This is a genomic window from Pseudomonas zhanjiangensis, assembly GCF_041027545.1.
In the GTDB taxonomy this organism is placed as follows: domain Bacteria; phylum Pseudomonadota; class Gammaproteobacteria; order Pseudomonadales; family Pseudomonadaceae; genus Aquipseudomonas; species Aquipseudomonas zhanjiangensis.
The window spans coordinates 112,511-336,471 of the sequence record NZ_JBFTEG010000001.1 but is presented as its reverse complement, the minus strand read 5'-3'; the positions used below and the strand labels follow the sequence as shown (position 1 = coordinate 336,471).

211 protein-coding genes (2 of these 211 running past the window's edge) are annotated in these 223,961 nt (G+C 65.5%); 109 read left to right on the top strand and 102 right to left on the bottom strand.

Going from position 1 to position 223,961, the window contains the following annotated elements; genetic code table 11:
• The 7 genes from tssM to AB5S05_RS01505 all read left to right on the top strand — a co-directional run.
• On the top strand, positions 1–2,259 hold the 3' portion of the coding sequence (tssM, locus tag AB5S05_RS01535) for a type VI secretion system membrane subunit TssM (protein WP_369285648.1). 1,281 nt of this gene lie to the left of the window's left edge; the window shows 2,259 of its 3,540 coding nt (coding positions 1,282–3,540); its start codon lies off the left edge, out of view; it ends in the stop codon at positions 2,257–2,259.
• On the top strand, positions 2,259–2,990 hold the full coding sequence (locus AB5S05_RS01530; protein WP_369285647.1) for a PP2C family protein-serine/threonine phosphatase: 732 nt from the start codon (positions 2,259–2,261) through the stop codon (positions 2,988–2,990). Before tssM ends, AB5S05_RS01530 begins: the two co-directional genes overlap by 1 nt.
• 10 nt (positions 2,991–3,000) lie before the next feature.
• Positions 3,001–3,966 carry a serine/threonine-protein kinase gene (locus tag AB5S05_RS01525; protein WP_369285646.1) on the top strand — a complete coding sequence of 322 codons (966 nt, stop codon included), beginning with the start codon at positions 3,001–3,003 and terminating at the stop codon, positions 3,964–3,966.
• A gap of 43 nt (positions 3,967–4,009) precedes the next feature.
• Positions 4,010–6,454: a type VI secretion system tip protein TssI/VgrG gene (tssI, locus tag AB5S05_RS01520; RefSeq protein ID WP_369285645.1), complete on the top strand. Its 2,445-nt coding sequence runs from the start codon at positions 4,010–4,012 to the stop codon at positions 6,452–6,454.
• A 12-nt stretch (positions 6,455–6,466) separates the two neighbouring features.
• A complete protein-coding gene (locus AB5S05_RS01515) occupies positions 6,467–8,224 on the top strand; it encodes a peptidoglycan-binding domain-containing protein (RefSeq protein WP_369285644.1) in 1,758 nt (585 codons plus the stop codon).
• Between the two features lie 2 nt (positions 8,225–8,226).
• Positions 8,227–8,727, top strand: a complete 501-nt coding sequence (locus AB5S05_RS01510) for a hypothetical protein (protein WP_369285643.1) — start codon at positions 8,227–8,229, stop codon at positions 8,725–8,727.
• Between the two features lie 129 nt (positions 8,728–8,856).
• The gene (locus tag AB5S05_RS01505) at positions 8,857–9,618 is read left to right on the top strand and encodes a hypothetical protein (protein ID WP_369285642.1); all 762 of its coding nucleotides are present in this window, start codon (positions 8,857–8,859) and stop codon (positions 9,616–9,618) included.
• A gap of 132 nt (positions 9,619–9,750) precedes the next feature.
• On the opposite strand, the gene AB5S05_RS01500 is transcribed toward AB5S05_RS01505, so the two are convergent.
• The 5 genes from AB5S05_RS01500 to purE all read right to left on the bottom strand — a co-directional run bounded on the left by AB5S05_RS01500 (position 9,751) and on the right by purE (position 14,576).
• Positions 9,751–11,823, bottom strand: a complete 2,073-nt coding sequence (locus tag AB5S05_RS01500) for a cation:proton antiporter domain-containing protein (RefSeq protein ID WP_369285641.1) — start codon at positions 11,821–11,823, stop codon at positions 9,751–9,753.
• 166 nt (positions 11,824–11,989) lie between these two features.
• Positions 11,990–12,523 (bottom strand): DUF3299 domain-containing protein, encoded by a 534-nt coding sequence (locus tag AB5S05_RS01495; protein ID WP_369285640.1) that lies wholly within the window; start codon positions 12,521–12,523, stop codon positions 11,990–11,992.
• A gap of 36 nt (positions 12,524–12,559) precedes the next feature.
• Positions 12,560–12,805: a GlsB/YeaQ/YmgE family stress response membrane protein gene (locus tag AB5S05_RS01490; RefSeq protein WP_369285639.1), complete on the bottom strand. Its 246-nt coding sequence runs from the start codon at positions 12,803–12,805 to the stop codon at positions 12,560–12,562.
• A gap of 96 nt (positions 12,806–12,901) precedes the next feature.
• The gene (locus AB5S05_RS01485; protein ID WP_369285638.1) at positions 12,902–13,987 is read right to left on the bottom strand and encodes a 5-(carboxyamino)imidazole ribonucleotide synthase; all 1,086 of its coding nucleotides are present in this window, start codon (positions 13,985–13,987) and stop codon (positions 12,902–12,904) included.
• 97 nt (positions 13,988–14,084) lie between these two features.
• Positions 14,085–14,576 carry a 5-(carboxyamino)imidazole ribonucleotide mutase gene (purE, locus tag AB5S05_RS01480; RefSeq protein ID WP_369285637.1) on the bottom strand — a complete coding sequence of 164 codons (492 nt, stop codon included), beginning with the start codon at positions 14,574–14,576 and terminating at the stop codon, positions 14,085–14,087.
• Positions 14,577–15,689: 1,113 nt separating this feature from the next.
• Between purE and AB5S05_RS01475 the strand changes: the two genes are divergently transcribed.
• The 12 genes from AB5S05_RS01475 (at position 15,690) to AB5S05_RS01420 (ending at position 28,415) form a co-directional block, all read left to right on the top strand.
• The gene (locus AB5S05_RS01475) at positions 15,690–16,163 is read left to right on the top strand and encodes an SGNH/GDSL hydrolase family protein (RefSeq protein ID WP_369285636.1); all 474 of its coding nucleotides are present in this window, start codon (positions 15,690–15,692) and stop codon (positions 16,161–16,163) included.
• The gene (locus AB5S05_RS01470; protein ID WP_369285635.1) at positions 16,160–16,519 is read left to right on the top strand and encodes a VOC family protein; all 360 of its coding nucleotides are present in this window, start codon (positions 16,160–16,162) and stop codon (positions 16,517–16,519) included. The genes AB5S05_RS01475 and AB5S05_RS01470 overlap by 4 nt, the downstream gene beginning before the upstream one ends.
• A 293-nt stretch (positions 16,520–16,812) precedes the next feature.
• Positions 16,813–17,772 (top strand): SGNH/GDSL hydrolase family protein, encoded by a 960-nt coding sequence (locus AB5S05_RS01465; RefSeq protein ID WP_369285634.1) that lies wholly within the window; start codon positions 16,813–16,815, stop codon positions 17,770–17,772.
• A gap of 364 nt (positions 17,773–18,136) precedes the next feature.
• A complete protein-coding gene (locus tag AB5S05_RS01460) occupies positions 18,137–19,051 on the top strand; it encodes a glutamate/aspartate ABC transporter substrate-binding protein (protein ID WP_369285633.1) in 915 nt (304 codons plus the stop codon).
• A gap of 159 nt (positions 19,052–19,210) precedes the next feature.
• Positions 19,211–19,957 (top strand): amino acid ABC transporter permease, encoded by a 747-nt coding sequence (locus tag AB5S05_RS01455; protein WP_369285632.1) that lies wholly within the window; start codon positions 19,211–19,213, stop codon positions 19,955–19,957.
• Complete coding sequence (locus tag AB5S05_RS01450; protein WP_369285631.1) at positions 19,954–20,622, top strand: amino acid ABC transporter permease; 669 nt, start codon at positions 19,954–19,956, stop codon at positions 20,620–20,622. The genes AB5S05_RS01455 and AB5S05_RS01450 overlap by 4 nt, the downstream gene beginning before the upstream one ends.
• Positions 20,619–21,353 (top strand): amino acid ABC transporter ATP-binding protein, encoded by a 735-nt coding sequence (locus AB5S05_RS01445; protein ID WP_369285630.1) that lies wholly within the window; start codon positions 20,619–20,621, stop codon positions 21,351–21,353. Before AB5S05_RS01450 ends, AB5S05_RS01445 begins: the two co-directional genes overlap by 4 nt.
• Positions 21,354–21,600: 247 nt before the next feature.
• Positions 21,601–23,511, top strand: coding sequence for a sensor histidine kinase (locus tag AB5S05_RS01440; protein WP_369285629.1), 1,911 nt, complete (start codon positions 21,601–21,603; stop codon positions 23,509–23,511).
• Complete coding sequence (gene aauR / locus AB5S05_RS01435; RefSeq protein WP_369285628.1) at positions 23,504–24,829, top strand: two-component response regulator AauR; 1,326 nt, start codon at positions 23,504–23,506, stop codon at positions 24,827–24,829. Before AB5S05_RS01440 ends, aauR begins: the two co-directional genes overlap by 8 nt.
• A gap of 68 nt (positions 24,830–24,897) precedes the next feature.
• Complete coding sequence (locus AB5S05_RS01430; protein WP_369285627.1) at positions 24,898–25,890, top strand: AraC family transcriptional regulator; 993 nt, start codon at positions 24,898–24,900, stop codon at positions 25,888–25,890.
• Between the two features lie 260 nt (positions 25,891–26,150).
• Positions 26,151–27,179 (top strand): histone deacetylase family protein, encoded by a 1,029-nt coding sequence (locus AB5S05_RS01425; protein ID WP_369285626.1) that lies wholly within the window; start codon positions 26,151–26,153, stop codon positions 27,177–27,179.
• Positions 27,180–27,293: 114 nt separating this feature from the next.
• Positions 27,294–28,415, top strand: a complete 1,122-nt coding sequence (locus AB5S05_RS01420) for a polyamine ABC transporter substrate-binding protein (protein WP_369285625.1) — start codon at positions 27,294–27,296, stop codon at positions 28,413–28,415.
• A gap of 28 nt (positions 28,416–28,443) precedes the next feature.
• On the opposite strand, the gene AB5S05_RS01415 is transcribed toward AB5S05_RS01420, so the two are convergent.
• Positions 28,444–29,352: a LysR substrate-binding domain-containing protein gene (locus tag AB5S05_RS01415; protein WP_369285623.1), complete on the bottom strand. Its 909-nt coding sequence runs from the start codon at positions 29,350–29,352 to the stop codon at positions 28,444–28,446.
• A 271-nt stretch (positions 29,353–29,623) separates the two neighbouring features.
• Here AB5S05_RS01415 and AB5S05_RS01410 point away from each other — a divergent pair, with 271 nt between their 5' ends.
• From AB5S05_RS01410 to AB5S05_RS01400, 3 genes are all read left to right on the top strand, one after another.
• A complete protein-coding gene (locus AB5S05_RS01410) occupies positions 29,624–31,048 on the top strand; it encodes an aspartate ammonia-lyase (protein WP_369285622.1) in 1,425 nt (474 codons plus the stop codon).
• Positions 31,049–31,492: 444 nt separating this feature from the next.
• On the top strand, positions 31,493–31,699 hold the full coding sequence (locus tag AB5S05_RS01405; RefSeq protein WP_369285621.1) for a hypothetical protein: 207 nt from the start codon (positions 31,493–31,495) through the stop codon (positions 31,697–31,699).
• 102 nt (positions 31,700–31,801) lie between these two features.
• Entirely contained in the window at positions 31,802–32,557 is a 756-nt protein-coding gene (locus tag AB5S05_RS01400) for a substrate-binding periplasmic protein (protein WP_369285619.1), read from the top strand.
• A gap of 9 nt (positions 32,558–32,566) precedes the next feature.
• Here the strand turns inward: AB5S05_RS01400 and pdxR are convergent, their stop codons facing one another.
• Positions 32,567–34,036 carry a MocR-like pyridoxine biosynthesis transcription factor PdxR gene (pdxR, locus tag AB5S05_RS01395; protein ID WP_369285618.1) on the bottom strand — a complete coding sequence of 490 codons (1,470 nt, stop codon included), beginning with the start codon at positions 34,034–34,036 and terminating at the stop codon, positions 32,567–32,569.
• A gap of 90 nt (positions 34,037–34,126) precedes the next feature.
• Here pdxR and AB5S05_RS01390 point away from each other — a divergent pair, with 90 nt between their 5' ends.
• From AB5S05_RS01390 to AB5S05_RS01380, 3 genes are read left to right on the top strand one after another with little or no spacing between them, the layout of a single operon-like run.
• Positions 34,127–34,759 (top strand): FMN-binding negative transcriptional regulator, encoded by a 633-nt coding sequence (locus AB5S05_RS01390; protein ID WP_369285617.1) that lies wholly within the window; start codon positions 34,127–34,129, stop codon positions 34,757–34,759.
• A 19-nt stretch (positions 34,760–34,778) separates the two neighbouring features.
• The gene (locus AB5S05_RS01385) at positions 34,779–35,222 is read left to right on the top strand and encodes a GNAT family N-acetyltransferase (RefSeq protein ID WP_369285616.1); all 444 of its coding nucleotides are present in this window, start codon (positions 34,779–34,781) and stop codon (positions 35,220–35,222) included.
• A 14-nt stretch (positions 35,223–35,236) separates the two neighbouring features.
• Positions 35,237–35,932 (top strand): GNAT family N-acetyltransferase, encoded by a 696-nt coding sequence (locus AB5S05_RS01380; RefSeq protein ID WP_369285615.1) that lies wholly within the window; start codon positions 35,237–35,239, stop codon positions 35,930–35,932.
• 5 nt (positions 35,933–35,937) lie between these two features.
• Here the strand turns inward: AB5S05_RS01380 and AB5S05_RS01375 are convergent, their stop codons facing one another.
• Positions 35,938–36,756, bottom strand: a complete 819-nt coding sequence (locus tag AB5S05_RS01375) for a helix-turn-helix domain-containing protein (RefSeq protein ID WP_369285614.1) — start codon at positions 36,754–36,756, stop codon at positions 35,938–35,940.
• Positions 36,757–36,897: 141 nt separating this feature from the next.
• Between AB5S05_RS01375 and AB5S05_RS01370 the strand changes: the two genes are divergently transcribed.
• The 3 genes from AB5S05_RS01370 to AB5S05_RS01360 all read left to right on the top strand — a co-directional run bounded on the left by AB5S05_RS01370 (position 36,898) and on the right by AB5S05_RS01360 (position 39,946).
• Positions 36,898–38,343: an alanine/glycine:cation symporter family protein gene (locus tag AB5S05_RS01370; protein WP_369285613.1), complete on the top strand. Its 1,446-nt coding sequence runs from the start codon at positions 36,898–36,900 to the stop codon at positions 38,341–38,343.
• A gap of 63 nt (positions 38,344–38,406) precedes the next feature.
• Positions 38,407–39,396 carry an asparaginase gene (locus tag AB5S05_RS01365; protein WP_369285612.1) on the top strand — a complete coding sequence of 330 codons (990 nt, stop codon included), beginning with the start codon at positions 38,407–38,409 and terminating at the stop codon, positions 39,394–39,396.
• A gap of 94 nt (positions 39,397–39,490) precedes the next feature.
• The gene (locus AB5S05_RS01360) at positions 39,491–39,946 is read left to right on the top strand and encodes a GNAT family N-acetyltransferase (RefSeq protein WP_438943521.1); all 456 of its coding nucleotides are present in this window, start codon (positions 39,491–39,493) and stop codon (positions 39,944–39,946) included.
• A gap of 65 nt (positions 39,947–40,011) precedes the next feature.
• Here AB5S05_RS01360 and glsB read toward each other — a convergent pair whose 3' ends face one another.
• The 5 genes from glsB to AB5S05_RS01335 all read right to left on the bottom strand — a co-directional run bounded on the left by glsB (position 40,012) and on the right by AB5S05_RS01335 (position 45,617).
• Positions 40,012–40,920, bottom strand: coding sequence for a glutaminase B (gene glsB / locus AB5S05_RS01355; RefSeq protein ID WP_369285611.1), 909 nt, complete (start codon positions 40,918–40,920; stop codon positions 40,012–40,014).
• An 81-nt stretch (positions 40,921–41,001) separates the two neighbouring features.
• Complete coding sequence (locus AB5S05_RS01350; protein ID WP_369285610.1) at positions 41,002–41,304, bottom strand: DUF3240 family protein; 303 nt, start codon at positions 41,302–41,304, stop codon at positions 41,002–41,004.
• Between the two features lies 1 nt (position 41,305).
• Positions 41,306–42,247 (bottom strand): sodium-dependent bicarbonate transport family permease, encoded by a 942-nt coding sequence (locus AB5S05_RS01345; RefSeq protein WP_369285609.1) that lies wholly within the window; start codon positions 42,245–42,247, stop codon positions 41,306–41,308.
• A gap of 122 nt (positions 42,248–42,369) precedes the next feature.
• The gene (gene oadA / locus AB5S05_RS01340) at positions 42,370–44,190 is read right to left on the bottom strand and encodes a sodium-extruding oxaloacetate decarboxylase subunit alpha (protein ID WP_369285608.1); all 1,821 of its coding nucleotides are present in this window, start codon (positions 44,188–44,190) and stop codon (positions 42,370–42,372) included.
• 11 nt (positions 44,191–44,201) lie between these two features.
• Positions 44,202–45,617, bottom strand: coding sequence for an acetyl-CoA carboxylase biotin carboxylase subunit (locus tag AB5S05_RS01335; RefSeq protein ID WP_369285606.1), 1,416 nt, complete (start codon positions 45,615–45,617; stop codon positions 44,202–44,204).
• 212 nt (positions 45,618–45,829) lie between these two features.
• Here AB5S05_RS01335 and AB5S05_RS01330 point away from each other — a divergent pair, with 212 nt between their 5' ends.
• On the top strand, positions 45,830–46,792 hold the full coding sequence (locus tag AB5S05_RS01330) for a LysR family transcriptional regulator (RefSeq protein ID WP_369285605.1): 963 nt from the start codon (positions 45,830–45,832) through the stop codon (positions 46,790–46,792).
• On the opposite strand, the gene AB5S05_RS01325 is transcribed toward AB5S05_RS01330, so the two are convergent.
• Together AB5S05_RS01325 and hexR are read right to left on the bottom strand one after the other, a co-directional pair.
• A complete protein-coding gene (locus AB5S05_RS01325; protein WP_369285604.1) occupies positions 46,734–46,949 on the bottom strand; it encodes a PA3496 family putative envelope integrity protein in 216 nt (71 codons plus the stop codon). The two genes, AB5S05_RS01330 and AB5S05_RS01325, sit on opposite strands and share 59 nt — an antisense overlap.
• A gap of 106 nt (positions 46,950–47,055) precedes the next feature.
• The gene (hexR, locus tag AB5S05_RS01320) at positions 47,056–47,925 is read right to left on the bottom strand and encodes a transcriptional regulator HexR (RefSeq protein ID WP_369285603.1); all 870 of its coding nucleotides are present in this window, start codon (positions 47,923–47,925) and stop codon (positions 47,056–47,058) included.
• Positions 47,926–48,036: 111 nt separating this feature from the next.
• On the opposite strand from hexR, the gene zwf reads away from it, so the two are divergent.
• A complete protein-coding gene (zwf, locus tag AB5S05_RS01315) occupies positions 48,037–49,524 on the top strand; it encodes a glucose-6-phosphate dehydrogenase (RefSeq protein ID WP_369285602.1) in 1,488 nt (495 codons plus the stop codon).
• A gap of 26 nt (positions 49,525–49,550) precedes the next feature.
• Here the strand turns inward: zwf and AB5S05_RS01310 are convergent, their stop codons facing one another.
• Entirely contained in the window at positions 49,551–49,931 is a 381-nt protein-coding gene (locus AB5S05_RS01310) for a c-type cytochrome (RefSeq protein WP_369285601.1), read from the bottom strand.
• Positions 49,932–50,043: 112 nt separating this feature from the next.
• Complete coding sequence (locus AB5S05_RS01305) at positions 50,044–52,923, bottom strand: putative bifunctional diguanylate cyclase/phosphodiesterase (RefSeq protein WP_369285600.1); 2,880 nt, start codon at positions 52,921–52,923, stop codon at positions 50,044–50,046.
• Between the two features lie 223 nt (positions 52,924–53,146).
• Between AB5S05_RS01305 and uvrD the strand changes: the two genes are divergently transcribed.
• The 4 genes from uvrD to AB5S05_RS01285 all read left to right on the top strand — a co-directional run bounded on the left by uvrD (position 53,147) and on the right by AB5S05_RS01285 (position 58,093).
• Positions 53,147–55,336, top strand: a complete 2,190-nt coding sequence (gene uvrD, locus AB5S05_RS01300) for a DNA helicase II (protein ID WP_369285599.1) — start codon at positions 53,147–53,149, stop codon at positions 55,334–55,336.
• Between the two features lie 41 nt (positions 55,337–55,377).
• Positions 55,378–56,469, top strand: coding sequence for a TRAP transporter substrate-binding protein (locus AB5S05_RS01295; protein ID WP_369285598.1), 1,092 nt, complete (start codon positions 55,378–55,380; stop codon positions 56,467–56,469).
• 101 nt (positions 56,470–56,570) lie between these two features.
• On the top strand, positions 56,571–57,191 hold the full coding sequence (locus tag AB5S05_RS01290) for a TetR family transcriptional regulator (protein WP_369285597.1): 621 nt from the start codon (positions 56,571–56,573) through the stop codon (positions 57,189–57,191).
• A gap of 68 nt (positions 57,192–57,259) precedes the next feature.
• Positions 57,260–58,093, top strand: coding sequence for a Tim44 domain-containing protein (locus AB5S05_RS01285; protein WP_369285596.1), 834 nt, complete (start codon positions 57,260–57,262; stop codon positions 58,091–58,093).
• A gap of 142 nt (positions 58,094–58,235) precedes the next feature.
• Here AB5S05_RS01285 and AB5S05_RS01280 read toward each other — a convergent pair whose 3' ends face one another.
• On the bottom strand, positions 58,236–58,709 hold the full coding sequence (locus AB5S05_RS01280; RefSeq protein ID WP_369285595.1) for an aminoacyl-tRNA deacylase: 474 nt from the start codon (positions 58,707–58,709) through the stop codon (positions 58,236–58,238).
• A 199-nt stretch (positions 58,710–58,908) separates the two neighbouring features.
• Here AB5S05_RS01280 and AB5S05_RS01275 point away from each other — a divergent pair, with 199 nt between their 5' ends.
• Positions 58,909–59,319 (top strand): SMI1/KNR4 family protein, encoded by a 411-nt coding sequence (locus tag AB5S05_RS01275; protein WP_369285594.1) that lies wholly within the window; start codon positions 58,909–58,911, stop codon positions 59,317–59,319.
• 22 nt (positions 59,320–59,341) lie between these two features.
• On the opposite strand, the gene AB5S05_RS01270 is transcribed toward AB5S05_RS01275, so the two are convergent.
• Both AB5S05_RS01270 and AB5S05_RS01265 read right to left on the bottom strand, forming a co-directional pair.
• Positions 59,342–60,007 (bottom strand): GntR family transcriptional regulator, encoded by a 666-nt coding sequence (locus AB5S05_RS01270; protein ID WP_369285593.1) that lies wholly within the window; start codon positions 60,005–60,007, stop codon positions 59,342–59,344.
• A gap of 204 nt (positions 60,008–60,211) precedes the next feature.
• The gene (locus AB5S05_RS01265; protein ID WP_369285592.1) at positions 60,212–60,994 is read right to left on the bottom strand and encodes an SDR family NAD(P)-dependent oxidoreductase; all 783 of its coding nucleotides are present in this window, start codon (positions 60,992–60,994) and stop codon (positions 60,212–60,214) included.
• A 119-nt stretch (positions 60,995–61,113) separates the two neighbouring features.
• On the opposite strand from AB5S05_RS01265, the gene AB5S05_RS01260 reads away from it, so the two are divergent.
• From AB5S05_RS01260 to AB5S05_RS01250, 3 genes are all read left to right on the top strand, one after another.
• Positions 61,114–62,505 carry an aspartate aminotransferase family protein gene (locus tag AB5S05_RS01260; protein ID WP_369285591.1) on the top strand — a complete coding sequence of 464 codons (1,392 nt, stop codon included), beginning with the start codon at positions 61,114–61,116 and terminating at the stop codon, positions 62,503–62,505.
• A gap of 50 nt (positions 62,506–62,555) precedes the next feature.
• A complete protein-coding gene (locus AB5S05_RS01255; protein ID WP_369285843.1) occupies positions 62,556–63,935 on the top strand; it encodes a glutamine synthetase family protein in 1,380 nt (459 codons plus the stop codon).
• 68 nt (positions 63,936–64,003) lie between these two features.
• The gene (locus AB5S05_RS01250) at positions 64,004–64,762 is read left to right on the top strand and encodes an SDR family NAD(P)-dependent oxidoreductase (RefSeq protein ID WP_369285590.1); all 759 of its coding nucleotides are present in this window, start codon (positions 64,004–64,006) and stop codon (positions 64,760–64,762) included.
• An 8-nt stretch (positions 64,763–64,770) separates the two neighbouring features.
• Here the strand turns inward: AB5S05_RS01250 and AB5S05_RS01245 are convergent, their stop codons facing one another.
• Together AB5S05_RS01245 and AB5S05_RS01240 are read right to left on the bottom strand one after the other, a co-directional pair.
• Positions 64,771–65,364: an NADPH-dependent FMN reductase gene (locus AB5S05_RS01245; RefSeq protein ID WP_369285589.1), complete on the bottom strand. Its 594-nt coding sequence runs from the start codon at positions 65,362–65,364 to the stop codon at positions 64,771–64,773.
• Positions 65,361–66,224: a sterol desaturase family protein gene (locus AB5S05_RS01240; RefSeq protein WP_369285588.1), complete on the bottom strand. Its 864-nt coding sequence runs from the start codon at positions 66,222–66,224 to the stop codon at positions 65,361–65,363. Before AB5S05_RS01240 ends, AB5S05_RS01245 begins: the two co-directional genes overlap by 4 nt.
• Positions 66,225–66,296: 72 nt before the next feature.
• On the opposite strand from AB5S05_RS01240, the gene AB5S05_RS01235 reads away from it, so the two are divergent.
• The 3 genes from AB5S05_RS01235 to AB5S05_RS01225 all read left to right on the top strand — a co-directional run bounded on the left by AB5S05_RS01235 (position 66,297) and on the right by AB5S05_RS01225 (position 68,301).
• Positions 66,297–67,262, top strand: coding sequence for an AraC family transcriptional regulator ligand-binding domain-containing protein (locus AB5S05_RS01235; protein WP_369285587.1), 966 nt, complete (start codon positions 66,297–66,299; stop codon positions 67,260–67,262).
• A gap of 67 nt (positions 67,263–67,329) precedes the next feature.
• Positions 67,330–67,812 (top strand): acyl-CoA thioesterase, encoded by a 483-nt coding sequence (locus AB5S05_RS01230; RefSeq protein ID WP_369285586.1) that lies wholly within the window; start codon positions 67,330–67,332, stop codon positions 67,810–67,812.
• A 96-nt stretch (positions 67,813–67,908) separates the two neighbouring features.
• Positions 67,909–68,301 (top strand): DUF3301 domain-containing protein, encoded by a 393-nt coding sequence (locus AB5S05_RS01225; protein WP_369285585.1) that lies wholly within the window; start codon positions 67,909–67,911, stop codon positions 68,299–68,301.
• Between the two features lie 13 nt (positions 68,302–68,314).
• Here the strand turns inward: AB5S05_RS01225 and AB5S05_RS01220 are convergent, their stop codons facing one another.
• Positions 68,315–69,196 (bottom strand): alpha/beta fold hydrolase, encoded by an 882-nt coding sequence (locus tag AB5S05_RS01220; protein ID WP_369285584.1) that lies wholly within the window; start codon positions 69,194–69,196, stop codon positions 68,315–68,317.
• A gap of 124 nt (positions 69,197–69,320) precedes the next feature.
• Positions 69,321–70,301 (bottom strand): CobW family GTP-binding protein, encoded by a 981-nt coding sequence (locus tag AB5S05_RS01215; protein WP_369285583.1) that lies wholly within the window; start codon positions 70,299–70,301, stop codon positions 69,321–69,323.
• 109 nt (positions 70,302–70,410) lie between these two features.
• Between AB5S05_RS01215 and AB5S05_RS01210 the strand changes: the two genes are divergently transcribed.
• The gene (locus tag AB5S05_RS01210; protein ID WP_369285582.1) at positions 70,411–70,764 is read left to right on the top strand and encodes an NADH:ubiquinone oxidoreductase; all 354 of its coding nucleotides are present in this window, start codon (positions 70,411–70,413) and stop codon (positions 70,762–70,764) included.
• 4 nt (positions 70,765–70,768) lie between these two features.
• Here the strand turns inward: AB5S05_RS01210 and zigA are convergent, their stop codons facing one another.
• Positions 70,769–71,977 (bottom strand): zinc metallochaperone GTPase ZigA, encoded by a 1,209-nt coding sequence (gene zigA, locus AB5S05_RS01205; RefSeq protein WP_369285581.1) that lies wholly within the window; start codon positions 71,975–71,977, stop codon positions 70,769–70,771.
• A 109-nt stretch (positions 71,978–72,086) separates the two neighbouring features.
• Here zigA and folE2 point away from each other — a divergent pair, with 109 nt between their 5' ends.
• The 4 genes from folE2 to AB5S05_RS01185 all read left to right on the top strand — a co-directional run bounded on the left by folE2 (position 72,087) and on the right by AB5S05_RS01185 (position 76,117).
• Positions 72,087–73,028, top strand: coding sequence for a GTP cyclohydrolase FolE2 (folE2, locus tag AB5S05_RS01200; RefSeq protein ID WP_369285580.1), 942 nt, complete (start codon positions 72,087–72,089; stop codon positions 73,026–73,028).
• 87 nt (positions 73,029–73,115) lie between these two features.
• A complete protein-coding gene (locus AB5S05_RS01195) occupies positions 73,116–73,349 on the top strand; it encodes a hypothetical protein (protein ID WP_369285579.1) in 234 nt (77 codons plus the stop codon).
• 159 nt (positions 73,350–73,508) lie between these two features.
• Positions 73,509–75,401 (top strand): DUF294 nucleotidyltransferase-like domain-containing protein, encoded by a 1,893-nt coding sequence (locus AB5S05_RS01190; RefSeq protein ID WP_369285578.1) that lies wholly within the window; start codon positions 73,509–73,511, stop codon positions 75,399–75,401.
• Positions 75,398–76,117 carry a 3'-5' exonuclease gene (locus tag AB5S05_RS01185; protein WP_369285577.1) on the top strand — a complete coding sequence of 240 codons (720 nt, stop codon included), beginning with the start codon at positions 75,398–75,400 and terminating at the stop codon, positions 76,115–76,117. The genes AB5S05_RS01190 and AB5S05_RS01185 overlap by 4 nt, the downstream gene beginning before the upstream one ends.
• Before the next feature lie 315 nt (positions 76,118–76,432).
• Here AB5S05_RS01185 and AB5S05_RS01180 read toward each other — a convergent pair whose 3' ends face one another.
• Positions 76,433–78,091: a BCCT family transporter gene (locus AB5S05_RS01180; protein WP_369285576.1), complete on the bottom strand. Its 1,659-nt coding sequence runs from the start codon at positions 78,089–78,091 to the stop codon at positions 76,433–76,435.
• A 267-nt stretch (positions 78,092–78,358) separates the two neighbouring features.
• On the opposite strand from AB5S05_RS01180, the gene cls reads away from it, so the two are divergent.
• Positions 78,359–79,798, top strand: a complete 1,440-nt coding sequence (gene cls / locus AB5S05_RS01175) for a cardiolipin synthase (protein ID WP_369285575.1) — start codon at positions 78,359–78,361, stop codon at positions 79,796–79,798.
• 73 nt (positions 79,799–79,871) lie between these two features.
• Positions 79,872–80,606: a substrate-binding periplasmic protein gene (locus AB5S05_RS01170; protein ID WP_369285574.1), complete on the top strand. Its 735-nt coding sequence runs from the start codon at positions 79,872–79,874 to the stop codon at positions 80,604–80,606.
• Between the two features lie 116 nt (positions 80,607–80,722).
• On the opposite strand, the gene AB5S05_RS01165 is transcribed toward AB5S05_RS01170, so the two are convergent.
• The 11 genes from AB5S05_RS01165 to AB5S05_RS01115 form a co-directional block, all read right to left on the bottom strand.
• The gene (locus AB5S05_RS01165; protein WP_369285573.1) at positions 80,723–81,148 is read right to left on the bottom strand and encodes a DUF1850 domain-containing protein; all 426 of its coding nucleotides are present in this window, start codon (positions 81,146–81,148) and stop codon (positions 80,723–80,725) included.
• Positions 81,145–83,172 (bottom strand): TRAP transporter permease, encoded by a 2,028-nt coding sequence (locus AB5S05_RS01160; RefSeq protein WP_369285572.1) that lies wholly within the window; start codon positions 83,170–83,172, stop codon positions 81,145–81,147. Before AB5S05_RS01160 ends, AB5S05_RS01165 begins: the two co-directional genes overlap by 4 nt.
• A 170-nt stretch (positions 83,173–83,342) precedes the next feature.
• A complete protein-coding gene (locus AB5S05_RS01155; RefSeq protein ID WP_369285571.1) occupies positions 83,343–84,296 on the bottom strand; it encodes a TAXI family TRAP transporter solute-binding subunit in 954 nt (317 codons plus the stop codon).
• A gap of 413 nt (positions 84,297–84,709) precedes the next feature.
• The gene (locus AB5S05_RS01150; protein ID WP_369285570.1) at positions 84,710–86,056 is read right to left on the bottom strand and encodes a sigma-54-dependent transcriptional regulator; all 1,347 of its coding nucleotides are present in this window, start codon (positions 86,054–86,056) and stop codon (positions 84,710–84,712) included.
• A gap of 70 nt (positions 86,057–86,126) precedes the next feature.
• Positions 86,127–88,160 (bottom strand): ASKHA domain-containing protein, encoded by a 2,034-nt coding sequence (locus AB5S05_RS01145; protein WP_369285569.1) that lies wholly within the window; start codon positions 88,158–88,160, stop codon positions 86,127–86,129.
• A gap of 96 nt (positions 88,161–88,256) precedes the next feature.
• Positions 88,257–89,168, bottom strand: coding sequence for a dihydropteroate synthase (locus tag AB5S05_RS01140; RefSeq protein ID WP_369285568.1), 912 nt, complete (start codon positions 89,166–89,168; stop codon positions 88,257–88,259).
• A gap of 37 nt (positions 89,169–89,205) precedes the next feature.
• Entirely contained in the window at positions 89,206–90,270 is a 1,065-nt protein-coding gene (locus AB5S05_RS01135; protein WP_369285567.1) for a methylenetetrahydrofolate reductase, read from the bottom strand.
• Positions 90,267–90,734, bottom strand: coding sequence for a methylenetetrahydrofolate reductase C-terminal domain-containing protein (locus AB5S05_RS01130; protein WP_369285565.1), 468 nt, complete (start codon positions 90,732–90,734; stop codon positions 90,267–90,269). The genes AB5S05_RS01135 and AB5S05_RS01130 overlap by 4 nt, the downstream gene beginning before the upstream one ends.
• 89 nt (positions 90,735–90,823) lie before the next feature.
• Complete coding sequence (locus AB5S05_RS01125) at positions 90,824–91,135, bottom strand: virulence factor (protein WP_369285564.1); 312 nt, start codon at positions 91,133–91,135, stop codon at positions 90,824–90,826.
• Entirely contained in the window at positions 91,123–91,722 is a 600-nt protein-coding gene (locus AB5S05_RS01120; protein WP_369285563.1) for a DUF1638 domain-containing protein, read from the bottom strand. Before AB5S05_RS01120 ends, AB5S05_RS01125 begins: the two co-directional genes overlap by 13 nt.
• Before the next feature lie 17 nt (positions 91,723–91,739).
• Positions 91,740–92,438, bottom strand: a complete 699-nt coding sequence (locus AB5S05_RS01115; protein WP_238040858.1) for a corrinoid protein — start codon at positions 92,436–92,438, stop codon at positions 91,740–91,742.
• 372 nt (positions 92,439–92,810) lie between these two features.
• On the opposite strand from AB5S05_RS01115, the gene purU reads away from it, so the two are divergent.
• The 3 genes from purU (at position 92,811) to AB5S05_RS01100 (ending at position 96,295) form a co-directional block, all read left to right on the top strand.
• Positions 92,811–93,677 carry a formyltetrahydrofolate deformylase gene (purU, locus tag AB5S05_RS01110; RefSeq protein WP_369285561.1) on the top strand — a complete coding sequence of 289 codons (867 nt, stop codon included), beginning with the start codon at positions 92,811–92,813 and terminating at the stop codon, positions 93,675–93,677.
• 71 nt (positions 93,678–93,748) lie between these two features.
• Entirely contained in the window at positions 93,749–94,663 is a 915-nt protein-coding gene (gene folD / locus AB5S05_RS01105; RefSeq protein WP_369285559.1) for a bifunctional methylenetetrahydrofolate dehydrogenase/methenyltetrahydrofolate cyclohydrolase FolD, read from the top strand.
• Between the two features lie 75 nt (positions 94,664–94,738).
• Entirely contained in the window at positions 94,739–96,295 is a 1,557-nt protein-coding gene (locus AB5S05_RS01100; protein WP_369285558.1) for a trimethylamine methyltransferase family protein, read from the top strand.
• Between the two features lie 82 nt (positions 96,296–96,377).
• On the opposite strand, the gene AB5S05_RS01095 is transcribed toward AB5S05_RS01100, so the two are convergent.
• Positions 96,378–98,396, bottom strand: a complete 2,019-nt coding sequence (locus tag AB5S05_RS01095; RefSeq protein WP_369285557.1) for a hydantoinase/oxoprolinase N-terminal domain-containing protein — start codon at positions 98,394–98,396, stop codon at positions 96,378–96,380.
• A 114-nt stretch (positions 98,397–98,510) separates the two neighbouring features.
• Positions 98,511–100,280 carry a sensor histidine kinase gene (locus AB5S05_RS01090; RefSeq protein ID WP_369285556.1) on the bottom strand — a complete coding sequence of 590 codons (1,770 nt, stop codon included), beginning with the start codon at positions 100,278–100,280 and terminating at the stop codon, positions 98,511–98,513.
• Between the two features lie 124 nt (positions 100,281–100,404).
• Here AB5S05_RS01090 and AB5S05_RS01085 point away from each other — a divergent pair, with 124 nt between their 5' ends.
• Positions 100,405–101,250, top strand: coding sequence for an AraC family transcriptional regulator (locus AB5S05_RS01085; RefSeq protein ID WP_369285555.1), 846 nt, complete (start codon positions 100,405–100,407; stop codon positions 101,248–101,250).
• On the opposite strand, the gene AB5S05_RS01080 is transcribed toward AB5S05_RS01085, so the two are convergent.
• The 10 genes from AB5S05_RS01080 to AB5S05_RS01035 all read right to left on the bottom strand — a co-directional run bounded on the left by AB5S05_RS01080 (position 101,232) and on the right by AB5S05_RS01035 (position 112,817).
• On the bottom strand, positions 101,232–101,819 hold the full coding sequence (locus AB5S05_RS01080; protein WP_369285553.1) for a LysE family translocator: 588 nt from the start codon (positions 101,817–101,819) through the stop codon (positions 101,232–101,234). The genes AB5S05_RS01085 and AB5S05_RS01080 overlap by 19 nt on opposite strands.
• 86 nt (positions 101,820–101,905) lie before the next feature.
• The gene (cfaB, locus tag AB5S05_RS01075; RefSeq protein WP_369285552.1) at positions 101,906–103,090 is read right to left on the bottom strand and encodes a C17 cyclopropane fatty acid synthase CfaB; all 1,185 of its coding nucleotides are present in this window, start codon (positions 103,088–103,090) and stop codon (positions 101,906–101,908) included.
• Positions 103,091–103,173: 83 nt separating this feature from the next.
• Positions 103,174–103,959, bottom strand: coding sequence for an HvfC/BufC family peptide modification chaperone (locus AB5S05_RS01070; RefSeq protein WP_369285551.1), 786 nt, complete (start codon positions 103,957–103,959; stop codon positions 103,174–103,176).
• Entirely contained in the window at positions 103,950–104,795 is an 846-nt protein-coding gene (gene bufB / locus AB5S05_RS01065) for an MNIO family bufferin maturase (RefSeq protein ID WP_369285550.1), read from the bottom strand. Before bufB ends, AB5S05_RS01070 begins: the two co-directional genes overlap by 10 nt.
• A gap of 61 nt (positions 104,796–104,856) precedes the next feature.
• Entirely contained in the window at positions 104,857–105,111 is a 255-nt protein-coding gene (bufA2, locus tag AB5S05_RS01060; protein WP_369285549.1) for a BufA2 family periplasmic bufferin-type metallophore, read from the bottom strand.
• A 134-nt stretch (positions 105,112–105,245) separates the two neighbouring features.
• Complete coding sequence (tssA, locus tag AB5S05_RS01055) at positions 105,246–106,313, bottom strand: type VI secretion system protein TssA (RefSeq protein WP_369285548.1); 1,068 nt, start codon at positions 106,311–106,313, stop codon at positions 105,246–105,248.
• 15 nt (positions 106,314–106,328) lie between these two features.
• Complete coding sequence (locus AB5S05_RS01050) at positions 106,329–110,195, bottom strand: type VI secretion system protein (protein WP_369285547.1); 3,867 nt, start codon at positions 110,193–110,195, stop codon at positions 106,329–106,331.
• Positions 110,192–110,947 (bottom strand): DotU family type IV/VI secretion system protein, encoded by a 756-nt coding sequence (locus tag AB5S05_RS01045; RefSeq protein WP_369285546.1) that lies wholly within the window; start codon positions 110,945–110,947, stop codon positions 110,192–110,194. The genes AB5S05_RS01050 and AB5S05_RS01045 overlap by 4 nt, the downstream gene beginning before the upstream one ends.
• Before the next feature lie 9 nt (positions 110,948–110,956).
• Complete coding sequence (gene tssK / locus AB5S05_RS01040) at positions 110,957–112,288, bottom strand: type VI secretion system baseplate subunit TssK (RefSeq protein WP_369285545.1); 1,332 nt, start codon at positions 112,286–112,288, stop codon at positions 110,957–110,959.
• A gap of 70 nt (positions 112,289–112,358) precedes the next feature.
• Positions 112,359–112,817 carry a type VI secretion protein gene (locus AB5S05_RS01035; protein WP_369285544.1) on the bottom strand — a complete coding sequence of 153 codons (459 nt, stop codon included), beginning with the start codon at positions 112,815–112,817 and terminating at the stop codon, positions 112,359–112,361.
• A gap of 192 nt (positions 112,818–113,009) precedes the next feature.
• Between AB5S05_RS01035 and tssB the strand changes: the two genes are divergently transcribed.
• From tssB to AB5S05_RS00980, 11 genes are all read left to right on the top strand, one after another.
• On the top strand, positions 113,010–113,567 hold the full coding sequence (gene tssB, locus AB5S05_RS01030) for a type VI secretion system contractile sheath small subunit (RefSeq protein WP_369285542.1): 558 nt from the start codon (positions 113,010–113,012) through the stop codon (positions 113,565–113,567).
• Between the two features lie 30 nt (positions 113,568–113,597).
• Positions 113,598–115,076 (top strand): type VI secretion system contractile sheath large subunit, encoded by a 1,479-nt coding sequence (gene tssC / locus AB5S05_RS01025; protein WP_369285541.1) that lies wholly within the window; start codon positions 113,598–113,600, stop codon positions 115,074–115,076.
• Positions 115,077–115,155: 79 nt separating this feature from the next.
• Complete coding sequence (locus AB5S05_RS01020) at positions 115,156–115,653, top strand: Hcp family type VI secretion system effector (protein WP_369285540.1); 498 nt, start codon at positions 115,156–115,158, stop codon at positions 115,651–115,653.
• 3 nt (positions 115,654–115,656) lie between these two features.
• Entirely contained in the window at positions 115,657–116,106 is a 450-nt protein-coding gene (tssE, locus tag AB5S05_RS01015; protein ID WP_369285538.1) for a type VI secretion system baseplate subunit TssE, read from the top strand.
• Positions 116,090–117,883, top strand: coding sequence for a type VI secretion system baseplate subunit TssF (gene tssF, locus AB5S05_RS01010; protein WP_369285537.1), 1,794 nt, complete (start codon positions 116,090–116,092; stop codon positions 117,881–117,883). Before tssE ends, tssF begins: the two co-directional genes overlap by 17 nt.
• Positions 117,847–118,863: a type VI secretion system baseplate subunit TssG gene (gene tssG, locus AB5S05_RS01005; protein ID WP_369285536.1), complete on the top strand. Its 1,017-nt coding sequence runs from the start codon at positions 117,847–117,849 to the stop codon at positions 118,861–118,863. The genes tssF and tssG overlap by 37 nt, the downstream gene beginning before the upstream one ends.
• A gap of 2 nt (positions 118,864–118,865) precedes the next feature.
• Positions 118,866–121,412: a type VI secretion system ATPase TssH gene (tssH, locus tag AB5S05_RS01000; protein WP_369285535.1), complete on the top strand. Its 2,547-nt coding sequence runs from the start codon at positions 118,866–118,868 to the stop codon at positions 121,410–121,412.
• Between the two features lie 238 nt (positions 121,413–121,650).
• Positions 121,651–122,562, top strand: coding sequence for a hypothetical protein (locus AB5S05_RS00995; protein ID WP_369285534.1), 912 nt, complete (start codon positions 121,651–121,653; stop codon positions 122,560–122,562).
• Between the two features lie 97 nt (positions 122,563–122,659).
• Entirely contained in the window at positions 122,660–123,217 is a 558-nt protein-coding gene (locus tag AB5S05_RS00990) for a hypothetical protein (protein WP_369285533.1), read from the top strand.
• 124 nt (positions 123,218–123,341) lie between these two features.
• Entirely contained in the window at positions 123,342–125,348 is a 2,007-nt protein-coding gene (locus AB5S05_RS00985) for a type VI secretion system Vgr family protein (protein ID WP_369285532.1), read from the top strand.
• Positions 125,348–125,896 carry a toxin-antitoxin system YwqK family antitoxin gene (locus AB5S05_RS00980; RefSeq protein ID WP_369285531.1) on the top strand — a complete coding sequence of 183 codons (549 nt, stop codon included), beginning with the start codon at positions 125,348–125,350 and terminating at the stop codon, positions 125,894–125,896. The genes AB5S05_RS00985 and AB5S05_RS00980 overlap by 1 nt, the downstream gene beginning before the upstream one ends.
• Positions 125,897–126,048: 152 nt before the next feature.
• Here AB5S05_RS00980 and AB5S05_RS00975 read toward each other — a convergent pair whose 3' ends face one another.
• Positions 126,049–126,441: a DUF4280 domain-containing protein gene (locus tag AB5S05_RS00975; RefSeq protein WP_369285530.1), complete on the bottom strand. Its 393-nt coding sequence runs from the start codon at positions 126,439–126,441 to the stop codon at positions 126,049–126,051.
• Positions 126,442–126,731: 290 nt separating this feature from the next.
• Positions 126,732–127,223: a winged helix-turn-helix transcriptional regulator gene (locus AB5S05_RS00970; RefSeq protein ID WP_369285529.1), complete on the bottom strand. Its 492-nt coding sequence runs from the start codon at positions 127,221–127,223 to the stop codon at positions 126,732–126,734.
• 140 nt (positions 127,224–127,363) lie between these two features.
• On the opposite strand from AB5S05_RS00970, the gene AB5S05_RS00965 reads away from it, so the two are divergent.
• Both AB5S05_RS00965 and AB5S05_RS00960 read left to right on the top strand, forming a co-directional pair.
• Positions 127,364–127,690 (top strand): hypothetical protein, encoded by a 327-nt coding sequence (locus AB5S05_RS00965; RefSeq protein ID WP_369285528.1) that lies wholly within the window; start codon positions 127,364–127,366, stop codon positions 127,688–127,690.
• Positions 127,680–128,981, top strand: coding sequence for a DUF1329 domain-containing protein (locus tag AB5S05_RS00960; RefSeq protein ID WP_369285527.1), 1,302 nt, complete (start codon positions 127,680–127,682; stop codon positions 128,979–128,981). The genes AB5S05_RS00965 and AB5S05_RS00960 overlap by 11 nt, the downstream gene beginning before the upstream one ends.
• Positions 128,982–129,219: 238 nt before the next feature.
• Here the strand turns inward: AB5S05_RS00960 and glmS are convergent, their stop codons facing one another.
• From glmS to rpmH, 21 genes are all read right to left on the bottom strand, one after another.
• Positions 129,220–131,070, bottom strand: a complete 1,851-nt coding sequence (gene glmS / locus AB5S05_RS00955) for a glutamine--fructose-6-phosphate transaminase (isomerizing) (RefSeq protein WP_369285526.1) — start codon at positions 131,068–131,070, stop codon at positions 129,220–129,222.
• 10 nt (positions 131,071–131,080) lie between these two features.
• Complete coding sequence (locus tag AB5S05_RS00950) at positions 131,081–131,851, bottom strand: DeoR/GlpR family DNA-binding transcription regulator (protein WP_369285525.1); 771 nt, start codon at positions 131,849–131,851, stop codon at positions 131,081–131,083.
• 165 nt (positions 131,852–132,016) lie between these two features.
• Positions 132,017–133,381: a bifunctional UDP-N-acetylglucosamine diphosphorylase/glucosamine-1-phosphate N-acetyltransferase GlmU gene (gene glmU, locus AB5S05_RS00945; protein WP_369285524.1), complete on the bottom strand. Its 1,365-nt coding sequence runs from the start codon at positions 133,379–133,381 to the stop codon at positions 132,017–132,019.
• An 87-nt stretch (positions 133,382–133,468) separates the two neighbouring features.
• Positions 133,469–133,897 (bottom strand): F0F1 ATP synthase subunit epsilon, encoded by a 429-nt coding sequence (locus AB5S05_RS00940; protein WP_369285523.1) that lies wholly within the window; start codon positions 133,895–133,897, stop codon positions 133,469–133,471.
• A gap of 77 nt (positions 133,898–133,974) precedes the next feature.
• A complete protein-coding gene (gene atpD, locus AB5S05_RS00935; RefSeq protein ID WP_369285522.1) occupies positions 133,975–135,351 on the bottom strand; it encodes a F0F1 ATP synthase subunit beta in 1,377 nt (458 codons plus the stop codon).
• A gap of 30 nt (positions 135,352–135,381) precedes the next feature.
• The gene (gene atpG, locus AB5S05_RS00930; protein ID WP_369285521.1) at positions 135,382–136,242 is read right to left on the bottom strand and encodes a F0F1 ATP synthase subunit gamma; all 861 of its coding nucleotides are present in this window, start codon (positions 136,240–136,242) and stop codon (positions 135,382–135,384) included.
• A 50-nt stretch (positions 136,243–136,292) separates the two neighbouring features.
• Positions 136,293–137,837, bottom strand: a complete 1,545-nt coding sequence (atpA, locus tag AB5S05_RS00925) for a F0F1 ATP synthase subunit alpha (protein WP_369285520.1) — start codon at positions 137,835–137,837, stop codon at positions 136,293–136,295.
• A gap of 21 nt (positions 137,838–137,858) precedes the next feature.
• Entirely contained in the window at positions 137,859–138,395 is a 537-nt protein-coding gene (locus AB5S05_RS00920) for a F0F1 ATP synthase subunit delta (protein ID WP_369285519.1), read from the bottom strand.
• Positions 138,396–138,409: 14 nt separating this feature from the next.
• Complete coding sequence (locus AB5S05_RS00915) at positions 138,410–138,880, bottom strand: F0F1 ATP synthase subunit B (protein ID WP_369285518.1); 471 nt, start codon at positions 138,878–138,880, stop codon at positions 138,410–138,412.
• A 56-nt stretch (positions 138,881–138,936) separates the two neighbouring features.
• Positions 138,937–139,194: a F0F1 ATP synthase subunit C gene (gene atpE / locus AB5S05_RS00910; RefSeq protein WP_003097235.1), complete on the bottom strand. Its 258-nt coding sequence runs from the start codon at positions 139,192–139,194 to the stop codon at positions 138,937–138,939.
• 153 nt (positions 139,195–139,347) lie between these two features.
• Positions 139,348–140,217, bottom strand: a complete 870-nt coding sequence (gene atpB, locus AB5S05_RS00905; RefSeq protein ID WP_369285517.1) for a F0F1 ATP synthase subunit A — start codon at positions 140,215–140,217, stop codon at positions 139,348–139,350.
• Positions 140,218–140,233: 16 nt separating this feature from the next.
• On the bottom strand, positions 140,234–140,641 hold the full coding sequence (locus tag AB5S05_RS00900; RefSeq protein ID WP_369285516.1) for a F0F1 ATP synthase subunit I: 408 nt from the start codon (positions 140,639–140,641) through the stop codon (positions 140,234–140,236).
• Between the two features lie 148 nt (positions 140,642–140,789).
• Positions 140,790–141,662 carry a ParB/RepB/Spo0J family partition protein gene (locus tag AB5S05_RS00895; RefSeq protein WP_369285515.1) on the bottom strand — a complete coding sequence of 291 codons (873 nt, stop codon included), beginning with the start codon at positions 141,660–141,662 and terminating at the stop codon, positions 140,790–140,792.
• Positions 141,663–141,673: 11 nt separating this feature from the next.
• Complete coding sequence (locus tag AB5S05_RS00890; RefSeq protein ID WP_369285514.1) at positions 141,674–142,462, bottom strand: ParA family protein; 789 nt, start codon at positions 142,460–142,462, stop codon at positions 141,674–141,676.
• A 13-nt stretch (positions 142,463–142,475) separates the two neighbouring features.
• Positions 142,476–143,123: a 16S rRNA (guanine(527)-N(7))-methyltransferase RsmG gene (gene rsmG, locus AB5S05_RS00885; RefSeq protein WP_369285513.1), complete on the bottom strand. Its 648-nt coding sequence runs from the start codon at positions 143,121–143,123 to the stop codon at positions 142,476–142,478.
• On the bottom strand, positions 143,123–145,015 hold the full coding sequence (mnmG, locus tag AB5S05_RS00880; RefSeq protein ID WP_369285512.1) for a tRNA uridine-5-carboxymethylaminomethyl(34) synthesis enzyme MnmG: 1,893 nt from the start codon (positions 145,013–145,015) through the stop codon (positions 143,123–143,125). Before mnmG ends, rsmG begins: the two co-directional genes overlap by 1 nt.
• A gap of 621 nt (positions 145,016–145,636) precedes the next feature.
• Complete coding sequence (gene mnmE, locus AB5S05_RS00875; RefSeq protein WP_369285511.1) at positions 145,637–147,004, bottom strand: tRNA uridine-5-carboxymethylaminomethyl(34) synthesis GTPase MnmE; 1,368 nt, start codon at positions 147,002–147,004, stop codon at positions 145,637–145,639.
• A gap of 87 nt (positions 147,005–147,091) precedes the next feature.
• Entirely contained in the window at positions 147,092–148,831 is a 1,740-nt protein-coding gene (gene yidC / locus AB5S05_RS00870; RefSeq protein ID WP_369285510.1) for a membrane protein insertase YidC, read from the bottom strand.
• Between the two features lie 2 nt (positions 148,832–148,833).
• Positions 148,834–149,079 (bottom strand): membrane protein insertion efficiency factor YidD, encoded by a 246-nt coding sequence (gene yidD, locus AB5S05_RS00865; RefSeq protein WP_369285509.1) that lies wholly within the window; start codon positions 149,077–149,079, stop codon positions 148,834–148,836.
• On the bottom strand, positions 149,072–149,473 hold the full coding sequence (gene rnpA / locus AB5S05_RS00860; protein WP_369285508.1) for a ribonuclease P protein component: 402 nt from the start codon (positions 149,471–149,473) through the stop codon (positions 149,072–149,074). Before rnpA ends, yidD begins: the two co-directional genes overlap by 8 nt.
• Before the next feature lie 14 nt (positions 149,474–149,487).
• Positions 149,488–149,622: a 50S ribosomal protein L34 gene (rpmH, locus tag AB5S05_RS00855; protein WP_003246698.1), complete on the bottom strand. Its 135-nt coding sequence runs from the start codon at positions 149,620–149,622 to the stop codon at positions 149,488–149,490.
• A 522-nt stretch (positions 149,623–150,144) separates the two neighbouring features.
• Between rpmH and dnaA the strand changes: the two genes are divergently transcribed.
• From dnaA to gyrB, 4 genes are read left to right on the top strand one after another with little or no spacing between them, the layout of a single operon-like run.
• Complete coding sequence (dnaA, locus tag AB5S05_RS00850; protein WP_369285507.1) at positions 150,145–151,620, top strand: chromosomal replication initiator protein DnaA; 1,476 nt, start codon at positions 150,145–150,147, stop codon at positions 151,618–151,620.
• Between the two features lie 31 nt (positions 151,621–151,651).
• Positions 151,652–152,755 carry a DNA polymerase III subunit beta gene (gene dnaN / locus AB5S05_RS00845; RefSeq protein ID WP_369285506.1) on the top strand — a complete coding sequence of 368 codons (1,104 nt, stop codon included), beginning with the start codon at positions 151,652–151,654 and terminating at the stop codon, positions 152,753–152,755.
• A gap of 7 nt (positions 152,756–152,762) precedes the next feature.
• Positions 152,763–153,866, top strand: a complete 1,104-nt coding sequence (gene recF, locus AB5S05_RS00840) for a DNA replication/repair protein RecF (RefSeq protein WP_369285504.1) — start codon at positions 152,763–152,765, stop codon at positions 153,864–153,866.
• A 4-nt stretch (positions 153,867–153,870) separates the two neighbouring features.
• A complete protein-coding gene (gyrB, locus tag AB5S05_RS00835; protein WP_369285503.1) occupies positions 153,871–156,288 on the top strand; it encodes a DNA topoisomerase (ATP-hydrolyzing) subunit B in 2,418 nt (805 codons plus the stop codon).
• A gap of 310 nt (positions 156,289–156,598) precedes the next feature.
• Here gyrB and AB5S05_RS00830 read toward each other — a convergent pair whose 3' ends face one another.
• The 4 genes from AB5S05_RS00830 to glyQ form a co-directional block, all read right to left on the bottom strand.
• Entirely contained in the window at positions 156,599–157,372 is a 774-nt protein-coding gene (locus tag AB5S05_RS00830) for a lysophospholipid acyltransferase family protein (RefSeq protein WP_369285502.1), read from the bottom strand.
• A 23-nt stretch (positions 157,373–157,395) separates the two neighbouring features.
• Complete coding sequence (gene gmhB / locus AB5S05_RS00825; RefSeq protein WP_369285500.1) at positions 157,396–157,926, bottom strand: D-glycero-beta-D-manno-heptose 1,7-bisphosphate 7-phosphatase; 531 nt, start codon at positions 157,924–157,926, stop codon at positions 157,396–157,398.
• 75 nt (positions 157,927–158,001) lie between these two features.
• Complete coding sequence (gene glyS, locus AB5S05_RS00820; protein WP_369285499.1) at positions 158,002–160,056, bottom strand: glycine--tRNA ligase subunit beta; 2,055 nt, start codon at positions 160,054–160,056, stop codon at positions 158,002–158,004.
• On the bottom strand, positions 160,053–161,045 hold the full coding sequence (glyQ, locus tag AB5S05_RS00815) for a glycine--tRNA ligase subunit alpha (RefSeq protein WP_369285498.1): 993 nt from the start codon (positions 161,043–161,045) through the stop codon (positions 160,053–160,055). Before glyQ ends, glyS begins: the two co-directional genes overlap by 4 nt.
• 83 nt (positions 161,046–161,128) lie before the next feature.
• On the opposite strand from glyQ, the gene AB5S05_RS00810 reads away from it, so the two are divergent.
• The 3 genes from AB5S05_RS00810 (at position 161,129) to AB5S05_RS00800 (ending at position 163,033) form a co-directional block, all read left to right on the top strand.
• Positions 161,129–161,683: a DNA-3-methyladenine glycosylase I gene (locus AB5S05_RS00810; protein ID WP_369285497.1), complete on the top strand. Its 555-nt coding sequence runs from the start codon at positions 161,129–161,131 to the stop codon at positions 161,681–161,683.
• A gap of 75 nt (positions 161,684–161,758) precedes the next feature.
• Positions 161,759–162,646: a lysophospholipid acyltransferase gene (locus AB5S05_RS00805; RefSeq protein ID WP_369285496.1), complete on the top strand. Its 888-nt coding sequence runs from the start codon at positions 161,759–161,761 to the stop codon at positions 162,644–162,646.
• A gap of 123 nt (positions 162,647–162,769) precedes the next feature.
• A complete protein-coding gene (locus AB5S05_RS00800; protein WP_369285495.1) occupies positions 162,770–163,033 on the top strand; it encodes a PilZ domain-containing protein in 264 nt (87 codons plus the stop codon).
• Here the strand turns inward: AB5S05_RS00800 and AB5S05_RS00795 are convergent.
• The 5 genes from AB5S05_RS00795 to def all read right to left on the bottom strand — a co-directional run bounded on the left by AB5S05_RS00795 (position 163,030) and on the right by def (position 167,660).
• Positions 163,030–163,359 (bottom strand): tetratricopeptide repeat protein, encoded by a 330-nt coding sequence (locus AB5S05_RS00795; protein ID WP_369285494.1) that lies wholly within the window; start codon positions 163,357–163,359, stop codon positions 163,030–163,032. The two genes, AB5S05_RS00800 and AB5S05_RS00795, sit on opposite strands and share 4 nt — an antisense overlap.
• A 73-nt stretch (positions 163,360–163,432) precedes the next feature.
• Positions 163,433–164,806, bottom strand: coding sequence for a Trk system potassium transporter TrkA (trkA, locus tag AB5S05_RS00790; protein WP_369285493.1), 1,374 nt, complete (start codon positions 164,804–164,806; stop codon positions 163,433–163,435).
• Positions 164,807–164,818: 12 nt separating this feature from the next.
• Positions 164,819–166,129 carry a 16S rRNA (cytosine(967)-C(5))-methyltransferase RsmB gene (gene rsmB / locus AB5S05_RS00785; RefSeq protein ID WP_369285492.1) on the bottom strand — a complete coding sequence of 437 codons (1,311 nt, stop codon included), beginning with the start codon at positions 166,127–166,129 and terminating at the stop codon, positions 164,819–164,821.
• Positions 166,130–166,142: 13 nt separating this feature from the next.
• Complete coding sequence (gene fmt / locus AB5S05_RS00780; RefSeq protein WP_369285491.1) at positions 166,143–167,084, bottom strand: methionyl-tRNA formyltransferase; 942 nt, start codon at positions 167,082–167,084, stop codon at positions 166,143–166,145.
• A 69-nt stretch (positions 167,085–167,153) separates the two neighbouring features.
• Positions 167,154–167,660 (bottom strand): peptide deformylase, encoded by a 507-nt coding sequence (def, locus tag AB5S05_RS00775; protein WP_369285490.1) that lies wholly within the window; start codon positions 167,658–167,660, stop codon positions 167,154–167,156.
• A gap of 153 nt (positions 167,661–167,813) precedes the next feature.
• Between def and AB5S05_RS00770 the strand changes: the two genes are divergently transcribed.
• From AB5S05_RS00770 to tsaC, 3 genes are all read left to right on the top strand, one after another.
• Positions 167,814–168,854 (top strand): LysM peptidoglycan-binding domain-containing protein, encoded by a 1,041-nt coding sequence (locus AB5S05_RS00770; RefSeq protein WP_369285489.1) that lies wholly within the window; start codon positions 167,814–167,816, stop codon positions 168,852–168,854.
• A 76-nt stretch (positions 168,855–168,930) separates the two neighbouring features.
• Positions 168,931–170,043: a DNA-processing protein DprA gene (gene dprA, locus AB5S05_RS00765; protein ID WP_369285488.1), complete on the top strand. Its 1,113-nt coding sequence runs from the start codon at positions 168,931–168,933 to the stop codon at positions 170,041–170,043.
• Between the two features lie 41 nt (positions 170,044–170,084).
• Positions 170,085–170,642, top strand: coding sequence for an L-threonylcarbamoyladenylate synthase type 1 TsaC (gene tsaC, locus AB5S05_RS00760; RefSeq protein ID WP_369285487.1), 558 nt, complete (start codon positions 170,085–170,087; stop codon positions 170,640–170,642).
• A 7-nt stretch (positions 170,643–170,649) separates the two neighbouring features.
• Here the strand turns inward: tsaC and AB5S05_RS00755 are convergent, their stop codons facing one another.
• Positions 170,650–171,627, bottom strand: a complete 978-nt coding sequence (locus AB5S05_RS00755; RefSeq protein WP_369285486.1) for an NADPH:quinone reductase — start codon at positions 171,625–171,627, stop codon at positions 170,650–170,652.
• 179 nt (positions 171,628–171,806) lie between these two features.
• Here AB5S05_RS00755 and hemF point away from each other — a divergent pair, with 179 nt between their 5' ends.
• The 3 genes from hemF to AB5S05_RS00740 are packed head-to-tail and all read left to right on the top strand — an operon-like array spanning position 171,807 to position 173,918.
• Entirely contained in the window at positions 171,807–172,724 is a 918-nt protein-coding gene (gene hemF, locus AB5S05_RS00750) for an oxygen-dependent coproporphyrinogen oxidase (RefSeq protein ID WP_369285485.1), read from the top strand.
• Positions 172,725–172,729: 5 nt separating this feature from the next.
• The gene (gene aroE / locus AB5S05_RS00745; RefSeq protein WP_369285842.1) at positions 172,730–173,551 is read left to right on the top strand and encodes a shikimate dehydrogenase; all 822 of its coding nucleotides are present in this window, start codon (positions 172,730–172,732) and stop codon (positions 173,549–173,551) included.
• A 10-nt stretch (positions 173,552–173,561) separates the two neighbouring features.
• Positions 173,562–173,918, top strand: coding sequence for a DOPA 4,5-dioxygenase family protein (locus AB5S05_RS00740; protein WP_369285484.1), 357 nt, complete (start codon positions 173,562–173,564; stop codon positions 173,916–173,918).
• Between the two features lie 22 nt (positions 173,919–173,940).
• Here the strand turns inward: AB5S05_RS00740 and AB5S05_RS00735 are convergent, their stop codons facing one another.
• The 3 genes from AB5S05_RS00735 to betC all read right to left on the bottom strand — a co-directional run bounded on the left by AB5S05_RS00735 (position 173,941) and on the right by betC (position 178,108).
• Positions 173,941–175,512 carry a SulP family inorganic anion transporter gene (locus AB5S05_RS00735; protein ID WP_369285483.1) on the bottom strand — a complete coding sequence of 524 codons (1,572 nt, stop codon included), beginning with the start codon at positions 175,510–175,512 and terminating at the stop codon, positions 173,941–173,943.
• Positions 175,513–175,617: 105 nt separating this feature from the next.
• Positions 175,618–176,544 carry a choline ABC transporter substrate-binding protein gene (locus tag AB5S05_RS00730; RefSeq protein ID WP_438943518.1) on the bottom strand — a complete coding sequence of 309 codons (927 nt, stop codon included), beginning with the start codon at positions 176,542–176,544 and terminating at the stop codon, positions 175,618–175,620.
• Between the two features lie 55 nt (positions 176,545–176,599).
• Positions 176,600–178,108: a choline-sulfatase gene (betC, locus tag AB5S05_RS00725; protein WP_369285482.1), complete on the bottom strand. Its 1,509-nt coding sequence runs from the start codon at positions 178,106–178,108 to the stop codon at positions 176,600–176,602.
• A 113-nt stretch (positions 178,109–178,221) separates the two neighbouring features.
• Here betC and AB5S05_RS00720 point away from each other — a divergent pair, with 113 nt between their 5' ends.
• From AB5S05_RS00720 to AB5S05_RS00700, 5 genes are all read left to right on the top strand, one after another.
• Positions 178,222–179,130, top strand: coding sequence for a choline sulfate utilization transcriptional regulator (locus tag AB5S05_RS00720; protein WP_369285481.1), 909 nt, complete (start codon positions 178,222–178,224; stop codon positions 179,128–179,130).
• 134 nt (positions 179,131–179,264) lie between these two features.
• A complete protein-coding gene (gene pbpG / locus AB5S05_RS00715; RefSeq protein WP_369285480.1) occupies positions 179,265–180,170 on the top strand; it encodes a D-alanyl-D-alanine endopeptidase in 906 nt (301 codons plus the stop codon).
• Between the two features lie 167 nt (positions 180,171–180,337).
• Positions 180,338–181,327, top strand: a complete 990-nt coding sequence (locus AB5S05_RS00710) for a phospholipase C/P1 nuclease family protein (protein ID WP_369285479.1) — start codon at positions 180,338–180,340, stop codon at positions 181,325–181,327.
• A gap of 1 nt (position 181,328) precedes the next feature.
• A complete protein-coding gene (locus AB5S05_RS00705; RefSeq protein ID WP_369285478.1) occupies positions 181,329–182,576 on the top strand; it encodes a peptidylprolyl isomerase in 1,248 nt (415 codons plus the stop codon).
• A 251-nt stretch (positions 182,577–182,827) separates the two neighbouring features.
• Positions 182,828–183,157 carry a hypothetical protein gene (locus AB5S05_RS00700; RefSeq protein WP_369285477.1) on the top strand — a complete coding sequence of 110 codons (330 nt, stop codon included), beginning with the start codon at positions 182,828–182,830 and terminating at the stop codon, positions 183,155–183,157.
• A gap of 48 nt (positions 183,158–183,205) precedes the next feature.
• Here the strand turns inward: AB5S05_RS00700 and AB5S05_RS00695 are convergent, their stop codons facing one another.
• Positions 183,206–183,748, bottom strand: a complete 543-nt coding sequence (locus AB5S05_RS00695; protein ID WP_369285476.1) for a nuclear transport factor 2 family protein — start codon at positions 183,746–183,748, stop codon at positions 183,206–183,208.
• Between the two features lie 150 nt (positions 183,749–183,898).
• Between AB5S05_RS00695 and AB5S05_RS00690 the strand changes: the two genes are divergently transcribed.
• The 3 genes from AB5S05_RS00690 to AB5S05_RS00680 all read left to right on the top strand — a co-directional run bounded on the left by AB5S05_RS00690 (position 183,899) and on the right by AB5S05_RS00680 (position 186,104).
• Positions 183,899–184,327 carry a winged helix-turn-helix transcriptional regulator gene (locus tag AB5S05_RS00690; protein ID WP_369285475.1) on the top strand — a complete coding sequence of 143 codons (429 nt, stop codon included), beginning with the start codon at positions 183,899–183,901 and terminating at the stop codon, positions 184,325–184,327.
• 73 nt (positions 184,328–184,400) lie between these two features.
• Positions 184,401–184,523, top strand: a complete 123-nt coding sequence (locus AB5S05_RS00685; protein WP_438943525.1) for a hypothetical protein — start codon at positions 184,401–184,403, stop codon at positions 184,521–184,523.
• A 348-nt stretch (positions 184,524–184,871) separates the two neighbouring features.
• Positions 184,872–186,104 (top strand): permease, encoded by a 1,233-nt coding sequence (locus AB5S05_RS00680; RefSeq protein ID WP_369285474.1) that lies wholly within the window; start codon positions 184,872–184,874, stop codon positions 186,102–186,104.
• A 168-nt stretch (positions 186,105–186,272) separates the two neighbouring features.
• Here the strand turns inward: AB5S05_RS00680 and trpA are convergent, their stop codons facing one another.
• The gene (gene trpA, locus AB5S05_RS00675; RefSeq protein WP_369285473.1) at positions 186,273–187,082 is read right to left on the bottom strand and encodes a tryptophan synthase subunit alpha; all 810 of its coding nucleotides are present in this window, start codon (positions 187,080–187,082) and stop codon (positions 186,273–186,275) included.
• Positions 187,079–188,290: a tryptophan synthase subunit beta gene (gene trpB / locus AB5S05_RS00670; protein WP_369285472.1), complete on the bottom strand. Its 1,212-nt coding sequence runs from the start codon at positions 188,288–188,290 to the stop codon at positions 187,079–187,081. The genes trpA and trpB overlap by 4 nt, the downstream gene beginning before the upstream one ends.
• A gap of 116 nt (positions 188,291–188,406) precedes the next feature.
• On the opposite strand from trpB, the gene AB5S05_RS00665 reads away from it, so the two are divergent.
• The 3 genes from AB5S05_RS00665 to AB5S05_RS00655 all read left to right on the top strand — a co-directional run bounded on the left by AB5S05_RS00665 (position 188,407) and on the right by AB5S05_RS00655 (position 190,741).
• The gene (locus AB5S05_RS00665; protein WP_369285471.1) at positions 188,407–189,294 is read left to right on the top strand and encodes a LysR family transcriptional regulator; all 888 of its coding nucleotides are present in this window, start codon (positions 188,407–188,409) and stop codon (positions 189,292–189,294) included.
• Between the two features lie 75 nt (positions 189,295–189,369).
• Positions 189,370–189,585, top strand: coding sequence for a dodecin (locus AB5S05_RS00660; RefSeq protein ID WP_369285470.1), 216 nt, complete (start codon positions 189,370–189,372; stop codon positions 189,583–189,585).
• Between the two features lie 151 nt (positions 189,586–189,736).
• Positions 189,737–190,741, top strand: a complete 1,005-nt coding sequence (locus tag AB5S05_RS00655; protein WP_369285469.1) for an LLM class flavin-dependent oxidoreductase — start codon at positions 189,737–189,739, stop codon at positions 190,739–190,741.
• 4 nt (positions 190,742–190,745) lie between these two features.
• On the opposite strand, the gene AB5S05_RS00650 is transcribed toward AB5S05_RS00655, so the two are convergent.
• Positions 190,746–191,162, bottom strand: a complete 417-nt coding sequence (locus AB5S05_RS00650) for a PA0061/PA0062 family lipoprotein (RefSeq protein ID WP_369285468.1) — start codon at positions 191,160–191,162, stop codon at positions 190,746–190,748.
• 88 nt (positions 191,163–191,250) lie between these two features.
• Here AB5S05_RS00650 and AB5S05_RS00645 point away from each other — a divergent pair, with 88 nt between their 5' ends.
• Together AB5S05_RS00645 and AB5S05_RS00640 are read left to right on the top strand one after the other, a co-directional pair.
• Positions 191,251–192,372, top strand: coding sequence for an aminopeptidase (locus tag AB5S05_RS00645; protein ID WP_438943516.1), 1,122 nt, complete (start codon positions 191,251–191,253; stop codon positions 192,370–192,372).
• Positions 192,369–192,599, top strand: coding sequence for a DUF1161 domain-containing protein (locus AB5S05_RS00640; RefSeq protein WP_369285467.1), 231 nt, complete (start codon positions 192,369–192,371; stop codon positions 192,597–192,599). The genes AB5S05_RS00645 and AB5S05_RS00640 overlap by 4 nt, the downstream gene beginning before the upstream one ends.
• Positions 192,600–192,607: 8 nt before the next feature.
• Here the strand turns inward: AB5S05_RS00640 and AB5S05_RS00635 are convergent, their stop codons facing one another.
• Both AB5S05_RS00635 and AB5S05_RS00630 read right to left on the bottom strand, forming a co-directional pair.
• Positions 192,608–193,255, bottom strand: a complete 648-nt coding sequence (locus tag AB5S05_RS00635; RefSeq protein ID WP_369285466.1) for an HAD family hydrolase — start codon at positions 193,253–193,255, stop codon at positions 192,608–192,610.
• A gap of 66 nt (positions 193,256–193,321) precedes the next feature.
• The gene (locus AB5S05_RS00630; RefSeq protein WP_369285465.1) at positions 193,322–193,867 is read right to left on the bottom strand and encodes a gamma carbonic anhydrase family protein; all 546 of its coding nucleotides are present in this window, start codon (positions 193,865–193,867) and stop codon (positions 193,322–193,324) included.
• 226 nt (positions 193,868–194,093) lie between these two features.
• On the opposite strand from AB5S05_RS00630, the gene AB5S05_RS00625 reads away from it, so the two are divergent.
• From AB5S05_RS00625 to AB5S05_RS00610, 4 genes are all read left to right on the top strand, one after another.
• A complete protein-coding gene (locus AB5S05_RS00625; protein ID WP_369285464.1) occupies positions 194,094–195,806 on the top strand; it encodes a diguanylate cyclase in 1,713 nt (570 codons plus the stop codon).
• A gap of 92 nt (positions 195,807–195,898) precedes the next feature.
• Positions 195,899–197,962, top strand: coding sequence for an oligopeptidase A (gene prlC, locus AB5S05_RS00620; protein ID WP_369285463.1), 2,064 nt, complete (start codon positions 195,899–195,901; stop codon positions 197,960–197,962).
• Between the two features lie 11 nt (positions 197,963–197,973).
• The gene (locus tag AB5S05_RS00615; RefSeq protein ID WP_369285839.1) at positions 197,974–198,246 is read left to right on the top strand and encodes a YheV family putative zinc ribbon protein; all 273 of its coding nucleotides are present in this window, start codon (positions 197,974–197,976) and stop codon (positions 198,244–198,246) included.
• Between the two features lie 126 nt (positions 198,247–198,372).
• Positions 198,373–199,431 (top strand): PA0069 family radical SAM protein, encoded by a 1,059-nt coding sequence (locus AB5S05_RS00610; protein WP_369285462.1) that lies wholly within the window; start codon positions 198,373–198,375, stop codon positions 199,429–199,431.
• A gap of 12 nt (positions 199,432–199,443) precedes the next feature.
• On the opposite strand, the gene AB5S05_RS00605 is transcribed toward AB5S05_RS00610, so the two are convergent.
• From AB5S05_RS00605 to AB5S05_RS00580, 6 genes are all read right to left on the bottom strand, one after another.
• The gene (locus AB5S05_RS00605) at positions 199,444–200,436 is read right to left on the bottom strand and encodes a LacI family DNA-binding transcriptional regulator (RefSeq protein ID WP_369285461.1); all 993 of its coding nucleotides are present in this window, start codon (positions 200,434–200,436) and stop codon (positions 199,444–199,446) included.
• 76 nt (positions 200,437–200,512) lie between these two features.
• Positions 200,513–202,015, bottom strand: coding sequence for a glycoside hydrolase family 32 protein (locus tag AB5S05_RS00600; RefSeq protein ID WP_369285460.1), 1,503 nt, complete (start codon positions 202,013–202,015; stop codon positions 200,513–200,515).
• A complete protein-coding gene (locus AB5S05_RS00595; protein ID WP_369285459.1) occupies positions 202,012–203,160 on the bottom strand; it encodes an ABC transporter ATP-binding protein in 1,149 nt (382 codons plus the stop codon). The genes AB5S05_RS00600 and AB5S05_RS00595 overlap by 4 nt, the downstream gene beginning before the upstream one ends.
• A gap of 28 nt (positions 203,161–203,188) precedes the next feature.
• A complete protein-coding gene (locus AB5S05_RS00590; RefSeq protein WP_369285458.1) occupies positions 203,189–204,031 on the bottom strand; it encodes a carbohydrate ABC transporter permease in 843 nt (280 codons plus the stop codon).
• On the bottom strand, positions 204,031–204,996 hold the full coding sequence (locus tag AB5S05_RS00585) for a carbohydrate ABC transporter permease (protein ID WP_318646018.1): 966 nt from the start codon (positions 204,994–204,996) through the stop codon (positions 204,031–204,033). Before AB5S05_RS00585 ends, AB5S05_RS00590 begins: the two co-directional genes overlap by 1 nt.
• Before the next feature lie 17 nt (positions 204,997–205,013).
• Positions 205,014–206,288, bottom strand: a complete 1,275-nt coding sequence (locus AB5S05_RS00580; protein WP_369285456.1) for an ABC transporter substrate-binding protein — start codon at positions 206,286–206,288, stop codon at positions 205,014–205,016.
• A 159-nt stretch (positions 206,289–206,447) separates the two neighbouring features.
• On the opposite strand from AB5S05_RS00580, the gene AB5S05_RS00575 reads away from it, so the two are divergent.
• From AB5S05_RS00575 to AB5S05_RS00560, 4 genes are all read left to right on the top strand, one after another.
• Positions 206,448–208,034, top strand: coding sequence for a carbohydrate porin (locus AB5S05_RS00575; protein WP_369285455.1), 1,587 nt, complete (start codon positions 206,448–206,450; stop codon positions 208,032–208,034).
• 89 nt (positions 208,035–208,123) lie between these two features.
• Positions 208,124–209,062, top strand: a complete 939-nt coding sequence (locus AB5S05_RS00570) for a carbohydrate kinase family protein (protein WP_369285454.1) — start codon at positions 208,124–208,126, stop codon at positions 209,060–209,062.
• Between the two features lie 48 nt (positions 209,063–209,110).
• Positions 209,111–210,775 (top strand): glucose-6-phosphate isomerase, encoded by a 1,665-nt coding sequence (gene pgi, locus AB5S05_RS00565; RefSeq protein ID WP_369285453.1) that lies wholly within the window; start codon positions 209,111–209,113, stop codon positions 210,773–210,775.
• Between the two features lie 170 nt (positions 210,776–210,945).
• Positions 210,946–211,674, top strand: a complete 729-nt coding sequence (locus tag AB5S05_RS00560; RefSeq protein ID WP_369285452.1) for a carbonic anhydrase — start codon at positions 210,946–210,948, stop codon at positions 211,672–211,674.
• Between the two features lie 50 nt (positions 211,675–211,724).
• Here the strand turns inward: AB5S05_RS00560 and AB5S05_RS00555 are convergent, their stop codons facing one another.
• A complete protein-coding gene (locus tag AB5S05_RS00555; RefSeq protein ID WP_369285451.1) occupies positions 211,725–212,381 on the bottom strand; it encodes a hypothetical protein in 657 nt (218 codons plus the stop codon).
• Positions 212,382–212,866: 485 nt separating this feature from the next.
• Between AB5S05_RS00555 and coxB the strand changes: the two genes are divergently transcribed.
• From coxB to AB5S05_RS00535, 4 genes are read left to right on the top strand one after another with little or no spacing between them, the layout of a single operon-like run.
• Positions 212,867–213,991 carry a cytochrome c oxidase subunit II gene (coxB, locus tag AB5S05_RS00550; RefSeq protein ID WP_369285450.1) on the top strand — a complete coding sequence of 375 codons (1,125 nt, stop codon included), beginning with the start codon at positions 212,867–212,869 and terminating at the stop codon, positions 213,989–213,991.
• Between the two features lie 4 nt (positions 213,992–213,995).
• Positions 213,996–215,591 (top strand): cytochrome c oxidase subunit I, encoded by a 1,596-nt coding sequence (ctaD, locus tag AB5S05_RS00545; RefSeq protein WP_369285449.1) that lies wholly within the window; start codon positions 213,996–213,998, stop codon positions 215,589–215,591.
• Positions 215,592–215,601: 10 nt separating this feature from the next.
• Positions 215,602–216,150 (top strand): cytochrome c oxidase assembly protein, encoded by a 549-nt coding sequence (locus AB5S05_RS00540; protein ID WP_369285447.1) that lies wholly within the window; start codon positions 215,602–215,604, stop codon positions 216,148–216,150.
• A gap of 11 nt (positions 216,151–216,161) precedes the next feature.
• Positions 216,162–217,049: a cytochrome c oxidase subunit 3 gene (locus AB5S05_RS00535; protein WP_369285446.1), complete on the top strand. Its 888-nt coding sequence runs from the start codon at positions 216,162–216,164 to the stop codon at positions 217,047–217,049.
• A gap of 6 nt (positions 217,050–217,055) precedes the next feature.
• On the opposite strand, the gene AB5S05_RS00530 is transcribed toward AB5S05_RS00535, so the two are convergent.
• Positions 217,056–217,259, bottom strand: coding sequence for a twin transmembrane helix small protein (locus AB5S05_RS00530; protein WP_369285445.1), 204 nt, complete (start codon positions 217,257–217,259; stop codon positions 217,056–217,058).
• Positions 217,260–217,333: 74 nt separating this feature from the next.
• On the opposite strand from AB5S05_RS00530, the gene AB5S05_RS00525 reads away from it, so the two are divergent.
• From AB5S05_RS00525 to AB5S05_RS00505, 5 genes are read left to right on the top strand one after another with little or no spacing between them, the layout of a single operon-like run.
• A complete protein-coding gene (locus AB5S05_RS00525; RefSeq protein WP_369285444.1) occupies positions 217,334–218,065 on the top strand; it encodes an SURF1 family protein in 732 nt (243 codons plus the stop codon).
• Positions 218,040–218,624 (top strand): PA_0111/PP_0108 family redox-active disulfide protein, encoded by a 585-nt coding sequence (locus AB5S05_RS00520; RefSeq protein WP_369285443.1) that lies wholly within the window; start codon positions 218,040–218,042, stop codon positions 218,622–218,624. The genes AB5S05_RS00525 and AB5S05_RS00520 overlap by 26 nt, the downstream gene beginning before the upstream one ends.
• A 9-nt stretch (positions 218,625–218,633) precedes the next feature.
• Positions 218,634–219,695: a COX15/CtaA family protein gene (locus tag AB5S05_RS00515; protein ID WP_369285442.1), complete on the top strand. Its 1,062-nt coding sequence runs from the start codon at positions 218,634–218,636 to the stop codon at positions 219,693–219,695.
• 18 nt (positions 219,696–219,713) lie between these two features.
• The gene (gene cyoE / locus AB5S05_RS00510; RefSeq protein WP_369285441.1) at positions 219,714–220,619 is read left to right on the top strand and encodes a heme o synthase; all 906 of its coding nucleotides are present in this window, start codon (positions 219,714–219,716) and stop codon (positions 220,617–220,619) included.
• Positions 220,620–220,630: 11 nt separating this feature from the next.
• The gene (locus AB5S05_RS00505) at positions 220,631–221,266 is read left to right on the top strand and encodes an SCO family protein (protein WP_369285440.1); all 636 of its coding nucleotides are present in this window, start codon (positions 220,631–220,633) and stop codon (positions 221,264–221,266) included.
• 9 nt (positions 221,267–221,275) lie between these two features.
• Here AB5S05_RS00505 and AB5S05_RS00500 read toward each other — a convergent pair whose 3' ends face one another.
• Positions 221,276–221,701, bottom strand: coding sequence for a VOC family protein (locus AB5S05_RS00500; protein WP_369285439.1), 426 nt, complete (start codon positions 221,699–221,701; stop codon positions 221,276–221,278).
• Between the two features lie 111 nt (positions 221,702–221,812).
• On the opposite strand from AB5S05_RS00500, the gene AB5S05_RS00495 reads away from it, so the two are divergent.
• Positions 221,813–222,679 (top strand): LysR family transcriptional regulator, encoded by an 867-nt coding sequence (locus AB5S05_RS00495; protein WP_369285438.1) that lies wholly within the window; start codon positions 221,813–221,815, stop codon positions 222,677–222,679.
• 54 nt (positions 222,680–222,733) lie between these two features.
• Here the strand turns inward: AB5S05_RS00495 and AB5S05_RS00490 are convergent, their stop codons facing one another.
• Positions 222,734–223,504, bottom strand: a complete 771-nt coding sequence (locus tag AB5S05_RS00490; RefSeq protein WP_369285437.1) for a MetQ/NlpA family ABC transporter substrate-binding protein — start codon at positions 223,502–223,504, stop codon at positions 222,734–222,736.
• A 43-nt stretch (positions 223,505–223,547) separates the two neighbouring features.
• Positions 223,548–223,961, bottom strand: the 3' portion of a protein-coding gene (locus AB5S05_RS00485; RefSeq protein WP_369285436.1) for a methionine ABC transporter permease. 252 nt of this gene lie beyond the right edge of the window; 414 of the gene's 666 nt are visible here — the last part of the coding sequence; its start codon lies beyond the right edge, outside the window; it ends in the stop codon at positions 223,548–223,550.

The following is a 223,961-nucleotide window of genomic DNA, read 5'->3' as shown; positions in this document are numbered from 1 at the left end:
GAGGCCGAGCTGGCCGGCCTGGACCAGAAGGAAGTGCGGCGCATCGACTGGGGCCAGCGCGCCCTGTACGCCGGCGCCTTCGCCTGCCTGGCGCTGTTCGGCGCGCTCTGGGCCAACGGCTTCTCGGCCAACCACGGGCGCCTGGAACAGCTGCGCGAGCTGGCCGAGCGGCTGACCCGTGAACGCGGCGCGATCACCGCCGAGGACGACGCCCTGCGCACCCTCGCGGCGCTGGACAGCAGCTTTGCCGCGACCCAGGTGTTCCCGCCCGAGGATCAGGTGTCCTACCTGCAGCGCGGCGGCCTGTACCAGGTCGAACGGGTCGAGCCGACCGTGCAGCGCGCCTACCGCGGCGAGCTGGAAACCCTGTTGCTGCCTCGCGTGGCGCGCCAGCTTGAGGCGCAGATCCGCGCCAACCTGGGCGACCGCGAGCGCCTGCTGGGCAGCCTGCGCGCCTACCTGATGCTCAACCTGGCCGAGCGCCGCGACGCCACCTACCTGGAGGAATGGCTGGCCGCCGACTGGTCGCTGCGCTACGCCGGCAACAGCGCCGCCCAGCGCGGCCTCAACCGGCACTTCGAGCGCCTGCTGGCCGAGCCCTTCGCCCCCTATGCGCTGAACGCCCCGCTGGTGGCCCAGGCGCGCCAGGTACTGCGCAGCGAATCGCTGGCCAATGTGGTCTATCGCATGCTTCGCGAGCAGGCCCGCAGCCTGCCGGACTACCGCCTGAGCCAGAAGCTCGGGCCCCAGGCGGCGGTCTTCGTCGGCGCCGACTACCGGATCCCCGGCTTCTACACCCAGGCCGGCTACCAGAAGCTGTTCGTCGCCCAGGGCGGTGACCTGGTGCGCGACATCCTGCGCGACAACTGGGTGCTCGGCGAGGGTGACAGCCTCAGCACCGGCGACCTCAGCCGCCTGCTGGTGGAGATGGAGCAGCTGTACTTCCGCGACTACGCCAACTACTGGGGCGAGGCCCTGGCCCAGCTCAGTCTGGAACCGGTCGGCAGCGCCAACCAGGGCGCCCTGCAACTGGCCGGCCTGACTGCCGCCAACTCTCCGCTGCTGCAGCTGCTGGTCGAGGTGCGCGACAACACCCGCTTCAAGGGCATGGCCGAGGCCGCCGACGAGGCCGGCGCCGCCGCCGAAGCGCTGCAAGGCGCCAAGGGCAAGCTGGGCAAGGCCGCCAAGCTGGCCGGCGCCGCCGCCGAACAGGCCCAGGCGGCGCTGCTGAAGAAACTGCCGGACACCGCGCGCAAGACCCTGGAGCGGCGCTTCGAACCGCTGCACCGCCTGCTCGACGACAACGGCGGCGCCAGCGCCGAGCTGGCGACCAGCCTGCAGGCGCTGGACGCCCTGCAGCTGCAGCTGGCCGGCCTGGCCCACGCCAGCGCCCCGGAGCAGGCCGCGTTCGAACTGGCCAAGGCGCGCATGAGCGGCCGCCGCGACGCCATCAACCAGCTGCGCAGCAGCGCCGCGCGCCTGCCCCAGCCGATCGGCAACTGGCTCGGCCTGCTCGCCGAAGACAGCTGGATGCTGGTGCTCGGCGACGCCTACCACTACCTCAACCAGCGCTACCAGAGCGAGCTGTACGCTGCCTACGACGGCTCGCTGAAGCAGCGCTACCCGTTCAGCGCGCACAGCGACAGCGACGTGGCAATCGCCGACTTCCGCGAGTTCTTCAAGAGCCAGGGCATCGCCCAGCGCTTCTTCGACAGCTACCTCAAGCCGTTCGTCAGCGGCAGTGCCGGGCAGTACCGCCTGCGCCAGGTCGACGGCCGCGGCCTGCCGCTGTCGCGCGAGTTCCTGCTGCAGATGAGCCACGCCCAGACCATCCGTCGCAGCTTCTTCGCCGAGAACCCCAACGAGCCCAAGGTGCTGTTCAAGCTCGAGCCCTACTCGCTGGATTCCAGCCTCGGCCGCGCCGACTTCCGCTTCGGCAGCCAGCAGCTGGAATACCGCCACGGGCCGATCGTGCAGACCGCCTTCAGCTGGCCGGCCGACGCCGACGAAGGCCGCACCAGCCTGGTGGTCGAGGAGCTCGGCGGGCGCCGCGTGGGCATCGAGAAGAACACCGGCCCCTGGTCGCTGTTCCGCCTGCTCGACCTGATGCAGGTCGACTACCACAGCGGTCGCGACGTGCTGATGCTCAAGGCCGATCTGGGCGGCCTGCACGCCAACTACCTGCTGCACAGCCAGCGCTCGCCGAACCCCTTCGACCTCGGCCTGCTGCGCAGCTTCAAGCTGCCGGCCACGCTCTGATGCCGACAGTCGCCACCGGCACCTGGCGCAGCGCCGCGCGCACCGACACCGGCAAGGTCCGTGCACGCAACGAGGACGCCTTCCTGGCCCTGCCCGAGCAGGGCCTGTGGGCGGTCGCCGACGGCATGGGCGGGCACCAGAACGGCGCCCTGGCCAGCCGTCTGATCGTCGAGCAGCTGGCCGAGCCCTGCGCCGGCGACCTGCAGCAGCGCCTGGACGAGCTGCGCAGGCGCCTGCACGGGGTCAACCGCCGCCTCGGCCAGGAGCTGACCGTCACCGCGGAGCGCCCGGACACGCTGATCGGCAGCACCGTGGTCGCCCTGCTGATCGAGGGTGAGCGCGCCGCCTGTGTGTGGGCCGGCGACAGCCGCTGCTACCTGTGGCGCGGCGGCCGCCTGTACCAGCTCAGCCGCGACCACTCGCTGCTGCAGCAGCTGATCGACGAGCAGGGGCTGGCCCCGCAGGACGCAGCTCGGCATCCGGCGGCGCACGCCCTGACCCGGGCCATCGGCGCCAGCGAGGCGTTGCAGCTGGATATCCTCGAGCTGCAGACCTGCCCCGGCGATGTCTTCCTGCTGTGCAGCGACGGCCTCTACCAGGGCCTGTCGGCCGACCAGCTGGGTGCCGCGCTGAACCTGCCGTCGCCGCAGCTGGCGCTGAACCGGCTGTTCCAGCTGGCGCTGGAAGGCCCGGCGCGGGACAACCTGAGCGCCGTGGTGGTGCGCCGATGAGGAGCGCGCGATGAACGAGCCCGCCTCGGACCTGACCTACTTCGCCCTGGCCGCCACCGCCGCCGCGCCCGCGCAACCCGTGGCGCGGCCGGCGCTCAGCGAGCTGCCGGAGGTGCTCGGTAGTCGCTACCGGATCGAGCGCCTGCTCGGCGTCGGCGGCATGGGCGCGGTGTACCGGGCCCGCGACCTGCTGCGCGAACAATTCGGCGACCCCGAGCCCTATGTGGCGCTGAAGACCCTGAGCGACGACTTCGCCGAGTACCCGGACGCCAACGCCCTGCTGTACAGCGAGTTCGCCCTCACCGCCCGGCTCAAGCACCCGCACGTGGTGCGCCTGTTCGGCTTCGAGGTGGACCTGCCGAGCCAGCGCGCCTTCCTCACCCTGGAGCTGCTGCGCGGCCTGACCCTCGACCAGTTGCTCGCCGAGCGCCCCGACGGCCTGCCCTGGCCCGAGCTACGCGAGATCGCCATCGCCCTGCTCGAGGCCCTGAGCTACTCGCATGGCCTGGGCGTGCTGCACGGCGATCTCAAGCCGAGCAATGTGATGCTCGCCGACGACGGCCTGCGCTTGTTCGATTACGGTCTCGGCCAGCCGGTGGAAGGGCTGCTGCCCGGCCTGCCGCGCCTGTGCCGCAGCCGCTTCGCCGCCTGGACGCCGCGCTACGCCGCGCTGGAACTGCTCGAGGGCGGGCCGCTATCGGCCGCCGCCGATGTCTATGCCCTGGCCTGCGTGCTCTATGAGCTGGCCGGTGGGCGCCACCCGTTCCGCCGGCTCAGCGCCAAACAGGCCAAGGCCATGGCCCTGGACCGCCAGCTGCAACGCCCCGCGCAACTGCCGGCGCACTGCTGGAACGCCCTGCGCACGGCACTGGCGTTCGACGAGGCGCAGCGCAGGGTCTGCTGTGCGCAACTGCTCGAGGCATTTCGCCGCCCGCCCGCGCCGCGCTGGCAACGCTGGCTGGGCCTGGGCGACTAGGCACCGCGATATCAATGGATGATCTTTCTACAAGGAACCCCGCATGTTCAACCCGGCCAATGAAACCCACTTCAGCCTGCACATCGAGGGCCTCGAGCACGACCTGCAGGTACTCGAGTTCAGCGGCCGCGAGGCGATCAGCCAGCCCTACCGCTTCGAAGTGGAACTGATCAGCGAACAGGCGGACCTCGACCTGCAGAGCCTGCTGCACCGCTACGCCTTCCTCGCCTTCAGTCCCGACGGCCCGGGTATCCACGGGCAGATCTTTCAGGTCGCCCAGGGCGAGTCCGGCAAGCGCCTGACCCGCTACCGCCTGAGCCTGGTGCCGCAGCTGAGCTACCTGGCCCTGCGCACCAACCAGCGCATCTTCCAGCACCTGACGGTGCCGCAGATCGTCGCCACCGTGCTGGAGGAGCACGGCATCCTCGCCGGTGCGTACCAGTTCCAGCTCGGCCCTACGGTCTATCCCGAGCGCGACTACTGCGTGCAGTACGATGAGTCCGACCTGCACTTCGTCCAGCGCCTGTGCGAGGAAGAAGGCATCCACTACCACTTCCAGCACGGCAGCGACGGGCATGTGCTGGTGTTCGGCGACGACCAGAGCGCCTTCGCCAGGCTCGGCCAACCCACGGCCTACCTGCAGGACAACGGCATGACCGCCATTGATCCGGTGATCAAGCGCTTTGCCGTGCGCCTGGAGACCCGCACCAGCCGCACCAGCCGCCGCGACTATGACTTCGAGCAACCGCGGCTGCAGATGGAGGCGACGCACAAGGAGCAGCGCGACCCGGAAGCCAAGCCGTTGCCGGACCTTGAAGACTACGACTACCCCGGCCGCTTCAGCGATCGCAACCGCGGCAAGCACCTGAGCCAGCGTGCCTTGGAGCGCCACCGCGCCGACTACCGCCTGGCCGAGGGCAAGAGCGACCAGCCCAGGCTGCTCAGCGGCCACTTCCTGGAACTCTCCGACCATCCGCGCCAGGACTACAACGACCTCTGGCTGCTGCACGAGGTCATCCACCAGGGCAAACAACCCCAGGTGCTGGAAGAGGCGGTGACCAGTCAGGTCGAACCGGCCGACGGCTTTACCCAGGGCTACCGCAACCAGTTCCGCGCCACGCCCTGGGCCGTGCCCTTCCGCCCGCCGCTGGCCCATCCGAAACCCAGGGTGCTGGGCAGCCAGAGCGCCGTGGTCACCGGCCCGGCCGGCGAGGAAATCCACTGCGATGAGTACGGTCGGATCAAGGTGCAGTTCCACTGGGACCGGCACGGCCAGGCCGACGACACCACCAGCTGCTGGCTGCGCGTGGCCAGCGGCTGGGCCGGCGACGGCTATGGCGCCATCGCCATCCCGCGCATCGGCATGGAGGTACTGATCACCTTCCTCGAAGGCGACCCCGACCAACCCCTGGTGACCGGCTGCCTGTACCACAAGGAACACCAGGTGCCCTACGACCTGCCGGCGCACAAGACCCGCACCGTGTTCAAGACCCTGAGCAGCCCCGGCGGCGGCGGCTACAACGAACTGCGCATCGAAGACCGCGCCGGCCAGGAGCAGATCTACGTCCACGCGCAGAAGGACTGGGACGAGAACATCGAGCACGACCAGCGCATCCGCGTCGGCCACGAACGCCACGACACCGTCGAGGCCAACAGCTACACCGAGCTGCAGGCCGAGGAACACCTGACGGTGCATGCCGAGCGCAAGGTCCAGGTCAAACCCGACGACCACCTCACGGTCGGGCAGAACCAGCACATCAAGCTCGGCAGCGCCCAACTGACCAAGGCCGGCAAGGAGATCCACCTCAAGGCCGGGCAGAAGATGGTCATCGAAGCCGGCACCGAGCTGACCCTCAAGGCCGGCGGCAGCTTCATCAAACTCGACCCCGGCGGCATCACCCTCTCCGGCCCGCTGGCCAAGATCAACGCCGGCGGCTCGCCGGGGAAGGGCTCGGGGATCAAGATCAAACCACCGGTACTGCCAGGCGCCGCGGACAGCGACCTAGCGGGGGAGGTGCTGGAGCAAATAGCCGGCAACTTGGCTACCTCTCAGCCGACAAGGAAACTAAGCAACCGATTGCGAGTACAACTAAAGCGGCCATTTGAAAAGGAAGGCATAACTGGTCAGCCTTACGTATTAAATGTGAACGGAATCGAACACAAAGGAGCCACTACAGCGGGCGGTTATGTTGATCACCCACTTCCGGACGGAGCAAAAAAAGCCACTCTGACGTTCTATCCATTCGGGCAAGAGCATCAGGCATGGACATGGGAGCTCGATATTAATAAGCAAGCTCCTGCTAATGACGTCCTCGGCCGGCAGTCTCGGCTGAAAAACTTGGGCTTCTACAGTGGTGCATTAGACGGGATTGATGGTCCAAAGACTCAGTATGCAACACGTTGCTTTCAACGAGCTTGCCAGCTTACTGACAAGGACCACATTACCGCATCTGAAAAGGACCTTTTGATTAAGCAGCACAATGTGTAGGGAGGCAAGATTATGAAATACGGAAATTTTGATCTTCGTCGAGGCGACCACGATGGAGTTTCACAGCAGAATACGCCTCCACGTTGGGGGGGAGTAGATAATCCCGCTATACAACAAGAGACTGCAGAAACAGGGGCTGTCGGCACTTCCAGCAGCACCGTATCACTTACGATTCCAGAGCATGTAAGACACCTGCAAGAAGACTTGCGAACACTTGGCTTCGCTATTGTGGGCAGCCCCGATGGTATTTTTGGCAAATCAAGTGAATGGGCAATCAGGGAATTTCAGATCTATGCCAAAATGACCCATGTGGCACGAGTTAAAGAAGACAGAATTGGCCAATTGCTACTAACATCCGGCGGGGCTTCGAAACTAATTAACAACAGCGAAGTTTATTACGATAGCTCCGCTCATATTATTGTTCAGGCCGGACAGGCGCCTAACGCACCTGAGTCAACAGACGAACCAAAATCATATTATGTTGAATCTCTAGAGCAAACAGCCAATGGCCATTTGCACACTGGCCCAGTAAGTGGAGTGGTTGACTCAGGCACTAGGGCGGCCATCGAATTCTGGCTGGAAAATCATTACCGGTGCCCAGTCGTAATTGAGGCTTGGTCGGTAAACCAGTCAGGAGCGCGGACTACCTTGTCCGACGGCGGCTCAAATCTATGGAAATATGACAGCTTTACAAATAGTGCTCCACGCATCTTTGCTCGAGACTTCTCTCAATATTACACCTATCCTACCATCAGGCCTGCATCCCAATATCACGCTATTGGTTACTATGACACTCAGGGTGGCCCCAATGCGACAAAAAGGCATAGCTGGTCTCCAGAAGCGGAAATGACAGTCGAGAGCATGCTAGGCTCCCCAGCAAATCCAGAGCAGTTAGCGACGGCACCACTGTCTACATATCGCGCGATACGGGTAGTTGCCGAGGCTGAGTGCTATGGGAGATTTGATGTAATCAACGCCTGGGATAATTCCTTGGTTTCGGCCGGACCATGCCATTGGACAATGGGGGCTTCTAACGGAAACGAATACGACAAGGCCGAGTTTCCGGCATTCATCGCATATTTTGCTGAGCGTAGTAAAGCTGGCTTTAATAAGGTGTTTGGGAATTTTGGTCTTCATCCTGAATATAAATGGAGTGATGAGGATCTTTATTCATCCAGCACAAGGACATATAACTCATGGCTCAAGCTTACTAACGAAACTCATTTGCCATCAGCGCCAACTCGCGCTGAGACTGAATTTAGCCCTCTCTTGAACGCAAAGACAGAAGCCGCTTATTTAAAGAACTGGCACTGGATCTACAGAATTAGTATGGCTGGCAGAACGATTCCTGAATATCGGCAGGCGATGTGGGAAATGGCCAAGCAAAGAATTCAGGATATTCGAAGCAAAAGTGTTAGCTTTCAGATTGGCGCAAGTGCGATAAATAGCACTCTGGGAGACATTTTTACCTCTGAGAAGGCTGTTGCTATACTTTTACGCTGGCATGTTTATAGGCCGTCCCATGTTGTGCACCCTACCTATGAGCGGATTACTGCAGCAATACAGGGTGCAATAAATGATAATCCCTTGGTGAACTGGCAACTGCAAGTGGAGAACTGGGTGGATGCTCATGAGTCTGCGCTGACAGAGCGTCTACTTACTGCAGCGTCAGCTATAAATAATACTATATCGACAAGTATTCTTTTTGGTGCTGGCCAGCCGCAAGGTTCGGTACGTACCGGCAGAGATACTTTCCTGATGGATGCTTGAGTATGAAACTATCGACAATCATATTGCTTCTCATCAGTATTAATGCACTCGCTGGCGAACCTGAAGTATGCAAGGGGAATATAAAAGCGAGAAGTTTTCTCTCCGAGTGGAGGGAGGGTGACAGAGCCGTTAGCATTTTGACTACCATTCAGGGTTCTGAAGTTTCACGGGAGCGGGGGCGCATTGCCTATCAGGCGGACCTCAACAGTGATGATAATCCGGACTACATATTTGAATCATTTGATAGTCAGGGGTCGGCCAAGGATAGAACTTTCGGAATTTTCGTCCAATGCAAGGGCTTTCTCCACTTCGTGGGCGGGGATTATTTTGCGGGTGTGGAGGAGGCTGGGTCGACTAGTAATAACTATAAAGACGTCGCATTCCTCTCCTACCAGCGAAACGACTTGGATGAAATCATATATGTAAAAGGACAGGCACTTACCAGATTACATTTTTGGAGTTTTAATCCAAGCTCTGGTAGATATGAGGGCGACATGGACTAGGCGCTATCACAGGCAATGAAACGGAAAAGGGGACAGATTTATATTTATTAAATAAATCTGTCCCCTTTGCGCTCCAAAATTTGAGGCCATCCTAAGAGAAACATCCTCAGCCAAGGAAGCCTTCACACTATGAAATACACACTATCTACTGTGCTACTGATACCGCTTGCGCTGGCTACCACCATATATGCGCAGACATACACCGTCACAGCCAATAGAGGCGAAGTCACGGAAATCTACCAAGGGAACATGGACACCGGCGAGTTGACGATAAGCTGGGGAACGGAAACCAAGGTATTCGCCGATATAGTTGGCTACGCAGGCCAGACTTACAGAGCCTTGGTCTCGTTCAACGGGGCTCCCGCGCTGACCTACGAAAACGCCGGATCAAACACGCATTTCGAAGTATTTTATACCCTCACGTTCAAGGACAAAGTTCCGGTCATCAATTGCGCATATTTCAATATTCGCAATGGGCAGAACGGTGCCTCTATTCGAAAGGCCGCATGCAATCTATATATGCCTTTGTCGAACGAGAATCAAAACCTGATTTCCACATATTCGGACAATTGGATCGAAGCCTCCAATGCAGTGTCCCTGCAGTCCGTGATGGCCGAGCCCCCTCAAGCTGCCGACGCCCCCCTAGGCCGACTGGGCGAGGTCGATGTGGCATTGCGCTACAGCTCGGTCGAAGACCCGATGTCTGCGACCCCAAGAACCATAGCGACAGCAGGTACGAAAACCTATGAGGTGAGCAGCGGCAACGCCTATTTGGTATATGACGCGGATGGCACAACGCCGCTGGCGCTGGATGTCGAGACAGATCCCGCCACACACACGCTGAAACGCCTGACGTCGTTGGAGCTACTACGCGCGATAGAAGCCAATTGAACCAATCATTCTTGGGGAGAAAGGGAGCAGACTTATTTGGGCTGGCGATGTGCCTGAAAGGAAATGCAGAGCGGTTGCAGAAGTTGAGTACAACCGCCGGGTAGTAAAATAATCAGTCTCTGTATCCCATTTTCACGCCCCCTGCCCCCGCCGCCCCAGAGCCCCCAACCGCCCGCGCGCCAGCTCGAACATCCGCTGCTCCACCCGCTCGATCAGCTTGCGGCTTTCCGCCGGTTCGAGCACGCCTTCGTCGGCCAGGTGCTGCACCGCCTCGCGCTGGCGGTTGAGCAGCAAACGCAGGGCGGTATAGGTCTCCAGCTGGGCGACGGCGGCGCCATGATCGCGGCGTAGCCGTTCGAGGTGTTGCTGGGCCTGCTGCAGGTTGGCGTCGATCTGCTGCTGGGCGGCCCTGGCCATGTCGGGGTCGGGGGCCAGGTCGGTGGCCAGGGCGTGCATCGCCTGCTGGGCCTGGCGGTAACCGCGCAGGGTGCCATACACGGCGGCCAGGTGGCGGAAGCGGGTGCGCTCCAGCCAGCCCCAGTGGGCCAGGCGCTCCAGCCAGGCCGGGCCGGACCACAGGGCCAGCAGCTTGGCCCGCGGGCCCAGGTCCGGGGTGCCGTCCAGCGCCGCCTCCACCGCCTCCACCAGGCGCGCCGCCGCACTCTGGTCGAGCAGCCCGAGGCTGAACTGGTTCCAGTAGTTCTGCCGCTCGCTTTCCAGCAACTGGCGCTTGTAGAAGATCGCCAGGTCCTCCTGCGGACCTGGCTCGCTCGGCTGGAACTGAGTACTGAGCCTCAGTTCCTGCAGGCTGCGCTCGATGCTCGGCCAGTCGGCCTGGGCCAGCAGTTCGTCGCGGCTCAGCACCTCGAGCAGATCGGCCACCTCCTTGTGGATCAGGCCCTCGGCCTTGGCCACGGTGGCACGCTTGGCCGGCGGCAGCTGGGCCAGGCCGAGCCACTGCAGCAGGGCGCTGATGGTGCCGCCGTTGATCACGATGGTCAGCACCACCAGGCCGGCAGTGAGGAACAGCACCTGCTCGCGGATCTCGGCGGCGATCTGCCCTTGCTGCGCCACCGACAGGGCGAGAGCCAGGGCCACCGCCCCGCGCAGGCCGCCCCAGGTGAGAACGATCGCCTTGTCGCGGGTCAGGCCGATGCCCAGGCGCGCCAGCAGTGGCGAGAGCAGGGCGATGGTGACGCCGCGGATCAGGTTCACCCCAAGATAGAGCAGCAGCAGGCTCAACCACAGCTGCAGCGACGGCAGCGCCACCTGGCGGGCGATGATGATGCCGACCAGGAGGAAGATCAGGGTGTTGAAGATGTAGGCGAGCATTTCCCAGAAGTGATGCAGGTAGTGCATCACCTCCGGGCTAAAGCGGGTGCGGCCGACCCCGGCGAGCAGCACCGCGGTGGTCACCACCGCCACCACGCCGGAGGAATGGAAGCCGTGCTCGGCGACGATGAAGCCCAGGTAGGCCGCGGCGATGGTCACCACGGTTTCCAGCACCGCGTCGTTGAACACCTTGCCCACCCAAAACACCACCACCGCCGCCACCAACAGGCCGATCAGGGCGCCGACGCAGACCACACGGAGGAATTCCTGGCTGACGTAACCCACCCCCACCTCGGCCGCGCCGCCCAGCAGCATGCTGTAGAACAGCACGAAGAAGACGATGGCGGTACCGTCGTTGAGCAGCGACTCGCCCTCGATCAGAGTCTCCAGGCGCTTGCGCGAACTCTGCTCCTTGAGCAGCGAGACCACCGCCACCGGGTCGGTAGCGCTGACCAGGGCGCCGAACATCAGCGCCACCGGCCAGCTCCATTCCAGCGGCAGGGCCAGGCGCACCAGCAATGCGGTGAGCAGGGTGGCGATGATCAGTCCCGGCACCGCCAGCAGGGCGATCTGCACCAACATGCGGCGGAACAGGTGCACCTCCATGGCGAAGGCGGACTCGAAGATCAGTGCGGGCAGGAACAGGAACAGGATCAGCTGCGGCTCGATGCCGGCCACGTAGTCGACGCTGCCGGCGAACTCCTCGGCCCAGGACGGCAGCCAGGCCTGCTGCGCCAGCGCGCCGACCAGCAGGCCGAGCAGCAGCAGCGCCACCGAGTAGGGCACCCTGCTGCCCTGCAGGACGAAGCGCAGCAGGGCGCCGCTGAGCAGCGCGAAGACCGCAAATAGCAGAATCGCCAGACCGTGAGTCATGGCTCACCTCCCGCATTCGGGCAGGCACAGGCAGGTGGCGGGCCTGGTCGCGCACAGACAGCGCATGGCTGGCGCGCACGGGCCGTTCGGTGCGCCTCTGTTCAAGCATAGGCAAACGGCCAGCCTCGGGCTGGCGGGCGCAGTCGCTACGCCCTGGGCATGGCGGTTACAGGTCGGCTTCTTCCACCGGCCGCACCGAGCCGGCATCCAGGGCATAGGCGGCATCGGCCAGGGCGTTGCTGACCGGCTCGACCCGCAAGGTGCCGCTGACCCACAGCGGCGCGTAGATATCCGCCAGCTCGATGCCCGCCGGATAGCGCACCAGCACCAGCTGGTTCGGCGGCGGTGGCGGCACGTGGATGCAGGCACCGGGATAGGGCACCAGGAAGAACAGGGTGCTGCGGCCTTCAGCGTCGGTCTCCAGCGGCACCGGGTAGCCGCCCAGGCGGATCGACTGGCCGTCCAGCGCCGCCACCGTCTTGGCCGAGTACATCACCGCCGGCAGGTTGTTGTCGCGCTGCTTGAGGCCGCCGGGAGTGTAGAACTCGCTGTCCCGCTCGGCGCCCTCGTGGCTGATCTCCGGCATGGCCTCCAGGGCCTGGCGGTCCTCGACGGGCATCAGTTCCAGCCAGTCGGTTTCCGCCAGCTCGGCATGCACCAGGCCGCTCAGCAACAGGAGAGACAACAGCAGGTGGCGCATGGTCAGGCTCGCAACAGAGGGATGGAAAAGGGCCGTTCAGCCCTTCTTGATCGCGCCATAGAGGATCAGCAGGACCACCGCGCCGACCACTGCGCCGATGAAGCCGGCGCCCTGGCCGACCCGGTAGATGCCCAGCGCCTGGCCGCCGTAGGTGGCGGCGATGGAACCGCCGATGCCGAGCAGGATGGTCATGACCAGGCCCATGCTGTCGTTGCCCGGCTTGAGGAAACGCGCGATCAGGCCGACAATCAGGCCGATGAAGATGATGCCGATGATGCTCATGTCAGGCTCTCCCTTTCAGTGACAGGCGCCCAAAAGGGCACCTGGCCATCAGACGCAAGCCGGCGCCGGAGGTTCCATCCGGCGCTCGGCGGCGACTCAGGCCTGCTCGATCAGCGCCTGGACGGCGGCAATCTGCTGGTCCAGGGTAGCGCGATCGGCGCAGCGCAGGGTGGCGTGCCCCACCTTGCGCCCGACCTTGAAGGCCTTGCCGTAGTGGTGCAGGTGGCAGTCGGCGATGGCGATCACCTTGTCCACCGGCGGTACCTCGCCGATGAAGTTGAGCATGGCGCTCTCGCCGAGCTTGGCGGTCGAGCCCAGCGGCAGGCCGGCGACGGCGCGCAGGTGGTTCTCGAACTGGCTGCACTCGGCGCCTTCGATGGTCCAGTGCCCTGAGTTGTGCACGCGCGGGGCGATCTCGTTGGCCTTGAGGCCGCCATCGACCTCGAAGAACTCGAAGGCCATCACGCCGACGTAGTCGAGCTTGCTCAGCACACGGCCGACGTAGTCCTCGGCCAGCGCCTGCAGCGGGTGATCGCTGCTGGCCACCGACAGGGCGAGGATGCCGCTGTCATGGCGGTTGTGCACCAGCGGGTAGAAGCGCGTCTCGCCGTCGCGGCCACGCACGGCCACCAGCGAGACTTCGCCGGTAAAGGGCACGAAGCCTTCGAGGATGCAGGGCACGCTGCCCAGCTCGGCGAAGGCGCCGGCCACGTCTTCGGGCTGGCGCAGGACTTTCTGGCCCTTGCCGTCGTAGCCCAGGGTGCGGGTCTTGAGTACCGCCGGCAGGCCGATGCTGGCGGCCGCGGCGTCGAGATCGGCCTGCGACTGGATGTCGGCGAACTCGGGCGTGGGAATGCCCAGTTCCTTGAACATGGACTTCTCGAACCAGCGGTCGCGGGCGATGCGCAGCGATTCGGCGCAGGGGTAGACCGGCACGAACTGCGAGAGAAAGGCCACGGTCTCGGCCGGCACGCTCTCGAACTCGAAGGTCACCAGGTCGACCTCGTCGGCCAGCTGGCGCAGGTGGTCCTGGTCGCCATAGTCGGCGCGGATGTGCTCGCCGAGGGCCTGGGCGCAGGCGTCCGGCGCCGGGTCCAGGAAGGCGAAGTTCATCCCCAGCGGCGTGCCCGCCAGCGCCAGCATGCGACCGAGTTGGCCGCCACCGATTACACCAATCTTCATGCGTCTACCTCATCTACTGCCGCAGCGCCTGCGGCCCTATGCACAACCCGTGGCGGTGGGCTCGCCCGCGCTACGCCTGCTTGGCCCCGCGCAGCCCTCAGGCCTGACGCGGGTCCGGGTTATCCAGCACGGTCTCGGTCTGCTCCTGGCGGAACTGCTTGAGCGCCGCGTGGTACTGCGGGTGCTGGTGACCGAGGATGCTCGCCGCCAGCAAGGCGGCGTTGACCGCACCGGCCTTGCCGATCGCCAGGGTAGCGACGGGGATGCCGGCCGGCATCTGCACGATCGACAGCAGCGAGTCGACACCCGACAGCATCGACGACTGCACCGGCACGCCGAGCACCGGCAGGTGGGTCTTGGCCGCGCACATGCCCGGCAGGTGGGCGGCGCCGCCGGCACCGGCGATGATCACCTGGATGCCACGGGCTTCGGCCTCTTCGGCGTACTGGAACAGCAGGTCCGGGGTGCGGTGGGCAGAGACCACCTTCACCTCATGGGGAATGCCCAGCTTGTCCAGCATCTCGGCGGTGTGGCTAAGGGTGGACCAATCGGACTTGGAGCCCATGATCACGCCAACCAGTGCGCTCATCGTCGTGCCTCATCTCAGTGCGCCGACCGGCGCGTCAAAAACCAACAAGCCACGCGAAGGGCGTGGCTTGTCATGTTCGGGGCAAACCCGCGAGCCGGCGGGTTTTAAGGCGGCGCAGTATAGCCTAACGACACAAAGAGCGCCCCCCCTGCATGACCGTCTGTCGCTGGGCTCGGCGCAGGGAGCTTTCTCTCTATAACAGCGCTGATCGCCCACGCCCCCCGAGCCAGGCGAATGACCTGAAGCAAACTACCAGCGCGCCCCTGCAGGATATGGATACCCGGATGTGCCTTCTCCACCCCACCCTGCCGATGAGTCTATGCTCGGAGTACGAGCGGATTTCGTTGCGTCTTGGGACTTGTTATTTGCGGAAGCGGGTGATGAATGGACGTGGCGAACTGGAATCTGAATATTGATATAAGAATCTGACTGTAGAGTTTATATATCCGGGCTAAGAACAGGATCAACCGCCGACTGCTAAAGCGGAGGCTCACCAATGGACATAAGTACAATCATCCTATCTGCACTTACAATCATCATATTTTCGTTATTCTGTTTCTACCTGAATCCCAACAGACGCCCCACACCAACCAAAACGCAAGACATCGCTGCGAAGTTATGGCTCATTGTTAGGCGAATAACTAGCTTCGCCGGGGGAGTTTCCTTTTCCTTGTGTGCATTACTGTTTTTAATAAACGCACCCGAATCAAAAAATCCTCTTACAAACCTAGTGGGCTTCCTTATATTCAGTGCACTTTCGTGGTTTGCAATTCACTTCGGTATTGTTGGCAAGAAAGGCAAATACTCTAGCCCGGCAGAAGATATTGCCCTTCACGAAGCCCGCAAAAGGTACTACAAATGGAAGTAGCACTCGAAACCATCCCCTTCTTCCGAGCAGACGAAGAAGGGAGCTGATTTATTCTTGCTTAATCACCAAGCCCGCCGCCTCCCGCCCATGCTTCGTCAAACAGCCCAAAGCCCTTATCGACCAACGGCCATCCCGCGGGCGCAGGCCAGGCCCGGGGTCAACTACGCTGAAAACTGCTCACGCAAACTCGCTTTGGTAGTCGACTCGCTCAGGAGGCCTAACTTTCCGTAACGAGGGCATGTGCCATGAACGCGATATCGCCCCCCAGATGGGCGCTGGCAGGTCTGCTGGCGCTCACCCTGCTGATCCCCAGTTGGGCCGGCGCCGAACCGACCTTCAAGCGCATCGTGGTGTTCGGCACCAGCCTCTCCGACCCCGGCAACGCTTTCGCCCTGGCCGGCCACCAGTCGACCCTGCCCTATGCCAATCTGGATGAGCTGCTGATCCCGGATGCGCCCTATGCCCGGGGCGGTCATCACTTCAGCAACGGCGCCACCTGGATCGAACAGCTGGCCCGCCCCCTGGGACTCGCCGAAGACGCTGGCCGGGCCTTCCGCGACCCCACCAGCACCGCCAGCAACTTCGCGGTAGGTGGCACCCGGGCCCGCGACACCGGCTCCAGGACAGAAAATGGGACGGACAGAAAATGGGACAGATTTATTTATGCTGAACACGCATTGAAATCTCCCCCTTTGCCTCAAGGGAAAACAGCGCAATGAACCAGCATGAAAAACTCAACTACGTCGAATTCCCCGCCAGGGACCTGGCCGCGACCAAGGCCTTCTTCGAGGCCGCCTTCGGCTGGGTCTTCACCGATTACGGCCCCGAGTACACGGCCTTTGCCGACCAGGGCCTGGATGGTGGTTTTTTCAGATCCGAGCTGTGCGCCTTGCAGGCCAACGGCAGCGCCTTGATGGTGTTCTACAGCAGCGTACTGGAGGAGACCCAGGCCAAGGTCGAACAGGCCGGCGGTCGGATCAGCAAGGCCATCTTCCCCTTCCCCGGCGGCCGGCGTTTTCACTTCATCGAGCCCAGCGGCAATGAGTTCGCCGTGTGGAGCGATACAGATGCCTAAGGTGTCGGCTGGGTAATTACGGCGGCATAGGCTTCGCCGTTTTCCACCCCCATGAGCGGTCGCCACGGCGGCGCTCTTGTCTGATCGCTGGCGCACTGACTCGCAGCATTACCTCGCTCTCCAGCACCGCCCGCCTCCCCCGTCACACTGGCCCGCTGCGCGTATCGACGGACGGAAGCTCGGCAGCGCCGGGGCCGGGCAGCTATCAACTAATCTGATACTTACTTGCAGTTGTTTGTCTTGGTTGTCGATTTGATCGGGGGGCCCACCTTTCCATATCGAGGGCATCTGCAATGAACACGCTATCGACCCCCAGGTGGACGCTGATAGGCCTGCTGGCGCTGGCCCTGCTGGCGCCCGACTGGGCCAGCGCAGAGCCAAGCTTCAGCCGCATCGTGGTGTTCGGCACCAGCCTGTCCGACCCCGGCAACGCCTTCGCCCTGATCCGCCGTCAATCGACCCCGCCCTACGCCAACCTGGACGCACTGCGGGTGCCGGACGCGCCCTACGCCAAGGGCGGCCACCATTTCAGCAACGGCGCCACCTGGATCGAGCAGTTCGCCCGCCCCTTGGGCCTGGCCGCCAGCGTGAGCCCGGCCTTCCTCGGCACCAGCAAAGGCGCGAGCAATTACGCGGTGGGGGCCTCCCGGGCGCGCGAGGATGGGATCAACGTCAGCCTGTCGCTGCAGGTCGGCAGCTTCCTGTTCGACGTCGGCGGCGTGGCGCCGGCCGATGCGCTCTACGTGCTGGAGATGGGCGGCAATGACATCCGCGATGCCCTGCTGGCAGGCCCGGCCGGTGCCGGCGTCATCGCCGAAGCGCTGGTGGCCATCGGCGCCAACCTCGATGCCCTGTACGCAGCCGGCGCCCGCCACTTTCTGGTAGCCAACGTGCCCAACCCCGGCCTGGCGCCCGCCGTGCGCGCTCTCGACCTGCTAAACCCCGGCACCGTGCAGGCGGCCGGGTTCTTCGCGCAGGTATTCAATACGGGGCTGGAGGGGCTGCTGACGGGCCTGGAATTGCTCCCCGGAGTCGAGATCGCCCGGCTCGACCTGTACCAGAAGGTCGGCCAACTGGTCGCCGATCCCCAGGCCTTCGGCCTCAGCCAGGTGGAGAGTGCCTGCATCACCCCGGGGCTGCCGCCCTTCACCTGCCAGGCCGTCGATGACTTCCTGTTCTGGGACGGCGTCCACCCGACCGCCGCGGTGCACGCCATCTTCGCCCAGGAGACGGCCTTCGCCCTGACCCAGTAGCGGCGCCACGTCGGGCGGCCGGGAGCGTCAGGCTGGCAAAGGCTGCGCCGTTTTCCAGCCTACGCTGCCGTGCGCCGGACCGGCCGCCGCAGCGTGGGCAATGCTTCGCTAGCCCACCGCAACAGTCCAATCCCCTGCCCCAGGGCCGCCGCAGCGTTCGGTTTTCCGAATGCGCCAGGCGCCCCTGTTCGCCCCGGCGAACAGGGGCCGTCGCAGCGAATCCAGAATCCTAATTTTTATTGTTTATTTTCAATAACTTATAAAATCAACCGGCCAACAAAAAGCCTGGCACGTTCCCTGCTCTAGCTCACTGCAGGAATGCCCTGCGCTTCCCCGCCCGATAACAACAACAGTGAGAATCCGCATGACCACCAGCACGCTTTCCCGCGCCGTCGCCATCGCCCTGACCGCCGGCCTGCTCAGCGCCCCGGCCCTGGCCGGCGAACTGACCGGCACCCTGAAGAAGATCAAGGAGTCCGGCAGCATCACCCTCGGCCACCGCGACGCCTCCATCCCCTTCTCCTACTTCGGCAGCAATCCGCAGCAACCGGAAGGCTACTCCCACGACCTGCAGCTGAAGGTGGTCGAGGCGATCAAGCAGCAACTGGACATGCCCGAGCTCAAGGTGCGCTACAACCTGGTGACCTCGCAGACCCGTATCCCGCTGGTGCAGAACGGCACCGTCGACCTGGAGTGCGGCTCCACCACCAACAACGTCGAGCGCCAGCAGCAGGTGGACTTCTCGGTGGGCATCTTCGAGGTCGGCACCCGCCTGCTGACCAAGAAGACCTCGGGCGTCGGCGACTTCGCCGACCTCAAGGGCAAGAACGTGGTGACCACCGCCGGCACCACCTCCGAGCGCCTGCTGAAGATCATGAACGCCGAGCAGCAGATGGGCATGAACATCATCTCGGCCAAGGACCACGGCGAGTCCTTCCTGATGCTCGAGTCCGGCCGCGCGGTGGCCTTCATGATGGACGACGCGCTGCTCTACGGCGAAATGGCCAAGGCCAAGCAACCAGCCGATTGGGCGGTGGTCGGCACCCCGCAATCCTTCGAGATCTACGGCTGCATGCTGCGCAAGGGCGACCCGGCGTTCAAGCAGGTGGTCGACGGCGCCATCGCCGCCACCTACCAGTCCGGCGAAGTCAGCGCCATCTACGACAAGTGGTTCATGCAGCCAATCCCGCCGAAGGGCCTGAACCTCAACTTCCCGATGAGCGCCGAGCTGAAGAAGTTGATCGCCACCCCCACCGACAAGGCTGCCGAGCAGCTCTGACGGTAACCCCCGCCGCGCCCTCACGAGGGGTGCGGCACGGGAGCGCCGCTCCCACCTACCACCCGATGGATCAGGGGCACATCCGCTACCCGCGGATGGGGCGTGCAGGCGTGCGCCCTGCCCCCTCCAACCGACTGTGACACCCGAGGGGAAACCCGCATGAATTACAACTGGGACTGGGGCATCTTCTTCAAGTCCACCGGCATCGGCAGCGAGATCTACCTGGACTGGTTCGTCACCGGCCTGGGCTGGACCATCGCCATCGCCCTGGCCGGCTGGGTCATCGCCCTGCTGCTCGGCACCCTGCTCGGCGTGCTGCGCACCGTGCCGAACCGCGCTCTGGCTGGCCTGGCCAGCGCCTACGTGGAAATCTTCCGTAACGTGCCGCTGCTGGTGCAGCTGTTCCTCTGGTACTTCCTGGTGCCGGACCTGCTGCCCGAGCCGCTGGAACTCTGGTTCAAGCAGGACCTGGCGCCGGCCACCTCGGCCTACCTGAGCGTGGTGGTGTGCCTGGGCCTGTTCACCGCCGCGCGGGTCTGCGAGCAGGTGCGCACCGGCATCCAGGCGCTGCCCAGGGGGCAGATCGCCGCCGGCTACGCCATGGGCTTTCGCCTGCCGCAGATCTACCGCGAGGTGCTGCTGCCGCAGGCGCTGCGCATCGTCATCCCGCCGCTGACCAGCGAGTTCCTCAACATCTTCAAGAACTCCTCGGTGGCCTCGCTGATCGGCCTGATGGAGCTGCTGGCGCAGACCAAACAGACCGCCGAGTTCAGCGCCAACCTGTTCGAGGCCTTCACCCTGGCCACGCTGATCTACTTCACCCTGAACATGGGCCTGATGCTGCTGATGCGCACCATCGAGCGGCGCGTCGCGGTACCCGGGCTGATCGCCGTAGGAGGCAAATGATGGATTTCAGCGCAATCCTGCCGGCCCTGCCGGGCCTGGTCGACGGCATGTGGATGACCCTGCAGCTGATGGCCCTGGGCGTGCTCGGTGGCGTGCTGCTGGGCACCGCCCTGGCCCTGCTGCGGCTGTCGCCGAACAAACTGCTGGCCAGCTTCGCCGCCACCTACGTCAACTACTTCCGCTCCATCCCGCTGCTGCTGGTGATCACCTGGTTCTACTTCGCGGTGCCCTTCATCCTGCGCTGGATCACCGGCGAAGACACCCCGGTGGGCGCCTTCAGCTCATGCCTGGTGGCCTTCATCATGTTCGAGGCGGCCTACTTCTGCGAGATCGTCCGTGCCGGCATCCAGGCCATCGGCAAGGGCCAGATGGGCGCGGCGCAGGCACTGGGGATGAACTACGGCCAGTCCATGCGCCTGATCATCCTGCCGCAGGCGTTCCGCAAGATGACCCCGCTGCTGCTGCAGCAGAGCATCATCCTGTTCCAGGACACCTCGCTGGTCTACACCGTCGGCCTGATGGACTTCCTCAACGCCGCCCGCTCGCGCGGCGACATCATCGGCCAGGCCCATGAGTTCCTGATCTTCGCCGGCCTGGTCTACTTCACCCTCAGCTTCGCCGCCTCGCAGCTGGTCAAGCTCCTGCAAAAAAGGTTAGCCGTATGATCTCTATCCAGAACGTCAACAAGTGGTACGGGGACTTCCAGGTGCTGAGCGACTGCAGCACCGAGGTGAAGAAGGGCGAGGTGGTGGTGGTGTGCGGGCCGTCCGGCTCGGGCAAGTCGACCCTGATCAAGTGCGTCAACGCCCTGGAGCCGTTCCAGCAGGGCGACATCGTGGTCGACGAGACCTCGATCGCCGCCCCCAAGACCGACCTGCCCAAGCTGCGCTCGCGGGTCGGCATGGTGTTCCAGCACTTCGAGCTGTTCCCCCACCTGTCGATCACCGAGAACCTGTGCATCGCCCAGGTCAAGGTGCTCGGCCGCAGCAAGACCGAGGCCACCAAGAAGGGCCTGGCCCTGCTCGAGCGGGTCGGCCTGAGTGCCCACGCGCACAAGCACCCCGGCCAGCTCTCCGGCGGCCAGCAGCAGCGCGTGGCGATCGCCCGGGCGCTGGCCATGGACCCGGTGGTGATGCTGTTCGACGAGCCGACCTCGGCGCTCGACCCGGAGATGGTCAACGAGGTGCTCGACGTCATGGTGCAGCTGGCCAACGAGGGCATGACCATGATGTGCGTGACCCACGAGATGGGCTTCGCGCGCAAGGTCGCCGACCGGGTGATCTTCATGGATGCCGGCAAGATCGTCGAGGACTGCCCCAAGGACGAGTTCTTCGGCGACATCAATGCCCGTTCCGATCGGGCCCAGCAATTCCTCGCCAAGATCCTCCAGCACTGAGACGTGGATCTGCTGCGCGTCGGCGATACGGCGTTAAAAGCCGCCTCGGCAAGCCGCTTGCGGCTAATGCGCTTTGGCGCGGCCCGAAGGGCGAGTGAAGCGAGTCATGCTCGGCGGCTTTTGTGGGGCTCCTAGGCCTTGTCTCGCTCTAGCTCGCGATATCCGCAATCTTGGCCAATCAATGGGTTCCCGCGCCCCGTGCGGAAACCGCTCGCCCGCCGCAACTGGTCAGCCCTGGACGACTGTGATGCAATGCCCCACCGCCCGCCTCTGCGCCGTGCCGCCCGCCCTGACCGTGAAACCGCGCCTGTTCCGCCACCTGCTGCTGACCCTCGTGCTGCTCGCGCTGGTGCTCGGCTGCGGCTATGCCGGCTACCGGCTCAGCGAGCGAATCGGCCTCCGCGCCCTGGCCGAGAACGGCGAGCGCCAGCTGGAGCTGAACGCCCGCGCGGTGGAAAGCGAGATCACCAAGTACAACTACCTGCCCAGCCTGCTGGAGCTCAACGACGACGTGCGGCGCCTGCTGCAGACGCCCAGCCACTACCGCCGGCAGCGGGTCAACGATTTCCTCGAGGGCCTCAACCGGCGCAGCGGCAGCCTGGCCACCTACGTGCTGGATACCTCCGGGCGGGTGCTGGCGACCAGCAACTGGCGCACGCCGAGCAGCTACCTGGGCGAGGACCTGTCGTTCCGCGCCTATTTCCAGGATGCGGTGCAGGGCAAGCCGGGGCGCTTCTATGGCATCGGCAGCACCACCGGCGAGCCCGGCTACTACCTGGCCCACGGCCTCAGACAGGGCGAGCGGATCATCGGCGTGGCGGTGGTCAAGGTGCGCCTGGATGCCCTCGAGCGGCGCTGGCAGCGCGCGCGCCTGGAGGCCTATGTCAGCGACGAGAACGGCATCATCATCCTCGCAAGCAGCCCGGCGCGCCGGCTCAAGGCCGTGCACCCGTTGGGGCCGAACACCCGCGAGCGCCTGGCGCGCAGCCTGCAGTACCACTGGTGGGCGCTGGAGGAGCTGCAACCGCTGGCGCGCACCCCGCTGGGCGACGGCATCGAGCAGGTCAGCTACGCCGCCCCCGGCGACACCGGCCAGGCGGCCGGGCCGATCAATTACCTGGAGCAGAGCCGGCCGCTGGCCGACACGCCCTGGCGCCTGACCCTGCTCACCCCGCTGCGCGACCAGCGCCGTGCGGCCATCAGCTATGCGCTGCTGGGCGCCGGCGCCTGCATGCTGCTGATCGTCCTCGGCCTGGCGCTGAACCAGCGGCGCAAGGTGATCGCCACCCGCCTGGCCGCGCGCGAGGCGCTGCAGCAGGCCAACAACGAGCTGGAGCGCAAGATCGCCGAGCGCACCGCCGACCTCTCGGCCAGCAACCAACGGCTCAAGGCCGAGATTCACGAGCGCCGGCAGACCGAGGCCCACCTGCGCCAGACCCAGGACGAGCTGGTGCAGGCCGGCAAGCTGGCGGTGATCGGGCAGATGTCGACCAGCATCGCCCACGAACTCAACCAGCCGCTGGCGGCGCTGCGCACCCTGTCCGGCAACAGCGTGCGCTACCTCCAGCGCGGCGAGCTGGAGGTGGCCGGCAGCAACCTGCAGACCATCGGCGAGCTGGTCGACCGCATGGGCAAGATCACCGCCAGCCTGCGCGCCTTCGCCCGCCGCGGCGGCGACAGCGGCCAGGCCAGCCTGAACACCGCGGTGGAGGCCGCGCTGATGCTGCTGCAGCCGCGCCTGCAGCGCAGCCCGGCGCAGATCGAGCATGACTACGCGGACGCCCGCCTGGGCATCGACCAGACCCGCCTGGAGCAGATCCTGGTCAACCTGATCGGCAATGCCCTGGACGCCATGGGCGAGCAGGCCGACCGGCGCCTGTGGCTCAGCGGCGTGGCCGAGGCTGACTGCTACCGCCTGGAGGTGCGCGACAACGGCCCCGGCATCGCCCCGGAACTGCGCAGCCACCTGTTCGAACCCTTCTTCACCACCAAGCCCGGCGAGCAGGGCCTGGGCCTCGGCCTGACCCTGTCGGCCAGCCTGGCCGCGGCCGCCGGCGGCAGCCTCGGCGTGCGCCACCCGGCCGAGGGCGGCACCGCCTTCGTCCTCAGCCTGGCGCTACTCGCCCCTGCACCCGCCCCGGAGTCGTCCCATGCATGAACCACTGTGCGTCCTGATCGTCGAAGACGACCCCCATGTGCTGCTCGGCTGCCAGCAGGCGCTGGCCCTGGAAGACATCGCCAGCGAGGGCGTGGGCAGCGCCGAGGAGGCCCTGGCCCGGGTCGACACGGACTTTCCCGGCATAGTCGTCAGCGACATCCGCCTGCCGGGCATGGACGGCCTGCGCCTGCTGAGCGAACTCAAGCGCCGCGACCCGAGCCTGCCGGTGGTGCTGATCACCGGCCACGGCGACATCGGCATGGCAGTCGGCGCCATGCGCGACGGTGCCTACGACTTCATCGAGAAGCCTTTCTCCCCCGAGCGCCTGGTCGAGGTGGTGCGCCGCGCCCTCGAGCAGCGCGGCCTGGCCCGCGAGGTGTCGGCCCTGCGCCGCCAGCTGGCCGGGCGCCAGGCCCTGGAGCAGCGCCTGATCGGCCGCTCGCCGGCCATGCAGCAGCTGCGCGAATTGCTGGCCAACGTCGCCGATACCGCGGCCAACGTGCTGATCCATGGCGAGACTGGCACCGGCAAGGAGCTGGTGGCGCGCTGCCTGCACGACTTCAGTCGGCGCCAGGCCAAGGAGTTCGTCGCCCTCAACTGCGGCGGCCTGCCGGAGAACCTGTTTGAGAGCGAAATCTTCGGCCACGAGGCCCACGCCTTCACCGGCGCCGGCAAGCGGCGGATCGGCAAGATCGAGCACGCCCATGGCGGCAGTCTGTTCCTCGACGAGGTCGAGAGCATGCCGCTGAACCTGCAGATCAAGCTGCTGCGGGTGCTGCAGGAGCACAGCCTGGAGCGCCTCGGCTCGAACCAGTCGATCGCCGTCGACTGCCGGGTGATCGCCGCGACCAAGGCCGACCTCGACCAGCTCGGCCGCGCCGGGCAGTTCCGCAGCGACCTCTACTACCGGCTCAACGTGGTGACCCTGGAGCTGCCGCCGCTGCGCGAGCGACGCGAGGACATCGGCCTGCTGTTCGAGCACTTCCTGCAACTCGCCGCGCTGCGCTTCGACCGCCCCGCGCCGGCACTCGACCACGCCACCCTGGCCGCGCTGATGGCCCACGACTGGCCGGGCAACGTGCGCGAATTGCGCAACGTCGCCGAACGCTTCGCCCTCGGCCTGCCGGCGTTCAAGCACAGCGGCCTGTCCGAAGGCGGCAGCGGGCCGGGGTTCGCCGAGGCGGTGGAGGCCTTCGAACGCAGCCTGCTCGGCGACGCCCTGGCCCGACATGCCGGCAATCTCAGCCAGGCCGCCCAGGCCCTGGGCATGGCCAAGACCACGCTGTTCGACAAGGTGAAGAAGTACGGCCTGCAGTGACAGGACACGCCGAGGTGGCGGTATGTTTCTTGCTGCTGTTCAGCCACCCGAAGTAGCGGACGCCGCCGATGTTGCATGCCCACCTGACCACCCTGCACGTGGTCGCGCTGATACTCGAACTGCTCGCCGAGCGGCCCGACACGGCCGAGGCCCTGCTGGCCGGCAGCGGCATCAAGCCCGCTGACCTGGCCAGCGGCGAGCGGCGCATCACCCGCACCCAGGAATTGCAGGTGTGCGCCAACGCCCTGGCCCTGCGCGCCGACCTCGGCCTGCAGCTGGGCAGGCGCCTGCATGTGTCCTCCTACGGCCTGCTCGGTTACGCCGCGCTGTCGAGTGCCACCTTTGGTGACGCCTGGCGGCTGCTGCTGCAGTACCCGGCGCTGCTAGGCACCTACTTCAAGCTGGACCTGACGGTGGAGGGCGAGCTGGCCTGGGTCGGCGCCGCCGAATACCGCCACGAGCCGGCGCTGGAGCGCTTCAACGTGGAGATGTGCCTGGCCTCGCTCAAGCTGATCTGCGACGAACTGCTCGGCCAGCCGCTGCCACTGGCCGCGGCGCAGTTCAGTTATCCACAGCCGGCCTACGCCAAGCGCTATGCCGCCAGCTTCCCCTGCCCGCTGCAATTCGACGCCGCGCGCAACGCCTTCGCCTTTCCCGCCGATTGGCTGCGGCGGCGCCTGCCGCTGGCCGACCCGGTCACCCACCTGGAGGTGCTCGACCGCTGCCGCAAGCAGAACGCCGAGTTCACCACCCGCCAGGCCTGGCTGCAGCGGGTGCGCGAGGAACTGGCCAGCCACCTGGCCGAGCCGCCAGGGCTGGAGGCGCTGGCCCAGCAGATGCACTGCTCGCCGCGCACCCTGCGGCGCCACCTGCAGGAACTCGGCACCCACTATCAGGAGCTGCTCGACGAACTGCGCTTCGAACGGGCCAAGACCCTGCTCGGCCAGGAGGATTGGCCAATCTGCCGGATCGCCGAGGAGCTCGGCTTCAGCGAGAGCGCCAGCTTCCGCCATGCCTTCCAGCGCTGGAGCGGCGTGGCGCCCAGCCGCTTCCGCGCCTAACTCGTCGGCGGCAGCCTAGGCACGGGGGGGAACGGCTTGAGTCGCGATTTCCGTCGATGGGCCGACAGCGCTTCGCGGCTGAAGCCGCTCCCACTGAAGCTCGGGCACGGTTGCCGGCGGCCGGCAAATTTGGCCACTTCGATCCCCTATTGGCCGTTGTCAGCGTTTTCCCATCGTCCGTCGCGGCGAACAATGACTCCCACAAGATTGCTTGCCACAAGATTGCTTGCCAGAACAACAACTCGGGAGCCTCCTAGCCCATGCTCACCTTCTATAGCGACGACCACCACCTGCACCACGGCAACTGCGAGCTGATCGACGGCCAGCTGATGCCCTGCTTCGAGAAGCCGCAACGCGCCGACCATATCCTGCAGCGGGTCCAGGCCCGCGTTCTCGGTGAGGTACGTGCGCCTCGGGACTTCGGCCGCGCGCCGATCGAGCGCATCCACAGCCGCGCCTACCTGGACTTCTTCGAGGGAGCCTGGGCGCGCTGGCAGGCCCAGGGCGGCCAGGGCGACCTGCTGCCCTACACCTGGCCGGCGCGCACCCTGCGCCAGCAACTGCCGACCAGCCTGCATGGCCAGCTCGGCTACTACAGCTTCGACGCCGGCGCGCCGATCACCGCCGGCACCTGGCAGGCCGCCTACAGCGCCGCCCAGGTGGCGCTGAGCGCCCAGGCCGAGATCGCCGCCGGCGCCCCCAGCGCCTTCGCCCTGTGCCGGCCGCCAGGCCACCACGCCGCGAGCGAGGTGATGGGCGGCTACTGCTACCTGAACAACGCCGCCATCGCCGCCCAGGCCTTCCTCGACCAGGGCCGGGCCAAGGTGGCCATCCTCGATGTCGACTACCACCACGGCAACGGCACCCAGTCGATCTTCTACGAGCGCGGCGACGTGGTGGTCACCTCGATCCACGGCGACCCGGCGGCGGAGTTCCCGTTCTTCCTCGGCTACGCCGACGAATGCGGCGCGGGCGCCGGCGAGGGCTGCAACTTCAACTACCCACTGCCAGCCGGCAGCGACTGGGCCGCCTGGAGCGCGGCGCTGGAGCAGGCCTGCCAGCGCATCGCCGAGTCCGGCGCCGAGGTGCTGGTGGTGTCGCTGGGGGTGGATACCTTCAAGGACGACCCGATCTCCCAGTTCAAGCTCGACAGCCCGGACTACCTGCGCATGGGCCAGCGCATCGCCGCCCTCGGCCTGCCGACCCTGTTCGTCATGGAAGGCGGCTACGCGGTGGAGGCCATCGGCATCAACGCGGTGAACGTGCTGGAAGGCTTCGAAGGCTCGTAGGGTGGATGGCGCCTTATCCATCCACCAGATCCCGGTGGATGAGAAGAGCGTCATCCACCCTACGTCGACCGCCCATAGCGACAAAAAACCTAGAACAAGAGTGGAGTGACCTCGATGAACAGACTCACCCAGCTATTCACTACCACCCTGGCCGGCGCCGCCCTGTGCGCCGCCAGCCTGTCGGCCACGGCCGCCGAGACCTCCGAGCAGCCACGCCAGCTGCGCGTGTACAACTGGGCCGACTACATGCTGCCCTCGGTGCCCAAGGAGTTTCAGGAGAAGTCCGGCATCCAGCTGACCTGGGACGTGTTCGACACCAACGAGGCGCTGGAGGCCAAGCTGCTCACCGGCAACTCCGGCTACGACCTAGTGGTGCCGTCCAATACCTTTCTCGACACCCAGATCAAGGCCGGGGTGTTCCAGAAGCTGGACAAGTCCAAGCTGCCCAACTGGCAGCACCTCGATCCCGGCCTGCTGCAGCTGATGACCGCCAACGACCCCGGCAACCAGTACGCCGTGCCCTACATGTACGGCACCGTGCTGATCGGCTTCAACCCGGCCAAGGTCAAGGCGGCGCTCGGCGACGATGCGCCGGTGGACAGCTGGGACCTGATTTTCAAGGAAGAGAACATCAGCAGGCTCAAGCAGTGCGGCGTGGCCATGCTCGACGCCCCCGGCGACATCCTGCCGATCGCCTTGCACTACCTGGGCCTGGACCCCAACAGCAAGAAGGCCGAGGACTACGAGCAGGCCAAGGAGCTGATGCTGAAGATCCGCCCCTATATCGCCTACTTCCACTCGGCCAAGTACATGACCGACATCGCCAACGGCGACATCTGCGTGGCCATCGGCTATTCCGGCAGCTTCTACCAGTTCGCCAACCGGGCCAAGGAAGCCGGCAACGGCGTGGTGGTCGACTGGCGCCTGCCCAAGGAAGGCGCGCCGCTGTGGTACGACTCCTTCGCCATTCCCGCCAGCGCCAGCAACGTCGACGAGGCCCACGCCTTCCTCGACAACCTGCTCGAGCCCAAGGTGGTGGCGCCGATCAGCGACTTCCTCGGCTACCCTAACCCGAACAGAGACGCCATGCCCCTGGTGGGCAGCGAGATCCGCGACAACCCGCACCTGACCCCCACCGCCGAGGCGCAGAAGGCCCTCTATGTGCTGCAGCCGCTGCCGCTGAAGGCCGAGCGCATCCGCACCCGCGCCTGGACCGCGATCAAGTCCGGCACCTGAGCGACTGCGCCTCCGGCACCGGACGGGTTCAGTCGCCGGTGCCGAGGCCACCCTCCAACTTGCGCCAGAGCAAACGAACCGCCGCCTTGCGCACCAGGGCACAGCGGTACAGGCGGATCTCCAGCGGCGCCTGCCACTGCTCGTTGCCGCAGACCACCAGTTCGCCACGGGCCAGCTCCATGGTCACCGACAGCCGCGGCACCCAGGCAACGCCCATGCCCTGCAGGGCCATGCTCTTGAGGCTGTCGGCCATCGCCGTCTCGTACACCGTGGTCGAGCGCAGGGCGCGCTGGCGCAGCAGCAGGTTGACCGAGCGGCCGAGGAAGGCGCCGGCGGTGTAGGCCAGCAGCGGCACGCTCTGGCCGCTGTCGAGGTCGTACAGCGGCCGACCCTGCTCGTCCACCGCGCACACCGGGAGCATCTCGGTACGCCCCAGGTGCAGCGAGGGGAAGATCTCCGGGTCCATCTGCAAGGAGGCGTCCGGGTCGTAGTAGGCGAGGATCAGGTCGCAGGCGCCTTCGCGCAGCGAGTGCACCGCCTCGCCGACGTTGGTCGCCACCAGGCGGGTCTGCAGCGGCAAGCCCTCGCGGCGCAGGCGGGCGATCCACTCGGGAAAGAAGCCCAGGGTCAGCGAGTGCGCCGCGACTATCTGCAGCACCTCGCCCTGCTTGCCTTCGAGGTTGTGCAGGTGGCGCACCACCTCGCCGAGCTGCTCGACCAGGCTGCGCGCGGTGACCAGGAACAGCTGGCCGGCCTCGGTCAGTTCCACCGGGGTGCAGGCGCGGTTGACCAGGGTCAGCCCGAGCATCTGCTCCAGCGCCTTGATCCGCCGGCTGAACGCCGGCTGGGTGACGAAACGCTTCTCCGCTGCCTGGGAGAAGCTGCGGGTGGCGGCCAGGGCGATGAAGTCCTCCAGCCATTTGGTTTCCAGGTTCATCTCGCCTCCGCGAGGGGTTCGGACTGCATAGGGTGGATGGCGCCTGATCCATCCACCACGGGAAAACCGCCTGAACGGTGGCGCAAAGGAGCGTCAGCTACGCGCCCCGATCCACCCTACGCCTATACGTCCGGCAGCTTCAGGACGTCACGCCAACATTATGCCGATTGTGCATAGGCCAGCGCTTAACAGCATTGGCCGAAATCGGGCCTAGATCCTTATTCTACAAGGCATCGCGGCACTCGCCGCATATTCCCGAGAAATCCCCATCATGTCCGCTGCTGCATCCTTCCGCGTCGAAAAAGACCTGCTCGGTACCCTCGAAGTGCCTGCCGAAGCCTACTACGGCATTCAGACCCTGCGCGCCGTGCACAACTTCCGCCTGTCCGGCGTGCCGCTGGCGCACTACCCCAAGTTCGTCACCGCCCTGGCCATGGTCAAGCAGGCCGCCGCCGACGCCAACCGCGAACTGGGCCACCTGAGCCCGGCCAAGCACGCGGCGATCAGCGAAGCCTGCGCGCGGATCATCCGCGGCGACTTCCACGAGCAGTTCGTGGTCGACATGATCCAGGGCGGCGCCGGCACCTCGACCAATATGAACGCCAACGAGGTGATCGCCAACATCGCCTTGGAGGCCATGGGCCACGCCAAGGGCGAGTACCAGTACCTGCACCCGAACAACGACGTCAACATGGCGCAGTCGACCAACGACGCCTACCCGACCGCCATCCGCCTCGGCCTGCTGCTCGGCCACGACACCCTGCTGGCCAGCCTCGACAGCCTGATCGGTGCCTTCGCCGCCAAGGGCGAGGCCTTCGCCCACGTGCTGAAGATGGGCCGCACCCAGCTGCAGGACGCGGTGCCGATGACCCTCGGCCAGGAGTTCCGCGCCTTCGCCACCACCCTCGGCGAAGACCTGGCGCGCCTGCGCAGCCTGGCCCCGGAACTGCTTACCGAGGTCAACCTGGGCGGTACCGCGATTGGCACCGGGATCAACGCCGATCCGCGCTACCAGCAACTGGCCGTCGACCGCCTGGCCGCCATCAGCGGCCAGCCGCTGGTGCCGGCCGCCGACCTGATCGAGGCCACCAGCGACATGGGCGCCTTCGTGCTGTTCTCCGGCATGCTCAAGCGCACCGCGGTCAAGCTGTCGAAGATCTGCAACGACCTGCGCCTGCTCTCCAGCGGCCCGCGCACCGGGATCAACGAGATCAACCTGCCGCCGCGCCAGCCGGGCAGCTCGATCATGCCCGGCAAGGTCAACCCGGTGATCCCCGAGGCGGTCAACCAGGTGGCCTTCGAGATCATCGGCAACGACCTGGCCCTGACCATCGCCGCCGAGGGCGGCCAGCTGCAGCTCAACGTCATGGAGCCCTTGATCGCCTACAAGATCTTCGACTCGATCCGCCTGCTGCAGCGCGCCATGGACATGCTGCGCGAGCACTGCATCAACGGCATCAGCGCCAACGAGGCGCATTGCCGCGCGCTGATGGAGAACTCCATCGGCCTGATCACCGCGCTCAACCCCTACATCGGCTACGAGAACGCCACCCGCATCGCCAAGCTGGCCCTGGACAGCGGCCGCGGCGTGCTGGAGCTGGTGCGCGAGGAGCAACTGCTGGACGACGCCACCCTGGACGACATCCTGCGCCCGGAAAACATGATCGCGCCGCGCCTGGTGCCGCTCAAGGCCTGAGCCACCGCCCAGAGCAACACCCGCACAGGGACGTGCGGGGCGGCTGCGCCCAACCGGCGCAGGCGCACAGCCGGAGGGAGCCGGCGGCCAACACGCCGCTATCACGCGGCGCGGGCTTACCAATAAATAAACTCAAGGGTGACACCATGAAACAGCTCGACCCAAGCCGTCTCTCACCGCCACGCCTCGGGCCACCCCCGATGCGCTAGCGCCCGGAATAGTCAGCCCAGCGCAGTCGACTCCGCGTTCATGCTGCCGCGCGCCAGGGTCCAGCCCTGACCCACGGCGGCTATCTGTGTCGGCACACTCAGGCGGAAACGACCGCGCGGGGCGGGCTATCCATGCAGCGGACACCCCTTGTCGTCCGTCAGCGTCGCCCAGCCGGGCGGCGCTGCGGCGTCATCCTCCGCAGTCCCGGACAACTACAAGAACAGGTGAGACGCCATGCTGGAATTACTCGACGACTGGCTCTGGAGCCAGGCGCCCATCATCGCCCTGATCGGCCTGGGCGCCCTCTTCTGGCTGCTGCTGGCAGCCCTGGCGCTGCTGCTCAGGCGCTACGTCCCTGGCCAACGTGATCGCCAGGCCCCGCGGGCAACGCGGCCAGACGCGGCCTACCAGCCGCCCGCCAACGCCTTGCAGCACCGCTGAACCGCAGCCGCCCGGACCTTCCCGGGCGGTTTTCGTTGCATCACAGGTCCCGCGCGGCCCGATGCCGGCGCGGGAGCCTGGGCCATTCAGGAGTGATCGACCATGCGCCGTCATGCCCCGCTTTGCCTGCTGCTCGGCCTGCTGCTGAGCACCCTCGCCCGCGCCGAACTGCCCCGCGACTACCGGGTGGTGCTGCTGACCGAGAACTTCCCGCCGTTCAACATGGCGGCGAACGACAAGAACTTCGCCCGCGACGCGAACATCCGGGGCATCAGCGCCGACATCGTGCGCGAGATGTTCAGGCGCGCCGACATCGCCTACAGCCTGACCCTGCGCTTCCCCTGGGACCGCATCTACAAGCAGGCGATGACCACGCCCAACCACGGCCTGTTCTCCACCTCGCTGAGCGAGGCGCGCAAGCCGCTGTTCAAGTGGGTCGGCCCGATCGCCCAGTACCAGAGCGTGCTGGTCGGCCTCGAGCACGGCGGCCCGCGGCCGGCCACCCTGGAGCAGGCCAAGGCCTACCGCATCGGCGCCTACCAGAGCGCCGCGGTCAGCCAGTACCTGGAGCGTCTGGGCTTTACCCCGCTGAACGCGCTGCGCGACCAAGAAAACATCCGCAAGCTGCAACGCGGCCAGATCGACCTCTGGGCCACCTCCGACCCGGTCTGGCGTCACTACGCCAAGCAGCAGGGCGCCAGCGGCCTGCGCACCGCCCTGAGCTTCGAGACCTCGCAGCTGTACCTGGCGCTGAACAAGGACACCCCGGACGAGGTGGTCGAGCGCCTGCAGGCGGCGCTGGAGCAGATGCGCCGCGAGGGCTATGGCAGCTGCGCGAAGAATCCCGAGCTGTGCTGAGCCCGGCCGCTAGACGCCCCAGGCCCGACGCAGCGCCTGCAGGGCCGCGGCGATCTGCGCCTCGGGCACCGCGGCAAAGCCCAGCACCAGGCCGGCGCGGCGGTCCGCCGGAGGCCCGCTGCCGGCCAGCCAGTAGTCGCTGAGGGCGTTCAGCTCGACCCCCACGGCCGCTGCCGCGGCGATCAGCTGGCGCTCGCGGGCCAGGCTGTCGACCCGCACGCACAGGTGCAGGCCGGCCTCCACCGCCGGCAACGGCGAGCAGCCCGGCACCTCGCTCGGCCAGCCGGCCAGCAGGGCATCACGACGAGCCTGGGCGGCGCCGCGCATGCGCCGGATATGCCGCTGGAAGTGGCCGGCGGCGATGAATTCGGCCATTACCGCCTGGCTGCCGATCTCCGAGTGGCGCATGTCCAGGGCCCGGCGCCGGGCGAAGGCCTCGGCCAGCGCCGGCGGCAGCACCAGGTAACCCAGGCGCAGCGCCGGGAAGGCGATCTTGCAGAAGGTGCCGACATAGAGCACCCGCCCCTGACGGTCCAGCGCGGCCAGTGGTGCCAGCGGCGTGCCGCGATAGCGATACTCGCCATCGTAGTCGTCCTCGACGATCCAGCTGTCCTGGCGTTCGGCCCAGTCGAGCAGTTCCAGGCGTCGCGCCAGCGACAGGGTGACGCCGGTGGGGTACTGGTGCGAAGGCGTGACATAGGCCAGGCGGCAGCGCCCCGCTCGCGCCAGCGCCGCCGTGTCCAACCCCTGGTCATCCACATCGATGCCCGCCAGCTGCGCCCCGGCCACCGCGAAGGCATGCCCGGCGGCGCGGTAGCCCGGGTTCTCGATGGCCACCCGGTCACCCGGTTCGACCAGCAACTGGGCGCACAGGCTGATGGCCTGCTGGGCGCCGCAGGTGACCAGGATCTGCGCCGGGTCGCAGTGCAGGCCGCGGCTGTTGCGCAGGTAGGCGGCGATCAGCTCGCGTAGCTGCGCGTCGCCGGCCGGGTCGCCATAGCCCAGGCGCGCCGGCGACGGCTTGCGCCAGAAGCGCGCCGACAGCCGCGCCCAGGTCTCGAAGGGAAACAGGTCGAAGGCCGGCACGCCGACGCGGAAGGCCCGCGGCGGCCCGTCCAGTGCGGCGGGCAGATGGTGCTCGGCGAGCCGCCGCAAGGCCGCGCGGGGTGCCGGGCCGGCGTGGACGGGCGGCGGCGCCGGGCGCACCACCGCGGCCAGCTCGGCCACATAGGTGCCGTCGCCGACCCGCCCTTGCACATAGCCCTCGGCATACAGCTGATCGAAGGCACGACCGACGGTGTTGCGCGAGATGCCCAGCAGCGCCGCCAGCTCGCGACTGGCCGGCAGGCGGATGCCGCTGGCCAGGCGGCCATCGAGGATGCGCTGGCGCAGTGCCTGGTACAGCTGGCGGGCCAGACCCTGGCCGGGGTCGAGGCGAATGCCGGACAGATCGACCGGCAGCGGTGCGGGAATGCCCATGTCATTGGCCCCATGAAAGTCGAAGAAAATGGATCTTACAACGGACCAATATCCTGCCTAGCATGAACGCTCCCCATAAGGAGTCTGTTCATGTACCTGCCTGCATCCTTTCGCCAGGACGACCTCGCCGCCCTGCACCAACAGATCGCCGAGGCGCGTCTGGCCACGGTCATCAGCCAGGGCCCGGAGGGCCTGCAGGCCAGCCACCTGCCACTGCTGCTGGTGGCCGAGGAAGGTGAGTTCGGCACCCTTTACGGCCATTTCGCCCGGGCCAATCCGCACTGGCGGGCGCTGGCTGATGGCCAGGAGGCGCTGGTGATATTCAATGGCCCGGAGGCCTACGTCAGCCCCAGCTGGTACCCGGCCAAGGCCGAGCACGGCAAGGTGGTGCCGACCTGGAACTACGTCGCCGTGCACGCCTACGGCCGGGCCGAGCTGTTCGACGACGCCGAGCGCCTGCTGACCCTGGTCGGCCGCCTCAGCGACCAGCATGAAGCCGGCCGCGCCCAACCCTGGGCGGTCAGCGATGCACCGCGGGACTATATCGACGGCATGCTGCGCGCCATCGTCGGCTTCGCCCTGCCGATCCAGCGCCTGGAAGGCAAATGGAAGCTCGGCCAGAACCGCAGCACCGCCGACCAGGCCGGCGTGCGCGAGGGCCTGGCCGCCAGCCTGGAGGCCCGCGACCTTGAGCTGGCCGCGCGGATGAACGGCCCTCACTGACCCAGCCCAGGAACGCCCCATGACGATCGAGATCCGCCCCATCGCTGCCGCGCACCACGCCGCCTGGCTACCCTTATGGCAGGGCTACCTGGCCTTCTATCAAACCGCGCTGCCGGCCGCGACCAGCGCCGTTACCTGGCAGCGCTTGCTCGACCCCGGCGAGCCGACCCACGCCGCCCTGGCCTGGTGCGATGGCCAGGCCGTAGGGCTGGTGCAGTGGATCTTCCACCGCTCCAACTGGTCGGTGGAAAACAGCTGCTACCTGCAGGACCTGTTCGTCACCGCCGACAGCCGCGGCGCGGGCATCGGCCGCCGGCTGATCGAACACGTCTACGCCCAGGCCCGTGACTCGGGCGCCACGCGGGTGCACTGGCTGACCCACGCGAGCAATGGCGACGCCATGCAGCTGTACGAGCGCATCGCCGAGCGCTCGGGTTTCATCCAGTACCGCCACCTGCTCTGAACGGGAGTCGCCCCATGACCGAAGCCACCCGACTCGACTGGCAGCCCGTGCCAGTCCCCGCCCGCGCACCGCTCGACGGCCAGTACGTGCGCCTCGAGCCACTCGACCCGGCCGCCCATGGCGACGACCTGTGGCAGGCCCTGCAGGGCCCGGGCGCCGACCCCGCGCTGTGGGACTACCTGCCCTACGGCCCGTTCAGCGAACGCGCCGGCTTCGATACCTGGCTGGCCGGCAATGCCGCCGCTGCCGACCCGCAATTCTTCGCCGTGATCGAGCTGGCCAGCCGGCGCGCCGTCGGCCTGCTCAGCTTCCTGCGCATCACCCCCAGGGACGGCTGCATCGAGATCGGCCATATCGCCTTCGGCGCCGCCATGCAGCGCAGCCCGGCCTCCACCGAGGCGGTCTATCTGCTGGCCGAGCGGGCCATGGGCAGCCTCGGCTACCGCCGCCTGGAGTGGAAGTGCAACGCGCTGAACACCCGCTCCATGCGCGCCGCCGAGCGCCTGGGCTTCGTCTACGAAGGCACTTTCCGCCAGCACATGGTGGTCAAGGGGCGTAACCGCGACAGCGCCTGGTTCTCGATCATCGACCGGGAGTGGCCGCGCTGCCGCGCCGCCTTCGAGCGCTGGCTGGCGCCGGCCAACTTCGCCGACGACGGCCGGCAACGGCAGCGCCTGGAAGCACTGCGCGGCGGCATTGGCCAGGGCTGAGCGGCCTATTCGATCTCGAACAGGCCGTCGCGTATATCCGCCGCCGTCAGCCGCTGCAGGATATCGGCATCGATCCGCGGATCGTCCGGGCTGTAGAGCATCACCTGGCGGTAGGCATTGACCCGGTTGATCTCCGTGCCGAGGAACTCCCAGACCACCCGGGTGCAGGCCGGGGTGCGCCGGTCGCCGCTGGACACCCCGGTCTTCAGGCCGTTGAGGCGGCTGATACGGCTCTTGAAGCTGGGGATCAGGATGGTCTGGCTCATCTCGTTGCCGGTCAGCGACTCGTAGTCGATCAGGAACAGCCGGTCCTGCAGGTAGAAGGCGGCTCCCAGGTAGCGGCAACGCACCCAGTCCTCCGCCGCGCCGCCGACGGCGCGCGACGGCTCCTGGCGCTCCTGGCGCTCGAACAGGTAGCTGCCGCGCTCCTCGCGCAGCTGCACCAGCGACAGCAGGATCTTGCCCGGCACCGACATGCAGTTGGCGTATTCGAAGTAATAGCCGCAGTAGCGCGCCAGGCTGCTGGAATGCTCGCGCAACGGCTGGAGGAACTCCAGCAGGGGGTCGCCGGCCGCCTGCTGCGCCTGGCCGGCGCTGCGCGCGCCGATCAGCTCGGCGAACTGCTCGCCCGGCAGGCCCAGTTCGAAGGCCTCGACGCCGAAGAAATCGCAGATGCGCTTGAGGTTGTAGGCGGTCGGCCGGCTCTGCCCGCTGAGGTACTTGTTGAACTGGGCGCGGTTGATCGCCAGCTGCCGGCAGACCTCGGCGATCGAGCGATAGTGGCTGCACAGCAGCTTGAGGTTGTCACCCAGATAGTCCGGCATGCGGCGGCCTCCATTGGTGCGAGCGACGCGATTGTAGCATCAACTCGCGCCTATTCGACGCCACCCGCGAAATTGCACGGCGGGTCCATCTGGCCAACCATTTGCGCTTCCCGCCAGAACAACAAGAGAGACCTTCCCACCATGCTAGATCTTCTCAACGACCTTATCTGGAGCAAGCTGCTGATCGTCATGCTGATCGGCCTTGGTCTGTACTTCACCGTGGCCTCGCGCTTTGTCCAGCTGCGCTACTTCGGCAGCATGTTCCGCATCTTCCGCGAGGCCTTCCAGCACCAGCCGGGCCAGCTCAGCTCGTTCCAGGCGCTGATGCTCAGCGTCGCCGGCCGCGTCGGCGCCGGCAACATCGCCGGCGTGTCGGTGGCGATCATGCTCGGCGGCCCGGGCGCGATCTTCTGGATGTGGATGGTCGCCCTGGTCGGCATGGCCACCAGCTACTTCGAGTGCTCCCTGGCCCAGCTGTACAAGCGCCGCGAGCCCGATGGCGGCTACCGTGGCGGCCCGGCCTTCTATATCGAGCACGGTCTCGGCCAGCGCTGGCTGGGCATCGTCGTCTCCCTGCTGCTGCTGGTGACCTTCGGCTTCGGCTTCAACGCCGTGCAGTCCTACACCGTGGCCAGCTCGCTGCACGACACCTTCGGCCTGCCCACCCTGGCCAGCGGCATCGCCCTGGTGGCGGTGATCGGCCTGATCATCTTCGGCGGCATCAAGCGCATCGCCAAGTTCGCCGACGTGTTGGTGCCGGCCATGGCCTTCTCCTACATCGCCATGGCCCTGTTCGTCATCGGCAGCAACCTGGACGCGATTCCGGCCACCCTGGCGCTGATCGTCAACAGCGCCTTCGGCCTGGAGCCGGCCTTCGCCGGCGGCATCGGCGCGGCCATCATCATGGGCGTCAAGCGCGGCCTGTTCTCCAACGAGGCGGGGCTGGGCAGCGCGCCCAACGTCGCCGCCGTGGCCGAGGTCAAGCACCCGGTCGCCCAGGGCATCGTGCAGTCGCTCAGCGTGTTCATCGACACCCTGATCCTGTGCAGCTGCACCGCGCTGATCATCCTGCTGTCGGGCGTCTACCAGCCGGGTACCGAGATGGCCGGCGTGGTCCTGACCCAGACCGCCATGGCCGCGGTGGTCGGCGAGTGGGGCCGGGTGTTCGTCAGCATCGCCCTGCTGCTGTTCGTCTTCACCACCCTGATCTACAACTACTACCTCGGCGAGAATGCCCTGGGCTTCTTCACCAGCAAGCGCTGGCCGGTGCAGGTCTACCGCGTGCTGGTGGTCGGCCTGGTACTCTGGGGTTCGGTGCAAGACCTGGGCACCGTGTTCGCCTTCGCCGATGTGACCATGGGCCTGCTGGCCATCGCCAACCTGGTGGCCCTGGCCCTGCTGTTCAAGGTCGGCCTGCGCCTGATGCGCGACTACGACAGCCAGATCAAGGCCGGCGTCGAATCGCCGGTGCTCGACCCGGCGCAGTTCGCCGACCTGGACCTGGATCCGGCGGTATGGCCGGCCAAACCGGCGACCCCACAGGCGGCCGACCTGGGTACCATCGGCGACAGCGTTTATCAGCGCTGAGCGATCGGCTAGGTTAGACACAGGGGGCTAGGCCCCCTGTTTTTTTAGGAGAGGAGAGCCGTCATGGCTTGCACAAAACTGCTGGTGCTCTATACCGGCGGCACCATCGGCATGCAGCAGAGCGCCGAGGGCCTGGCACCGGCCGCCGGCTTCGAGGCGCGGATGCGCGCCCAGCAGGCGCTGGAGCAGGGCCGTGACCTGCCCGAATGGACCTTCCGCGAGCTGCTGCCGCCGATCGACAGCGCCAACATGAGCCAGGCCAACTGGCTGGCGATGGTCGCAGCGATCCGCGCCGGCGTCGAGCAGGACGGCTGCGACGCCGTGCTAGTGCTGCACGGCACCGACACCCTGGCCTACAGCGCCGGCGCCCTGAGCTTCCTGCTCCTGGGCCTGGACCTGCCGGTGCTGCTGACCGGCTCGATGAAGCCGGCCGGCGCCGACGGCAGCGATGCCTGGGACAACCTGTTCGGCGCCATGGCCGCCCTGCAGCGGGGCGTCGCCCCCGGCGTGCACCTGTATTTCGATGGCAAGCTGCTGCACGGCGCGCGGGTCAGCAAGCTGGCCAGCGCCTCACTCGGCGCCTTCGCCGAGCTGCCACGCCTGCGCCGCAGCGCGCGCGCCGCCAGCCTGCCGACCGCCCTGGACTATCGCCAGCCGCGCCAGCCGGTCAGCCTGGCCGTGCTGCCCTTCTACCCCGGCATCCAGGCCGCCCAGGTCGAGGCCCTGCTGGCCAGCGGCGTGCGCGGCCTGCTGCTGGAATGCTACGGCAGCGGCACCGGCCCCTCGGACGACGCCGGGCTGCTGGCCGCGCTCGAAGCGGCCCATGAACAGGGCGTGGTGCTGGCGGCTATCAGCCAGTGCCTGCAGGGCCATGTGGAGTTCGGCGTGTATGCCGCCGGCAGCCAGCTGGCCGCCAGCGGCCTGGTCTCGGGCGGCGGCATGACCCGCGAGGCGGCGCTGGGCAAGCTGTTCGCCCTGCTCGGCGCCGGGCTGGCGCAGGCCGAGGTGGAACACTGGTTCGCCCTCGACCTGTGCGGCGAACGGGCCGACTGAAGCAGGCGGTCTCGGCGACCCGGCCCGCGCGCAGCACTTGCAGGCGGCGCGCAAGCGTTACAGGATGTTCAGTCATACCGAAAGGAGTTGCCCGATGGCCGTTCGTATTCCCGCCGAGGTCCGTCCCGTCAGCGCCGCCGACCAGGCCGCCTGGCTGCCGCTGTGGCAGGGCTACCAGCGCTTCTACATGATGGAGATCCCCGCCGAGGCCAGCGAGGTGGCCTGGCAGCGCTTTCTCGATCCGGCCGAGCCGATGCATGCCGCCCTGGCCTGGCACGAGGGCAAGGCCATCGGCATGGTGCACTGGGTCTTCCATCGCTCCTGCTGGACCGTGGAAGACTACTGCTACCTGCAGGACCTGTTCATCGCCAAGGACGTGCGCAGCAGCGGCGTCGGCCGCCAGCTGATCGAGTACGTCTACGCCCGGGCCCGCGAAGCCGGCTGCGCCCGGGTGCACTGGCTGACCCACGAGAGCAACAGCCGCGCCATGCTGCTGTATGAGCGGGTGGCCGAGCGCTCCGGCTTCGTCCAGTTCCGCAAGCTGCTCTAGGGTGGATCACGCGCTATCGATTCAGCGGGCCCCGGGGTCGGCGTCCGACGCGGTCGCCGGGCGGTTCAGAACACCGACCAGCCGATGCGCTGACTGAGCGACTCCAGCGCCGCCATGCCGGCCAGGGAGTTGCCGGCGGCGTTCAGCTCCGGCGACCACACGCAGACACTGAAGCGCCCCGGCACCACCGCGACTATGCCGCCGCCGACCCCGCTCTTGCCCGGCAGGCCGACCCGATAGGCGAAGTTGCCGGCCTCGTCGTACAGCCCGCTGGTGGCCATGATCGCGTTGACCTGCTTGGTCTGCCGCGGCGTGAGAATCTGCTCGCCGCTGTGCTTGCAGAAGCCGTCATTGGCCAGGAAACAGAAGGCCCGGGCCAGGTCGGCGCAGCTCATGCGCAGCGCGCAGTGGCTGAAATAGCTGCGCAGCACCGCCTCGACCTCGTTATGGAAGTTGCCGAAGGCCTGCATCAGGTAGGCCATGGCGGCGTTGCGCGCGCGGTGCTGGTACTCCGACTCGGCCACCCGGTTGTCGATGACCAGCTCCGGGTTGCCGGACAGGCGCCTGACGAAGTCGCGCATCGACAGCGCCGGCGCGGCGAAGCGCGACTGGTTGATGTCGCAGATGACCAGGGCGCCGGCGTTGATGAAGGGGTTGCGCGGTCGCCCGCGTTCGAACTCCAGCTGCACCAGCGAGTTGAACGGCTGACCGGACGGCTCGTGGCCGAGGCGTTGCCAGATCGCCTCGCCGGAATGGTCGATGGCCTGGACCAGGCTGAACACCTTGGAGATGCTCTGGATCGAGAAGGCCGTGCGCGCATCGCCGGCACAGAACAGCTCGCCGTCGTTGCTGTACACCGCAATGCCCAGCTGACGAGGCTCGACGCTGGCCAGCGCGGGGATATAGCCGGCCACCTGGCCCTGGCCGATCAGCGGGCGGACTTCATCGAGGATATCGTTCAACAGCGCTTGCATGTTCGGCCTCGCAGCGGGGCCCGGGCGGCGCCCGGGCTACCGCTGCTAGACGAACGGCGACGGCGCCGAATCACACTGCGTTCAGAACTTGGCGGGGCGCAATACCTCGACTTCGGCCAGGTAGCTGACCATGGCGTAGTCGGCGTAGTAGTGCTGCTGCAGGTGCTCGGCCAGGCGCTCGGCCAGCTCGCGGGCGCAGATGATCTCCACCCGGATATTGCCCTCGGTGTCCCAGCCGGCGCTGCGCACGCCGCGGCCGCCGCGGCCACGGGCGTCGGAGATGGTCCAGCCGGGGGCGCCGAGGTGCTCCAGTTCGGCCACCAGCTTCTTCTCCAGGGCCGCCTCGCAAATCACGGTGAGCAGGGTACGGGTCGATACGTTCATGTCAGAGCCCCCAGGCGATGAGTTGTGCGGCCAGACCGTGGTAGAGCGGAATGCCGATCAGGATGTTGAAGGGGAAGGTGATCCCCAAGGACGCGGTCAAAGACAGCGAGGGATTGGCCTGGGGCAACGCCAGGCGCAGGGCCGCCGGCACCGCGATATAGGAGGCGCTGGCCGCCAGGGTGGCGAGCATCGCGGTGCCACCCAGCGACAGGCCCATGAAGCGCGCCAGCAGGGCGCCGATCAGCGCGCCGAGCAGTGGCATGACCAGGGCGAAGCTGGCCAGGCGCAGGCCGAACTGTTTGAGCGAGCCCAGCTGACCGGAGGCGATCAGGCCCATCTCCAGCAGGAAGAACGCCAGCACCGGCTTGAACATGGTGGTATACAGCGGCTCCAGCGGCTTGATCGCCTCCTTGCCGGCCACCGCGCCTATGACCAGGCCGCCGAGCAGCAGCATGATGCTCTTGCCGAGGAAGATCTCCCGGCCCAACTCGCCCCAATGGGTGTCGCGGCTGATGCCCTTGGCCAGGACGATGCCGACCAGGATCGCCGGAATCTCCAGGATCGCCACGAACAGCGGCATATAGCTTTCGAAGGCGATCTCGCGCGAGACCATATAGGCCACCACCACGGCGAAGGTACCGGCGCTGACCGAACCATAGTGGGCCGCCACCGCCGCGGCGTTGATCCGGTCGAAACGCAGGCCGCGCAGCAGGCCGAAGGCCAGCAGCGGCAGGCACACGCCCAGGGACAGCACCAGCAGGGCCTGGGCCAGCAGGGTCAGGCTGGCATGCGCCACCAGCTCCACCCCGCCGTGCAGGCCGATCGCCAGCAGCAGCACGATCGACAGCGTCTCGTACAGCGCCGGCGGCAGCTTCAGCTCGCTCTTGAGCAGGCCGGCCGCCAGGCCGAAGACGAAGAACAACACCACCGGATCGATACCCATCTCACTCTCCTGTATCGGCCGACACGAATCGACCGGGCAAAAAAAGGGAGCCTTGCGGCTCCCGGAGGACTCACTCGTTAAAAGACATCAGGAAGCCTGGCTGGCGATACATGCGGCGGCCTTCACTCGATCTCGATCAGGACTTCGCCCGGGGTGACCCGGTCGCCCTTGACCACATTCACGGCCTTGACCGTGCCGGCGATCGGCGCCTGCACCTCGGTCTCCATCTTCATCGCCTCGCTGATCAGCACCGATTGGCCGGCCTTGACCACGTCGCCTTCCTTGACCAGGACCTCGACGATATTGCCCGGCATGCTGGTGGTCACGTCACCCGGCGCGCTGGCCTGCTTGCGCTTGTTGCCGCCGCCGCTGACGAACTGGTTGAGCGGCTCGAACACCACTTCCTCCGGCATGCCGTCGATCGACAGGTAGAAGTGGCGCTTGCCCTCGCCCTTGAGACCGACGCCGGTGATGTCGACCCGGTAGCTCTCGCCGTGGACGTCGACGATGAACTCGGTCGGCACCCCTTCGCCGCCGGCGGCGCCCACGCCACCGGCCTCGGGAATCGGCAGCAGGGGCTCGGGAGTGAGGGTGCCGGCCTCGCGCTCCTCGAGGAACTTGCGGCCGATATCGGGGAACATGGCGTAGGTCAGCACGTCCTCTTCGGACTTGGCCAGCACATTGATCTCGCCGCGCAGCTTGGCCATTTCCGGCTTGATCAGGTCGGCCGGGCGCACGTCGATCACCTCTTCGCTGCCGATCGCCTGCTTGCGCAGCTGCTCGTTGATCTTGCCCGGCGCCAGGCCGTAGCGGCCCTGCAGGTAGAGCTTCACCTCGTTGGTGATGGTCTTGTAGCGCTCACCGGCGAGCACGTTGAACACCGCCTGGGTACCGACGATCTGCGAGGTCGGGGTCACCAGCGGCGGGAAACCGAGGTCCTCGCGCACCCGCGGGATCTCCGCGAAGACTTCGTCGATGCGGTCCAGCGCGCCCTGTTCCTTGAGCTGGTTGGCCAGGTTGGACATCATCCCGCCCGGCACCTGGTTGACCTGCACCCGGGTGTCGACGCCGGTGAACTCGCTCTCGAACTGGTGGTACTTCTTGCGCACCGCGTAGAAGTACAGGCCGATCTCCTGCAGCAACTCCAGGTCCAGGCCGGTGTCGTACTCGCTGCCCTTGAGCGCGGCGACCATCGACTCGGTGCCCGGGTGGCTGGTGCCCCAGGCCATGCTGGAGATGGCGGTGTCGATATGGTCGGCGCCGGCCTCGATGGCCTTGAGCTGACACATGGCGCCGAGACCGGCGGTGTCGTGGCTGTGCACGAACACCGGCAGGTCGACCTCGGCCTTGAGCGCCTTGACCAGGTCATAGGCCGCGTAGGGGGTGAGCAGGCCGGCCATGTCCTTGATCGCCACCGAGTCGATGCCCATGGCCTGCATGGCCTTGGCCTGAGCGACATAGGCCTCGACCGTGTGCACCGGGCTGACGGTGTAGCTGAGGGTGCCCTGGGCATGCTTGCCGGCTGCCTTCACCGCCTCGATCGATACACGCAGGTTACGCACGTCGTTCATCGCGTCGAAGATGCGGAACACATCGATGCCGTTGACCGCCGCCTTGGCCACGAAGGCGCGCACCACATCGTCGCTGTAGTGGCGGTAGCCGAGCAGGTTCTGCCCGCGCAGGAGCATCTGCAGGCGGGTGTTGGGCAGCGCCGCCTTGAGCTTGCGCAGGCGCTCCCAGGGATCCTCCTTGAGGAAGCGGATGCAGGCGTCGAAGGTGGCGCCGCCCCAGACTTCCAGCGACCAGTAGCCGACCTGGTCGAGCTTGTCGCAGATCGGCAGCATGTCTTCGGTGCGCATCCGCGTGGCCAGCAGCGACTGGTGGGCGTCGCGCAGGATGGTATCGGTAACGGTTATTTTTTTAGAAACAGGGGTCTTAACCATTTCTCAAATCCTCACAGGCCGGCGTAGGCGGCGATAGCGGTGGCGACGGCCAGGGCCAAGTGCGACGGGTTGCGCTTGATCGAATACTGGGTCAGTTCCGGATGGCTCTCGACGAAACTGGTGTTGAACTGGCCACTGCGGAACTCGGGGTTGCGCAGGATCTCCTGGTAATAGGCGGCGGTGGTCTTGACCCCCTGCACGCGCATGTCGTCCAGGGCGCGCAGGCCGCGGTCCAGCGCCTCTTCCCAGGTCAAGGCCCAGACCACCAGCTTCAGGCACATCGAATCGTAGTAGGGCGGAATGGTGTAGCCGGTGTAGATCGCCGTGTCGGTGCGCACGCCGGGGCCGCCCGGCGCGTAGTAGCGGGTGATCTTGCCGAAGCTGGGCAGGAAGTTGTTCTTCGGGTCCTCGGCGTTGATGCGAAATTGCAGGGCATAGCCGCGGTGGATGATGTCTTCCTGCTTGACCGACAGCGGCAACCCTGCGGCGATGCGGATCTGCTCGCGGACGATATCCAGACCGGTGATTTCCTCGGTGATGGTGTGCTCGACCTGGACCCGGGTGTTCATCTCCATGAAGTACACCTCGCCCTCGGCCAGGAGGAACTCCACGGTACCGGCGTTCTCGTAGCCCACCGCCTTGGCCGCACGCACCGACAGGTCGCCGATGTAGGCGCGCTGCTCGGGGGTCAACTGCGGGCTGGGAGCGATCTCGATCAGCTTCTGGTTGCGCCGCTGGATCGAGCAGTCGCGCTCGAACAGGTGCACTACGTTGCCGAAGCTGTCGCCGAGGATCTGCGCCTCGATGTGCTTGGGATTGACGACGCATTTCTCCAGGAACACCTCGGCACTGCCGAAGGCCTTGGTCGCCTCGGAAATCACCCGGGGAAACGCCTGCTCCAGCTCCTCGGCGCTGTTGCAGCGGCGAATGCCGCGGCCGCCGCCGCCGGAGGTGGCCTTGAGCATCACCGGGTAACCGATGCGCTCGCCTTCGCGCAGGGCCTCGGCCAGGTCGGCGACGTTGCCCTCGGTGCCCGGGGTGACCGGCACGCCGGCGGCGATCATGCTGCGCCGGGCCTCGGTCTTGTCGCCCATGCGGCGGATCACCTCGGCCGCCGGACCGATGAACTTGATCCCGCGTTCGGCGCAGATCTCCGCCAGTTCGGCGTTCTCCGACAGAAAACCATAGCCCGGGTGCAGGGCATCGCAGCCGGTCTCCACCGCCAGATTGACCAGCTTGCGCGGGTTCAGGTAGCCGGCCAGGGGGTCGGCGCCAATGCAGTGCGCCTCATCGGCGCGCTTGACATGCAGGGCCATGCTGTCGGCATCGGAATAGACCGCCACCGAGCGGATGCCCATCTCAGCGCAGGCGCGCACGATGCGCACGGCAATCTCGCCGCGGTTGGCAATCAGGATTTTCTTGATCACAAGTCTTGTCCTCGACCAGGCGCAGGTGAATCGGTAACCAGCAAACCGGACAAGCCGGTCGAAACCCGGCCGCTGCTCGTCCAGCGGCACTGCGACCACCCTACGTCGCATGGCTGATTAACAAAAATCAATAATTATTTGAGTGGCCATAAGTAAAAACTTATATTGACCCAGGACAGGCTCGCCCGGGCCTTCGGCAAGAGACCATTGCGATGCGTAAGTCCCTGATGCGCATGACCCTGCGCCAGCTTCAGGTGTTCCGCTCGGTGTGCGAGCAGCGCTCCTACAGCCGCGCCGCCGAGGACATGGCGCTGACCCAGCCGGCGGTCAGCCTGCAGATTCGCCAGCTGGAAGAACTGGTCGGCCAGCCGCTGTTCGACTATATCGGCAAGAAGCTCTATCTGACCGACGCCGCCGAGGCCCTGCAGCGCGCCAGCGCCGATATCTTCGGCCGCCTGGAGAGCCTCGACATGCAGCTGGCCGACCTCCAGGGCTCGCTGCAGGGCCAGCTCAGCCTGGCCGTGGAGTCCAGCGCCAAGTACCTGATCCCCCACCTGTTCGCCGCCTTTCGCCGCGACTACCCGGAAGTCGGCCTGCAGCTGGTGGTGGTCAACCATGCCCAGGCGGTGCGCCGCCTGAGCGCCAACCGCGACGACCTGCTGATCATGTCGCAGGTGCCGGCGGACATGGCCCTGGAGTTCCTGCCCTTCCTCAACAACCCGATAATCGCCGTGGCCTCGCCTGACCATCCGCTGTGCGCCCGCGAGCAGCTGAGCCTGCAGGACCTCACCGCCTGGCCGTTGCTGCTGCGCGAAGCCGGCTCCGGTACGCGCCAGGCCGGCGAGGAATACTGCCACCAGAAGCGCGCGCATTTCCCGCAGACCCTGGAAGTCGGCTCCACCGAGAGTCAGCTCGAAGGGGTGATCGCCGGCCTCGGCCTGGCCCTGCTGCCGCGCCATGCGGTGCGCCGCGAACTGCAGTCCGGCGCCCTGTGCGAACTGCCCGTCGGCGAACTGCCGCTGCTGCGCAGCTGGTGCGTGGTGCACCCGCGCGGCAAATACCTGTCGCCGGTGGCCCAAGCGTTCTTCGCCTTCGTGCGCAACCGCCGCAGCGAGATCAACGCCCTGGCGGAGCGCTTCGCGGCTGCAGCGCCCGGCTCGACGCCAGGTAGTTAACCGCGATCAGCTCGGGGTAATCGCTCAGCTGCTCCTGCAGCTGACGCTGTTCGGCGTAGCTCTCGATGGCCCGGCGGTAGGCCATGCGGCGCTGGTCGAGCAGCTTGCGGCGGGTCTTCGTTTCGTTCGACTGCGATTCATCCAGGTAGCGAGCCATCTCGGGTCTCCCAGGCCGAATAACGGGAGTTCCAGCATCGGCCCGGGGTGTGACGCTTTGACGGCGGCGTGATGACGCTGCGGTGACCGCCGGCCGGCGGCGCGCCTCAGTGCTCCTCGCTGGCCTTCACCGACTTGGGCGACAGGCGCAGGCTGCGCAGGCTGCGCTTGACGCTCTTGAGGTGGTTGACCAGGCTCGGCCCGCGGGCCATGGCCACGCCCATGGCCAGCACGTCGATCACCACCAGATGGGCGATGCGCGAGGTCAGCGGGGTGTAGATCTCGGTGTCCTCCTGCACGTCGATGGCCAGGTTGACCGTGGCCAGGTCGGCCAGCGGGGTCTGGCTGGGGCATAGGGTGATCAGGGTGGCGCCGCTCTCGCGCACCAGGTTGGCGGTGATCAGCAGGTCCTTGGAGCGCCCCGACTGGGAAATGCAGATGGCCACGTCGCTGGGCTTGAGGGTCACCGCGCTCATCGCCTGCATGTGCGGGTCCGAGTAGGCCGCGGCGGTGAGCAGCAGGCGGAAGAACTTGTGCTGGGCATCGGCGGCGACCGCGCCGGAGGCGCCGAAACCATAGAACTCCACGCGCTGGGCCTGGGCGCAGGCGGCAATGGCCTGCTGCAGGGCCTGCGGGTCGAGGTGCTCGCGCACCTCCATCAGGGTGTGCAGGGTGGTGTCGAAGATCTTCAGGCTGAAGTCGGCGACCGAATCGTCCTCGTGGATCGCGAACTGGCCGAAGCTGGCACCGGCGGCCAGGCTCTGTGCCAGCTTGAGCTTGAGGTCCTGGAAGCCGCTGCAGCCGATGGCCCGACAGAAGCGCACGATGGTCGGCTCACTGATGCCGACGTTGTGCGCCAGCTCGGCCATGGAGCTGTGCATCACCGCCGCCGGGTCGAGCAACACGTGGTCGGCCACCTTGAGTTCCGATTTGCGTAACAGGTGACGCGACTGGGCTATGTGCTGCAACAAATTCACAAGAAATAGACTCTGCTGAAAGTATCGAATCCGCCGGCCGATCCTCAGCCGAGGCATGACTCGGTTATGATCGGCGCAGGCCGGGTTGTAGTGGCCTTGTAGTTATACTACATGACCGCCCAGCCCGCACGGTCAAACCGAGTCGGAGTTCCTGCTTTGAGCATTTCCTGTGACATGCTGGTCTTTGGCGGCACGGGCGATCTGGCCCTGCACAAACTGCTGCCGGCGCTCTACCACCTGCATCGCGACGGCCGCCTGCACGCCGACACGCGGATCATCGCCCTGGCCCGCAAGCGCCACAGCCTTGCCGCCTACCAGACCCTGGCCGAGCGCCACTGCCGCGCCCAGGTCGAACGGGCCGACTTCGACAACGACAGCTGGCACAGCTTCGCCGCGCGCCTCGACTACTTCGCCATGGACGCCGGCCAGAGTGCCGACTTCGGCCGCCTGGCCAAGCACCTGGGCGCCGCCGCAGAGCGGGTGCGGGTTTACTACCTGGCCACCGCGCCGGACCTGTTCGAGGACATCGCCGCGCACCTGCAGAACGCCGGCCTGGCCGGCGCCCAGGCGCGCATCGTGCTGGAGAAGCCGATCGGCCACTCGCTGGCCTCGGCCCAGGCGATCAACGCGGCGATCGGCGCGGTGTTCGACGAGTCGCGGGTGTTTCGCATCGACCACTACCTGGGCAAGGAGACGGTGCAGAACCTGATGGCGCTGCGCTTCGGCAACGCCCTGTTCGAACCGACCTGGCGCGCCGGGCATATCGATCACGTGCAGATCAGCGTGTGCGAGACCCTCGGCGTGGAAGAACGCGGCGGCTACTACGACCACGCCGGGGCGATGCGCGACATGGTGCAGAACCACCTGCTGCAGCTGCTCTGCCTGGTAGCCATGGAGGCGCCGGTGCGCTTCGACGCCGAGGCGGTGCGCAACGAGAAGGTCAAGGTGCTCGAGGCGCTCAAGCCGATCTCCGGCCTCGACGTGCAGGACAAGACCGTGCGCGGCCAGTACACCGCCGGAAAGATCGGCGGGCAGGAGGTGCCTGCGTACTACTTCGAGAAAAACGTGGACAACGACAGCGATACCGAGACCTTCGTCGCCGTCCAGGCCGAGATCGACAACTGGCGCTGGGCCGGCGTGCCCTTCTACCTGCGCACCGGCAAGCGACTGGCGAAGAAGACCTCGGAGATCCTCATCCAGTTCAAGCCGGTGCCGCACCGGCTGTTCGCCGGCTGCCAGGTCAACCAGCTGCTGATCCGCCTGCAACCGGAGGAACGCATCAGCCTGCAGCTGATGGCCAAGACCCCGGGCAAGGGCATGCACCTGGAACCGGTCGAACTGGACCTCAACCTGGCCCAGGCGTTCCGCCGCAAACGTCGATGGAACGCCTACGAACGTCTGCTACTGGACGTGATCGAGGGCGATTCGACGCTGTTCATGCGCCGCGACGAGGTGGAGGCCGCCTGGCAGTGGGTCGACCCCATCATCAAGGGCTGGCACCAGCACTACCAGAGCCCACGCCCCTATCCGGCCGGCAGCGACGGCCCGGAACAGCTGCAGGGCCTGCTCGAACGCCACGGACGCCAGTGGATGGAGTAACCGTGCCGGCGGCGCGGGCTCGGCTACTAGAGGGTGCGCAGGAAGCTGATCAGGTAGTCCTGCTCGGCCTTGTCGGTGATGGACACATGGCGCATGCGGGTGCCCGGCACCAGGGCTTCGTTGTCGCTGATCCACTTGCGCAGGTTGTCCTCGTTCCAGCTCAGACCGGAAGCCTGCATGGCCTTGGAGTAGGCGAAGCGCGGCACGCTGGCCGCCGGGCGACCCAGCACGCCGACCAGGCTCGGACCGAAGGCATTCTGACTGGTGTCCAGCGAGTGGCAGGCCGTGCAATGGTGATTGAACAGCTGACGGCCGGCGGCCGCCATGCCCTCGTCTGCGGCGTGGCTGGTCAGGGGTGAAAGCAATGCAACGCTTAACGCGATCAGTGACGGCAACGGAAGATTCATCGTGCGGCTCTCATTAAGTGGCTCGGCAAAGACAGTATATTTTGTGTGCCTTTTACCCGACTCTTGTACAAAAGCAGCGATTGGCTAGCACCAAAGTAGCGATGGGCCGAGCTCAGGCCAGGCCGGCCTGCTCGTGGAGCAGGCTGACCAGGGCGGCGGCTTCGAGGGGCTTGCTGATCAGGAAGCCCTGGATCTCGTCACAATACTGGGCCTTGAGGAAATCCATCTGCTCCTGGGTTTCCACCCCCTCGGCGACCACCTTCAGCTCCAGGCTGTGGGCCATGACGATGATCGCCCGGGTGATGGCCGCGTCCTCGCTGCCCGGGGCCAGGCCGCGGATGAAGGCCTGGTCGATCTTCACGTAGTCCACCGGGAAGCGCTTGAGATAGCTGAGCGAGGAGTAGCCGGTGCCGAAGTCGTCGATCGCCAGCTTGACCCCCAGGTCGCGCAGCTGCTGGAAGGTGGCGATCACACTCTCGACGTTGTCGAGCAACTGGCTCTCGGTCAGCTCCAGCTCGAGCAGGTGGGCCGGCAGCCCGGTTTCCTTGAGCAGCTGGCGTACCTGACTGGTCAGGTTGCCCTGGCGCAACTGATGCACCGACAGGTTCACCGACACGCGGATGTCGGCCAGCCCCTGGCGTTGCCAGTCGCGCGCCTGCTGGCAGGCCTGACGCAGGACGAACTCGCCGATCGGCGCGATCAGGCCGGTTTCCTCGGCCAGCGGGATGAACTCGCCCGGCGGCACCAGGCCGCGCTCCGGGTGGCGCCAGCGCACCAGCGCCTCGGCGGCGTTGAGGCTGTCGTCGGCCAGGCACAGCTTGGGCTGGTAGAACACCTCCAGCTGGCCCTCCTCGATCGCCTTGCGCAACTGGGTTTCCAGTTGCAGGCGCTCCAGGGTGCTGGCCTGCAGGTTGTCGGTGAAGAACTGAAAGGTATTGCCCCCCAGGTGCTTGGCGTGCTCCTTGGCCATGTTCGCCTGGCTGATCAGCGCGGAGATTTCCCGCGCGTTGTCCGGCAGCAGGCTGATGCCGACCGAGGCACTGATCACCAGTTCCTGGCCGCCGACGGTGAGCGGCAGGCGCAGCTTGCTGAGCAGCCGGCTGGCCAGGCGCGCCAGGCTCGACAGGCTGCCGTAGGCATCGATCAGCACGGCGAATTCGTCGCCGGACAGCCGCGCGATGGTGTCGGCTTCCGGCACCGCCTGGGTCAGGCGGCGGCTCATCTGGCGCAGCAACTGGTCGGCCAGGTCGTGGCCGAGGCTGTCGTTGAGCAGCTTGAAACGGTCCAGGTCGATATGCAGCAGGGCCAGGCTGCGGCCGCTCTGCCGCGCACGCTGGCTGGCCTCGTGCAGGCGCTCGCGGAACAGGCTGCGGTTGGCCAGGCCGGTCAGGTCGTCGTAGTGCGACAGGTAGCGCAGGCGCTCCTCGGTCTGACGCCGCGTGGTCAGGTCGGCGAAGAAACCGACGATATGGCTGACGCTGCCGCGCGAGTCGCGCACCACGCTCAGGTGCAGCCATTGCGGATAGAGCTCGCCGTTCTTGCGCGTCTCGGTCAGCTCGCCCTGCCAGTGGTCACGCTGCTCCAGTTCCAGGCGGATCGACTGATACTGGCGCCGCGACTCGCGGCTGCCAATCAAGGCCACCACGCTCTGCCCGACCAGTTCCTCCCGGCGGTAGCCGGTGACCTGGCAGAAGGCCTGGTTGACCGCCAGCAGCCGGTAATCCGGGTCGAGGATGAGGATGCCCTCGCTGGCCGCCTCGAACACGGTCGCGGCCAGGCGCTGTTGTTCTTCCTGATGCTTGCGCGCGGTGATGCTGCGCCGCGTGCCGAGCATGCGCAGGACCCGGCCATGAACGTCGCGCTCGACCGCACGGCCGCGGTCTTCGACCCACACCCAGTGGCCGTCGGCGTGCTTGACCCGGTACTCGACCTGGTAGCCATCGCTGCGCCCCTTCATGTGCTCGACCAGGGCCCGGCGCAGCAGCGGCAGGTCGTCCGGGTGCAGGCGCGGCTTGAGGTCGCGCAGCATGGCGTGGACCTGCTCGGGGTCGAGGCCGAATATTTCCCTGAGCTGCGAGTGGTGCACCTCATCGCTTTCCAGGTTCCAGTCCCACAGCCCCAGCTCGCTGGCCTCCAGGGCCAGGGCCAGGCGCGCCTCGCTCTTGCCCAGGGCATGGGTGGCGTCATCCAGCTCCAGGGTGCGCTCGGCCACGCGCATCTCCAGTTCGTCATGGGCGCCGCGCAGCTCCCGTTCGGCGCGGCGGCGCTGCTCGACCTCGTGGGCCAGCTCCCGGTTCAGCTCTTCGGCCTGCGACTTGGCGCGCTCCAGGCTGGCGATCAACGCCTGGTTATGGAAGCGCTGCAGCAGGCTGCGCTGCACCAGGCGGTTGACCTGCCAGGCCACCACCAGCAGGGCCAGCAACAGGACGCCGCCGAGCAGGCCCCAGCCGCGCTGCAGGTGATCCTCGCTGAACAGCAGGAATACCGAGGTCGGCAGCAGGCAGGGCACGGCGAAGGCGACAAAGGCCGGCAGGCTGACCGCATAGGCGACGCTGGCCGAGAGAATCGCCGTGGCGATCAGGCCGTAGACCAGGGCCTGCTGGTAGAACGCCTCGCCCGGCACCAGGGCCACGGCGGCGAAAGCCAGGGTCAGGCCGGAGGCGGCGGCGCCAATCAGGAATTTGCGCTGCCAGTCCGGGTGGGCCTGGCGGCTCGGCGCAGCGGCATGGAAGGCATTGACCTGGACCAGACGCAGCACCGCCAGCAGCAACAGCCAGATCAGCCAGCCGGACAGCAACGCGCGCGACTGTGGCGTCCACAGCAAATAGGCGCAGGCCACGCCGTTGAGCAGCATGAATAGGGTCGGCAGCCGCGAGCCCTGGTAGAGCAGGCGGGTTCTTTCGATGTCGAGATCCGTCGCATACTGCTGGCGAATGCCGCGCATCTCGTTCTGGGTCAACTCGGCGACTATGCCGCCAGGGGTGTGGATCATAGGCGATTTTCTTGTAATGGTTGCCTAGGCGTCGGCGCAGCATACCCGAGCTAGACGCTCCGCCCAACTGGGGCAGGGGGCAATTTCAGCGACAGAGTTGCGACTTTCGTCGCGGCCCGGGCGGCAGAGCGAGCCGGCAGCTGGCGCGCTACCGCCGGTCCGTTAGCGCCTGGCCGGTCATCGCTGGTTTGCCCTGCTCGGCGGCGCCCCCTAGAATGCCGCGATGCGCGATGATCTCTCCTTTCTGCTGAACTCCCTCAACGATGCCCAACGCCAGGCCGTAGCCGCCGGCCTGGGCCGTCAGTTGGTCCTGGCCGGCGCCGGTTCCGGCAAAACCCGCGTACTGGTGCACCGCATCGCCTGGCTGATCCAGGTCGAGCGCGCCTCGCCGCACAGCATCCTGTCGGTGACCTTCACCAACAAGGCCGCCGCCGAGATGCGCGCGCGCATCGAGCAGATGCTCGGGATGAATCCGGCCGGCATGTGGGTCGGCACCTTCCACGGCCTGGCCCATCGCCTGCTGCGCGCCCACTGGCAGGAGGCCGGCCTGGCCGAGAACTTCCAGATCCTCGACTCGGACGACCAGCAGCGCCTGGTCAAGCGGGTGATCCGCGAGCTGGGCCTGGACGAGCAGCGCTGGCCGGCGCGCCAGGCCCAGTGGTTTATCAACGGGCAGAAGGACGAAGGCCTGCGGCCGAAGAACATCCAGCCCGGCGGCGACCTGTTCCTGGCCACCATGCTGAAGATCTACGAGGCCTACGAGGCGGCCTGCGCCCGCGCCGGGGTGATCGACTTCTCCGAGCTGCTGCTGCGCGCGCTGGACCTGTGGCGCGACAAGCCGGGCCTGCTCGAGCACTACCAGCGGCGCTTCCGCCACATCCTGGTCGACGAGTTCCAGGACACCAACGCCGTGCAGTACGCCTGGCTGCGCCTGCTGGCCAAGGGCGGCGACAGCCTGATGGTGGTGGGCGACGACGACCAGTCGATCTACGGCTGGCGTGGCGCGCGGATCGAGAACATTCAGCAGTTCTCCGACGACTTCAAGGACGCCGAGGTGATCCGCCTGGAGCAGAACTACCGCTCCACCGCCGGCATCCTCAAGGCCGCCAACGCCCTGATCGCCAACAACCAGGGGCGCCTGGGCAAGGAGCTGTGGACCGAGGGCGGCGACGGTGAGCCGATCAGTCTGTACGCGGCGTTCAACGAGCACGACGAGGCGCGCTACGTGGTCGAGTCGATCGAGGACGCCCTGCGCAAGGACGGCCTCAAGCGCAGCGAGATCGCCATCCTCTACCGTTCCAACGCCCAGTCGCGGGTACTCGAAGAGGCCCTGCTGCGCGAGAAGATTCCCTACCGCATCTACGGCGGCCAGCGCTTCTTCGAGCGCGCCGAGATCAAGAACGCCATGGCCTACCTGCGCCTGCTCGACGGCCGCGGCAACGACGCGGCGCTGGAACGGGTGATCAACGTGCCGGCCCGCGGCATCGGCGAGAAGACGGTCGAGGCGATCCGCGAATACGCCCGCGCCCACGAGCTGTCGATGTGGCAGGCGATCCGCCTGATGATCGCCGCCAAGGCCCTGCCCGGCCGCGCCTCGGGCGCCCTGGCCGGCTTCGTCGAACTGATCGACAACCTGGCCGCCAAGGTGCTGGAGATGCCCCTGCACCTGATGACCCAGACGGTGATCGAGCAGAGCGGGCTGATCGCCTACCACCAGGCCGAGAAAGGCGAGAAGGCCCAGGCGCGGATCGAGAACCTCGAGGAGCTGGTCAGCGCCGCGCGCGCCTTCGAGAACGACGAAGACGACGAGCTGACCCCGCTGCAGGCCTTCCTCAGCCACGCCTCGCTGGAAGCCGGCGACACCCAGGCCGCGGAAAACGAGGACAGCATTCAGCTGATGACCCTGCACAGCGCCAAGGGCCTGGAGTTCCCCCTGGTGTTCCTGGTCGGCATGGAAGAAGGCCTGTTCCCGCACAAGATGAGCCTGGAAGAACCCGGCCGCCTGGAGGAGGAACGCCGCCTGGCCTACGTCGGCATCACCCGGGCCATGCACAAGCTGTTCGTTACCTATGCCGAGACCCGCCGGCTGTATGGCAGCGAGACCTACAACAAGGTCTCGCGCTTCGTCCGCGAGGTCCCGCCGGCGCTGATCCAGGAGGTGCGCCTGTCGGGCAGCGTCAGCCGCCCGTTCGCCTCGAGCAACCGCGGCATGGGCGGCAGCAACCTGTTCGCCGGCAGCGAAGTACCGGACACCGCCTTCAGCCTCGGCCAACGCGTGCAGCATTCGCTGTTCGGCGAAGGCACCATCCTCAACTTCGAGGGTTCCGGCGCCCAGGCGCGGGTGCAGGTGAATTTCGAAAGTGAGGGCAGCAAGTGGCTGATGCTCAGCTACGCCAAGCTGCAGGCGCTCTAACAAGACCAATAAACCGCATTGCCCAATCAGGGAGATTTTCGATGAATCGCCGCAACCTCTTCGGCGCCGCCATGGCGCTGCTCGCCACGCTCGGCCTGGCCGGCTGCAAGGACGAACAAGCCGCCAGCGAGCAGGCCGCCGCGCCGGTGCAGAGCTTCCAGTGGAAGATGGTCACCGCCTGGCCGAAGAACTTCCCGGGCCTGGGCACCGCCGCCGAACGCCTGGCCGAGCGGGTCGCGACCATGAGCGGCGGACGCCTGACCATCAAGGTCTACGCCGGGGGCGAACTGGTGCCGCCGCTGGAGGTGTTCGATGCGGTGTCGCGCGGCACCGCCGAACTGGGTCACGGCGCCGCCTACTACTGGAAGGGCAAGGTGCCGGCCGCACAGTTCTTCACCGCCGTGCCATTCGGCCTGTCCACCCCGGAAATGAATGCCTGGCTGAGCCACGGCGGTGGCCAGGCGCTGTGGGACGAGGCCTATGCTCCCTATGGCGTCAAGCCACTGGCGGTGGGCAATACCGGCATGCAGATGGGCGGCTGGTACAACAAGGAAATCAACACCCTGGCTGACCTCCAGGGCTTGAAGATCCGCATGCCGGGCCTGGGCGGCGAGGTGCTGTCACGCCTCGGTGCGACCACCGTCAACCTGCCCGGCGGCGAGATATTCACCGCCCTGCAGACCGGCGCCATCGACGCCACCGACTGGGTCAGTCCCTACAACGACCTGGCCTTCGGCCTGCACAAGGCGGCCAAGTTCTACTACTACCCGGGCTGGCAAGAACCCCAGGCGGTGCTCGAACTACTGATCAACCAGAAGGCCCTCGACAGCCTGCCGGCCGACCTGCAGGCGATTCTCACCGAGGCGACCCGCGCCGCCAACCAGGACATGCTCGACGACTACGTCTACCACAACGCCATGGCCCTGGATCAGCTCAAGCAGCAGGGCACCCAGCTCAAGCGTTTTCCCGACGAGGTACTGCAGGCCATGCAGGTGCAGTCCGAGGCAGTACTCGGCGAACTGGCCGCGCAGAGCGAGCTGAACGGGCGCATCTGGGCGTCGATGACGGCCTTCCAGGCCCAGGTCAGCCAGATGCACCAGCTCTCCGAGAAAGAACTCTACAACTGGCGCTAGTCACCTCGGCAACCCGCACAAACGGAGCCCTCGGGCTCCGTTTGTCGTTTCCAGCCTGCATTCGGCGTCTGCCGGCCCATACTCGACTGCGAGGTGAGTCGATGAGAAAGCCAACCGTCACCGCGCCGAAGATTCTCGATACGGCCCTGCAGCTGGCCGATACCTGTGGCTGGGAACGCCTGCGCCTGTTCGACGTGGCGGCCCAACTGGGCGTCGGCCTGGATGCCATCGCCGAGCATTATCGGGACAAGGACCAACTGGTCGAGGCCTGGTTCGACCGCGCCGACAGGGCCCTGCTGGCGCGCAGCAAAGCCGCCGACCTGCTCGCCCTGGAGCCGGCCCGGCGCCTGGAAGAACTGCTGGTCGCCTGGCTCGACTGCCTGGCCAGTCACCGCGACGTGACCGGGCAGATGCTGCTGTACAAGCTCGAGCCCGGGCACCTGCACCTGCAGGTGCTCGGCCTGCTGCGCATCAGCCGCACCGTGCAGTGGTGGCGCGAGGCGGCACAGCGGGAAACCCTGCACCTGCGGCGCATCGCCGAGGAGAGCCTGCTGACCGGCGTCTACCTGCGCTGCTTTATCCACTGGCTGCGCCATCCCGAGGAAGACGCCGCCGAGTTCCGCGCCCTGCTGCGCCGGCAGCTGCGTGGCGGGCCGCTGAGCCTGTTGCTGCGCCCCCGTGATGCGAGGGCAAACGCAAGGCAAAAGCCCGAAACACTCTGAGGCTGGCCTTCGCTTCGGGCGGCAGGCAAGATGCCGCGCAGAGTTCCAGCCACCAAGAGTACTCCTCGATGCAGCGTTTCCTCAGTATCGCCATGGTCATGTGCCTGGCGCTGACCTTCAGCTTCGAAGCCCACGCCAAGCGCTTTGGCGGTGCCAAGTCCTTCGGCTCGGCGCCCAGCCACCAGACCCGCCAGGTGCAGCCGTCGACCACCTCCAGCACCGCGACCTCGACCGCCACCCGTCAGCCCGCTGCCACCAGCGGCGCCTCGCGCTGGCTCGGCCCGCTGGCCGGCCTGGCCGCCGGCGGCCTGCTCGCCTCGCTGTTCATGGGTGACGGCTTCGAAGGCCTGCAGATCATGGACATGCTGATCTTCGGCCTGATCGCCTTCCTGCTTTTCCGCTTCCTCGCCGCCCGTCGCCAGGCCGCCCAGCCTGCCCCCGCTGGCGGTGCGCCCTACCAGCGGGAAATGCCGGCCAGTGCCAGCCCGATCTTCGGCAGCGGCAGCGCCGCGATCAAGCCGGTGATCAATGCCCCGGCCTGGTTCAACGAGCAGAGCTTCGTCGCCGCCGGCCGCGAGCACTTCCTCAGCCTGCAGCAACACTGGGATGCGGGCGAGATGGACAAGATCGGCGAGTTCGTCACCCCGCAGCTGCTGGAGTTCCTCAAGCGCGAGCGCGCCGACCTGGGTGACGGCTTCCAGTCCACCTATATCGACGACCTCGAGGTGCAACTGGACGGCGTCGACGACCTGAGCGACAAGACCGTCGCCACCCTGACCTTCAGCGGCCTGTCCAAGACCTCGCGCTTCGACCAAGGCGAGGCCTTCAGCGAAAGCTGGCGCCTGGAGCGCGCGGTCGGCGACAACCAGCCCTGGCTGGTGGCGGGCATCCGCCAGAACTGATCGGCCCTTGCGCTTCTCGAACCCCAGGCCCGCCTGGGGTTTTTTATCTCCGCCGACTCAGCGCCGCCCCTTGTTCGACGGCCGCCCGACCCGATGCGGCTGACGCCGGGCGATCGACCGACGCCAGACGAAGAGCGGCGGCCTAGCCGGGCTGCGGACAGAGCTCACAGACTTCCGCACGGGGCACCAGCTTGAGAAACTGCTCGGTGCTCAGGTGCACCAGGCTCTCGTGATCGCCGGCCTCGAAGTAGATATCCTCCTGGCGGGTCAGCAGCGGGTCGACCCGCATGTTCATCCCGTAGGCCTCGCCGATCGCCGGCACCGCGCCCAGTTCGCAGTCCTTGAACAAACTGGCGATGTCCGCTTCAGCGCTCAGATGCCACAACTCGTCACCCTTGCAGACCATACTCATGTCCAGGTGACGATTGGCCGGTAACACGGCCATCAGATAATGCCCCTTGCGATCGTCGAGGATCACCGGTTTGGCCAGGCGCTCGGCCGGAACGCTGGCCACCCGCGCCGACTCCAGGCTGGTCTCGGAATGCGGGTGAGGCACTATGTCGAACTCACACTGAGCCTGTTCCAGGCTGCGTTTGAGGGTTGCTGCCATGTGCATGGTCCACCTCCTCTGCGCGCCTGCCGGGCAGGCGGCAATCAAGCGAAAGGGTCGTGTTTGAAGTTTAGTTCGCGCCCGGGCACCGGGCCGAAACACTGGATGGAAGGCTGCCGCCAGACCCGCTAAGCAACCGGCTGCTTTTTCTTCCGGGCGCCAGCTACTGTATAAAGCCTCTCCCGACTCACGAGGACCCGTTGCCGTGGAAGAAGTCATCGAACAACTGCGCGAACTGAACGAACCGGTACCGGTGCCGCTGGAACTGCCGGACGAGGAGACCCTGGTGGAGATCCAGGAACAGATCCTCATTCACCTGCCGTTCGCCCTGCGCGAATTTCTGCTGCAGGTCAGCGACGTGGTCTACGGCCGCCTGGAGCCGGTCACCGCCGCCGACCCGCAATCGCATACCTACCTGCCGGAAGTCGCCGCACTGGCCTGGTCGCTGGGCATGCCCCGCGAGCTGGTGCCGCTATGCGAAGACCATGGCAACTACTACTGCGTCGAGGAAGACGGCACCGTGCTGCTGTGGGAGGCCGACACCGGCGAGATCAACGAGGACGAAAGCTGGGAATCGGTGTGGCACTGGGCGCGCGACGTCTGGCTGGAGAGCTGAGCCCGTCCGGAGCGGACCGGGCTCATCCCTGAAGACTGGTCTCGGCCTGCTCCAGCGCCAGCAGGTTGAGCAGGAACTGGCCGAAGAAACTCAAGTCCTGCTCCATCGCCGCCCGCGCCGCCTTGCCGTCGCCTTTCTGCAGGGCCCGGAACACGTCCTCGTGGAAGTCGTTGAGACGCAACGACAGGTCGGCTTCGGTGAACAGGCGGTTGAAGAAGGGCCCGACCTGCAGCCACAGCGACTCGATCAGGCGCAGCAGCACCGGATTGCCGCAGGCCTGGTACAGGTGCAGGTGGAACCGGCTGTTGTCGGCCAGGTAGGCCTGCACGTCGCGCCGCTCCAGCGCGCCCTCCATGCGTGTGATGCAGTCGTGCAGCGCCGCCAGGTCGGCCGCGCCGATCCGCGCGGCGGCGAGTTCCACCGCCAGCCCCTCGAGGCTGAGACGCACCGGCAACAGCTGCTCATAGCGCTCACGGGTCATCGCCGGCACTCGCACCGAACGCTGCTGCTCTCCCTCCAGCGCGCCCTCGGCGACCAGCCGCTGCAAGGCGGCGCGCACCGGCATCGGGCTGGTGCCCCACTCGGCGGCCAGGTCGCGGATCTTCAGCCGCTCGCCGGGTTGGAAACGCCCGGCCAACAGGGCCGCGCGAATATTCTGGTACAGCTGTTCCTGCAGGTTGTCGGCCATGAATCAGCGCCCCTGTGGCGGTGCAGGCAGTTGGGCCAGGGTCAGTAGACAGTTGCGCATGCTGTTCTCCAAAGTATTCAACGAAAGCTGAGCGCTTCTGCTAGCGGCAGGCTAGGCGCAGGGGTGCTTGAAAAGCGGAGTTGACTGCAGTCAATGAGCATTTTCGAGCACCCCTGCAACAACGCCTGACCGACGCAGAAACGCTCAGGGCGCCTTGTTTTCGATCAGGCAGTTGCCGCCGTCGACCACCAGCACCTCGCCAGTAATGTAGCTGGCTTCGGGCGAGGCGAGAAAGGCCACGGCGCCGGCGATCTCCTCCGGGCGGCCGGCCCGGCCCATCGGCGTGTACCCGGCGGCGTGGCGCTCCTCGTCGGTGCTCGATCCGGTGGCGATCCAGCCCGGCGCCACGCTGTTGACCGTGATGCCCTGCTTCGCCACCTCCAGCGCCAGGCCCATGCTCAGCCCGAGCATGCCGGCCTTGGCCGCGCTGTAGGCCGCCTCGCCGGGGTTGCTGCCGCGGGTGCCGGTGGTCGAGCTGATGTTGACGATGCGCCCATAGCCGCGCGCCTGCATGCCCGGCAGCAGGGCGCGGGTGAGCAGGAAGGCGCTGGTCAGGTTGCGCGCAAGGGACAGGTTCCAGGTCGCCAGGTCCATCGCCATTACCTCGGCGAACGGCTCCGGGCTGCCCTGCATGGCCATGCCGGCGTTGTTGACCAGGATGTCGACCCGGCCGAACTGGGCCTGCGCCCAGCTGGCCAGCTCGGCGACCTGCGCTTCGTCGGTGAGGTCGGCGGCCAGCGCGCGAGCGTCTATACCTTCGGCCTGCAACTCGCGCGCACGCTGCTCGATCCGTGCACTGCTGGCGCTGAGTAGGACACGCACCCCTTCACGGCCCAGGCGCCTGGCGATGGCCAGACCGATGCCGCTGTCGCTGCCGGCACCACTGACCAGCGCCACCTGGTCCTGCCAGATCGAATGCGTCTTCATCGCCACTCCTGTGATCACAAATTTGTGGCAATACTAGCAAATATTGCCTCAATGGCGACCCATTGACTTATTTGTGATCACAAATAAGAATGTGCAGAAATTCGAACGAGGTGTTCAACATGACTGCCAGTGGTATCAGCCCATCCGCCGTGGAGACTTTCGCCGCCCGTGAGCGCGAACGCTTCCTGCAACGCAACCCGAAGTCCGTGGCCCTGGCCGAGCGGGCACGCCACTCGCTGTTCGGCGGTGTGCCGATGCACTGGATGGCCGACTGGTCGACCCCGGTGCCGCTGTTCGTCGAACGGGCCAAGGGCGCGCGCTTCCATGACGTCGACGGCCACGCCTACATCGACTTCTGCCTGGGCGATACCGGCAGCATGTTCGGCCACTCGCCCGACCCGATCGCCCGGACCATCGCCGAGCAGGGCAACAACGGCCTGACCACCATGCTCCCGGGCGAAGATGCGGTGGTCTGCGGCGAGTTGCTGGCCGCGCGCTTCGGCCTGCCATTCTGGCAGGTCACCGCCACCGCCACCGACTCCAACCGCTATGTGCTGCGCTGGGCGCGCGCCATCACCCGGCGCAAGACCCTGCTGGTATTCGACGGCTGCTACCACGGCACGGTCGACGACGTGATGGTGCGCTACCGCGACGGTGAAACCGCGCACCGTTCCGGCCTGATCGGCCAGGCCTACGACCTGACCCAGCACAGCCGCTCGATTCCGTTCAACGACGTCGCCGCCCTGGAGGCCGCGCTGGCCCAGGGCGACGTCTGCGCCCTGCTGTGCGAGCCGGCGATGACCAACATCGGCATGGTCCTGCCCGAGCCGGGCTTCATGCAGCAGTGCCGCGAGCTGACCCGCAAATACGGCAGCCTGCTGATCATCGACGAGACCCACACCATCTCCACCGATATGGGTGGCTGTACAAAATTGTGGAACCTTGACCCGGACTTCTTCGTGGTCGGCAAGCCGATCGCCGGCGGCGTGCCCTGCGGCATCTTCGGCTGCAGCGCAGCCATGGCCGACGCCATGCAGCGCGTCCGCCAGCAGGCCAGCGCGGACAGTCACGGCCATGGCCACAGCGGCATGGGCACCACCCTGTCGGCCAACGCCCTGGCCATGCACTGCATGCGCACTAACCTGGAACAGGTGATGACCCAGGCCGCCTACGACCACATGCTGCCGCTGGCCAAGCGCCTGGCCGACGGCTTCCGCCGCCTGATCGGCAAGCACGACCTGAAGTGGTCGGTGACCGAGCTGGGCGCGCGCAGCGAGTTCCAGTTCTGCCCGGTGTCGCCGAAGACCGGCGCCGAGGCCGAAGCGGCCTTCCACGACGAGCTGCAGATGGCCCTGCACCTGTACCTGATCAACCGCGGCATCCTGATCACCCCGTTCCACAACATGACCCTGTGCTGCCCGGACACCACCGCCGCCGATGTCGACCAGCTGATCGCCACCCTCGACGAGGCCCTCAGCGAACTGCTGGCCATCCCCGGCGCCCGCGAATAATCCAACCTCCGCTCCGGCGCACAACGCGTCCATCAGGTGATGAAATGACCATGCAATTCGCCGATCCCCAGGAAGCCCGCGACTTCCTCGCCCAGCACCCCGAGGTGCGCAGCATCGAGCTGATGCTGATCGACGCCAACGGCATCCCGCGCGGCAAGCTGCTGCACCGCGACGAGCTGCTGGCCCTCTACGAGAACGGTCGGCCGCTGCCCAGCTCGATCCTGGCGCTGACCATCCAGGGCGAAGACGTCGAAGCAAGCGGCCTGGTCTGGGAAGTGGCCGATGCCGACTGCTGGACCTACCCGCTGCCCGGCAGCCTGACTCTGCAACCCTGGCGCGCCCAGGCCACCGGCCAGCTGCAGGTGAGCATGCACCCGAGCCAGGGTATGCCCGCCGCCCCGGCCGACCCGCGGCATGTGCTGGTGCGCGCCATCGATCGGCTCAAGGCCGACGGCTACCACCCGGTGATGGCGGTGGAGCTGGAGTTCTACCTGCTCGACCAACAGCGCGACGCAGGCGGCCGGCCGCAGCCGGCGCTGCAGATGAACGGCGTGCGCCCGCAGGCACCGCAGGTGTATGGCGTCCATGAACTGGAGCAATTGCAGCCGTTCCTCGACGATCTCTATGCCGCCTGCGAGGCCCAGGGCCTGCCGGTGCGCACGGCGATCTCCGAGTACGCCCCGGGCCAGCTGGAGCTGACCCTGGAGCACCGCTTCGACGCCTTGCAGGCCATCGACGAAGGCGTGCGCTACAAGCGCCTGGTCAAGGGCGTGGCGAACAGGCACGGACTGCAGGCCTGCTTCATGGCCAAGCCGTTCGGCGACCAGGCCGGCAGCGGCCTGCACCTGCACGTCAGCCTGGCCGACGAGCACGGCAACAACCTGATGGCCAGCGAGCTTTCCGACCTTGAAGGCAGGCCGGGCACGCTGTTGCGCCACGCCATCGGCGGGATGATGGCCACCCTGGACGACGCCCTGGCGGTCTTCTGCCCCAACGCCAACTCCTATCGGCGCTTCCAGGCCAACAGCTATGCGCCGCTGGCCAAGAACTGGGGGGTGAACAACCGCACCGTGTCCTTCCGCGTCCCGGGCGGCCCGGCCCACAGCCGGCATATCGAGCACCGCATCTGCGGCGCCGACGCCAACCCCTACCTGGCGGCGGCGGCGATCCTGGCCGGCATCCACCACGGCATCAAGAACCAGATCGATCCCGGCCAGGCCATCGTCGGCAACGGCTACGAGCTGGCGCGCGAGACCCTGCCGACCGACTGGCTGAGTGCCCTGCGCGCCCTGGAAGGCTCGAGCTGGGCCAGACAGGCGCTGGGCGAGGAATTTCTCAAGGTGTTCCTGGCGATCAAGTGGGCCGAGCTGCGCCAGTTCATGGGCGAGGTCGGCGAGCAGGACTGGCGCTGGTACCTGAGCCACGCCTGAGACGATCACACCCGACAATCCAGCCTTACCTACACTGGACGGACCAGCCACTCGAAAGGAGCCACGCCATGAGCACGCCCGTCATTCTGATCACCGGAGCCGCCGGCGGCCTCGGCCGCGCCATCGCCAAGCGCTTTTCCCAGAGCCACTGGCGGGTGGCGGCCACCGATGTCGACAAGGCCGGCCTGCATGAGCTCAACACGCGGGTACCGCTGGACTTCAGCAGCACCGCCGACCTGCGCAACGCGCGCAACTGCCAGGACCTGATCGCCGCGGCCATGGTCGCCACCGGGCGCCTCGATGCGCTGGTCAACGCCGCCGGGGTCTGGCGCGAGGGGCCGGTGGAGACCTTCGAGGAGGACGAGTTTGACCTGGTCATGGGGGTCAATCTGAAGGCGGCCTTCTACATGAGCCAGGCCGCCATCCCTCACCTCAAGGAAAGCCGCGGCGGCATCGTCAATATCGCCAGCGATGCCGGTCGCCAGGCCTACCGCGGCTCGGCGGCCTACTGCGCGAGCAAGGCGGCGCTGGTGATGCTGAGCAAGACCCTGGCCCTGGAGCTGGCCCAGCATGGCGTGCGGGTCAATGCGGTGTCGCCCGGCGACATCGCCACGCCGATGCTCGACTACCAGGCCGAGCGCTACGGCAACGGCAACCCCACCGGCTACAAGCGCGAGCTGCTGAGCCTCTATCCCCAGGGTCGCGAGGCGCGCTTCCTGCGTCCCGAGGAGGTCGCCGAGCTGGTCTGGTACCTGTGCCAGCCGCAGGCCGAGGCCATCACCGGCGCCGACCTGGCGATCGACTTCGGACTCTCGGCCGGCAAGTAGCCCGCCGTTCACATGCCGGTGGCGAAGCTCGGCGCGATGGCCGTGCGCAGGGGACGCATGGCCCGCGCATATTGCACCAGCACGTCGAGGGTCCAGTCGGCGCGGGCGCGGATGCGCGCATCGTCCTCGTCGACTGCCGCCTCGCCGTTGAACACCGCCTCAACCTGACGCACGATCAGCTGCTCGGGCAGGTAGCACAGCCGGCAGTTCTTGTAGCTGGAGGCGCGCAGCTCGCTCAGCGGGTAGGCGCCGCCCTGACCGGCCGAGACGCCGACCAGCAGCCCCGGCTTGTGCCCCAGCTCGCGGCGCCCGGCGTAGACGAACAAGTTCTTCAGCGCCGGGCTGGCCATGCCGTGCCACTCGGGGCTGACCAGCACCACGCCGTCCGCCTCGCGCAGCAGCGCCGCGCAATCGGCCCAGGCACCGCCGTGGTCCTCGGCCGGCCACAGCGGCAGGGGCGTGGCGCCCAGGTCGATCAGGCTGGCGTCGGCCGCCGCGCAGTGGCCCAACTCCAGCAGGCGCCGGCGCAGGTAGCCGGCGACCTTGGCCGACTGGCTGTTCGCCTGGCTGGAGCCGGCCAGCAGCACCAGTTTCAGGCTCATTGCCCGGCCTCCTCGCCCAGGGCACCGGGCGTGGCAGACTTGGCCGGCTGGCGGCTACGCACCAGCGGCCAGAACAGCTCGTGCTGCCAGCTGACCGGGCGCAGATTTTCCACGCCGAAGGCCGGCGGCCGGCGCCGGGTGATCCTGGCGGTGCCGAACAGCACGTCCCAGAAGAACAGCAGGTTGCCGAAGTTGCCCTTGTAGTGGGTCACCCCGTCGGCGGCGTTCTGGCCGTGGTGGGCCGAGTGGGTCGCCGGGGTCGAGATGGTCCGCTCCAGCAGCCACATCAGCGGGCGCAGGGCGCGGATGCGGTAGAGCCTGTCGTCCCAGGGCAGGCTGCTGTGGGCGCCGAAGATCACCGTCATCTTGACGATCAGGTAGACGTAGTAGACCTCGGCCAGGCCCAGGTAGACCAGCGCCGCCGACAGCCAGATGCCCGGCATCAGCAGGTAGAAGAAGCTGTTGTTGCGGTAGGCGATGCGGATGCTCATGTACGGCGCCGAGTGGTGCGCACGGTGCAGGGCATACAGCCAGGGCACCCGGTGGGCGAGGCGGTGCCACCAGTACTGGGTCATGTCGTCGCACAGCAGCAGCAGGCCGAGCGCGGCGTACCAGGGCAGGTCCACCAGGACATCGCGGGCCTGCGGCGCCCAGTGCTCGAGCAGGGTGCTGCAGAGCCAGAAGATCAGCGGGAAGGTCAGACCGAGCAGCAGGCTCGAGCCGATCACCTCGATGGCGACATCGCGCCACTGGCCCCTGGCCTGGCGGAAACAGCCGCAGGCCAGCTCCAGCAGGATGAAACCGAGAAAGATGGCGCCGACCACGAACGAGGGATTGTTGGCGATTGTTGTTGGATTCATGGCAACCTCGACTGGGCCCGGCAGACGCACCGGGCGACAGCCCCATAAGAAGCCACAACGGCCCGAGACCCTATGCGCGAACTGGACAAAAACACCCGAGAAGCGGCCAATCTGCCGGCCCGTCGTTTCCACCGCGGCCCCCTCGGTCGGGTCCTCGAACGCTTCCTGCAGAGCCGCGCCAGCGCCTCGTCGGACTTCAGCCTGGTCGAGCTGGAGCAGCTGTGGCTGGCGGCCGCCGCGCACGACCCGGCCATCGGCCTGCACCTGTTCGCCCAGTTCAGCCCCCAGGACTGGCACGTGCTGGCCCACCTCTGCCTGTTCTGCGCCGACGTCGCCGAGTCCAGCCGCTGCTGGGCGCGCTACGCCAGCCTGGCCGCCGACAGCGACCAGCTGCGGCTGGTCGAGGAAGCCGAGGGCGCGGGCGTGGAGCTGCAGATCGACGCGCCGCCGCAGCTGGCCCGCTTCCTGGCCGAGCACTACATGGTGATGGCGCTGACCCAGATGCGCCGCGGCACCGGCCAGGCGCTGCTGCCGGTGCGTGCGCGCTTTCGCCATGCGCGGCCGACCTACCACGCGCAGTACCGGCCCTGGTTCGGCGAACGCATCGAGTTCAATGCGCCGCACAATCGCCTGCTGTTCGATCGCGCCACCCTGGCCCTGCCGATGCTCAATCGCCACGCCGGCATGGTCGAGCTGCTGTGCCAGGAACTGGACCGCCGCCTGGCCCAGCGCCGCCAGCTCGGCGGCTGGGCCGCGAAGGTCGCCGCGAGCGCGCGCCAGGCCCTGGAGCAGGGCATGACCCCGAGCCTGGAGAGCGTCGCCGAAGCCCTGCACCAGAGCCCGCGCACCCTGCGCCGACGCCTGGAGGAACAGGACCTGAGCTTTCGCCAGGTGCTCGACCTGCTGCGCGCCGAGCTGGAGCAGCACTACCAGCTGGAGGGTTTCGGCCGCGCGCAGATCGGCGAGCTGCTCGGCTACAACGACACCGCCGCCTACCTGCACGCGCGCAAGCGCTGGCGTGACCCAGCGGCCAGCTGAATCGTTCAGAATAGACGGGGCGCCCGGACAGGGCGCCGCTACCACCTCAATTGCGAAGAGTGCCCCCATGGAAGCCGGAAACGCCCAACTGTCGATGACCGTGTTGATGACCCCGGATATGGCCAACTTCTCCGGCAACGTCCACGGCGGCACCCTGCTCAAGTACCTCGACGAGGTCGCCTATGCCTGCGCCAGCCGCTACGCCGGCTGCTACGTGGTGACCCTGTCGGTGGACCAGGTGACCTTCCGCGAGCCGATCCACGTCGGCGAGCTGGTGACCTTCCTCGCCTCGGTCAACTACACCGGCCGCAGCTCCATGGAGATCGGCATCAAGGTGGTCACGGAAAATATCCGCCAGCGCTCGGTGCGCCATACCAACAGCTGCTTCTTCACCATGGTCGCGGTGGACGACCAGGGCAAGCCGATCGCCGTGCCGCCGCGCCAGCCGCAGAGCGCCGAGGAGCGCCGGCGCTTTACCCAGGGCCAGCAGCGCCGGGCGATTCGCCAGGAACTGGAGCAGCGCTACCGCGACCTCAAGCACGACGGCTGAGGCCAGAGACGAGACAGTCCGCAGCCGGGCTGGCAGAATGCGCCCAGGGCTCGCCGCCAGGTGCGGCGGGCCGTCCTAGGCCATCTGGAACCCGCGATGCTGACCCTTGGCAATATCTTCGTCCTGATGCTGCTGGCCACCGCCGGCGCCTGGCTGTGGCACGCCCACGGCCTGCGCGAGCGCGCCCTGGAGCTGGTCAAGCAGCACTGCGCCAAGGCCGATGTCGAACTGCTCGACGGCAATGTCGCCCTGCGCAAGATCGCCTTGCTGGCCGATGCCCGCGGGCGCAAGCGTCTGGCCCGGGTCTACGGCTTCGAGTTCACCGTCACCGGCGAGCAGCGCCATGCGGGCTCCATCGTCATGTTCGGCAACCAGCTCGGGCGTATCGAATTGGCGCCGCATCCGTTCAAGGCGCCGCCGGTCGTCGACCACCCCCAGGTGATCGAACTGCAGCGCTGGCGCCGCGAGCATCGTCCGCCGCGCGACTGAGCGCGGCGTCGCTTCAAGCGAACTGCGGCAGGAGGAAGGCGCGTACCCGCTCGGCGCTGTCCTCGGGCTGCTCCTGCATGAAACAGTGCCCGCCGGCGACCACCTGCGTATGCACGTGGGGGTTGCCGGCGCTCCAGCGCGCCACCGACTTGGCCACGAAGGGGTAGCTGCGCTGGCCGTAGATCACCTGGGTCGGGGTGACCACCTTGGCCAGCGACGGCCACAGGCGCTTGGGGAAGGAGGCGAAGATGTCCGCCTCACGGCTGGGCCGGCACTTGAGCTCGACGCCGGTGTCGGTGTCGCGCAGGGCGTGGTTGAGATAGGCCTCGAACGCCGCCTCGCTCCAACCGCGGAACATGCCCCGGCCGTGCAGGGCGGCATGGGCGGCGAGGCGGTCGGGCCATTGCCGACGGCGCTTGCGCGCCTTGCTCGCCAGGGTATTGCGCCGGGCCAGGCCGACCACGTCGGACAGCGCCATCACCCCGATCATCGCCGGGGTGAACAGCACCGGGTCGAGCAGCACCGCGCGCTGGAACAGCCCCGGCTGCTGGGCCAGCATCAGGCTGGTCAGCACCCCGCCGAAACTGTGGCCGACCGCATGCAGCGGCACCGCGCCGAACCGGCCACGGCCCTGGGCGAAGGCCTCCAGGGCCAGCTCGGCGCTGCGGTTCCAGCCATGGAAGCGGCCGCCGTGGTCGCTGTCGCCATGGCCCTGGACGTCGCACAACCAGAGGTCGAAGTCCTCGGCCAGGCCCTCCAGCATCGGCTCGTAGACCCGCCCGCAGTAGCCATTGCCGTGCAGGAAATGCAGCAGCGGCTTGCCGCTGGGGTGCGAGTGCCAGCCGCGCAGGGTGAAGCCGGCGGAACAGGCATAGGACCAGGATTCGAGGTGCATGCACGAACTCGCTGTCGATCGGGTCGCCCAGTGTACTGCCGCGCCGACCGCTCGTCAGCGCCGCGCCGGGCTCAGCGCGGGTGAAGATCGCGGGCGCAGCAGGCCGGTGTTGGTTCAGCGCCGCTCAGTCCAGGCGGCAGGCCGCCATGCCCTGACGTAGCGCCTCGGCGTCCTGCGCCTCGGCGAAGATCAGCTCCAGGCGCGAGTCACGGCGCCAGGCGCTGGCCTGCCAGGACAGGGCCGAGCCAGCGCTGGACTGGCCACCCAGGGCGTTGGCCGACAGCCAGCCGGTCTCGGTGTGCAGCACCAGCTTGGCCCGCCGCCAGGACAACCCGCCCAGCCACTGCTGCACCCGCTGGGCGTCGAAACGCTGGCTCGGGTGCCAGCGCCAGCCGATGCTCCAGCCCTCGGCCTGCTCCTGCACCTGGCAGATCGGCTCGCCCGGCGAGCGCCACAGCGACGCCAGGGGGGCGCTGCCGATCGGCAGGTGCGCCAGGTCCGGCGCGGCGCCGGCCTGGACCCGGTAGCCGGGCAGCAGTGCCAACGGCAAGGCGCCCTGGCGGGTCCAGTGCAGCGGCCGTTGCGGCAGCCGCGCCTGGACCGCGGCCTTGCCGGCGTCATCCAGCTGCTCGGCCTTGTTCAGCAGCAACAGCCCGGCGCTGGCCAGGGCCGCCTGCTGGCTCTCGGGCAGTGCCTGGCCTACGGCCAGGGCGGCGGCATCCAGCACCAGCACCGCCGGCTGCACGGCCAGCACCCCGGCCCAGGGCGGCTCGCCCAGTTGCGTCAGCAGCTGCAGCGGGTGGCCCAGGCCGGAGGGCTCGATCAGCAGGCGATCAGGCCTGGCCTTGCGCAGCAGCCGACCCAGGCCGACCTGGAAGGGCACGCCGTTGACGCAGCACAGGCAACCACCGGCCACCTCGCCCAGGGCGACGCCATCGTCGTCGGTGCTGAGCAGGGCCGCGTCCAGGCCGATCTGGCCGAACTCGTTGAGCAGCACCGCCCAGCGCTCGCCGGCCGGGCGCTGGGCCAGCAGGTCGCGGATCAGGCTGGTCTTGCCGGCGCCCAGGGGACCGGCGATCAGGTGGGTGGGGATATGGGTCAACATCGCCCTATGGTGCGGCTTTGCGCGAGCCAGGTGAAGCCTCGAACGGCAGCGCAGACTGATTAAAGGCGCCGTGCTAGAGTCGCCGGCACCGTCACTTGGAGGTCACTCGATGCGTCGTTTCGCGCTGCTGGCGCTCTGCGCCCTGTCTTCCCTGGCCTGGGGCGAGGCTTGTGTGGTCCACAGCCAGGCCGAGCGCCTGGACGTCAAGGTCTGCCAGCAGAACCGCAGCATCCCGCCCAACCTGTTCCGCAGCGGCTTCTGCCAGCCGCAGCTCAAGGGCCAGAAGGTCGAGGTGACCTTCGTCGAGCAGTGCCCAATCGGTGCCTTCGGCGTCTGCCGCAATGCCCGGGTCGCCGGCACGCCCTACCAGCAGGACATCCACTACTACGGCGTGGCCAGCGACAGCGCCTTCCTCAAGCCCTTCTGCGAACGGCAGAGCAAGGGCGTGTGGATGGCTTACTAGCGCCTCAGGTCGCGACCTCCTCGAGCCAGGGCCCGAACGGATCGGGCAAGGCCGCCCAGGCCTCGGGGCCCTGGGCCATCTCGGTATCGTCGAGCAGACAGGCATCCAGCTCGGCGGTCAGCCGCTCGAAGTCGATGTGCTGACCGATAAACACCAGTTCCTGGCGACAGTCGCCGACCTCGGCCTGCCATTGGCGCATGATCACCTGCCGGCTTTCCTCGTCCTGTGGCCACTCGGCCTTGGCCACGAAACGCCACCAGCGTCCGGCAAGGCCATGACGCATCAGGCCGCCGGCCTGGGACCAGCTGCCGGCCTCGCGGTACTTGCTGGCCAGCCAGAAGTAGCCCTTCGAGCGCAGCAGCCGACCATTGCTCCATTCTCGGTTGATGAAATTGAAGAACCGTTCGGGATGGAACGGCCGCCGCGCCCGGTAAGCGGTGGAGGCGATGCCGTACTCCTCGGTTTCCGGCAGGTGCTCGCCGCGCAGCTCCCTGAGCCAACCCGGTGCCTGGGCGGCGCGGTCGAAGTCGAAGCGGCCGGTATCGAGGATCTTGCTCAGCGGCACGGCGCCCATGGCCATGGGCAGAATCTCGGCGTGGCTGTTGAGGCCACGGAGGATGGCGATTAGTTCCTCGCGCTCGGCCTGGCCGATCAGGTCGATCTTACTGATCAACAGCACATCGGCGAATTCCACCTGCTCGATCAGCAGGTCGGTGATCGAACGTTCATCCTCTTCGCCGAGGGTTTCGCCGCGGCTGGCCAGGCTCTCGGCCTCATGGAAATCGCGCAGGAAGTTGACCCCGTCGACCACGGTCACCATGCAGTCCAGGCGCGCCAGGTCGCTCAGGCTCTGGCCCTGCTCGTCGCGGAAGGTGAAGGTTTCGGCCACCGGCAGCGGCTCGGAGATGCCGGTGGACTCGATCAGCAAATAGTCGAAACGGCCGTCACGGGCCAGGCGGCCGACCTCTTCGAGCAGATCCTCGCGCAGGGTGCAGCAGATGCAGCCGTTACTCATCTCGACGAGCTTTTCTTCGGCGCGGTTGAGGCTGACGTCGCGCTGCACCTCGCTGCCATCGATGTTGATCTCGCTCATATCGTTGATGATCACCGCCACCTTGCGGCCTTCGCGGTTCCTCAGGATGTGGTTGAGCAGGGTGCTCTTGCCGGCGCCGAGAAAGCCGGACAGCACGGTGACGGGAAGGGGGTTGGCCATGTAGGCGGGTCTCCATTGGTTGAGCCGGATCGCGCCGACGACACAGTCGCCCGACGCATAAGTTATTTGTTATAACATAACAATAACACGCTTTTGACCAGGACCTTCGATGAACAGCACCAACCTGCCGGACATTGCCGCCCAAACTACCCAGCAACAGCAGCCCCTGGACTGGGTCGGCATGCAGGGCATTGCCCTGCCGCTGCAACTCGCCGGCCAACGCCTCAAGGCGCTGGCCGACGCCGGGGTCAGTCTCGACCGCGGCGACGTGCGCGGCATCCACATGTCGCGACTGTACCTGACGCTGCAGCAGGTGCAGGACGCAGCGCTCGAACCAGACCTGCTGAAGCAGCTGCTGGCTCGCTTCCTCGACAGCCACCATGGGTTGTCGCGCCAGGCCTATGTCGCCCTGCGCGGCGAGGCACTGCTGAGCCGACCGGCGCTGATCAGCCCGCTGGCAGGCTGGAAGTCCTACCCCTTCGAGGTGCGGGCACGCCAGGATCCATGGGGGTTTCACGTGGAACTGCAGGTACGGCTGGAGTATTCCTCGACCTGTCCCTGCTCCGCCGCGCTGGCCCGCCAGCTGATCCAGCAGCGCTTCACCCAGGACTTCGCCGACCAGCCCCTGAACCATGCCCGACTGCTGGACTGGCTCGGTTCTACCCAAGGCATAGTCGCCACGCCCCATAGCCAGCGTAGCGAGGCCACCTTGCAGGTGCGCCTGGCCGAGCGGGCCGAGGATCTGCCGCTACTGGCAGTCATCGACGCTGCCGAACAGGCCCTGGGCACCGCCGTGCAGACGGCGGTCAAGCGCGCCGACGAGCAGGCCTTTGCCCTGGCCAACGGACAGAACCCGATGTTCTGCGAGGATGCGGCGCGCCGGCTGCACGACGCCCTGCTCAGGCTGCTCGGGCTGAGCGCCTTCAGCCTGGAGGTGGTGCACCGCGAGAGCCTGCATGCGCACGATGCCGTGGCCCGGAGTCAGTGGAACTGGCATCCAGCGGCGTCGCCGGGCAGCGCCGCCAGCGACATGTGCCAGAGTCGTTCATGAATCCGGACAACCCGGGTAGCATGGCGCTGCTGCAGTCGGCGCTCCTGGCGCCGGCCAGCGCCACTCGCCCAACCCCAAGGAGCATTCATGAGCAGCACCCTGATCGCCTTGCTGATCGTACTGCTGGCCACCGCCGCCCTGGGTGTCTGGCTCTGGCGCAACCAGCGCCGGCTCAACCGGCTGGACCAACGGGTTCGCCGGCAGACGGCGTTGATCGAGGAGATCGACAGCGTGCTGGAGAACCCGCAACTCAGCGACGAAGAGCAGCGCATCAAGAGCGAGGTCCTGCTGGCCAAGCTGAAGGCGAGCAACAAGCGCTAGATTCGCGAGCTGCGCCGGCCTGGGCGGGGCGCCGGCCGCCCGCAACCGACACCCGGCTGCCTGGCAACGACCCAGGCGTTCGCGTCGCCGTCGCGGCCACTGCAGGCACTGCCCGGGTATGGTTCAATGCCAGGCATACGCTCCCGCCAGGAGACCAAAATGCAGGTCGAGTTGATCGAAATACGCGACCACCTGAGTCGCTTCGCCCCCTTCGACGGACTACCGGACGACACCCTCGACGAAATCGCCCAGCGCGTCGAGGTCGGTTATTTCAAGGCCGGCAGCGACATCCTCCACTATGGCGAGCCGATCCAGGACCTGCACTACATTCGCAGCGGCGCGGTGGAAATCTACCGGCGCAACGGCGAGCTGTATAACCGCCTGACCGAGGGCGACGTGTTCGGCCAGTTCGGCCTGCTGCGCGGCAAGAAGGTGCGGCTGCCGGCGCGGGCGATCGAGGACAGCCTGATCTACTTCATCCCCGGCCAGCTGTTCGAGCAGCTGTGCGAGGCCCATGAAGCCTTCGCCGACTTCGTCGAGGCCGAAGGCCAGTCGCGGCTGAAGTCGGTGGAGGAGTCCCAGGGCAACGCCAGCGAGCTGATGAAGATCAAGGTGCGCAAGCTGATCACCCGGCGCACCGTCAGTGTGCCGCTGGGCACCTCGGTGCAGGATGCGGCGCGGGTGATGACCGAGCACAGCGTCTCGTCCCTGGTGATCCTCGGTGCGCCCTCTGCCGGCGGAACCTCCCCGGGCCAGCTCATGGCCGGCATCACCACCGACCGCGATCTGCGCACCCGAGTGCTGGCCGAGGGCCTGGCCCTGGACACCCCGGTCGACCAGGTGATGTCGCCCAACCCGATCACCATCCAGGCCGACGACTCGGTGTTCGAGGCCATGCTGTGCATGCTCCGGCACAACATTCACCACCTGCCGGTGGTGCACCGCCAGCGCCCGATCGGGGTGATCAACCTGTCGGACATCATCAAGTACGAGTCGCAGAGCAGCCTGTATCTGGTCAACAGCATCTTCAACAAGCAGTCGGTGGCCGAGTTGCAAGCCCTGTTGCCGGACCTGCGCGCCACCTTCATGCGCATGGTCAACGAGCAGGCCACCGCGCACATGATCGGCAGCGCCATGTCGGGCATCGGCCGCAGCCTGACCCAGCGCCTGCTGGAGCTGGCCGAGGCCGAACTGGGCCCGCCGCCGGTGCCCTACTGCTTCATGGCCCTGGGCTCGATGGCCCGCGACGAGCAGCTGATCGTCACCGACCAGGACAACGCCCTGGTCCTGGACAACCGCTTCGATCCGCGGGTGCATGACGACTACTTCCTCAAGCTGGCCACCTTCGTCAGCGACGGCCTGGCGGCCTGCGGTTTCAGCTACTGCAAGGGCGGGATCATGGCCAGCAATCCCAAGTGGCGCCAGCCACTGCGGGTGTGGAAGAGCTATTTCACCCAGTGGATCGAGCAGCCCAATCCGGAAACCCTGCTCAACGCCTGCATCTTCTTCGACCTGGACAGCGTCTACGGCGAGGCCGAACTGGTCGAGAGCCTCAAGGACCTGGTGGCGCAGAAGGCCAGCCAGAACCCACAGTTTCTCGCCAGCCTGGCGCGCAATGCACTGAACCGCACGCCACCGCTGGGCTTCTTCCGCACCTTCGTGATGGAGAAAGATGGTCAGCAGAACAACATCATCAACCTGAAAGGCCGTGGCACCGCGCCGCTGACCGACCTGATCCGCGTGCATGCCCTGGCCGCCGGCTCCAAGGCGCAGAATTCCCTGGAGCGCCTCGACGCCATCGCCGCCACCAAGCTGCTCACCGAGGAAGCCATCACCCAGCTGCGCCATGCCCTGGAGTTCCTGTCCATCGTGCGCATTCGCCATCAGGCCATGGACCTGCTGGAGGGGCGCGAACCGGATAACTACATCGAGCCGGAAAAGGTCTCCGCCAGCGAACGGCATAACCTCAAGTCGGCCTTCCAGGTGTTGAGCAATGCGCAGAAATTTCTGCGCTTCCGCTACCCGGGACTGCTGCAAAACCGTCCCCTATGAGCCGCAACAGTAACTCGGCAGCCCCCGACTGGCCGGCGATCTTCGCCCGGCTGGCGCAGACGGCCCGTGATCCGCGTCTGGCACGCTTCTACCAGGCCGGCACGGTCAGCGCCGACACCCCCCTGGAACAGGTGCCATTGTTGGCCCTGGATGTGGAAACCACCGGGCTGGACAGCCGCAACGACTCGATCGTCAGCCTCGGCCTGGTGCCCTTCGACCTGCGCCGCATTCGCTGCCGCGAAGCCAGTTACTGGGTGGTCAAACCCTTGTGCGAACTGAGCAGCCAGTCGGTCACCTTCCATCACATCACCCACTCGGCCATTCAAACAGCACCGCGCCTGGACGCCGTGCTCGGCGAGCTGCTGACGGCCATGGCCGGCCGGGTCATGGTGGTGCACTACCGCAACATCGAGCGTGGTTTTCTCGATCAGGCCGTACGCCATCTGCTCGGCGAGGGGCTGCAGTTCCCGGTGATCGACACCATGCAACTGGAAGCTCGGCTGCACCCGCGCAAGCGCCGCCCCGGCTGGCTGCGCCAACTGCTCGGCAAGCCTTCGGTATCGATCCGCCTGGCCGACAGCCGCCTGCGCTACGGCCTGCCGCTGTACCAGGCCCACCACGCCCTGACCGATGCCCTGGCCACCGCGGAACTGCTGCAGGCACAGGCCGCCACGCACTATCCGGCCACCACGGCGGTGGGCGATCTGTGGAACTGAGGGCAGACCCGCTGTTCGGCTGCAAGGTCTAGGGCCGCGCAGGCTGGATGGCGCTTTACCCAGGCAGCCACGACGCGGTGGATGAAAAGGGCTTCATACACCCTGCACAATTCTCGAAGCCCGAATCCGATCCGCGAGCATGTCCTCTGTGGATCTATCCGCCCTCCCCCTTCCGCTCGCCGGCCGGCACGGCGGAGGACGACCGCTGAAAAAGAAAAAGGCGCGACCCTGAGGATCGCGCCTTGTTCAAGTCAGCGGGCAACCAGCGGGTGAATCAGGCGGCCAGCGCCCGCCCACCCGGCTGCCTGATGGCCGCTAGCGCGGCTCGCTCATCAGGCCCTTGACGATGGAGATACAGCCGACCAGCAGCACTATGGTGAAGGGGAAGCCGGCAGACACGGCCATGGCCTGCAAGGCGACCAGGCCACCGCCGAGCAGCAGGGCGATGGCCACGACACCTTCCAGGATCGCCCAGAAGGCGCGCTGCGGCACAGGCGCGTTGACCTTGCCACCGGCGGTGATGGTATCGATCACCAGGGAGCCGGAGTCGGACGAGGTGACGAAGAACACCACCACCAGCACGATACCGACAAAGGAACTGATTTCGGTCAGCGGCAGTTCACCGAGCATGGCGAACAACTTCAGCTCCAGCGCCGCATCCTGCACCCCGGTGAAGCCATCGTTGACGAACTGGCCGAGGGCGGTGCCACCGAACGCGGTCATCCACAACACCGACACCAGCGACGGCACCAGCAACACGGCGATGAGGAACTCGCGCACGGTGCGGCCGCGGCTGACCCGGGCGATGAACATGCCGACGAACGGCGACCAGCTGATCCACCAGGCCCAGTAGAAGGCGGTCCAGCCCTGGCTGAAGTTGGCATCTTCGCGGCCGATCGGGTTGGACAGCGCCGGCAGGTTGACCAGGTAGCTGCCCAGGTTGCTGAAGAAGCCGGTGACGATCGCCAGGGTCGGGCCCGCGATAATGATGAACAGCAGCAGCAACAGCGCCAGCACCATGTTGATCTCGGACAGGCGCTTGACCCCCTTGTCCAGGCCGGCCATCACCGACATCAGGGCAATCGCGGTAATGCCGGTGATCAGCAGCACCTTGCTGGTGTCGTTGGCGGTGATACCGAACAGGTATTCGATACCGGCAGCCGCCTGCTCGGCGCCGAAGCCCAGCGAGGTGGCCAGGCCGAACAGGGTGGCGAGCACGGCGAGGATATCGATCAGATGGCCCGGCCAACCCCAAACCCGCTCACCGAGCAGCGGATAGAAGATCGAGCGGATGCTCAGCGGCAGGCCCTTGTTGAAGGAAAACAACGCCAGGGCCAGGGCGACGATGGCGTAGATCGCCCAGGGGTGCAGACCCCAATGGAAGATGGTGGCGGCCATGCTCAGGCTGGCGGCAGCCTTGGCATCACCGGCGGCAGCGCCCAGGGGTGCCCAGTCGGTGCGAATACCGTCCTCACCTACACTGGTTCCACCCATGGACGAGCCGAAGTGCGACATGGGCTCGGCCACCCCGTAGAACATCAGGCCGATGCCCATACCGGCGGCGAACAGCATGGCGAACCAGCCGCTGTAGGAGTAATCCGGCGTCGCCTCCTGGCCGCCCAGGCGCACCTTGCCCAGGGGCGACAGGATCAGGCCCAGGCACAGCAGCACGAAGACGTTCGCCGCACCGATGAAGAACCAGGCCAGGTTGCTGGTCAACCAGTTGCGCGCCGCGGTGAACAGCGGCTCGACCTCGCTCTGCAGCGCCAGGGTCAGGACCACGAACAGCACGGAGAACAGCGCCGAGATGACGAAGACCTTACCGTGGATGTCCAGGTTGAAGAGAAACCGGCCGGTGATGTTGTCCTGGCCGATCACGTAGTCGGTATCGATAAGGTTGGCTGCTCCGCTCGGAGCCGGGATGCTATCCACGACCGGTGGCGGCGGCGTCCCCTGTGAAGGATCTTTTCCCATTCTGCAGTTCTCCTTGATTCGTTTGACGCGCTTAGAGTGCGTTAAAAGGACGAGTCCGCCCTACTGGATGGAAACCGGAGAGAACTCCCGGTTCACGGATTATAGTACCAGTGGGTATAAGGGCTTATCGGCGCGGTAACCGTCGCCGACTGGTCAAGAACCGCCATCGTCCGCTACGAGGGCTTGCCAAGCAGGCCCGCCCTGGTGCAAGACTGCGCCCATGCCCCTGGCCAGCGAGAGAGGCGCTGGCCCGAATAGGAACCGCCCATGGACTTCGGCATTCCCCACCTGTTCGCCTACCTGATCGGCGCCATCCACACGCTCGGCGTGCTGGCTGCCGTGCATGCGGTACTCACCGTGCGCACCGCCCAGGGCGCGATCGCCTGGGCCCTGTCGCTGTTCTTCATGCCCTACCTGACCCTGCTGCCCTACCTGGTATTCGGCCGCAGTCGCTTCGATGCCTATATCAAGGCCAGGCGCCAGGCCGACCATGAAATGCACCAGGCCATGGCGGCCCTCAACTGGCGGCCCTGGGTCGAGGAGGCGCAGGCGGCGCGCAACTCGCCGGCCTACCGGCAGTTACCCGCTCTGGCGCGGCTGGTACGCATGCCCTGCCTGGCCAACAACCAGGTGTGCCTGCTGATCGACGGCGAGGCGGCCTTCGCGGCGATATTCGCCGCCCTGGCCGAGGCGCAACAGGCGATCCTGCTGCAATTCTTCATCGTGCGCGACGACGCCCTCGGTCGACGCCTGCAGGAGCTGCTGCTCGAGCGCGCTGCCGCCGGGGTCGAGGTGTACCTGCTGTATGACGGCATCGGCAGTCACGCGCTGCCGCGCCCCTATGCCGAACGCCTGCGCAGTGGTGGCGTCAAGGTACACGCCTTCAACCCCCAGGGCGGCCTGTTCAACCGCTTCCAGCTGAACTTTCGCAACCACCGCAAGCTGGTCGTGGTCGACGGCGAGCGTGGTTTCGTCGGCGGCCTGAATGTCGGCGACGAGTACCTCGGCCACAAGCCGCCGCTGGCCCCCTGGCGCGACACCCACGTCGAGGTCCGCGGCCCGGTGGTCGCCTGCCTGCAGGAATCCTTCGCCGAGGACTGGTTCTGGGCCAGCCGGCAACTGCCGCCGCTGCTGCTGCCCGAGCGTTATGGCGGCGAGGGCATGCTCTGCCAGGTGATCGACAGCGGGCCGGCCGACCCCCGGGAGACCTGCTCGCTACTGTTCGTCGAATGCATCAACAGCGCCCGCGAGCGGGTCTGGATCACCAGCCCCTACTTCATCCCCGACGAGGCGCTGTTCAGCGCCCTGCGCCTGGCGGTGCTGCGTGGCGTCGATGTACGCATCCTGCTGCCGGCACGCCCCGATCACCGGGTGGTCTATGCCGCCTCCAGCCTCTATGCCTTCGAGGCGCTGCGCGCCGGGGTGCGGATCTTCCGTTACCAGCCAGGTTTCCTGCATCAGAAGGTGATGCTGATCGACCGGGGCGTCGCCGCCATCGGCAGTGCCAACCTGGACAATCGCTCGTTCCGGTTGAATTTCGAGGTCACCCTGCTCACCTTCGACAGCGGCTTCGCCGGCGAGGTCGAGCAGATGCTGCTGGACGATTTCAACCAGTCGCTCGAGCTGCTTCCGGCCGACCGCGACAACCTGCGCCGCCTGCAGCAATTGGCCATGCGCGTGGCCCGGCTGATCTCGCCGATCCTCTGACACCCCGACCAGGCAGGGCCACGGCGAGCGGCTATGGTTAACCCTGGGTGCCTGGTCTTGCGAGGGGCTGGCGATGAAAGCACTAGTGGCGCTGGTTCTCTGTGGCGGCCTGCTCGGTGGCGCTGCCGTGCAGGCGCAGACCTATCGGGTCGGTGTCGAACTGCAGGGCTACCCGCCGTTCTACAGCATCCAGGGCGAGCAGTATCAGGGCTACGCCCGCGACCTGCTGGACGCCTTCGCGACCAGTCAGGGTCATCGCTTCGTCTATGTCGCGCTACCGCTCAAGCGGCTGCTCAATGACTTCCTCGCCGGCAAGCTGGACTTCAAGTACCCGGACCGGCCGCAATGGAGCACCGAGCAGAAGCGCGGCCACCTGCTCTACTACAGCGCCGCCACCGTGGCCTACACGGATGCGGTGCTGGTGCCACCCGCCCGGCTCGGCCAGGGCAAGGCGCGGATCAGGGTACTCGGCACCCTGCGCGGCTTCACCCCCGGTCCCTATCTGGAAGACATCCAGAGCCGGCGCATGGGCCTGATCGAAACCAACAGCATCGACTCGTTGCTGAAGATGGCCTTGGCCGGGCGCGTCGATGCCGCCTTCGTCAATCCGCTGGTGGCGCGCCACGCCCTGGTCGCGGCGGGCCTGCCGGCCGACAGCCTGGTGCCCGACCCGAGCCTGGCCGCCGTCGAGGACTACTACTACCTGTCGAGCCAGAAGCATCCGCAGGTTATCGCCGCATTCGACGCCTTCCTGCGCAGCCATCCCGAGCAGCTGCAGCGGCTCAGGCACAGGTACGCCATCGAATAGCCGAACGCGCAGTGCTGGACTGCAGGCCCGACGAACAAAACCCCCAGCGGCCAGGCCGCATGGGGGTTCTCTTCGTGGGGCAGCCGGCGCTTGTGGTGCCGGGAGCGGACCCGGCCTCAGCCGGGGTCCTGGCCGTCGCCCGGCGGGGGCGTCGGGGAGCCGAGCTCACAGCTCCAGAGTTCCAGCGCCGGCCGGCTCGCTTGTGGCGGGCCGAGCCAGTCGCCCATCGGGCGACAACGCTGGTCGAAACACAGTTGGTAATCCCCTGCCTCGGGGGTTCGCCCCAAACGCAGCGGTTGCAGGGGTGCCAACTGGCGTTGGTAATGCCAGCTGCCCTCACGCAGTTCGGCGCCGTCCGGTATTTCCATGCCGGCGCCCGAACCCTTGACCCGCGCCTCGCCGAGCAGCAAACCCTCGGCGGTGACGCGGTAATCCTCTTCCCAGCGAATCTTCTCGATGCTGTGCTGCCAGGCCAGGGTGAATTCGGCGGTCGGCACCTGCGCCCACACCGCCCCGGCCAGGCCCATGCACAGGCCGATCACGCGGCGGCCACCTGATTACGCCGGCCGCGCCAGATGTGCTGAGCGAGAAACAGCGCCACCAGCACGAAGCCGATCTCGTCGCTCATCGGGGTGGCCAGGATCAGGCTGATACCGGCGCCGAAGCCCAGCGCGCGTTCCCACCAGGGCATCCTGGCGTAGAGGAAGCCGGTGAACACGGCGCCCCAAAGACCGATGGCCACGGCCGCCTTGAACAGGATGTAGAGGATCGCCAGCACGCTGTCGCTCTGCAGCATCAGGGCCGGCTGGTAGACCGCCATGAAGGGCACCACGAAGCCGGCGATGGCGATGCGGATCGCCCACAGGCTGATCTTCAGCCCCTTCTCCCGGGCGATAGGCGCGGCGGCGAAGCAGGCCAGCGCCACCGGCGGGGTGAGGTCGGCCATGATGCCGAAATAGAACACGAACATGTGCGAGACGATCAGCGGCACACCCAGCTCCAGCAGGGCCGGCGCGGCGATCGAGCTGGTGATGATGTAGTTGGGAATGGTCGGGATGCCCATGCCTAGCACCAGGCAGGTGAGCATGGTCAGCACCAGCGAGAGGAACAGGTTGTCCTGGCCGATGGCGAGGATGTAGCCAGCGAAGGTGGAGGCCACCCCGGTCAGCGAGACCACGCCGATGATCACCCCGACCAGGGTACAGGCGATGCCCACCGGCACCGCATGGCGGGCACCTTCGACCAGCGCGTGCAGGCAGATGGTCAGGGTCTCGCGGCCGCCCTTGATGAACCAGCAGGTCACCACCAGCAGGCCGACGACGCCGAACACCACGCCGATGCCGAGCTGGAAGAAGCCGGCGCAGAGCACCCCGAGGGCGATCCAGAACACCAGGCGCAGGGCAGTCGATGACACCCGCAGGATGATCGCCGAGCCGAGGATGACGATGGCGGTCAGGGCCAGGCCAACCATCCCGGAGAACAGCGGGGTGCGCCCGGAGAACAGCAGGTAGACCAGGATGAACAGCGGGATCAGCAGGTACCAGCGCGCCTTGACCGCCGCCCAGGGATCGGGGCACTGGTCCTTGGGCAGGCCGCTCAGATTGGCGCGCTTGGCTTCCAGGTGAACCATCCAGAACACCGAGCCGAAGTACAGCAGCGCCGGCAGCAGCGCCGCCTTGGCCACCTCGAAGAAGGGTACGTTGATGGTCTCGGCCATGATGAACGCCACCGCCCCCATGATCGGCGGCATGATCTGGCTGCCCATGCTCGAGGTGGCTTCCACGCCGCCGGCGAAGGCCGGCTTGTAGCCGAAGCGTTTCATCAGCGGGATGGTGAACTGGCCGGTAGTGACCACGTTGGCCACCCCGGAGCCGGTGATGGTGCCCATCAGCGCCGAGGACACCACCGAGACCTTGGCCGGGCCGCCGAGCTTGTGGCCGAACAGGCCCATGGCGAAATCGGTGAACAGCTTGATCATCCCGGCCTGCTCGAGAAAGGCGCCGAACAGGATGAACAGGAAGATATAGGTGGCCGACACATAGGTCGGGGTGCCGTAGAAGCCCTCGGTGCCGAAGGCCAGCTGGTTGACGATCTGGTCGAAGCCGTAGCCGCGGTGGGCCAGGTCGCCCGGCAGGTACTGACCGAGCAGGCCGTAGGCCAGGAACAGCCCGCAGATCAGCGGCAGGGCGATGCCCATCACCCGGCGCGCCGCCTCGAACACCAACACGATCAGCATCACGCCGATCAGCATGTCCATGCTGGTCAGATCGCCGGAGCGCTGAATCAGGTCGGCCTCGAAGATCCACTGGTAGGCCGCAGTAGCCATCCCCGCCAGGCCCAGCAGCCAGGCCAGCGGCTGCCAGGGACGCCGGGCGCCATGGGCCGGCACGCTGAGGTACACGGTCAGCAACAGAAAGCCGACGTGCACCGCACGCAGCACCTGGCTCGATACCGGAGAGAAGGCCGCGGTGATGATCTGGAAACTGGAAAACAGCAGCGCCACGTAAAACAGCGCCCTCGGCCAATCGCCCGGATTGGCCGAGAGGCCTTGATGGTGTTCGCTCATGGAGGTCTTGCCCTCATTACTACTTCGATAACGCGGAAGAATCGCTAAGAAAACCTGCCGTACAGGTCACGCTGGTTTTCCTAGCGCCTCGACCGGCAGCCGCGCCGCCCGAGCGGCCGGCCGTACGGGGCATTGGCCGGCGCAGTGCACCGGCCAATGCAGACGCGGGCTCAGAGAGCGCCGACTTCCTTGTAGAAGCGCTCGGCACCCGGGTGCAGCGGGATCGGCAGACCCTTGGCGGCAGTTTCCAGCTTGATGTCCTTGGCCGCCGAGTGGGCGTTGCCCAGGCGCTCGAGGTTGTCGAACATCAGCTTGGTCATCTGGTAGGCCACCTCATCGGACACGCCTTCGTGGCTGACCAGGATGTTGGTGATGGCCACGGTCGCCACCTCGACGTCCTGGCCGTCATAGGTGCCGGCCGGAATCGCAGCGGGCTGGTAGGCGGCATTGCCGATCTTGGCGGTGACCTCGGCCGGGACCGCGACGAAGGTGATCGGCAGGGTCGCCGCCAGGTCACGGATGGCGGCCATGCCCAGGCCGGAGGACTGCAGGGTGGCGTCCAGCTGGCGGTTCTTGATCAGCTCGACCGACTCGGCGTAGGGCAGGAACTCGACCTTGCCCATGTCCTCGTAGCTCATCCCGGCCGCGGCGAAGATCGCCCGGGCGTTCAGCTCGGTGCCGGACTTGGGCGCACCGACCGAGACGCGCTTGCCCTTGAGATCGGCCAGACTGGTGATGCCCGATTCCTTGCTGGCGACGATCTGGATGTAGTTCGGGTAGGTGCCGGCAATCGCCCGCAGCTTCTTCAGCGGCACCTTGAAGCCGGCGTCTTCCACGCCGTTCCAGGCGTCGGCGACCGAATCGCCCAGGGCCAGGGCCAGTTCACCGCGACCGGCCTGCAGCAGGTTGAGGTTCTCCACCGAGGCCTTGGTCGCCTGCACCGAGGTCTTGGCGCCCTCGATACCGCTGCCGTAGACCTGCGACAGGGCCACCCCGATCGGGTAGTACACACCGCTGGTGCCACCGGTGAGGATGTTGATGAAGGTCGGTGCGGCCAGCGCCGCGGTGCTGGCGGTCAGGGCCGCGGCAGCGGCGAACAGGCTGAAACGCTTGGTCAATCGCATGGATGGTTCTCCGTCGTTGTTATGGCTTTTGATGCAGAGTGTTTTCACTGTAGACGATGCCCGTCCGCGACAGCGGCTGGGCAGCTCGTTCAGGGTCGGGGAAAGCGGCAGACGCCCGCGCCGGGAGCGGAGCTGGCGCGCAAGAGGAGAGTCGAGAAGACACGGCGAGGGGTACTCGCTGAAACGAATTGGCAGTTCATGGGCTGACCTCTTGTCTTTCTTATGCGACCGCCGCACAGGGGCAGCGGGCTGACAAGAGCTATAGCAGATGCCGTGCCAGGGATAGAAAGCCCGCCCCAGAGCGCTCGCAGCCCATCACCCGACAGACGACAAGCGAAAAACCGCCTAGAGACAAAACACCATAAGCGGAAATTCGCCTATTTCGCCAATATGAAGGGCAAGAGCCCGCGGTCTCAATCCTCGTCGCCGCTGCCGGCCGGGCGGTAGCGGCTGCGCTGCAGGCCATGGCGCTGCATCTTCTCGTTGAGGGTGCGGCGCGGCAGCTGCAACAGCGCCATGACCTCGGCGATATTGCCCTGACACTGCTGCAGGGCGCGGTGCAGGCATTGCGCCTCGAAGCTCTCCATCTGCTCGGCCAGCGACTGGCCGGCGGGCTTCTCCTCCGCCGCCGCGGTCAGGCCCAAGGCGTGGCGCTCGGCGGCGTTGATCAGCTCGCGCACGTTGCCCGGCCAGTCGTGGCCGAGCAGCCGTGCCAGCTCGCTCGAACTCAGTGGCGGGGCCTCGCGGCCATGGCGCTGGGCGGCCTGGTGGGCGAAATGCTCGAACAGCAGGGCGATGTCTTCGCGCCGTTCGCGCAACGGCGGAATCTGCAGGGTGGCCACGTTCAGCCGGTAATAGAGGTCTTCGCGGAAGCGCCCGCCGCGCACCTCGTCCTGCAGGTCCGGCTTGGCCGCACTGATCACCCGCAGGTCGACCTGGATGCTGCGGTTGGAGCCGAGCCGCTCCAGGGTCTTCTCCTGCAAAACCCGCAGCAGCTTGACCTGCTGGGCCAGGGGCAGGCTCTCCACCTCGTCGAGGAACAGGGTGCCGCCATCGGCGTACTCGATGCGGCCGATGCGCTTGCCCTGGGCCCCGGTGAAGGCGCCGCTCTCGTGGCCGAACAGCTCGCTCTCGAAGATGCTTTCCGGAATCGCCGCGCAGTTGAGGGCGACGAAGGGCTTGCCGGCCCGCGCGCTGAAGTCGTGCAGGCAGCGGGCGACCCGCTCCTTGCCGCTGCCGGTCTCGCCGCGGATGAGGATGTTCACCGAGGTGCCGGCCAACTCGAGGATCTGCCGGCGCAGGTTTTCCATCGGTCGCGACACCCCGAGCAGCTGCGCCTCGATATGATCCTTGAGGGCGAACTGCTGGCGCAGCTGGCGGTTCTCGCAGACCAGACGGCGCTTGTCCAGGGCGCGGCGCACGCTGTCGAGCAGGCGCTCGGGGGTGAAGGGCTTCTCGATGAAGTCGTAGGCGCCCTGGCGCAATGCCTGCACCGCCATGGGCACGTCGCCATGGCCGGTGACCAGGATCACCGGCAGGTCGCGATCGAGCTCCAGCAGCTTGTCGAGCAGCTGCAGACCATCGGTGCCGGGCATGCGCACATCGCTGATCAGCACCCCGGGAAAGTCGCGGTCGACCAGGGCCAGCGCCTGGGCCGCGCTGGCACAGCTCTGCACCTGCAGGCCGGACAACTGCAGCCACTGCTGCACCGCCTCGCGGATCGCCGCTTCGTCATCGACCACTATCACCTGACCGCTCATGCCACCCCCCGCGCAATTGCCCGCAGTGTATCGCGGGTCCGGGTGGGGTGCATGGCCTTGGGAGGGGCGCTCAGCCCGCCGGGCGTGGCGGTCGCTGGCGGCGTCCGGTGCCGCGGCTCAGGGTGGCCTGGCTGGGCACCGGCGGTGGCAGCTTGACGCTGGCCTGCAGCCGAGAAAAGGCGTCGGTCTTGTGCGGGATGGCCATGGCGGCGATGAAGTGCTCCTGGAAACGCGGCTCCGTGGCGGTTTCCACCTTCTCCACACCGCGCACCACCTCCTCGATTTCCCGCCGCGCCTTGCGACTGAGCAGGGCGATGCGCGCGCCGGTGCCGGCGGCGTTGCCGGCCGAGGTCACATGCTCCAGGGCGCAGTCCGGAATCAGGCCGAGGATCATCGCGTACTTGACGTCGATGTGGCTGCCGAAGGCGCCGGCCAGACGGATGCGGTCGACCTGCTCGGCGCCCAGGTGCTCCATCAGCAGCTTGATTCCGGCGTAGAGCGCGGCCTTGGCCAACTGGATGGCGCGGACGTCGTTCTGGGTGATGCGCAGGCAGCGGCTGTCGTCCTCATGCAGCACGTAGGCGAAGGTCCTGCCGTCGGCCACCACCCGCGGGCAACGCTCGGCCAGGGCGCCGTTGATCACCCCCTCGTGGTTGATGATGCCGCTGAGGAACAGCTCGACGATCACCTCGATGATGCCCGAGCCGCAGACTCCGGTGACCCCATGGCGGGCGGTCGCCTTGGCGAAACCGGCCTCGTTCGACCAGAGCTCGCAGCCGATCACCTTGAAGCGCGGCTCCAGGGTCTCGGGATCGATGCGCACGCGCTCGATGGCGCCCGGCGCGGCGCGCTGGCCGCAGCTGATCTGCGCGCCCTCGAAGGCCGGACCGGTCGGGCTGGAGGCCGCCAGCAGGCGCTCGCGGTTGCCGAGCACGATCTCGGCGTTGGTGCCGACGTCCACCAGCAGCATCAGTTCCTCGCTCAGGTAGGGCGTCTCGGAGAGGATCACCGCGGCGGTGTCGGCGCCGACGTGACCGGCGATGCAGGGCAGGCCGTAGACCCGCGCGTTGGGGTGGATGCGCAGGCCGATCTCGGTCGCCCACAGGCCGTCGACGGCCTCGTCGGTGGCCAGGGCGAAGGGCGCGCCGCCCAGTTCGACCGGATTGATGCCGAAGACCAGGCTGTGCATGATCGGATTGCCGACGAAGGTGGCCTCGATGACCGAGTTCAGCCCGATCCCCGCCTCCTTGACCAGCTCCTCGACCACCTGGTTGAGCGCCTCGCGCACGGCCTCGGTCATGTCCTGGTCGCCGCCCGGATTCATCATGATGTAGGAAACCCGGCTCATCAGGTCCTCGCCGAAGCGGATCTGCGGGTTCATGCGCCCGGCGGAGGCGACCACCTCGCCGCTCTGCAGGTCGCACAGGTGGGCGGCGATGGTGGTCGAGCCGACGTCCACCGCCATGCCGTAGATCTTCTCGTGCAGGCCGGGCCAGACGGCGATGATCCGCTCGTCGTTGTAGACCGCCACCGTGACCTGCCAGTTGCCTTGGCGCAGGGCCTCCTGCAACTGCTGGACCACGCGGATATCGCTCTCCAGATGAGCCAGGTGCCATTCGTAGCTGAGGGCATCCTTGAGCCGCCGCAGGTCGGAGGCCGGCACGTGCATGTCCGGCTGCTGCACCTCGACGAAGTACAGGCGCACGATCGGGTCCAGCTCGATGTTGACCACTTCGGCGCGCTTGCGCACCACCTGCCGGTGCACCTGGCTGGTGGCCGGCACATCGATCACCGCATTGCCCAGCAGCAGGGTCGAGCAGCTCAACCGACGCCCCGGGTTGAGCGGCCCGCGGCGCATTTCCCAGGCGTATTCGGTGTCGCTCTTCGCGCTCAGGTGGCTGGCCAGGGACTCGACCCCGTGCTTGGCGAAGTTGCCCTCGCACAGGTCGACCTGGCAGCGCCCGCACAGGCCGCGGCCGCCGCACACCGAGTCGATGTCGACGCCCAGCGCCCGGGCGGCCTCCAGCACCGGCGTGCCCACCGGGAAGCGACCACGGCGACCGGACGGGGTGAATACGACGAGTGCATCCTCTGGCTCGGACACGGCGACCTCCTGATTCGACGGAAGTACTCCCGAAGCGCCCTTTCGCGGGCCCTTCGGAGTGCCGCTGGCGTTGCCGCCAGCGGCGTTCGGCGGCGCCTAGCTGGTGCTGCGCCGACGGGTCTGGCGGCGACCGCGGGCCTCGCTGCCATCGGCGCCAACCGCCGGCGCCTCGCGGAACTTCTTGATCCAGCGCATGCAGTCCGGATCGTGGCCCATCATCACGTCGGCGCCCATGATCGCGGCCATGATCTCTTCGTGCAGCGGGTTGGTGATCGCCGAGGTCAGGCCGGAGGCGATCGCCATGCTCATGAAGGCTGAATTGATGCCGTTGCGGTTGGGCAGGCCGAAGCTGACGTTGGAGGCGCCGCAGGTGGTGTTGACCTTCAGCTCGCGCTGCAGGCGGTAGCACAGCTCGAAGACCTGACGGCCGGCGTTGCCCACCGCGCCGATCGGCATGACCAGCGGATCGACCACCACGTCGCAGGCGGGGATGCCGTGGTCGGCAGCGCGCTCGACGATCTTCTTGGCGATGCCGAAGCGCACGTTGGGATCGTGGGAGATGCCGGTTTCGTCGTTGCTGATGGCGACCACGGCGGCGCCGTATTTCTTCACCAGCGGCAGCACCCGCTCCAGGCTTTCGTCCTCGCCGGTGACCGAGTTGACCAGGGGCTTGCCCTGGTACACCGCCAGGCCCGCTTCCAGGGCGGCGATGATCGAGGAGTCGATGCACAGCGGCACGTCGGTCAGCGACTGCACCAACTGGATGGTCTTGGCCAGGATGGCCGGCTCGTCCGCCAGCGGGATGCCGGCGTTGACGTCGAGCATGTGCGCGCCCGCCGCCAGCTGGGCCTGGACATCCTCGACCACCCGGGAGAAATCGCCGGCGGCCATTTCCGCCGCCAGCAGCTTGCGACCCGTGGGGTTGATGCGCTCGCCGATGACCACGAAGGGGCGTTCGAAGCCGATCACCACTTCCTTCTTGTGCGAGCTGATGATGGTATCTGTCATGACACTTCCTCGAATGATTGCAGTGGGTTGCCAGGAATTAGTCGTGTCGCGGTTGCTCGGGGGGCTCGAGCGCATCCGGCGACTGCGGATTGAGCTCGGCCGGGTTGTCACGCCCCGGGTACCAGGGCACCCGCCCCTCGAGTACGCCGGTGGCCTGGATGATCTCGGCCACGGTTTCCTCCTGGCGGTAGGCCATGATGTGGGCACCGCTGACGCCCTTGATCTCGCGAATCTCCTGCAGCAGGTCCATGCACAGGCGCTTGCCCTCTTCCTTCTGCTTGGTGGCGCCCTGCAGGCGCTTGATCACCGCATCGGGGATATGCACGCCGGGCACGTTTTCGCGGATCCACAGGGCACTCCGGGCCGAGGCCAGCGGCCCCACGCCGACCAGGATGTAGACCCGGTCCGGGCCCTCCAGCAGGCCGAGGTCGTTAACCTTGGACATGAACTGCTTGAGCAGGTCGATATCGAAGCAATACTGGGTCTGGATGAACTGGGCGCCGGCCGCGACCTTCTTCGCCAGGCGGTGCGGGCGCCAGTCGTAGGGCGGCACGAAGGGGTTCTCGGCGGCGCCGAGGAACACCCGCGGCGGCATCTCGATCTTGCGCCCGCTCTGGAAGCGGCAGTCGTCGCGCATGCCGCGGGCGATCTCCAGCAGCGACATCGAGTCCAGGTCGAACACCGGCTTGGCCTGGGGATGATCACCGGCCTGGACGCCGTCGCCGGTCAGGCAGAGGATGTTGCACGCACCCATCGCCGCGGCGCCGAGGATCTCGCCCTGGATGGCGATGCGGTTACGGTCGCGGCAGGAGATCTGCATGATGGTGGCGTAGCCGACCCGGGTCAGCAGCGAGCACACGCCGACGCTGGACATGTGGCAGTTGGCCCCCGAACCATCGGTGGCGTTGATCGCATCGACATAGCCATCGAAGATCGCCGCGCGCTTGAGTACCTCGGCCGGATCGGCCGAGTCCGGCGGATCGAGTTCGGAGGTGACGGCAAACTTGCCGGCGCGCAGCACCCGCTCCAGGCGCCCGGGCGATACATGGCCGGGCAGGATCGGTAGTGAATAGCCGGGAACCGGCTCGTCGTCGAATTTCATTGGTCGCCTCCGTTGTCCTCGTGCACCTGTTGGCGGACCACGCTCAACCAGGACGAGGTGCCCTTGAGACGGTAGTCGACCGGTTGCTGCACCACATGGATGCGCTCACCCTCACGCATGTTGCGACTGCCGGTCCAGGCCTCGACCCAGACGCATCTCATCTCCGGCTTCACCTCGCAATGGCCATTGCTGCGCACGCCGCCGCAGGGGCCGTTGCGCAGGGTCTTGGGGCAGTTCATCGGGCACGACATGCCGGTCGAACTGAGCACGCACTTGCCGCACATCTGGCAGTCGAACAGCAGGCCCTTGACGCCCTTCTCGACGACGCGCATGGGTGCCTCGACCCGCGCATAGCCCAGGCGCCGCCAGAGCGGATGCAGCCTGACCAGCAGCGGCTCGAAGTGGAAGTAGAGGCTTTCAAACAGCCTGGAATGGCGGACCACCCAGCGACGAACCTTGTACATGGCAGTTATCCTGGCTCGTGAAACAGCGTTGTCGTTGTGTTGCCTGGCGCGGCGCTCGCCCTGCTTGCCGCCGGCCCTCGGCCAGCCGGTCAGGCCTGCGGATCAGGCGCCAGCCCCTTGTTCCTGATCAGCCGGTCCAGGTCCTCGTCGCTGAAGCGCTGTTCTATCCGCGCGGCCTCGGCCTCGGCTTCGGCCTGCAGGTCATCGCCGCAGGCCCTGGGCTCGGAGCGCTGCCAGTCGGCCAGATAGGCATCCGAACTGCCCTTGCCGGCGCGCATGGCCGCACGGTCGACGGCTTCCTGAAAGCGTTGCGACAGCTGCACCCGCGCCGTCTTGCGGCCCTGCTTGACGATGATCTGCGCCGGGATGTCGCGCCAGGACACGATGATCAGTTGGGACATTGCTCTTCCCCTTCGATTAAGCGCACCAGTGAAACCTGCAGATCGCCGTAGCCAGTATGGCGGTACTCGAAGGCGAGACCGAGCTGCTCGGCGGCGCGTTCGGCGGCCTGCAGCAGCGCCGGGTCCTCGCGTTGTGCCAGGTACACCAGGCGCCGGTAGTGGCCGAAATACATCGAGGCCAACTGCGGGTGCCGGTCGATGCCCAACTCGCGCATGACCAGCCGATCGAAATGCCGCGCGAGGAAGTCGGTCAGGTAGAAGGTGCCCGGCTCGGCCGCGGCAAGCTCGGCAAAGACCCGCTCGCCCGCGTAGAACTCGTAGCAGTGGGCGCCCGGCAGGCGTTCCACACCATGCTCGCGCAGCACCTGATCGAGGCGCCCGCCGGTGCCGCAATCGGCATAGGCGACGAACACCCGCTCGCCCGTGCGACCGACCTCGCCGAGCTTGTCCTGCACCGCCCCGGCAATCCGCTCGGGGTGGTTATGCAGGTCGGCCGGCAGGCACTGCAGGCGCACCTGCTGCCAGCCATTGGCGGCGACCAGGGCATTGATTTCCCTGGCCAGGGCACCGCAGGCGATGATCAGCACGGCAGCGGGCTCGGGGCTCAGGCCGCGCGCCGTCTGGCGATCAATTCCTTGGCCATGTCCACGGCGACGCCGGCGTCGCGGCAATAGGCATCGGCGCCGATCGCCTTGCCGAACTCCTCGTTGAGCGGCGCCCCGCCGACCATCACGATGTAGTCGTCACGCAGGCCTTTTTCCACGAGGGTGTCGATCACCACCTTCATGTAGGACATGGTGGTGGTCAGCAGCGCCGACAGGCCGAGGATGTCCGGCTTGTGCTTTTCCAGGGCCTCGATATAGGTTTCGACCGGGATGTTGATGCCGATGTCGATGACCTCGAAGCCGGCGCCTTCCATCATCATGCACACCAGGTTCTTGCCGATGTCATGGATGTCGCCCTTGACCGTGCCGATCACGATCTTGCCGACCGATTCGGCGCCGGACTGGGTCAGCAGCGGACGCAGCACCTCCATCCCGCCCTTCATGGCGTTGGCCGCCATCAGCACCTCCGGGACGAACAGGATGCCGTCGCGGAAGTCGACGCCGACGATGGTCATGCCGCCGACCAGGGCCTCGTCCAGCACCTTGCCGGCCGTCCAGCCGCGCGCCAGGAGAATCTCGGTGCCTTCCACGACCTCGTCGCGCAGGCCGTTGTAGAGGTCATCGTGGATCTGTTCGACGAGCTCATCGTCGGGCAGGTCGTTAAGATCAAAATCTTCTTCGCTAAACTGATCAGTCATGGCGATGGACTCCCCGATAGCTGGGTCTGGATGGTGCCTGGCGGCGGTGTTCTGCCAGCAGCGTAGGATCAGCCCGATTATTCGATAACCATCAAGGCGACTCGGACATACCCATCAACGACCCGCCACCGGGCAACTTTCAGGATTTACCAGAAACCCAATAAAACCTTGATCTGGATCAATTTTTCCTAAAAATCAGCCACCTAGCGAGGTCGCAGAAGCGACGGCGAGCGTCGTCTTTGGGAAATTGCCCCCGCTATTGGCGAGTAGATTTCAAGACTCCGAAGCGAGCGCCGCAGCTGCTCTTTCCGCGCATCGCCAAGTCCGACCGACCAACCAGAGACGCGTTGTCAGGGGGATGAAATGTCCGCAATGACCGAAGGAAAGAACATCTATGTGCTGAAGGCCAGCTGCAAGGGCGCCATCGGAACGGTGTCGAGAATCTCCACCTTCCTCGCCCAGCACCGCTGCTACATCATGGAAATGGCCCAGTTCGACCAGATCTCCAGCGGCAACTTCTTCGTGCGCGTGGTGTTCTCCACCACCCCGGGCGAAACGCCCTCCTTCCAGGTGCTCAAGGACAGCTTCCCCGCCGTGGCCGAGCTGGATGGCCTGGAGTGGGAGATGCATGACACCCTGACCCCGCCCAAGGTGCTGATTGCCGTCTCCAAGTTCGACCACTGCCTGGACGACCTGCTCTATCGCCAGCGCACCGGCGAAATCAAGATGGAGATTCCGGCCATCGTCTCCAACCACCCCGACCTCAAGCCGCTGGCCGACTGGCACGGCATTCCCTACTACCACCTGCCGCTGACGCCGGACAACAAGGCCGCCCAGGAAGCCAGGCTGCTGGAGCTCGTCGAGGAGACGGGCGCCGACCTGGTGGTGCTGGCGCGTTACATGCAGATCCTCTCCGAGGACCTGTGCGACAAGCTGGCCGGCCGGGCGATCAACATCCACCACTCGTTCCTGCCCGGTTTCAAGGGCGCCAAACCCTATCACCAGGCCTTCGAGCGCGGGGTCAAACTGATCGGCGCCACCGCCCACTACGTGACCTCCGACCTCGACGAGGGCCCGATCATCGAACAGATCGTCGAGCGCGTGGACCACACCTACAGTGCCGAACAGCTCGCCGCGGTCGGCCGCGATGCGGAGAACCTGGCGTTGTCGCGGGCGGTGCGCTTCCACCTGGAACATCGGGTGTTCATCAACGGCCATACCACCGTGGTGTTTCGCTGACGCCGGCCCGCCAGCGCGCCGACGCCAAGCCACACCTGCTCTTCACGCCGGACCCAGACAGGGGCTCACCCATGGCAACAATCATCGATGGCAAGGCTTATGCGGCGCGCCTGCGCGCGGAAATCGGCCACCAGGTCCGCAAGCTGCGCGAACAGCATTTCGTCACCCCGGGGCTGGCGGTGATCCTGGTCGGCGAAGACCCGGCCAGCCAGATCTATGTCAGAAACAAGGCGACCCAGGCGCGCGAAGCCGAGATGTCGTCCTTCGAATACCGCCTGGCCTATGGCGCGCCGCAAGAGCAGGTGCTCGAGCTGATCGAGCGCCTGAACCAGGATCCGGCCGTGCACGGGATTCTGGTGCAGTTGCCCTTGCCGCCACAGGTCGACCCCGAGCGGGTGATCACCGCCATCCGCCCGGACAAGGACATCGACGGCTTCCACCCACTCAATGTCGGCGCGCTGGCCACCGGTAGCAAGGGCATAGTGCCCTGCACGCCATTGGGTTGCCTGATGCTGCTCAAGCACCACCTCGGCGACTTGAGCGGCCTGCACGCCCTGGTCCTGGGGCGCTCCAACATCGTCGGCAAACCCATGGCCAGCCTGCTGCTCAATGCGGACTGCACGGTGACCATCGCCCACTCACGGACCCGCAACCTGCAGGCCGAGTGCCAGCGCGCGGACATCCTGGTGGCCGCGGTCGGGCGACCGCGACTGGTGCCCGGGCACTGGATAAAGCCAGGGGCTACAGTCATCGATGTCGGCATCAACCGCATCGAGGAGGCAGGCAAGAGCCTGCTGGTGGGCGACGTGGATTTCGACTCGGCACGCGGCGTGGCGGGTGCCATCACCCCGGTTCCCGGCGGCGTCGGCCCCATGACGATCGCCTGCCTGCTGCTCAATACGCTCCAAGCCGCCTGCCAGCAGAACGGCATCGTCTTCCCCACCGGCATCATGCAGGCCGCCTGGGGCGACGCGCAGAGCAACTAGGTCGGCACAGGGGGTGCCCAGCAACTCCACATACTGACGTCCTGATGACGCAAACAACCGAGGGAGAGTCCGATCATGAGTACCAATCCCACACGCAGACGCTCAGGCGGCAGTGAGGCACGTCGCGCCAGCCGTGCCGAAGGTCAGGCCCCGCAGCCGCCCTACATCACGCGCAACATCCCCTACTACGAGGTGCTCGACGACGACGGACTGAGCATCATCGAGAACAACGCCGACACCATCCTCGAAGAGATCGGTATCGATTTCCGCGACGACCCGGAAGCGCTGCAGATCTGGCGCGACGCCGGCGCCGACGTCCAGGGCGAGCGGGTGCGCATGCCGCGCGGCATGTGCCGCAAGCTGATTCAGGACAACGCCCCGCGCGAGTTCACCCAGCATGCCCGCAACCCGGCTCGCAGCGTGCGCATCGGCGGCGCCAACACCGTGTTCGTGCCCGCCTACGGCTGCCCCTTCGTCCACGACATCGATCGCGGACGGCGCTACGGGACCATCGAAGACTTCCGCAACTTCGTCAAACTGGCCTACCTGTCGCCGAGCATCCATCACTCCGGCGGCACCATCTGCGAGCCGGTGGACCTGCCGGTGAACAAGCGCCACCTGGACATGATCTACAGCCACATGAAGTACTCCGACAAGTGCTTCATGGGTTCGGTGACCCACCCGGAACGGGCGCAGGACACCATCGAGATGGCCAGGATCCTGTTTGGCGACAACTGGATCGATCCCGACACCGGCAAGCCGAGGACCTGCGTGATCAACCTGATCAACGCCAACTCGCCGATGACCTTCGACGACACCATGCTCGGTGCCGCCAAGGTCTATGCCCGCGCCAACCAGGCCTGCATCGTCACCCCGTTCATCCTGGCCGGGGCCATGTCGCCGGTCACCGTGGCCGGCACTGCCGCCCAGACCCTGGCCGAGGCCCTGGCCGGCATGGCGTTCGTGCAGCTGGTCAACCCGGGCGCTCCGGTGGTGTTCGGCAGCTTCGCCAGCTCCATGTCCATGCAGTCCGGCGCCCCCACCTTCGGCACCCCCGAACCGGCGCTGGTGCTCTACGTGATGGCCAACCTGGCCCGGCGCCTGGGCGTGCCCTTCCGCTCCGGCGGCTCCTTCACCGCCTCCAAGGTGCCCGATGCCCAGGCGGCCAGCGAGAGCGCCAACACCCTGCTGCCGACCACCCTGGGCGGGGTCAACTTCGCCCTGCACACCGCCGGCTGGCTCGAGGGTGGCCTGGCCATGGGTTACGAGAAGTTCATCATGGATGCCGATCAGGCCGGCATGATGCAGACCCTGCTCAAGGGCGTCGACCTGTCGGAAAACGGCCAGGCCATGGATGCGATTCGCGAAGTCGGCCCCGGCAAGCACTTCCTCGGCTGCAACCACACCCAGCTGAACTTCAAGACGGCCTTCTACCTGTCGCCGATCTGCGACAACAACAGCTTCGAGCAATGGGATGCCGACGGTCGTCTGGACATGGCTCAGCGCGCCAACGCCCGCTGGAAGAAGCTGCTGGCCGACTACCAGCCGCCGGAGCTGGACCCGGCCATCGATGCGGCGCTGCTGGCCTATATCGAGCAACGCAAGGCGAGCATGCCCGACTCGAACGTGTAGCCGCTGGCGTCGATGGCACCCAGCAACCAGGCGGCTGTTCGGCCGCCGGGTTGCGCTGCCTGGCCACTGGTCGCCGTCGCCCTCAGGCCTTGGCGGTCAGCTGCAGCGCCGGCATGCCGCTGGCCACCGCGGTGACCCGGGCCTCGAAGAACAGCTCGCCGTCGATGTCGTTGCGCACCCGCTTTTCCTCCAGCTCGAAGTCGATCCGCGGGCTCTCGGCGCCGGCCTCGCGGGCCATCTGCTCGGCCTCTGCGGCGGCCTCCTCGCGCGCCTGGGCCAGCGCCGCCTCGAGGCTGTCATGGTCCACCGGCCCGCGCCGGCCGAACACCCGAAACACCCCGAACACCGGCTGCAGCACGCTGATGTGCACCCGTTGCACCACCTCGCCATACACCGTGCCCACGGCATTGGCGACCTCGCCGTGTTCCGGCAGGCACAGGTGCACGCCCAAGGCTTGGGCCGCCAGTGGGTAGTAGCTCGCCGCCGGCCCGCCGACGGCCACCACCGGCAGCTCGTCGGCAAAGTGCATGCTGAACACCGAGCCGCCCCCCTCCCGCGCCCGGGGGGTCAGGATCAGCTCGCTGAGCACGCGGGCCAGGCGGCTGACATCGCCTTCCTGGCCGGCATCGTGCAGTCCGGCCTCGACCAGCTTGGCGCAGATAATCTGCACAACCCGCTGGAATACATCCCGGGCCGGCGCCTCGGCGTCGCCTTCCGGCCAGCTGCCGAAGCCGTACTGACGGCGCATCCGGCGGGCCCAGATGCGCGCCGCCAGATTCGCCGCCTCGCTGCTCCAGTGCCGGGAAAGGCCCAGCACGTGGGCGGCATCGGTGGGGGTGAAGCCGCTGTAGATCACCAGTCCCTTGCGCTCCAGGCGGGCCAGGGCGCGCGCCAGCCAGCGTTCGTCCATGGCCGCCTGCTCGATGGCCACGGGCCCGGCTTCCAGGCGCTCCCAGGCGGCCTGCTCGTCGCTGCTCAGGTGGCGCAACAGGGCGTCATCGCGCTGCAGACGCAGGGCAAAACGGTTGTGGCTGCTGCTGGGGGACGAACGCAACTGGCGCTCCAGCACCCCGATCACCGCCGGGTACTGGCTGGCCAGCAGGCTCAGTGGCACCACCCGACGGGGGCCGATGGCGATGCCCAGGCCGCTGTCGAAACTCAGCTCGCTGTCCCCGCCCAGACCGACCGAATACAGGCGGATGGCTTCGACCATCGGCCGCCACTCGCCCACCCGGGCGCCGTCGAACGACAACTGCGGGCGACCGTTGCGCACCACCGCGATGTCGGTGGTGGTGCCGCCCATGTCGGCCACGATCAGGTCGCGGTAGCCGCTCAGGGCGCAGGCCCCGTTGACACTGGCGGCGGGTCCCGAGAGCACGGTACTGATCGGGCGGCGCATGGCGCTCTGGGCATTGACCAGGGAGCCGTCGCCCTTGACGATCATCAGGGGGGCGCAAATATCCAGGCGCGCCAGCAGGTCCTGGACCGAGTCGATCAACTGGCTGACCTGGGCGATCATGCGTGCGTTCAGCGCCGCGGTCATCGCCCGCCGCGGCGCGCCGAGCGAGGAGGCCAATTCATGGCCGCAGCTGACCGGCTTGCCCGCCAGGCTGGTGACCAGCTCCTGCACGCGCAGCTCGTGAGACGGGTTGCGCACGCTGAAGCTGGCCGAGATGGCGAAGGCCGAGACCCGCTCGCGGTAATGCAGGATGGCCTGGCGCGCGGCCTCCTCGTCGAGCGCGCTGTGTTCCTTGCCGCCGGCATCATGGCCGCCGGCCAGCATGACGATGCCATCCGCGCCGAGCAGCTCGGGGAGCCCGCTGGCCTTGAGCTGCTGGGCGTCGTAGCCGATCAACAGCACGCACACCGGCGAACCCTTGCCTTCCACCGCCGAATTGGTGGTCAGGGTCGAGGACAGCGAGACCATGGCCACCTCGGGCATCAACTCCTGGGGCAGCGCCGCCAGCGACTGGCCGATGCCGACGCTCAGATCCAGGCGCGTGGTCAACCGCTTGGCCGAGGCCACCACACGCCGCTGGTCGTCCAGCAGCACGGCATCGGTGAAGGTGCCGCCGGTATCGATTCCGAGGAAGTACGCCATGCCCGTTCTCGCTCCAGCGGCTGCACATAGTCCGCACTAATAGCACCCGGCAGGGTTCGCCACTGATCCGCCAGCGCCATCGCGCCGCTGAAAACCGACGACGCCCGGGTATTTTCAGCTGGCGGACGGATCGGGTTCCGGCGCCGCCGGCAGTCTCAGGCTGAACACCGCGCCGCGCTCGCCATTGGCCGCCTCCAGGCTGCCGCCCAGCTCGCGGACGATGCCGTAGGACACCGCCAGGCCCAGGCCCAGACCCTGGCCCACCGGCTTGGTGGTGAAGAAGGGCTCGAACACGTGGGCCAGGTCGTCGGCGGCGATTCCGCCGCCGCTGTCCGCCACCCGCAGCAGGCAGTGCTCGCCCTCGCGGCCGATCGACACCTCCAGCACCCGCTGCTCGACGCCGAGCATGGCGTCCAGAGCGTTGTGCAGCAGGTTGAGCAGCACCTGTTCGAGGCGGATGGCATCGCCGAGCACCCGCGCCTGGGCATCAATCTCGGTGCGCAGCTCCACCTGCTCGCTGCGCAGCCGCGGCGCCAGCAGCTGCAGGGCCTGCTCCAGCACCTCGGCGAGGCTCAGACGCTCCTTGAGCCCGGCCGGGCTCTTGCGGGCGAAGGTCTTCAGGTGCCGGGTCAGGCCGGCCATGCGTTGCAGCAGCCCGTCGATGCGCTGCAGGCCCTCGTGCACATCGGCCTGGCGACCGCTGTCGAGGAGCAGGCGCAGGCTGCCCAGCTGCATCTGCATGGCGGTCAGCGGCTGGTTGATCTCGTGGGCCATGGCCGCCGACATCTGCCCCAGGGCGGCCATCTTGGCCGCGTGCACCAGGCCCTCCTGGGCCTCGCGCAGTTCGGCGGTGCGCAGCGTCACTTCGCGCTCCAGGCGCTCGCGGATGCCGGCTTGCAGGCGCTGGTTCTTGCGCCGCTGGGCCAGGTACAGGAGCAGGAACGCCAGGGTCATCCACACCCCCGCGGCCGCCAGGCGGTAGCTGCGCACGCTGTCGACCAGGGTCTTGGGCTCGACCAGCAGGTGCAGGGTCCAGCCTTCCTCGGTCAAGGGCAGCTGTTGCCAGAGGTAGTCGCGGCTACCCTCAGGGCCCTCGACCCGGCGCCAGTCGGCATCGCCCGCGATCGAGCGGCGCGGCTCGCTGGCCAGGGGCAGCAGCGCCTGCTCGGCGTACTTGCGCACCTCCACCAACTCGGCCCGATCCTGCTCGTTCAATGCCCGCAAGGCGCGAAAACGCCAGGCCGGACGGTTGCTGAGGATCACCACGCCGTAGCTGTCGGCCACCAGCAACACCCCGGCCTGGCCGGCCCACTGGCGCTGCAATTCCTCCAGCTCGAGCTTGACCACCAGCACGCCGAGCACCGCGCCCTGCTCGTCGCGCACCACATGGGAGAGGAAATAGCCGGGAATCCCGGTGGTCACCCCCACCGCGAAATAACGCCCGGCCGACTGGCGCAGGGCGTCCTGAAAGTAGGGGCGAAAGGCGTAGTTGTTGCCGACGAAGCTGCTCCAGTCGTTCCAGTTGCTGGCCGCCAGGGTATCGCCGTGGCGATCGAGCAGGTACAGCACGGTGGAGCCGGCGGCGGCATTGAGCCGCTCCAGGCGCAGGTTGAGCTGCCCGCGCAGCAGGCGATCGTCAGGCGCGCGCAGCAGCGACTTGATGTCGCTGTCGAGCGCCAGCACCTCGGGCACCGAACGGAAGCGTTCGACCAGGGTATGGATCGACTGGGCATAGAGCTGCAACTGCCCGCGCGCCTCGGCGCTGCGCTCCTGCCAGGCGCGCTGCTCGGCGTAACGCCCGGCCAGCCAGATGCTGGCGAGCAGACCGAGGAGGATCAGCAGAGCGATCAGGACGACGCGATAACGCGACTGGGACGTTGGCATGCACGGCTCTGCTCGGGGCGATGCCGGCATGGTAAGGCAAAGCGCGGCGCCATGCAGGCGAGGCTTTCTGCGCCCCGCGCTTGTGGCTATAGTCGCCATTGGCGCGATAACGACCGGCGGACGGATGAACAGGGCGAAGGCGAATCAAGCGACCACTCCGCGCTTCTGGCGCGACCCGGCCCTGCCGTTCGTGGAGGCGCGCGACGTCCTGGACGGGCGCCAGCTGTGCTACGCCCGGCACTCCCACGAATGCTTCTCGATCGGCGCCATCACCCAGGGCCGCAGCAGCTACCTCAACGAGAAGGCGCGCGAACGGGTCGAGGCCGGCACCGTGGTGCTGATGAATCCCGGCGACGTGCATGCCTGCAACCCGCTGGACGGCCAACCCTGGTCCTACCGCATGTTCTACGTGGACGTCGCCTGGCTGACCGAGCTGCAGCAGCAGGCCGGGTTCAGCCGCAATCAACCGCTGCGAGCCTTTCGCGCCATACTCAGCCGCGACCCGGCGCTCTATGGCGGTCTGAATCACCTCTACGACCTGCTCAGCCACAGCCAGGCCGACACCCTGGACAAGCACTGCGCTCTGCTGGAGTTCTTCGCCACACTGCAGCAACGCCTCGAGCCGGCGCCGCGGCGGCGGCGCGAGGACAACCCGCGCGTGCGCCTGGCCGCCGACTTCATTCGCGCCCACTGCACCGAGCCATTGAAGCTGGAAGACATCTGCGCGGCGGCCGGCCTGTCGCCCTCCTACCTGATCCGCAGTTTCCGCCGCGGCTACGGCATGACGCCCCACGCCTACCTGATCAACAGCCGGGTGCAGTATGCCCAGGCGCGGCTCAGGCGCGGCGACCAGATCGCCGAGGTGGCCCAGGCCGCCGGCTTCGCCGACCAGGCGCACCTGCAGCGCACCTTCAAGCAACTGCTGGCCGCCACGCCCGGACAATACCGCCATCAGGGCCACAACAGATAGGCCGCCGAGCCCACCAGCAGCGCCGCCAGACTGCGATTGAACAAGCGCATGCGCCGGGGTGACTTCAGGTACGCGCCGAGGAATGCGCCGGCATAGGCCCAGCAGGCGATGGACAGGTAGCAGATGAGAAAATACAGCGCGGCGAACTGGCCGACCACACCGAGGTCGCCGTCCGCCGCATAGGCGCTCATGCCGGCCAGGGCCGCCAGCCAGGCCTTGGGATTGAGCCATTGCATCAGCGCACCGGTAAACAGCGAAGGCGCTCGCAGCGCCGCGCCACCCGCCAGCCTGCCTTCGTCAAGGGCCAGGCAGCAGGCCATGTACAACAGGAAGGCCACGCCCGACCAGCGGATCAGTGCCGCCAATGCCGGCCATTGACTCAGCAGCTGTTGCAGGCCCAACCCCAGCGCCAGCAACAGCAGGGTGAACCCCAGGGTCGCTCCGGTCACGTGCCGCAGGCTGGCGCGCAGGCCGAAGCGCGCGCCGGAACTCAGCGCCACCAGGTTGACCGGGCCGGGGGAAATCGAGGCGGCCAGGGCAAAGCCGGCCATGGAAAGCAGAACAGACATCGTTCACCTGCGAGCGTCGTCAATCGAGGTCTACAGACTGACGACAGCGCAGGGCGCGGTATTGAAGAAAACTGCCCCCTCTAGCCTCAGCGATACAGGTCCGCCCGGGTCCAGGGCAGGTCGTGGCTGCCATCCGCGTGCGGCTTGACCGCGAGTATCTGGTGCAGGCTCATCCAGCCATGGGCGAAGCCGTAGGCGCAGCCCGCCAGGTACAGCCGCCAGATGCGCAGCGCCTGTTCCGGCACCAGCTGCGCGGCCTGCTCCAGCCGCGCCTCCAGACGTTCGCTCCAGTGCTCGAGGGTGCGCGCGTAGTGCAGCCGCAGATTTTCCACGTCGACCACTTCCAGGCCGGCGTCGCTCAGTAGCGTGACCATGGTCGCCAGGTGGGGCAACTCGCCCTCGGGAAACACGTAGCGGCCGATAAAGGCGCCACCGCCGCGGGCCACCGGACGGCCATCGGTGTATTTGGCGGTTATCCCATGGTTCATCACCAGCCCGCCGGCCTTCACCGCGCCGAACAGCTGCCGGCAGTACAGCGGCAGGTTGGCGTGGCCGACGTGTTCGAACATGCCGACGCTGACCACCTTGTCGAAGCGACCATCCTGCGGCAGGTCGCGGTAGTCCAACAGTTCCAGCTGTACCTGCTGGTTCAGCCCCTCGTCCTCGACCCGCTGGCGCGCCAGCTGCAGCTGCGCCTGGCTGAGGGTGATGCCGTGCACCTCGGCGCCGAACTCGCGGGCGGCGAAACGCGCCAGCCCACCCCAGCCACAGCCGACGTCCAGCAGCTTGTCGCCCGGCTGCAGGCGCAGCTTGCGGCACAGGTGGCGCAACTTGGCCTGCTGGGCCTGCTCGAGGTCCTCGTCACCGGTCTCGAAATAGGCACAGGAGTAGACCATCTCGGCGTCCAGCCACAGGGCATAGAAGTCGTTGGAGAGATCGTAGTGGTAACTGATCGCGGCCGCATCGCGCTCTTTGTCGTGGGCTTCGCGCTGCAGGTCCGGGCTCTCCTCCTCGCCGATCAGCGCCTGGCTGAGAGCATCGCCCAGCTCGATCACCGCCGCCATCGGTCCCTCCAGGTCCAGGCGACCCTCGACGAAGGCGCCCCCCAGGGCATCCAGGCTCGGGTGGGCCAGTTGCGCCACCAGGCTGGGGTCCTTGACCACCATGGTGACCCGCGGCTCGGGGCCGAGATCGATCTGTTTGCCATCCCACAGACGCAGCCGCAGGGGCAGTCGCAAATCGCGCAGGGCCGGAGGCAGGTACGCGAGCATAGAGAAACCTCCATCGTTCACCAATCAACCCAAGATTAGTTCAGATGGACCGCTTGTCAGGCCCGCTGGCGAATGCCCCCCGGCTAATGGCCATGGTGCTGCAGCAGGCCGTCGCCGAGCCATTGGCGCAACCAGGTGGCAGCCTGCAAGGGGGCGTTGTCAGCGTACTCGCTCAGCTGCACGCAGAGCTCGGCGAAGGACCAGCCCTCCACGGCCATGCCGTGCAGGGCCCGGGCTTCGCCCGGTTCGCAACTGCGGTAGCGGCTGATCAGGCCGTCGCGCCAGATCAGCCAGACCTGCTCCTGCTCCAGCGACTGACTGGCGGGCACTTCGCCCTGCTCCTTGAGCGCTCGCCAGAGCGCCAGGCTGTTGAAGCGACAGACTTGCCACTGCACGCTCGGCAGCAGGCGCACCTGCAGGCCCGGCCAGGCCTCCGGCGCCAGCTCGGCCATCTGCGCCAGGCTCAGCGGCTCGCCGGCGGCGGCGTCGAAGGCCAGACCGAAGGCCCATTCCAAGCGCGCCAGCTCGGCGAGCGGGGCCGCCTGCTCGGCGCTCAGATAACCGTCGATGAAGTCCGCCAGCTCGGCACCCAGCCAGCGCAGGCTGAAGTGCCGGGACGGATGCGCGTCGATATAGGCACCGGCCAGGTTGTCGAACTGCTCATCGCCGAGCCAGCCGTGCAGCGCACTGTAATCGCCGCGCAGGGTCTCCAGCAGGCGTGCGCGATAGGCATGGTGGTAGATCGCCAGACCGTCCTCGGCGCTCAGTGCCGGGCTGCCGCGCAAACTGGCGTGCAGCACCGGATCGGGGGTCGGCTCGGCACCCAGCAGGTAGGCCTCGAGCGCCCGTTGCCACTCGCTCAGGCGCATGGTTGCGGCTCCTCCAGGGCGCCGGCGGCATAGGCACGAGCGCGGTCGAGCTCGGCGAGCAACTCGGCCAGCGGCGGGTAGTGGTCATCGCGTTCGAGCAGGGTCGAGACCGGGCCGAGATGGCGCAAGGTCCTTTGGTAGAGCTGCCAGACCGGATCGCTGACCGGTTGATCGTGGGTGTCGATCAGGTAGCTGCCGTAGTCGCTGTGGCCGGCCAGGTGCAGCTGGCGGATACGCTGGGCTGGCAGCGCGCCGATGAAGTCCCAGGGCTCGAAATCATGGTTGCGCGCGCTGACATAGACGTTGTTGACGTCGAGCAACAGCTCGCAGCCGGTCAGCTCGCAGAGTGCGGCGAGGAACTGCCACTCGCTGAACTGATCGTCGGCGCTGCGCAGATAACTGGACACGTTCTCCAGCACCAGCGGCCGCTCGAGCACGTCCTGCACTTGGCGCACGCGCGCGGCGACGTGCTGCAGGCTCTCCTCGGTGAACGGCAGCGGTAGCAGGTCGTGCAGCTGGTGGGCACTGCCGCGGCTCCAGCACAGGTGATCGGAGATCCACCGCGGCTGCACCCGATTGGCCAGCTGCTTGAGCCGGCGCAGGTAATCGCGGTCCAGTTCATGGGGGCCACCGATCGACAGCGAGACGCCGTGCATCACCAGCGGGTAGTGCTCGCCGATGGCATCCAGGTAATAGAGCGGCTTGCCACCCTCGACCAGGTAGTTTTCCGAGATCACCTCGAACCAGTCGACCTGCGGTCGCTGCTCGAGAATCTCCTGGTAATAGGGGGTACGCAGGCCCAGGCCAAAACCCAGGCTGGGTGACTCGATGGACATGCCGGGCTCCTCGACCATTGGGGTAAGCCGGAGTGGCCGGACAGCGGCCACTCCGTCGCCATTACTCGCCGACAGTACCACCGGCCGCATTGCACTCGGCCAGGGTCATGCTCTTGAAGCCCTGGCCCTTGCAGGAACCCTGGCCCTTGCAGGCGTTGTTGGCGGTCTTGCAGTCGTTCTGGCCCTTGCAGGCATTGACGCCGTAGCAGTGCACCGTGGCTTCTTCGGCCACGACCAGGGTGCTGGTCATGCCGGCGAACAGGGTAGCGGCGGCGAAAGCCAGGGCAGCGCCAGTAGCAGCAGTCTTGGTAGTCATGCGGTCATCCTCGGTTAGTCAGGTTGGGCGGGTCGAACGCGGGTGCTCGACACCGACATGGCACTAGAGAGCGATCGGAGCCTGGCGTTACAGCGCGACGCGATAATTTCTGTGCTTGGCTCGGAAAGCAGCCATCAGGGCAAGACGCCCAGCAGGGCCCATAGCCGCCGAGCTTCGGCATCGGCCGAAATCAGTTCGGACAGCAGGTCGCGCAGCGGCTTCTGTCCCCATTCGACGGCGCGATTGATCAGATAGGGCACCGGGCTATGAGGCTCGCTCTTGGCCAGGTAGGTGGCGATGAGCGCGAGCTGCCGGTAGGCCTCTTCGCGGCTGGCGGGGGCACGACCAAATACCGCCGGCGGCAGGTGCGGCAGCTCGTCCTCTTCGAGAAGGGAATCGTCGACGGCAGGTTGGGTAGGGGCGGCGGGGTGCATGGCGAGAAACTCCTGCATGAGCTTGGCCAACTGCTCGATGATCTGGCGCAGCGGCGTGAAGGATGGCGAATCGAACGCCAGCTGGGCGTCGCTCCATACCTCCAGCCGCGCCAGGGCGCTGCTGCTTTCCGCCAGCCAGGCGACACTCTGGCGAAACTGGACGCCAGGCAGAATGCGCAAGGTGTCGTTCAGCTGCCGTTGCAAAGCCTGGGCGGCTTCCCGCTCGATCTTGGCGCTTTTGCTGTCGCCGCCATTCAACAGCTGGCGTTGCAGCTGTTGCCAGTCGGCAAAGCTGAACTTGGCAAACTCCTGGCCCACCTCACCGAGCAGCGGCACTCGGGTCAGCAGCACCTGCGCGTAGCGACGGATCAGCCACTCCAGTGGGCTGGAGCGCCAGGACAGATCGCCGTCCTCGGCTTGAGGATGCAATTCGTCGGAAAACCGCTCGCACAGGTTGGCGAGCAGATTCAGCGCAGCAGCCAGGCCGGCAGGTCCATGGCGATGCAGCCAGGCCTCGCCAAGCCAAGCGGCGACCATCAGGTCCTTGCTTTGATGGCGGAGAATTTCACTGGCCAGGCGTTCGACCGCCACCCAGTCGGCGCGCTTCAGGTCAGCTTGCCAGACGCCGGCAGGCAAACTCTCGTCGTCCTCCCGGCGCGCCTCGCGCAGGCTGTCATATTCGGGTTGATGGCGGATATTGATACCGCAGGGCTGCGGACCGGGTATCGGTTCCAGCAGCCCGGCAGCCTGCAGGGCGACGGCGTCCATCGGCAGGGCGAACTCCTATGGGATGCCGGGGGCGGCAGAGGATAGAGAATCAGGCCAGGCTGCCATCTGCGGCATACCCGGGGCGGCGGGTGACGGCACGTTGGCGAACGGCGATGCCGGTGCCTTGACCGGCAGCGGCGCGATGGCCAGGGGACTCTTGCCACTGGCACTCAACAGGGCCACGCGCATGAACATCCGTGCCTGGTTTTCGCCACTGGCAGAGGCATGGACGGGCAGACGGAAGGCCAGCGGCGTTTCGCTGTAGTCGATGGTCGTCAGCCGCTCGAAGGCGACATGGGTACGCAGCAGACGCAGCAACGCCCAGGGCCCCTGGTATTCCCAGCCCGCCTCCTGCCGGTAGACCGCCAGTGCCTGTTGCAATGGATCATTCGCCGGTCTCTGCTCTGCGTTCTTGGCCCAGCGCAGCAGCAGCTTGACCGGTTGCCCGAGAGTCCAGCGCATACGGCTGTTCTCGTCGCCGGGATAGCTGATCTGATCGCTGCCTGCCAGCATGGACCATTCGATCACCTGATCGGCCCCCAACTCGGCCTCACGGTCAGTACGCCAGCGCACATCCAGGTCGATCCCCTTGATTCCGTCCTGATCCCGCTGGAACAGGGGGTCGAGCCAGCCCCTGGCCGTTTGCAGGTGAGCGAGGAAATCGGCCGCCACCGAGGCATCCTGGGACGGGTTCTGTAGCAGTCCGGCCTGAACCTGAGGCAAGTTTTCATCCAGCAGTTGCAGGAACAGGCGCACCCGGTCAGGGTCGGCATCCGGCGCATTCAGGTTGAAGGCGAACGGGAAGCGGCCAGCCAGATACTGCGCGAAATAGGTCGACAGGCGGTTCCAGGCGACAGCCGCGGTCCTCTCCTGCAGCTGCGCGCAGCGCTGCCCCGCCAGTCCGGCGACACCGCGAACGCGCAGCGAGAGCTCGTCTGCCCCCTTGGGCAGTTCGGCCTCGCCCAGGACGCTGTGGCAGTTGCTCAGCTCCATGCGGTTGAGGCTGCTGGCGAACCGTTCGAACAGCGCCGGCGCACTATTGGGGTTCTTCTCGGCGTATTTCTCGAGCTCCGCAGACGTCGCCAGCCAGCGCTGCACTTGCGCGACATAGCCGGCCGCCAGACTGGAGCGCTGGCCGTGCAACCAGTCGAGGGCCGGGGCAATCCGGCTGTGCAGGTCGATGAGCAGATCGAGCTGACGAGCCAAATACTGCTGCATATCCTCCGGGGTCTCGGCACGGAAGGCACGCAGACCGGCATTACGACTGCCGTCCCACCAGGAGAAGTCGCCATGCAGAGGCTGGTACAAGGCGAGGGCTTGCAGTTCGGCATCGGCACTGTCGAGATCACGCAAGGCTCGTCGATTAAGCTCCTGAAGCAGCGCTTCAGCCATATCCGCATGACCGAGGGCCTGGAATTCCATGGCTACTTCACGGGCATCCTGCGCCGGCACATTGAATGCGCGGGTTTCATTCAGGCTGGCGGCTGCACTGGGTTTGAGCGCGCTGAGCAGCCGCCAGACGGTAGCGGCGGTGCTCGTCTGGGCGCTGGCGGTCAACGCGCCGCGGTATTCGTAGGGCACCTTGGCGACGCCTTGTTCCAGGTACTGGCGATAGCTGGCGAAATAGCGCTGGGCCGAAACCAGACTGGCGGCATCTATCCCCCGCATCGGCCCGCCATGGTAGTCCGTGCCTTCACCGGCCAGGGCGGCAGCGGCGAAGTCCTGGCGCAGCAGCATGTCGATGGCGGTATCCAGCTTGGCCAGGCTGGGCTGGAGTTCGATGCTGCCGCCACTCTGCTGGCGCAGGATGCTGTTGTGCGGGTCGCTTTCATCCAGCCACTGCTCACGGAAGACTTTCTGCAGGAGACTGGCATGGTCGAGCACCTGATCGACCATGGCGGGGCCGATCAAGGTGCTCTGCCGGGCCTGGTCGAGCATGGCCGAGTAGCCGGGCGCCAGGTCCTCGCCCGAGCTCCGACTCCAGGCGATATTGGTGGCATTGACCAACCGACGCAGCTTGGCAATGTTCAGGCTCAGCTCTTCCAGGTCGAGGATCGAGTTGCGCTGACCGTTCTGCAGGAACTGCAGGTGGCGCCTGACTTCGCCGGCGGTGCTGCTGAAGCTTTCATCGGCAAACAAGCGGTCGAGCCACAGCCGCATCAGCATGACGTATTGCTTGCCAGCTGGCTGGCGGATGGCGGCCAACTCCAGCGGGCTGGCCAACCCTTGCGGGGCGCGCGCGAACAGCCAGTTGTAGCGCTTGTGCAGGGGCAAGGTCTGGGCATTGAGTTCCAGATCCAGCAGCTCGCCCGACAAAGTCGCGGCATCATCGAGGGGACTTTTGCTGGCGGAAAGAATCTGATTGAAGTGGGCGCTGTGTTTTTCCAGGGCCAGTGCCTGGTCCAGCAGATGACGGGCCGCCAGGTAGCTCGACCATTCTTCCGGCGAATCGGCGTCGCCACTGCGATGGCGCTGACTGTCCAGGTGCACGCCGCTGACCGCGCTCATGTCGCGTTGCAGGGTCGCGTACAGCGGCCGATAGAGCCGCTCGCTGGCCAGGTCGAGCAGCTGCTGGCGCAACTGCGGATCCAGCGGAGAAAACAGCGAGCTAGGCAACAATACCGAGGAGAAACGCCACCGCGGCGCTTCGTTGAGAACCGTCCAGAAGGCGCTTATGCTTCGTCGGGCACCGGCATCGTCGAGCAGCCCGGAACGGTGATCGGCCTTGAGCTCGTGCAACAGCGCCGCGAGGCTGTCGGCCTGTTGGCGCTCGACCTGCCAGATCCAGAGCATGCCGACCAGCCAGACCAGCCCAACCAAAGCGGCGCTGGCGCCAAGGACGCGCTGCCAGCGCCGACGCAGATAAAGAATGCGCGGCACCGGCTGGGTCAGTCCCTGCTCGGCCAACACGCGATGGCGCAACAGGCGCCGAATGAACAGGGGCGCGCGCGGCAGCTCCTGTACCTCGGTCAGCGGATCGGCATCACCACCGACTGCCGGCATCGCCGCGCAGAAATAGATGCCGCGCAATTGCGGCGCCTCGCCCAAGGCGCTGCCTTGAAACACCGGATCGCACAAGACCTGGAGGTTGCTGCGAATGGCATCGAACTGGCGCGGCAGCAGATAGAGCGCCTCCTCAATCTTGCCGGACAAGACGCCCAGCTCACTGATTTCCTCGGATAGCACGCGTACCAATTGGTCCAGGGCAATCTCGCTCCACTCCGGATGCCAGGCGGTGCCCGGGGCGAATGGCGAGGACCAGCCCAATACCCGGTCACGGGCCTCTTCGGGCAGCGCGTCAGCCAGTTCCTTGATGCCAGGCAGTGTTTCCAGGCCAGTGACCACTAGATAGACCGGTACGCTGAGCCCCAGGCGCTGGAGCATTTCATTGAATTTGCGCCGTGCCACCAGACCATTCGCCGCCGCCTGCTCGGCCGACCATAGCCGCTCGGCCGGTATCGTCCAGATCACCGCATCCAGCGGCCGCCCGGCGCGCATCAGCAGCAACATGCGCAACAGCCGCCACCAGGCGGCGATCTGTACCAAAGCTCCGTCCGCGTGGTTGAACATGGCACCGGGCACCGCCAGCACAGCCGCATCGCTGTCGTACCACCAGCGACCAAACCAGCCGCTCTTGCCCGCGTCGGATAGTCGCCAGGCTCGGCATAGCTGCTCAGTCTGCTGTTCATCGCCGAGCAGCATCAGCCAGGGTGTTTGATAGCGGTCCTTGACCCCGAGGTCGCGCTCCATCTGCTGCACGGCAAGGTAGCAACTGCGTGCGGCTCCATCGATACGCCCTCGCAGCCACCAGGCCAACACGCCTAGCAAAATCAGCAGCAAGACCAGGACCAGCACCAGTACCGCGATTTCCAAGCCGCTCATAGCTGTTGCCCCGGGCTGCTGTCGAGGCTGGGCTCCAGGCGCTGGGCGATATCGCGCCAGAACAGATGACCGACACCAAGCAGCAGCACCATGCCCAGGGCGACAAACAGGCTCAGACGCAAACCATCTGGCAACATGCGCCGCACCGGCAGCCGCCTCGGCGGCGCAGAGGCAGGTTGTTCCAGCATGGCCCCGACCTGCCGCTCATCGGCGTCACGCTGCCACGCGAACGCGAACAGTGCATGACGCCATTTCTCGTGCAGGATCTGCCCGCGCGCACCCCTTAATCGGCCCTGAAAGCCCAGGGTCAGGCATTTGAGATAGACGTTGGCCAGGTCGCGAGTGGCCGGGTCGCTCTCACCGAGCAGTTTGTTGATCGCCCGCGGCAGCCGCTCGCCGGCGGCGCGACTGTTGAACAGGCGAAACTCCAGTGGTTGCTCCTGCCACCGCGACTGGCCCGGCCAGGAATTGAATACCAGCGTTTCGTCGAGCAAGGCCACGAAGGCGTAGACCATGGCCTTGGCCTGGCCTCCTGGCGCATCGCCGACGGCCGCATAGGCATCACGCCAAAGCCGGCGGCACAGCCGGCTCGCCTCCGCCGCCGCGCGCGACGCTACTTGGTCGGCGCTTTCGGTGCTACCGGCCAGGTCGGACCAGACGTCCAGCCATTGCGCCCAGGTGCTGGCGAATGCGGCACTCAGTGGCGCCTCGTTGATCGAACCGAGGCGCAAGCGCGGCAGGCTATCTGACATGACCTGTTCTCACTCCTCACCGCTATTGGTGAAGAACAGCAAGACTTCCCAAGGTTCGACCCCAGCGCCACCACCCGGCACCAGAATGCGCAGGCGCTGGCTGGGATCGAACCATTCCTGATCACCCTGGATGGAAAACAGCCAGGTGTCGGCGCCAACACTGTAGGCAATCTGCTCGCTACGGCTGAGCGGCTGCTGCGCCAGGCCGTGCATGCGTTGCCGGGCCAGGGTGGGAATATGTGGCTGGGAAGCAATGATGGCGCTGTCCAGCCATTGGCCGGCGGCGCGCTCACCCGCGCCAGCAGGCATTCGCAGACCAATCACCATGCGCTGCCAGGGCTCCTCGGTGGCCGGCAACTCGATCCAGAATCCATGGGTGTCGCGCGCGAATGGCAGGGTACGGTAACCGGCGCGCACCAGATCGAGGGCGGCATTCAGCCAATCGAGGACTTCCGTGAAGCCGCTTAGCAGCTCTTCATAGGCCAGTGGCTTGAAGGCCGGCACGCCGGCCAGCGGATTGAGCACGCAGAGCGAACCCGCCATCCCCGCCAGCAATTGGTGCAATCCCGCCGGATGGGCGATGCGGCTGCCCAGCGCGGCCTCCACCTCCGGCAGACGTGCCCAGATGGCGGCGAGCAGACGGCCGATCTGTTCGCCATCTTCGTCATTGCCGGCTTGTTGTGCCTGGCGCAGGCGGCCGGCGAGAAACACGCACTTTTCCCGGGCTCGGGCGCAGACTGCGGCGACCTTATGGCCGAGCAGCGATTCCGGCAACACCCGCGAAGTGGGCGCCACGTAGTCGATGCGCGCGTAGCCACCGCCTTGCTTACCGATGCGCACCAAGGGCAGGCACACCGAGTCGGCCTTGTTGCTTTCTGCCACCAGGCGCAGATCGGCACGCCAGACGCTGATGGGCTCGGGAAACAGGCCACTGGCCAGATCCGGCACCGGCTCGCCCTGCAGGGAGCGAAAGCGGCCGCCGAGCGGCGCCAGCTGACCCGCACGGTAGAGGGGCGCGACGGCGAGGAAGACGGTGGTCGCCCCCTGGATCGAGGCGTCGATCGCTTCCTTCACATCCAGTTCGAGCGCCTCGCGACTGCTGGCGTCAAAGCCGACCGGCAGGCCGTCGGGAAGAATCGCATCGAGGGCAGTGACGCGCACCTTGCCGCCGCTGAGCGCCGCCTCGTCCAGCTCGAGCAGGTCGACGCCCCAGAACCAGGGTTGCGCCGCAGTCGTCTGGCGTGCGGACAGGGTTTCTGCCCGCAAGCCCTGCAGCTGGAAATGCTGAGGCAGCAGCTGCATACCTTCGTGCCAACAAATCGCATCGGGAATACCCGCCATGCCCCGCCCCCTCCGACATCCATTCCTGGTCTAGCGGGAAAGCTGCCCCGCTCGCGTGTCCCTGTGCCACTCAATCCAACGAGGAGTCGCCGAGCAAACGCATATTCTTGCTCTCGAAGCGCAGCCAGACAGTCTTCTGCTGCTCCAGACGCAGCCTGTGCGTACCCGGATTGTTATAGCCGGCATATACCAAAAGTCCAACCGCAGGGTTGCCGGCCAGGGGGATGTCCCGCGCCGCCATGAACTGGCCCGGGACCAGTTCAAGGCTCCAAACGCCAATCGACTGCAGGTAATCGCGGCGCAGCTGTTCACGTTGCTCGAACCACTGCTTGGCGGGTATCGACAGCAGTAGCTTGAGCAGTTCCGGATCCTCGACTGCGACGAAATCCACGGCCAGCGGCGTGTCGTCGTTGGCCTTGGGTGCCACGTCCAGCGTAAGTGAGCGCAACTCGACAGAGGGTTGGAAGATGTAGGAACAGGAAGCCTGCAGCAGCATCAGGCCCACACAGATGAAACGTCCAAGTCTCATGGGAATCCATTAACCGATGAATTTGCTTTTTTATAGACCTGTTCTAGCGTCTTTGGTAGTTCGCCGTCAGGACGAATGAAAAGGGATCGCTACCGTCCGGGATGCTTTTCGGGGGAGATCCACAAGGAGCGTGATGGAGAGGGAAACCAAATCATTGCGCGATCGCTCAGTGTTTTGGAGAAGGGAAGAATCATGGCTGAGAGTACCCAGCACAAACTCGACCGAGTACGTCCCCCGCGTGTGCAGATTACCTACGATGTGGAAATCGGCGACGCCATCGAAAAGAAAGAGCTCCCGCTAGTGGTCGGCATCCTCGCCGATCTGTCCGGTAAACCGGAAACCCCCTTGCCGAAGATGAACGAGCGTCGCTTCGTGGAGATCGACCGCGACAACTTCAATGAAGTACTCGCATCGACCGCACCGCGCCTGGCCGTGCAAGTCGATAACTCCATCAGCGGTGATGGCAGCAAGCTCAACGTCGAATTGAAGTTCTCCCATTTCGACGACTTCGATCCGGTCAACCTGGTCAAGCAAGTGACCCCGCTGCGCCGCCTGTTCGAGGCCCGTCAGCGCCTGCGCGACCTGCTCACCAAACTCGACGGCAACGATGATCTGGACAAACTCCTGCAGGAAGTAGTGGCCAACACCGAGGGATTGCAGGAAATCAAAGCGGCTCGCCCCGAGGGCACTGCGGAAACTGGCGAAGCAACTGACGATGCGTCCGACCAGCCCGAAGAGCCTCAAGCCTGATAGTCGCTAACCAATACGGAGATTTTTGCCATGGCCGAAACAGAATCCGGCACTCAGGGCGCAGCGCAACCCACCACCTTGTCTCTGCTCGATCGCATCGTCGCCGAGGGCCGGATGGCCCACGACGACAGCCAGCAGGCCTATGCCCGCGACATGCTGAGCGAGTTCGCCACTCAAGTACTTGACGAAGGCATGGTCGTCGACAAGGACACCGTGGCCATGATCAACGATCGCATCGACCAGATCGACCAGTTGATCAGTGGCCAGCTCAACGAAATCCTCCATCACCCGGAGGTCAAGAAACTGGAAGCCTCCTGGCGCGGCCTGCATTTTCTGGTGATGAATACCGAGACCAGCACCCGACTGAAGTTGCGTCTGCTGAATGTGACCCAGAAGGAGTTGCTCACCGATCTGGAGAAGGCCGTCGAGTTCGACCAGAGCGTGCTGTTCAAGAAGTTCTATGAAGAGGACTACGGCACCTTCGGCGGGCATCCGTTCAGCGTGTTGATGGGTGATTTCGAGTTCGGCCGCCACCCGCAGGATATCGCCCTGCTGGAGAAACTCTCCAATGTCGCCGCCGCGGCCCACGCTCCCTTCATCGCCGCCGCCAGCCCGCGGCTGTTCGATATGAGCAGCTTCACCGAACTGGCCGTTCCGCGTGACCTGGCCAAGGTCTTCGAAAGCCTGGAGCTGATCAAGTGGCGTTCGTTCCGCGCCAGCGAGGACTCCCGCTACGTCTCGCTGGTATTGCCGCACGTGCTGCTGCGCCTGCCATACGGCCCGGAAACCCTGCCGGTGGAAGGCATGAACTACGTGGAGGACGTCAACGGCACCGACCACAGCAAATACCTGTGGGGCAATGCGGCCTGGGCGTTGACCCAGCGCATCACCGATGCATTCGCTCACTACGGTTGGTGTGCCGCCATTCGCGGCGTGGAAGGTGGTGGCGCGGTCGAGGGCTTGCCGGCACACACCTTCACTACCAGCGCAGGCGACCTGGCGCTCAAATGTCCCACCGAGGTGGCGATTACCGACCGCCGCGAGAAGGAACTCGACGAACTGGGTTTCATCGCCCTCTGCCACAAGAAGAACAGCGATCTGGCGGTGTTCTTCGGTGGTCAGACCACCAACAAGGCGAAGGTCTACAACACGCCCGAAGCCAACTCCAATGCCCGCATTTCGGCGATGTTGCCCTACGTGTTGGCGGCCTCACGCTTTGCGCATTACCTCAAGGTGATCATGCGCGACAAGATCGGCAGCTTCATGACCCGCGACAACGTGCAGACGTACCTGAACAACTGGATCTCCGACTACGTGCTGATCAATGACAACGCCCCCCAGGAGATCAAAGCCCAGTACCCCCTGCGTGAGGCGCGAGTGGATGTCAGCGAAGTGGCCGGCAAGCCCGGCGCCTATCGAGCCACCGTATTCCTGCGCCCACATTTCCAACTTGAAGAACTGACGGCCTCGATCCGCCTGGTAGCTACGCTGCCGCCTCCGGCCGCCTGACAGCTTCCGCCGGCCCTGGGCCGGCGGGGTTTTTGCCAAACGACTCTTCTTATTTTTCTAGAATCAGGAGCTGCACGCGATGGATGCGATCATTCTCGACCTGGGCGCAGATATCAAAGGTGATAGCCTGCTCGAAGGCTTCGCCGACAAGATCGAACTGATGTCCTACAGCCATAACGTCGCCATGCAGGTGACCAATGACGTCAGCAACTCGGAGCGCACCTCGGGTCGCCCCCATATCGGTGAGTTCACCCTCACCAAGTTCATCGATACCTCAACCCCTACCCTCAACGAATACTGCTGCTCTGGAAAACCCATCACCGAGGCCAAGGTCACCATCGGGCGCAATGCCGCCGAAGGCAGCGGCCAGATCCTGCCCTTCATCGTCTATACCCTGTCCAACGTTGTGCTTTCCAACGTCAGCGTCAGTGGTGGTACCGGTGGCAAGCCGGTGGAGACGCTTTCGCTCAACTTCACCAAGATCAAGTGGGAGCTGACCGCGCAGAAGGATGACGGCACCAAGGAAGGCACGGCCGCCTCCACCTGGGACCTGGCGGCCAACAAGGTCGTCAAGTAATCGGTGGCCGCCTTCCGGCACCGCAGCCAGGCACCGCTGCTCGACCGTCTGGCCTCGTACGACGAGGCCAGACCCGCGCAGGTGCCCGCCTTCGATCGCCAGGCACTTGCCGACTCGGTGCGCCAGGAACTGTTGCGCCTGCTGAATACGCGACGCTCGTTGCGACCACGGCTCAAACAGCTGACCGTCATCGACTACGGCATCGCCGACTGGAGCGGCTTGTACGCCGACCGTAGCGACGATCGACTCAGATTGGCGCGGGAGATCCGCTTGGCCATTGCCCACTTCGAGCCACGCCTGCAGCTCGGCGAAGTGGACGTACAAGCACTGGATGGGAGCCGTCATGCACTGCGCGTGCGTATCAACGGATACTTGCGCAGCGGTGTCGAAGAGTGGCCGGTGGCCTATGCAATGGATTTGGCCGACGGGGTAGTGCATGAGCGATTCGATTGATGAGCAACTGCTGGACTATTACCAACGCGAACTGACCTGGCTGCGTCAGGCCGGTGCAGACTTCGCCCAGCGTTATCCGAAGATCGCCAGCCGCCTGGAACTGTCCCCCGGCGAATGCCCGGACCCCCATGTCGAGCGCCTGCTGGAAGGTTTCTCATTGCTCTGCGCGCGCTTGCAGCGAAGGCTCGACGACGGCTATGCGGAATTCAGCAATGCGCTGCTGGAGCAACTCTATCCGCTGGCATTACGACCACTACCCTCGTGCGCCATAGCCCGACTCGAGCCGGACCCGAGCAAGGGCAACCTCAGCGAAGGCTACGCCCTGCCCCGCGACACCCCATTGTTCGTCACCACTGCTGCTGGCGACAGCGTGCATTTTCGCAGCACCGCACCCGCCACCCTGTGGCCGCTGGAAGTGGCCGAGGTGGTGCTCCTCGACACCGAAGAAACCCAGGCCCTGACGGGCGCCCCCCAGGCCCGCGCGGCTCTGCGCCTGAGCCTTCGCAATCTCGCAGAGGAGCCGTGGAGTGCCTTGCCGATCAGCAGCCTGCGCATCCATCTGGCCGGTTCTCCGGTCACCGCCGCTACGCTCTACGACCTACTCTGTGGCCATGCCTTGCAGACCCGCTGTGGCCTGCCGGGGTGCCAGCCATCTGCGGTGGCCGGACGCCCCGAACCGGTCGGCTTCGCCGCCGACGAGTCCCTGTTGCCAGATGAAGACGGTTTGCACCCGGGCTTGCGCCTGCTCGCCGAGTACTTCGCCTGCCCGGAAAAATTCGCCTTTTTCGACCTGCCGCTGGCCATTCCCGCAGAAGCCGGCGAGCTGCTGGAGATCTACATCCTGCTCGACCGTGCGCCGACCTCCCGGGTCAGCCTGCGCCGAGAAGATATTGCTCTCGGCTGCGTACCGGTGATCAATCTGTTTCCGCGGACCTCCGAGCCGCTGCGCCCCGATGGCACCCGTAGCGAGTATCGGCTGATCGCCGACGCCTACCGCGAAAACAGCGTGGAAATCCACAGCATCCGCAACCTGCGCGCCGGCAGCGGTCAGCGCGCCCAGTGGATCTCGCCCTACTATGCCTGCCAGCACGGCATGGGGGACACTCGCCTGTACTGGCATGCCCGGCGGATCAGCGGACTCAATCCGCGTCGGCATGGCACCGATATGCTGTTGAGCCTGGTCGACACCCATTGCAACCCGGCGGTGGATATTCCCGACTTCAGTCTCACCGCCGAATTGCTGTGCACGAATAGGCACCTGGCGGAAACGCTGCCCGCCGGGACCCGCCTGGACTTCGAGCGACCCGGCCCGGTGATGCGCGTCAGCCTGCTTCGCTCGCCTCACCCGCAATCGCTACCGGCACTGGATGGCGCCTCGCGCTGGCGTCTGGTTTCGCAACTGACCCTCAATCACCTGTCGTTGGTGGAAGGCGAGCAATCGCTCGCCGCGCTCAAGGAGTTGCTGACGCTGCATAACCTGCGCGATGAAGCTGCCGCGCGCCGGCAGATCGAAGGCCTGTGCGGCATCTCCAGCGTTCGAATCGTCGAGCATGTCGGCAGCGACGCCTGGCGCGGCTGGCGCAACGGCCTGGAGGTACGTTTGAGCCTCGATCCACAACATTTCGTCGGGGCCAGTCCCCTGCTGTTTTCTGGCGTGCTGGCGCACTTCTTCTCGCTCTACGCCAATACCAACCGCTTCGTGCGCACCGTGCTGCTGCTCGGCGATAAGGAGATCAAGACATGGCGTCCCCAGGTCGGCGAACCCCTGTCCCTATAGCCGAGCGGCTGAGCAACGAGCCGCAGGCGTTCGAACTGCTGCAGGCGCTACTGCTGCTCGAGCGTTCACAGCCAGAGGCCGTACCGCTGGGCCAAGGCATCGACCCGCGCCGGGAAGCAGTGCGCCTACGCGGACCGCTGACCCCGCTGTTCGCCGCCAGCCAGGTGGCACAACTGGAGTCGTCCGAGCAGTCCCAGCCGGTACTCAGTACGCCGGTGTTCGGTCTGGGCGGACCGGATGGCCCCTTGCCTTACGCCTACCAGGAATGGTTACAACAACGCGCTCGAATGAAGGACCACGGACCGGCGCAGTTCCTTGACCTGTTCCAGCACCGCCTGCTCTCACTGCTCTATCGCATCCTGCGCAAGTATCGGGTGGCCATCGGCTTTACACCACCACAGCACAGCCCGGTACAGGATCAGCTGCGTGCACTCACCGGCCTGCTGCCACGCCCGCTGCAGGGACGCCAGGCGATTCCCGACGGGCTCATTCTCGCCCGCAGCGCGCTGTTCGCCGGAGCCCGTCGCTCGTTGGCCGGTTTCGAAACCATTGTCCGCCATCACTTCGCCGTGAGCGTGCGCCTGGAGCAGTTCCAGGGCGCCTGGCGCGAAATTCCCGAGACCAGCCGCAGCCGCCTGGGCCGATCCGGCCGCAACCTGCGCCTCGGCCACAGCGCCGTGGCCGGCAAGCGAGCTTGGGACGAGCATGCCGGCATCCGCATCGTGCTCGGGCCCCTGAGTGGCCAGCGCTACCCCGGCTTTCTGCCAGACGGTGCGGCCCATCTCCAGTTGGCGGCGCTGGCGGCCTTCTACTTCGGTCCCGATCTGGACTGTTCGCTGCGGTTGTTGGTCAACGACACCCCGGCCCTGACCCTGAAGCGCAAGGCTCCACCGCGCATGACCTGGAGCAGCTGGCTGGAGCGCCAGCCCAAGCATCAGGTACGCCGCATCGACACGCGCCTCTGCCTGAGGAGTGCCTGAGCATGGACCTCGCCACCCTGCTCACCCGCCTCAACGACGATTGCCGCCGTGCGCTGGAGCGCGCCGCCCAGCGCTGCATGCAACGCAGCCACCACTATGTGGAAGTCGAACACCTGCTGCTGGAACTACTGGACATCGAAGGCGGTGACCTGGCCTGCCTGCTGCCACGCTTCGGCCTGGAGCGGGACGTCCTGGCGGCAGAAATCAACCAGGCCCTCGACTTGTTCAAGGGCGGCTGCACCCGCACTCCAGCCCTCTCCAGCCAGACGGTGGCACTATTGGAAGATGCGGTGCTTCAGGCCAGCATGCAGAACCTGCCAAGCGTACGCTCCGGGCTATTGCTATTAGCCCTACTCGACCGCGACGATCGTCGTGCGCTGTTGCTCAACAGTGCATCTTCGCTGCTGCGCATCCCCCGCGACGCGCTGCGCAGCAACCTGCAGGAGTGGACCGCTACCTCCCGCGAGGGTGGCGCCGGCACGGCCAACAACCCGGCCAAAGGGGCCAAGGCCGGTGCCGAGCCGTCTCTGCTCGACCAGTTCACCCAGGACCTTACCGAGGAGGCGCGCAGCGGCCGCATCGATCCGATCGTCGGCCGCGATGGCGAAATCCGCCAGACCATCGACATCCTCCTGCGTCGGCGGCAGAACAATCCCATCCTGGTCGGCGCCCCCGGCGTCGGCAAGACCGCCGTAGTCGAAGGCCTGGCCCTGCGCATCGCTGCCGGCGATGTGCCGCCGCCGTTGCAGGAGGTCAGGGTGCGGGTACTCGACCTCGGCCTGCTGCAGGCCGGGGCCGGCGTGAAGGGCGAGTTCGAGCAGCGCCTGAAGGGCGTGATCGATGCGGTACGCAATGCCGAAAAGCCGATCATCCTGTTTATCGACGAGGCTCACACCCTGATTGGCGCCGGTGCTGCCGAGGGCGGCAGCGATGCCGCCAACCTGCTCAAGCCGGCCCTGGCTCGTGGCGAGCTGCGCACCGTGGCCGCCACCACCTGGCTGGAATACAAGAAGTACTTCGAGAAGGACCCGGCTCTGACCCGGCGCTTCCAGCTTGTGCAGGTGGAAGAGCCGGATGAAGCCACCGCCGTTGAAATGTTGCGCGGCGTCGCCGTCAAGCTGGAGCAGCACCACGGCGTACAGGTGCTGGATGCGGCCATCCACGACGCGGTGAAGCTCTCCCATCGCTACATTTCCGGGCGCCAGTTGCCCGACAAGGCCATCAGCGTACTGGACACCGCTTGTGCCCGCGTCGCCCTGGCTCAGCACGACGTACCGCCGCCCCTGGAAAGTCTGCGTCATCGCCAGGTGGCGGTGCAGGAAGAACTCGACCGGCTCAAGCGCGAACAGGCCACCGGCCTCGACCACGGCGCCCGCATCGGCGAGCTGGAAAGCGAATTTGGCGGCAACGCCATCAGCATTCGCGAACTGGAAACCCGCTGGGGCGAGGAACGCGAAGCGGTACGCGAGCTGCTGAACGCACGCCGCGAGTTGCTGGGGCTGAGCGAGAGCGCCGATACCAGCAAGCCGAACGAGGAACTCGACAACCGCATCGACCACCTGGCCGCCGAGCTGGGACGACTGGAGCACGGACTCGACGCCATTCGCCAGGATGACCCGCTGGTGCCCGAGCAGGTCGACTCGAAGATAGTCGCCGCGGTGATCGCCGGCTGGACCGGCATCCCGGTGGGCAAGATGCTTGCCGACGAGGCCCACGCCGTGCGCACCCTAGGCCAGCGCATGGGCCAACGGGTGATGGGCCAGGACGTGGCGCTCGACACCATCGCCCAACGCATCCAGGCCTACCGCGCCGGGCTCACCGACCCGGCCAAGCCGGTCGGGGTGTTCCTGCTGGTCGGCCCCACCGGCGTCGGCAAGACCGAAACCGCCTACGCCCTTGCCGACGCCCTGTACGGCGGCGAGCGCAACCTGATCAGCATCAACCTCTCCGAATACCAGGAGGCCCACACCGTCAGCCAGCTCAAGGGGGCGCCGCCCGGCTACGTCGGCTATGGCTCTGGTGGCGTGCTCACCGAAGCAGTACGACGCAGGCCCTACTCGGTGGTGCTGCTCGATGAGATCGAGAAGGCCCACCCGGACGTGCTCGAGGCCTTCTACAACGTCTTCGACAAGGGCGTGATGGAAGACGGCACCGGCCTGGTGGTGGACTTCAAGAACACCGTGATGCTGGCTACCAGCAACGTTGGTGCGGAACTGATCCTCGATACCCCAGCCGTACAGATTGGCAGCGATGCCTTCAATGCCCAACTGCGCCAGGTACTGCTGCGCAGCTTCCGCCCGGCCTTTCTCGCGCGCATGACCGTGGTGCCCTACAGCGATCTGGATGACACCACCTTGGAAAACATTGTCCGGGCCAAACTGGCAAAACTGCAAGGCCGCTACAAGGCCGCCACCGGCAAGACCTTCGATTTCGACCCTGGCCTGGTAAAAGCGGTATTGGCCAAATGCAGTTCGGCGGGCGTACGGGATATCGAGAATGTGTTGATGACGGAAGTAGCGGGAAAGCTAGCGGAGTGGGTGTTTGAATAGTTCTTGTGAGTAGCCCGGCCACCCAGATCATGCCCAATTTAAATCTAAAGGCAACAAATAAAAATCAATTAGCCGAAGCCAAGTACCACAATAAACTCACTTACTCGCCAAACGTTTACCATGCCACCCACACAGACAATTAACAACCCAATGAAATTACAAACCCACAACAAATCGCAACCAAAGCATTTATTTTAATTCAAAGGAATATACACCAACCAGACCGGACACCAATAAAATGAAAAACCTTCTAAGCTTAACCAGCCCGCACGAGTTCATAAAAATATATTCACCAATCAGAAATGAAATATTCTTAAGGACACAGAAAAATCATGTCTATATTCCCAAAAGAATCCTGAACAACCGCTCAAAGGTAGCAAGAATAATAGACAGGCAATACTTAGACAACAATGGCGTAATGGATCCCAGAAAAATAGTTGTTTTCGATAATAGCCAAAAGGGCTATAGATTCAGCGGAAATCAGACAAAAAGTTATAGAGAGATACAAAAATTAATCAATGCCTCTGGCGTTTCCCTAAGCTATGGAAAGCCAGGAACTTATGTTTCCCGCAAAGCAAATAATGGCCTATTTCCAACCCTTGCCTCCGAGAGGGGTTATTACAGGAATACGGATGCATACAATGAAATACTAGGCGGAGACACCTCCCTTTTGAAAGACTACTTCGATTTCGAGGGGTTAATGAAAAATCAGTATATCATTCAGCATGATATCGCCGCACCAATTCCCTACATAGACCTGGAAGAAAGAGCGACCAAAGAGTCAATTCTAGAAATAAACAAGGATCCAATAAATGAGTTGCTCTTGCTGTACAAGGATTTTCAAATAGCCGGGCTTCCACACCCAGATGACGTTGATGAACTTATTGAATTCCTGATATACGGAGACGTATATGACTTCAGTCAGCCACTCGGCAATGCCTTGCTAGAGTCATCTACGGCCATTCAATTCAGTTCAGCACGGGCAAGAGTTGCTCCTAACCAACAGTATTTCGAGGGCGGTGGAAATATGGTCATTCCAAACACGCTATTTGGCAACCTTCCCTTTGACGGTACTTACTACGCCCTCCACGGAAAGCAAGTTATAAAATATGCAAACACAGGAAATTCAGTTTTTTCCACAATCAAATAAAGCACATCAATTATTCTATGTTCAAGAACCCAAAGAGCCCCATCTTTTTTAGCGGAGAGATCTTTTTCCATCCGCACCCAAACACCGGAGATAGATTATGCCTGCAGCAGCGGTATGCGATCGCCTCGCCCAGTTTGAAGATTTCGGTTTTATGTGGGCTCCCGGGCAAATGACCATTGCGACTAGCTTTTCACCTGGCGGTACGGCGTTTACCGGGGAAATAATGACAACGCCGATATCCTGCTATGAGATCGTCTTGTGGGCTGCGCACTTATCAGGCGTTGCCAACAATACGGTATGGAATGTGATCGACGACTTGTTCCGGGCAAACGCACAGCACAATCAACCAAACAACAACTCCATACAAGGAGCGCTAAAGCGTTACTATTTCAACCTGCTGGCGCCGGCGCGCGCTGTTGGAAGTTATCCAAGCAAAGGAGATCTGGTGCTTTTTTCAGCCGCAGGCATTGACTATATTGCGCATGTGGCATTGGCCACCGGCAATGGCTATGAGTTGCTCTCACTCGGGCACGATGGCCCTGTCACTGCTCCAGCACACGGCGTCGCTCTGCAGGTAGAACGCCTCAGCATTAATGATGTCCTAACGACTAATCCACTACTGACCCGAGTCGAATTTGGAACACCTCCATGGTGATTTTTAAACTAATCAGTGGCCAGCTGATCAATTTGTCTATTGATCATTGCAAGTTTCCTGAATGCTTAGTTTCGTCGACCATTCGAATATATTCGGGCTCTGGATATTCGTGTGAGGCTTTTCGATGACCCGCCCCACCGACACCACCACCAGCCTTTCCCTCACCGCCGCGGCGCTGGCCGACCTCTACCCGGAACGCCTCTCCGGCGAGGAGGCGTTGAACAGTCTCGCCAGCCTGACCCTGCACGGTTACAGCGCCACGCCCTTGCCCCTGGTCGATGCGGTGGCTTCGCACTTCACCGCGACCCTGCATAACGACGACTTGCTGCGCCCGATCGATGCGCTCTGTGCGGAGATTCGTCAGTTGCCCGGCGATGCCACGGCCGAGCGCTATCAGCTGCTGCTACGGCCCTGGTTGTGGTGGCTGACCCTGGCCAGCAACAACCGGGTGTTCCAGAATCTGGCGACCAGCGACATCGTCACCAGCATCTTCGACGAGCACGGTTTCAGCGATTACGAGCTGAAGCTGACCGGCAGCTACAGCCCGCGCGAGTATTGCGTGCAGTACGGCGAGAGCGACTTCGCCTTCGTTTCGCGGCTGCTCGAGGAGGAAGGCATCTTCTGGTTCTTCACCCACGCCGATGGCGCCCACACCCTGGTGCTGGGCGACAGCAACGACGTCTTCCCGCCGTGCCCGAACGCCAGCACCATCGCCTACCTCGGCCAGCAGATGGGCGAACGTGAGTTGCATGGCATCCGCTCCGGGCAGATCTGTCGGCAGGCGGTGTCCGGCGTATACCGCGCCACCGACTACGAGTTCACCACGCCGACCACCTCGCTCTATGGCCAGGCCGAGGCGGTGGCCGGACCGCTGTCGGTTTACGAACATCCCGGCGGCTACACCACCAAGGCGCGCGGCGATGCCCTGGGCAAGTTGCGGGTGGATGCGCTGCGCAGCCAGGAGAGCCGCTTTATCGGCGAGAGCGACTGCCGCTGGCTGGTGCCGGGGCACAGCTTCACCCTGAGCGGTCATGACGACGACGCAGCGAATATCGAGTGGGTGCTGACCCGAGTCAGCCACGAGGTCGACCACAGCAACTACCGCAATCGCTTCGAGGCGATTCCCAAAAGCACCAGCTACCGCCCGCCACGCCGCACGTCCAAGCCGCGCATGCACACCCAGACCGCCATCGTCGTCGGCAAGTCCGGCGAGGATATCTGGACCGATGAATACGGCCGGATCAAGGTGCAGTTCCCCTGGGATCGCGACGGACAGAATGACGAGACCAGCTCTTGCTGGGTACGCGTGGTGCTGCCGTGGAGCGGCAAGGGCTTCGGCATGCAGTTCATTCCACGCATCGGCCAGGAGGTGATCGTCACCTTCATCGACGGCGATCCGGACCGTCCCCTGGTCACCGGCTGCGTGTACAACGGCGACAACGCGCTGCCCTATGAGCTGCCGGCCAACCAGACCCAGTCCGGAATCAAGACCAATTCCAGCAAGGGCGGCGGCGGCTTCAACGAGCTGCGTTTCGAGGACAAGAAGGACAGCGAGGAAGTGTTCCTGCAGGCGCAGAAGGACCTCAAGATCAAGGTGCTCAATGACAGCAGCGCCACCATCGGCCACGACGAGACGCTGACCGTGCAGAATGCGCGGACCCGCACGGTGAAGGACGGCGACGAAACCATCACCCTGGAGCAAGGCAGCCGCACCGTCACCATCCAGACCGGCAGCGATACGCTGGACGTAACCGACACCCGTACGGTGACCGTGGGTAGCGACCAGACCCACAGCACCGGCGGCAGTTACACCCACGAGGTTGCCGGCAACTACCAGCTGACCGTGGACGGCAACCTGACCATCAAGGTCAGCGGCACCCTGACGCTGCAGAGCGGCGGCGACTTCACCGCCAAGAGCGATGCCAACCTGACTGCCCAGGCTGGCACGGCATTGACCAACAAGGCCGGCACGGCTCTGACCAACCAGGCGGGCACCACACTCGACAACAAGGCCGGCACCGATCTGACCAACAACGCCGGGGTCTCCCTGACCAACAAAGCCAGCGCCTCACAGACGGTGGATGGCGGCGGCATGCTGACCCTCAAGGGCGGCATGGTCCAGGTGAACTGATGAGCGCCCCTACCGGCGATGTCGTCGTACACAGCGGTGAGCGCCGACTCATCGGCACCCTGCAGAAAGGCGCGCTCGAGGGGCCGGTACGCATCGAGGAAAATGGCCGGCCGCAAGCCAGCCTGAGTTATCGCCAAGGCGTGCTTCACGGACCTTTCGTGTTGCTCCACGCCAATGGCAAGCCGGCGGCGCGCATGGCCTACGAGAATGGCAAGCTGCACGGCCTGGCGACCTACTATGCGGCTGAAGGCTGGATGCAGCGTCAGGCCAACTACCGCGCCGGCCTGCTGCATGGCGAGGTCAAAACCTTTTTTGCCGACGGCAGCCTGGCCCAATGGCAGCACTATCACGTCGGCCAGCTACATGGCCTGCAGCAGCGCTTCCACCCCGACCAAAAGCTGGCATCGCGGCAACTCTACCAGCAAGGCCAGGTGGCCGAAGCAGAGCAGCGCTTCGCCAGCGACGGCCGACCGCTGGACGCGCGCGGCCAGCCTATCTCCCGGCTGGCCTGGTGGTGGCGACGCTTGACCGAGGCGCCGGAGGTCTGAGCGTTGGCGGAGCTCGAAGCAAGACAACTTAATCCTCCTTGCCTCTGCGAAGTTCCGCGCCGCACCTCGTCTACGCCTGCACTCGACTCCAGGCGCCACAGAGCATTGCCGCTGAATCGTGGCCATTACCGCGGCCACCTGAACCGCCGGCACTAGGGAATCAGCATCTGCACTTGCCCTGGGTAGGTGATGGAGATAACGCCGGCCCAGCTGCACATCAAGGTGCAGTTGGCGTCCAGCGCGGGCATGCTGCCGATCAATACGGTCGGGGCGCCGGGAATCCAGGGGCTGGCGGTGGCCGGAATACAAGGCATCGGAGTCAATACGCCGAGCGCCGCGGCGGTGGCCGCCGCCACAGTGGGGTTGGCGAGGCTCTGGCACATGCTGAACGTGCCGATGTTCACCAACGGTATGTAGTCCATGATATTGGCCGCCGGCATGCCGCCAACCGTGGTGCAGTTGGTCGGCAGCACGTTGAGTACCGCCGGGGCGACACCGAAGCTGCATTGCAGCGTGGCGCCGGAGCAGACTTGCGCGCACCCCATGTTTTCCTCCCTGATGTTTATGGAGTCCTTCGAAGCCTAGCCTGTTACTGGCCGAACGGCCCTCGTTTTGCTGATCGCCTTCAAGAGTGTGGAATACGCATCCAACTGATCACCGCGCAGGCCAGGACGAATTTCCGCTAGACCAACCAGTCCCTCAACATGAGGCGATCTGCATGGCCGCGAGCGACACCTGAGCTTTTCGGCAAGGCTCAATGAATCGCTCGCTCACCCAGACCGGTGCACCATGCAGAAGGGGCCTCCCGGCGGCGGCCATTCGGGGCACCTAGCGGCTACTGCGCATGTTTCAGGTGAATCCGGCGAATCCGTTCGCGAGTCTCGGCATTGGCGCCGGGGCCATCACAGATGCCGACGTCGCTCGGACTCACTTCGTTGCCATCCTGGTCATAGAACCGCGCATGAGACAATGGCGACCCGGTCTTCTTGTTGATCAACAGGACAGGCGGCCCTTCGGCATGGGGATACCAGCGGTCGCCCCACTGCAGCATGCTCATGATGATGGTGTTGATTTCCCGTCCCTTCTCCGTGAGGTAGTAGTCGACGCTGCCACCCTGGTTGCGCTTTTGCAGAATCTCGTGCTCAAGCAGCAGCTTCAGACGCTTCGACAGGATGCTCTTCGACATGCCCAGGTTGCGCTGGAAGTCGTCGAACTTGCTGCACCCCCACAGGGCCTCCCTGACGATCAGCACATTCCACCAGTCGCCGAGAACGTCCAGGGAACGCGCTAGCGAGCAATTGCGCCCCTCAAAGCTCACCCTCTCCATACCAAGCCACCTGTCTGTTTAAAAAAAAGGCTCATCTGAGCGCTAGAAAAGCTTTGACAGGTTCTATTACAGAACCTAGGATGATTTTGGTTTCATAATGAAACCTTGCACGCCACAAGTCAAACTTTGGAGCGATCTCCATGAGCAGAATATTGTCTCTCAGCTTCGCCACCGTCATTGCAGCGTCCTGCGCGAGCTACGTCTCAGCAAGCCAAGAGCAGGACGATCCTGCCTGTCTCACCAATGAACTCGATAAGGAACTGATCAGCAGCAGCGTGGCCATCGTCGCGGGCGAGTGCCATCTGGATGCGGCGAGCAAAGACAAGCTGTTCGCCATGCAGCATGCGCAATATGCCTACAGCTGGTTTGCCTATGCACAGCAGCTTTCGAGAGACGTCGACTCGTCGTACTTGAAACAGGCCGCCAAGAAAATCGACGAACTGCAGGTCAAACAACATGAAGAATAAAGTCTTGTTCGCTCTTCTACTGCTCGGCTGTGTCTCGGCTAACGCGCAAGAACTAACCGCTGTGGGCGCTGAAGTGGCGGCTAACGCCGATGGCTCGATCCCAGCCTGGAACGGGGGGCTCGAAGTGACTGGCACCGACCTGTCCGATCCCTATGCGAGCGAATCGACGCTGCTGCGCATAACCCCTGCCAACTACCCAGCGCATAAGGATCACCTCACCGATGGCCAGATCGCCATGCTGCAGCGCTACCCGGACAGCTACTTCATCAATGTCTACCCGACCCATCGCACTGCCAAGCTGCCCGAATCCGTGCAGGAGGCCGCCAGGTACAACGCGCGCCACGCGAAGTTGAGTAGCGACGGCAACGGAGTGGAGGGCTACAGGGGCTACTACCCCTTCCCCGAGCCGAACAATGGCGTCGAGGCGGTCTGGAACCATTTCATGCGCTACCGGGGTGGAAGCCTGGTCCGCGATCAGCTGCAAGTCATCACCCAGGCCAACGGCAGCTTCAGTGAAGTCAGAATCAAAGAGGAAGTGACCTGGCCGGAAAACCTCGATGGCTATGACGTGGTGGAGGACAAGAACGTCATGCTCTACGCGCGCCAGGCGGTACTCGCTCCGTCCCGTCTAGCAGGCAACATCCTGCTGGTTCACGAAACCGTCAACCAGGTGCAACAGCCCCGTTTGGCCTGGATGTACAACGCCGGCCAGCGCCGGGTGCGGCGTGCGCCTCAGGTGGCCTACGATGGCCCCGGCACCGCGGCCGACGGTCTGCGCACCTCGGATAACGCCGATATGTATTCCGGCTCGCCGGATCGCTATGACTGGACTCTGCAAGGGAAGCAGGAAATCTACATCCCCTACAACAACTTCCGCTTGGCCGACGAAACGCTTTCGGTCGCCGATGTCGCCAGCAAGGGCCATGTCAACCAGGATCTGACTCGGTACGAAAAGCACCGGGTGTGGAAGGTGGTAGGCACACTAAAGCCCGGCATGCGTCACATCTATAGCAAACGCGTGCTCTACCTCGATGAGGATACCTGGCAGATCGCCCTGGCCGAGCAATACGACAATCGTGGTGAACTGTGGCGTTTCTCCGAAGGGTTTCACGTGCAGTTCTATTACGCCGACACGCCCTGGTATGCCGGTGAGGCGATCTACGACCTGAACAGCTCGCGCTATCTGATTTACGGGCTGCTGGTGGATGCCCAGCATCCCATCAAGTTCGGCGACAGAACGGCCAAGAGCGAGTACCAGCCTGCGGCCCTTCGCCGTATGGGGGTCAAGTAATTCGGCACCAACGCAGGATAGTGGCGCAACTCATCGGGATAGCGCCTGATAGCACCGATGAGTTGCCAATCACCCGATTTCGGCGCCCTTTTTGAGCGGGCCAACAAGAGCGATCAAACGGCTCATGCCTTTGCCCGGCCACCGCTGCGCCAGCTGATCCTGTAACACCGGCCAGTTGGCCGCTCCCGGGCTCGACAGTCGCAGCCTGCCGAGCCCTGTCCCCCTCACTCGGCTTGCCCTATTCCACCGTCACACTCTTGGCCAGGTTGCGCGGCTGGTCGACGTCGGTGCCCTTGAGCACGGCGACGTAGTAGGACAGCAGCTGCAGCGGCAGGGTGTAGAGGATCGGTGCCAGGGCGTCGTGGATGTGCGGCATGTTCACCACGTGGGTGCCCTCGCCGTTGCTCATCCCGGCCTGCTGGTCGGCGAAGACGATCAGTTCCCCGCCGCGGGCGCGCACTTCCTGCAGGTTGGACTTGAGCTTTTCCAGCAGCTCGTTGTTCGGCGCCACCGTGACCACCGGCATATCGCTGTCCACCAACGCCAGGGGCCCGTGCTTGAGCTCGCCGGCCGGGTAGGCCTCGGCATGGATGTAGGAGATTTCCTTGAGCTTGAGCGCGCCCTCCATCGCCACCGGGTACTGAGCGCCGCGGCCGAGGAACAGGGCGTGATGCTTCTCGGCAAACAGTTCGGCGATCTTTTCCACAACCGCATCCATTGCCAGGGCCTCACCGAGCCGGGTCGGCAGGCGACGCAGCTCGTCGACCAGCTCGGCTTCCAGCGCCTGGTCGAGGCTGCCACGGACCTGGCCGAGAGACAGAGTCAGCAGCATCAGGGCAACCAGCTGGGTGGTGAAGGCCTTGGTCGAGGCCACGCCAATTTCCGGGCCGGCCTGGGTCAGCAGGCACAGGTCGGATTCGCGCACCAGGGAGCTGATGCCGACGTTGCAGATCGCCAGGCTGGCCAGATAGCCGCCCTGGCTGGTCGGCAGTGCCCTGGCGTTGCGCAGCGCGGCCAGGGTGTCGGCCGTCTCGCCGGACTGCGAGATGCTGATGAACAGGGTATCTGGCTGGACCACCACCTTGCGATAGCGGAACTCGCTGGCCACCTCGACCTGGCAGGGAATCCCGGCCAGCTCCTCCAGCCAGTAACGGGCGACCATGCCGGCGTGGAAACTGGTGCCGCAGGCGACGATCTGCACGTTGCGCACCTTGGCGAACAGCTCGGCGGCCTGGGGGCCGAAAGCCTGGACCAGCACCTGACGGCTGCCGAGGCGGCCTTCCAGGGTGCGCTGGACCACCTTGGGCTGCTCGTGAATTTCCTTGAGCATGAAGTGGCGGTACTCGCCCTTGTCGGCCGCTTCGGCGCCCTCGTGGTACTGCACAGTCTCGCGCTGCACCGGCTGACCGTCGACGTCCCAGATGTGAACCTGATCGCGGCGGATCTCGGCGATGTCGCCTTCTTCCAGGTACATGAAACGGTCGGTGACCTGGCGCAAGGCCAGCTGGTCCGAGGCCAGGAAGTTCTCGCCCAGGCCCAGGCCGATCACCAGCGGGCTGCCGCTGCGCGCGGCCAGCAGGCGATCCGGCTGCTTGGCGCTGATGACCGCCAGGCCGTAGGCACCGTGCAGCTCCTTGACCGCGGCCTTCAGCGCAGCGGTCAGATCGGCGTGAGTCTTGAGGTGGTGATCGAGCAGATGGACGATCACCTCGGTATCGGTATCCGAGCTGAAGGCATAGCCCAGGCCCTTGAGGCGCTCGCGTAGCGCCTCATGGTTCTCGATGATGCCGTTGTGCACCACCGCCAGTTCGGCCCCGGAGAAGTGCGGGTGGGCATTGCGCTCGCTCGGCGCACCGTGGGTTGCCCAGCGGGTATGGGCGATGCCCAGGCGGCCGGCCAGGGGCTGGTCAACCAGCGCCCCCTGCAGTTCGCTGACCTTGCCGACCCGGCGGCGGCGCTGCAATTCGCCCTGCTCGTCCAGCAAGGCCACACCGGCGCTGTCATAGCCGCGGTATTCCAGGCGTTTCAGGCCTTCCACCAGCACGGCGGTGATGTTGCGTTCGGCGACGGCGCCGACGATGCCACACATAGACTTCTCCTTAAGTGTCGACGGTCGCGCATATCAGCTGGATGCCGCGCGCCGTCAGTTGTTCACGGGCCTCGTCGGAGAGGCGCTCGTCGGTGATCAGGGTATGGACGTTGCTCCAGGGCAGCTCCAGGTTGGGAATCTTGCGGCCGATCTTGTCGCTCTCGACCATGACGATGACCTCGCGGGCCACCTCGGCCATCACCCGGGACAAACCCAGCAGCTCGTTGAAGGTGGTGGTGCCGCGCGCCAGGTCGATGCCATCGGCGCCGATGAACAGCTGGTCGAAATCGTAGGAGCGCAACACCTGCTCGGCGACCTGACCCTGAAAAGACTCCGAGTGCGGGTCCCAGGTTCCGCCGGTCATCAGCAGCACCGGCTCGTGCTCGAGCTCGCGCAGGGCGTTGGCCACGTTCAGCGAATTGGTCATCACCACCAGGCCCGGCCTGTGCCCAAGCTGCGGGATCATGGCCGCGGTGGTGGTACCACTGTCGATGATGATCCGTGCATGTTCGCGAATCCGCGCCACCCCAGCGCGGGCGATGGCCAGCTTGTAGGGCGACAGCGGCTGGCTGCCGTCGCCGATCAGTTCCTGCGGCAGGGGCACCGCGCCGCCGTAACGGCGCAACAGCAGGCCATTCTTCTCCAGGGCGGCGAGGTCCTTGCGAATGGTCACTTCCGAGGTGGCGAAGCGCTTGGCCAGCTCGTCGACACTCAGCTCGCCCTGCTCGGCAAGCAAGGCGAGAATGGTGTGACGACGCTGTGGGGTGTTGCGTTTCGACATGGTAAGTTTCGATTCGAAAGTTAGCTGCGCGAATCAAAACCTAATGGGGCTCTTGCGTCAAGTGGGTGGCGATGCGGGGGGAAGAAAACTGTAGTTATTCCCAGCTCAATAGCCTGTGGAAAACCCGCTTGGTTTCCACAGGCTGAGCGCCCTCCAACGCTCACCTTACTTCTTGATCTTCACCGGGCGCTTCCAGCCTTCGATATTGCGCTGCTTGGCCCGGCCCACGGCCAGGGTGGCCGGCGGTACGTCGGCGGTGATCACCGAGCCGGCGCCAGTGGTGGCGCCGTCGCCCAGGCGGACCGGTGCCACCAGGGCACTGTTGGAGCCGATGAACACGTCTTCACCCAGCACCGTCTTGAACTTGTTGGCGCCGTCGTAGTTGCAGGTGATGGTGCCGGCGCCAATATTGGTCCGTGCGCCGACTTCGGCATCGCCCAAATAGCTCAGGTGACCGGCCTTGGCGCCCTCGCCCAGGGTGGCGTTCTTCAGTTCGACGAAGTTACCCACATGGGCCCTGGCCCCCAGCACGGCGCCCGGGCGCAGGCGGGCGAAGGGACCGCAGTCGGCGCCTTCACCCAGTTCGGCACCGTCCAGATGGCTGTTGGCCTTGACGATCGCGCCCCGGCGCAGGGTGCTGTCCTTGATCACGCAGTTGGGACCAATCTCCACGCCCTCCTCAATCACCACCCGGCCCTCGAGGATCACGTTGATGTCGATCAGCACATCGCGGCCCACCGTGACTTCGCCGCGCAGGTCGAAGCGCGCCGGGTCGCGCAGGGTCACGCCCTCGGCCATCAGCCGTCGTGCCGCGCGCTGCTGGTAGTGACGCTCCAGCTCGGCCAGCTGCAGACGATCATTGGCGCCCTGCACTTCCATGGCGTCCTGCGGTTGCTCGGTGGCGACCACCAGGCCATCGGCCACCGCCATGGCGATCACGTCGGTCAGGTAGTACTCGCCCTGGGCATTGCTGTTGGACAGGCGGCCAAGCCAATCGCCCAGGCGTTTGCCGGGTACGGCGAGAATGCCGGTATTGCCTTCGCAGATCTGCCGCTGCTCGGGCGTGGCGTCCTTGTGCTCGACTATTGCACGGACCACACCGGCCTCGTCACGCAGGATGCGTCCATAGCCGCTCGGGTCATTCAGGTCGACCGTCAAAAGCCCTAGCTGTTGCTCGCCAACGTGCTGCAGCAGGCGTTGCAGGGTAGCGGGCTCGATCAGCGGCACATCGCCGTAGAGGATCAGCACCCGCTCGGCCGTCAGTGCCGGCAACGCCTGGGCCACGGCATGGCCGGTACCCAGCTGCTCGCGCTGCAGGACAAAGTTGAGGTCGTCTGCCGCCAGGCGCTCGCGTACCTGCTCGGCACCGTGACCGACCACCACATGGATCCCCTGCGGCTGGAGCTGGCGGGCGCTGTGGATAACATGGCCAAGCATGGATTGACCGGCGATCGGGTGCAGGACTTTCGGCAGGGCCGAACGCATACGAGTGCCTTGGCCGGCGGCGAGGATGACGATATCGAGAGACATAGGCAGGCGCTGATCCAGAAATTGCGGGCAAAGAAAAAGGGTAGCCAAGGCTACCCTTTTACCGACTTGCGATGAAGTGCAACGGTATCAGCTACCGCCGAACTTCTTGCGCAGCTGCTGGACGGTGCGCAGCTGGGCTGCAGCCTCGGCCAGACGAGCAGCAGCCGAGCCGTAGTCGAACTCGGCACCCTGTACATGCAGAGCCTTCTCGGCCGCCTTGACGGCTTCCAGGGCAGAGGCTTCATCCAGGTCGGCGGCGCGCTGCACGGTGTCGGCAAGAACCTTGACCATGTTCGGCTGCACTTCCAGGAAGCCACCGGAGATGTAATACACCTCCTCTTCGCCACCCTGCTTGATCAGGCGGATCGGCCCCGGCTTGAGGTCGGTGATCAAAGGCGCGTGGCCCAGAGCGATGCCAAGATCCCCCAGGTTGCCGTGCGCGATCACCATCTCAACCAGACCGGAGAAAATCTCTGCTTCTGCGCTGACGATATCGCAATGGACTGTCATAGTCATACGCTTGCCTCACGTGACAGGCCGAGGATAACAGCTTATCCGCAGCCTGATGCGCCCGTTGCCGGGCGCCTGGGTGATTACAGTTTCTTCGCTTTCTCGATGGCTTCTTCGATGCCGCCGACCATGTAGAACGCCTGCTCAGGCAGGTGGTCGTAGTCACCCTTGAGGATGCCGCTGAAGCCCGCGATGGTGTCCTTCAGGGAAACGTACTTGCCCGGCGAACCGGTGAAGACTTCGGCCACGAAGAACGGCTGGGACAGGAAGCGCTGGATCTTACGCGCGCGGGATACCAGCTGCTTGTCCTCTTCGGACAGTTCGTCCATGCCGAGGATGGCGATGATGTCCTTGAGCTCCTTGTAGCGCTGCAGCACGTACTGCACGCCACGGGCGGTGTCGTAGTGCTCCTGGCCGATCACGTTCGGGTCCAGCTGACGCGAAGTGGAATCGAGCGGATCGACCGCCGGGTAGATACCCAGGGAGGCGATGTCGCGCGACAGTACCACGGTGGCGTCGAGGTGGGCGAAGGTGGTCGCCGGGCTCGGGTCGGTCAGGTCGTCCGCGGGAACGTAGACAGCTTGGATCGAGGTGATCGAACCGGTCTTGGTGGAAGTGATGCGCTCCTGCAGAACGCCCATTTCCTCGGCCAGAGTCGGCTGATAACCCACCGCCGACGGCATACGGCCGAGCAGTGCGGATACTTCGGTACCGGCCAGGGTGTAACGGTAGATGTTGTCGACGAACAACAGCACGTCACGACCTTCGTCACGGAACTTCTCGGCCATGGTCAGGCCGGTCAGTGCCACGCGCAGGCGGTTGCCTGGCGGCTCGTTCATCTGACCGTAGACCAGGGCTACCTTGTCGAGAACGTTGGAGTCCTTCATCTCGTGGTAGAAGTCGTTACCCTCACGAGTACGCTCACCCACACCGGCGAACACGGAATAACCGCTGTGCTCGATGGCGATGTTACGGATCAGTTCCATCATGTTCACGGTCTTGCCGACACCGGCACCACCGAACAGACCGACCTTGCCGCCCTTGGCGAACGGGCAGACCAGATCGATTACCTTGATGCCGGTTTCCAGCAGCTCGTTGGAGCCCGCTTGCTCGGCATAGGAAGGCGCCGCGCGGTGGATTTCCCACTGCTCTTCTTCGCCAATCGGGCCAGCTTCGTCGATCGGGTTGCCCAGCACGTCCATGATCCGGCCCAGGGTCGCTTTACCGACCGGTACGGAGATGGCCTTGCCGGTGCTGCCGACGTTCAGGCCACGCTTGAGGCCTTCGGTGGAGCCCATCGCAATGGTACGTACCACGCCATCGCCCAGCTGCTGCTGAACTTCCAGGGTGGTCTCGGCGCCGACTACTTTCAGCGCTTCATAAACACTCGGCACCTGATCACGCGGGAATTCCACGTCGATAACGGCGCCGATGATTTGAACGATACGTCCGCTACTCATCTTTGGTTCCTCTGAATATTTGAACCGTTCTTAAACCGCGGCAGCGCCGCCGACGATTTCCGAAATCTCTTGGGTGATCGCTGCCTGACGCGCCTTGTTGTAGATCAGCTGCAAATCGCTGATCAGGTCACCGGCGTTGTCGGTGGCATTCTTCATCGCGATCATCCGTGCAGCCTGCTCGGCTGCATTGTTCTCGACCACCGCCTGGTATACCTGCGACTCCACGTAACGCACCATCAGGCCGTCCAGCAGCTCCTTGGCGTCGGGTTCGTAGAGGTAGTCCCAGTGATGCTTGAGTTCTTCATCCGGAGTCGCCACCAGCGGAATCAACTGTTCCACTGTCGGCTGTTGCGTCATGGTATTGATGAACTTGTTCGAGACCACGGACAAACGGTCGATACGTCCTTCCAGGTACGCATCGAGCATGACCTTGACGCTACCGATCAGATCATTGATCGAAGGTTCCTCGCCGAGGTGACTGATCGCAGCGACGACGTTGCCACCAAAGCTGCGGAAGAATGCCGCACCCTTGCTGCCAACCACGCAGAGATCAATCTCCACGTTGCGCTCGCGATTGCTCGCCATGTCCTTGACCAGAGCCTTGAACAGGTTGGTGTTCAAGCCACCGCACAGACCACGGTCACTGCTCACCACGACGTAACCGACGCGCCTAACCTCGCGCTCGATCATGAAGGGATGACGGTATTCCGGGTTGGCGTTGGCCAGATGACCAATTACCTGGCGGATACGCTCCGCGTAGGGACGGCTCGACGCCATGCGCATTTGAGCCCTGCGCATTTTGCTGACCGCCACCTTCTCCATGGCGCTGGTGATCTTCTGCGTGCTTTTGATGCTCGCAATCTTGCTGCGAATCTCTTTTGCGCCTGCCATTTGACACCTATCGGGTTAGCAGGCGGGGACCTTGCGGCCCCCGCTGCGGCTTACCAGGTTTGGGTGGCCTTGAACTTCTCGATACCGGCTTTGAGCTGGCCATCGATGTCGTCGTTGAAGTCACCCTTCTCGTTGATCTTCGCCATCAGTGCGGCGTGATCCCGGTTGAAGTAAGCGATCAGGGCCTGCTCGAAGGCGCCAACTTTGGCAACTTCGATGTCCCGCAGGAAACCACGGTCGGCGGCATACAGCGACAGCGACATGTCGGCGATCGACATAGGCGCGTACTGCTTCTGCTTCATCAGCTCGGTGACGCGCTGACCATGCTCGAGCTGCTTGCGGGTGGCTTCGTCCAGGTCGGAGGCGAACTGGGCGAAAGCAGCCAGTTCACGGTACTGAGCCAGAGCGGTACGGATACCACCGGAGAGCTTCTTGATGATCTTGGTCTGCGCAGCACCACCGACGCGGGATACCGAGATACCGGCGTTGACGGCCGGACGGATACCCGAGTTGAACATCGCCGATTCCAGGAAGATCTGACCGTCGGTGATCGAAATCACGTTGGTCGGAACGAACGCGGAAACGTCGCCCGCCTGGGTTTCGATGATCGGCAGAGCGGTCAACGAACCGGTCTTGCCCTTTACTTCGCCATTGGTGAACTTCTCGACGTACTCTTCGGAGACGCGCGATGCGCGCTCCAGCAGACGGCTGTGGAGATAGAACACGTCGCCCGGGTAGGCTTCACGGCCTGGCGGACGGCGCAGCAGCAGGGAGATCTGGCGGTAAGCCACGGCCTGCTTGGACAGATCGTCATAGACGATCAGAGCGTCTTCGCCGCGGTCGCGGAAGTACTCGCCCATGGTGCAACCGGAGTAGGGTGCGATGAACTGCAGCGCAGCGGATTCGGAGGCGGAGGCGGCTACCACGATGGTGTTGGCCAGGGCGCCGTTCTCTTCCAGCTTGCGTACCACGTTGGCGATGGTCGACTGCTTCTGACCGATGGCCACGTAGACGCAGCGGATGCCGCTGTTCTTCTGGTTGATGATGGCGTCGACAGCCAGGGCGGTCTTACCGATCTGACGGTCACCGATGATCAGCTCGCGCTGGCCACGGCCTACCGGGATCATGGCATCGACCGACTTGTAACCGGTCTGTACCGGCTGGTCGACCGACTTACGCCAGATCACACCCGGTGCAACCTTTTCAACAGCGTCGGTGGCGACGTTGTTCAGCGGGCCCTTGCCATCGATCGGGTTGCCCAGGGCATCGACCACGCGACCCAGCAGTTCCGGACCTACCGGAACTTCCAGGATGCGCCCGGTGCACTTGGCGCTCATGCCTTCGGCGAGGCTGGTGTAAGCACCCAGCACCACGGCACCCACGGAGTCTTGCTCCAGGTTCAGCGCCATACCGTAGACACCGCCCGGGAACTCGATCATTTCGCCGTACATCACATCGGCGAGACCATGAATGCGCACGATACCGTCGGAAACGCTGACGATGGTGCCTTCGTTACGGGCTTGGGAGGCGACGTCGAGATTCTCGATGCGCCCCTTGATGATTTCACTAATTTCGGAAGGATTGAGTTGCTGCATAGCTCTGCTGCCCCTTCAAACTCAAGATTTCAATGCTTCGGCCAGCTTCGCGAGTTTGCCGCGAACTGAGCCATCGATAACCAGGTCGCCGGCGCGAATCAAGACACCACCAATCAAGGTGGCATCCTCCGCGGCGTGCAGACGCACTTCTCGGCCGAGCCGTGCACTGAGAACCTTGGCGAGTTTGTCTTGCTGTTCATCGCTCAATGCGAAGGCACTGGTGACATCCACATCAACCGATTTTTCCTGTTCGGCCTTGTACAGCTCGAACAGCTCGACGATCGACGGCAACAGGGCCAGACGATCGTTTTCGGCGACGACGTGGATGAAATTGCGTACCTGGGCGTCGAACTTGTCACCACACACTTCGATAAAAGTGGTGGCCTTATCTGTACTCGTCAGACGCGGAGCCTTGAGCACCCGCTGCATGGTGTCGTCTTGCGACACCGCAGCGGCCAGGCCGAGCATGGCTGACCAATCGGCCAGCTGCTGGTGGGCCTGGGCGTACTCGAAAGCAGCCTTAGCGTAAGGTCGGGCCAGCGTGGTCAGTTCTGCCATGATCGCGCCCTCGCTTAAATTTCGGCGGCCAGTTTGGAAACCAGCTCCGCATGCGCGTTTTGGTCGATGGAAGCGCCCAGGATCTTCTCGGCACCGCTGACGGCCAGGCTACCCAGTTGGGCGCGCAGCGCGTCTTTGACGCCGTTAAGTTCCTGTTCGATCTCGGCCTGAGCCTGAGCCTTCACACGATCCGCCTCGACACGAGCCTGATCACGGGCTTCGTCGACGATCTGGTTCGCGCGCTTCTTGGCTTGCTCAATGATTTCGGCTGCTTGATCTTTGGCTTCGCGCAGTTGCTGACCCACTTTCTCTTGGGCCAACTCCAGGTCACGAGCCGCACGGCTGGCAGCGTCCAGGCCATCTGCAATCTTCTTCTGACGCTCGTGCAGAGCCGCAATGACCGGAGGCCATACGAACTTCATGCAGAACATCACGAAGATGAAGAAGGCAACGGCCTGGCCAATCAGGGTTGCATTAATGTTCACGCCAACACCTCGCTCGTTCGTTGTCCGGCAAACCAATCACTCGATGGTTCGAGTGATTAGCCAGCGATTTGACCAACGAAGGGGTTCGCGAAGGTGAAGAACAGTGCGATACCAACACCGATCATGGTCACGGCGTCGAGCAGACCGGCGACGATGAACATCTTAACTTGCAGCATCGGAACCATTTCCGGCTGACGCGCAGCGCCTTCCAGGAATTTGCCACCCAGCAGACCGAAGCCGATAGCGGTACCCAGGGCACCCAGGCCAATCAGCAGTGCAACGGCGATCGCGGTCAGACCAACTACAGTTTCCATTTTTCCTCCCGACTTTTATGTCGTATTGGTTAAGGTTTTCTTAAGGTAGAGCGGTAAAGCTAAATCGTTGCCTTGTTTGCCCTTGCGGGCAGCCACATCAAGCCACACGCACCCTTGACCCACCCCGTGGGGTAGCGGGTGCGGAGTAGGCTATTAGTGGTTGTCTTCGTGCGCCATCGACAGGTAGACGATGGTCAGCATCATGAAGATGAACGCCTGCAGGGTAATGATCAGGATGTGGAACACTGCCCACGCCCAGTTCAATGCAATACCCAGGGTGCTGAGCAGGAACATGCCGCTGCCGAACATAACGGCAATCAGGATGAAGATCAGTTCGCCGGCATACATGTTGCCAAACAGACGCAGAGCCAGCGATACCGGCTTGGCGATCAGGGTGACGAACTCGAGCAGGAAGTTCACCGGCACCAGCAGCGCCTGCATGACCAGGTTCTTGCTGCTGAACGGGTGCAAAGTCAGCTCACCGAGGAAGCCGCCGATGCCCTTGACCTTGATGCTGTAGAAGATGATCAGGGCAAATACCGACAGAGCCATGCCCAAGGTCGCGTTGGGATCGGTGGTCGGCACCACACGGAAGAACATGTGCGAATCGCCGGTGATGGTGGCGGCCAGCAGCGGCAGGAAGTCTACCGGCACCAGGTCCATCAGGTTCATCAGGAAGATCCAGACGAAAATGGTCAGGGCCAGCGGTGCGATCAGGGGGTTGCGACCGTGGAAGGTGTCCTTGACGCTGCCGTCGACGAACTCGATCAGCACTTCGACGAAGTTCTGCAGGCCGCCCGGCTGATCGCTGGTCGCGCGCTTGGCGGCCATGCGGAACAACAGGACGAAAACCAGGCCCAATACGACGGACCAGCCCAGGGTATCCACGTGGAATGCCCAGAAGCCCATTTCTTTAGCCTGTTCTGCGGTGTGGGCGAAACCCCAGTCACCATTGGGCAGTTTCCCGAAGGTCAGGTTCTGCAGGTGGTGCTGGATATAGCCCGAAGCGGTTTGTTCTGCCATGTTTGCCTCAAACGCCCTAAGGTCTCAAAAATCTTGTTTTCATCAGCAGGGGAGCGAACCAGTTGACCAACTGGGTCAACAGGAATACGCCGAATACCGTCAGCGCTTCCAATGGCTTCACCCCTGCAAACGTCAGCGCAAACAGCACTGCCGTCAAAATCAACTTGCCCGCCTCGCCGGCGTAGAACGACCGGACGATGGCCTGAGCGGCCCGCGCCCCGCCGAAGCGGAACGCCTTGTGGGCGAAATACAGATTCGGCAGCCAGGCGATCAAACCGCCACACAACCCCGAATAACCACTGACCGGTCCCCGCGTGGCGTACAGCACAATAGCCGCTAACAGTAGTACAGCCAACTGAGCCAGCAAGAGCGGAAACACGGCTAAGCGATGAAAGGGCAGACGATCTGGCTTGTGCGCATCCATCGTCTTCCTCCCCTCGGCGTCGGCCGCCTTAAAATCAACGACTTGGCATATTTCGTGCCGACAAAAGCGCGCAGAGTATAGGGGGGCTTCCCCCCTGGTTCAACCGTCAGGTAGTGATTTTGCCGGTGCCGCTACAGGGTCAATTGTTTCAGCGAATGTGGGCCAGGACGCCCTGCAGCTCATCCAGCGAGCTATAGCGGATCACCAGTTGACCCTTGCCTTTCTGCCCGTGCTTGATCTGCACCGGCGAGCCCAGACGCTCAGCCAGGCGCTGTTCCAAGCGGCTGATGTCCGGGTCGGCCTTGACCTTCTCGACAGGTTTTTCCTTGGCATTCAGCCACTGCCTGACTAGGGCCTCGGTCTGCCTCACGGTCAGGCCACGTGCGACAACGTGCCGCGCCCCTTCGACCTGTTGCTCCACCGGCAGACCGAGCAATGCCCGGGCATGACCCATTTCCAGGTCACCATGGGACAGCAGGGTCTTGATCTCTTCCGGCAGGGCAATCAGGCGCAGCAGGTTGGTCACCGTCACCCGGGACTTGCCCACCGCCTCGGCCACCTGCTGCTGGGTCAGCTGGAACTCCTGCTGCAGGCGCTGCAGCGCGACCGCTTCCTCGATCGGGTTGAGGTCCTCGCGCTGGATGTTCTCGATCAGGGCCATGGCGATGGCGGCTTCGTCCGGCAATTCGCGGACCATCGCCGGAATCCGATCCAGCCCCGCCTGGTGACTGGCCCGCCAGCGGCGCTCGCCGGCGACGATCTCGAACCGTCCGCCATCGATGGGCCGCACCACGATGGGTTGCATGATGCCCTGGGCCTTGATCGATTGCGCCAGTTCATCCAGGGCGGTGGGGTCCATGTCGCGACGCGGCTGGTACTTGCCACGCTGGATCAGATCCAGTGGCAGGTACTGCAGCTCCTGGCGATCGGCCTGGACCGCTTCCTCCTCCAATGCGGTGACGCTGGTCCCTCCCAGCAGGGCATCCAAGCCTCGTCCTAGCCCTCGTTTCTTGGCGGCCATGCGGAAATTCCTTATGCGGTTGCAGTGTGGGCGCCGGTGCGCTGGCGGCGAACCAGTTCGCCGGCCAGGGCCAGGTAGGCGATGGCGCCACGGGATTGCTTGTCATACACCAGCGCCGGCATGCCGAAGCTAGGTGCCTCGGCCAGACGCACATTGCGCGGGATCACGGTTTGGTAGAGCTGCTCAGGAAAATGCTCCTTGAGCTGGGCAGACACATCGTTGGTCAGGCTAATGCGTGGGTCGTACATGGTACGTAGCAGGCCTTCGATCTTCAGACTCGGATTGAGCAACTGGGCGATGCGCTGGATGCTGTTGACCAGATCGCTCAAGCCTTCCAGGGCGTAGTACTCGCACTGCATGGGAATGATCACCGCGTCGGCTGCGACCAGGGCGTTGACGGTCAGCATCGACAGCGCCGGTGGACAGTCGATGAGGATGTAGTCGTAATTCTCACGAATCGGCGCCAGCGCATGGCGCAGGCGACTTTCCTTCATCTTCATTTCCAGCAGGGCGACTTCCGCGGCCGTCAGGTCGCGGTTGGCCGGCAGCAACTGGTAGCCACCATGCTCGGAGAACTGCATGGCCTCGACCAGGTTGCATTCGCCGATCAGCACGTCGTAGATCGAATGCTCCAGGGCATGCTTATCCACACCGCTGCCCATGGTCGCGTTGCCCTGCGGGTCCAGGTCGATCAACAGCACGCGTCGCTTGGTCGCGACCAAGGAGGCTGCCAGGTTGATGCAGGTGGTGGTCTTGCCCACACCGCCTTTCTGGTTGGCGATTGCGAATACTTTAGCCATGCTGCCGTTCCCCCTAGACCGAGCGACGCAGTATCAACAGATGGCGCTGACCTTGGCAACCGGGAACCTTGAGCACATGGGTGGCTACCAGCCGGAAGTCCTCCGGCAGGGCCTGCAGTTCGTCGTCCGGATGCACGCCCTTCATCGCCAGCCAGCGAGTTTGGCCATCGCCGAGGTGGCGGGTCCAGTTGGCAAAATCGGCCAGCGAGCTGAACGCCCGCGAGCAAATGCCGGCGAATGGCTGCGGCGGAGTGAAGGCTTCGACGCGACTGTGGATAACTTCCAGGTTGGTCAGCTGCAACTCCAGCTTCACCTGAGTGAGGAAGCGAGTCTTCTTGCCATTGGAATCGAGCAGGGTAAAGCGCCGCCCGGGAAACAGGATGGCCAGCGGTATGCCCGGCATGCCGCCACCGCTGCCGACGTCCAGCCAGCTATCCCCGGCCTCGGCCACATAGGGCACCACGCTCAGGCTGTCGAGCAGGTGGCGCGAGACCATTTCGTCCGGATCACGCACCGCGGTGAGGTTGTAGGCCTTGTTCCACTTGATCAGCAGGGCCAGGTAGGCGAGCAGCCGCTGCTGTTGCTCGTCGCTGAGCGAGACGTCCAGCTCACGCGCGCCCAGGGCCAGCTCTTCGGCGTGACGAGTAGTGACCGCAGACATCAGGCGCTGTGCTCCAACTGCTGGCCGGCACTGCGCTTCTTCAGGTGAATCAGCAGCAGCGAGATCGCCGCCGGCGTGACGCCGGGGATACGTGAGGCCTGGCCCAGGGTTTCCGGGCGAGCATTGCCGAGCTTGTGCTGGATCTCCTTGGACAAGCCGGAGATCGCGGCGTAATCGATATCCACGGGCAGGCGGGTGTCTTCGCTGGCCCGCAGACGGGCGATTTCGTCCTGCTGGCGATCGATGTAGCCGGCGTACTTGGTCTTGATCTCGACCTGCTCGGCGACCTGCGGGTCCTCGGCGCCGCCGCCGGTCACCTCGACCAACCCGGCGTAGTCGATCTCCGGTCGGCTGAGCAGGTTGAGCAGGTTGTACTCGTGCGCCAGCGGTGTGCCGAAGCGCGTGGCGATGGCCTCCCCCTGCGGGGTGTTCGGCCGCACCCAGGTGCTCTTCAAGCGTTGCTCCTCGCGGACGATACCCTCGCGTTTGCGTTCGAACGCGGCCCAGCGTACGTCGTCCACCAGGCCGAGTTCGCGGCCCTTTTCGGTCAGGCGCAGGTCGGCATTGTCCTCGCGCAAGATCAGCCGGTATTCGGCTCGCGAGGTGAACATGCGGTACGGCTCCTGGGTCCCCAGGGTGATCAGGTCATCGACCAGTACGCCGATGTAGGCCTCGTCGCGACGCGGGCACCAGGCTTCGAGGCCCCGGGCACGCAGCGCGGCGTTGGCACCGGCGAGCAGGCCCTGGGCGCCGGCTTCTTCGTAGCCGGTGGTGCCGTTGATCTGGCCGGCGAAGAACAGCCCGCCGATCACCTTGGTTTCCAGGCTGTACTTCAGGTCACGCGGGTCGAAGTAGTCGTACTCGATGGCGTAGCCCGGGCGCACGATATGCGCGTTCTCCATGCCGCGGATGGAGCGCACCACCTGCAGCTGCACGTCGAAGGGCAGCGAGGTGGAAATCCCATTGGGGTACAACTCATGGGTGCTCAGGCCTTCTGGCTCGATGAACACCTGGTGGCTGTCCTTGTCGGCAAAACGGTGGATCTTGTCTTCGATCGACGGGCAGTAGCGCGGCCCCACACCTTCGATCAGCCCCGAGTACATCGGCGAGCGGTCCAGATTGGCGGCGATGATCTCGTGGGTACGGGCATTGGTGTGGGTGATCCAGCAGCTGATCTGGCGCGGCTGCTGCTCGGCACGGCCGAGGAAGGACATCAATGGCGTCGGCCTGTCGCCAGGCTGCTCGGTCATCAACGTGAAATCCACCGAGCGCCCGTCGATACGCGGCGGCGTACCGGTTTTCAGGCGGCCGACGCGCAACGGCAGCTCGCGCAATCGCTGGGCGAGGGCGATCGAGGGCGGATCGCCGGCACGGCCGCCGGAATAGTTCTGCATGCCGATGTGGATAAGTCCACCGAGGAAGGTACCAGTGGTCAACACCACCGAGTCGGCGAGAAAACGCAGCCCCATCTGGGTGACGACGCCCTTGACCTCATCGTTCTCCACAATCAGGTCATCGGCCGCCTGCTGAAATATCCACAGGTTGGCCTGGTTCTCCAGGGTTTCGCGAATGGCGGCCTTGTACAGCACGCGATCGGCCTGCGCCCGGGTCGCCCTGACTGCCGGGCCCTTGCGGCTGTTCAGCACGCGGAACTGGATGCCTCCGCGGTCGGTGGCTTCGGCCATGGCGCCGCCGAGGGCGTCGATCTCCTTGACCAGATGACTCTTGCCGATACCGCCTATGGCCGGGTTACAGCTCATCTGCCCGAGGGTTTCCACGTTGTGGGTCAGCAGCAGGGTTTTCACCCCCATGCGTGCAGCTGCCAAGGCAGCCTCGGTACCGGCATGACCGCCGCCGATCACGATCACCTGAAAACGGGAAGGGAAATCCACCACGCACCTCGTGCCTGTTGAGAAATGGGGGGCTTTTTTGATTCGAAAAGCTGGAAAGCCGGCAAGTATAGGCAGTTAACCGGTACGAAAGAAGCCTTTTGCACAAAAAATAGCCAGTCACCCAGGGGGGCAATTCGGCGTGTCGGTTAATAAAGAATAAAAGAATGAATTTATATAAAGCCTTGTTTATATGTTTATTACTTATGAACGAGTTTTCTGTGGATAGATCGCTGCAGGCCAACAGATTCGGCTTGTACAGCGGTTGAAAAGGCTGTGCGGATCCTGGCGGCTGCCTGTTCAGTTGCCGTGAGCAGCCTGTGGATGAAATGCCTTGTTATCCACAGGCACGGTTATCCTCTTATTTATCGCAGGGTTATCGACCGGGCTCAGGTGGGGTTTTCCACAGGGCTCAGGCGGCCAAAGAAGCCAGAGCTTCAAGTCCGCGGCCGTGTAGAAAGGCTTCGGCTCGGACTCAGCGACGGCGAATTGCACGATGGGCGGGCCGACTGGCAGGGGGGGATGTTCAGTTTTTCCAGGTGCAGACCGATTTACCGGCAAGCGCGCGCTGCACGGAGGATGGCGCGCGCGAGGTCAGGGGAAGCCGTAGGTTCTGGACGGGCTTTACTTGCCGATGCAGAAGCTGGAGAAGATCCGCCCCAGCAGGTCGTCGGAGCTGAACGCTCCGGTGATTTCGCCCAAGGACTGCTGCGCCATGCGCAAGTCTTCGGCGAGCAATTCGCCGGCTCCTGCGAGGGTCAGCTGGGCGTGCCCGTGCTCCAGGTGAGTCGCGGCCTGGCGCAACGCCTCGAGGTGCCGGCGCCGGGCACTGAAGCTGCTTTCGGCCGTCTGCTCGTAGCCCATACAGGCTTTCAGGTGCTCGCGCAGCAGGTCCAGGCCGGCACTGGACTTGGCCGACAGGCTGATGGTGACGTGGCCATCGGTGCCGACCTCCAGGCTCACCGGCTCAGCCGACAGGTCGGCCTTGTTGCGGATCAGGGTGACCTTGGCCGGATCGGGGCGCAGATCGAGGAACTCCGGCCAGAGGGCAAAGGGGTCGGCGGCTTCGGGCGCAGTGGCATCGACCACCAGGAGTATCCGGTCGGCCTCCCCGATGGCCTTGAGGGCGCGCTCCACGCCGATCTTTTCCACCTGATCCTCGGTGTCGCGCAGACCGGCGGTGTCGACGACATGCAGCGGCATGCCGTCGATATGGATATGTTCGCGCAGGACATCGCGAGTGGTGCCGGCGACTTCTGTGACGATCGCCGCCTCACGCCCGGCCAGGGCGTTGAGCAGGCTCGACTTGCCGGCATTGGGGCGGCCGGCGATGACCACGTTCATGCCGTCGCGCAGCAGGGCGCCCTGGCCGGCTTCGCGCAGCACTTCCTGCAGGTCGGCGCGCACGTCCTGCAACAGATTCAGCACATGGCCGTCGGCGAGGAAATCGATTTCCTCTTCAGGAAAGTCGATGGCGGCTTCGACGTAGATGCGCAGGTTGATCAGGCGCTCGCTAAGGCCATGCACGCGCCGCGAGAATTCGCCTTGCAACGAGCGCAGGGCGTTGCGTGCCGCCTGCTCGGAGCTGGCCTCGATCAAGTCGGCAATGGCTTCCGCCTGGGCCAGGTCGAGCTTGTCGTTGAGAAAGGCACGCTCGCTGAACTCGCCTGGGCGAGCCTGGCGCGCGCCCAGCTCCAGGCATCGGCGCAGCAACAGATCGAGCACCACAGGTCCACCGTGGCCCTGCAACTCCAGCACATCCTCGCCGGTGAACGAGTTCGGTCCGGGGAAGTACAGCGCCAGTCCTTCGTCGATCACCTGATCGGCATCGGAGTAGAAAGGACCGTAGTGGGCATAGCGCGGCCTCAGCTCGCGCTGGCAAACGGCTTGGGCCAGCGCCTCGGCCCGGGGGCCTGAGACCCGCACGATGCCGACCCCGCCGCGACCCTGGGCGGTGGCGACGGCGGCAATGGTTTCACGGGCTGTGGACATGGGATTCTCCAAACGCTGGATAGCAAGACGCCCCACGATGGGGGCGTCTTTGTTAGCGGCTTGCGGGGGCGTGAAGGCTCCGATGAATCAGGCCGCGGCCGCCTTGGTCGCCGCTTCGATCTTGCGGGTAATGTACCACTGCTGGGCAATCGACAAGCAGTTGTTGACCACCCAGTACAGCACCAGACCGGCCGGGAACCAGAGGAAGAAGAAGGTGAAGATAATCGGCATCATCTTCATCACCCGCGCCTGCATCGGGTCCGGCGGAGTCGGGTTGAGCTGCTGCTGGATGAACATGGTAGCGCCCATGATGATCGGCAGCAGGAAGAAGGGATCCTTGCTCGACAGGTCGGTTATCCACAGCAACCAGGGGGCCTGGCGCATTTCCACGCTTTCCAGCAATACCCAGTAAAGTGCCAGGAATACCGGCATCTGCACCAGGATCGGCAGGCAGCCGCCGAGTGGATTGATCTTTTCTTTCTTGTACAGCTCCATCATCGCCTGGGACATCTTCTGGCGATCGTCACCGTGTTGCTCTTTCAGCTGGGCGAGCTTGGGTGCGACCGCTCGCATGCGTGCCATCGACTTGTAGCTGGCGGCCGACAGCGGGAAGAACGCCAGTTTGATGACGATGGTCAGCGCTATGATCGACCAGCCCCAGTTGCCGAGCAGGGCATGGATATGGCCCAGCAGCCAGAAGATCGGTTGGGCGAGGAACCACAGGATGCCGTAGTCGACGGTGAGCTCCAGGCCCGGCGCCAGGGTACCCAGGTGTTTCTGAATCTTCGGGCCGGCATACAGGGTGGCGCCGATTTCGGCCTTGGCGCCCGGGGCCACGCTCAGGGTCGGACTGGTATAGCCGATGATGTAGTTGCCCTGGCTGTCCTTGCGCGTCTGTACGACGTTGTTGGCATCCTGCGCAGGAATCCAGGCGGTGACGAAGTAGTGCTGCAGCCACGCGACCCAGCCGCCGGTCACGGTTTCCTTGAGCGGCTGCTTGTCGATGTCTTTCATCGAGACCTTCTGGTAACTCGACTCGGCCGTCGCCATGGCTGCGCCCAGGTAGGTCGCGGTGCTGGTGGCCGCGGTCTTCGACGGGTCGTCGCTGTCGTCGCGCTTGAGCTGGGCGAACATGTTGCCGCTCCAGGTCTGCTCGCCCTGGTTGTCGATCAGGTAGCGCACCTCGACCTGATAGGAGGCGGGGTCGACACAGCCCGGTTTCTTCAGGGCCTGTTGCTTGGCCGAGCATTCCGGGTTGAGACCGCGTTTGAAGATGAAGCGCTTGACGTAGTTGACGCTGCCCTCGTTGAGCGTCAGGTCGACCACCAGTTGATCCTGGCCGTCGGCCAGTTGATAGCTCTTCTGCGCGCTGCTCCACAGGGCCCGACCGCTGGATTTGTCCGGCGCATTGCTGCCGATCAGACCGCTTTGCGCCAGATAGGTACGCTCCGCGCCGTTGTCGAACAACTGAAACGGCACGTCGGGGCGATCCTGGCGACGCGGATATTGCGGCAGGGTCAGCTGAACGACGTCGCCACCGCGCGGATCGATAGCCAGTTCGAGGACGTCGGTCTTCACCCTGATCAGCTCGTTGCTGTTGGCGACGGCGGTCGTCTCCGGCTTGAGCTGTTCGCTGTTGGCGCTGGGAATATCGTCATGGCTGAGATTGGCAGCAGCCGAATCGGGCAGGTCTGGAGTGCTGTTGCTGGCGACTGTCGAGTGCTGAGTCGGCAGGTCCGCTTGGCCGTAGTCCTGGTTCCACTGGAGAACCATGAAATAGGACACGACTGCCAGGGCGACGATCAGGATCGAGCGTTTGATATCCATGATTATTCGGCCATCGAAGAGGTACGGGAGGTTTTCGCGGGAGGAACCGGGTCGTAACCACCGGGATTCCATGGGTGGCAGCGACCCAGCCGACGCAAGGTCAGCCAGCCGCCCCGCATGAGGCCATGTTGTTCAATGGCCTCATGCGCGTAGCAGGAACAGCTGGGATAGAAGCGACAGTGACTGGCCATCAAGGGGCTGATGGCATAGCGGTAGAACTGGATTGGAAGCAAAGCCAGTTTACGCATCGGGGCTGTCACTCAACCCAGTTGGGGCCTTTGCCGCTGGGTTGGGCTTGTTGCGTGCAAGGCGAGTCCAGAGCTTGCCGAACTGTTTGGCCAGTTCGACGTTCTCCAGATCAGCGAGACCTTTGCGCGCAACCACCACGATGTCCCAGCCGACCAGACTGTCCTGGTTCAGGCGGAAGGATTCGCGGATCTGGCGTTTCAGACGATTGCGCTCAACCGAGAGCTTGACGCTTTTCTTGCCGATCACCAGGCCGAGGCGCGAGTGATCAAGATCGTTGTTGCGTGCCAGCAGCAGGACATTTCTGCCCGGAACCTTGCCGCTGGGGGAGTCGAAGACTGCCTTGAAATGCCGGGGGGTCAGCAGACGCTTTTCCCGGCCGAAGCCTCGACTCACCACCTGACTGGAATTTATACAGTCAGACGCTTACGGCCTTTGGCGCGACGGCGCGACAGGACAGCACGGCCGTTCTTGGTTGCCATACGGGCACGGAAGCCATGGGTGCGGGCGCGCTTGATAGTGCTGGGTTGGAAAGTGCGTTTCATGGTGTGTTACCTGGGTCGTCGACTATGGGCCGGAATGGCCCCGGTTTTGAGAGACCGGCAATTCTAGAGAAAGCCGAGGGTCAGGTCAATTTCCAACCAGGCTTTTTGGCGGATAAGAAATATAGAGAAGAGAATATTTAAAGATGTTTAGTAATGCTTGTAATGATTAGACCGCCGCCTGTCTGTGGATAAGTCGCTCGAGGTCATGGGTCACAAGGTCTATGGCGCAGAGCAACTCTGTCGACAAGCCGTGCGGCGACTGTGCGGTGCATGGGCATAGGCTGGGGGCGAAACGCCGATTTACCCACAGAGGGATTGTCCCCCGACTTGCCCCCGGGGTTATCCCAGGGGCTCCAGGGCTGTTATCCACAGACTTGGAAGTACGCCTGCACGCTGCCGGAAAAATCATTAACACCTTGATTTTCCTTGCTCTGCCCAGGCTATTCATGTGGATAACTCCAGCCCCGAAGGCTACAATGGCGGCTGTTTTTGCCTCGCGCCGTTTCGATTTAGGGGATATCCGTGTCAGTTGAACTTTGGCAGCAGTGCGTAGAGCTTTTGCGCGACGAACTACCTGCCCAGCAATTCAATACCTGGATCCGTCCACTGCAGGTCGAAGCCGCAGGCGATGAGCTGCGTGTGTACGCGCCAAACCGCTTTGTGCTCGACTGGGTCAATGAGAAGTACCTGACCCGCTTGCTCGAGCTGCTGTCCGAGCGGACCAATGGTCTGGTGCCAGCCTTGTCCTTATTAATAGGCAGCAAGCGCAGCCCGACCGCACGCACGGCAGCGGTCGCACCTGCCGCCGTTCCCGCGCAGGCGACCGCTGCAATGACCACGCCGTCAGCGCCGCCGCAGGCAGTGGCCAGCCAGGCCGAACCTTCACGTTCGAGTTTCGATCCCATGGCCGGCGCTGCCAGTCAGGTGGCGCCGGCGCGCACCGAGCGCTCGGTGCAGGTGGAAGGGGCCCTCAAGCACACCAGTTACCTCAATCGGACCTTCACCTTCGACAACTTTGTCGAGGGTAAATCCAACCAGCTGGCGCGTGCGGCTGCCTGGCAGGTTGCGGACAATCCCAAGCATGGCTACAACCCGCTGTTCCTCTATGGTGGCGTGGGCCTGGGCAAGACTCACCTGATGCATGCGGTCGGTAACCACCTGTTGCAGAAGAACCCCAATGCCAAGGTCGTGTACCTGCATTCGGAGCGTTTCGTCGCAGACATGGTCAAGGCCCTGCAACTCAATGCGATCAACGAATTCAAGCGTTTTTACCGCTCGGTCGATGCGCTGCTGATCGACGACATCCAGTTCTTCGCCAAGAAGGAGCGTTCGCAGGAAGAGTTCTTCCACACCTTCAACGCGCTACTCGAGGGCGGCCAGCAGGTGATCCTCACCAGCGATCGCTACCCGAAGGAAATCGAAGGCCTGGAAGAGCGTCTCAAGTCGCGCTTCGGCTGGGGACTGACGGTGGCGGTCGAGCCGCCGGAGCTGGAAACCCGGGTAGCGATCCTGATGAAGAAGGCCGATCAGGCCAAAGTCGATCTGCCCCATGATGCGGCTTTCTTCATCGCCCAGCGCATCCGTTCCAACGTGCGTGAGCTGGAAGGCGCCCTCAAGCGGGTAATTGCCCATTCGCACTTTATGGGCCGCGACATCACCATCGAACTGATCCGCGAGTCGCTCAAGGATTTGTTGGCGCTTCAGGACAAGCTGGTCAGCATCGACAACATCCAGCGCACGGTCGCCGAGTACTACAAGATCAAGATTTCCGATCTGCTGTCCAAGCGACGCTCGCGCTCGGTGGCGCGGCCGCGCCAGGTGGCCATGGCCCTGTCCAAGGAACTGACCAACCACAGCCTGCCGGAAATCGGCGATGCCTTCGGCGGTCGCGATCACACCACGGTATTGCACGCTTGCCGTAAGATTGCTGAACTGAAGGAGTCTGACGCGGACATCCGCGAGGACTACAAGAACCTGCTGCGTACACTGACCACTTAATACGCTAATCCATTAGGCAAGGGACTAGACCATGCATTTCACCATTCAACGCGAAGCCCTGTTGAAACCCCTGCAGCTGGTCGCCGGCGTCGTGGAACGCCGCCAGACCTTGCCGGTGTTATCCAATGTGCTGCTGGTGGTCGAAGGCCAGCAGCTGTCGCTGACCGGTACCGATCTCGAGGTCGAACTGGTCGGCCGGGTGACCCTGGAAGATGCCGCAGAGCCCGGCGAGATCACCGTCCCGGCACGCAAGCTGATGGACATCTGCAAGAGCCTGCCAAGCGATGCGCTGATCGATATTCGCGTCGATGAGCAGAAGTTGCTGGTCAAGGCCGGGCGTAGCCGTTTCTCGCTGTCGACCCTTCCTGCCAATGATTTCCCTACCGTCGAAGAAGGCCCGGGTTCGCTGACCTTCAGCCTGGACCAGAGCAAGCTGCGCCGCCTTATCGAACGCACCAGCTTCGCCATGGCCCAGCAGGACGTGCGTTACTACCTGAACGGCATGTTGCTGGAGGTGCAGACCGGCCTGTTGCGAGCCGTGGCGACCGATGGCCACCGCTTGGCGATGTGTTCCATGGAGGCGGCGATCGAGCACACAGAGCGTCACCAGGTGATCGTGCCGCGCAAGGGCATTCTCGAGATGGCGCGTCTGCTGACCGAGCAGGACGCCAGCGTCAGCATTGTGCTCGGCCAGCATCATATTCGCGCGACCACCGGGGAGTTTACCTTTACCTCGAAACTGGTCGACGGCAAGTTCCCGGATTACGAGCGCGTGCTGCCGCGTGGTGGCGACAAGCTGGTGGTGGCCGACCGCCAGGGCCTGCGCGAGGCCTTCAGTCGCACCGCTATCCTGTCCAACGAGAAGTACCGCGGAATTCGCCTGCAGCTGGCGGCGGGCCTGCTGAAGATTCAGGCCAACAACCCGGAGCAGGAAGAGGCCGAAGAAGAGATCGCTGTGGATTACAGCGGCGGCGCCCTGGAAATCGGTTTCAACGTCAGCTACCTGCTCGATGTGCTGGGCGTGATGACCGCCGACCAGGTACGCCTGATTCTATCCGACTCCAACAGCAGCGCTCTGGTGCAGGAAGCCGATAACGACGATTCCGCCTACGTCGTCATGCCGATGCGCTTGTAACCGCGCGATGTCCCTCAGCCGCGTCACTGTCACCGCGGTGCGCAATCTGCACCCGGTGACCCTCTCCCCTTCCCCGCGTATCAACATCCTCCACGGCGCCAACGGCAGCGGCAAGACCAGCCTGCTCGAAGCGATTCATCTGCTCGGTCTGGCCCGCTCCTTTCGCAGTACCCGGTTGCTGCCGGTGATCCAGTACGAGCAGTTGGCCTGCACGGTGTTTGGCCAGGTGCAGCTGGCCGACGGTCGCGTGAGCGGACTCGGCGTTTCCCGTGATCGCCAGGGCGAATACCAGATCCGCATCGATGGGCAGAATGTGCGCAGTGCGGCGCAGTTGGCCGAGGTGTTGCCCTTGCAGCTGATCAACCCGGACAGTTTTCGCCTGCTGGAGGGTGCCCCCAAGGTGCGTCGGCAGTTTCTCGATTGGGGAGTGTTCCACGTGGAACCTCGCTTTATGCCGGCCTGGCAGCGCCTGCAGAAGGCCTTGCGGCAGCGGAACTCGTGGCTGCGACATGGTACACTTGATGCCGCTTCGGCGGCTGCCTGGGACCGTGAGCTGTGCCTGGCCAGCGACGAGATCGATGGCTACCGGCGGGCCTATATTCAGGCGTTGAAGCCGGTTTTCGAGCGTACCCTGAGCGAGCTGGTCGAGTTGCAGGGGCTGACCCTGAGCTACTACCGAGGCTGGGACAAAGAACGTGAGCTGAGCGAAGTGCTCGCCGCTTCCCTATACCGTGATCGGCAAATAGGCCATACCCAGGCTGGCCCCCAAAGGGCTGACCTGCGTTTACGTCTGGCTGCACACAGCGCCGCTGAGGTGTTGTCCCGTGGACAGCAGAAACTAGTTGTCTGTGCCCTGCGAATTGCTCAAGGGCATTTGGTTAGTCAGGCCAAGCGCGGCCAGTGCATCTATCTGGTGGATGATCTGCCGTCAGAACTGGATGAGCACCACCGTCGCGCCTTGTGTCGCTTATTAGAAGATTTGCACTGCCAGGTGTTCATCACCTGTGTAGACCATGAACTGTTGAGGGAAGGCTGGCGCACGGATACGCCAGTAGCCATGTTCCACGTGGAACATGGCCGTATCACCCAGACCCACGACCACCGGGAGTGAAGGCATGAGCGAAAACCAAACGTACGACTCCAATAACATCAAGGTCCTCAAGGGCCTGGATGCCGTACGCAAGCGACCTGGCATGTACATCGGCGATACCGATGACGGCAGCGGTCTGCACCACATGGTCTTCGAGGTGGTCGATAACTCGATTGACGAGGCCCTGGCCGGTCATTGCAGCGAGATCACCATCACCATCCATCCGGATGAATCCATCAGCGTGCGCGATAACGGCCGTGGTATTCCTGTGGATATCCACAAGGACGAAGGGGTCTCCGCCGCCGAGGTCATCATGACCGTGCTGCATGCCGGTGGTAAGTTCGACGACAACAGCTACAAGGTGTCCGGTGGCTTGCACGGGGTCGGCGTGTCGGTGGTCAATGCCCTGTCCAAGGAACTGATCCTGACCATTCGCCGCGGCGGCAAGATATGGGAGCAGACCTACGTTCATGGTGTGCCTCAGGCGCCGCTCGCTGCGGTGGGCGACACCGAGGGCACCGGTACCCAGATTCACTTTCGGCCGTCGGAAGAGACCTTCCACAATATCCACTTCAGCTGGGACATCCTGGCCAAGCGTCTGCGGGAGCTGTCGTTCCTCAATTCAGGGGTCGGCATCTTCCTCAAGGATGAGCGCACCGGCAAGGAGGAGCTGTTCAAGTACGAAGGCGGCCTGCGTGCTTTCGTCGAGTACCTCAACGTCAACAAGACGGCGGTCAACCAGGTCTTCCACTTCAATGTCCAGCGCGACGACGGGGTTGGCGTCGAGGTGGCCCTGCAGTGGAACGACAGCTTCAACGAAAACCTGCTGTGCTTCACCAACAACATCCCCCAGCGTGATGGCGGCACTCACCTGGCCGGCTTCCGCTCGGCGCTGACGCGCAACCTGAATGCCTACATAGAGCAGGAAGGCCTGGCCAAGAAGCACAAGATATCCACCACCGGCGACGACGCCCGGGAGGGCCTGACCGCGATCATTTCGGTCAAGGTGCCCGATCCCAAGTTCAGTTCGCAGACCAAGGACAAGCTTGTTTCTTCGGAGGTGAAAACCGCAGTCGAGCAGGAGATGGGCAAGTACTTCTCCGACTTCCTGCTGGAGAATCCCAACGAAGCCAAGGCGGTGGTCGGCAAGATGATCGACGCCGCCCGCGCCCGTGAGGCGGCGCGCAAGGCCCGCGAGATGACTCGTCGCAAGGGTGCCCTGGATATCGCCGGGCTGCCCGGCAAGCTGGCCGACTGCCAGGAAAAAGACCCGGCGCTGTCCGAACTCTACATCGTGGAGGGTGACTCCGCGGGCGGTTCTGCCAAGCAGGGCCGCAACCGCAAGACCCAGGCCATCCTGCCCCTCAAGGGCAAGATCCTCAACGTAGAGAAGGCGCGCTTCGACAAGATGATTTCTTCGCAGGAGGTCGGCACGCTGATCACCGCCCTCGGCTGTGGCATCGGCCGCGAGGAATACAACATCGACAAGCTGCGCTATCACAACATCATCATCATGACCGACGCCGACGTCGACGGTTCGCACATCCGTACCCTGCTGCTGACCTTCTTCTTCCGTCAGTTGCCGGAACTGGTCGAGCGCGGCTATATCTACATCGCCCAGCCGCCGCTGTACAAGGTAAAGCGCGGCAAGCAGGAGCAGTACATCAAGGATGACGAGGCCATGGAGGAGTACATGACCCAGTCGGCTCTTGAAGATGCCAGCCTGCACGTCAACGAGAGCGCGCCAGGCCTTTCCGGAGCTTCCCTGGAAGCACTGGTCAACGATTACCGCCTGGTGATGAAGACCCTGAACCGGTTGTCGCGCCTGTACCCGATCGAGCTGACCGAGCATTTCGTCTACATCCCGCGCGTCAGCACCGAACAGCTGGCGGACAAGGACGCCATGCAGGCCTGGCTGGGCCTGCTCGATGGCCGTCTGAAGGTCATGGAAAAATCCGGTCTGGTCTACAAGACCAGCCTGCGTGAGGACCAGGAGCGCCACCTCTGGCTGCCAGAAGTGGAGCTGATCTCCCATGGGGTTTCCAGCTATGTCACCTTCAATCGCGACTTCTTCGCCAGCAACGATTACAAGACGGTCACCAGCCTGGGCGACCAGTTGAACAATCTGCTGGAAGAAGGCGCCTATGTGCAGCGCGGCGAACGCAAGAAGGCGGTCAGCACATTCAAGGATGCGCTGAACTGGCTGATGACCGAGAGCACCAAACGCCACAGCATCCAGCGCTACAAGGGGCTGGGCGAGATGAACCCGGATCAGCTGTGGGAAACCACCATGGATCCAGAGGTGCGGCGCATGCTCAAGGTGACCATCGAGGACGCGATCGGCGCCGATCAGATCTTCAACACCCTGATGGGCGATGCGGTCGAGCCGCGCCGTGACTTTATCGAGACCAACGCCTTGGCGGTGTCCAACCTCGACTTCTAAGGCTGTTGGCGACGATTCCTCTCGAGCCACCTGAAGTGGCTAAGCGAAAGACGATTGTCGCTCCACCGCCCTACGACAAAGCCCCGCCGGACCCCAGGTCCGGCGGGGCTTTGTCGTACAGGTGCCGGTGCCTGCCCTGCCGTTCCACTGCTATGGCCGTCCCCGCTGCGGGCTTGAGTCAGACGGGCTTAGAGGCGCACGGCCAGTCACTGCGGGTTGCGCTGCTGCTGCCGGCCGTGGGCTCATCGACCAGGCAAAGAAAACCCCCGGCAGCACCGATGCTGGCGGGGGATTTGGTCGGTCCCTGTCTTCAGACCGTGGAGCCGGTTTCCATGGCCGTTGCCGTGGCTGCCAGCGCACCTATGTCGCGCTGCGTCTTGGCGACCCACTCGAAGGCTCGGTCATTCAGCTCGGCGATGGCTCTGGGGCCAGTGCCTTCGGCGTGCATGGGCGAGCCTATTACGACCTGGATGGTGCCGGCAGTTTTGCCCCAGCCTTGCTTTGGCCAGTAGGCGCCAGCGTTATGGGCGATCGGCAGCACGGGCAACCCGGCATTGACCGCCAGGGCGGCGCCACCGCGGGAAAACTTGCCGATCTGGCCGTTGGGAATCCGTGTGCCTTCCGGGAAGATCAGCACCCAGGCGCCCTGCTCTAGACGCTCGTGGCCCTGCTTGGCCAGCTGCTTGAGTGCGGCCTTGGGGTTGCTGCGATCGATGGCGATGGGCTTGAGCATCGCCATCGCCCAGCCGAAGAACGGCACATACAGCAGCTCGCGCTTGAGCACCTGGCTAAGCGGCTCGAACAGGGCCGAGAGGAAGAAGGTTTCCCAGGTGCTCTGGTGCTTGGCGAGAATCACGCAAGGCTGCTGGGGAATATTCTCCAGGCCTTTGACCTCATAGCGAATGCCAAGCAGCACCTTGGCCAGCCAGACGGCGAAGCGGCACCAGGTCTGATTGACGAAACGGTAGCGGGCGCGAAATGGCAGCAAGGGCGCGATGAAGACGCTGAGGGTGCACCAGCTCAGCGCGCTGATAGACAGCAGCAGGTAGAAGAGAGCGATTCTGAGGGACTTCACTGTCGACATGGGCTGTTCACCGTTGTGCTCGATCATTGGAGAAGCTGAGCGGCGACTGCCGCCAGATCGTCGAATACCAGGGTTCCCGCTGGCAGCGGCTTCGCCAGGGTGCGTTGGCCCTTGCCGGTCTTGACCAGCACCGGCTGACAGTCGACGAGACGGGCCGCCTCCAGGTCACCGCTGCTGTCGCCGACGAACCATACGCCGGCCAGCTCGACCGCATAGTGCGAGGCAATGTGCTTGAGCATTCCGGCTTTCGGCTTGCGGCAGTCGCAGCCTTCATCGGGGCCGTGCGGACAGTGCACGATCAGGCCCACCTCTCCGCCCTGCTCCGCCACTAGCTGACGCAGCCGCGCATGCATGGTCTCGAGGGTGGCAAGGTCGTAGTAGCCGCGCGCCAGGCCGGACTGGTTGGTCGCCACGGCAATGGTCCAGCCGGCCCTGGACAGGCGGGCGATGGCCTCGATCGCACCGGGAATGGGAATCCACTCCTCGAGCGTCTTGATATAGGCGTCGGAGTCATAGTTGATGACGCCGTCGCGGTCGAGAATCAGTAGTTTCATAGGGTTCAGTTCCAGGCTATGCCGCCGGCCTGGCCAGCGGACAGCGCCGCTGTCGACTGGCCAGGGGGCCGAAACTCAGCCGAGTACCGAGATATCGGCGACGCCGAGGAACAGGCCTCGCAGCTTGGCCAGCAGTGCATAGCGGTTGGCGCGTACCGCGCTGTCCTCGGCGTTGACCAGCACCGCCTCGAAGAAGCTGTCCACCGGCTCGCGCAGCCCGGCCAGGTGCTCCAGGGCTTCGCGGTAGCAGCGTGCGGCCGCCATCGGCATCACCGCCCGCTCGGCGCTCGCCACGGCTTCGGCCAGGGCCTGTTCGGCCGGTTCCTGCAGCAGGGTGGCGTCGACACTGGCCGGTACTGCACCTTCGAACTTGCCGAGCAGGTTGGACACCCGCTTGTTGGCCGCGGCCAGGGCCTCGGCCTCGCTGCGGGCACGGAAGACCTGAACCGCCTGCACGCGCTGGTCGAAGTCCAGCGGCGCACTCGGGCTGAGGGCGCGTACCGCCTGGTAGACGGCGACGTCGACGCCCTCGTCTTCGTAGCGGGCACGCAGGCGGTCGAAGACGAAGTCCGCCACCTGAGCGGCCAGGCCTTCGGCCTTGACCTTGTCGCCGAATTGCAGGGTGGTGAACTCGATGGCTTCGGCCAGATCCAGGTCGAGTTTCTTCTCGATCAGGATGCGCAACACGCCGAGTGCGGCGCGACGCAGGGCGTAGGGGTCCTTGCTGCCGGTGGGCAGCATGCCGATGCCGAAGATACCGACCAGGGTATCGAGCTTGTCGGCCAGGGCCACTACCGCGCCGGTCAGGGTGCTCGGCAGTTCGGCCCCTGCCCCACGCGGCATGTACTGCTCGTTGAGGGCCAGGGCGACGTCCTCGGCCTCGCCGTCATGCTTGGCGTAGTAGTAACCGGCGATGCCCTGCATCTCCGGGAACTCGCCGACCATCTCACTGGCCAGGTCGCACTTGCAGAGGATGCCGGCGCGGGCGGCGCGCTCGGCGTCGCCACCTACCCGTTCGGCGATGAAGGCGGCCAGGGCGGACACGCGCTGGGCCTTGTCGAACACGGTGCCGAGCTGGGCCTGGAACACCACGTTGGCCAGGCGCTCGTTGAAGCTTTCCAGCGGTTGTTTCTGGTCCTGCTTGAAGAAGAACTCGGCGTCGGTCAGGCGCGGGCGCACCACCTTCTCGTTGCCGGCGACGATCTGCGCCGGGTCCTTGCTCTCGACGTTGGCCACGGTGATGAAGCGCGGTAGCAGCTTGCCGTTGGCGTCGAGTAGGCAGAAGTACTTCTGGTTGTCCTGCATGGTGGTGATCAGGGCTTCCTGCGGCACCTCGAGGAAGCGCTCCTCGAACGAGCAGACCAGCGGCACCGGCCATTCGACCAGGGCACTGACTTCGTCGAGCAGTGCCGGCGGGACGATGGCGCTGCCCTGCTGGGCGGCGGCCAGTTCGTCGACGCGCTGGCTGATCAGTTCCCGGCGCTCGGCGAAATCGGCGATGACGAAGGCGCCGCGCAGGTCTTCTGCGTAGGTGGCCGGGCTGCTGATGCGCACCTCGTGGTTGGCGTGAAAGCGGTGGCCGCGGGATACCCGACCGGCGCGCTGGGCGAGGATCCCGCAGTCGATCACCTCGTCGCCGAACAGCATCACCAGCCACTGGCTGGGCCGGACGAACTCGGTCTTGCGCGCGCCCCAGCGCATGCGCTTGGGAATCGGCAACTCGTCCAGCGAGGCCTCGACGATGCCCGGCAGCAGGCCGGCGGCCGCCTGGCCGGGGATGTTCTGGGTGAAGCGCAGCTTGGGCCCGCTGCGGTCGATCTCGGCCAGTTCGACGCCGCACTTCTTGGCGAAGCCCAGGGCGGCCTGAGTCGGATTACCCTCCTTGTCGAAGGCGGCCTGCAGCGGCGGACCATCGAGGTTGAGGGTGCGGTCGGCCTGCTGGACCTCGAGGCGCTCGACGAAAACCGCCAGGCGCCGCGGCGCCGCGTAGTAGCGCACGGCGCCATGGGCCAGGCCGGCGCTCTTCAGTCCCTTGACGATGCCGCCGAGGAAAGCTTCGCCAAGCGTCTTCAGGGCTTTCGGTGGCAGCTCTTCGGTGCCCAGTTCGACGAGGAAATCACGTGCACTCATTCTGCTGCCTCCTTCTTGTTGCCCAGGGCTTCATCTTGAATGCGCCCGCTTTCTTCCAGCTTGGCCAATACTTCATCACGCAGGTCGGGGCTGGCAAGCGGGAAGCCGAGCTTGCGCCGCGCCTGCAGGTAGCTCTGGGCCACGGCGCGAGCCAGGGTACGTACGCGCAGGATGTACTGCTGGCGGGCGGTCACCGAGATGGCGCGGCGTGCGTCCAGCAGGTTGAAGGTGTGCGAGGCCTTGAGCACCATCTCGTAGGTGGGCAGCGGCAGTTCCAGTTCGATCAGGCGGTTGGCTTCGCTCTCGTAGAAGTCGAACAGCTCGAACAGCTTGTCGACGTTGGCGTGCTCGAAGTTGTAGGTCGACTGCTCCACCTCGTTCTGGTGGAACACGTCGCCGTAGGTCACCTTGCCGAACGGGCCATCGGTCCACACCAGGTCGTAGACCGAGTCGACGCCCTGGATGTACATGGCCAGGCGCTCCAGGCCGTAGGTGATCTCGCCGGTCACCGGGTAGCACTCGATACCGCCGACCTGCTGAAAGTAGGTGAACTGGGTGACTTCCATGCCGTTCAGCCAGATTTCCCAGCCCAGGCCCCAGGCGCCGAGGGTCGGCGACTCCCAGTTGTCTTCGACGAAGCGGATGTCGTGGACCAGGGGGTCGAGGCCGATGGCCTTCAGCGAGCCGAGGTACAGCTCCTGGAAGTTTTCCGGATTGGGCTTCAGGACCACCTGGAACTGGTAGTAGTGCTGCAGGCGGTTGGGGTTCTCGCCGTAGCGGCCGTCAGTCGGCCGGCGGCTGGGCTGTACGTAGGCGGCGTTCCAGGTTTCCGGGCCGATGGCGCGCAGAAAGGTGGCGGTGTGGAAGGTGCCGGCGCCCACTTCCATATCGTAAGGCTGCAGCACCACACAGCCCTGCTCCGCCCAGTATTGCTGCAGGACGAGGATCAGGTCTTGGAAGGTGCGCACGGCAGGCGTAGTCTGGCTCACGGAAAATTCACCTGTTGAGGCTGCGACAGAAAGGGCGGGAGTATACCCCAATCCGTGCGGCCTCCACCGCCCTGGAAGGCCCTATGCCCCGCTGTTTCTGGTGTACCGACGACCCCCTCTACCAGGCTTACCACGACCGCGAATGGGGGGTGCCGCTGCACGAACCCCGGGCCCTGTTCGAGTTGCTGCTGCTGGAGGGATTCCAGGCCGGCCTGTCGTGGATCACGGTATTGAAGAAGCGCGAGCGCTACCGCCAGGTGCTGTTCGGTTTCGATCCCGAGCGCCTGGCGCGGATGAGCGATGAGGAGATCGACGTGCGCCTGCAGGACCCGGGCATCATCCGCAACCGCCTCAAGCTGCGGGCGGCCCGACAGAACGCCCAGGCCTGGCTACGACTCGACGACCCGGTCACCCTGCTCTGGTCGTTCGTCGGCGGCCGGCCGAAGGTCAACCACTTCGCCGACCGCACTCAGATGCCGGCCGTGACCGCCGAAGCCGAGGCCATGAGCCGTGCGTTGAAGAAGGCCGGCTTCACCTTCGTTGGCCCGACCATCTGCTACGCCTACATGCAGGCGTCCGGCATGGTCATGGACCACACCACCGATTGCGACCGCTACGCGGATCTGGTCGACGCCTAGCTGGCCGCACGGCAGCCTGTATGGCGCTACCCGGGGTGGTTACAATAGGCGCTTTTCGATCTCGTGGAGTTGCCTGTGGAGAAGTTCAAGGGCGCGCTGGTGGTGGGCTTTCTGCGACTGTTCGCGCTGTTGCCCTGGCGCGCCGTGCAAGGCCTGGGCGCAGCCATCGGCTGGCTGATGTGGAAGCTGCCCAATGGTTCGCGCGATGTGGTGCGGATCAACCTGGCCAAGTGTTTCCCCGAATTGAGCGCTGCCGAACGCGAACGCCTGGTCGGCCAGAGCCTCAGGGATATCGGCCGTACCCTGACCGAGAGCGCCTGCGCCTGGGTCTGGCCGGCACAGAAGTCGCTGGCCCTGGTGCGCGAGGTCGAAGGCCTGGAAGTGCTGCAGCAGGCGCTGGCCTCGGGCAAGGGGGTGGTCGGCATCACCAGCCACCTGGGCAACTGGGAAGTGCTCAACCATTTCTATTGCGCCCAGTGCAAACCGATCATCTTCTACCGTCCGCCCAAGCTCAAGGCGGTGGATGAGCTGCTGCAGAAGCAGCGGGTGCAGATGGGCAATCGGGTGGCGCCTTCGACCAAGGAAGGCATCCTCAGCGTCATCAAGGAAGTACGCCGTGGCGGCGCCGTGGGGATTCCCGCCGATCCGGAGCCGAGCCTGTCCGCCGGGGTGTTCGTACCCTTTCTCGCCACCCAGGCGCTGACCAGCAAATTCGTGCCCGGCATGCTCGCCGGCGGCAAGGCGCTGGGGGTGTTCCTGCATGCCGTGCGCCTGGCCGATGGCAGCGGCTACAAGGTGATCCTCGAAGCCGCGCCAGAAGGCATGTACAGCGACAAGGTCGAGGAAGGCGTGGCGGCCATGAGCGCGGTGATCGAGCGTTATGTGCGCACCTATCCGAGCCAGTACATGTGGAGCATGAAGCGCTTCAAGAAGCGCCCGAGCGGCGAGAAGAAGTGGTACTGAGCGGAAAAGCCTGGAAGTGACCGGAAAAGCGCTCTAACGAGCGCTTTTTTATTGATAGGGGCTGGGCGGGGTTGTGAATTTGCGCTATCAACGGCGCACGCCTAACTGAGGAGTCTCGCCTCGATGTCCAACCAGCGCCGCTATCCCCGCACCCCGATGAAGTGCCGGATCAAGATCTGCCACCCGAGTTTCGGCGAACTGCTGGGCCACACCCGCGACCTTTCCGACGGTGGCGTCTACGTCAGGCACCCGGATCTCGCCGGCCTGGCGCCGGGCACAAGAGTCACCGGCCAGGTGCAGGACCTGCCGATCGAGGCGCCGGTGCTGCAGATGGAAGTGATGCGCGCCGACGCCGAAGGTGCCGGCCTGCGCTTCGTCGAGGACTAGGTGCCGTCAGGCGGCGACTGTTCCCGCTGCAGGCGCTTAAGGAACACCGTCATTTCCTTTTCCGCCTGCTTGTCGCCATGCCCTTGCGCGGCGGCGATACCCTTCTGCCAGGCCTGCTCGGCCCCCGGCCTGTTGCCCTGTTCGAGCAGGGCCTTGCCGAGCAGTTTCCAGGCGGCCGAATAATTCGGGTCGAACTCCACGCAGCGGCGAAAATGCTGCGCCGCCCGGGCGAACTCGCCGGCATCCAGGTAGCCTTTGCCGAGGCCGAAGCGCAGTAGGGCATTGTCGATACCCTGGGCGAGCATCTTCTCCAGTGATTCGAGCATGGGCACCTCCTCGGCCGGCAGAACGCAGCCGGGTCTATCCATAGTGTGGCGCCTTAAGCGGCGAACTGCGCGATTAGAAGAACGTCAGGCCGACCTGGAATAGCCGCTCGGCATCGCGGATGTACTTCTTGTCGACCAGGAACAGGATCACATGGTCGCCGGATTCGATCACGGTATCGTCGTGGGCGATCAGCACTTCCTCGTTGCGGATGATGGCGCCAATGGTGGTGCCAGGCGGCAGCGGGATGTCCTCGATGGCGCGGCCGACCACCTTGCTCGACTTGGCGTCGCCATGGGCGATGGCCTCGATGGCCTCGGCCGCGCCGCGGCGCAGCGAGTGCACGCTGACGATGTCGCCACGGCGCACGTGGGTCAGCAGGGTGCCGATGGTGGCCAGCTGCGGGCTGATGGCGATATCGATCTCGCCACCCTGGACCAGGTCGACGTAGGCCGGGTTGTTGATGATGGTCATCACCTTGCGCGCACCGAGGCGTTTGGCCAGCAGCGAGGACATGATGTTGGCCTCGTCGTCGTTGGTCAGGGCGAGGAAGATATCGGCGTCGTTGATGTTCTCCTCGACCAGCAGGTCGCGGTCCGAGGCGCTGCCCTGCAGCACCACGGTGCTGTCGAGGTTCTCCGACAGGTAGCGGCAGCGCGCCGGGTTCATCTCGATGATCTTCACTTGGTAGCGGCTCTCGATGGCCTCGGCCAGGCGTTCGCCGATGTGCCCGCCGCCGGCGATCACCACCTTCTTGTAACTGACTTCCAGGCGGCGCATCTCGCTCATCACCGCACGGATATGGCCCTTGGCGGCGATGAAGAACACCTCGTCGTCGGCCTCGATCACCGTATCGCCCTGCGGCAGTATCGCCCGGTTGCGCCTGAAGATCGCCGCCACCCGGGTGTCGACGTTGGGCATGTGCTGGCGCAGCTGGCGCAGCTGCTGGCCGACCAGCGGGCCGCCGTAGTAGGCGCGCACGGCCACCAGCTGCGCCTTGCCTTCGGCGAAATCGATCACCTGCAGGGCGCCTGGGTATTCGATCAGGCGCTTGATGTAGTTGGTCACCACCTGTTCCGGGCTGATCAGCACGTCGATCGGGATGGCTTCGTTGTTGAACAGCCCGGCGCGGGTCAGGTAGGCCGGTTCGCGCACCCGGGCGATCTTGGTCGGGGTATGGAACAGGGTGTAGGCCACCTGGCAGGCGACCATGTTGACCTCGTCGCTGTTGGTCACCGCGATCAGCATGTCGGCATCGTCCGCGCCGGCCTGGCGCAGCACGGTGGGAAAGGAGCCGCGGCCGACCACGGTGCGGATGTCCAGGCGGTCGCCGAGATCGCGCAGGCGGTCGCCATCGGTGTCCACCACGGTGATGTCGTTGGCTTCGCTGGCCAGGTGTTCGGCCAGGGTGCCGCCGACTTGGCCGGCCCCGAGAATGATGATTTTCATCCGGTCTGTTCCTCAGCCGCGGACGGCGGCGATCTTGATCAGCTTGGCATAGTAGAAACCGTCATGGCCGTCCGCCTGGGCCAGCAGCTGCCGGCCGTGCGGCTGGGCCAGGCCGAAGGGACCGGCAATCGCCAGCTCACGGGCGCCCGGGGTACGGGCGAGGAAGGCCTCGATCACTTCGCTGTTCTCCGTCGGCAGGGTCGAACAGGTGGCGTAGAGCAGGATGCCGCCAACCGCCAGAGTCGGCCACAGGGCATCGAGCAGTTCGCCCTGCAACTGCGCCAGGGCGGGGATATCTTCCGCCTGACGGGTCAGCTTGATGTCCGGGTGGCGACGGATCACCCCGGTGGCCGAACAGGGGGCGTCGAGCAGGATGCGCTGGAACGCCTGGCCGTCCCACCACCGCTCGACAGCGCGAGCATCGGCAGCGATCAGCTCGGCGTTGAGGCCGAGGCGCGCGAGGTTCTCCCGTACCCGCACCAGGCGTTTTTGTTCCAGGTCCACGGCCACCACGCCGGCCAGTTGCGGCTCGGCTTCGAGCAGGTGACAGGTCTTGCCGCCCGGCGCGCAGCAGGCGTCCAGCACCCGCTGGCCGGGAGCCAGTTCGAGCAGCTCGGCGGCCAGTTGCGCGGCCTCGTCCTGCACGCTGATCCGCCCTTCGGCGAAGCCCGGCAGACTGGTAACGTCGCAGGCCTGCAGCAGGCGGATGCCGTCGCCGCTGTAGCGGCAGGCCTCGGCGTCGAGCCCGGCGGCCTGCAGCTCGGCGAGGTAGGCATCGCGCGAGCCCTGGCGCCGATTGACCCTCAGGATCAGCGGCGGATGGGCGTTGTTGGCGGCGCAGATGGCTTCCCAGTGTTCGGGCCAATGGGCCTTGAGGGCCTTTTGCAGCCAGCGCGGATGGGCGGTACGCACCATCGGGTCGTGTTCCAGCTCGGCCAGCAATTGCGTGCCTTCGCGCTGGGCGCGGCGCAGCACCGCATTGATCAGGGCCTTGGCCCACGGTTTCTTCAGCTTGTCGGCACAGCCGACGGTTTCGCCGAGGGCGGCGTGGGGCGGAATGCGCGTGTAGAGCAGTTGATAGAGACCGACCAGCAGCAGGGCCTCGACGTCCTTGTCGGTGGCCTTGAACGGCTTCTGCAGCAGCTTGTCCGCCAGCGCCGCCAGGCGTGGCTGCCAGCGTGCGGTGCCGAAGGCCAGCTCCTGGGTCAGGCCACGATCGCGTGGCTCGACCCTGTCCAGCTGCGCGGGCAGGCTGCTGCCCAGGGAGGCCTTGCCGGAGAGGACGGCGCTGAGGGCGCGGGCGGCAGCCAGGCGCGGGTTCATGCGTCCTTCCTCATCACTGCAGCACCAGGCCGGCGGCAAACTGCTCGCGGCGGCTGTTGAACAGGTCGGCGAAGGCCAGCGCCTTGCCCCCTGGTAGTTGCAGGCGGGTCAGGCGCAGCGCGCCTTCGGCGCAGGCGACGGTCAGGCCGTCCTTGCTGGTGGCGAGGATCTGCCCGGGCGCGCCCTGCCCGTCCGCCAGCTCGGCCGCCAGGATCTTCAGCGGTTCGCCATTGAGGGTGCTGTGGCAGATCGGCCAGGGATTGAAGGCGCGAATCAGACGCTCCAGCTCGAGCGCCGGGCGCGTCCAGTCCAGGCGGGCCTCGTCCTTGTTCAGCTTGTGCGCATAGGTGGCCTGGCTGTCGTCCTGCACCTCGCCGACCAGGCTGCCGTCCGCCAGGCCGGCGATGGCCTCGAGCACCGCCGGCGGGCCGAGTTCGGCCAGGCGGTCGTGCAGGCTGCCGCCGGTGTCGCTGGGCGAAATCGGCGTGCTGACTTTCAGCAGCATGGGGCCGGTGTCCAGGCCCGCTTCCATCTGCATCACGGTTACCCCGCTGTGTGCGTCCCCGGCCTGAATGGCTCGCTGGATAGGCGCGGCGCCGCGCCAGCGTGGCAATAGCGAGGCGTGGCTGTTGATGCAGCCAAGGCGCGGCGTATCGAGCACCACCTGCGGCAGGATCAGACCGTAGGCGACCACCACCATCAGATCCGCTTGCAGCGCGGCCAGCTCGGCCTGGGCCGCCGGATCGCGCAGGCTCTGCGGTTGCAGCACCGCTATGCCGTGCTGCTGAGCCAACTGCTTGACCGGGCTGGGGGCGAGTTTCTGCCCGCGGCCGGCGGGGCGGTCCGGCTGGGTGTAGGCGGCGATGATCTGGTGCGGGCTATCGAGCAGGGCCTTGAGGTGTTCGGCGGCGAATTCCGGGGTACCGGCGAAGACGATGCGCAGTGCTTCAGTCATGGGGTCTCGCTAAAGAAAAAGGCTTGCTATCGGGGCAACCTGAAAGCAAGCCTTTGGATGATTCGTGGCTCAAGCCCGCTGGCGATGCTGCTTTTCCAGCTTCTTCTTGATGCGATCGCGTTTTAGGTTGGACAGGTAGTCGACGAACAGCTTGCCATTGAGGTGGTCGCATTCGTGCTGGATGCACACCGCCAGCAGACCTTCGGCGATCAGCTCGTAAGGCTGGCCGTCGCGGTCCAGCGCCTTGACCTTGACCTTCTGCGGGCGATCGATGTTCTCGTAGAAGCCCGGGACCGACAGGCAACCCTCCTGATACTGGTCCACTTCGTCGGTCAGCGTCTCGAACTCGGGGTTGATGAATACCCGCGGTTCGGACTTGTCTTCGGACAGGTCCATCACCACCACGCGCTTGTGCACGTTGACCTGGGTGGCGGCCAGGCCGATACCGGGGGCGTCATACATGGTTTCGAACATGTCGTCGATCAGCTGACGCAGGGCGTCATCGACCACGGCCACCGGCTTGGCGATGGTGCGCAGGCGCGGATCGGGAAATTCGAGGATGTTTAGAATCGCCATAAGGGTTTGTGATGCACTTGTGGAATAAAGTCAAAATCCGCTGCTAAGATGATGAGCAGCATTGAAAAACGGCTTCACGCCGCGGTCTTACTGGGTTTTACCTGCGGCGCAAGGGCGCTCCACGTGAAGACACATAATAAAGGGATTCACCGCATGAGGAAATCACTACTCGCCCTGCTGCTGCTCGCCACAGGCGGCTTGGCCCAGACCGGCATGGCCCTGGCCGACGTGCAGCTCAAGGACGGTCACCCCGACCGTTACACAGTGGTCAAGGGTGACACCCTCTGGGATATTTCCGGGCGGTTCCTCAGTCAGCCGTGGAAGTGGCCGGAGATCTGGCATGCCAACCCGCAGGTGGAAAACCCCCATCTGATCTACCCGGGCGACCAGCTCAGCCTGGTCTATGTCGATGGCCAGCCGCGCCTGATGCTCGAGCGCGGCGCGTCGCGCGGCACCATCAAGCTGTCGCCGCAGATCCGCAGCACGCCCATGGCCGAGGCGATCCCGGCGATCCCGCTGGAGGCGATCAACAGCTTTCTGCTGAGCAACCGTATCGTCGATGCCCCGGAGCAGTTCCTCGGTGCACCCTATGTCGTCGCCGGCAACGCCGAGCGGGTGGTCAGCGGCGCCGGCGATCGGGTCTATGCCCGCGGCACCTTCGACCCTTCGGCACCGGTGTACGGCATCTTCCGTCAAGGCAAGACCTACCTCGACCCGGATACCCAGGAGTTCCTCGGCATCAACGCCGATGATATCGGCAGCGGTCAGATCGTCGCCGAGGAAGGCGATATCGGCACCATGGAGCTGACGCGCTCGACTCAGGAAGTGCGCCTCGGCGATCGCCTGTTCGCCACCGAAGAACGCGCCATTACCTCTACCTTCATGCCCAGCGAACCGAGCAACGAGATCAATGGCCTGATCCTCGATGTACCTCGCGGCGTGACCCAGATCGGCCAGTTCGACGTGGTGACCCTGAACAAGGGGGCGCGCGATGGCCTGGTCGAGGGCAACGTACTGGCGGTGTACAAGACCGGCGAAACCGTGCGTGACCGGATTACCGGCGAGTCGGTGAAGATTCCCGACGAGCGTGCTGGCCTGCTGATGGTGTTCAGGACCTACGACAAGCTCAGTTACGGGCTGATTCTGGGAGCCACCCGCTCCCTCGAACTGATGGATAAGGTCCGCAACCCGTGATGCCCTAGAAGCCCCGCAATCGCGGGGCTTCTGCTTTCTGCCGCCTGTGCGGCGCGACCGATCAAGGATGATCAGCATGTCGCTCGCTCCCCCGTACGCCGTCTCACCCTGCGAAATCGAAGCGCGCCTGCGCCTGCACAGCCTGCCGGAGCTGGGGCCGCGGCGTTTTCGCGCCTTGCTGGCGGCCTTCGCCAGCGCCTCGGCCGCGCTCAGTGCTCCGGCCAGCGCCTGGCGCACCCTGGGCTTGCCGGCGGTATGCGCCGAGGCGCGGCGCAGCGCCGAGGTTCGTCGGCGGACAGCTGCCGCCCTGGCCTGGCTGGAAGCCGAGCGGCACCACCTGCTGATGTGGGATGACCCGGGCTACCCGGCGCTGCTCGCCGAACTCGGCGATGCGCCCCCCGTGCTGTTCGTCGCCGGCGATGCGGCGTTGCTCGAGCTGCCGCAGTTGGCCATGGTCGGCAGCCGCCGCGCCTCGCGGCCGGGGCTGGACACCGCCCACGGCTTCGCCCGTAGCCTGGCCGGCGGTGGTTTCGTGATCACCAGCGGACTGGCCCTGGGAATCGATGGTGCGGCTCATCGCGGGGCCCTGGCGGCGGCGGGAAAAACGGTGGCGGTGCTGGGCACCGGATTGCAGTGCCTGTATCCGGCGCGGCACACGCAGCTGGCGGCCGAGATCGTCGAACAGGGCGGCGCCCTGGTATCGGAACTGCCACTGGATTGCCCGCCCCACGCCAGCAATTTTCCACGGCGCAACCGCATCATCAGCGGCCTTTCGCTCGGTGTGCTGGTGGTCGAGGCGAGCCCGTCCAGTGGTTCGCTGATCACCGCACGCCTGGCCGCCGAGCAGGGCCGCGAGGTCTATGCGATTCCCGGCTCCATCCACCACCCCGGAGCGCGGGGTTGCCACCAGCTGATTCGCGATGGCGCCACCCTGGTGGAAAGCATCGAGCATATTCTCGAGGCCTTGCGCGGCTGGCAGACCCCCTCGCCGGCTGCCTGCGCGGTGAGCGCAATGCCGGCGGAGCGCCACCCTCTGGTCGAACTGCTGCATGCGGCGCCGCACAGCAGCGAGGCCCTGGCCGCGGCTGTCGGCTGGCCCCTGCCCGAGGTGCTGGCCGCCCTCACCGAGCTGGAACTGGAGGGCCGCGTCGCCTGCGAAGGCGGGCGCTGGGTGGGCCGCACCGGCTAGCTTGGATACACTGCCGGGCAAGCTCAAGCGGAGTGCAGTGGATGGTCAGCAGGTGGCAGGTGCAACAGGCGGCGCGAGTGGTACGCCAGGGTGGCGTGATCGCCTATCCGACCGAGGCGGTTTGGGGACTGGGCTGCGATCCCTGGGACGAGCTGGCGGTCGAGCGCCTGCTGGCGCTGAAGGAGCGGCCGATGGCCAAGGGCCTGATCCTGGTGGCCGCTAGCATCGACCAGTTCGACTTCCTCCTCGATGACTTGCCGGATATCTGGCAGGAGCGCCTGGCCAGCACCTGGCCGGGGCCCAGTACCTGGCTGGTGCCGCATCAGCAGCGCCTGCCGGAATGGATCAGCGGCGACCACGACAGTGTCGCCCTGCGCGTCAGCGATCACCCCCTGGTGCGGGCGCTCTGCGCCTTGACCGGCCCGCTGGTGTCGACCTCGGCCAATCCGGCCGGGCGGCCGGCGGCTCGCAGCCGGCTGCGAGTCGAGCAGTATTTTCCGCGACAGCTGGACAAGGTGCTCGGTGGCGCGCTGGGCGGGCGCAAGAATCCCAGCGCGATCCGCGACCTGATCAGCGGTGATGTGATCAGGCCATCCTAGCGCCCGGCTACGGCAGCAGGATGGTCGAGCCGGTGGTCTGCCGGGCACTCAGCGCCGTCTGCGCGGCCGCCGCTTCTTGCAGCGGATAGCGCTGGCCGATGTCCACCCGCAGCTTGCCGCTGGCGATCATGGCGAACAGGTCGTCGGCCATCGCCTGCAGGCGCTCGGGGGTGTCGGCATAACCGGCCAGGGTCGGCCGGGTGACGAACAGCGAGCCCTTCTGCGCGAGTATGCCCAGGTTGACCCCGGTGACCGCGCCGGAGGCGTTGCCGAAGCTGACCAGCAGGCCGCGCGGGGCGACGCAGTCCAGCGAGGTCGCCCAGGTGTCCTTGCCGACACCGTCGTAGACCACCGGGCACTTCTGCCCGTCGGTCAGCTCCAGCACACGCTGGGCCACGTCCTCATGGCTGTAGTCGATGGTCGCCCAGGCGCCCTGCTCCATCGCCCGCTTGGCCTTTTCCGCCGAGCTGACCGTGCCGATCAGCTTGACCCCCAGTGCCCTGGCCCATTGACAGGCCAGGGAGCCGACTCCGCCTGCGGCGGCGTGGAACAGGATGGTTTCGCCGCCCTGCAGGGCGAAGGTCTGGCGCAGCAGGTACTGCACGGTCAGGCCCTTGAGCATCACCGCGGCCGCCTGCTCGAAGTCGATGGCGTCCGGCAGCTTGACCAGCTTGCTGGCGGGCAGCACATGCAGTTCGCTGTAGGCACCGAGCGGGCCGGTGGCATAGGCCACCCGGTCGCCGACCTGGAACTGGCTGACCCCGGCACCCACTGCCTCGACGATGCCGGCGCCCTCGGTGCCCAGGCCGGAGGGCAGCGCCGGTGGCGGATACAGGCCGCTGCGGTAGTAAGTGTCGATGAAGTTCAGGCCGATGGCCCGGTTGGCTACGCGCACTTCCTGCGGGCCGGGCGCGGCCGGCAGGTAGTCGCGGTATTCGAGGACGTCCGGGCCACCGTGGCTGCCGAACTGTATGCGCTTGGCCATCTCAGGCTCCTTGTCGAATGCTCTGCCCAAGGGCTTGGGCGAACGAATAGAGGCCCTATCCAACCGCCCCGCTCGACTGGCGTCAACAGCAAGCGGCGGTCGGCAAATGTTATGCTGGCCGCCGATTCTGCTGGCGGGCCAGATGCCCGGCCGGCCTGACTGTTTTTCAAGGTGCCGCCGTGACTGAACGTACTGAGGCCGTAAAGGCCTATCTGCTCGACCTGCAAGACCGCATCTGTACCGCCCTGCAAGCCGAGGATGGCGGCGCCCAGTTCATCGAGGACGCCTGGCAGCGGCCGGCCGGCGGCGGCGGCGGGCGCACCCGGGTGATAGAGAACGGCGCGCTGATCGAGAAGGGCGGAGTGAACTTCTCCCATGTGTTCGGCAGTGGCCTGCCGCCCTCGGCCAGCGCCCATCGCCCGGAACTGGCCGGTCGCGGCTTCGAGGCGCTCGGGGTGTCCCTGGTGATTCATCCGGAGAACCCCTACGTGCCGACCTCGCACGCCAACGTGCGCTTCTTCAGCGCCGAGAAGGAAGGCGCGGAGCCGGTCTGGTGGTTCGGCGGCGGCTTCGACCTGACCCCCTACTACGCCTTCGAGGAAGACTGCGTGCACTGGCACCGGGTCGCCCGTGACGCCTGTGCGCCCTTCGGCGCCGAGGTCTATCCGAAGTTCAAGGCCTGGTGCGACCGCTATTTCCATCTCAAGCACCGCGGCGAGCCGCGCGGCGTCGGCGGGCTGTTCTTCGACGACCTCAACCAGTGGGATTTCGACACCAGCTTCGCCTTCATGCGCGCCATTGGCGACGCTTACCTCGAGGCCTATCTGCCGATCGTGCGCCGGCGCAAGCTGACCGGCTACGGCGAGCGCGAGCGCGAGTTCCAGGCGTTCCGCCGCGGACGCTACGTCGAGTTCAACCTGGTCTATGACCGTGGCACCCTGTTCGGCCTGCAGTCCGGCGGGCGTACCGAGTCGATCCTGATGTCGCTGCCGCCGCAGGTGCGCTGGGGCTACGACTGGAAGCCGGCGCCGGGCAGCGAGGAGGCACGGCTGACCGAATACTTCCTGACCGATCGCGACTGGCTGGCGGAGGCGTGAATCTGATGGACCGCTACGGCGTATTCGGTAATCCCATCGGCCACAGCAAGTCGCCGCTGATCCACCGCCTGTTCGCCGAGCAGACCGGCCAGCAGCTGAGCTACGAGGCGCTGCTCGCGCCGCTGGAGGACTTTCCCGGCTTCGCCCGGGCGTTCTTCGTCGAGGGCAAGGGCGCCAATGTCACGGTGCCGTTCAAGGAACAGGCCTTCCAGCTGGCCGACAGCCTGAGCGCCCGCGCCCGCCGCGCCGGCGCGGTGAATACCCTGAAGAAGCTGGACGACGGCAGCCTGCTCGGCGACAACACCGACGGTGCCGGTCTGGTGCGTGACCTCAAGGTCAACGCCGGCTTCGACCTGCGCGGCAAGCGCGTGCTCCTGCTCGGTGCCGGCGGAGCGGTGCGTGGCGTGCTCGAGCCCTTGCTGGCCGAGCGGCCGGCGAGCCTGGTGATCGCCAACCGTACCGTTGAGAAGGCCGAGCAGCTGGCCGCCGAGTTCGCCGACCTGGGCCCGGTGGTGGCCAGCGGCTTCGACTGGATAGATGCGCCGGTCGACCTGATCGTCAACGGCACCTCGGCCAGTCTGGCCGGCGAGCTGCCGCCGATCGCGGCGAGCCTGATCGAGCCCGGGCGCAGCCTGTGCTACGACATGATGTACGGCAAAGAGCCGACCGCCTTCAACCGCTGGGCCGCCGAGCAAGGTGCGGCGCGCACCCTGGATGGCCTGGGGATGCTGGTCGAGCAGGCTGCCGAGGCCTTCTACCTGTGGCGCGGGGTACGTCCGGACAGCGCCCCGGTGCTGGCCGAGCTGCGCCGCCAGCTGGCGGGCTGAGGGACGAACGATGGACGAGCAGAGGCTACCGCGAATCAAGGGCTACCACGCCCACGTCTACTTCGACGCCACGACCCTGGAGCAGGCTCGGGCATTGTGCGAAGAGGCGGCACGGCGCTTTGCGCTGAAGATGGGGCGGCTGCACCAGCAACCGGTCGGCCCGCACCCGGACTGGAGCTGCCAGTTGGCCTTCCGCGCCGAGCTGTTCGGCGAACTGCTGCCCTGGCTGATGCAGCATCGCGATGGCCTCAACGTGCTGGTCCACCCGCTCACCGGCCAGGCGTTGCGCGACCATCGCGACTGGGCCATGTGGCTCGGCCAGGTGCGGCCGCTGGATCTCAGCGTGCTGGACACCGACGAGGACTGACCCGCGGTGCTCGGCGCACAACTCAATCCTCGAAGCGCACCGGGCAGCGCTCGGCGCCTTCGAGCTTCTGGATTTCCTCGGTGACCGGCGGCCGCGCCCGGCGCAGGATCAGGCTGCGGTTCTGCGCCAGCAGGCGGCGCGCTTCCTGGTGGAGCATTTCCACCCCGGCGTAGTCGATGAAGTTGACGTGGTGGGCGTCGATGATCACCCGCTCGCCGCTGCTGCGCTGGAGCAACTGCTGCAGGTAGTGGCAGGCGCCGAAGAAGATCGAGCCCTCGACCCGCAGCAGCTCCTCCTCGCCCTCTCTCCAGACCTTCACCCGCGGTTGCGAGGTGCGCTTGAGGTAGAAGAACAGCGAGGCCAGCACCCCGGCATAGATCGCCGTCTGCAACTCCAGCAGCAGGGTCGCCAGCAGGGTCAGGCTCATCACCAGGAACTCCGAGCGGCTGACCCGAAACAGCGCGCGCACTCCGGCAATATCCATCAGGCCCCAGCAGATCAGCAGGATGCTGGCGGCCATGCTGGGTAGCGGGATATGCGCGATCAGGCGCGCGCCGATCAGGGCGAACAGGGCCACCAGCAGCGCGGAGAACACCCCGGCCAGGGGCGAGCGCGCGCCGGCCTGCAGGTTCAGCGCCGAGCGGGTGAAGGAGCCGGCCGACAGTGAGGCGGAGAACCAGGCGCCCACCAGGTTGGACAGGCCCTGGGCGCGGACTTCCTGGTTGGCGTCGAGAAACTGCTGGGACTTGCTGGCCAGGGCCCGGGCGATCGACAGGCTGGTGACCAGGCCGAGCATGCCGCAGGCCACCGCCGCCGGCAGCAGCTGGAGAATGGTCGACAGCTCCAGGCGCAGCGGGCTGAACGGCGGCAGCTGACCCTCGAAGGCGCTGACCAGGGCGATGCCGGCAGTCAGCCGCTGCGGCAGCAGCAGCACCAGCAGGCTGCCAGCCACCAGGCCCAGCAGCAGCGCCGGCAAGCGCGGCCAGAGGTGGCGGATGAGCAGGCTGACGGCCAGGGTGAACAGCGCCAGCGCCAGGGAGCACCAGTCGGTTTCCGGCAGGTGCTCGCCGAGGTTGAGCAGGGTCGCCAGCGCCGTGGCCTGGCTGGGCATGCTGATGCCGAGCAGGTTGGGCAACTGGCCGAGGACGATCACCACGGCGGCGCCGAGGGTGAACCCGAGCACCACCGAGTGGGAGATGAAATTGACCAGGGCGCCGAAGCGCAGCAGCCCCATCAGCCACTGGAACAGGCCGGCGACGAAGGTCAGCAGCAGCACCAGGGCGATGAAGTCCTGGCTGCCGGGTTGGGCCAGCGGGCTGACGCTGGTGAACAGGACGATCGAGATCGCCGCGGTCGGCCCGCAGATCAGGTGCCAGGACGAGCCCCACAGGCAGGCGATGATCACCGGTACTATCGCGGCGTACAGGCCATATTCGGCCGGCAGGCCGGCGATCAGCGCGTAGGCGATCGATTGTGGCAGGGCCAGAATGGCGCCGGTCATGCCCACCAGCAGATCATTGCCGAGGCTACGCGGGCTGGTGTTGGGCAGCCATCTGAGGAACGGCAAGAGGGTCTGGCGGTTGGGTAGCGGCATCGAGGCGGCGTCTGTCCGGTGGCTGGCGAGGGGCTGTCCAGTCGATTACAGATCCCGAATTATCCGGGATAGCCGCACAGGGGTCACCCTGTGCGGCCTGGTGACTCAGAGTTTAGCCTTGATCGCCGCCAGCGCGTCGCCGCCATCCTGGGTGGTAACGCCTGCCAGCCAGCCGTCGAGCACCTGCGGATTGGCTTGCAGCCAGGCCTTGATCGCCTCGGCGTTGCTGGCCTGCTTGCTCAGCACCTTGTCCATGATGGAGTTTTCCATGTCCTGAGTGAAGGTCAGGTTGCTCAGCAGCTTGCCGACGTTCGGGCACTGTTCGGCAAAGCCCTTGCGTGCCAGGGTGTTGACGCTGCCGCTTTCGCCGAAGTACTTCTCGCCACCGCGCAGGTATTTCATGTCGTAGTTGACGTTCATCGGGTGCGGGGTCCAGCCGAGGAACACCACGAACTCGTTGCGCTTCACCGCGCGGCCGACCTGCACCAGCATCGCCTGCTCGCTCGACTCCACCAGCTTCCAGTCGCCCAGGCCGAACTCGTCGGACTCGATCATCTGCCGGATCGACTCGTTGGCCGGCGAGCCCGAGGCGATGCCGTAGAGCTTGTGGCCGAACTTGTCGGCGAACTTGTCGAGGTCGGCGAAGGTCTTCACCCCCGCCTCGTAGGCGTAGGTCGGCACGGCCAGGGTGTACTCGGTGCCATCGAGGTTCTGCGCCAGCTTGGCCACTTCGCCGCTGGCGACGAACTTGTCGTAGTTGCTCTGTTGCGCCGGCATCCAGTTGCCGAGGAACACATCGACCTGGCCCTTCTGCAGCCCGGCGAAGATGATCGGTACCGCCAGGGTCTGGGACTGGGCCTGGTAGCCCAGGCCCTCGAGCAGGAAGCTGGCGATGCCGTTGGTCACGGCGATGTCGCTCCAACCCGGATCGCCGAGTTTCACCGTGGCGCACTGGGCGTCTTCGGCGTGGACCTGAAAGGTGCCCGCGGCCATCAGCAGGCTCGCGGCAAACAGGGTGCTGATCTTGTTCATGGCTTGTCTCCACTTACTCTTTTAGTTTTAGGTGCACGCTTGTCGGATGTTGAAATCACACTTGAGGGTAGCGGGCGCGGCGTTCCAGATCGTCCAGGTCGATGTGGTTGCGCATGTACTGCTGGCTGGCGTCGACCAGGGGTTGATGGTCCCAGCTCTTGAGCTTGCCGTGGGTCAGGGCGTCGGCGACGAAACGCCGGCGGCGCTGGCTGTCCAGGGTGGCCTGGTGGATCGCGGGGATGTCCCAGCGCGCCTTGGCCTCATCGATCAGACTGCCCAGCAGGGCCTGATGATCCGGCGAGGCGGCGAGGTTTTCCCGTTCCTGGGGATCCTGGCTGAGGTCGAACAGCAGCAGCGGGTCCTGCTCAGAGTAGATGAACTTGTAGGCGCCACGGCGGATCATCATCAGCGGGCTGGTGGTGCCTTCGGCCATGTACTCGCCGATCACCTCATCGTGGCCGCCCGAGCCGTCTAGGTGCGCCAGCAGCGAGCGGCCGTCCAGGGGCAGGTTCGCCTCGAGCGTGCCACCGGCCAGCTCGACCAGGGTCGGCAGCAGGTCCATGGTCGACACCGACTGGCTGACCCGGTGCGCGGCGAAGCGCTTGGGGGCGTGCACCAGCAGCGGTACCCTGGCGGCCATCTCGAACCAGTGCATCTTGTACCAGAGGCCGCGCTCGCCAAGCATGTCGCCGTGGTCGCCGGAGAAGACAATGATGGTGTCCTCGGCCAGGTTGCAGTCCTTGAGGGTCTTGAGCAGCTTGCCGATATTGCTGTCGATGTAGCTGCAGGCGCCGTAGTAGGCACGCCTTGCGTCCTTGATCTTGTGTTCGGGCAGCGGCTTGTCCCACAGGTCGATGACCTTGAGCAGGCGCTGCGAGTGCGGATCCTGCTCGGCCTGGTCGATGGTCTGGCTGGGCAGCGGAATGTCGACGCCCTCGTACAGGTTCCAGAACTCCTCGGGGATGGTGTAGGGGTCGTGCGGATGGGTCATCGACACGGTCAGGCAGAACGGCTGGTCGCCGCTCATCCGCACATGGTCATAGAGGTACTGCTGGGCCTTGAACACCACTTCTTCGTCGAAGTCGAGCTGGTTGGTGCGCACGCTCGGGCCGGCCTGCAGCACCGAGGACATGTTGTGGTACCAGGACAGGCGCTGCTCCGGCTCGTCCCAGTTCACCGCCCAGCCATAGTCGGCCGGGTAGATGTCGCTGGTCAGGCGCTCTTCATAGCCGTGCAGCTGGTCCGGGCCGCAGAAGTGCATCTTGCCCGACAGGGCGGTGCGGTAGCCAAGGCGGCGCAGGTAGTGGGCGTAGGTCGGCACATCGCCGGGGAAGTCGGCGGCGTTGTCGTAGGCGCCGATCTTGCTCGGCAGCTGGCCGCTGACCAGGGTGAAGCGCGAGGGTGCGCACAGCGGGCTGTTGCAGTAGGCCGAATCGAAGACCACGCCTTCGCTGGCCAGACGCATCAGGTTGGGCAGCTTGATCGGCGAGGCGGCGTCGTGCAGTGGCAGGATAGGCGCGGCCATCTGGTCGGCCATGATGAAGAGGATGTTGGGACGTTTCATGGCGAGCCGGTTTTCCATATAAAAGATTTATGCGAAATTGCGGCTTGGATAGTCTCCCCTGCAGAAACTGTGGTAAACCCGCTGCAGGCACATGACTCGGATAAGTAGAGCTTATGTTTGAGAGCATCGAGGGGATTTCCCTGGACGCGCTGCGGGTGTTCGAGTCCGCCGCGCGCCACCTCAGTTTCACCGCGGCGGCGAGCGAGCTGGGTAGCAGTCAGCCGGCGATCAGCCAGCAGATCAAGCGCCTGGAGCAGCAGTTGGAGACCCGTCTGTTCGATCGGGTCTACCGCGGCATCGTCCTCACCGAAGCGGGTGAGCTGCTGCAGCGCTACGTCCAGGCCGGCCTGGAATCACTCGATGCCGGCCTGATGGCGGTCACCGCCCGGCAGCAGCATGAGGTGCTGCAGGTAGCCACCGATTTCGCCTTCGCCGCCTACTGGCTGATGCCGCGCCTGCCGCGGTTTCACCAACTCCACCCGGAAGTGGACGTCAGCCTGATCAGCAGCGCGCGCGACCTGGGCACCCTGCCCTCGGACATCGACGTGGCCATCGCCTTCGGCGACGGCCGCTTCAAGCATGGCGAGGCCCACCTGTTGTTTCACGAGGAGGTGTTCCCGGTGTGCGGCCCGCAGCTGCTCAAGGGCCGCCAGTTGCCGCTGCCGGCCAGCGCCCTGGCCGAGTTGCCGCTGCTGCACCTGCGCCCGGAAAGCCGCTCGCGCTGGTTCGACTGGAGCGGCGTGTTCCGTGCCTATGGCGTTGCCGCCACCCCGGGCGCCGGTGCGCTGCGTTTCGACAACTACACCCTGCTGATCCAGGCGGCGATCGCCGGCCAGGGCGTGGCCATCGGCTGGCGCCACCTGGTCGATGAGCTGCTGGCCCAGGACTTGCTGTGCCGGGTGTGTGCCGACGAGGTGCGCTCCGAGTTCGGCTATTACGTGGTGCTGCCCGAACGCAAGCGTCGCCAGCGCCTGACCCAGCAGTTCGTCGACTGGCTGCAAAGCGAGTTGCATGAGGGGTGAAGGCATCCGCCGAACGGACGAAATGACGGCGCCGGGGCACCCTACACTGCAAGGTAGGTAGACGATTTTCGTATACTGCGCCGGTCGGAATCGACAGTTCCGCCCCTCTCCCACTCAACTCTGTGAATCGTCCCGTGAATATCCGTCATTCGATAGTAAGCCTGCTGCTGATCTGCAGCTGTGTTGTCGTTGCATCGAACGCCCTCGCCGCCACTCAGGCGCCGCGCCAGCAGGAGCTGGCCGCCGGCAGTGCGCTGTTGGTCGACCTGGAGACCAACCAGGTGCTCTACTCCAGCAACCCCGATCTGGTGGTGCCGATTGCCTCGGTGACCAAGCTGATGACCGCCCTGGTGACCCTGGATGCCAAGCTGCCGCTCGATGAAGTGCTGCCGATCACCATCCGCGACAACGTGGAGATGAAGGGGGTGTTCTCGCGGGTGCGGGTGGGCAGCGAGATCAGCCGCCGCGAGATGCTGCTGCTGGCCCTGATGTCCTCGGAGAACCGCGCGGCATCCAGTCTGGCCCACCATTACCCGGGCGGTTACGCGGCCTTCGTCGCGGCGATGAACGCCAAGGCCAAGGCCCTGGGCATGCGTCATACCCGCTACGTCGAGCCGACCGGCCTGTCCGAGCGCAACGTCTCCAGTGCCAATGATCTGGTGCTGCTGCTCAAGGCCAGCCAGAACTACCCCTTGCTCGGTCAGTTGAGCACCACCACCGAGCAGACCGTGCGCTTTCGCAAACCCAACTACAGCCTGGGTTTTCGCAACACCAATGCCCTGGTGCGCAAGCCCAACTGGAGCGTGCAGCTGACCAAGACCGGCTACACCGACGAAGCCGGTCACTGCCTGGTGATGCGCACCGTGATGAACAAGCGCCCGGTGGCCTTCGTGGTCCTGGATGCCTTCGGCAAGTACACCCACATGGCCGATGCCAACCGCCTGAAGAAATGGCTGGAGACCGGCAAGGTCAGCCCGGTGCCGGCCGCGGCGATCAGCTACCGCCAGCAGAAGACCCGCGAGCGCCTGGCGGCGCAGTGAGCCGTGACCGACGGCACATAATCCGATTTGGTCTAGACCACTAACCCATACGTGGGTAGCGGCACCCCTGTCGACTGCGCTCTAGTTGGAGCCCGGCGTCGTAACGGCTTTGCCATCGACGCCGGTTACCACTGCTCAACTCCAACTACACGAAGAGCGAACCCTCGATGAACAACCTCACCTCACTGACCCTTGGTCTAGGCCTGGTGCTGGCCGCCGGCCAGGCAGCCGCCTGGTCCCAGCCGACCCACAAGAATATCGTCAAGGACGCCCTGGCCTTCATGAACTCGGCCTATGCCACGCCGGACATGCGTCGTGCCTACCAGTTCTACGTCGGCGCCGCCGGCAGCCAGGCCCAGGCCGGCGAGGTGCTCGGCCAGGCCGCCTATGACGTCGACGACTTCCAGGACACCCGCCTGGGCGGCTGGTGGGTCGGCTACGAGTACGCCCCGGCCGCCGGAGCGGCTGCCTCACTGGTCAACTACACCTCCTACTGGCACTTCATCAACATGGCTCGCCAGGGCGACGCCCACGGCAACGACCATGGCGGCTACGACTACCGCTACCGCAAGGTCGATGGCAGCTGGAGCGGCGACGTCGACTGGTACGCCATGGTCTACCTGTACAACCGCGAGCTGAAGAAGAGCGACTTCGACAGCACCGAGGCGCATTACCGGCAGGGCAGCCGTTCGGACTGGCAGCGGGACTACGGCGACTTCCAGACCAGTGCCTTCCAGCCCATCGACAACCTGGCCCAGTACTGGTTCGAGCAGTTCAAGGCCGCGCCCTCGCTGCAGACCATCGGCTACGCGCTGCATGCCACCGGCGACGTGGCGCAGCCGCATCATGCCTGGGTCACCTCGGGCAACGGCCACTCCGGTTGGGAAGGCTGGGTCGACGACCACTACTTCAGCGAGCAGCTCAACGCGCCGGCGGCGGTGGCCAACCTGGTCGGCCGCTACGATGCGCAGAAGCCGCTGCGCGACCTGCTGACCCAGACCGCCCAGGTGGCCTACCAGCACCCCGAGCCGCTCTACGACACCAGCTATGCGACGCGGCTGCGCATCGCCAAGGAGCTGATTCCCGAGTCCATCGCGCTGACCGTCAACGTGCTGACCAAGGGCGCCAACAGCTTCTATGGTCAGGGCGGGCTCTGAGGTGCTGGTGATCCTGGGACGCACCCTGCTGCTGGGGCTGACCGGCGTCTGCCTGTCGGCCCTGGCCAGTCAGGATCTGGTCATCGATGGCGAGGTCCTGCCCGGCAAGAGCATCGAGCTGCTCGAGCAGGCCCTGAGCCGGGTCGGCGTCGGCGGCGCTGCCGGCCAGCTGCGCCAGGGCCTGGTGGAAAACCACCTGCTGGCCCGCGCCGTGGAGGGCGAGCTGAGCGCTGAGCGCCGCGCCGGGCTGGATGAGCGGGTCGAGCGCGAGGCCAGCAACCTGATCGAACAGGTCCACGGCGGCCAGTTCGATCACGACGTGCGGCCCTTCCTGCGCCAGCCGCAACCACTCGATGCCGAGCGCCTGCGCCGGGTGCTGACGGCGCCGCAACAGGGCGTGGTGCTCGACAGCCTGCAGCTGAGCCCGGCGCAACAGGCCGAGGCCGCCACCGTGCCGTTGATCGCCTGGCAGTTCCCCGGCCGGGCCGAGCGCCACCTCGACTTGCTGACGCTCTATCAGGGCGACAACGTGCAGGGCCGGGTCGAGCTGCAGCAGGGCAACTTGGCCTACCTGGCCGAGCAGGTGCGCCAGTATGCCGAGCGCGATTACCTCTGGTACCAGCTGGCCGGGCAGGGCTTCACCGCCGCCGAGCGCGAGGGCCTGCGCCAGCTGGTGCGCGACAAGCTGGTCCGCCACCAGTACCTGGAGCAGATCGGCCTGCAGGCCGACTTCCACCACGAAACCGAGAGCCTCAGGCAGCTGGCCCGCCGGGTCGGAGACGCCGACGCCCAGGCCTTTTACCGCCGTCATCTGGCGCAGTATCGCAACGTCGCCCAGGTGCAGGCGGCGCACATCCGCCTGGCCGACCAGGCCAGCGCCGACCGGGTGCATGCCGAGCTGCAGGCCGGCCTGGCCTTCGACCAGGCGGTGCGCCGCTATTCCCTGGCCGAGGACCGGAGTCGGACGCCCCCGGGGGATCTCGGCCTGATCCGCCCCCAGGACGGCCAGCTGGACTTTCTGCGCAAGACCGCGCTGCTGCAGAAGGCTGACACGGTTTCCCAGCCGATGCTGATCGCCGGCGCCTTCGAGATCGTCCGGGTGCGCGCACGTGAGGATCGCCAGTTGCCCCTGAGCGATCCCAGCGTGCGCTACGAGGTCAACCAGGCGGTGGCCAAGCAGCAGCTGGCCGCCCAGCTGCAGGCGCGGCTGAAGGCGCTGCTGGCCAACGCCAGGGTAGTGGGCCTGTGAGGCGCTGGCTGGGGGCGGCCCTGCTCTGCTGCTGCGGCGCCGTCGCCGCGGCCGCCTGGTGGACGGCGCCCGAGTCGTCGACTTCGCCCAGGTTGGCGCAGGCCCGCGCGGCCGAGCGCGCACCGCCGTCCTGGTCCGCTGCTCTCCCGGTCGCGCCCGTTGCCGCGCCAGCCGTCGCGCCGGCTACCGCTGCGACTGAGGCGCCGCCTGCCGATGCGACACCGCCCAGCCTCGAACCCCTGGAAGCCCAGGTGCTGATGCAGCTGATGCTCGAGCGCGGCGATCCGCGCAGCCCCCGGCTGGGCGTGCTCAAGCCGCGGCCCACGCCCTCAGCGGCGGTGTTCGCCGACCCGGCCCAGTACCAGGCCTTCGAGGACCAGTACAGTCGCGCCCAGGTGCAGGCCTTCGCCAGCGGCGTGCAGCAGCTTCCCGACATTCGCGCGCGCATCGAGCAGGCGGCTCAGTCCGGCGAGCGCAACGCCGCCGAGCTGGACGAGGCCCGCGCCGCCCTGGAGCAACTGCAGATGCTCAAGGCCAAGCTGCAGCGTGAGGCGCCGGAGTTGTTGCCGGGCGCGCCCTAAGGGCGATATCGAAAGAGGAATCGCCCACGGATTCGGTCAATTATTAAGTTAGAACACCCCATTGGCATTCCGAATATTGCCGCCGCTAATCAGTGAATAAAATCGCATAAAGGTATCAAGCGCTTGAATCGAGTCCCAGTGCTCAACAATTCTTCCGTCTTCAAGGCGCCAGGTATCGACAATATTCATGCCTTTTTTATCGTTGCCCCTGTCAGATTTATTTAGGGTGGCATGGGAGTGGAAGATAACGTAATCGCCATCAACATAGATATGTTTTACGTCATAGGTGTAATCGGGGTAGTCCTCGACGAACTCTTTTAAAAACCCAACCAAGCCAGCGATTTTATCGGGTAGGTTGCGGTTGTGCTGAACATACGAGCTCTCGTTGTAGCGCTCCAGTATGTAGTCGAAATTATGGTTGTTCATCAGGTTCTGCACAAAGTCCGTAATCAAGGTGGCGTTGGCCAGCTCTTGCTCTGTCCAGCTGGGCTTTTGTAATGAGCTCAGGTCAATAACTAGCTTGTCGGCATCTTGGGCAGAGGCAGTAGCACCTGCCAGTATCAGCAGTGTCGATGCGATGATCTTCCACATAAATCGTTCCTCTCGATGTCATTGGTTTGAGGTGAGTGCCATTTACGCTAGATGGTATTAAATAGTAACCTGCACTACAATAAGGCACTAAGATGTGATCTAGGCACATTTTGGTAACCTATGGGTAGGAGTTGGCAAGAGGGCTATGACATGGTGGTGAAGAACAAAGGCCAAGCCAATGCTATAGGCGAAGAGAAAGCCGAAAAGCGGGTGTTCCATAACAACGACGAATGTCCTATCCGTAATGTGGTCGCGCAAATTGGCGACAAATGGTCGGTGCTGATTTTATTTGCACTCGTCGAAGGCCCCGACAGGTTTAATTCTTTGAAATCCAGGGTGGTCGGTGTCTCACAGCGTATGCTCACGCAAACGCTGCGTGACTTGGAGCGAGAAGGGTATGTAAGTCGAACCGTCTACCCCGAAGTACCAGTCAGGGTGGAGTATGAGCTTACAAAAATGGGGAGGGATTTAGTCAAGCCCTTGTATCAGTTGGTTTCTTGGGCAGAAGCGCATCATGACGAAATCCGGCGTTCGCGAAAAGTTTACGATGGGAGAAGTGAGTCGGCCTTGGATTCGTAGACACCTCCAAGCCTCATTATGCGGCCCATAAGGAGGTGCCATAAGCAACCAGCGTTACTCCTAAAGGTTCAAAATTGAAGCGGTCAAGCAGGTGACCGCTTGTGGCCCGCGTGTTGCCGAGTTGGCGAAGCGTTCAGGCGTGTCCGCTTACAGCCTGTACACCCGATGCGTTCGACTACATCGAGATGTTCTATAAACCCGAGCCTCGACACAGCAGCGCTATGCGGCTATCGCCGGTGGAGTTTGAATAACGCTATTTTCAGAGATTGGAGAGTGTCTAGGAAACCCGGGGCGATTCGTTCATCGGCCCGGACGGCGGCCAAGGCGGTGAATGACCAGAGCCGCTTTACAGGTGCTCTTCAGGGCCCAGACTCAAGGGGGTGGGTAGAGGCGCAGCCTGGTGATTCGCCTGCTGCAGTGCGAACCGGTCGGTTCGGCTTCGAGGAAGGCAACGAGACGAGCCTGGGTTGCCGGACTCGATCGCAAGGCAGCAGTCCAGGCGGCACGTCATGCCTGGGCTCGGCACGCATCACCAGGAGTACCCATGGACACATTTCTGCAGAACTGGTCGAGCGCTGCTCTGACCAGTGTCGGTTTTTTCTGGATGGCGCTATGGGCTTTTGCCCTGGGCTATTTGATCTCCAGCCTGATTCAGGTGCTGGTCACCCGTCAGCGCATGCAGGCGATGATGGGCAAGTCCGGACCGAAGAGCGTGGCTATCGCGACCTTCTTCGGCTTCATTTCCAGTTCGTGCAGTTTTGCGGCGCTGTCGACCACGCGCGCCCTGTTCCAGAAGGGCGCTGGGCTGGTCCCCGCGCTGGCCTTCCTGCTGGCATCCACCAATCTGGTGATCGAACTCGGGATCGTCATCACGATTTTCCTCAGCTGGCAGTTTGTTCTGGGTGAATACATCGGCGGTCTTCTGCTGATTGCCTTTGTCTGGCTGTTGGTGCGCCTGACGCGTCCGGAAAAGCTGATTCAGGAGGCCAGAGAGCATCTGGCAGGCGATGGCGATGATGCTCAGGTGGCTTCGTCGGGCTGGAGAGACAAGGTGACTTCGCTGGCCGGCTGGCAGCAGATCGGCATGAAATACGTGATGGAATGGCAGATGGTCTGGCGCGATGTGCTGATCGGCTTCACGGTCGCGGGCATCATCTCGGCCTTCGTGCCTGACAGCTTTTTTGCAATGCTGTTCATCGGCTCTGGCAGCGAATCTGCGCAGAATCCCGGCTTTCTGGTGGTACTGGCGCAGACGCTGGTGGCACCGCTTGCCGCCTTTGCCACCTTCATCGGTTCGATGGGCAACATTCCGCTGGCCGCGCTCTTGCTGGATCACGGGGTGAGTTTCGCCGGCGTGATGGCGTTCATTTTTTCCGATCTGGTGGTGCTACCCGTCCTGCGTATCAATGCCGAGTACTACGGCTGGAAGATGGCGCTGTATATCCTGGCCCTGCTGCTGGTCTGCCTGGTCGCCGCCGCGCTGCTGATGCACTACGGTCTGGTGGCCTTGGACCTGTTGCCCGGCAGTGGCGACGGCGAGCGGATTTCCGAGCGGGCGATGTTCGCGCTGGATTACGGCTTCGTCCTGAACATTGTTTTCCTCGGCATCAGCGCCGTGCTGGCGGGACTCTGGTGGCGGCAGCGCGCCGAGTCCCAGGACGACCACGACCACGGCGACGATGACAGGTCACTCACCGGGTGCATCCTGTGGTTTATCTCGCTGCTTGCCGCGCTCTGGCTGGCGGGCGGCCTGATCATCGCAGCCGTCGGCTACTAGTCGCCAGGCAGTCGCTCGGCCCGGCTGAACTTGAGGTCCGTTTAGGTTAGACAAGGCCTGCTTGTCCATAGGGTTCGGCTATTGGACACAGGCGGCCGAGAGCAGAAGCCCATGCATAAGAAAGCCGCTGCTTGTTCGCGCAAGCAGCGGCTTTTATGTGGCTTGGGGCTAGCAGCGCGCGCTGCGTACCCCTTCGGCCAGATCGCGGCACAGACTCAGCACGCCCTGTACGGCCTGGTCGCTGTCCTCGGCATGGGCGATCTGGTCGATCAGCGCCGAGCCGACCACCACGCCGTCGGCCAGGCGCGCGATGGTCGCCGCGTGTTCCGGGGTGCGGATGCCGAAGCCGATGCTGATCGGCAGATCGGTGTGGCGGCGCAGGCGCGCCACCGCTTGCTCGACGTGCTCGAGGGTCGCCGAGCCGGCACCGGTGACGCCGGCCACCGAGACGTAGTAGACGAAGCCGGAGCTGCCGTTGAGCACGGTAGGCAGGCGCTTGTCGTCGGTGGTCGGGGTGGTCAGGCGGATGAAGTCCAGGCCGGCGGCCTGGGCCGGGTCACAGAGGTCGGCGTTGTGCTCCGGCGGCAGGTCGACCACGATCAGGCCGTCCACTCCAGAGTCGATGGCCTCGGCGATGAAGCGTGGCACGCCGTAGTGGTGGATGGGGTTGAAGTAGCCCATCAGCACCAGCGGGGTGGTCTGGTCGTCCTCGCGGAATGCGCGGACCATCTGCAGGGTCTTGGCCAGGTCCTGCTGGCCTGCCAGGGCGCGAATGTTGGCCAGCTGGATCGCCGGACCGTCGGCCATGGGGTCGGTGAAGGGCATGCCCAGTTCGATCACGTCGGCGCCGGCGGCCGGCAGGCCCTTGAGGATCGCCAGCGAGGCGTCGTAGTGCGGGTCGCCGGCGGTGACGAAGGTCACCAGGGCGGCGCGGTTCTGTTGTTTCAGCTCGGCAAAGCGGCTCTGCAGGCGGCTCATGCTTCGTTCTCCAATTCGCCCATGTGGTGCATCACGGTTTGCATGTCCTTGTCGCCACGGCCGGACAGGTTGACCACCATCAGGTGATCCTTGGGCAGGTCGGGCGCGCGCTTGAACACTTCGGCCAGGGCGTGGGCGCTTTCCAGGGCCGGAATGATGCCTTCCAGGCGGCAGCACTGGTGGAACGCGGCCAGGGCCTCGTCGTCGGTCACCGAGGTGTATTCACCGCGGCCGATGTCGTGCAGCCAGGCGTGTTCCGGGCCGATGCCGGGGTAATCCAGGCCGGCGGAGATCGAGTGGGCGTCGATGATCTGGCCGTCGTCGTCCTGCAGCAGGAAGGTGCGGTTGCCGTGCAGCACGCCCGGCTCGCCGCCATTCAGGCTGGCCGCGTGCTTGCCGGTCTCGATGCCGTGACCGGCGGCTTCGACGCCGATGATCTGCACCGACTGGTCGTCGAGGAACGGGTGGAACAGGCCCATGGCGTTGGAGCCGCCGCCGATGCAGGCGACCAGGCTGTCCGGCAGACGGCCTTCCTGGGCCTGCAGCTGCTCGCGGGTTTCCTTGCCGATCACCGCCTGGAAGTCGCGGACCATGGCCGGGTAGGGGTGCGGACCGGCGACGGTACCGATCAGGTAGAAGGTGTTGTCGACGTTGGTCACCCAGTCGCGCAGGGCCTCGTTCATCGCATCCTTGAGGGTGCCGGTGCCGGCGGTGACCGGGATCACGGTGGCGCCCAACAGCTTCATGCGGAACACGTTGGCCTGCTGCCGGTCGATGTCGGTGGTGCCCATGTAGATCACGCACTCCAGGCCGAAGCGCGCGGCCACGGTGGCGGTGGCAACGCCGTGCATGCCGGCGCCGGTCTCGGCGATGATGCGCTGCTTGCCCATGCGCCGCGCCAGGAGGATCTGGCCGATGCAGTTGTTGATCTTGTGCGCGCCGGTGTGGTTGAGCTCCTCGCGCTTCAGGTAGATCTTCGCCCCGCCGCAGTGCTCGGTCAGGCGCTCGGCGAAGTACAGCGGGCTGGGCCGGCCGACGTAGTCGCGCTGGAAGTAGGCCAGCTCCTTCTGAAAGGCCGGGTCGTCTTTGGCCTTCTCGTATTCGGCGGCCAGGTCGTGGATCAGCGGCATCAGGGTTTCGGCGACGTACTGGCCGCCGAACGAGCCGAACAGGCCCTTGGCGTCGGGGCCGCTGCGCAATGAAGTCATGCTGTTCTCCTGTGAAGTCTGGCCCGCGGGCTGCTCGGGCAATGCACACAGGATAAGGCTGTGTGGCCGTCGGCAAAAGCGATAAGATCGCCGTAACCTGTAAGGAAATCTCACAGATGATCCAGGACCTCCCCCCCCTCAACGCCCTGCGCGCCTTCGAGGCCGCGGCACGCCTGGAGAGCGTCAGCCGGGCGGCAGAGCAACTACATGTGACCCATGGTGCGGTCAGCCGGCAGATTCGGGTACTGGAAGAGCACCTCGGGCTGGCCCTGTTCGTCAAGGAAGGGCGTGGCCTTAAACTCACAGATGCCGGCGTGCGCCTGCGCGATGCCAGCGGCGAGGTCTTCGAGCGTCTGCGCACGGTCTGCAGCGAGTTGCAGCAGGGCCAGGCCGAGGCGCCGTTCGTTCTCGGCTGCCCCGGCAGCCTGCTGGCGCGCTGGTTCATTCCGCGCCTGGACCGGCTCAACCGCGAGCTGCCGGAGCTGCGCCTGCAGCTGTCGGCCAGCGAAGGCGAGCTGGACCCGCGCCGGGCCGGGGTCGATGCCACCCTGCTGTTCGCCGAGCCGCCCTGGCCGGCGGACATGCAGGTGTTCGAGCTGGCCGCCGAACGCATCGGCCCGGTTATGAGTCCGCGCTACGGGCACTATGCCCAGTTGCACCGGGCCTCGCCGGCGGCGCTGCTGGACGAGCCACTGCTGCATACCGTCTCGCGCCCGCAGGCCTGGCCGAACTGGGCCGTCAGCCAGAAGTTGGACGCCGGCGCCCTGCGCCTGGGCCAGGGCTTCGAGCACCTGTACTACCTGCTGGAAGCGGCGGCCGCCGGCCTGGGCGTGGCCATCGCCCCGCAGCAACTGGTCGCCGACGACCTGGTCGGTGGCCGCCTGGTGGCGCCCTGGGGCTTCGTCGAGACCGCGGCGCGCCTGGCCCTGTGGGTGCCGGCGCGGCGCCTGGACAAGCGCGCGCAGGCCCTGGCCGACTGGCTGCGCCGAGAACTGGGTGGCTGAGCGGGGCAACACGAGGTCACGCAGTGGCGACTTCTCGACTAGCGTTTAACTACCCCCCCTGAAGGAGATAACGTCATGTCGGATCACCGCACCTACAAGAAAGTCGAAGTCGTCGGTTCCTCGCGTACCGGCATTGAGGATGCGATCAACAACGCCCTGGCCGAGTGCGCCAAATCGATTCGCAACCTCGACTGGTTCGAGGTCGTGGAGACCCGCGGGCATATCGAGAACGGCAAGGTCGGCCACTATCAGGTCACCCTCAAGGTCGGCTTCCGCATCAGCGATAGCTGAGGCGCGCTGCGGGGCCAGGCTTCGGCCTGGCCGCTGGCCGCGCGCCGCTGGCCGCGCACGTCTGGAAATCGTAGAGTATGCCCGACCAATCAGCTCGGCTATTGCCGCCGCCTCTGTGGCAGCAAGCCGGGCAAGCGAACAGGCAGGGCAGATGAGCGCGTTAGCCAAGACCCGGATTTCCACCCTCGACCTCGCGCCGATTCGTGACGACGGCGGTCCCGAACAGGCGCTGCGCAACTCCCTGGCGCTGGCCCAGCACGTCGAGCGCCTCGGCTTCAGCCGCTTCTGGGTGGCCGAGCACCACAACATGGACGGCATCGCCAGTTCGGCGACGGCGGTGCTGCTCGGCTACCTGGCCGCCGGTACCGCGCGCATCCGCCTCGGCGCCGGTGGGGTGATGTTGCCCAACCATGCGCCCCTGGTGATCGCCGAGCAGTTCGGCACCCTGGCCACCCTGTACCCGGGGCGCATCGACCTGGGCCTGGGCCGCGCGCCCGGCGCCGACCACTTTACCGCCCAGGCGCTACGCCGTGAACGCAGCGGCAGCGCCGAGGATTTTCCCGCGGACCTCGAGGAGTTGCAGGGCTACCTGGGCCCGCGCACGTCCGGGCAGCGGGTGATCGCCATGCCCGGCAGCGGTACCCGGGTGCCGATCTGGCTGCTCGGCTCGAGCCTGTTCAGCGCCCAGCTGGCTGGCGAGAAGGGGCTGCCCTATGCCTTCGCCTCGCACTTCGCCCCGCGCCTCATGCACGAGGCGATTCGCGTCTACCGCAACGCCTTCAGGCCCTCGGCGGTGCTCGATAAACCCTATGTGATGCTTGGCGTGCCGCTGTTGCTGGCCGACAGCGACGAGCAGGCCCAGTACCTGGCCACCACCGCCTACCAGCGGGTGCTGGCGCTGCTGCGTGGCCAGAGCCTGGTGCAGCGACCGCCGGTGGCGAGCATGGACGGGCTGTGGCTGCCCCATGAGCGCGAAGCGGTGGCCGGCCTGCTCGGCCTGGCGATGATCGGCGGGCCGCAGACGGTGGCCCGCCGCCTGGAGCTGCTGCTGGAACAGACCGGCGCCGACGAGCTGATCTTCACCTGCGACCAATACGAGTTCGCCGACCGCCTGCATGCCTTCGACCTGCTTGCCGAGCTGCAGCGCTCCGCTTGAGCGGCTAGAAGGTGCCGCAGCGCAGCACCTTGCCGCGCGCCAGCACCCGGCGCTGGTCGTCGTACAGCCAGGCCTGGGCACTGCTCACCAGCGGCCGGGCCTCGAGGCGGTAGCGCTGGCCGGCGGCGAAGTCGGCATAGCGCAGGCGGATCTCGCAGGTGCGCTGTACCGGCTCGCTCATCAGGTTCCAGCCACCGCCACCGGGCACCTCGAACTGGAAGCGCGCGACCAGCTCGTGGGCGCCGGGCGTCACCTGGAAGTAGCGGCCATCGTCGAGGCGCTGGCCGTCCAGCTCATCGGCCATCAGCAGGTCGCTGGGCGAGGCGTAGAGCTCGACCCAGGCCTGGCCGGGATCGCGTGGCGGCAGGGGCGAGGCGCAGGCGGCGAGCAGCAGGCAGGCGAGTAAGGCAAGGCGGCGCATGGGCGTACCCTCGAGCAGATGCGATGGGCGTCAGCCTACGCCATTTCGCCGCTGGAGGCAGGTCGGGCGATGGGTTAGCGTAGGCGCCATGATGCCTCTTTCCATCGGCGCCTGGCGCTGCGCGGCGCTGCTGGCGGCACTGCTGCTCGGCGGTTGCAGCAGCCTCGACTACTACGCTCAGCTGGCCAGCGGCCAGCTGGAGCTGTTGCGCGCGCGAGTGCCGATCGAGACGCTGGTGCGCGATCCAGATACCGGGCCCGAGCTGCGTCGGCGCCTGCGCCTGGCCACCCAGGCTCGCCGGTTCGCCAGTGCCGAACTGCGTCTGCCGGACAATGGCAGCTATCGCCTGTATGCCGACCTGCACAGGCCCTACGTGCTGTGGAATCTGTTCGCCACCGCCGAGTTCTCGCTCGAGCCGCAGCGGCACTGCTTCCCCATCGCCGGCTGTGTGGCCTACCGCGGCTACTTCGACCAGGGCCGCGCGCGCGGGGCGGCGGCGCTGCGTCGCCTGCAGGGGCAGGACACCTACGTGGGCGGCGTCGAGGCCTACTCCACCCTGGGCTGGTTCGACGATCCGCTGCTCAACAGCATGCTAGGCTGGAGCGACGAGCGCCTGGTCGCGCTGATCTTCCACGAACTGGCTCACCAACAGCTGTACGTGGCCGGCGACAGCGCCTTCAACGAGTCCTTCGCCAGTTTCGTCGAGCGCCAGGGCCTGCGCCAGTGGCTGGCGGCCCGCGGTTCGCCGGTCGCCGATCCGCTGGGCGTGCGCCAGCGTCAGCAGTTCACCGAACTGGTCCTGGCCACGCGCACGCGCCTGGAGCGCGTCTACGCCAGCGACCTGCCGCTGGAGGCGATGCGCGCCGCCAAGCGGGCCGAGTTCGAGCGCCTGCGCAAGGATTACCGGGCGCTGCGCGATGAGCAGTGGGGCGGGGTTGGTCGCTACGACGGCTGGATCGAGACGCCGCTGAACAATGCCAAGCTGTTGCCGTTCGGCCTCTATGACCGCTGGGTGCCGGCCTTCGCCCGCGTGTTCGAGCAGGCCGGTGGTGACTGGCCCTGCTTCTACCGGCGGGTCGCAACGCTGGCGCGGTTGCCGCCGCAAGAGCGCGACGCAGTTTTGCAGGACCTGCAGGCGGCCGCGAACTTGCTCCGGGCTGACGGCGTCGAACCTGTAGGCGGTTGGCAAGAGCGGGGTGCTGGGCAATGACTAGATGGGTGGTGGCCGGGCTGCTCGGCCTACTGGCCGGCGCGGCGCTGGCGGCGCCGAAGCCCTGCGAGGAACTCAAGCGGGAGATCGAGGTGAAGATCCAGGCGGCCGGGGTGACCCGCTACACCCTGGAGATAGTGCCGAATGACGAAGTTCACGACCCGAGCATGGTGGTCGGCAGCTGCGACGGCGGAACCAAGAAGATCATCTACCAGAACAACGGCTGAGCCGCGACTCAGGACAGAAACGCCCGATGCAGCTCGGCCAGGCTCGCGAAGTGATAGGTCGGCGTCTCGGCCTGCAGTTCCTCGTGGGAGCCGAAGCCGTAGCCCACCGCGGCCGCATCCAGGCCGTTGCGCCGGGCGCCGATCAGGTCGTGCTTGCGGTCGCCGATCATCAGGCAGTCTCCCGCAGGCAGCCGCTCCTCGGCAAGCAGGTGACCGATCAGCTCGACCTTGTCGGTGCGGCGGCCATCCAGCTCGCTGCCGTAGATGCGCTGGAAATAGCGGCTCAGGTCGAAGTGGCGGGCGATCCGCTCGGCGAACACCTGCGGCTTGCTGGTGGCGATGTACAGAGCGCGGCCCTGCTGCGGAAGCAGCTGCAGCAGCTCGCCGATCCCGGCGAACAGGCGGTTCTCGTACAGGCCGACCGCGGCGAAGCGCTCGCGGTAATGCGCGATCGCCTGCCAGGCCGTGGCCTCGTCCAGGCCATAGCTGTGCATGAAGCATTGCAACAGCGGCGGGCCGATGAAGTGTTCCAGCGCCTGCAGGTCCGGCTCGTCGATGCCCAGCCGGGCCAGGGCGAACTGCACCGAGCGGGTGATGCCTTCGCGCGGGTCGGTGAGGGTGCCGTCGAGGTCGAAGAGAATGTGCCGGTAGTGCATGTCACTCGAATCCGGATTCCAGGGTGGTGCGAGGGCGGCGCGTGGCGACCCTGAGCGCAGCAGGCGTCAGCCGGAGTAGCCCTCTTCCATCAGGTGCTGGTCCTTCAGGCGCACGTAGTTGTCGGCACTGTAGCGGAAGTAGCTGCGCTCCTTGTCACTCAGTGGGCGCACCAGCCGGGCCGGGCTGCCGACATACAGGTAGCCGCTTGCCAGGCGCTTGCCCGGCGGCACCAGGCTGCCGGCGCCGAGTACCACTTCGTCCTCTATCACCACGCCGTCCATGACGATGCTGCCCATGCCGACCAGCACCCGGTTGCCGATGTTGCAGCCATGCAGGACCACCTTGTGCGCGATGGTCACGTCGTCACCGACATTCAGCGGGTAGCCGCCCGGGTTGAACGGCCCGGCGTGGGTGATATGCAGCACGCAGCCGTCCTGAATGCTGGAGCGCTCGCCGATGCGGATGCTGTGCATGTCGCCGCGGATCACCACCAGCGGCCAGACCGAGCTGTCGGCGCCGATCTCCACGTCGCCGAGGACCACGGCGGAGGCATCGACGAATACCCGCTCGCCGAGCAGCGGAGTGAACTGTTGGTAACTGCGGATGGCCACGTTGGAAGTCTCCCGAGCTGCGTTTTGTTATGAGTGTAATCAACCCAGGCGCGCGGCGCTGGTCTGCTTGGCCGAACCGTTCGCCCGGGACTGCTGGCTCCAGGCCAGCGACGCTGGCACACTCGGAAAAAAGCCACCTCCCATCCGCTGGAGGGGCGTGCAGAACAAGGCCAGGATTTCGATGTTGGGGGGCGCAGTATTGGGTGCAAGGGCGGCTGTCTGGCGGGTGCTGTCTGGGCTGTTGCTCTGCCTGTGGGGCACTCTGGCGCAGGCCGACGCGGGTGCGTTGGCGCTGCCGGCGAACGGCGAAGGGGTCAACCTGGCGCCGCACCTGCAGTTGCTCGAGGACCCCAGTGGCCAACTCGGCCTGGAACAGGTCCAGGCCATGGAGTTCAGAGACAATCAGGCGAATTCGGCCAACTTCGGATTCAGCCATTCGGCCTGGTGGGTGCGCTTTCGCCTGAGCAACCCCAGCGGGCAAATCCGCCACCTGATGCTGCGCCAGGACTATCCGCTGATCGACTGGCTGGAGTTCTGGAGCCCTCAGTCAGACGGCAGCTGGCAGGTGCGCAACACCGGTGACCGGCGTCCATTCGCCAGCCGCGAAATCGACCATCGCGACTTTATCTTCAGCCTGGACCTGCCGCCTTACAGCGAACAGACCTATTACCTGCGCTATGCCTCGGCCGGGCCGATCAACATCGGCCTGAGCCTGTCGTCGGCGCAGGCGCTGCTCGAACGTATCAGCCTGGAACAGCTGGCCTATGGCTTCTACTACGGCGCCTTCCTGTCACTGGTGCTGTACAACCTGTTCATGTTCCTGGTGGTGCGCGACCGGGCGTTCTTCTTCTACCTGCTGTACGTCAGCTGTTACGGCCTGTACATGGCCGTGCACAATGGCCTGAGCTACCAGTTCCTCTGGCCGGACAGCCCGCGTCTGGCCAACGACAGCCTGCTGCTGCTGCTCGGTCTGTCGCTGCTCTGGGCGCTGCAGTTCGCCCGCGGCATCCTCACTACCCGCCAGCTGGCACCGCGCCTGGATCGGCTCAGTCAAGTGCTGCAGGGGCTGTGTGTGGTGCTGATGCTGGGCATTCCCCAGTTCAGCTATGGCCAGCTGATCCAGCCGTTTGCCGGCTTGACCCTGGTCATCACCCTGCAGTTGCTGCTGCTCGGGGTGGTCGCGCTACTGGCCGGTGCACGCCCGGCACGCTACTACCTGCTGGCCTGGACCGCGTTGTTGCTCGGGGTGGTGATCTACATGCTGAAGACGTTCGGCTGGTTGCCGCACAATATGCTGACCCAGAATGCCTTCCAGCTCGGTTCGCTGATCGAGATGGTGCTGCTGTCGCTGGCCCTCGGTAGCCGGGTGCGCGAGTTGAAGCGCGGCAGCTACCTGGACGCCCTGACCGGCCTGTGCAACCGCCGCCACTTCGACAGCCAGATGAATAAGGAGCTGCAAGTGGCGCGTCAGTTCGGCCAGCCGCTCAGCCTGCTGCTGCTGGACATCGACCACTTCAAGCGCTTCAACGACGAGCATGGCCATCAGGCCGGTGACCTCGTCCTGCAGAAGGTGGCGCGGCTGCTGCAGTGCGAGGTGCGCAAGCCCTTTACCGCTTGTCGCCACGGCGGCGAGGAGTTTGCTGTGATCATGCCGAACAGCACCGCGGCGGCGGCCAGGGTGCTGGCCGAACGGTTGCGCAAGGAGCTGGCGCGGATGACCGAGGGCGAGGCGCCACTGACCTTGAGCATCGGCCTGGCGAGCCTGGCCGATGGCCCCTTCGAGCAGCCGGAGCAGCTGTTCGCCGCCGCCGACGATGCGCTCTATGCCGCCAAGCGAGGCGGGCGCGACCAGTTGGTGGAGTACCAGGACGAGCACGCCGGCCAGTGCGAGGGCGCCCGGCTGGGGCGCCGCGCCCGGTCGGCTCAATCGTCCCGATAGAGCGCTTTCGCGCGGTCGTTGCCTTGGCTTGTATTAAGATAGCGCCAACTCCGGCGCATTCGACGCCGCCCGAATACAGCCAAGGTGCCACCGTGACTGCGAACAATCCGCTGCTGCAAGACTTCGACCTGCCCCCCTACTCCGCTATCCGCGCCGAGCATGTCGAGCCCGCCATCGACCGTATCCTCGCCGACAACCGCTCGGCTATCGCCGAACTGCTCAAGACCCAGCAGAGCGAGCCGAGCTGGGAGGGGCTGGTGCAGGTGCTCGACGAATTGCACGAGCGCCTCGGCCGCGCCTGGAGCCCGGTCAGCCACCTCAACGCGGTGTGCAACAGCGCCGAACTGCGCCAGGCCTACGAGGCCTGCCTGCCCAAGCTGTCGGCCTACTGGACCGAACTGGGACACAACCGCGCGCTCTACGAGGCCTATCATGCCCTGGCCGCCAGCCCGGCGGCGGCTGGCTTCGACATCGCCCAGCAGACCATCCTCAGGCATGCGCTGCGCGACTTCCACCTGTCCGGCATCGACCTGCCGGAGGCGCAGAAGCAGCGCTTCGGCGCCATCCAGAGCAAGCTCTCCGAGCTGTCCAGCCGGTTCTCCAACCAGCTGCTCGACGCCACCCAGGCCTGGACCAAGCAGGTCGATGACGAGGCTGTGCTGGCCGGCCTGACCGACTCGGCCAAGGCGCAGATGAAGCAGGCCGCCGAGGCCAAGGGCCTGGACGGCTGGCTGATCAGCCTGGAGTTCCCCAGCTACTACGCGGTGATGACCTACGCCGACAACCGCGCGCTGCGCGAAGAGGTCTACGCCGCCTACTGCACCCGCGCCTCCGACCAGGGGCCGAATGCCGGTCAGGACGACAACGGCCCGGTGATGGAGCAGATCCTCGACCTGCGCCAGGAGCTGGCCAAGTTGCTCGGCTACGCCAGCTATGCCGAGCTGAGCCTGGCGACCAAGATGGCCGAGAGCAGCGAGCAGGTGCTCAGCTTCCTGCGCGACCTGGCGCTGCGCAGCAAGCCCTACGCCGCCCAGGACCTGGCCGAACTGCAGGCCTTCGCCGCCGAGCAGGGCTGCGCCGAACTGCAGAGCTGGGACGTCGGCTACTACGGCGAGAAGCTGCGCGAGCAGCGCTACAGCATCTCCCAGGAGATCCTGCGTCCCTATTTCCCGGTCAACAAGGTACTGACCGGCCTGTTTGCCATCGTCGAAAAGCTCTACGGCATCCAGATCGAGGAGCTGTCCGGCTTCGACAGCTGGCACCCGGATGTGCGCCTGTTCGAGATCAAGGAGAATGGCCGGCATGTCGGGCGTTTCTTCTTCGACCTCTATGCCCGCGCCAACAAGCGCGGCGGTGCCTGGATGGACGGCGCCCGCGACAAGCGCCGCACAGCCGATGGCCGCCTGATCAGCCCGGTGGCCAACCTGGTGTGCAACTTCACCCCGCCAGTCGCTACTGCGGCGGTGGGCGACAAGCCGGCGCTGCTGACCCACGACGAGGTCACCACCCTGTTCCATGAATTCGGCCACGGCCTGCACCACCTGCTGACCCGCATCGAGCATGCCGGCGCCTCGGGGATCAATGGCGTGGCCTGGGACGCGGTGGAGCTGCCGAGCCAGTTCATGGAGAACTGGTGCTGGGAGCCCGAGGGCCTGGCGCTGATTTCCGGCCATTACCAGAGCGGCGAGCCGCTGCCACAGGACCTACTGGAGAAGATGCTGGCGGCGAAGAACTTCCAGTCCGGCTTGATGATGGTGCGTCAGCTGGAGTTCAGTCTGTTCGACTTCGAGCTGCACGCCAGCCACGGCGACGGGCGCAGCGTGCTCGAGGTGCTCGAAGGCATCCGCGACGAGGTCTCGGTGCTGCGCCCGCCGGCCTACAACCGTTTCGCCAACGGCTTCGCGCATATCTTCGCCGGCGGTTACGCGGCCGGTTACTACAGCTACAAGTGGGCCGAGGTGCTGTCGGCCGACGCCTTCGCGCGCTTCGAGGAAGAAGGCGTGTTCAACAGTGAAACCGGCCGCGCCTTCCGCGAGGCGATCCTCGCCCGCGGCGGTTCCCGGGAGCCGATGGAGCTGTTCGTCGACTTCCGCGGCCGCGAGCCGAGCATCGATGCCCTGCTGCGCCATCTCGGCCTGAGCCAGGAGGCCGCGTGAGCGGATCAGCCATGAATGCGATCAAGAAACGTTTTATCGCCGGTGCGGTATGCCCGGCCTGCAGCGAAATGGACCGCATCCAGATGTGGGACGAGGACGGCGTGCCGCACCGCGAGTGTGTCGGCTGCGGTTATGCCGATACCCTGGATGAGCGCGGCAACTCGGTACCCAGGGAACTGCCGACCCGGGTCAACGTCAGTGCGTTGAAGCCCAAGGCCGCCGATCCCAAGGTGCAGGCGGTGCAGTTCTTCCCCAACCCCAAGCTGAACAAGCCGCAGGGTTGAAGCCCGGCGCGCGGGTCGGGGGTAAGGCACGGTGAATGGCCGAGCGGGGTGCCCTGACGACGACAGGCACTTGGTAGTATGGGGAAATGACTGTATTTTTATACAGTCTTTCGCCGGAGTCGTCCCATGCCCATTACCCCGCCGCCGCGCGGCCGCGGTACGGCCAGCAACCCGCACAATCGCTTCGCGCCTCGCCATTCGCAGGCCGAAGACGACGGCTGGTCTCAGGACGTGCCGCCGTCGCGGTTGACCGAGGTGCGCGCGGAAGCGGCCAAGTCCATCATCACCCGCAACCAGTCGCCGGACCTGCCCTTCGATCGCTCGATCAATCCCTATCGTGGTTGTGAGCATGGCTGCATCTACTGCTATGCGCGGCCCAGCCATGCCTACTGGGACCTGTCGCCGGGCATCGACTTCGAGACCCGGCTGATCGCCAAGACCAACGCCGCGAGCCTGCTCGAACAGCAGTTGTCCAGGCGCGGCTACGTCTGCGCGCCCATTGCGCTCGGCACCAATACCGATCCCTATCAGCCGATCGAGCGTGAGCAGCGGCTGACCCGACAGATCCTCGAGGTGCTGTTGCGCCTGCGGCATCCGCTGACCATCGTCACCAAGGGCGCGCTGATACTGCGCGATCTCGACCTGCTCACGGCGTTGGCTCGGCAGCGCCTGGTATCGGTGCACATCAGCCTGACCAGCCTCGACGATGAACTCAAGCGCATCCTCGAGCCTCGCGCGGCGGCGCCGGCGGCACGCCTGCGGACGATCCGCGTGTTGCACGAGCAGGGCATTCCGGTGGGGGTACTCTGCGCGCCGATGATCCCGATGATCAACGACAGCGAGCTGGAGCACCTGCTCGAGGCGGCCAAGGACGCCGGGGCGCAGAGCGCCGCCTATATGTTTGTGCGCCTGCCGCACGAGGTCGCCCCGCTGTTCGAACAGTGGCTGCAGGCCCACTACCCGCAGCGCGCCGAACATGTGCTCAGCCTGATTCGTCAGAGCCGCGGCGGTGAGCTGTACGACAGCCGCTTCGGCTCGCGCATGCGCGGTCAGGGCGCCTTCGCCGAGCTGCTGGCTCGGCGCTTTGCCCTGGCCAGCAAGCGCCTCGGCCTGCAGCACCGGGAGGCTTTCGAGCTGGACTGCTCGCGCTTCTGTCCGCCGGGCGGGCAGCTGGCGCTGCTGTGAGTCTGGCTGCGCCTAGACGGACTGCCGGGTAACCAGCGGGCAGTCCACCAGCTGGGTACCGCTCCGCTCGCGCCCCTCGATCAGGTGCAGGGCGGCCTGCTGGCCGATCTCGTAGTAGGGCAGCTGCACCGTGGTCAGCGGCGGCAGGAAGAGTTCGGCGATGCCGATCATGTTGTCGTAGCCGAGCACGGCGATATCGCCGGGAATCTTCAGGCCGCGGGTCAGCAGAAGTTGGTAGGCGCAGAAGGCGATGCGGTCGTTGCCGCAGATCAGGATGTCGAACTCGGGGCGGCCCTCGACGATGTGCCGATCGAGGATCGCCTGGGTCTCGCCGTAGCTGTCATGGGCCGACAGGTCATACTGCAGGGCGGCCTCGGCGGGCAGGCCGAACTCCTCGAAGGCGCGCCGCATGCCCTGCTGGCGCAATCCCCAGGCCAGGCTCTGGCTCGGCAGGTTGATGCACAGCGGGCGCCGGTAGCCTTGGCCGAGGGCCTGCCGCACGGCACGGTACTGGCCCTGCTCGTCATCCGGCACGTAGCTGGTCAGGCCGCTGCCCTCGGCCAGGCAGTTGGCCAGCACCAGCGGCTTGCTCTGCAGGCGCTCCGGTATGCTCACCCGGCGCAGGCCCATGGCGGTGAAGATCAGGCCGTCGGGTCGGTGGGCGAGCATCAGGTCGATGCTTTGCTCGCTGGGCGGGTCGCTCAGCAGGTTGAGAACGAACACGTTCCAGCCGGCCTGCTGCGCGGTGCGCTCGATCGACAGCAGCAGCTCTACGGCGAACGGCGTGGTCGCGGTATCCAGGGCGAACACGCCGATGGTGCGTGCGGCCAGGTTGTCGCCGCGAATCTTGCGCGCCGACATGCTCGGCACGAACTGCAGTTCGTCGATAGCCTGGCGTACCCGCTGGTAGGTCTCGGGGCTGAGTTTTTCCGGGTGATTGAGCGCCCGCGACACGGTCATCAGGGATACCCCGGCCAGCCGGGCAACGTCTTTTACGGTGGTCATGCGTAGCGCAACCGAGCGTTGTGGTCGGCGGATGATGACACAGCGCTACCGCCAGCGGCGACCCGCGGCCGGCACTTCATGCGATCTGCGCCTCTAGGCGCCAGGCCTGGCGAATCGCCACGCGGCCGCCGTCGGCGTAGCCGAGCAGGCCGACGTCGAGGCTGGTGGGGTGCGGATAGAGACGGCTGCTGAGACTGAAGCTGCCATCGGCGGCGAACACCTCGATCGACGAGCGATCGAGGAACACCCGCAGCTCGAGGCTGTTCTGTCCCGCACCCAGCGCCACGCTACGCTGGCCGTCGACACCGGCGCCGGAGCGGTCGCGGTCGAGCACCAGGCGCTGCAACCCGGCATCGTAGTAGAGCCGGGTCTGCTCGCTGCCGTCGTCGCTGCAGCGCAGCGCGAGGCCCAGTTGGCCCTGGGTGCAGCCGCGCAGGTCCAGCCGCACCTCCAGCTCCAGCAGGTCGCCGGCCAGCTCGGGTACGCGGCGCCATCCGCCGGCGCCATCGCACACCGATTCATCGACCAGCAGGGCCTGCTGGCGCAGGGCCGTCAGCTCCCGGGCGGGGAAGCTGTGCAGACGCCCGTCATGCAACTCCAGCTCGCGCGGCAAGCCGAGCATGCCGCACCAATGGTGGGCCTTGCTCGGCATCGGGCTATCCCACATGTCCAGCCAGGCCCAGACCAGGCGCCGGCCGTCGGCGGCCAGCTGGGTCTGCGCGGCGTAGAAATCGTGGCCGTTATCCAGTTCGATAAAGGGCCCGCCAGTGAAGCGCCAGTCGCTGTCGAGCTGGCCAACCCGGTAGCCGGTGTGGAACTTGTTCAGCCGCTCGAAACCATCCGGCTGCATGCCTTGCGGGGAATACAGCAGCACGTCCTGGCCGCCGAGGCGGAACAGGTCCGGGCATTCCCACATATAGCCGTCGCCCTCGCCGCCGCGGCTGGCATAGGCGAGGAACTCCCAAGTGCGCAGGTCGCTGGAGCGGTAAAGCGGTAGCAGTGGCACGTCGCCCAGGCGCGCGCCGGCGATCAGGTACCAGTACTCGCCTTCGCGCCACACCTTGGGGTCGCGAAAATGCATGATCGCGGCATCCGGCGCGGCGTCGATAACCACCCCCTGCTTGGCGAAATGCACGCCGTCGTCGCTGGTGGCCAGGCACTGCACCTGGCGGATGCTGCGCTCGTCGCCCACCTCGCCGAGCCAGGTATGCCCGGTGTAGAGCAGCACCAGGGTATCGCCGCAGACTACCGCGCTGCCGGAGAAGCAGCCGTGCCGGTCGAATTCGTCGCCCGGTTCCAGAGCGATGGGCAGGTGCTGCCAATGCACCAGGTCGCGGCTCTTGGCGTGCCCCCAGTACATCGGCCCCCAGCTCGGATCGAAGGGGTGGTGTTGATAGAACACATGGTATTCGCCGCGGAAGTACACCACGCCGTTCGGGTCGTTCATCCAGCCCGCGCGCGGGGCCAGGTGATACCCGGGACGGTAATCGTGTACCAGGCGCGAACTGACCTCGTTCAGCGAATGGTTGGCCAGGTCTAGGGCCAGGGTCGGGCTCGGTGGTTGCATGGTCAGGGTCATACGGAACTCAGGCGGGCTGGGCGAGGGACTGCGTCGTGCGGTTGCGTAGCGGTCGGTGTGTCGACGCGCGGCAAGGCGCTACCCTCGGCATCGAATAGGTGCAAGCTGTCCTGCTGCGGTTGCAGCAGGACGTGGTCGCCGGCGCGCCAGGCGGCGCTCGCGTCACAGCGGCAGATCAGCGCTTCCTCCTGGCCGGCGTCCAGGTGTACGTACATCTCGCTGCCGAGGTACTCGACCCCCAGCACCTCGAGCCCGGCGTCGCCGGTGGCGGCTTGCAGGCCGATCTGTTCCGGGCGCATTCCCAGGGTCAGCGGGCTATCGGCGCTCAGCACCGAGCTGTCGAAGGGCAGGGCGCTCAGGCGGCCCAGAGCGGGCACCTCGATCTGGCTGGTGGAGCCCGGCACGAGCAGGCGCACCGGCAGGAAGTTCATTCGCGGCGAGCCGAGGAAACCGGCGACGAACTGGCTGTTCGGCCGCTCGTAGAGCTCCCGCGGCGAGCCGACCTGTTTGATCCGTCCGGCGTTGAGCACGACGATCTTGTCGGCCAGGGTCATGGCCTCCACCTGGTCGTGGGTGACGTAGATCATGGTGGTGCCCAGGCGGTCGTGTAGCCGGGCGATCTCGTTGCGCATCTGCACGCGCAAGGCGGCATCGAGGTTGGACAGCGGCTCGTCGAACAGCAGGATGTCCGGCTCACGGGCCATGGCCCGGCCCATGGCCACGCGCTGGCGCTGGCCGCCGGAGAGCTCCCTGGGCTTGCGCTGCAACAGCTTGTCCAGCTGCAGCATGCGCGCGGTGGCCAGCACCCGTTCGCGCAGGCTCTGCTTGTCGGTCTTGGCCAGCTTCAGGCCGAAGCCGATGTTGTCGTAGACGCTCATGTGCGGGTACAGGGCGTAGGACTGGAACACCATGCCGACCCCGCGTTCGCGGGGCTCCAGGTCGTTGACCCGGCGCCCGTCGATCAGCAGCTCGCCGCTGCAGATGGACTCCAGCCCGGCAATCACCCGCAGCAGGGTCGACTTGCCGCAGCCCGAGGGGCCGACGAAGACGACGAACTCGCCGCTGGCGATCTCCAGGCTGATGTCGCGCAGGATCTGGATGCCGCCCAGGTGTTTCTTCACATTGTCGAGTTTCAACTTGGTCATGAGGCTGTTCCTTGTTCTTGTCGGGGCATCAACCCTTGAGCGCGCCGGCGGTGAGGCCGGAGACGATGCGGCGCTGGAACACCAGCACCAGAATCACCAGGGGCACGGTGACCATCACCGAGGCCGCCATCAGCAGGCCCCAGGGCAGCTCGTGCTGGCTGCCCCCGGAGATCAGGGCGATGGCCACCGGCACCGTGCGCTGGGCGTCGGTCAGGGTGAAGGTCAGGGCGAAGAGGAATTCGTTCCAGGCGGCGATGAAGGCCAGCAGGCCGGTGGTCACCAGGGCCGGCCAGAGCAGCGGCAGCAGCACCCGGGTCAGCGCCACCCAGGGCGAGGCGCCGTCCATGATGGCTGCCTCCTCCAGCTCGCCCGGCAGTTGGCCCATGAAGGTGGTGAGCACCCACACGGTGAACGGCAGGGTGAAGATGGTGTAGCTGAGGATCAGCGCCCAGGCGGAGTTGTACAGGCCCAGGGCGCGGATCACCTCGAACAGCCCGGAGAGCACCGCCACCTGCGGGAACATCGACACGCCCAGCACCAGCATCAGCACCGTGCCGCGTCCGCGGAACCTGACCCGGCCCAGGGCATAGGCGGCGGTCAGGCTGAGAATCAGCGCCACCGCCACCACGCAGACCGAAACGATCAGCGAGTTGCCGATGGCCTGCAGGAAGGAGGGCTGCTCCAGCACCGCGGCGTAGTTGGCGAAGTCCAGCGTGTCGATCCAGTAGCTGACCTGGAACAGGCTGCTGGAGGGTTTCAGCGAGGTCAGCACGGCGTAGTAGAAGGGGAACACCGCATACACCAGCAGGACCCCGATCAGGCTCCAGAAGCCCAGGCGCCACAACGCCTTCTTGAGTAGACGGGCGGGCATCAGCGCACCTCCAGTTGGCGGCGGCCAAGGTAGAGATAGAGCGTGGCGATCGCCGCCACTATGAGGAACAGCAGGGTGGAGGCGGCGCTGCCGTAGCCGACGTCCTGGAATTCCACCAATTGCTGGCGGGCGAACACCGACATGCTCATGGTGCTGGAGGAGTTGGAGGTCAGCACGTAGATGACATCGAACACCCGCAGCGAGTCGAGCACGCGGAAGATGGTCGCCACCAGCAGCGCCGGCATCAGCAGCGGCAGGGTCACCCGCCAGAACACCTTCAGCGGGTGGATGCCGTCGACCCGCGCCGCCTCGTAGCAATCGGCCGGCAGCATCTGCAGGGCGGCGAGCATCAGCAGGGCGACGAACGGCAGGGTCTTCCACACGTCCACCACTATCACCGCCCACATCGACAGTTCGGCGTCGGCCGTCCAGGCCAAGGGGGCGTCGATCAGGCCGAGGCCCAGCATCAGGTGGTTGAGGATGCCGAACTGGTCGTTGAGCATCCACGACCAGATCTTCGCCGAGACGATGGTCGGAATCGCCCAGGGAATCAGGATCATGGCGCGCACCAGGGTGCGCCCGGCGAACCTGACGTTGAGCAGCAGCGCCACCGCCAGGCCGAGCACCACCTCCAGGCCAACCGACACCGCCGAGAAGTACAGGGTGTTGCGCACGGCATTCCACCACTGAGGGTCGACCAGGATGCCGGACCATTCGCTGCCATCGTGAAACAGGTAATTGCTCAGGCCGACGAAGTTGCCGGCGCCGGTGTTGCTGAGACTGGCATCGGTCAGGCTGAACCAGAAGGTGCGTAGCAACGGCCAGGCGGCCACCAGCAACAGGCACAGCAGCATGGGCGCGAGGAACAGCCAGGCGGCGCGCACGCGGCGGCGCTCGACCGGAGTCGGGCGGGGCGCGATGGCCGCGTCGGCGATTTCCTGCGCTTGGGTGAGAGTGGTCGTCATGTCGAGTCCTCGGCGGTTTACCAGCTGCGGCGCTTGATGCGCTTGAGTTCACCGTGCAGTTCGCTCACCGCCTGGTCCACCGGCGTTTCGCCGGCCAGCACGCCGTGGACCCGGTCGAACAGGGCGTTGGAAACCCGCGGGTAGCGATCGCCGGTGATGGAGGCGGGGCGCATCACCCCGTCGCTGAGGATGGCGTGCAGATCGCTGTAGTAGGGCATCGCCGCCAGCAACTCGGGGTCTTGGTAGAGCGACTCGATGACCGGGTTGTAGGCGCCAACCAGGGCCCGGCGCTTCTGCTGCCGGGCACTGGTCAGGTAGGCCACCAGCTCGCCGGCCAGCTTGGGGTGGGCGCTGTAGCGCGAGATCGACAGGCCCCAGCCGCCGAGGGTCGAGGCGTGCGTGCCGGCGTCGGCGCCCTTGGGCAGCGGCGCGATGCCGACCTTGTCCTTGACCGCGCTGCCGGCGCTCTGCGCCAGCGCCCAGGCGTAGGGCCAGTTGCGCATGAACAGCGCGTTGCCGGACTGGAACACGCCGCGGCCTTCCTCCTCGGTGTAGTTCAACACGCCGCGTGGGGAAATGTCGCCGACCCAGCTTTTTGCCAGGCTCAGGGCCTTGCGGGTAGCGTCGCTGTCGATGGCGATCTGCCCCTGGGCGTCGATCAGTGCGCCTCCCGGATGGCTGCCGATCCACTCCAGGGCGTTGCAGGTCAGGCCTTCGTAGGCACGGCCCTGGAACACGTAGCCCCACATGTTTGCGTTGCCGGCGTCGCGCTCGGCCTGTTGGATCGCCTTGGCCGTGGCGGTCAGCTCGTCCCAGGTCTGGGGCACCGGCTTGCCGTACTGCTCCAGCAGGTCCTTGCGGTAGTAGAGCAGGCCTGAGTCGGTAAACCACGGCACGGTCACCAGGCGGCCGGCGACGGTGGCGTTGTCCAGCTGGGCCTGGAAGTAACCCTGGGTGGACGCGGTCGGCAGCACCTCGTTCAGGTCCAGCAGGTGGTTGGCCAGCATGCCAGGCCAGACAACGTCGATCTGGATGATGTCGATATCGGACGAATGGGCGCTGAGGATCTGCTGGTAGAAGGACAGGCGCTCGGTTGCCGAGTTGGGGGTCGATACCACCTCGACGCTGTGGCCGGTCTGTTTCGACCAGGCTTCGACGCCTTCCCGACACAGCTGCAGCTCGGCGCCTACGGCGCCGCAGGAGATGGTCAGCTTTTCGGCGGAGGCGAAGGCAGGCAGCCCGGCGGCGACGGCGAGCACGGCGGCCGGAAGTAACGAGCTGAAGGATTTCATAGAAGGTCTCACTTGTTATTTTTGTTGAAGATAACGTTAACATCGCTAATATAGCAGTGCGTCACGAGAAGTACAGCCCATTTTCCATTGGCCTGAAATACCGGGCAGGCGGCCGAAAGCCTGGCGCGCACTCCATTACAACAATAAAGAGGCAACCCCATGCAGCATGCACCCCTCTGGTTACTGCCGGCTCTGCTCGGCTCCCTGGCGCTGGCACCCCTGGCGCAGGCGGCGACGCCGCTCACCCTGGAACAGCGCATGGCCGCGCTGGAAGCCCGCGCCGCCGCCGCCGAATCGCGTGCCGCCGCCGCCGAGCAGCAGGCCCGCCAGACCGCCGCGGAACTGGCCCGGCTCAAGCAGTCCGACCCCGCCATCCAGGCGAGCGGACCGCAACCGGAGACGAGCGCGCCCGTGCTGGCCGCCCGCCTGGCAGACGTCGAAGCGCGTCAGGCCGCCCTTGAAAAGCTCGGCCGCAGCGAGACCAAGAACCCCAGCAAGCTCACCAACGGCTTCAGCTTCAATGGCTATGCCCGCTCCGGGCTACTGGTCGACGACAGCCTGGGCGGCGGGCGCGGCGGCCCCTATGTCACACCGGCCGGCTCCGTTGGCGGTGCCGTCGGTCGGCTCGGCAACGAAGACGACACCTATATGCGTATTGACCTGTCGAAAGAGCTGCATGCCGAGAACGGCACTCGTTCCAAATTCACCGTGTCGATCGCCGACGGGGTGGAAACCTCCAACGACTGGACGGCCGCAGAAAGCACGCTGAACGTGCGCCAGGCCTATGCTGCCCTCGACCAGATCGCGGCGTTCAAGGGCAACCCCGTGCTGGAGAACGCGACCCTGTGGGCCGGCAAGCGCTATGACCGCGATACCTTCGACATCCACTGGCTGGATTCCGACGTGGTCTACCTGGCCGGCACCGGCGGTGGCGTCTACGACCTGCAGTTCGGCGAGGGCTGGCGCTCCAACTTCTCCCTGATGGGCCGCGATTACGGCGACTTCAGCGCCCAGGGTGGCAACGCCGACGTGGAAAGCTACATCCTCACCTCCAACCAGTTCTTCGACGACGGCCGCTGGCAGTGGATGTTCAACGCCATCGGCTCGAACCAGAACGATACCCGCAGCAACGCCGCCGGGCTGACCCCCGCCGACTCCGGCGTGCAAAGCATGCTGGCTCATCACCAGAAGGGCTTCTTCGGCCGCGAGGGCTTCTTCAAGACGGCGCTGCTGTATGGCCAGGGCCTTGGCGCCGAGGTGAAGAACCTGGGCTCGGACGGCGAGCTGCTCGACGATGCCCGGGCCCTGCGCCTGGCGCTCTACGGTCAGACGCCCCTGGCGTCCGGCTGGCGGATCGCGCCGAGCCTGCTGGCCGAACAGAGCCAGGACAGATACGTCGGCGGCGACGACTACCGCTGGCTGACTCTCAACTTGCGCCTGGCCCAGGAAATCAACAGCAACTTCGAGATGGTCTACGAAATGAGCTGGCAGACCATGGACCTCGACCCCATGGGCTACCAGGCGCGCAACGCGGTCGACGGCGACTTCTGGAAGCTGACGGTGGCGCCGACCTTCAAGCCGGACATGGGCGGCTTCTTCACCCGGCCCGAGCTGCGCCTGTTCGCCAGCCTGATGGACTGGTCCAAGGAACTGGACGGCTACAGCGACAGCGACGCCTTCGGCCAGGATGGCTTCCAGGCCGGCGGCCTCTGGCAGTTCGGCGTGCAGATGGAAACCTGGTTCTAGACCCCCTGGCGCCTTGGGCGGTAGACAGGATCCAGGCTCCGCAGCCCAGCGCGCCATCTTTCAATGACCTGTTGATCTGGAGTCATCCCATGTATCTGGTATGTGGCGAAGCCCTGTTCGATGTCTTCAGCCAGCCCGGCGCGTCGGGCAACCGGCTGGACTTGCAGGCGGTGGCCGGCGGTTCGCCGTTCAATGTGGCGGTCGGCCTGCGCCGGCTGGGCGGCGACTCGGCGCTGTTCGGCGGGATTTCCCGCGACTTCCTCGGCGCGCGACTGCGCCGGGTGTTGCACGAGGAAGGGGTGCACGGCGATTACCTGGTATCCAGCGAGGCGCCGACCACCCTGGCGATGGTTGCCGTCGATGCCCAGGGGGTGCCGCAGTATTCCTTCCGTGGCGAGGGTTGCGCTGACCGCTTGCTGCGCTGCGAGCATCTGCCGGCGCTCGATGGGCGGGTGCGCGGCATCCATGTCGGCTCCTATTCCCTGGTGGTGATGCCCGCCGCCGATACCCTGTTCGAGCTGGTCGGGCGCGAGGGCGAGCGGCGCCTGATCAGCCTCGACCCCAATGTGCGGCTCGGCGTCGAGCCCAGTATCGAATTGTGGCGCCAGCGTATCGAGGCGTTCGTCGCACGGGCGCACCTGATCAAAGTCAGCGAGGAAGACTTGGCCCTGCTCTACCCGGAGCGCAAGCCCGAAGAGATCGTCAGCCAGTGGCTCGGCCAGCGCTGCCAAGTGGCGTTCGTCACCCACGGCGGTAACGGCGCCAGCGTCTTCAGTCGCCGGCACGGCCACTGGACGGTGCCGGCCCGGACGGTGGACACCCGCGACACGGTCGGTGCCGGCGACAGCTTCCAGGCCGCGCTGCTCGCCTATCTGGCGCGACACGGCCTGGACAGCCCGGCCGCGCTGGGCGAGCTGCCCCGCGAGCATATCGCGGCGATGCTCGACTACGCCGTGCGCGCCGCCGCGCTGACCTGCTCGCGGGTCGGCCCGGACCTGCCCCATGCCCATGAACTGGAACAGCCTTGAGCCTGCGCCGGCCTCGCGCAGTTCTCCCCCACCCTCGCAGGAGTCGTCATGTCGCACCCTCAGTCGTCCCCCGATGTCACCCGCTTGCCCGGCTGGCAGGCCCTGGCCGCGCACCGCGAGCAGCTCAGCGAATTCAGCCTGCGCCAGGCGTTCGCCGACAACCCGCAGCGCTTCGCCCAGTTCTCGCTGGACGACTGCGGCCTGTTGCTCGACTACTCGAAGAACCTGATCACCTGTGAAACCCGCGACCTGCTGGTGCGGCTGGCACGGGAATGCGGGCTGGCCGAGGCGATTGACGCGCTGTTCGACGGCGCCCCGCTCAATGGCTCGGAACGGCGCCCGGCGCTGCACACCGCATTGCGTCGCCCCCTCGGCGACCGGGTGCTGGTCGACGGCCGCGACGTCATGCCCGAGGTGCACCGGGTGCTGCACCGGATGACCGAGCTGGTCGGCAAGGTGCATAACGGCCTGTGGCGCGGCTACAGCGAAAAGCCGATCACCGACGTGGTCAACATCGGCATCGGCGGCTCCTTCCTCGGTCCGCAACTGGTCTCCGAGGCCCTGCTGCCCTTCGCCCAACGGGGCGTGCGCTGCCATTACCTGGCCAATATCGACGGCAGCTCGTTCCACGAACTGGCGGCCAAGCTGCGCGCCGAAACCACCCTGTTCATCGTCTCGTCGAAGACCTTCAACACCCTGGAAACCCTGAAGAACGCCGAGGCGGCGCGCGGCTGGTACCTGGCCCAGGGCGGCTCGGCAGCCGAACTGCACCGGCATTTCATGGCGGTGTCGAGCAATACCGGGGCGGCCATGGCCTTCGGCATCCGCGAGGAGAACATCCTGCCGATGTGGGATTGGGTCGGCGGGCGCTACTCGCTGTGGTCGGCCATCGGTTTGCCGATCGCCATGTCCATCGGCATCTCCAACTTCAAGGAGCTGCTGTCCGGCGCCTACCGCATGGACCAGCATTTCCAGAGCGCGCCGTTCGAACGCAACATGCCGGTGCTGCTGGCGTTGCTGGGCATCTGGTACGGCAACTTCTGGGGCGCCCAGAGCCAGGCAATCCTGCCCTACGATCACTACCTGAGGAACATCACCAAGCACCTGCAGCAGCTGGACATGGAGTCCAACGGCAAGCACGTGCTGCAGGACGGTCGCCCGGTCCCCTGCGCCACCGGCCCGGTGATCTGGGGCGGCGTCGGCTGCAACGGTCAGCATGCCTACCACCAGTTGCTGCACCAGGGCACCGCGCTGATTCCGGCCGACTTCATCGTCCCGGTGAGCAGCTACAACCCGGTCGCCGACCACCACCAGTGGCTGTTCGCCAACTGCCTGTCGCAGAGCCAGGCACTGATGCTCGGCAAGCGCCTGGAAGAGGCTCAGGCCGAGCTGCGCGGCCAGGGCCTGGACGAGGACGAGGTGCAGCGCCTGGCGCCGCACAAGGTGATCCCCGGCAACCGGCCGAGCAACACCCTGGTGCTGGAACGGGTCAGCCCACGGCGTCTGGGCGCCTTGATCGCTCTCTACGAGCACAAGGTGTTCGCCCAGAGTGCGATCTGGGGCATCAACGCCTTCGACCAATGGGGCGTTGAGCTGGGCAAGCAGCTGGGCCAGGGCGTCTATTCACGCCTGGTCGGCAGTGAGTCCAGCACCGCCGAGGACGCGTCGACCCAGGGCCTGATCGAGTTCTTCCGCGGCCGGCACCGGGGCTGAGAGAAGCTCGCCGCCGGGGCGTCCCGCCAGACCAGACCGACTCATGCACTACCCGCCCCAGCCTACAGGTTGTCGGAACGCCGCGCCGAGACGACACTTGGCATGTGACTCGCCAGCGCTCCGGGCTGTCGCCCTAGCAGCGTCTTTTTCAGTTCACAGAGGTCAGCGATATGCCGTACAAGCACCAAGCGATCCCGTTGCAGGGACGCACAGGCAGTGAAACCGCCGAAGAAGCCCTGCAGAGCATCGTGGACGGCTTCAAGCGCTTTCGCCACGAGGTCTTCCCGCAACAGCAGGAGCTGTTCAAGAAGCTGGCTACCGCACAGAACCCGCGTGCCATGTTCATCACCTGCGCCGACTCGCGGGTGGTGCCCGAGCTGATCACCCAGAGTTCGCCGGGCGACCTGTTCGTCAACCGCAACGTCGGTAACGTGGTGCCGGCCTACGGGCAGATGATGGGTGGTGTGTCCACCGCCATCGAATACGCGGTGATGGCCCTGGGCGTGCAGCACATCGTCATCTGCGGCCACTCCGACTGCGGCGCGATGAAGGCCGTGCTCAATCCGGCCTCGCTGGAAAGCATGCCCACGGTCAAGGCCTGGCTGCGCCATGCCGAGGTGGCACGCACGGTGGTGGCAGAAAACTGCAACTGCGGCAACGATCAGGAAGCCCTGGCGGTGCTCACCGAAGAGAATGTGGTGGCCCAACTCGACCACCTGCGCACCCACCCCTCTGTGGCTGCCAAGCTGGCCCGCGGTCAGCTGTTCATCCACGGCTGGGTGTATGACATCGAAACCAGCCAGATTAAGGCCTACGACGCCGAACTCGGCCGCTTCCTGCCGCTCGATGGCAACAAGGTGCCGATGGCCACGCCGCGCGCGCGTTACCCGCAGGGCTGAGTCCCTGCGCCGCCGCTGGCATGCGCTCGGCGGCGATTGCCATTGCCCTCTCAGCCGGCGGCGCGGGACTGATCCAGCACCAATTCGACACCCAACTGCTGCGACAGGCAAGGCCAGCGCTTCCAGGCCGCCTCGGTTTGTGGCGCGCCCAGGCGCTCGCGGTAGGCCAGCACGGAGTCCTGGGTGAAGCTGTCCTCGTCGAGCATGCCCTCCACGGCATGGTGTACGGCCTCGTCCAGCTGGTTGGCGAACGGCTCGCCGATCAGATGGTGGGCCACCAGGTTGGCTGTGGTGGTATCCACGGGGATCAGTGGCAGACCCAGGTGGCTGCTGTAGCGATCGTTGACCTCTTCGACCAGGCGGTGGGCCAGGTAGGCTTCGTCGAGCAGGCCCTCGAGGCCCTCGTGGCCTGCCGTGACGCTGGGCGGCTGGAGAAAGAACTGTTCGGCCACCTTCAGCACCGGCTTGACCTGCGCCTCGATCCCGGCTTCGCGGGCCACCTGACTGGCGGCCTCCAGCATATCGGGAACCTGCTCGATGTAGGCGCCGACGAAGCGACTTAGCACCTCAAGACCGTTCTCGGCCGGCAGGCGGATGGAGGGATGCAGGTGGTTGAGTTGGGCTTGCAGTTGACGAGCGAGTTGACCCGAACCGGCATCGTCTTGGCGGGCGCGCTGGATCAATTCGCGCAGGGCGGGAATGTTCATGACTACTCCTGATATGAGGACATGGGCGTGAACCATAGCTGGTCAGGCGCGGCTGCTAAGACGTAATTGTCATAATTTTTTCACAGTTATGCGAGCCCGCTATATCCCGGTCTGGCTTGCATTTTTTCGCTTGGCGGCGCCGCGCCCTTTAGCACGAGCCCTGCGCGGCTTCAGTCATTTGCGCTTTCGAATTGCCAGGCGAAAGTCGCCGTCTATACTCGAACTCGAAAGGCAGTACCTGATGGAACCGGACGGGCTTCGGCACGGAGAGGTTTCGACAGTTGTCGCCAGCAGTTAGCGGTCGATCAACGCGATTGTGCACGCAGGCAGGGAAGTGTTCGGGGGCTATGCCCACTGGTTCGTCCAGACTTCCAGGCCTCACAGGTGCGCTGCTTGCAGTCGCCTTGCATCGTCCGATATGGCAGTCGATCCCTTTGCCGCAGGCTCCGCCGGCGGGATAACAAGAATCATAAGGGGAACCCGCAATGATGCGACATCCACGAGTCTGGATGGGCCTACTGCTGTGGTTGGCATTCAGCTCGGCTCACGCCAGCTGGACGATCAACATGGCACCCGGTGCTACCGAGGTCAGCCGCTCGGTTTTCGACTTGCACATGACCATCTTCTGGATCTGCGTCGTCATCGGCGTGGTGGTATTTGGTGCCATGTTCTGGTCGATGCTGGTGCACCGCCGCGCCACCGGACAGCAGCCCGCGCACTTCCATGAAAGCACCACGGTGGAAATACTCTGGACCGTGGTGCCCCTGCTGATCCTGGTGCTGATGGCAGTTCCGGCGACCAAGACCCTGATCGACATCTACGACAACAGCGAGTCCGAACTGGACGTGCAGGTCACGGGCTACCAGTGGAAATGGCACTACAAGTACCTGGGCCAGGACGTCGAGTTCTTCAGCAACCTGGCCACTCCGGCCGAGCAGATCCACAACCAGGCCGACAAGGGCGAGCACTACCTGCTCGAGGTCGATCAGCCGCTGGTGGTGCCGGCCGGCACCAAAGTGCGGTTCCTCATCACCTCGGCCGATGTCATCCACTCCTGGTGGGTGCCGGCGCTGGCGGTGAAGAAAGACGCCATCCCCGGCTTCGTCAACGAGTCCTGGACGCGTATCGACGAGCCGGGCCTCTACCGCGGCCAGTGCACCGAGTTGTGCGGCAAGGATCACGGTTTCATGCCGGTCGTCGTGGAGGTCAAATCCAAGGAGGATTTCACCGCCTGGCTGGCCGAGCGCAAGCAGGCCGCTGCGGCCGAGAAGGAGCTGACCAGCAAGCAGTGGACCCTCGAGGAGCTGATGGCCCGTGGCGAGAAGGCCTACGCCACCAACTGCGCGGCCTGTCACCAGGTCAGCGGTGAGGGCCTGCCGCCGATGTTCCCGGCGCTGAAGGGTTCGGCGATCGCCACCGGCCCGGCCGCAGGCCATATCAACATTGTGGTCAACGGCAAGCCGGGCACGGCCATGGCCGCCTTCGGCAAGCAACTCTCGGAAGTCGACCTCGCCGCCATCATCACCTATGAACGCAACGCCTGGGGCAACCAGCTCGGTGACATGGTCACCCCGCAGGACATCCTCGCGTTCAAACAGGCTCAGGAGTAAGGACATGAGTGCAGTGATCGACTCTCATCAGGAGCAGGGTCATGCTGACCACCACCATGGCCCGGCCAAGGGCCTGATGCGCTGGGTGCTGACCACCAACCACAAGGACATCGGCACCATGTACCTGTGGTTCAGCTTCGCCATGTTCCTGCTGGGCGGGTCCATGGCCATGGTGATCCGCGCCGAGCTGTTCCAGCCGGGCCTGCAGATCGTGCAGCCGGAGTTCTTCAACCAGATGACCACCATGCACGGCCTGATCATGGTCTTCGGCGCGGTGATGCCGGCCTTCGTCGGCCTGGCCAACTGGATGATCCCGCTGATGATCGGGGCGCCGGACATGGCCTTACCAAGGATGAACAACTTCAGCTTCTGGTTGTTGCCGGCGGCCTTCACGCTGTTGGTCAGCACCCTGTTCAGCGAGGGAGGCGGGCCGAACTTCGGCTGGACCTTCTATGCGCCCCTGTCCACTACCTATGCGCCGGAGAGCGTCACCTTCTTCATCTTCGCCGTGCACCTGATGGGCATCAGCTCGATCATGGGCGCGATCAACGTGGTTGCCACCATCCTCAACCTGCGTGCCCCCGGCATGACCCTGATGAAGATGCCGCTGTTCGTCTGGACCTGGCTGATCACCGCCTTCCTGCTGATCGCGGTGATGCCGGTGCTGGCCGGCTGCGTGACCATGATGCTGATGGACGTGCACTTCGGCACCAGTTTCTTCAGCGCCGCAGGTGGCGGCGATCCGGTGCTGTTCCAGCACGTGTTCTGGTTCTTCGGCCACCCCGAGGTGTACATCATGATCCTGCCGGCCTTCGGTGCGGTCAGCTCGATCATTCCGGCCTTCGCCCGCAAGCCGCTGTTCGGCTATACCTCGATGGTCTACGCCACCGCCTCGATCGCCTTCCTCTCATTCATCGTCTGGGCCCACCACATGTTCACCGTGGGCATCCCGCTGACCGGCGAGCTGTTCTTCATGTACGCCACCATGCTGATCGCCGTGCCCACCGGGGTGAAGGTATTCAACTGGGCCAGCACCATGTGGCGCGGCTCGATGACCTTCGAGGCGCCCATGCTGTTCTCGGTGGCGTTCGTCATCCTCTTCACCATCGGCGGTTTCTCGGGGCTGATGCTGGCCATCGCTCCAGCCGACTTCCAGTACCACGACACCTATTTCGTGGTGGCGCACTTCCACTATGTGCTGGTGCCCGGGGCGATCTTCGGCATCTTCGCCTCGGCCTACTTCTGGTTGCCGAAGTGGACCGGCCACATGTACGACGAGACCCTGGCCAAGTTGCACTTCTGGATGAGCTTCATCGGCATGAACCTGGCGTTCTTCCCGATGCATTTCGTCGGCCTGGCCGGCATGCCGCGGCGCATTCCCGACTACAACATGATGTTCGCCAACTTCAACATGGTCTCCAGTATCGGCGCCTTCATGTTCGGCGCGACCCAGTTGCTGTTCCTGTTCATCGTCATCAAGTGCATCCGCGGCGGCCAGCCTGCTGCGGCCAAGCCCTGGGACGGTGCCGAGGGCCTGGAGTGGACGGTGCCGTCGCCGGCGCCCTACCACACCTTCCAGACCCCGCCGGAAGTGAAGTAGGAGTGCAGCCGTGAGCGAGTCCATCGGCACACGTCGCCTGGTCATCCGCCTGTTGCTGGTGGTGGCGGCGATGTTCGCCTTCGGCTTCGCCCTGGTGCCGATCTACGACGTGATGTGCCAGGCCTTCGGCATCAACGGCAAGACCGCTGGGGCCTACGAGGGGGCGCAGCAGATCGATGAGGGGCGCCAGGTGCGGGTGCAGTTCCTCGCCACCAATGCCGCCGACATGGTCTGGGAGTTTCGTTCCAGGGCCGACGAAGTGCTGGTCAATCCTGGAGCGAGCACCGAGATGCTGTTTGTCGCCCACAACCCCACCGATAAGCCCATGACCGCCCAGGCCATTCCCAGCGTGGCGCCGTCGAAGGCGGCGGCCTACTTTCATAAGACCGAATGCTTTTGCTTCACCCAGCAGGTGCTGCAGCCTGGAGAGCGGATCGAAATGCCGGTGCGCTTTATCGTCGATCGGGACCTGCCCGATGACGTCAAGCACCTGACCCTGGCCTATACGCTGTTCGATATCACTGCGCGTAAACCACCTGTGGCCCAGGTGAGCCAATAAGGAGAACAAAGATGGCGTCTCACGAGCAGTACTATGTCCCGGCCCAGAGCAAGTGGCCGATCATCGCCACCCTGGGCCTGCTGATCACCGTCTACGGGGTCGGCACCTGGTTCAATGACATGAAGGCCGAGCGGGCGGAGTCCAATGGCCCGCTGATCTTCTTCATCGGCGCCCTGTTTCTCGCCTACATGCTGTTCGGCTGGTTCGGCAACGTGATCAAGGAAAGCCGCTCTGGCCTTTACAGCCCGCAGATGGACCGCTCGTTCCGCTGGGGCATGAGCTGGTTCATCTTTTCCGAGGTCATGTTCTTCGCGGCCTTCTTCGGTGCACTCTTCTATGTGCGCAACCTGGCCGGCCCTTGGCTCGGCGGCGAGGGCGCCAAGGGGGTGGCGCAAATGCTGTGGCCGAATTTCGAGTTCACCTGGCCATTGCTCAACAACCCGGACTCCAAGCTGTTTCCGCCGCCCAGCGACATCATCGATCCCTGGCGGCTGCCGTTGCTCAATACCGTGCTGCTGGTGACCTCCAGCTTCACCCTGACCTTCGCCCACCACGCCCTGCGCAAGAACCAGCGCAAGGCGCTCAAGCTCTGGTTGGCGCTGACCATCCTGCTCGGTGCGGCCTTCCTGGGGTTCCAGGCCGAAGAGTATGTGCATGCCTATACCGAACTGGGTTTGACCCTGGGCTCGGGCATCTATGGCGCCACCTTCTTCATGCTCACCGGCTTCCACGGCGCCCACGTCACCCTGGGGGCGTTGATGCTGACGATCATGCTGATCCGCATCCTGCGTGGCCACTTCAGTCCCGAGCATCACTTCGGCTTCGAGGCCGCGGCCTGGTACTGGCACTTCGTCGATGTGGTCTGGATAGGTTTGTTTACCTTCGTCTATGTCCTGTGACGCGGCTCACCAGCTGACGTGGGAAACCAGCTGGCCGGAATAGAAACCCCAGGCGATCAGGCCGACCGTGAGTGCCGTCAGGGTGACGCGGACGGTGAGGGCATTGACCACTCGGGAGGTGCGGCCTTCGTCCTTGACCAGGAAGAACAGGCCGCTGAACAGGCTGACCAGGGTAGCCAGAAGCAGGAGGATGATCGCGGCCTTGAGCATGCGTGACTCCGGGGGAAGGGGATGCGTTGTTGGTGCAGTATAACCAGCTTGACCCGTGCCGTTGCGGGGTGCCCATGAGCGCCTTCCGCCCCGGCCTGCTGCCCAGCCTGCTGGTGCTGGCCCTGCTGCCACTGCTGGTCGGGCTGGGCTTCTGGCAGTTGAGCCGCGCCGAGCAGAAGCGCGAGCTATTGGCCAGCCAGCAGCTGCAGCGGCACGCCGAGCCAATCGGCGTCGCTGCGCTGGCGGCCGATCCCGATCCCGCCTACCGGCGGGTACGACTGCAGGGTCGCTTCGATGCGGCCCATAGCCTGTTGCTGGATAACCGTACCCGAGACGGCCGGGCCGGGGTGGAGCTGCTGCAACCCTTCCATGACCAGTTCAGCGGCCAATGGCTGTTGCTCAATCGCGGTTGGCTGCCCTGGCCGGACCGGCGTAGCGCCCCGCGCTTCACCACGCCCGAGGCAACGGTGAGCCTGACGGGCTGGGTCTATCGGCCGTCGGGCCAAGCCTTTCGTCTGCAGGCGGATCGGCCCGGTAGCAGCTGGCCGCGGCTGGTCACCGAGGTCAAGCCAGAGGCGCTTTGGCGGCAATTGAATCGCCCTGGCCTACGCTATGAAATACGCATGGAGCCAAGCCCCTTTTCCTTCCAGGTCGACTGGCCGGTGGTCGCCATGAGCCCGGACAAGCACCTGGGCTATGCCGTGCAATGGTTCGCCCTGGCCGCCACTTTACTCGGTCTGTTCATCTATCTTGGTTTGCACAATGCGCGGGAGACTCGCCATGAATCCAGCCATCACCCTGCCTGAAGTCTCGCCCAGTCAACGCCGGCGCGGACGCTGGCAGCTGATCCTGATAGTGGCCGTAGTCATCGGCCCGATGGTGCTGGCCAGTGCCATGTACCAGTGGCGCTTCTGGGTGCCCGAGAGCCGCAGCTACCATGGCGAACTGCTCGGCAACGGTCAGACCCGCGCCGACCTGGGCGTCACCGGCGGCGAGGAGGCGCGCTGGCAGTTGCTGGTCACCGCGCCGGGGGCCTGCGATGCGGACTGCCAGCAACTGGTGTTTCTCGCCCGGCAGATTCATATCGGCCTAAACCGCGACGCCTCGCGCGCCAGCCACGCCCTGGCCAGCGCCGAGCCGTTGAGTCAGGCCTATGACACCAGGTTGCAGCGTGAATATCCGCAGCTGTCCCGTTTGCGCTTGCAGCTGCAGTCCTACCAGCGAGTCGCCGGCCAGAGCGCCGGGGCGCAGCTGTGGATAGTCGACCCCCATGGCAATCTGGTGCTGCGCTATGGGGCCGGCAGCAAGGGCAAGGCCATCCTCGATGACCTGCGCCACCTGTTGAAAATCTCTCAGATCGGCTGAGGACTGGCGATGACTAGACCCGGATACCGTCTGGCCCTGTTCGCCACCCTGCTGGCTCTGGTGGTGGTGATGCTCGGCGCCTATACCCGCCTCAGCCATGCCGGCCTGGGCTGTCCCGACTGGCCAGGCTGCTACGGCTTTCTTGGCGTGCCGATGAGCGAGCACAACCAGGCGCTGGCCGAGGCACGCTTTCCGGGGGCCCCGCTGGAGGTGGCCAAGGGCTGGTATGAAATGGTCCACCGCTATTTCGCCGGCAGCCTCGGCCTGTGCATTCTCGCCCTGGCGTTACAGGCCTGGCGCTACCGTGGCGAGCCGGGCCAGCCGCTGAAGCTGCCGCTGGCGCTGTTGGGGCTGGTGATCCTGCAGGCCGCCTTTGGCATGTGGACGGTGACCCTGAAGCTCTGGCCGCAGGTGGTCACCGCCCACCTGCTCGGTGGTTTCGCCACCCTCAGCCTGCTGTTCCTGTTGAGCCTGCGCCTCTCCGGCGCGGCCCCCCGGCTACCGCGCCTGCCTTCCAGGCTGCACACCCTGGCCGCCTGTGCACTGGTTCTGGTGGTCGGCCAGATTGCCCTCGGCGGTTGGGTCAGCAGCAATTACGCGGCGGTGGCCTGCATCGACCTGCCGACCTGTCACGGCCAGTGGTGGCCGGCCATGGACTTCGCCAACGGCTTTCACCTGACCCAGCACATCGGCCCCAACTACCTCGGCGGGCAGCTCGACAGCGACGCGCGCACCGCGATCCACATGACCCATCGACTCGGTGCCCTGGTCGTGTCCCTGGTGCTGCTGACGCTGGCCTGGCAACTGCGCCGTAGCGGCCTGCCAGGGCTGGCCGGCGGCCTGATGCTGGCCCTTGCCGTGCAGCTCTGCCTGGGCATGGGCAACGTGCTGCTGCACCTGCCGCTACTGGTGGCGGTCGCGCACAACGCCGGCGGTGCGGTCCTGCTGCTGACCCTGGTGCTGGTCAACTACCGGCTGCGCGGCGCGGCCAGGCAATCATCCCCGACAACGTCCGAATCAGCCGACGACCCGGTCGCCGGCGCTGGCTTCGCGGCGCTGTCCGGCAAATAACAATCGAGGAGAAACCTCATGGCGACCCTAGCGCGCAAGCAACATGCCCACACCCATGCCAGCTGGCGCGACTACCTCGAGCTGACCAAGCCGAAGGTGGTGGTGTTGATGCTGATCACCTCGCTGGTCGGCATGTTCCTCGCCACCCGCGCCGGCGTGCCCTGGACGGTGCTGCTGTTCGGCAATCTGGGCATCGGCCTGTGCGCCGGTGCGGCGGCGGCGGTCAATCACGTGGTCGACCGACGCATCGACTCGGTGATGGCGCGCACCCACAAACGCCCGCTGGCCGAAGGGCGGGTAACGCCCGTGGCGGCGTTGAGCTTCGCCCTGCTGCTGGCGGTGGCCGGCCTTGCTTTGCTGCTCACCTTCACCAACGAACTGGCCGCCTGGCTGACCCTGGCCTCGCTGCTGGGTTACGCGGTGATCTACACCGGCTTTCTCAAGCGCGCCACGCCGCAGAACATCGTCATCGGCGGCCTGGCCGGCGCCGCACCGCCGCTGCTCGGCTGGGTCGCGGTGACCGGCCAGCTGACCGCCGAGCCGTTGCTGCTGGTGCTGATCATCTTCGCCTGGACGCCGCCGCACTTCTGGGCTCTGGCCATTCACCGCAAGGCCGAATACGCCAAGGCCGACATTCCCATGCTGCCGGTGACCCACGGCGAGCACTACACCAAGGTGCACATCCTGCTCTACACCTGCGTGATGTTCGCCGTCACCCTGCTGCCCTACGCCATCCACATGAGCGGCCTGCTCTACCTGGTCTGTGCCATCGGCCTGGGCGGGCGCTTCCTGCACTGGGCCTGGGTGCTGTACCGTGACAGCCGGCCACACGCGGCGATCAACACCTTCAAGTACAGTATCTGGTACCTGTTCCTGCTGTTCATCGCCCTGCTGGCCGATCACTACCTGATGTTCAACCTGTAATCGTTGGTGCCATGTCCCGAACCCAGATCACCGTTTTCGTTCTCGTTGCCATAGTCGCGCTGGTGCTCGGGCTGACCGTCAACAAGGTACTCAACAGCAAGGGGCAGGGCGATCCGACCGCCCTGCTGGACGCCGGCATCGTGCTGTTGCCGCAGAGCCGCACCCTGCCCGAGCTGAGCCTGGTCAACCAGGACGGCGAAGCGGTTCGGGTCGACCAGCTCAAGGGGCAATGGAGCCTGCTGTTCTTCGGCTATACCTTCTGCCCGGACATCTGCCCGGCCACCCTCGCCGAGTTGCGCCAGCTGCTTAGCCAGCTGCCGGAGCAGGCCCGCGCCAACCTGCGCATCGTGCTGGTCAGTGTCGATCCGCACCGCGATACGCCGCAGCAGCTGAAGCAGTACCTGGGCTATTTCGATCCCGCTTTCATCGGCCTGACCGGCGAGGAGGCCGATATCCAGAAATTCGCCAACGCCGTGAGCATCCCCTATATCCCGGCCGATACCAGCAAGGAGAACTACACGGTCGATCACAGCGGCAACCTGGTGATCCTCGGCCCGGACGGCACCCAGCGCGGCTTTATTCGTGCGCCGCTGAACAACGTGAAGTTGCTTGCCCAGCTTCCCGGGCTGGTCAGCCGGGCCGACTGACGGATAGCGTTACTTGGCGAACAGCTGGTCGATGTCCTTGAACGCCTTGAACTCCAGGGCGTTGCCGCAGGGGTCGAGGAGGAACAGGGTGGCCTGCTCGCCGATCTGGCCGGCGAAGCGCACATGGGGCTCGATGACGAAATGCGTTCCCCGCGCCTGCAGCCGCTCGGCCAGGCGCTGCCAATCCTCCCACGCCAGCACCACGCCGAAATGCGGCACCGGCACCTCGTGACCGTCCACCGGGTTGCAGTGCGCCGCTTCCTGATAGGCCATCTTCGGCGCCTGATGGATCACCAGTTGGTGGCCGAAGAAGTCGAAATCCACCCAGTGCTCGCTGCTGCGGCCCTCGGCGCAGCCGAACAGGTCGCCATAGAACTGCCGGGCGGCGGCCAGATCGTATACGGGGATGGCCAGGTGAAAGGGGGCGAGTGCCATGCTGAATCTCCTCGGAGTGGTCGGAGTGGCCATTCTCAGCAGCAGCGATACTGATTGAAAGCGAATATCCTTGCGAGCAAGCACGAATAATTTCGATCAGTCGAGGCGCTTATGCTGCGCGAGCTGAAAACCCTGGTGCTGGTCGCCCGCCACGGCACCTTCGCCGCCGCCGGCCAGCACGTCGGTCTGACCCAGTCGGCGGTCAGCGCGCAGATGCGCGTGCTGGAGCAGAGCCTCGGCGTGCGCTTGTTCGATCGCAGCGGCCGCGCCGCGGTGCTCAATGCCGCCGGCCGGCATGCCCTGCCCCTGGCCGAGCAAATCCTCGACCTGTATGCGCAGATGGCCCTGCCAACCGCGGCTGCCGAGTGGCAGGGCGAGCTGCGGGTCGGCGCCATCGCCACGGTGCAGACCGGCCTGCTGCCCGAGGCCCTGCCGCGCTTTCGCGCCGCCGCGCCGCGGGTCGAGCTGAAGCTGGTGCCCGGCGTGTCGCTGCACCTGTTGAGCCAGGTGGATGCCGGCGAACTGGACCTGGCCCTGCTGATCAAGCCGCCGTTCGAGCTGCCCAAGGAGCTGCTGCAGGTCAGTCTGGCGCGCGAACCCTTCGTGCTGATCGCGCCACTGCAGGTCGAGGGCGATGAGCCGCTGCGCCTGCTTGCCGAGCAGCCCTTCGTGCGCTACGACCGCACTTCCTTCGGTGGTCGGCGGGTCAGCCAGTTCCTCCGTGAGCAGCGCCTGAGCGTGCGCGAGGCGCTGGAACTGGACGAGCTGGAGGCCATCGTGCGCATGGTCGAGTGCGGCCTCGGCGTGGCGCTGGTGCCGCGCGCCGGCCTGTGGCTGCAGCGGCCGACCCGCCTGCGGGTGGTCGAGCTGGGCGCGCTGACGTTCCACCGCGAGCTGGTCGCGGTCTTGCGCCGGGCCCAGCGCCAGCCGGCGCTGGAGTGCCTGCTCGAGTGCCTGCGCCCCGGGGCCGGCAACTAGGCAAGAAAAAGCCCGCACGCGGCGGGCTCGTTCTGCTGGGCTCGAACCGTCGGCTTAGAACGCCGGCACCACGGCGCCCTGGTACTTCTGCTCGATGAATGCCTTCACCTCGGCGCTGTTCAATGCCTTGGCCAGCTTCTGCATGGCGGCGCTGTCCTTGTTGTCCGGGCGGGCGACCAGGATGTTGACGTAGGGCGAGTCGCTGCCTTCGATGACCAGCGCGTCCTGGGTCGGGTTGAGGCCGGCTTCCAGGGCATAGTTGGTGTTGATCAGGGCCAGGTCGACCTGGTCCAGCACGCGCGGCAGGGTCGCCGCTTCCAGTTCACGCACCTTGATGCCCTTGGGGTTGGCGGCGATGTCCTTGACCGTGGCGGTGATGCCGGCGCCGTCCTTGAGGCTGATCACGCCGGCCTTGGCCAGCAGCAGCAGGGCGCGACCGCCGTTGGTGGCGTCGTTGGGGATCACCACCTGGGCGCCTTCGGGCAGCGCGTCCAGGCTCTTGTGCTTGCTCGAGTAGGCGCCGAAGGGCTCGACGTGCACGCCGGCGACGCTGACCAGCTCGCTGCCGCGGCTGCTGTTGAACTCGTCGAGGTAGGGCTGGTGCTGGAAGAAGTTGGCGTCCAGGCGCTTCTCGGCGACCTGCACGTTGGGCTGCACGTAGTCGGTGAACACCTTGACGCTCAGCTCGACGCCTTCGGCGGCCAGGGCCGGTTTGACGAACTCGAGGATTTCCGCGTGGGGCACGGCGGTGGCGGCGACGGTCAGGCTCTCGGCCTGGGCGGACAGCGCGACCAGGGCCGCGGCGGCAACTAGCAGTTTTTTCATCAAGGGCTCCTTGTGGGATCAGGGGGGGCGGCGGGTGGCCGCCTCATTTTCTGGAGAAGTGCACCACCAGCTTGTCGCCGGCGCTTTGCAGGATCTGGACGAGGACCAGCAGCAGGACCACGGTGACCAGCATCACGTCCGGCTGGTAGCGCTGATAGCCGTAGCGCACCGCCAGATCGCCGAGACCGCCGCCGCCGATCAGGCCGCTCATGGCGGTGTAGGACACCAGGGTGATGGCGGTGACGGTGACGGCCGCGACCAGGCCCGGCAGGGCCTCGGGCAGCAGGGCGTTGATCACGATCTGGCGGGTGCTGGCGCCCATCGCCTGGGTCGCCTCGATGATGCCGCGGTCTACCTCGCGCAGGGCGGTCTCGACCAGCCGCGCGAAGAACGGTGTGGCGCCCACCACCAGCGGCGGAATGGCGCCGGCCACGCCCAGCGAGGTGCCGGTGACAAG

Bases quoted from the DNA above. Each gene is read 5' to 3' on its own strand.
- AB5S05_RS01310 (WP_369285601.1), bottom strand. From the start codon at position 49,931: ATGAATCTTCCGTTGCCGTCACTGATCGCGTTAAGCGTTGCATTGCTT.
- AB5S05_RS01530 (WP_369285647.1), top strand. From the start codon at position 2,259: ATGCCGACAGTCGCCACCGGCACCTGGCGCAGCGCCGCGCGCACCGAC.
- tssI (WP_369285645.1), top strand. From the start codon at position 4,010: ATGTTCAACCCGGCCAATGAAACCCACTTCAGCCTGCACATCGAGGGC.
- AB5S05_RS01375 (WP_369285614.1), bottom strand. From the start codon at position 36,756: ATGCCGGACTATCTGGGTGACAACCTCAAGCTGCTGTGCAGCCACTAT.
- AB5S05_RS00635 (WP_369285466.1), bottom strand. From the start codon at position 193,255: ATGCACTACCGGCACATTCTCTTCGACCTCGACGGCACCCTCACCGAC.
- AB5S05_RS01125 (WP_369285564.1), bottom strand. From the start codon at position 91,135: ATGTCCCAACTGATCATCGTGTCCTGGCGCGACATCCCGGCGCAGATC.
- tsaC (WP_369285487.1), top strand. From the start codon at position 170,085: ATGGTCAGCAGGTGGCAGGTGCAACAGGCGGCGCGAGTGGTACGCCAG.
- zwf (WP_369285602.1), top strand. From the start codon at position 48,037: ATGACCGCCCAGCCCGCACGGTCAAACCGAGTCGGAGTTCCTGCTTTG.
- AB5S05_RS00980 (WP_369285531.1), top strand. From the start codon at position 125,348: ATGAGCGCCCCTACCGGCGATGTCGTCGTACACAGCGGTGAGCGCCGA.
- AB5S05_RS00735 (WP_369285483.1), bottom strand. From the start codon at position 175,512: ATGCCGCTACCCAACCGCCAGACCCTCTTGCCGTTCCTCAGATGGCTG.
- AB5S05_RS00595 (WP_369285459.1), bottom strand. From the start codon at position 203,160: ATGACCAAGTTGAAACTCGACAATGTGAAGAAACACCTGGGCGGCATC.
- cyoE (WP_369285441.1), top strand. From the start codon at position 219,714: ATGGCGACCCTAGCGCGCAAGCAACATGCCCACACCCATGCCAGCTGG.
- AB5S05_RS00975 (WP_369285530.1), bottom strand. From the start codon at position 126,441: ATGGGGTGCGCGCAAGTCTGCTCCGGCGCCACGCTGCAATGCAGCTTC.
- AB5S05_RS01525 (WP_369285646.1), top strand. From the start codon at position 3,001: ATGAACGAGCCCGCCTCGGACCTGACCTACTTCGCCCTGGCCGCCACC.
- AB5S05_RS00530 (WP_369285445.1), bottom strand. From the start codon at position 217,259: ATGCTCAAGGCCGCGATCATCCTCCTGCTTCTGGCTACCCTGGTCAGC.
- dprA (WP_369285488.1), top strand. From the start codon at position 168,931: ATGTCGCTCGCTCCCCCGTACGCCGTCTCACCCTGCGAAATCGAAGCG.
- trpA (WP_369285473.1), bottom strand. From the start codon at position 187,082: ATGAGCCGCCTGCAGAGCCGCTTTGCCGAGCTGAAACAACAGAACCGC.
- AB5S05_RS01255 (WP_369285843.1), top strand. From the start codon at position 62,556: ATGCAATTCGCCGATCCCCAGGAAGCCCGCGACTTCCTCGCCCAGCAC.
- AB5S05_RS01290 (WP_369285597.1), top strand. From the start codon at position 56,571: ATGAGAAAGCCAACCGTCACCGCGCCGAAGATTCTCGATACGGCCCTG.
- folE2 (WP_369285580.1), top strand. From the start codon at position 72,087: ATGAACAGCACCAACCTGCCGGACATTGCCGCCCAAACTACCCAGCAA.
- AB5S05_RS00890 (WP_369285514.1), bottom strand. From the start codon at position 142,462: ATGGCTAAAGTATTCGCAATCGCCAACCAGAAAGGCGGTGTGGGCAAG.
- atpD (WP_369285522.1), bottom strand. From the start codon at position 135,351: ATGAGTAGCGGACGTATCGTTCAAATCATCGGCGCCGTTATCGACGTG.
- pdxR (WP_369285618.1), bottom strand. From the start codon at position 34,036: ATGGGCATTCCCGCACCGCTGCCGGTCGATCTGTCCGGCATTCGCCTC.
- yidC (WP_369285510.1), bottom strand. From the start codon at position 148,831: ATGGATATCAAACGCTCGATCCTGATCGTCGCCCTGGCAGTCGTGTCC.
- AB5S05_RS01130 (WP_369285565.1), bottom strand. From the start codon at position 90,734: ATGTACAAGGTTCGTCGCTGGGTGGTCCGCCATTCCAGGCTGTTTGAA.
- AB5S05_RS00995 (WP_369285534.1), top strand. From the start codon at position 121,651: ATGAAAAACCTTCTAAGCTTAACCAGCCCGCACGAGTTCATAAAAATA.
- atpE (WP_003097235.1), bottom strand. From the start codon at position 139,194: ATGGAAACTGTAGTTGGTCTGACCGCGATCGCCGTTGCACTGCTGATT.
- AB5S05_RS00960 (WP_369285527.1), top strand. From the start codon at position 127,680: ATGAAGAATAAAGTCTTGTTCGCTCTTCTACTGCTCGGCTGTGTCTCG.
- AB5S05_RS01235 (WP_369285587.1), top strand. From the start codon at position 66,297: ATGCGCGAACTGGACAAAAACACCCGAGAAGCGGCCAATCTGCCGGCC.
- mnmE (WP_369285511.1), bottom strand. From the start codon at position 147,004: ATGTCCACAGCCCGTGAAACCATTGCCGCCGTCGCCACCGCCCAGGGT.
- AB5S05_RS01505 (WP_369285642.1), top strand. From the start codon at position 8,857: ATGAAATACACACTATCTACTGTGCTACTGATACCGCTTGCGCTGGCT.
- betC (WP_369285482.1), bottom strand. From the start codon at position 178,108: ATGAAACGTCCCAACATCCTCTTCATCATGGCCGACCAGATGGCCGCG.
- AB5S05_RS01425 (WP_369285626.1), top strand. From the start codon at position 26,151: ATGCTCACCTTCTATAGCGACGACCACCACCTGCACCACGGCAACTGC.
- AB5S05_RS01430 (WP_369285627.1), top strand. From the start codon at position 24,898: ATGTTGCATGCCCACCTGACCACCCTGCACGTGGTCGCGCTGATACTC.
- bufB (WP_369285550.1), bottom strand. From the start codon at position 104,795: ATGTCCATCGAGTCACCCAGCCTGGGTTTTGGCCTGGGCCTGCGTACC.
- AB5S05_RS00985 (WP_369285532.1), top strand. From the start codon at position 123,342: ATGACCCGCCCCACCGACACCACCACCAGCCTTTCCCTCACCGCCGCG.
- AB5S05_RS00755 (WP_369285486.1), bottom strand. From the start codon at position 171,627: ATGGCCAAGCGCATACAGTTCGGCAGCCACGGTGGCCCGGACGTCCTC.
- def (WP_369285490.1), bottom strand. From the start codon at position 167,660: ATGGCGATTCTAAACATCCTCGAATTTCCCGATCCGCGCCTGCGCACC.
- AB5S05_RS01270 (WP_369285593.1), bottom strand. From the start codon at position 60,007: ATGGCCGACAACCTGCAGGAACAGCTGTACCAGAATATTCGCGCGGCC.
- AB5S05_RS00970 (WP_369285529.1), bottom strand. From the start codon at position 127,223: ATGGAGAGGGTGAGCTTTGAGGGGCGCAATTGCTCGCTAGCGCGTTCC.
- AB5S05_RS00600 (WP_369285460.1), bottom strand. From the start codon at position 202,015: ATGACCCTGACCATGCAACCACCGAGCCCGACCCTGGCCCTAGACCTG.
- AB5S05_RS01225 (WP_369285585.1), top strand. From the start codon at position 67,909: ATGCTGACCCTTGGCAATATCTTCGTCCTGATGCTGCTGGCCACCGCC.
- AB5S05_RS00490 (WP_369285437.1), bottom strand. From the start codon at position 223,504: ATGAAAAAACTGCTAGTTGCCGCCGCGGCCCTGGTCGCGCTGTCCGCC.
- AB5S05_RS01090 (WP_369285556.1), bottom strand. From the start codon at position 100,280: ATGCCAACGTCCCAGTCGCGTTATCGCGTCGTCCTGATCGCTCTGCTG.
- coxB (WP_369285450.1), top strand. From the start codon at position 212,867: ATGATGCGACATCCACGAGTCTGGATGGGCCTACTGCTGTGGTTGGCA.
- AB5S05_RS01325 (WP_369285604.1), bottom strand. From the start codon at position 46,949: ATGGCTCGCTACCTGGATGAATCGCAGTCGAACGAAACGAAGACCCGC.
- AB5S05_RS01150 (WP_369285570.1), bottom strand. From the start codon at position 86,056: ATGAGCGGTCAGGTGATAGTGGTCGATGACGAAGCGGCGATCCGCGAG.
- AB5S05_RS01400 (WP_369285619.1), top strand. From the start codon at position 31,802: ATGCGCCGTCATGCCCCGCTTTGCCTGCTGCTCGGCCTGCTGCTGAGC.
- cfaB (WP_369285552.1), bottom strand. From the start codon at position 103,090: ATGCTCGCGTACCTGCCTCCGGCCCTGCGCGATTTGCGACTGCCCCTG.
- AB5S05_RS01250 (WP_369285590.1), top strand. From the start codon at position 64,004: ATGAGCACGCCCGTCATTCTGATCACCGGAGCCGCCGGCGGCCTCGGC.
- AB5S05_RS00580 (WP_369285456.1), bottom strand. From the start codon at position 206,288: ATGAAATCCTTCAGCTCGTTACTTCCGGCCGCCGTGCTCGCCGTCGCC.
- AB5S05_RS01510 (WP_369285643.1), top strand. From the start codon at position 8,227: ATGAAACTATCGACAATCATATTGCTTCTCATCAGTATTAATGCACTC.
- AB5S05_RS01515 (WP_369285644.1), top strand. From the start codon at position 6,467: ATGAAATACGGAAATTTTGATCTTCGTCGAGGCGACCACGATGGAGTT.
- AB5S05_RS01495 (WP_369285640.1), bottom strand. From the start codon at position 12,523: ATGCGCCACCTGCTGTTGTCTCTCCTGTTGCTGAGCGGCCTGGTGCAT.
- AB5S05_RS01440 (WP_369285629.1), top strand. From the start codon at position 21,601: ATGCAATGCCCCACCGCCCGCCTCTGCGCCGTGCCGCCCGCCCTGACC.
- AB5S05_RS00940 (WP_369285523.1), bottom strand. From the start codon at position 133,897: ATGACTATGACAGTCCATTGCGATATCGTCAGCGCAGAAGCAGAGATT.
- AB5S05_RS01195 (WP_369285579.1), top strand. From the start codon at position 73,116: ATGAGCAGCACCCTGATCGCCTTGCTGATCGTACTGCTGGCCACCGCC.
- trkA (WP_369285493.1), bottom strand. From the start codon at position 164,806: ATGAAAATCATCATTCTCGGGGCCGGCCAAGTCGGCGGCACCCTGGCC.
- AB5S05_RS00695 (WP_369285476.1), bottom strand. From the start codon at position 183,748: ATGTGGAAGATCATCGCATCGACACTGCTGATACTGGCAGGTGCTACT.
- AB5S05_RS00560 (WP_369285452.1), top strand. From the start codon at position 210,946: ATGCCGTACAAGCACCAAGCGATCCCGTTGCAGGGACGCACAGGCAGT.
- ctaD (WP_369285449.1), top strand. From the start codon at position 213,996: ATGAGTGCAGTGATCGACTCTCATCAGGAGCAGGGTCATGCTGACCAC.
- tssC (WP_369285541.1), top strand. From the start codon at position 113,598: ATGGCCGAAACAGAATCCGGCACTCAGGGCGCAGCGCAACCCACCACC.
- AB5S05_RS01085 (WP_369285555.1), top strand. From the start codon at position 100,405: ATGAACAGGGCGAAGGCGAATCAAGCGACCACTCCGCGCTTCTGGCGC.
- AB5S05_RS01020 (WP_369285540.1), top strand. From the start codon at position 115,156: ATGGATGCGATCATTCTCGACCTGGGCGCAGATATCAAAGGTGATAGC.
- AB5S05_RS00895 (WP_369285515.1), bottom strand. From the start codon at position 141,662: ATGGCCGCCAAGAAACGAGGGCTAGGACGAGGCTTGGATGCCCTGCTG.
- AB5S05_RS01380 (WP_369285615.1), top strand. From the start codon at position 35,237: ATGACCGAAGCCACCCGACTCGACTGGCAGCCCGTGCCAGTCCCCGCC.
- AB5S05_RS01470 (WP_369285635.1), top strand. From the start codon at position 16,160: ATGAACCAGCATGAAAAACTCAACTACGTCGAATTCCCCGCCAGGGAC.
- AB5S05_RS01415 (WP_369285623.1), bottom strand. From the start codon at position 29,352: ATGAACCTGGAAACCAAATGGCTGGAGGACTTCATCGCCCTGGCCGCC.
- AB5S05_RS01160 (WP_369285572.1), bottom strand. From the start codon at position 83,172: ATGAGCGAACACCATCAAGGCCTCTCGGCCAATCCGGGCGATTGGCCG.
- AB5S05_RS00920 (WP_369285519.1), bottom strand. From the start codon at position 138,395: ATGGCAGAACTGACCACGCTGGCCCGACCTTACGCTAAGGCTGCTTTC.
- AB5S05_RS01455 (WP_369285632.1), top strand. From the start codon at position 19,211: ATGAATTACAACTGGGACTGGGGCATCTTCTTCAAGTCCACCGGCATC.
- AB5S05_RS01285 (WP_369285596.1), top strand. From the start codon at position 57,260: ATGCAGCGTTTCCTCAGTATCGCCATGGTCATGTGCCTGGCGCTGACC.
- purU (WP_369285561.1), top strand. From the start codon at position 92,811: ATGACCGAAGGAAAGAACATCTATGTGCTGAAGGCCAGCTGCAAGGGC.
- AB5S05_RS00520 (WP_369285443.1), top strand. From the start codon at position 218,040: ATGAATCCAGCCATCACCCTGCCTGAAGTCTCGCCCAGTCAACGCCGG.
- AB5S05_RS00665 (WP_369285471.1), top strand. From the start codon at position 188,407: ATGATCCAGGACCTCCCCCCCCTCAACGCCCTGCGCGCCTTCGAGGCC.
- tssB (WP_369285542.1), top strand. From the start codon at position 113,010: ATGGCTGAGAGTACCCAGCACAAACTCGACCGAGTACGTCCCCCGCGT.
- AB5S05_RS00950 (WP_369285525.1), bottom strand. From the start codon at position 131,851: ATGTCGAAACGCAACACCCCACAGCGTCGTCACACCATTCTCGCCTTG.
- AB5S05_RS00640 (WP_369285467.1), top strand. From the start codon at position 192,369: ATGACTAGATGGGTGGTGGCCGGGCTGCTCGGCCTACTGGCCGGCGCG.
- AB5S05_RS00535 (WP_369285446.1), top strand. From the start codon at position 216,162: ATGGCGTCTCACGAGCAGTACTATGTCCCGGCCCAGAGCAAGTGGCCG.
- AB5S05_RS00770 (WP_369285489.1), top strand. From the start codon at position 167,814: ATGAGGAAATCACTACTCGCCCTGCTGCTGCTCGCCACAGGCGGCTTG.
- AB5S05_RS01240 (WP_369285588.1), bottom strand. From the start codon at position 66,224: ATGAATCCAACAACAATCGCCAACAATCCCTCGTTCGTGGTCGGCGCC.
- AB5S05_RS01280 (WP_369285595.1), bottom strand. From the start codon at position 58,709: ATGCACATGGCAGCAACCCTCAAACGCAGCCTGGAACAGGCTCAGTGT.
- AB5S05_RS00730 (WP_438943518.1), bottom strand. From the start codon at position 176,544: ATGAACAAGATCAGCACCCTGTTTGCCGCGAGCCTGCTGATGGCCGCG.
- glmS (WP_369285526.1), bottom strand. From the start codon at position 131,070: ATGTGTGGCATCGTCGGCGCCGTCGCCGAACGCAACATCACCGCCGTG.
- AB5S05_RS01420 (WP_369285625.1), top strand. From the start codon at position 27,294: ATGAACAGACTCACCCAGCTATTCACTACCACCCTGGCCGGCGCCGCC.
- AB5S05_RS01350 (WP_369285610.1), bottom strand. From the start codon at position 41,304: ATGAACGTATCGACCCGTACCCTGCTCACCGTGATTTGCGAGGCGGCC.
- AB5S05_RS00650 (WP_369285468.1), bottom strand. From the start codon at position 191,162: ATGCGCCGCCTTGCCTTACTCGCCTGCCTGCTGCTCGCCGCCTGCGCC.
- AB5S05_RS00495 (WP_369285438.1), top strand. From the start codon at position 221,813: ATGCTGCGCGAGCTGAAAACCCTGGTGCTGGTCGCCCGCCACGGCACC.
- AB5S05_RS01155 (WP_369285571.1), bottom strand. From the start codon at position 84,296: ATGCGATTGACCAAGCGTTTCAGCCTGTTCGCCGCTGCCGCGGCCCTG.
- rpmH (WP_003246698.1), bottom strand. From the start codon at position 149,622: ATGAAACGCACTTTCCAACCCAGCACTATCAAGCGCGCCCGCACCCAT.
- AB5S05_RS01170 (WP_369285574.1), top strand. From the start codon at position 79,872: ATGAAAGCACTAGTGGCGCTGGTTCTCTGTGGCGGCCTGCTCGGTGGC.
- glmU (WP_369285524.1), bottom strand. From the start codon at position 133,381: ATGTCTCTCGATATCGTCATCCTCGCCGCCGGCCAAGGCACTCGTATG.
- AB5S05_RS01330 (WP_369285605.1), top strand. From the start codon at position 45,830: ATGCGTAAGTCCCTGATGCGCATGACCCTGCGCCAGCTTCAGGTGTTC.
- AB5S05_RS01345 (WP_369285609.1), bottom strand. From the start codon at position 42,247: ATGGGTATCGATCCGGTGGTGTTGTTCTTCGTCTTCGGCCTGGCGGCC.
- AB5S05_RS00800 (WP_369285495.1), top strand. From the start codon at position 162,770: ATGTCCAACCAGCGCCGCTATCCCCGCACCCCGATGAAGTGCCGGATC.
- AB5S05_RS00900 (WP_369285516.1), bottom strand. From the start codon at position 140,641: ATGGATGCGCACAAGCCAGATCGTCTGCCCTTTCATCGCTTAGCCGTG.
- oadA (WP_369285608.1), bottom strand. From the start codon at position 44,190: ATGGTTAAGACCCCTGTTTCTAAAAAAATAACCGTTACCGATACCATC.
- AB5S05_RS00555 (WP_369285451.1), bottom strand. From the start codon at position 212,381: ATGAACATTCCCGCCCTGCGCGAATTGATCCAGCGCGCCCGCCAAGAC.
- AB5S05_RS01220 (WP_369285584.1), bottom strand. From the start codon at position 69,196: ATGCACCTCGAATCCTGGTCCTATGCCTGTTCCGCCGGCTTCACCCTG.
- AB5S05_RS01360 (WP_438943521.1), top strand. From the start codon at position 39,491: ATGGCCGTTCGTATTCCCGCCGAGGTCCGTCCCGTCAGCGCCGCCGAC.
- AB5S05_RS00710 (WP_369285479.1), top strand. From the start codon at position 180,338: ATGAACAACCTCACCTCACTGACCCTTGGTCTAGGCCTGGTGCTGGCC.
- dnaN (WP_369285506.1), top strand. From the start codon at position 151,652: ATGCATTTCACCATTCAACGCGAAGCCCTGTTGAAACCCCTGCAGCTG.
- rsmG (WP_369285513.1), bottom strand. From the start codon at position 143,123: ATGTCTGCGGTCACTACTCGTCACGCCGAAGAGCTGGCCCTGGGCGCG.
- AB5S05_RS01260 (WP_369285591.1), top strand. From the start codon at position 61,114: ATGACTGCCAGTGGTATCAGCCCATCCGCCGTGGAGACTTTCGCCGCC.
- AB5S05_RS01140 (WP_369285568.1), bottom strand. From the start codon at position 89,168: ATGACAGATACCATCATCAGCTCGCACAAGAAGGAAGTGGTGATCGGC.
- AB5S05_RS00810 (WP_369285497.1), top strand. From the start codon at position 161,129: ATGCCCCGCTGTTTCTGGTGTACCGACGACCCCCTCTACCAGGCTTAC.
- AB5S05_RS01210 (WP_369285582.1), top strand. From the start codon at position 70,411: ATGCGTCGTTTCGCGCTGCTGGCGCTCTGCGCCCTGTCTTCCCTGGCC.
- AB5S05_RS01445 (WP_369285630.1), top strand. From the start codon at position 20,619: ATGATCTCTATCCAGAACGTCAACAAGTGGTACGGGGACTTCCAGGTG.
- AB5S05_RS00515 (WP_369285442.1), top strand. From the start codon at position 218,634: ATGACTAGACCCGGATACCGTCTGGCCCTGTTCGCCACCCTGCTGGCT.
- AB5S05_RS01370 (WP_369285613.1), top strand. From the start codon at position 36,898: ATGCTAGATCTTCTCAACGACCTTATCTGGAGCAAGCTGCTGATCGTC.
- glyS (WP_369285499.1), bottom strand. From the start codon at position 160,056: ATGAGTGCACGTGATTTCCTCGTCGAACTGGGCACCGAAGAGCTGCCA.
- AB5S05_RS01305 (WP_369285600.1), bottom strand. From the start codon at position 52,923: ATGATCCACACCCCTGGCGGCATAGTCGCCGAGTTGACCCAGAACGAG.
- fmt (WP_369285491.1), bottom strand. From the start codon at position 167,084: ATGACTGAAGCACTGCGCATCGTCTTCGCCGGTACCCCGGAATTCGCC.
- AB5S05_RS00605 (WP_369285461.1), bottom strand. From the start codon at position 200,436: ATGACCACCGTAAAAGACGTTGCCCGGCTGGCCGGGGTATCCCTGATG.
- bufA2 (WP_369285549.1), bottom strand. From the start codon at position 105,111: ATGACTACCAAGACTGCTGCTACTGGCGCTGCCCTGGCTTTCGCCGCC.
- AB5S05_RS00655 (WP_369285469.1), top strand. From the start codon at position 189,737: ATGAGCGCGTTAGCCAAGACCCGGATTTCCACCCTCGACCTCGCGCCG.
- AB5S05_RS01465 (WP_369285634.1), top strand. From the start codon at position 16,813: ATGAACACGCTATCGACCCCCAGGTGGACGCTGATAGGCCTGCTGGCG.
- purE (WP_369285637.1), bottom strand. From the start codon at position 14,576: ATGAGCGCACTGGTTGGCGTGATCATGGGCTCCAAGTCCGATTGGTCC.
- AB5S05_RS00615 (WP_369285839.1), top strand. From the start codon at position 197,974: ATGAATGCGATCAAGAAACGTTTTATCGCCGGTGCGGTATGCCCGGCC.
- AB5S05_RS00500 (WP_369285439.1), bottom strand. From the start codon at position 221,701: ATGGCACTCGCCCCCTTTCACCTGGCCATCCCCGTATACGATCTGGCC.
- AB5S05_RS01485 (WP_369285638.1), bottom strand. From the start codon at position 13,987: ATGAAGATTGGTGTAATCGGTGGCGGCCAACTCGGTCGCATGCTGGCG.
- AB5S05_RS01245 (WP_369285589.1), bottom strand. From the start codon at position 65,364: ATGAGCCTGAAACTGGTGCTGCTGGCCGGCTCCAGCCAGGCGAACAGC.
- cls (WP_369285575.1), top strand. From the start codon at position 78,359: ATGGACTTCGGCATTCCCCACCTGTTCGCCTACCTGATCGGCGCCATC.
- AB5S05_RS00740 (WP_369285484.1), top strand. From the start codon at position 173,562: ATGGACGAGCAGAGGCTACCGCGAATCAAGGGCTACCACGCCCACGTC.
- AB5S05_RS00645 (WP_438943516.1), top strand. From the start codon at position 191,251: ATGATGCCTCTTTCCATCGGCGCCTGGCGCTGCGCGGCGCTGCTGGCG.
- AB5S05_RS01500 (WP_369285641.1), bottom strand. From the start codon at position 11,823: ATGACTCACGGTCTGGCGATTCTGCTATTTGCGGTCTTCGCGCTGCTC.
- recF (WP_369285504.1), top strand. From the start codon at position 152,763: ATGTCCCTCAGCCGCGTCACTGTCACCGCGGTGCGCAATCTGCACCCG.
- AB5S05_RS01095 (WP_369285557.1), bottom strand. From the start codon at position 98,396: ATGGCGTACTTCCTCGGAATCGATACCGGCGGCACCTTCACCGATGCC.
- folD (WP_369285559.1), top strand. From the start codon at position 93,749: ATGGCAACAATCATCGATGGCAAGGCTTATGCGGCGCGCCTGCGCGCG.
- zigA (WP_369285581.1), bottom strand. From the start codon at position 71,977: ATGGCCAACCCCCTTCCCGTCACCGTGCTGTCCGGCTTTCTCGGCGCC.
- gyrB (WP_369285503.1), top strand. From the start codon at position 153,871: ATGAGCGAAAACCAAACGTACGACTCCAATAACATCAAGGTCCTCAAG.
- AB5S05_RS00965 (WP_369285528.1), top strand. From the start codon at position 127,364: ATGAGCAGAATATTGTCTCTCAGCTTCGCCACCGTCATTGCAGCGTCC.
- AB5S05_RS01390 (WP_369285617.1), top strand. From the start codon at position 34,127: ATGTACCTGCCTGCATCCTTTCGCCAGGACGACCTCGCCGCCCTGCAC.
- AB5S05_RS01070 (WP_369285551.1), bottom strand. From the start codon at position 103,959: ATGCGCCTGAGCGAGTGGCAACGGGCGCTCGAGGCCTACCTGCTGGGT.
- AB5S05_RS01230 (WP_369285586.1), top strand. From the start codon at position 67,330: ATGGAAGCCGGAAACGCCCAACTGTCGATGACCGTGTTGATGACCCCG.
- uvrD (WP_369285599.1), top strand. From the start codon at position 53,147: ATGCGCGATGATCTCTCCTTTCTGCTGAACTCCCTCAACGATGCCCAA.
- AB5S05_RS01410 (WP_369285622.1), top strand. From the start codon at position 29,624: ATGTCCGCTGCTGCATCCTTCCGCGTCGAAAAAGACCTGCTCGGTACC.
- AB5S05_RS01190 (WP_369285578.1), top strand. From the start codon at position 73,509: ATGCAGGTCGAGTTGATCGAAATACGCGACCACCTGAGTCGCTTCGCC.
- gmhB (WP_369285500.1), bottom strand. From the start codon at position 157,926: ATGAAACTACTGATTCTCGACCGCGACGGCGTCATCAACTATGACTCC.
- AB5S05_RS01080 (WP_369285553.1), bottom strand. From the start codon at position 101,819: ATGTCTGTTCTGCTTTCCATGGCCGGCTTTGCCCTGGCCGCCTCGATT.
- atpB (WP_369285517.1), bottom strand. From the start codon at position 140,217: ATGGCAGAACAAACCGCTTCGGGCTATATCCAGCACCACCTGCAGAAC.
- tssA (WP_369285548.1), bottom strand. From the start codon at position 106,313: ATGGACGCCGTCGCCCTGCAGGCTGCCGGGCTGCTGGAACCGATACCC.
- AB5S05_RS00795 (WP_369285494.1), bottom strand. From the start codon at position 163,359: ATGCTCGAATCACTGGAGAAGATGCTCGCCCAGGGTATCGACAATGCC.
- AB5S05_RS00830 (WP_369285502.1), bottom strand. From the start codon at position 157,372: ATGTCGACAGTGAAGTCCCTCAGAATCGCTCTCTTCTACCTGCTGCTG.
- AB5S05_RS01100 (WP_369285558.1), top strand. From the start codon at position 94,739: ATGAGTACCAATCCCACACGCAGACGCTCAGGCGGCAGTGAGGCACGT.
- tssF (WP_369285537.1), top strand. From the start codon at position 116,090: ATGAGCGATTCGATTGATGAGCAACTGCTGGACTATTACCAACGCGAA.
- glsB (WP_369285611.1), bottom strand. From the start codon at position 40,920: ATGCAAGCGCTGTTGAACGATATCCTCGATGAAGTCCGCCCGCTGATC.
- AB5S05_RS00610 (WP_369285462.1), top strand. From the start codon at position 198,373: ATGCCCATTACCCCGCCGCCGCGCGGCCGCGGTACGGCCAGCAACCCG.
- tssK (WP_369285545.1), bottom strand. From the start codon at position 112,288: ATGGCGGGTATTCCCGATGCGATTTGTTGGCACGAAGGTATGCAGCTG.
- AB5S05_RS01215 (WP_369285583.1), bottom strand. From the start codon at position 70,301: ATGTTGACCCATATCCCCACCCACCTGATCGCCGGTCCCCTGGGCGCC.
- AB5S05_RS01295 (WP_369285598.1), top strand. From the start codon at position 55,378: ATGAATCGCCGCAACCTCTTCGGCGCCGCCATGGCGCTGCTCGCCACG.
- AB5S05_RS00680 (WP_369285474.1), top strand. From the start codon at position 184,872: ATGGACACATTTCTGCAGAACTGGTCGAGCGCTGCTCTGACCAGTGTC.
- AB5S05_RS00720 (WP_369285481.1), top strand. From the start codon at position 178,222: ATGTTTGAGAGCATCGAGGGGATTTCCCTGGACGCGCTGCGGGTGTTC.
- AB5S05_RS01405 (WP_369285621.1), top strand. From the start codon at position 31,493: ATGCTGGAATTACTCGACGACTGGCTCTGGAGCCAGGCGCCCATCATC.
- rsmB (WP_369285492.1), bottom strand. From the start codon at position 166,129: ATGAACCCGCGCCTGGCTGCCGCCCGCGCCCTCAGCGCCGTCCTCTCC.
- AB5S05_RS01475 (WP_369285636.1), top strand. From the start codon at position 15,690: ATGAACGCGATATCGCCCCCCAGATGGGCGCTGGCAGGTCTGCTGGCG.
- AB5S05_RS01450 (WP_369285631.1), top strand. From the start codon at position 19,954: ATGATGGATTTCAGCGCAATCCTGCCGGCCCTGCCGGGCCTGGTCGAC.
- AB5S05_RS01265 (WP_369285592.1), bottom strand. From the start codon at position 60,994: ATGAAGACGCATTCGATCTGGCAGGACCAGGTGGCGCTGGTCAGTGGT.
- atpG (WP_369285521.1), bottom strand. From the start codon at position 136,242: ATGGCAGGCGCAAAAGAGATTCGCAGCAAGATTGCGAGCATCAAAAGC.
- AB5S05_RS00590 (WP_369285458.1), bottom strand. From the start codon at position 204,031: ATGCCCGCCCGTCTACTCAAGAAGGCGTTGTGGCGCCTGGGCTTCTGG.
- AB5S05_RS00660 (WP_369285470.1), top strand. From the start codon at position 189,370: ATGTCGGATCACCGCACCTACAAGAAAGTCGAAGTCGTCGGTTCCTCG.
- pgi (WP_369285453.1), top strand. From the start codon at position 209,111: ATGTCGCACCCTCAGTCGTCCCCCGATGTCACCCGCTTGCCCGGCTGG.
- AB5S05_RS01035 (WP_369285544.1), bottom strand. From the start codon at position 112,817: ATGAGACTTGGACGTTTCATCTGTGTGGGCCTGATGCTGCTGCAGGCT.
- AB5S05_RS00585 (WP_318646018.1), bottom strand. From the start codon at position 204,996: ATGACGACCACTCTCACCCAAGCGCAGGAAATCGCCGACGCGGCCATC.
- AB5S05_RS00990 (WP_369285533.1), top strand. From the start codon at position 122,660: ATGCCTGCAGCAGCGGTATGCGATCGCCTCGCCCAGTTTGAAGATTTC.
- AB5S05_RS00575 (WP_369285455.1), top strand. From the start codon at position 206,448: ATGCAGCATGCACCCCTCTGGTTACTGCCGGCTCTGCTCGGCTCCCTG.
- AB5S05_RS00525 (WP_369285444.1), top strand. From the start codon at position 217,334: ATGAGCGCCTTCCGCCCCGGCCTGCTGCCCAGCCTGCTGGTGCTGGCC.
- AB5S05_RS01045 (WP_369285546.1), bottom strand. From the start codon at position 110,947: ATGTCAGATAGCCTGCCGCGCTTGCGCCTCGGTTCGATCAACGAGGCG.
- AB5S05_RS01385 (WP_369285616.1), top strand. From the start codon at position 34,779: ATGACGATCGAGATCCGCCCCATCGCTGCCGCGCACCACGCCGCCTGG.
- AB5S05_RS01490 (WP_369285639.1), bottom strand. From the start codon at position 12,805: ATGAGCATCATCGGCATCATCTTCATCGGCCTGATTGTCGGCCTGATC.
- yidD (WP_369285509.1), bottom strand. From the start codon at position 149,079: ATGCGTAAACTGGCTTTGCTTCCAATCCAGTTCTACCGCTATGCCATC.
- AB5S05_RS01460 (WP_369285633.1), top strand. From the start codon at position 18,137: ATGACCACCAGCACGCTTTCCCGCGCCGTCGCCATCGCCCTGACCGCC.
- tssH (WP_369285535.1), top strand. From the start codon at position 118,866: ATGGACCTCGCCACCCTGCTCACCCGCCTCAACGACGATTGCCGCCGT.
- AB5S05_RS01365 (WP_369285612.1), top strand. From the start codon at position 38,407: ATGGCTTGCACAAAACTGCTGGTGCTCTATACCGGCGGCACCATCGGC.
- AB5S05_RS00570 (WP_369285454.1), top strand. From the start codon at position 208,124: ATGTATCTGGTATGTGGCGAAGCCCTGTTCGATGTCTTCAGCCAGCCC.
- atpA (WP_369285520.1), bottom strand. From the start codon at position 137,837: ATGCAGCAACTCAATCCTTCCGAAATTAGTGAAATCATCAAGGGGCGC.
- AB5S05_RS01050 (WP_369285547.1), bottom strand. From the start codon at position 110,195: ATGAGCGGCTTGGAAATCGCGGTACTGGTGCTGGTCCTGGTCTTGCTG.
- AB5S05_RS00690 (WP_369285475.1), top strand. From the start codon at position 183,899: ATGGTGGTGAAGAACAAAGGCCAAGCCAATGCTATAGGCGAAGAGAAA.
- AB5S05_RS01135 (WP_369285567.1), bottom strand. From the start codon at position 90,270: ATGAAATTCGACGACGAGCCGGTTCCCGGCTATTCACTACCGATCCTG.
- tssG (WP_369285536.1), top strand. From the start codon at position 117,847: ATGGCGTCCCCAGGTCGGCGAACCCCTGTCCCTATAGCCGAGCGGCTG.
- trpB (WP_369285472.1), bottom strand. From the start codon at position 188,290: ATGACTTCATTGCGCAGCGGCCCCGACGCCAAGGGCCTGTTCGGCTCG.
- aroE (WP_369285842.1), top strand. From the start codon at position 172,730: ATGGACCGCTACGGCGTATTCGGTAATCCCATCGGCCACAGCAAGTCG.
- AB5S05_RS01115 (WP_238040858.1), bottom strand. From the start codon at position 92,438: ATGACTGATCAGTTTAGCGAAGAAGATTTTGATCTTAACGACCTGCCC.
- AB5S05_RS00505 (WP_369285440.1), top strand. From the start codon at position 220,631: ATGTCCCGAACCCAGATCACCGTTTTCGTTCTCGTTGCCATAGTCGCG.
- aauR (WP_369285628.1), top strand. From the start codon at position 23,504: ATGCATGAACCACTGTGCGTCCTGATCGTCGAAGACGACCCCCATGTG.
- AB5S05_RS01185 (WP_369285577.1), top strand. From the start codon at position 75,398: ATGAGCCGCAACAGTAACTCGGCAGCCCCCGACTGGCCGGCGATCTTC.
- AB5S05_RS01180 (WP_369285576.1), bottom strand. From the start codon at position 78,091: ATGGGAAAAGATCCTTCACAGGGGACGCCGCCGCCACCGGTCGTGGAT.